Genomic DNA, 226,558 nt, shown 5'->3' on the forward strand with positions numbered 1-226,558 from the left:
AGGAGGAACACCACGACGATGCCCGATCGGTTGACCAGCTCCCACGTGAGGGCGGCGCGGCTGGGGATGCCGGGGGTGGCCATTGGCGGGCCGCCCGGCACGGATTCGGTGGATGGCGTTTGCATAGGATCGGTTTCCATGAGGGCGTGAATCGCGCGCTAACGTGGCAGCGCGAGTTTGATGAGGGTGTCAGGCGAGGCGTGCTCTCTGGGCAGATCGCCGACGATGCGGCCCTGCTTCATGACGAGCACGCGGTCGGCAACGCCGATGACTTCCGCCAGGTCGCTCGACACGACGATGACGGTGCGGCCCGCTTCGGCGAGGGCGTAGAGCAGGCTGTAGATTTCGCTGCGGGCGCCAACGTCGATGCCGCGCGTGGGCTCGTCCATCAGGAAGACGTCGATGTCTTCCGCAAGCCAGCGCGAGAGGATCACCTTCTGCTGATTGCCGCCCGACAGCTTGCCGATGGGCGTTTCACCGTTGCGTGTCTTGATTGCGAGCTTGTCGATGAAGGACTTGGTGGTCCGCGCTTCCTGCCGGTTGTTCAGCACGCTGAAGCGGCTGAAGTGGCGGCGGCAACTGATGTTCAGGTTATCGGACACCGAGGCGATCGCGACGATGCCTTCCTGCTTGCGGTCTTCCGGGCAGAGCGCGACACCTGCGCGCACCGCATCGCGCGGCGTGTTGAACTGAACGCGCTTGCCTTTGAGGTGAACCTCGCCCGCTGTGGGTTTGACCGCGCCGTAGAGCAGCTTCATCAGCTCAGAGCGCCCCGCGCCGACCAGCCCGAAGAAGCCGACGATTTCGCCTGCATGCGCGCGGAACGATGCGGGTTCGGTCAAGCCAGGCCCCATCAGGCCGCGCACGTCGACCTTCACCTCGCCGAGTGGGCGCGGCTTGTAGCCGTACACGTCCTGGATCGAGCGTCCGACCATGCAGCGGATCAGCCGTTCGCGATCGAGGCTCGCGCCGGCGTTGAACGTGTCGATATGCCGGCCATCACGGAACACGGTCACGCGATCGCACAGTTCATACACCTCTTCCATGCGATGGGTGACGTAGATGACCGCACGGCCCTCGGCCTTGAGCGCGCGAATGATGCGGAACAACTGCGTCGTCTCGCGCGAGGAGAGCGAACTCGTTGGTTCGTCGAACGCGATCACGCGCGCGTCGCGCATCAGTGCCTTGCCGATCTCGATCATCTGGCGCTGGCCGATCGACAGATGCTTGACGGGTTGGGCCGGATCGAGCTTCTCGCCCAGCCGTTCGAGTTCGCGCAGCGCGCGCGCGATCAACGTTTTCTCGTCGAGCACGCCAAAGCGGTTGGGCAACGCGCCGAGCATCAGGTTTTCTGCCACCGTCAGTTCCGGCACGAGGTGCAGTTCCTGATAGATGATCGCGATCCCCGCCGCAATGGCTGCGCGCGTGTTTGTGAACTGCTGCGGCACGCCGTCGAGCGACAGCGTGCCGTCCTCCGGCTGGTTGACGCCCGACAGCACCTTGAGCAGCGTCGACTTGCCCGCGCCGTTCTCGCCCATCAGGCCGTGCACCTCGCCGCGGCGGATGTCGAGCGAGACGTGGTCGAGCGCCAGCACGCCAGGAAAGCGCACAGTGATGCCGTCGAGCTTCAGATAGGCGCCAGCGGAAGCGTCGAGTGGGCCGCTCTCATCAAGTGATTGGACTGTCATCGGTTGCTCTCTGCGGATGCACATGGGGCGCGGGACCGGCCCGCGCCGCGTGTTGCATCAAATGCCCAGTTCCTTGCGGACGTCTTGCCAATTGCCGCGCACCATCAGCTTGCCGGTGGTTTGCGTATCGGCCGGCGGCTGCTTGCCGGTCTTGATCCAATCGACGAGGTTTGCAGCGCTGTCCTTGCCATGGTTGGTCGAGCTGACCGCAATCGTGCCGAAGAAGCCCGTCGGCTCCTTCTTCTGGAACTCGGCAAACGCCTCGCCGGCGCCGTTGATGCCGACGCCGATCACATCGGCTGCCGGAATGTGCAACTGCTCGGTTGCGCGCACGCCGCCCAGCACGCTCTCTTCATTGAGCGCGAAGATGACCCACTTCTTGATGCCTGCATGCTGTGCCAGCACCGGCGACGCGGCATTGAAGCCACCTGCGTCGTCGGTGGTCTTTTGCGGCGCGTCGAAGATGTTTTCCTTCTTGAAGCCGCCGGCCAGCAGCGTCTGCGTGGCGCCGTCGGTGCGCAGCTTGGCGGTCGGCAACTCGTAGTTGGTGATGCGCAGCGCGCCCACTTCCTCGGGCTTCCAGCCACGGCGCTTCATCTCGTCGGAGATGGCCTGTCCGACCTGGTTGCCGATCTTGAATGCCGACATGCCCAAGTGCGGCACGTTGGCCAGCGGCTTGCCGGACGAGTCAACGAGTTGATCGTCAACCGTGACGAACTTCATGTTGTAGTGCTTGGCGCGTGCCGAGATAGCCGGCCCCAGGCGCACGTCCGGCGCGCAGATGACGAAGCCCTTGGCACCTTGTGCGCCCAGGTTGTCGATGGCGGACAGCACCTTCTCGCCATCGGGCGTGCCAATGTTCACCACCGAAAAGCCGTCTTTCTGGCCAAGCGCGGTGGCAGCTTTTTGTTCGTTGATGAACCACGCCTGCTCGGGCATCTTGACCAGGAAGCCGATCTTGAGCGGCTCATCGGCGTGGGCGGGCAGGGCGGCGGCCAGCGGCCCCAGGCACAGGGTGGCTGCCAGGGCGGATAGGGTCAGGCGGCGAAGTTTGCGTTGCATGGTTGTCTCCTCGTTGGAATGGCTCTTATGGCACTACGTGAGTCGGGCGTGCTTCACGGCACGAACGGATCAATCAGATGGCGCTGACCGAGCAGCATGGCGTCGGCCACGTGCTGAAGCGGGCGGACATCGACATCGCTTTCGCCGCTGGCGATCAGTTCGAGAAAGCGTGTGTACAGGCTTGGGTATTCGCGTTCGGGGCCGACGTCGATCTCAACGCCGTCGATGGTCAATTGCTTGCCGCCTTGTGCCAGCCGCAAGGTGCCGTCGCGCGTGGCCACGTCGATCTGCCATAGCTCACCTGCGTCATGGCGCCAGTCGAATTCCGCCTGGATCGGCGTGCCGCACGCATCGGTGAATGCCAGGTGGGCGGCAATCGGCGTCTGCTGATTGGCAGGCACCCACAGGTCGGCCGCCGTGAGAAAGAACGCATGCGGCAGCACGCGGGTCAGGATCGAAAGCGCGTTGATACCCGGGTCAAACACGCCCAGGCCGCCGGGTTCCCAGATCCATGCCTGGTTCGGGTGCCAGCGGCGCACATCTTCTTTCCACTGCACGTCGACCGAGACGATGGCGCGGCTTGCAAGCCAGTCGCGGGCCGCCTCGACACCAGGCGCATGGCGCGAGTGCCACGAGGCAAACAACGTGCTGCGATGTTCCCGCGCCAGTTCAGCCAGGATCGCAACTTCCGACACGCTGGCGCCCGGGGGCTTCTCCAGCATCACGTGCTTGCCGGCGGCGAGCGCCGCGCGGGCCTGCGCAAATCGCACCTGCGGCGGTGTGCACAACGACACGGCCTGCAGCGCGGGTTCGTCTGCCAGCATGGCGTCGAGCGTCGTGTAGTGCGGCAGGCCGTCAATGCGTGAATGCGGGCTCGCGCAGGCCGCGAGCTCGAATCCGGGCTCTGCGGCAAGCGCCGGCAGGTGCTGATCGCGCGCGATCTTGCCGACGCCGACAATACCGATCGAAACGGGGGTGCGTTCACCGTGCATGGCTATCGCCCCAGCGCAAGACCAGCGGATCGAGCCGCCGGGCAATGTCGATCAGGCCCCGGCGCGTGTCCGGATGCATCGGCGGCAACGGATGGCGCGACGCCTCGCAGGCAATCACACCGCCTTCCTTCATGAGCGCTTTGGCGGCAAGGATGCCGGCCTGCCGGTTCTCGTGATTGATGAGCGGCAACCAGCGTTGATACAGATCGAAGGCGAGATCGTGCTGCCCCTTCGCGTGCGCCTCAATGATTGGCCGGATGCCGTCGGGATACGCGCCGCCGGTCATGCTGCCCGTGGCGCCGGCATCCAGATCAGCCAGCAGCGTGATGGCTTCTTCACCGTCCCACGGGCCTTCGATGGCGTCGCCGCCGAGGCGGATCAGCTCGCGCAGCTTGGCCGCCGCACCGGGCGTTTCAATCTTGAAGTAGGCCACGTGCTCGATCTCGCGCGCCACGCGTGCGAGGAACGCCGCAGACAGCACCGTGCCGCTGGCCGGCGCATCCTGAATCATGATCGGAATGCCCACGGCGTCCGACACGCGCGCAAAGAATTCGTAGATCTGCGCTTCCGGCACGCGGAAGGTGGCGCCGTGGTAGGGCGGCATCACCATCAGCATGGCGGCGCCCATGTCCTGCGCGCGGCGGCTGCGTTGCGCGCAGACCTGGGTGCTGTAGTGCGACGTGGTGACGATCACCGGCACGCGCCCAGCCACATGTTCCAGCGCGGTGCGCGTGAGCACTTCGCGTTCGTCGTCGGACAGCGAGAACTGCTCGGAAAAATTCGCGAGGATGCACAGACCATCCGAGCCGGCATCGATCATGAAATCGATCGCGCGCTTCTGGCTGGCGAGGTCAAGCTCGCCGGTTTCATTGAACGTGGTGGGCACCACCGGAAAGATGCCTTGGTAGCGCGGCTTGCTGTTGCGGGTCATGAAATCGTGAAGTCGGGAGCGGGTGTCAGGAAAGATGCTGGCGTGCGCCCAGCACGGCGCGGACGATGAACGTCATCACCACGGCAAATGCCAGCGCGGCGGCAAGGAAGTACAGACCGGCAGACAGGCTGCCTGTGGCGTTCTTGAGGATGCCCATGCCATAGGGGCCGAGGTAACCGCCCAGGTTGGACAGCGAGTTGATGGTTGCTATGCCCACGGCGGCGCTCGTGCCGGTCAGGAACTGTCCCGGCAGCGTCCACAGCACGGCCTGGATTGCATAGGCCGAAAACGCGAACAGGCAGAGGCAGCCCAATTGCAGCGCGGGCGTTTGAACCCACGCGCTACCCGCCATGCCGAGCGCGGCCAGCGCCGAGAGAATGGCGATGTGCCAGTAACGCTCGCCCGTGCGGTCCGAATGGCGCGGCACCAGGTACAAGCCCACCACGGCAAACAGATAGGGCACGGCGGACAGCAGACCGGTGGCGACATCGCTCACGCCAAACTGCTTGATGATCGTCGGCAGCCACAGCGACAGGCCGTAGATGCTCAGCGGAAACGGCAGAAACAGCAGCGCCAGCAACAGCACCCGCACATCCTTGAGTGCCTTGAGCGGACTGCCGTGCGATTTCAGCGCATAAGCGGCCTGGTCTGCGGCCAGCTCGCGCTCGATCCACGCGCGGTCTGCGGCGGGCAGCCAGCGTGCGTGCGCCGGGGATTCCGGCAGGATACGCAGCGTCGGCACGCACAGCAGCGTGGCCGGCAGGCCGCTGACCACAAACAGCGTTTGCCAGCTCGACATGCCAAAGAGCCCTGGCACCGACAGCAACCACCCCGCCATCGGCCCCGTGATGATGAGCGCGACGGGCTGTGCCAGCACCAGCAAGCCGACGATGCGTGCACGATGGCGCATCGGAAACCACTTGGTCAGGAAATACAGAATGCCGGGGTACAGGCCGGCCTCGGCCGCACCGAGCAGGAAGCGCAGCACATAGAAGCTGACCGGGCCGCTGACCAGCGCCATGGCCATGGTGATGACGCCCCACGTGAACAGAATGCGCGCGAACCAGCGGCGTGCGCCAAAGCGTTCGAGTGCCAGGTTGCTCGGCACCTCGCATAGGAAATAGCCAATGAAGAACAGGCCCGCTCCCAACCCGTAGGCAGCATCACCGATGCCTACTGCCGCGTTCATGTGCAGTTTGGCGAAGCCGACTACGGAGCGATCGATATACGCCACCACGTAGATCAGCGCCAGAAACGGCATCAGCTTGCGCGTGAGCAGGCGGATGATGCGCTGCTCTTCCGATGCATCGGCCGAAGCCGGAACGGCGCCTGCGGTTTGAGAGATTTCCATCGGTCTTTCCTCGGCTCAGTGCGAGTGGCGCGGCACGGCGGCGCCACGGCAGCCGACCAGGAAATCGAGGTCGCAGCCTTCGTCAGCCTGCAGCACGTGGTTGACGTACAGGCGCTGGTAACCGCCGGCCTCGCCATGCGAACGCTGGGGCTGGTAGGCCGCGAGCCTGCGCGCGAGTTCTTCGGGGGAGATGTCCAGGTGGAGCGTGCCGGCCTCGCAGTCGAGTTCGATCCAGTCGCCGTCCTGCACCGCGGCCAGCGGGCCGCCAGCCGCGGCTTCGGGGGCCACGTGCAGCACCACCGTCCCGTAGGCGGTGCCGCTCATGCGTGCGTCGGAAATGCGCACCATATCCTTCACGCCCTGGCGCAGCAGCTTGGGCGGCAGGCCCATGTTGCCGACCTCGGCCATGCCCGGATATCCCTTCGGCCCGCAGTTTTTCATCACCAGCACGGAGCTGGCATCGACCTCCAGGGACTCGTCGACGATGCGTTCCTTGTAGTGCTCCAGGTTTTCGAAGACGACGGCGCGGCCGCGATGCTTGAGCAGTTCCGGGCTCGCCGCAGACGGCTTGAGCACCGCGCCACGCGGCGCCAGATTGCCGCGCAACACCCGAATCCCACCATCGTCGATCAGCGGGTTGGTGAGTGGGCGGATGACTTCGTCGTCGGTGATGGGCGCGTCCTTGACGTTGTCCCACAGCGTCCTGCCGTTGACGGTCAGCGCATCGGGATGCGGCAGCAAGTTCGCCTCGCCGAGTCGGCGCAGCACCGCCGGCAGGCCGCCCGCGTAATAGAACTCCTCCATCAGGAAGCGGCCCGAGGGCATCAGGTCAACGATGGTCGGCGTGTCCCGGCCGATGCGCGACCAGTCTTCCAGCTCAAGCGGCACGCCAATGCGCCCGGCAATCGCCTTCAGGTGGATCACGGCGTTGGTCGAACCACCAATGGCTGCGTTGGCGCGGATGGCGTTTTCGAACGCGGCGCGCGTGAGGATCTTGGACAGCGTCAGCCCTTGCAGCGCCATCTCGACGATGCGGATGCCGGACATATGCGCGAGCACGTAGCGCCGCGAGTCCACCGCCGGAATGGCCGCGTTGTGCGGCAGCGATGTGCCGAGCGCTTCGGCCATGCATGCCATGGTGGACGCTGTGCCCATCGTGTTGCACGTGCCTGCCGAGCGTGACATCCCCGCTTCCGCCGACAGGAAATGATGCAGGTCGATCTCGCCCGCCTTGAGCGATTCGTGCAGTTGCCACACCGCCGTGCCGGAGCCGATGTTCTTGCCGTCGAGCTTGCCGTTGAGCATCGGCCCGCCCGTCACGACGATGGCCGGCACGTCGCAGCTTGCCGCGCCCATCAGCAGGGCCGGCGTGGTCTTGTCGCAGCCGGTGAGCAGCACCACGGCATCGATCGGGTTGCCGCGAATCGCCTCTTCAACATCCATGGCCGCGAGGTTGCGCGTGAGCATGGCGGTCGGGCGCAGGTTCGATTCGCCGTTGGAGAACACCGGAAACTCCACCGGAAACCCGCCCGCCTCGTAAATGCCGCGCTTGACGTGTTCGGCAAGCTTGCGGAAATGCGCGTTGCACGGCGTCAGTTCCGACCAGGTATTGCAGATGCCGATGATCGGGCGGCCGTCGAATTCGTGATCGGGGATGCCCTGGTTCTTCATCCAGCTTCGGTACATGAAGCCGTTCTTATCGGCGGTGCCGAACCATTGGGCCGAGCGCAGCTTGGGTTTCGATTCCGACATGGGTGCGTGTGTCACGGACGTGGTTGTCGAGGCGCGCGCGCATCGATCGGCTGCGTGGCACTTGCGGGCCGCGCGGCACGTCCGTTGTCTCCGGTGTGGTTGTGGTTTTTTGATCGGACCGAGTGTACGGAGCGCCCTGATATCCTTCCAATGAAATATTGGCCGTGACCGATATCCGATTTGATATTTCGAGGAAGACCCGATGTCGAACAGCCCCTGGTACGTCCGCGCGCGCCTGAAGACGCGACAACTGCTGCTGCTGATTGCGCTGGCCGAGGAGGGCAACATCCACCGGGCCGCCGCCGCGCTCAACATGACGCAGCCCGCCGCCTCCAAGCTGCTGCGCGAGCTGGAAGCCATGCTGGATGTGCAATTGTTCGAGCGCATGCCGCGCGGCATGCGGCCCACGCGGTACGGTGATGCGCTGATCCGGCACGCGCGGGCCGTGGTCGGCAGCCTGGACCAGGCCCAGGAGGAAGTGCTCGGGCTTAAGGCCGGACACCTCGGACACGTGGCGGTGGGCACCATCACGTCGCCGGGCGTGCGGCTGTTGCCGCCGGTGGTAGCGCAGATCACACGCGAGCATCCGGGGCTGCGGGTGTCGCTGGAAATCGAAAGCAGCAACGTGCTGCTGGAACGCCTGGCGCAAGACAAGCTCGACCTGGTGGTCGGCCGCCTGTTTGCCGAGCACGACAAGCTGCACCTGCGCTACGAGCCTCTGGCCGACGAGCCGGTGGTTGCGGTGGCGCGGCCGGGACATCCGCTGCTGGCGGAACCGTCGCTGACGCTGGCGGACGTGCAGCCGGCCACCTGGGTGGTGCCGCCCATCGGCAGTGTGCTGCGTCACCGGTTCGACCTGATGTTCCAGCGGGAGAGCCTGACAGCGCCTTCCAGCGTGGTGGAAACCTCCGCGCTGCTGTTCCTGACGCGGATCCTTGAGCAGAGCGACATGCTGGCCGTGATCGGCGCCGACGTCGCGCAGTACTACGCGTCGTATCAGATGCTGGCGATTCTTCCGTTGCCGATGCCGTGCCAGATGGATGACTTCGGCATCATCACGCGCACGGACCGGTTGTTGTCTCCCGCGGCGTTGCATGTGGTGCAGGCGCTGCGCGACGCGGGCCGAACAGCTTACGGCGCGGGTTGATCGCCCTCGTTAAAAAAGCCCGCAATTGCGGGCTTTTCTCTGTGCTTCGATGACGTTCAGGCAGCGGGCACTGCGCCCTGCGGCGTGAGGTGATTGACGGCTTCGGGCAGGCCTTCGGCCAGCTGGTTGGCGAGATCGCCCTCGTTGATGCCGAAGTTGGCGGCGAGTTTCGACACCTCCTCCAGCGCACCCGTGTCGCTCAGTGCTTGGGTAATCTGCTCGCCGGACACCGGCAGGTTCTGGCCGTTGCCGATCCACGATTTGACCTGTTCGCCCAGGCCGGCTTGCTCCAGGATCTGCTGCAGCGGCCCGAGGCCTCCGACGGCCGCCTGGTCCGCATTGCCGCTGCCGCCGCCGAGCAAACCGCCGAGCAGACCGCCAAGGCCACCCGCTCCGCCAGCGCCGCCGAGCAGGCTGCCCAGCGCGCCGGCGCCGCCTGCTGCACCTAGCAAGCCACCCAGCGAACCGAACAGGCCGCCGCCCTGATCTTCCTGCCCTTGCGGCGCGGCCGCATCGCCCGCGCCTTGCGACTTGTGCTTCATCGCCAGGTAGGCCAGCACGCCCACAGCAAGCAGCACCTTCTTGTTGCCCAGCAAGGACGATTGCGCACCGCTGGCGTCATTGCCGCCGCCGAGAATCGAATCGAGTAGACCCATGATGAAGCTCCTTTGGTCAGTGGCGGGCACGGGGGAAAGGCCCGCCGGGGGATCAAACGGTCAGTGTTTCGTCGTCAGAAGTTAGAACTCGCCGAGCACGGCGTGCAGCGCGGACACGGCAACAAGCGCCGCCGATTCCGTTCTCAGAATACGTCGCCCGAGTGTCAGCGGTAAGAAACCGGCGGCCTCGGCCAGCGCTTCTTCGTCGGCCGAGAGACCGCCTTCGGGGCCGATCAGCAGGACGATGCCGCTGCCTTCGATGCGCGTGCGCGATTGCACAGCCCATTGGGTGAGCGATTGCGTGCCACGCGGCGACAGCAACACGCGCGGCGCGTCGGTCGACTTTGCGGCGGCAAGCCATTCACGCAGCGTGGCGACCGGTGCGACCACGGGCACGCGAGCTCGGCCGCATTGCTCGCACCCGGCCTGCACCAGTGCCTGCCAATGCTGCACGCGCTTGGCGGCACGCTCGCCGGAGAGGCGCACCACGCCGCGTTCGGTCTGCAGCGGCGTGACGGCATTGACGCCCAGTTCGATGGCCTTCTCGATCAGCCAATCCATCTTGTCGCCGCCGGCAATGCCTTGCGCGAGGGTGATGGCGTAGCGGGCCTCCGTGTCGGGCTGTGTGGCATCCGCAAGGCTGGCGGCGGCGTCGCGCTTGTTGATGGCGTCGAGCCGAGCACGAAATTCGTTGCCGGAGCCATCGAACAGGCAGACGTCATCGCCAATGGCCAGCCGCAGCACGTGGATGTGGCGCGTGACGGCCTCGGGCAGCGTGACGGTGGTGTTGGGGGCAAGCGGCGTATCGACGAAAAAACGGGGAAGCCCCATTACAGCAATCCTTGTGGTGAATCGGGTCAGGCGATCAGGCGATGGAGCGATCAGGCTGCCGCTGGGCGGCAGGCGAGGCCCCAGCGATAACCGTCGGGATCGCGCACGGCGGCGTAGCGCTCGCCCCAGAAGGCATCGTGCGGCGCCATGATGGACGCGGCGCCCTGGTCGAGCGCGTTCTGATACACGGTGTCGACATCGTCGCAATACAGGTGGAAGCTCTGCGGGCATTCAAAGCCCGCGCCGGCCGGGGCTTTCGCGGTGGAGCCAAAGACGCCTTCGGGCGCAAACATCAGCATGAGCTGGCCCTGGTAGGTCATCTCGACGTGGATCGGGCGGCCATGGTCGTGCATTTCATCCTGCACATCAAAACCGAACGCGTTGCGGTAGAAGGCGATGGCGGCCGATGCGTCGCGCACGGTCAGGTACGGGACAAGCCAGGGGGTGTTGGCGGGGCGGGGGAAGCTCATGACGGGCTCCTTCTTCGGCGCAATGCAGCCAGGGACGACTAGTGTAGAGCGCCCGCCACGCCACAATCAAAAAGAAATCAAAACACCTCGCTTGCCGGGGGCTGGTTGCGCGCCCGGCCGCCGCTGCGCGCAACTTCATCGACGAGCCACTGGCGGAACAATGCAAAGCCCGCGTGCTCCGCCGCCTGGTGTGGATGGATCAGGTAGTACGACAGGCGCAAAGAGGCTTCGGTCGCCAGCGGCCGCATGAGGCGTCCGGCGGCGATGTCGTATTCGACGAGGATGCCCTGGCCGAGCGCCACGCCTTGGCCGTCAATGGCCGCTTGCAGCGCCATCAGGGCTTCGGAAAACGCCGGCCCGCGCGTGGCATCGATGTGGGGCACACCGACCTCGTCGAGCCATTGCCGCCACGTTGGATGGTGCGCCAGATGGCGGCCGCCGCGCTCGTGCAGCAGCGTTTGCGTGGCGAGGTCCTGCGGCATGCGGATAGCCGCCTGCAGCGTGGCGTTGCACACGGGAAAGAAATCGGTGGAGGTGAACCACTCGACGCGCAGGTTGGGCGCGTTGACTTGCCGGTCGTCGATGCACAGATCGAACTGGCCGTGGTCTTGCACGTCGGCGGTCGAGACTTCGACACGCACGTGCGGATGCTGGTTGAAGAACCGGTACAGCCGCGGCACCAGCCATTTTGCGCCGAAGGTTGGCGGCACAGCCACGCGCAGCGGCGCATCGGCGGTGTCCATCAACAGGTCGGTGGCTTGTTCGAGCGCACGCAGCGCGTCGCGCACGCGAGGGAGGTAGTTGTCGCCCGCGTCTGTCAACGTGAGCTGGTTGTTGCGGCGCGCGAAGAGCTTTTTGCCCAGATGATCTTCGAGCTGCTTGATCTGGTGGCTGACAGCGGCGTTGGTCACGCAAAGCTCGTCCGCAGCCCGGCTGAAGCTCAAATGGCGGCCCGCAACTTCAAAGACGCGCAATGCATTGAGGGGAGGGAGGCGCCGTGGCATGCATTCTCGTTAAGAAAAATTTAACGTCCAACGAAGAATTTGTAGTTTGCCACGTTAAGGGCGGCCCGACTACAAATGCGCCTGGGGACGGTGACGATGCTTGGTGTGTGCCTCCAGCGATCTCAAACCACGCGACGCACCGGACCCCGCCTACAAAAACATTTCAGGAGACGTCATGAATCGAACCACCGCTGTTCGCGGGATGCTGGCGTGCGGCCTTGCGCTCGCTGGCTGGACCGCTCCCGCCCTCGCACAAACCAACGTCACGCTGTACGGCCGTGTTGCCAGCGGCATCGACTACCAGAACAACGTCGCCCCCACCGCGACCTCGCCGGGCGGCAGCCTCTGGCGCGCCGCCGACAACCAGTGGGGCACGAGCATGTTCGGCTTCATGGGCAAGGAGGATCTCGGCGGTGGCCTGCAGGCGCTCTTCCGGCTCGAGTCCGGCTTTGGCGCGGCCCAGGGCAAAACCAACGGCGACGCGCTCTTCAACCGCCGTTCGTACGTCGGCCTGTCCAGCCCGACCTGGGGCACGTTGACCGCCGGCAAGAACCTCTTCATCAGCAACGACGTCTGGTTCCTGGACCCGACCGGGCAGCAGTTCATCGGCTCGGCCACACTGGTGCGTGGACGTAACTGGCCGGGCGCCAACAACGTCGTCGAATACCAGAGCCCGACCTGGGGCGGCTTCCAGATCGGCCTGCAGACCGGCCTGGGCGAACAGCCCGGCTCGTTCACGAACAGCCGCCGCGATGGCGTGTCTGCCGTCTACACGGCCGGCCCGCTGGAAGTGCGCGCGATCTACGACGTGATCCGCGACGGCAATGGCAAGTTCAGCGACATCTTCAATTTCTCGAAGGAAGCGACGATCGGCGGTACGTACACCATCGGCAAGGCGAAGCTGTTTGCCGCGTATGAAAACCTGTCGGCGCCGGATGCGGCAGCGGGCGCCCCGACCAAGGCCAATCATTACTGGCTGGGCATCAACTACGAAGTGACGCCGGCGCTGACGCTGATCGGCGCGGCCTATCGCGTCAACGTGAACCACGGCGGCGGCAACGCCAATCTGTTCATGGCGGGCGCGAACTACAACCTGTCCAAGCGCACGATGCTGTACGCGAGCGTCGGCACGGTGCAGAACAGCGCTACCGCCAACTTCTCGGTGGAAGCAACCAACAACAACCCGGCGGTGGGTAAGAACCAACTGGGTGCGTACACCGGTATCGTTCACTCGTTCTAAAAAAGACCGCTCATGATCCTGCTGCGCTTTCCAAGTCAACCACGGGCCGCTCGTTGCGGATCATGAAACGGTTTTAACCCCGGGCCCCGTCCCACGTCACACCAAGCAATGCCACGCATGAACATCCTCACCATCGATACCGGTACCACCAACACACGCGTCACGGTCTGGCGCGATGACGTTGCGCTCTGCCAGGCTGCGCGCCAGGTTGGCGTGCGCGACACCGCCATCACCGGCAACCGGACGACGCTGCAGCGCGGCGTGCAGGACACCATTGAAGCTGCGCTGCAGAAGGCTGGTTTCGGTATGAGCCAGGTCGACTTGGTGCTGGCGTCCGGCATGATCACCTCCAACGTCGGCCTGCACGAAGTACCGCACCTGATGGCGCCGGCCGGCCTGCGCGACTTGGCGGCGGGGATGGTGCAGGCGACCATCCCCGAGGTTTGTCCCCAGCCGATCTGGTTTGTGCCGGGCGTGCGCAATCCGGTAGACAACCTTGGTCTGCACAACATCGAGTCGATGGACATGATGCGCGGCGAAGAGGTCGAGACCATGGGTTTGGTTTCGCGCCTCGGTATCACAGAGCCGGCGGTGATCGTGCTGCCGGGTTCGCACTCGAAGTTTGTGCATCTGGACGCGGATCAGCGCATCACCGGCTGTGTCACGACGCTGGCCGGCGAGCTGCTGCACGTGATCACGCACAACACCATCCTGGCTGACGCGCTCGACTCCGACTTTGCCACCGAGGTCGACTCGGAAATGCTGCTGTCCGGCGCGCGCAGCGCCAGCAGCATCGGACTGGGGCGCGCCTGTTTCATGGTGCGCACGCTGGGTCAGTTCACGATCTACGAGCGTAATGCGCGGGCCAACTTCCTGCTGGGCGCGGTGCTGGGCGCGGATCTGCTCACGCTCAAGAACAGCAGCGCGATTCGCATGAACCCGGGCACGCAGTTCGTCATCACGGGCAAGCCGCTGCTGCGCGAAGCGCTGGCTGTGCTGGTGTCGGACGACGATTTCTTCTCAGGCAAGGTCACCGTTACGAGCAGTGAACAGCAGGAACACCTGGCCGGCAGCGGCGCGATCGCCATCGCACGCGAGCGCGGTCTGGTCAAAACCTTGAAGGTGGCGTAAGCGGGCGCCCACGCCATCTCATCTTTCATCCAACGCAGAACAGATGCCGCAAAGACGGCATCGCAAGGAGACAACATGCAACAACAACGACGCGGGACATTCAAGGCCATTGCTGCCGCCACGCTGTTCGCCATGGCCGGCGGCCTTTCGGTGTTTGCCCATGCAGCCGATGACGTGAAGATCGGCTTCCTGGTCAAGCAACCCGAAGAGCCATGGTTCCAGGACGAATGGAAGTTCGCAGACCAGGCCGCCAAGGAAAAGGGCTTCAAGCTGGTGAAGATCGGCGTGCCCAGCGGCGGCGAAGTGCTGACCGCCATCGACAACCTGGGCGCGCAGCACGCGCAGGGTTTCGTGATCTGCGTGCCCGATGTGAAGCTCGGACCGGCGGTCGTGGCCAAGGCCAAGCAGAACAACCTCAAGCTGATGACGGTGGATGACCGCTTGGTCGACGGTGCCGGCAAGCCGATCGAGTCGGTGCCGCACATGGGCATCTCGGCCACGAAGATCGGCGAGCAGGTGGGCGATGCCATCGCGCAGGAGATGAAGAAGCGCGGCTGGAACCTGTCGGAAGTGGGCGCCATCCGCATCGCCTATGACCAGCTGCCGACTGCCAAGGAGCGCACCGACGGCGCCGTCGCCGCGCTCACCAAGGCAGGCTTCCCGGCCGCCAACGTGTTGACCAGCCCGCAGGCCAAGACCGATACCGAAGCCGCGTTCAACGCCGCCAACATCACCCTGACCAAGAACCCGAAGTTCAAGCACTGGATTGCCTTTGGCCTGAATGACGAAGCCGTGCTGGGCGCCGTGCGCGCAGCGGAAGGCCACGGCGTGAAGCCGGCAGACATCATCGGTGTGGGCATCGGCGGCAGCCAGTCGGCGCTCAACGAGTTCGCCAAGCCGGAGAAGACCGGATTCTTCGGCACCGTGCTGATCAGCCCGAAGCGTCATGGCTATGAAACCTCGCTCAACATGTACGAGTGGATCAAGAACAACAAGGCGCCGGACCCGCTCATCCTGACCAGCGGCCGCCTGATGACGCGCGACAACGAAAAGGCCGTCCGCCAAGAGATGGGTCTGTGATCTTGCGGATGACGTTGTTGAAGGAGACTTGCCATGTCGGCGTTTCTTGAGTTTCGTGGCATCAGCAAGGTGTTTCCGGGTGTGCGGGCGCTGTCCGATGTGTCGTTTGGCATCGAATGCGGCCGCGTGCACGGCTTGCTGGGCGAGAACGGCGCGGGCAAGTCGACGCTGTTGAAGATCCTGGGCGGCGATTACCAGCCCGATGGCGGGCAGATCGTCGTCGAGGGCCAGCCGACGTCGTTCCCGACCACGCGGGCGGCACTGGATGCCGGCATTGCCGTCATCCACCAGGAGCTGCAGACGGTGCCCGAACTGACGGTGATGGACAACCTGCTGCTCGGCCACCTGCCGGCCAGCGGCGGGTTTATCCGTCAGCGCGAGGCGATGGCCTGGACGCGCGAGCACCTCGGCCGCATCGGTGTCGATCTGGACCCGCGCGCCAAGCTGAAGCACCTGTCGATCGGCCAGCGCCAGATGGTCGAGATCTGCAAGGCGATCCTGCGCGATGCGCGTGTGATTGCGCTGGACGAGCCGACGAGTTCGCTGTCGATCCGCGAGACCGACATCCTGTTCCGCCTCGTGAAAGACCTGCGCGCGCAGGGCCGTGCGCTGATCTACATCTCGCACCGGCTGGATGAGATTTTCGAGTTGTGCGACGGCTGCACGATCTTCCGCGACGGCCGCAAGGTGGCGGATTTCCCATCGATGGCCAACGTTACGCGCGACGAGCTGGTCGCGCAGATGGTCGGCCGCCAGATCGACGACATCTTCGATTACCGCGCGCGGCCGCTGGGCGACGTGCGCTTGCAGGTGGATGGTCTGGTGGGCCCGAAGCTGGCCGAGCCGGCAAGCCTGTCCGTGCGCCGCGGCGAGATCGTCGGCCTGTTCGGGCTGGTGGGCGCGGGGCGGTCGGAACTGGCGCGGTTGATCTACGGAGCCGATCGCAAGATGGCCGGGAGCATTACGCTCGACGGCGCGCCGATCCGCATCCGCGATGTGGCCGATGCCATCCGCCAGGGCATCGTGCTGTGCCCGGAAGACCGCAAGGAAGAGGGCATCATCGGCTGCCGCTCGGTGTCGGAAAACATCAACATCAGCTGCCGGCGCAACCAGCGTCGCTTCGGCCTGTTCGTCAATGACAGGCAGGAAGCGAAGACGGCTGATCACTACATCACGCGCCTGCGCATCAAGACGCCCAACCGCGAGCAGCCGATCCGCCTGCTGTCGGGCGGCAACCAGCAGAAGGCCATCCTGGCGCGCTGGCTGGCGGAAGACGACATGCGCGTGCTGATCATCGACGAGCCCACGCGCGGCATCGACGTCGGTGCCAAGAACGAGATTTACCAGGTGCTGTACGAGCTGGCCGAACGCGGCGTGGCCGTGCTGATGATTTCCAGCGAACTGCCGGAAATCCTCGGCGTCGCCGATCGCGTGCTCGTGATGAGCGAAGGCCGCATCGCCGGCGAACTGCCGCGCGAGCAGGCCAATGAGCAGGCAGTGCTCAAGCTCGCGCTACGCCCTGAATCTGCGCCGCTGCCGTCTGCGCCCATGCCGCCGTTGGCCGCCTGAGAACCCCGGAGTCCAAGATGTCCCAGTCTCAACCCCTGCAACATTCCGATGCGCTCGCCGCATCGGCACGCTCTGCCATGAACAAGACGCGCCTACTTCGCCTGCTGGACGATTTCAGCCTGCCGCTGATCTTCGCCATTCTGTTTGCCGCGCTGTCGTTCTCAGTCGAGTATTTCTTCTCGTGGCAGAACATGGTGGGCCTTGCGCTCTCCGTCTCGCAGATCGGCATGGTCGCCTGCACGATGATGTTCTGTCTGGCGTCGCGTGATTTCGACCTGTCGATCGGCTCCACGGTGGCGTTTGCCGGCGTGCTGTGCGCGATGATCATCAACGCCACCGGCAGCATCGCACTTGGCATCGGCGGGAGCCTGGTGGCGGGCGCGATCATCGGTGGCGTCAACGGTTTCGTGATCGCCAAGCTGAAGATCAACGCGCTGATCACCACGCTGGCCACGATGGAAATCGTGCGCGGCCTCGCCTTCATTGCCTCGCACGGGCAGGCGGTGGGCGTGTCCGACATGGATTTCTTCGACCTGGGCAACACCATCGTCTTTGGCGTGCCGACGCCGGTGTGGGTGGCGGGGCTGTGCTTCGTGGTGTTTGGCGTGCTGCTCAACAAAACGATCTACGGCCGCAATACGCTGGCGATTGGCGGCAACCCGGAAGCGGCGCGGCTGGCGGGCGTGAACGTCAACATGACGCGCATCGTCATCTTCCTGATCCAGGGCGTGGTTGCTGCGCTGGCGGGCGTGATTCTGGCGGCGCGCATCACCAGCGGCCAGCCGAATGCGGCGCAAGGCTTTGAACTGAATGTGATCTCGGCCTGCGTGCTGGGCGGCGTGTCGCTGCTCGGCGGCCGCGCGACCATCAGCGGGGTGCTGGTCGGCGTGTTGATCATGGGCACCGTGCAGAACGCCATGAACCTGCTGAATATCGACGCGTTCTACCAGTACCTGGTGCGCGGTGCGATTCTGCTGGCGGCGGTGCTGGTCGATCAGTTGAAGAACCGCGGCGGCCGTGAGTGAGGCTACGCAGATGACAACCGCAACCACGCTGTCCGATCTGCGCTGCACGCTCGGCGAAGGCATCCTCTGGGACGACGCCCAGCGCCTGCTCTGGTGGACCGACATCCAGGAATCGCTGCTGTGGCAGCACGATCCGGCGACGGGACAGGAGCGCCAATGGCCGCTGCTGCAACGCGTGGGCTCTTTCGTGCTGACGGACGAACCTGGCGTGCTGATCCTGGGTCTTGCCAAGAACATCGCCCGCTTCGACACGCGCACCAGCGCGCTTACGCTGCTGGCCGAGGTTGAGCCCCACAACCCGACCACGCGCGTCAACGACGGCCGCGCCGATCGTTCCGGCAACTACGTCTTCGGCACCATGCACGAAGGTGGCCCCGAACCCACCGGCAGCTTCTATCGGTTCACGCCGATGGGCACGCTGCAACGTCTGGCGCTGCCGCACATCGCCATCGCCAACAGCATCGCCTTCAGCCCCGGCGGCGAGACCATGTATTGGTGCGATACGAACAGCCGTCGCATCCACGCGTGCGATTACGACGGGCAGACCGGCGCAGTCGCCAATATTCGCGTCTTCGCCGATCTGCGCGACCAGGATGCGGAGGGTGCGCACAAGGGTTCGCCCGATGGCTCCACCGTCGACGCAGACGGCTGCCTGTGGAATGCAGAGTGGGGCGGCAACCGGCTGACGCGGTACGCACCGGATGGGCGTGTGCTGGCGCGCTTGCCCGTGCCGGCATCGCAGCCCACGTGCCCGGCATTTGGCGGCGAGGCGCTCGACACGCTCTATCTGACGACGGCGCGCGACGGCTTGTCGGCGCGCCGCCTGGCAGAAGACGTAAACGCTGGCGCGACGCTGCAGCTTGCCGTACCCAACGTACGAGGATTGCCGGAGGGCCGGTTCGGCCATGCCTACGTTGCGGCTTGAAAACGGCGTGCTACGCGCCGAGGTGCTGCCCGAGGCGGGCGGCGGGTTGCTGCGTTTTGATCTGCTGCGCGATGGCGATGTTGTGCCCATCTTCCGGCCGGGCGAGGCAGACGCTGCCCTGCGCGATCCGAGAACGCTGGCTTGCTATTCGCTGGTGCCGTGGTCCAACCGCATCGGCGGCGGGCGCTTCCCGTTCCAGGGGCAGACCATCGAAGTGCCGCGCACGCGTGACGACGAACCGTATCCCCTACATGGTCACGGCTGGCTGATGCCGTGGCATGCCGTGTCGCAAACAGACACGTCCGTTGAACTCGCTGCGGTGGTCGAGCAGGGGCGCCCATTCCGCTATCAGGCGGTGCAGCGCTACACGCTGATGGGCAACACGCTGACCATCGCGCTGACAGTACGCAACGAAGGTGCGCCGCTGCCATTCGGGCTGGGCGTGCATCCGTTCTTTCCGCGCACGCCCGATGTTCGGTTGCGTGCTGGCGCAACGGCCATGTGGCAATCCGCGCCGGACTATCTGCCGACGGCCTTGCAGGCGCTCTCTTCGGAGGCAGACTTTCGCGAGCTTCGGATGCTGGAGACCAACGCCGCCATCAATCACAGCTTTGAAGGCTGGGACGGCCGTGCCGAGATCGTCTGGCCCGGCCGCCGCACGTCTGTGCAAATTGCCGCCGACACGTCGCGCTATGTGTTGTATACGCCGGTGTCGCATGACTTTTTCTGCTTCGAGCCGGTTGACCACGCGATCAATGCGCACAACCTGCCGGGCTTGCCGCAAGACCACGGCCTGACCATTCTCGGCGCCGGGCAGAGCTTGCAGCGCAGCTATCAATTCACCGTGAATCAACCCAACGCATGACCGCTTCTCCGACGTCTTTTCCGCCGCGTCTCGCAGGCAAAGTCGCCCTGGTGACGGGCGCCACGCAAGGCATTGGCGGGGCGATTGCCAAGCTGTTCGCGCAGCACGGCGCACGCGTGATCGTCAACGCGCTGGTGCGTGACGAGCGCGCCGAGGCGTTCGCCGCCGAAATTGGCAACAGCGTTGGCAACGACGACAACATCCTCCTCGTACAAGCCGACGTGCGCGACCGCGCGCAGATCGACGCGATGGTCGCCGCAGGTGTCGAGCGCTTTGGCGGGATTGACGTGCTGGTCAACAACGCCGGCATCAACGTGTTTGCCGATCCGCTCAAGTTGAGCGAGGACGATTGGGCGCGCTGCCTTTCCGTCGATCTGGAAGGCGCGTGGCACTGCGCGCGCGCCGTGCTGCCGCACATGCTGGCGCGCGGGGCGGGGAGCATCGTCAACATCGCCTCGGTGCATGGGCACAAGATCATTCCGGGCGCGTTTCCGTATCCGGTGGCCAAGCATGGGCTGATCGGGCTCACGCGGGCGCTGGGCATTGAATATGCGGCGCGTGGTATCCGCGTGAATTCGATTTCGCCAGGGCTGATCCTCACGCCAATTGCCGAAGCCGGCTTTGCCGCCGCACCTGACCCCGAAGCCGAACGCCGCCGCCAGGCCGAGCTGCTGCCGTGCAAGCGCATCGGCGAGCCCGAAGAGGTGGCCTACACCGCGCTGTTCCTCGCTTCCGACGAGGCGCGTTTCATCAACTCGACCGACATCCTGATCGATGGCGGGCGCTCGCAGCTCTATCACGAATGACCTGGACAACCCACCTTCCGCTGATCGCCATCTTGCGCGGCATCCGGCCTGACGAGGTGCTGGCGCACACGCAGGCGCTCGTCGATGCCGGTTTCGATGCCATCGAAATTCCGCTGAACTCGCCCGACTGGGCGCAGAGCGTGCAGCTTGCCGCACGTGCTTTTGGCGACCGCGCGCTGATTGGCGCGGGCACCGTGCTGCGCCCCGAAGACGTTGACTTGATGGTCGCGGCCGGCGGCAAGCTGGTCGTGACGCCCAATACGAATGCAGACGTGATCCGTGCCGCAGCCGCACGCAAGCTCGTTACCTGCATCGGCTGCATGACCGCCACCGAAGCTTTTGCCGCGCTCGACGCGGGCGCGCAGGCGCTGAAGATTTTTCCGGCCGGCGCGCTTGGCCCGGGCTACGTGCGTGCGCTCAAGGCCGTGCTGCCCGCCGAGGTGCCGGTGTTTGCCGTCGGCAGCATCACGCCGGAGAACCTCGCCGATTACCTTGCCGCCGGCTGCATCGGCGCAGGCCTCGGCAGCGACCTGTATCGCCCTGGCCAGCCCGTCGAGCGCACCGCCGAACGCGCACGCGCCTTCGTCACCGCTTACCGCACCGCCCGATCCGTCCGCACCTGAACGCACCATCGATTCGATCCATGAAAATCACCCGCCTGACCACGTACCGCCTGCCGCCGCGCTGGATGTTCCTGAAAGTCGAGACCGACGAGGGCGTCACCGGCTGGGGCGAACCCGTCATCGAAGGCCGCGCGCGCACGGTGGAAGCGGCGGTGCACGAGCTGTCCGATTACCTCATCGGCCAAGACCCGAGCCGCATCAACGACCTCTGGCAGACCATGTACCGCGCCGGTTTCTACCGTGGCGGCCCGATCCTGATGAGCGCCATCGCCGGCATCGATCAGGCGCTGTGGGACATCAAGGGCAAGGTGCTGGGCGTGCCGGTATACGAACTGCTCGGCGGTCTCGTACGCGACAAGATGCGCACGTACAGCTGGGTCGGCGGCGACCGTCCGGCCGACGTAATTGCAGGCATGAAGGCGCTGCAGGCCGGCGGCTTCGATCACTTCAAGCTCAACGGCTGCGAAGAGATGGGCATCATCGACACGTCCCGCGCCGTCGACGCGGCGGTCGCCAAGGTCGCCGAGATTCGCTCGGCGTTCGGCAACACCGTCGAATTCGGGCTCGATTTCCACGGCCGCGTTTCTGCGCCGATGGCCAAGGTGCTGATCAAGGAGCTGGAGCCGTATCGCCCGCTCTTTATCGAAGAACCCGTGCTGGCCGAGCAGGCAGAAACCTATGCCCGCCTGGCCGCCCACACGCATCTGCCCATCGCCGCTGGTGAGCGCATGTTCTCGCGCTTCGATTTCAAGCGCGTGCTGGAAGCGGGCGGGGTATCGATCCTGCAGCCGGACCTGTCTCACGCCGGCGGCATTACAGAATGCGTGAAGATCGCCGCCATGGCCGAGGCCTACGATGTGGCGTTGGCGCCGCATTGCCCGCTTGGCCCCATCGCGCTGGCCGCTTGCCTGCACGTAGATTTCGTGAGCTGGAACGCCACGTTGCAGGAACAGAGCATGGGCATTCATTACAACAAGGGCGCTGAACTGCTCGATTACGTGCGGAACAAGGCTGATTTTGCGCTGGAAGGCGGCTATATCCGCCCGCCGCGCCTGCCTGGCCTGGGCGTGGATATTGACGAGGCATTGGTCATCGAGCGCAGCAAGGAAGCCCCCGACTGGCGCAACCCGGTGTGGCGCCACGCCGACGGTTCCGTCGCGGAGTGGTAAGCCGGGCGGGGGAGGGGACGTCGTAGCACGTTTTACTGACCGCGATCACCCCAGCCGGGTCATTCCCGTCTGGTAAAATCGCGGTTTTCCCGCCTATCTCCTGCCGCAGGTTCGCATGACCGCCCCCGCCCTCCACTCGAATACCACCCAGCCTACCCAGTTGATGGCCAGCGCCATTCGCGTGCTTGCCATGGACGCCGTCCAGCAAGCCAATTCGGGCCACCCCGGCGCGCCGATGGGCATGGCGGATATCGCCGTGGCACTGTGGAGCCGCCACCTGCGCCACAACCCGCTGAACCCGCGCTGGCCTGATCGCGACCGCTTTGTGCTGTCCAACGGCCACGGCTCGATGCTGGTCTACGCGCTGCTCCACCTGACCGGCTATGACCTGCCGATGTCGGAACTGAAGAACTTCCGCCAGCTGCACAGCAAGACCGCCGGCCACCCGGAATACGGCATCACCCCGGGCGTGGAAACCACCACCGGCCCGCTGGGCCAAGGCATTACCAACGCTGTCGGCATGGCCCTGGCCGAGCGCCTTTTGGGCCAGGAATTCAACCGCCCGGGCTTCGACATCGTCAACCACCACACCTATGTCTTCCTGGGCGACGGCTGCCTGATGGAAGGCATCAGCCACGAGGCATGCTCGCTGGCCGGCACGCTCAAACTGAACAAGCTGATCGCGCTGTGGGACGACAACGGCATCTCGATCGACGGCGACGTTGTCCACTGGTTCAACGACGACACCCCGAAGCGCTTCGAAGCGTACGGCTGGAACGTGATCCGCGCCGTGGATGGCCACAGCGTTGACGCCGTTGACGCCGCCATTGCCGAAGCCAAGAAGTCGGACAAACCGACCCTGATCTGCTGCCGCACGCTCATCGGCAAGGGCGCGCCCAACAAGGAAGGCGGTCACGACGTGCACGGCGCACCGCTGGGCGGCGTTGAAATCGCTGCCGCGCGTGAGGCGCTGGCTTGGCCGCACGCCCCGTTTGAAGTCCCGCAAGCCGTGTACGACGCGTGGGATGCCAAGGGCCAAGGCCAGGCACTGGAAAAGGCTTGGAACGCACTGTTCGATGCGTATTCCGAGCGCCACCCGGCCGAAGCCGAGCAATTCGAGCGCCGCATGCGTGGTGAACTGCCGGAAGCCTTCGACAAGGCCGTCGCCGAGTTCATTGAGAAGTGCGAGCAGAAGGCTGAGACCATTGCCACGCGCAAGGCCAGCCAGAACACGCTCGAAGCCTATGGCCCGGTGCTGGGCGAGCTGTTGGGCGGCTCGGCTGACTTGACCGGCTCGAACCTGACCAACTGGAGCGGCAGCAAGGCCGTGCGTGTGGACGCCTGGGGCAACCACATCAACTACGGGGTACGCGAGTTCGGCATGAGCGCCATCATGAACGGCATTGCGCTGCACGGCGGTTACATTCCGTACGGCGGCACGTTCCTGACGTTCTCCGACTACAGCCGCAATGCGCTGCGCATGGCCGCGCTGATGAAGATTCGCTCGATCTTCGTCTTCACGCACGATTCCATCGGCCTGGGCGAAGACGGCCCGACGCACCAGTCGATCGAGCACGTTGCCAGCCTGCGCTTGATCCCGAACATGGATGTCTGGCGCACCGCCGACACCACCGAAACCGCCGTCGCCTGGGCCGCTGCCATCCAGCGCCAGAACGGCCCGAGCTGCCTGATCTTCAGCCGCCAGAACCTGCCGTTCCAGGCGCGCAACCCGGCCACGCGCGAAGCCATCGCTCGCGGCGGCTACGTGCTGCGCGATGCCTCCAACGGTAAGCCGGACGTGGTGATCATCGCCACCGGCTCGGAAGTTGGCCTGGCGGTTGGTGCAGCAGACCAGCTTGCAGCCGAGGGTATCCATGCGCGCGTGGTGTCGGTGCCCGCCACCACCGTGTTCGACAAGCAGGATTCCGCCTACAAGGCGAGCGTGCTGCCGGCCGGTGTGCCGCGCATCGCCGTGGAAGCGGGCGTGACCGATTTCTGGTGGAAGTACCAGGTACAAGCGGTGGTCGGTATCGACACGTTCGGTGAGTCGGCCCCGGCGGGCGTGCTGTTCAAGCACTTCGGCTTCACCGTCGAAAACGTGGTGAACACCGCCAAGAGCGTCATTGTTTAACTGAATTTGCGTACGCGGCACCCACGAGGTGCCGCGCTGGTTTTTATCGCATCGTCGATTTCTTTTCTGCTATCAGGAGACTGACCATGACCATCAAGATCGGCATCAACGGCTTCGGCCGCATCGGACGCATGGTGTTCCGCGCCGCCGCCGCCAACTTCAAGGACATCGAAGTTGTTGCCATCAACGACCTGCTCGAGCCCGACTACCTGGCGTACATGCTGAAGTACGACTCGGTACACGGCCGCTTCGACGGTGAAGTGTCGGTCGACGGCAACACGCTCGTCGTCAACGGCAAGAAGATCCGCCTGACCGCCGTGAAGGATCCGTCTGAACTGAAGTGGGGCGAAGTCGGCGCCGACGTGGTGATCGAATCGACCGGCATCTTCCTGACCAAGGAAGGCGCGCAGAAGCACATCGATGCGGGCGCCAAGAAGGTGATCATGTCGGCCCCGTCCAAGGACGACACCCCGATGTTCGTGTACGGCGTGAACCACGAAACGTACAAGGGCGAGGCGATCATCTCCAACGCTTCGTGCACGACCAACTGCCTGGCACCGGTTGCTAAGGTGCTGAACGACAAGTGGGGCATCAAGCGGGGCCTGATGACGACCGTGCACGCTGCCACTGCCACGCAGAAGACCGTTGACGGCCCGTCCAACAAGGACTGGCGCGGCGGCCGCGGCATCCTGGAAAACATCATCCCGTCGTCCACCGGCGCTGCCAAGGCCGTGGGCGTGGTGATTCCGCAGCTGAACAAGAAGCTGACCGGCATGTCGTTCCGCGTGCCGACGTCGGACGTGTCGGTCGTTGACCTGACCGTCGAGCTGGAAAGTGCAGCCACGTACGCTGAAATCTGCGCCGAAATGAAGGCACAAAGCGAAGGCGCGCTGAAGGGCGTGCTGGGCTACACCGAAGACAAGGTCGTCGCTACGGATTTCCGCGGCGATGCACGCACCTCGATCTTCGACGCCGAAGCCGGCATCGCACTGGACGGCACGTTCATCAAGGTCGTGAGCTGGTACGACAACGAGTGGGGTTACTCGAACAAGTGCCTGGAAATGGCGCGCGTGGTCGGCAAGTAATCCTGCTTAACGGCCCGGAAGAACGCGCCTTTGGGCGCGTTTTTTCATAGACAGGCGAAGCGGAGGAGTCGTCACGGCCACACGACGCTCATCGGGGGCCTGCTCGACGTTTGTTACCGACCGGAAAGAAAACGTTTGCGGATGCGCAAATTTTGAATTCGGGCTACAGGAATTCGCTTTGAAAATCGGGTTGCAGTCCGTACACTGAACAATTACTACATTGTGATGTGGCGGGCTTTTACGTCGCGTCCGGCCCATTGCCTTGGCAATGGTTGCCTTTCCAGTTTTCCAACGTGTTCGAGCCAAGGCGTCCCATGGTCAACGTCGATACCAAGCTGCTGGTGATTTTTGTTGAGCTGCTCAGCAAGCGCAACGCCACCTACGTGGCTGAAAAGATGCACATGACCGCACCGGCTGTCTCGCATTCGCTGGGCCGCTTGCGCGAAATTTTCGACGATCCCCTCTTTATCCGTGTCCCGCACGGCCTGACGCCGACGCCCAAGGCGCTCGAACTGGGTCCCAAGGTGCGTGAGATGCTCGACCTCTGGGCCGCCATCAACGAGGGCGATATCGCCACGTTTGACCCGGCCGAAGCCACCGGTACGTTCAACGTCAGCTTTGCCGGCACGTTGGGGGATGCGCTGTTCGATCGCTTCCTGCTGCGCATCAAGCGTCTGGCGCCGGCATTGCAGGTGCGCCTGACTGAGTCGTCTTCGTGGGAAGCCGATGTGGCGGCCATGCGCGCGAACGAGCTGGACCTAGCGTTCTCGCCGTTCCCCACGCGCCACCCCGAGATCATGGAAGAGGTCGTCACCTCCTTCAACATGTGGGTCTGTGCACGCAAGGACCACCCGATCCTCGGGGAACGCTGCACGCTCGAGCAATACCTCGACTGCGAGCATATCTTCATCGCGCAGGGCAGCCCCGGCAGTCGTGTTGCGCCGTCGCTCATTCCGCTGGACTACGCCTTGCAGCAGCGCGGCCTCAAGCGCAACTCGACCATGACTGTGCATAGCTGGCGCACGCAAGGCGAAGTGGCTGCTCAGACCGACATGATCTTCACGGTCAACTCGCTGATGAAAGACATGGTCTGCAAGATGTACGACCTGAACGCGTTCCCGCTGCCCGCAGAGCTCGAAACCGTGCTGGGCCTGAACATGCTGTGGCACCGTAGCCGCAACACGCATCCGATGCTTGTTTGGGCGCGTCAGCTCTTCAAGCAGGTCGTGGCCGAATACACTGGGCAGGCGTCAGGTGCTCCGGCGCATCCGCCCATGCAGGCCAATGAGCACGGCAAGGCAGAAAAAGGCGGCCAGGGCGACGCAGAAAAGGAGGACGAGACGCGGCTGTCCGCCTGACATCCGCCATCTCGCCGCTTCAATGAAAAACGGCCGCAGGCGATGCGGCCGTTTTCTTTTGCGATGTGATGCTTCAGCGCTTTGGTCGATGCGGGCAGGCTTCCTTCGTGCAATTGCCATAGAGCGACAGCGCGTGCTCTTGCAGCGCAAAGCCGCGCGCACGGGCGATGCTCTGCTGGCGCTGCTCGATCTCGGCATCGAAAAATTCTTCCACACGGCCGCAATCGAGGCATACCAGGTGATCGTGGTGCTTGCCCTCGTTGAGTTCGTAGATCGCCTTGCCGGATTCGAAGTTGTTGCGTGACAGCAGGCCCGCCTGTTCGAACTGCGTCAGCACGCGATAGACCGTGGCCAGGCCAATGTCCAGGTGCTCGGCGAGCAGGATGCGGTACACGTCTTCGGCGCTCATGTGGCGCTCTTCGCTGGTCTGAAAGATCTCGAGGATCTTCAACCGCGGCACCGTGGCTTTCAGACCGATGTTCTTGAGGTCTGCAGGACTCGGCATGCGCCAGGCTCCCTAGAGTACAATGTTCGGATTCCAATCATAAGGGTTTTGGCGGCAAAAGTCCTATTGACGGGCATGCACGATGTGCCCAGCCGTCGCCGATTCCTCCCGTACCGGCATGTCCGGAACCGTTTGAAGGCCGATCGCTCATGACCTTTTCCTTTGCGCGCAGTCCTGTCCGTTTTACCCACGTCGCCCGTCGCGGCGGCCTGTTGGTGGGTGCCATGCTCGCTGCGTCGGCGTTGCTGGCCGGATGCGGCACCTATGACAGCACCACGCGCAAGATCGCCAATGCCATCACGCCGTATCGCATCGATATCGTGCAAGGCAATTTCGTCTCGCGCGAACAAGCGGCGCAGCTCAAGGAAGGCATGACGCGCGACCAGGTGCGCTTCGTACTTGGCACGCCGCTGTTGACGGATATGTTCCATGCCAACCGCTGGGATTACATCTTCTCGTTCAAGCGTGGCAACACGGCCGTTGTGCAGGAACGCAAGCTGACCGTGTGGTTTGACGGCGATCGTCTCTCCAAGTGGGTGGGCGCTGATGAGCTGCCGTCCGAATCGGAGCTGATCTCCGAGATCGATGGCATCAAGCGCCCGAAGAAGGATGCCGCGCAAGCTGCCGCCGCTGCGGGCGCCGCTCCGGCAGCGCGCGCACCGTCGATTCCGTCGGCTGAAGTCACTGACCGCGTGCAGTCGACTACCGGTTCCAAAAACAATGTTGACGTGACGTTGCCGGAGCGCCGCACCGGCGGTGGCGGGACCGACACCAGCGTTCCGCCGCCGGCCACCACGTCGCCCTGAACGTCCAGGGGCGCACGTAGCCAGAGCATCGGCACACCATCTTCGAGCGAGCGGCGGACGGGTTCCGCCGCTTGTGCGTTTTACAGACCGCTTTCTCTTTTGCAGCTTTTCGCTTCCACCGACATGAAAATTGCGATTGCAGGCGCCTCGGGCCGCATGGGCCAGATGCTGATCGACACCGTACTGCGCACGCCGGGCGTGACGCTTGGCGCCGCGTTGGATCGCGCCGGCAGTGACGCCGTGGGACAGGATGCCGGCGCCAAGCTTGGCAAGACCACTGGCGTGATTGTGACCGACGACGTGCGCGCGGGGCTCTCCCAGGCCGACGTGCTGATCGATTTCACGCGCCCTGACGCGACGCTCAATCACCTGAATGTGGCGCGTGAGCTGGGCACTGCCGTCGTGATCGGTACGACCGGTTTCACGGCAGAGCAGAAGGCCAGCTTCAAGACCTACGGTGAATCGATCGGCGTGGTTTGGGCCCCGAACATGAGCGTGGGCGTGAATGCGACCTTCAAGCTGATCGAAGTCGCCGCCAAGATCCTGGCGCAGGGCTACGACGTCGAGATCATCGAGGCGCACCACAAGCACAAGATTGACGCGCCGTCGGGCACCGCGCTCAAGATGGGCGAGATCGTAGCCGAGGCACAGGGCACCAAACTGGCCGATCGCGCGGTCTATGCCCGCGAAGGCGAGACCGGCCCGCGGGAGCTGGGCACCATCGGTTTTGCCACGGTGCGCGGCGGCGACATCGTAGGCGACCACACCGTGCTGTTTGCCGGTGACGGCGAGCGCATCGAGATCACGCATCGCTCCAACACGCGCCAGTCGTATGCCGAAGGCGCCGTGCGCGCTGCGGTGTACGTGGCTGGCAAGAAAGGTTTGTACGACATGAACGACGTGCTCGGCCTGTAAATCAGGCGGGCAGGAAAGGGCGCCGGCAGGCCTGTCCGGCGCCTTTTTTCTCCGCTCGCGATCGCCCGGATGGGGCGGGTGGCGACGGTATAATCGGGCCTTTTCCGTTATTCAATCCGGCTGCGCGCGTTGGTGGCGCGGCTGCAATCGCCCGGGGTACCCGGACGACCCATCACCATGCAAGACAAATACTCCCCGTCTGAAGTTGAACAGCAAGCGCAGCAACATTGGCAGGCCCTGGATGCCTACCGCGTGACCGAACACGCGCGCGCTGCTGACGGCTCGGACAAGCCCAAGTTCTACGCGTGCTCGATGCTGCCGTATCCGTCGGGCAAGCTGCACATGGGCCACGTGCGCAACTACACGATCAACGACGTGATGACGCGTCAGTTGCGCATGAAGGGGTACAACGTGCTGATGCCGATGGGCTGGGACGCCTTCGGCATGCCGGCGGAAAACGCCGCGCTCAACAACGGCGTGGCACCGGCTGCATGGACGTACGACAACATCGCTTACATGAAGAAGCAGATGCAGTCGATGGGTCTGGCGATCGACTGGTCGCGCGAAGTGGCGACCTGCAGCCCGGACTATTACCGCTGGAACCAGTGGCTGTTCCTGAAGATGCTCGAAAAGGGCATCGCCTACCGCAAGACCGGCACCGTCAACTGGGATCCGGTCGACCAGACCGTACTCGCCAACGAGCAGGTGATCGACGGGCGCGGCTGGCGCTCGGGCGCGATCGTGGAAAAGCGCGAGATCCCGATGTACTACCTGGGCATTACCAAGTATGCGCAGGAGCTGCTCTCCGACCTTGATCCGCTGGGCTGGCCGGAGCGCGTCAAGCTCATGCAGCAAAACTGGATCGGCAAGAGCGAGGGTGTGCGTTTTGCATTCCCGCACAACATTTCCGGGGATGACGGCAAGCTGATCAACGACGGCAAGCTGTATGTCTTCACCACGCGCGCCGACACCATCATGGGCGTGACCTTCTGCGCCGTGGCCGCTGAACACCCCATCGCTACGCACGCCGCTCAGACCAACCCGGCACTTGCGGCCTTCATCGAAGAGTGCAAGCACGGCAGCGTCATGGAAGCCGACATGGCAACCATGGAAAAGAAGGGCATGCCGACGGGCCTGACCGTCACACATCCGCTCACGGGCGAATCCGTGCCGGTGTGGGTCGGCAACTACGTGCTGATGACCTACGGCGATGGCGCCGTGATGGGCGTGCCCGCGCACGACGAGCGCGACTTCGCCTTCGCCAACAAGTACAGCCTGCCCATCAAGCAAGTCATCGACGTGAAGGGGCAGTCGTACGACACGACCACCTGGGCCGATTGGTACGGCGACAAAGAACACGGCGTGCTGTTCCACAGCGGCAAGTACGACGGCCTGAATTATCAACAGGCTGTCGACGCCGTGGCTGCCGATCTGGCTGCACAAGGCCTGGGCGAGAAGAAGACCACCTGGCGCCTGCGCGACTGGGGCATCTCGCGTCAGCGCTACTGGGGCACGCCGATCCCGCTGATCCATTGCGAGAGCTGCGGCGTCGTGCCGGTGCCCGAACAGGATCTGCCGGTGCGCCTGCCCGAAGACCTCGTTCCGGATGGCACGGGCAACCCGCTGAACAAGGACCCGCGCTTCCTGGAATGCACGTGCCCGTCGTGCGGCAAGCCCGCGCGCCGCGAGACCGACACGATGGATACGTTCATCGATTCGTGCTGGTACTACATGCGCTATACGTGCCCGGACGGCGACACCATGGTCGACGCCCGCAACGATTACTGGATGCCGATGGACCAGTACATCGGCGGCATCGAGCACGCGATCCTGCACCTGCTGTACGCGCGCTTCTGGACCAAGGTCATGCGTGACCTGGGCCTGGTCAAGTTCGACGAGCCGTTCACCAACCTGCTCACGCAGGGCATGGTGCTCAACGAGACGTATTACCGCGAAGATGCCTCGGGCAAGAAGCAGTGGATCAACCCGGCCGATGTTGACGTGCAGACCGATGAGCGCGGCCGTCCGATGGGCGCCACGCTCAAGGCCGACGGCCAGCCGGTGGTGATCGGCGGTGTGGAAAAGATGTCGAAGTCGAAGAACAACGGCATCGACCCGCAAGCGCTGATCGACCAATACGGTGCCGACACGGCGCGCTTGTTCACGATGTTCGCAGCGCCGCCCGAGCAACAGCTCGAGTGGAACGATGCTGGTGTGGAAGGCGCCTCGCGCTTCCTGCGCCGTCTGTGGAACTTTGGCGTGGCGTATGCTGACGCAATTCGCGCTGGTCACGGTAATGGCGTCGTGGCGGGTGCAACGGACGCCGATCGCGCGCTGCGCCGCGAGCTGTACACCGTGCTCAAGCAAGCCAACTACGACTACGAGCGTCTGCAGTACAACACCGTCGTCTCGGCGACGATGAAGATGCTCAACGCGCTGGAAGGTGCCAAGGACGCGGGCGACGATGCGCGCCGCGAAGGCCTGGGGCTGCTGCTGCGCGTGCTGTATCCGGTGGTGCCGCACATCACGCACGTGCTGTGGACAGAACTGGGCTACGCCGGTGCGTATGGCGACTTGCTCGACGCCCCGTGGCCGCAGGTCGACGAAGGTGCGCTGGTGCAGAGCGAGATCGAACTCGTGCTGCAGGTCAACGGCAAGGTGCGCGGCAGCATCGTCGTGCCGGCCGATGCCGACCGTGCCGCCATCGAAGCGATTGCCGCCAAGGATGAGGCGGTCCAGAAGTTTGCTGAAGGCAAGCCGCCCAAGAAGATCATCGTGGTGCCGGGCCGTCTGGTGAACGTGGTGGCCTGATCGGCCATCCCACTCAAGGAACGCATGGTTATGTCGTTGTCCCGAGGTTTGTCCCGCCGCCGCTTTGGTCGCTCTGTCCTTGCCCTGGCGATCGCGCTGCCGGCGCTGTCTGCCTGCGGCTTCCACATGCGGGGCAATACCGACTTCGCGTTCAAGCGCCTGTACATCAACCTGCCGCAGAACTCGCAGATGCGCGCGCAGCTGCGCCGGCTGATCGACAACGGCTCCGATACCGTTATCGTGTCGGACAAGAAGGACGCCGATGCGCTGCTCGACGTGCTGGCCGAAGACCGCGTGAAGACCATCTCGTCGCTCACGCCGCAAGGTGTGGTGCGCGAATACCGCATCACGTATCGCTTCCGGTTCCAGCTGCGCGATGCGCACGACAACCTGCTGATCCCGCCGTCGGAAATCACGCAGTTCCGCGATCTCTCGTACAACGAGACGCAGGTGCTCGCCAAGGACTACGAAGAAGCGGCGCTCTACCGAGACATGCAGGGCGATACGATCAACCAGCTCGTGCGGCGCCTCGGTGCCGTGAAGCTGCCGTCATAAGCGGCCGGCTGGTCATGCAACTGCGGCTCGACGCGCTCGAAGGGCACCTCAAGCAGGCCGGCGCCAAAGGCCTGGCGCCGCTGTATTTGGTGCACGGTGACGAGCACCTGTTGGCACTGGAAGCGGTCGATGCGCTGCGCCAGGCCGCACGCGCGCAGGGCTTTACCGAGCGCGAGGTGATGAGTGTCGAGCGCGGTTTTTCGTGGTCGCGCGTGACCGAGGCGCAGCAATCGATGTCGCTGTTCGGGGATCGCAAGATCGTCGAGCTGCGCATTCCGTCCGGCAAGCCCGGCAAGGATGGCGGCGAAGCATTGCGCGCATTGGCTGCAGGCACGCCGTCCGGGCCGGCCACCGACACCGTCACGCTGATCACGCTGCCGCGTCTGGATTTTGCGACCGCCAAGTCGGCGTGGTTTGCGGCGCTGGAAGGGGCGGGCGTGTCGATCAAGGTCGATTCGGTGGATCGCACCAAGCTGCCCGGCTGGATTGGCGAGCGCTTGGCGCGCCAGCAGCAACGCGTGGAGCCCGGTGATCCTGGCCGCCGCGCGCTGCAGTTCATTGCCGACCGCGTGGAAGGCAACTTGTTGGCCGCGCATCAGGAAATCCAGAAACTCGGCTTGCTGCATCCGCCCGGTGTGCTGACGTTCGACGATGTGCACGATGCGGTGCTCAACGTGGCGCGTTACGACGTGTTCAAGCTGTCCGAAGCCATGCTGGCAGGCGATGTGCCGCGGCTGGTCCGCATGCTCGAAGGGCTGCGCGGCGAGGGCGAAGCCACGGTCCTGGTCCTCTGGACGTTGACGGAAGAAATTCGCGTATTATCAAAAATCGCCTCGGGCGCGGCCCAGGGCAAGCCGGTGGCGTCCATGCTGCGGGAACTTCGGGTCTGGGGCCCGCGCGAGCGGCTGGTGCCGCAGGCGGCGCAGCGGTTGTCGCAGCGCGAGCTGGAGGGAGCGCTCTCCATGGCTGCCAAGCTGGATCGGCAGGTCAAGGGATTGCGCGAACCATCGCTGCCCGCCGAACCTTGGGATGGTCTGCTGCAACTGGCGATGCGCATCGCGCGGCCGGGCAGCCTGCCGGTGCCGGTCTGATCCGCCTATCGGCGCAAGCCTCCGAATTGTCCTCACACTGAATTTGCCGGCAGCTCGCCGGTCGCGATCATCATGAAGCAGCTCGACGTGAACGAATACATGGCCCTGGTCGGCCGTCAGGCGCGCACCGCTTCGCGCGGCATGGCCCGCGCCGGCACCGCGCAAAAGAACCGCGCGCTGTTGCATATTGCGGCCGCCGTCCGTCGCGATGCCGCCAAGCTCAAAGAGATCAACGCCCGCGACGTCGAGCGCGCCCGCGCCAACGGCCAGGATGCCGCCTTCATCGACCGCCTCACGCTGACCGACCGCGCCATCGATACCATGGCCGCTGGCCTGGAGCAGATCGCCGCGCTGCCCGACCCCATCGGCGAGATCAGCAACATGAAGTTCCGCCCGACCGGCATCCAGGTCGGCCAGATGCGCGTGCCGCTTGGCGTGATCGGCATCATCTATGAGTCGCGTCCGAATGTGACGGTGGACGCCGCGGCGCTGTGCATCAAGTCGGGCAACGCGACCATCTTGCGCGGCGGTTCCGAAGCAATCGAATCGAACGGCGCGCTGGCCGCGCTCATCGAGGAAGGGCTGGCCGATGTCGGCTTGCCTGCCAACGCCGTGCAGGTTGTGGCCACCACGGATCGGGCGGCGGTCGGCAAGCTCATCACCATGACGGAGTATGTCGACGTGATCGTGCCGCGCGGCGGGAAGAGCCTGATCGCACGCTTGATCGAAGAAGCCCGGGTGCCGATGATCAAGCACCTGGACGGCATCTGCCATGTCTACATCGACGCCGATGCGGACATCGAGAAGGCCGTGCGCGTGTGCGACAACGCCAAGACGCAGCGCTATGCGCCGTGCAACACGATGGAGACGCTGCTCGTGTCGCGCGACGTTGCTGCACGCGCGCTGCCGCCGCTGGCAAAGATCTACCAGGACAAGGGCGTGGAACTGCGCGTATGCCCGGCCACGCGCGCTACGCTGGAAGCTGCCGGCTTCGGCAATCTGAAGGACGCCGTTGAGGCCGACTGGCACACCGAATACCTTGCGCCGATCCTGTCGATCCGCACTGTCGACGGCCTGGACGCCGCCATCGAGCACATCAATACCTACGGGTCTGCGCACACCGATTCCATCATCACCGAGAATTATTCGACCGGCATGCGCTTCCTGCGCGAGGTCGATTCGGCCAGCGTGATGATTAACGCGTCCACGCGCTTTGCCGATGGTTTCGAGTACGGCCTGGGCGCCGAAATCGGCATCTCAAACGACAAGCTCCACGCGCGTGGACCGGTCGGGCTGGAGGGGCTGACCTCGCTGAAGTACGTCGTGTTCGGACACGGCGAGATCCGCTCCTGATATCGCTTGTTGCACGTTGAGCGCCGCCGCGAGCGGCGCGCGATGTGTTTACCGTTCGCGCTTCACCAATCACGGGACTGTTCGCATGCTCTGGGTCAAAGCCTTTCACATCGTCTTCATTGCGTCGTGGTTTGCCGGGCTGTTCTATCTGCCGCGCATCTTCGTCAACCTGGCGATGGAAACCGAGCGCGCGGCCATCACGCGCCTGCTGATCATGGCGCGCAAGCTGTTCCGCTTCACGACCATGCTGGCGATTGTCGCGATCCTGCTTGGGCTGTGGCTGTTCCTGGGATATCGCATCGGGCTGTATCCGCCCAATGGCTGGATGCACGCGAAGCTCGCACTGGTGCTCGTGACGATCGGTTATCACCACGGTTGCGGCGTGCTACTGCGCAAGTTCGAGGCGGGCGCCAATAAACGGTCCCACAAGTTCTACCGCTGGTTCAATGAACTGCCGGTGCTGTTGTTGCTGGCGATTACGATCCTGGTGGTCGTCAAGCCGTTCTGAGACCACTGCAAAATGATTCTGACGATCCAACCCGTCATTACCGTACGTCTTGTACCGTCTGCGTCGGCGTTGAACCGTCAGAACCGCGTCGCTTCAGTTTGCAGCGATCTCTAACTATTTAGTTTTCCGATGGCAACTGCTTACTTCGCGCCATGCCCCCGTGGGCTGGAACAGGCGCTGGCCGATGAACTGGCCGAAATCGCCATCCGCCCCGAGGTGGACGAGCTGGCCGCGTTCGAGGTGGGCCGCACGGTGCCGGGCGGCGTGCACTTCTTCGGCACGCAGGGTGCGGCGTATGCCGTCAACCTGCACAGCCGCATCGCCAGCCGTGTGCTGATGCGCCTGGCTTCGCGCGGGTATCGCTCGGAAGACGACATCTACGCGCTGGCTGCCGCGCAGCGATGGGAGGATTACTTCACGCCCGACGAGATGATTCGCGTGGATGTGACCGCGCACAAATCGCCGTTGCAGAGCCTGAAGTTTGTCGGCCTGCGCGTGAAGGACGGGGTGTGTGACCGCTTCCGCCAGCGCATGGGCGCGCGGCCCAGCGTTGACACCGTCTCGCCGGACGTGCGCATCTACGCGTACCTGACCGAGACCGACTGCACGATCTACCTCGACACCACCGGCGAGCCGCTCTTCAAGCGCGGCTGGCGCCAGGAAAAGGGCGAGGCGCCGCTGAAGGAAAACCTTGCAGCCGGCATTCTGCGCCTGACGGGCTGGACGGGTGCCCACGGCATGCCGTTCTACGATCCGATGTGCGGCAGCGGCACATTCCTCGTTGAAGCTGCGCAGCGCGCGCTTGGCATTGCGCCGGGCGGCCAGCGCGCCTTCGCCTGCGAGTGGTTGCAGGACCACGACGCCAAATGCTTCAAGCGCCTGCGCGAAGCCGCTGCCGACGCGGCTGCCGCATCCATGCGCCGTACGCCGCCGCTGGTGGCCGGCGCCGACATTTCCACCGACATGCTTGCCTATGCCGCCGCCAACTGGCAGCGTGCCGGTCTGCCCGGCGAGCCTGTGCTCAAGCAAGTCGATGCGCGCTTCGGCAAGCCGCCGTTCGAGACTGCCGGTGTGTTGCTGATGAATCCACCTTACGGCGAGCGTATTGTCGTGCGTGGTGCACACGGTTCGCGCCGCCGCCGGCCGGAAGGTGAAGGCGACGAGGATGGCACCGTGTTCGAGCGCGCCAGCCGCGCTATGGACGCCCCGCGCGACGATGGCCGTCGTCCGATGCGTGAGCTACGTCAGCCCGAACCGCAACCGCCCGTCGACCCTGAGGAAGAGGCCGCCGCCAACGAGTTTGCGCAGGCCTTTGCCGGCACGCTCAAGCGCGACTTCGCGGGCTGGAAGGCGTTCGTCTTTACCGGTGATCTCTCGATGCCGCGTCGCATGCGGCTGAAGGAATCGCAGCGCACGCCGCTCTACAACGGCAACATCGAATGCCGTTTGTTCCGTTTCGATATGGTGAAGGGCGGCATGCGCGATCGCCCTGAGCGGCCCGCTCAGGGCGATGCTTCAAACGACAACGCCGACGCATAGGCATCGGCGTTGTGTGACAACTGCGGGCCCGTTTCAGGCGGCCTGCAGATCCTGGAAATGCTCCATCCACGCCGCGAGTTGATCCGGCGTGAGCTGCGTCTGGTTGTCGAGCAGGCGCAGCTTGACCGTCGCATTATCGCGCTCGGCCGTGAGCGACCAACCTTTGCCGTCGAGCCACAGCAGGAACGCCAGCCACTTGGCATGCGATTCCGACACCTTGTGCGTGGATGCGGCTTCCAGGAATTCCGTCAGCGTGGTGAGATCCACCACCGCCGCAGCATCGCTACCCGACGGCGAAACCTTGCCGTGCAGCACCTCGGCCAGTATTTCCAACGCCTGCGCCGCGGGCTTGCTGTCAAAGCGCGATGACAAGTCCACGTATGCCTGCCGCACCGCGTGGCTGAACTCACCGGTACGCAGGCTTTCTTCGCCGACCAGCTCGGTGTAGTCCTTCATCGCCCAGTCGGGCTGTGCCAGCGATTGCAGGCCCACGGCGGCGGCGGCACGCAGGTAATCGTTGACGGCGCTGAACGAAGACAGCCCCGACACCGCGAGGTACAGCGTCTGCAGCGCACCGATGCGATGTGTGAGCGTCTGGCTCTGACGCACGGTCATCTTCTCGCGCAGCAGCGCGTCACGTTCGCGACGCAGATCGGAGAATTCCAATGCCTGCTTCAGTTCCACGCGCAGCGCGGTGATGTCCCACGGCTTCTTGATGTAGCGGTGAATCTGCCCCTGGTTGACGGCTTCCACCGTGTCTTCGATTTCGGAGTAGGCGGTCGTCAGGATGCGCACGAGGTGCGGATAGCGCTCGCGTGCGTAGCGCAGCAACTCGTTGCCGAGTTCACCGGGCATGCGCTGGTCCGACACGAGCACGCCGAGCGTGGCGGCGTGCTCGTCGAGCATGCGCTTGCCTTCTTCGACCGAGGTGGCGGTGACGACCGGCGCCAGTGAACCGATGGCACGGCCGAAGTAAGTCAGCGCCAATGTCTCGTCGTCCACGTACAGGATCTTGGGCTCGTTGCCCCCGGGATTGGTCATCCGTCACTCCTCATAGCAATTGCAGCCGATACGGCAAACGCGCGGATCACGTGCGGCCTGGTTCGTAAGTCTTGTGGTCTTGTCATGGGAACGTGAGAGTCACGCGCGTGCCTGCGCTGGGTGCGGAATCAATCGCAATCGCTCCCCCGAACGATTGCATGATCCGCGTACAAAAAATCATGCCCATGCCGTTGCCGCCTTCTTCGGCGCGCGTCGTCACGGGGTCGATGGTCAGCCGCGCGAGAACGTCTGGCGTGATACCGGGGCCGTTATCCTCGATGCGGATCATGTGCTGTGTAGTTCCGGCGTCCGGCACACGGCTGGCAACAATTTCAAGCTTCGGCGCATTGGTGTGCCGCAATGCCTGCAACGCGTTGCTCGTGAGCGACGAGAGCACAAGCATCACGCAGTTGGGCAGCGTCTGGATCGGAAAATCGTCTTCCACGCGATACGACACCCATTCGCGCTGCGCGTTCGTGAACGGGTATGTGTCAAACAACGAGCGGATCAGCCCACCCGCGCTGTTGGGCGTGGCTGCTGTGCCGGGCTTGCCGTACGTGTTGCGCACCGAATTCAGAAACGTGGCGATCACCGAGAGACAGTAGCGCGCGTTGTCCTGCACGCGATCGGCGGCGCGGCCGATTTCGGGAAGTGCCCCGGGCGTGGGTTCGGTCTGGTCTATGCGCATGCGGATGCCGCGTGCAAAGTTCGAGATGGCGGCCAATGGCGTGTTCAGCTCGTGCGCAAGAAAAGCCAGCGTTTCGTCGATTGCCATGAGGCGCTGGGTACGCAAGAGACGATCCTGGCGCAGTGCCAGTGCCTCTTGCAGCGAGCGCCGCACGTCTTCGGGCTGATAGGGCTTCTCCAGGATCTTGAACACGCGCCCGGTGTTCACGGCCTGAATCAACAAATCCTTGTCGGCATACGCGGTGACGAGGATGGTGGCGATGTCGCCGTATTCCGCATCGATGAAGCGCAGCAGTTCAGTGCCGTCGCCGCCCGGCATGCGGAAGTCCGTCAGGACCACGCTGATGCGTTCGTGCGAATCGTGCAGCACGGTCTTGGCCTCTTCGACGCTGTTGGCCGTCAGCACCTCGTAGCCGGTGCCGATCGTGCGCGCAAACCATTTGCAGGCTTGCGCTTCGTCGTCGACGTAGAGGATGGTGACGGTGTCCGGCGTGGTGTCCATGATGCGTCTACTCCGAGCGCGGCAGATCAAACGTGAAGCGCGCCCATTCGCCTTCCTGGCTCGTCACGGCCAGGGTGCCGCCGTGACGCTGGATGACGCTGTAGCTGATCGATAGGCCGAGGCCCAGGCCTTTGCCGACATCGCGCGTGGTGAAGAACGGCTCGAACACGCGTGACAGGTTCTTCTCAGATATGCCCGGGCCGTTGTCGGTCACCACCACATGCAGGCGGTTGTCGATCCACTCGCCGGCAATCTCGATGCGCGGGTTCTCGCGCTGCACCTTTTGCATGGCAAGCGCTGCGTTCGATAGCAGGTTGATAAGCACGCCGATGATGGCCGCCTCGTCGCCGCGCACGAGCGTGTCCGGCGGAAGTTTGCGTTCGAGGGTCACGCCGCGTAGCTCATGGCCGGTCAGGCGGATCGCCGAGTCGATGGCTTTCTCCACCAGGAACGGCGCATCGGCCTCGCCCTTCTCTGGGCTGCGATAAGCGAAGGTCTTCAGGTCGGACACGATATGCTGCACGCGCTGCATGCCTTCCTTGGCATCGGTCAGGCATTCGAGCAGCATCGGGCTGCCCTTGGCGGTCGGGTCTTCCTGCGCCACGGCAATCGCCATCAGGCAGAAGTTGACCGGGTTGTTGATCTCATGCAGCAGGCCCGCAGACAGCGTACCGATGGCGGCCATCTTTTCCTGTTGCAGAAGCTGGCCCTTGATGTCGGTGAGGTTCTGATTGGTCTGCGCCAACTGCGCGTTCTTCTGCGCCACTTCTTCCTTGAGCCGAAAGAGCTGGAAGCGCCCGCGTTCGTTGAAGTATGTGTAGAGCGTGCTCGTCGCAATGGAGAACAGGATGAACATCGAATGCACGATGAAGATCTCACGCGACTGGATGCCGCCCGGATGCAGCGTGCACGCGATCACCCAGAAGATGTACGTGCAGGTGCCAAACAGCACGGCCTGCAGAAAGCCGATCGGCATCACCATGCCCACGGCATAGATCGCCAGGTTCAGCCCCGAGTAATACGGTGAACTGGCGCCCTCGGTGTCGTAGATCATCCACGAGATCATGATCTGAGGACAGATCAGCCAGAAGAACGTCAGGCTCTGCACATGCTCTTCGCCCCAGCGCGTATACAGCACGAGCAGTGCGCCCAGCATGATGAGCGAGGTGATGACCCGCAGCGAAGCGAACAGCCAAAGCCTGTCCACATACATGCCATAGTCCAGCCCGACCCCTGCCAGCACCAGAACGATGCCCGTAACGGCGGCCATGCGGCTGAAGACGAGCCGGAACTGCTTCAGCTCGGCCTGGTATCCGCGATGTGTAATGGGCTCCATGCGTGTTCCTGGGCAGCGGATTAAGCGGCAGATGTGGCAGGCCCGGCCACGCTGGCCTGGGCGAATACGTTGACGCCGGTCACGTCGGTATAGACACGCACGTCGCGCGAGCCTTCGGGTAGCAGCTCGGCCATCAGCGGTTCATCGCGATAGACGAGATACCACTCCAGCACGTGCTCCATCACAAAGCGCATCGGGTTGTTGCCGTGCACGTTGGTCGCAAGAATGGCGCCGCCCGACCGCGTGCGCGCTGCAAAGTAGGAGAGCAGGCGCTGGCAGACCTTGTTGGACAGATAGTCGAACAGGCCGGCGCAATACACCGCATCGCAATCTCCGGCTTGCGGGCTGTCGGCCGTGATGCGGCGCTTGAGCAGTTGATGTACCGACTCGTGCAAGAAATCGACGGTGACGGTCTTGCGCGCGCGATCCATCGCGCGGCGCATCTGCTCGCGGGTGTAGTCGAGCGTCTCTTCGCTGAAGTCCACCAGTTCGAACGACAGTAACGACGGCTCCGGATGCTGCTGAATGAAGCGCTGGATTTCCACCGCCGGCCCGCAGCCCACGTTCAACACCTTGAACGTTCGGCCTGCCGCCTTCGCCTGCGCGGCCAGGTCGCTCAGATACTGCACAAGAATGTCGATGCGGTTGCGGTGCGCCTCGGCCACGTCGGTACGAAGGAAAGCGGCGTTGACGATCTGGAAATAGGTGTTCGGACCTTCTCGCGGGTCGGAGAGGATCTGGTTGACCATCTCGTAATCGCCCGCGTAGCCCAGCGGCTTGGTGTACGTGCGATAGATGAACGGCGCGCGCAACAGCAGCGGATGCAGTGCGGCTTGCGCGAAGGTGCGGTGTGCCGGCGCAAGCTCCGCCTCGACCTTGCCGGCTTCCGATTCCAGGCCGTCCATGTAGCCCTTGAGCTTGAGCATGATCGGCTCGGCCAGCTCCTGGAAGACATCCATGCGCAGCTTGTTGTCTTCGCGCGGTAATGTCTTCGACAGATCCACCTGTTCTACCCAGCGTGACACTTCGGCCAGGAACGCACGCATCTCATTGACGACGATCTGGTAGTCGCGATGGATGCGGAAACGTTCCTGCCATTCCTGCACGAACGTTCGCGCTTCTTCGCCCACGGAGGCGGGCGTGTCGGCCACTTCCGATAGCTCGCGCCATTCGTCGATCAGCGTGAGCGAGACGACGGCGGTCAGGCCGGTGTTCACCAGGCTGATCACCACCGCCTTGCCAAGATAGGCTTGCCGCGTCCCCATCTTGATCGCGAGTTCGGACAGCACCTCGCTCACCTGCACGATCGAGTACGGGTTGTAGATCTCCATCACCAGGGCACGCCGCTGCAGCGTGATGATGGTGCCGCGGACCTGCTGACCCTGTGAGTTACGGAAGCTGACCGCGGGATCGATTTGGTTGGGTGAGTACACGGTGCGAATTTGCCGGAGACTTCAGGGAAAACGTCTGCCAAGCGGGACGCTCACTCCAACAACCGCGCACCCGGGGTCGCGCCGCGAATCCGGGCACCGCGAATACGACGCGCCCCGCCGACACTGCCGGGCATGCCGCCGCATCAGTCGTGAAAGCGTGCTTGAAGCCGTCCGCTGGCCGTGCGCAATACGCGCTAGCCCGGGCGTCTCTCGCCCAAACCCGCTCCGAGAAGATCGGGGAAGATGACCGACTGCAGCCGGCGCCTTCAGTACTGCTACCGAGGCACCTCTACTGCTCGCCGATCAACAGCGTGCAACGGGAATCGTGCAACCGTGAACCATGACCAGATTGGAACGATGCACTCCCCTGACATCCGTAACGCGCGCTGCTTGAACGCGCGGCTCGCTGCTGCATCCCAAATCGTCTCTCAAGGAGAATCCCGCACAGTAATGAACTCGGGGCGCCGCTTTGAATGTTGCGTGCCGGCACCCTCGTTCGCCATGATGCCGCAGCTATGCCACGCATGCATCAGGGCGATTCAGCCGGGCCATGCTCTGACGTCATGGCTGCCGAATGATGCAATCGATTGTACTTGCCGAATGTGACCCACACAATGTGGAAACCCGCAGGGCAGAGCAAAGCGGAAACACCATCTCAGCGTGATTTGCGGCCGGTGAGCGCGTCCGGATCCTGCTTGTAGTTGGTGAGGAATTGGGTGTAGCTGTAGACCTGTGCCGGCAGCAGATGGCTAGGCATGTCGAACAGCGCGTAGTAGTACGGCTCTCGCCCCTGACACACCTCTGCGGGCAGGCAATATTGTTCCCACTCCACACATGCCGGGGTGTACATGCCATCGCCAGGCCAGAAGAACGGGACGATCTGCTTGTCGTGCAGGCCCTTGAGCAGCGCATCGGGCGCGTTGTACGCCTCGGCGTTTTCCAGGTGCGTGAGCATGCTCGCATTGGTCTCGATGACCATGAGCGTGGCGCGCCCGTCGGCCGTGAGCAGCAGCACGCCGGCGGGGTGCGGATACAAGTAGTACTCGATGAAACGGTAGCGCGTGGACAGCTCGCGCACGAGCCGTGTGATCGCGGGGTCGGACAGAAAACTGAACGAGTGGCGCGACAGCAGATCGCGCAGTGTGCTCGACAGATTGCTGAAGTAGCGCACCTGCAATGCTTCGATTTCCGCGCTAAGCCGCTCGGCCATTGCCGGATTGTCTTTCTTGATATAGCGGTCGATCAGGCCATCGTTGAAACCTTGCACGGCGATGTTCTCGTCGGCCATGCCCGTGAGCAGGATCGTCATGCACGGCAGATCTTTGAGCTTGGCGCAGAACTCCAGCCCGTTCATGCGCGGCATGGAGTAATCCACCACGATGACTGAGGGCTGCAGGAAACGATTGACCTCGTGGATCTGGCGGTAGACGCGGTCGACGTCAAGCTGGATGGTGCGGCGCTCGGTGGAGAACGTCAGGTCATCGTGCGTGACGCGCACCGGCAGGAAACCCGGCATGCGAAGCGAATGCCACTGGCGCAGCCACGCCAGCGCCTCTTCCGGATCGTTGAAGGCCAACAGCGCGCGCGAGGGGTCCATTTGGAACCCGAGGCTTTCCACGAACGATTGGCTGTCGTCGACCACCACCGTCAGGGTGGGGTGGAAATAGACCGGCAGGGCGCTGTCCTGTTGCATACGTCGGGAGGAATCGGAAGAGGGCAGGGTGCAGCGCACGGCCGGTGTGGCCGACGCTGCCCGTTTGCACTACGTTACTGCCTGCCGCCGCCGGGGGCAAGGGGAACCCGTCGGACCTGACGACGCGTTGACGGCCGTCAGTGCCCTGCCTTACTCGACGGATTTGACCATGTCTTCGACGACCTTCTTGGCGTCGCCAAACACCATCATGGTCTTGTCCATGTAGAACAGCTCGTTATCGAGCCCGGCGTAACCGGCGTTCATCGAGCGTTTGTTCACGATGATGGTCTTGGCCTTGTAGGCCTCCAGGATCGGCATGCCAGCAATGGGAGACTTCGGGTCGTTCTTGGCCGCCGGGTTGACCACGTCGTTTGCGCCCAGCACCAGCACCACGTCGGCCTGGCCGAACTCACCGTTGATGTCTTCCATCTCGAACACCTGGTCGTAGGGCACTTCGGCTTCGGCCAGCAGCACGTTCATGTGGCCCGGCATGCGGCCTGCGACCGGGTGGATCGCGTATTTGACGGTGACTCCCTTGTCCGACAGCTTTTCGGTCAGCTCCTTCAGGGCGTGCTGCGCACGCGCCACCGCCAGGCCGTAGCCGGGGACGATGATGACCGTCTCGGCGTTGCCCATGAGGAAGGCCGCATCGTCCGGCGAGCCCGATTTGACCGGGCGCTGCTGCCCCGCGCCACCCGCGGCTGCTCCGGCGGAAGCCTCCGAACCGAAGCCGCCCAGGATCACGTTGAAGAACGACCGGTTCATCGCCTTGCACATGATGTAAGACAGAATTGCACCGGACGAACCGACCAGCGAGCCGGCAATGATCAGCATCGGGTTGTTGAGCGAGAAGCCGATGCCCGCCGCCGCCCAGCCCGAATACGAGTTCAGCATCGACACCACGACCGGCATGTCGGCGCCGCCGATGGGGATGATGATCAGCACGCCCAGCACAAAGGCGATGGCCGTCATGATGATGAACGGCAGCCAGTTCTGGCTCAGGAAGAACAGGATGCCGAAGCCGAGCATGGCCACCGCCAGCAGCAGGTTCAGCATGTGCTGGCCGGCAAACTGCACCGGCGCGCCCTGGAACAGGCGGAACTTGTACTTGCCCGACAGCTTGCCGAACGCGATCACCGAACCGGAGAACGTGATGGCGCCGACGAACGTGCCAATGAACAGTTCCACGCGGTTGCCCAGCGGCAGCACGTTGTCACCAGCCATCGTGATGCCGAACGCCGACGGCTCGGCCACGGCGGCCACGGCAATGCACACCGCCGCCAGACCGATCAGCGAGTGCATGGCCGCCACCAGCTCGGGCATCTTGGTCATTTCGACCGTGCGTGCCACATAGGCGCCGATCCCGCCGCCAGCCACCAGGCCCGCGAAGATCAGGATGAAACCGGTGGACGTGCCGCTCTCGGTGCCGGCAAACATCTCGGCCTTGAGCTTGTAGATAAGCGCGATGGTCGTGACAGCGGCGATCGCCATGCCGGTCATGCCGAAGGCGTTGCCGCGCCGCGCCGTGGTGGGGTGCGAAAGCCCCTTGAGCGCCTGGATAAAGCAGACCGATGCCAGCAGGTACAGCAGGGTGACGAGGTTCATGCTCATTGCTTGGCTCCCTCAGATTGTCCGCCCTTGGCCTTCGGCTCTTTCTTCTTGAACATCTCCAGCATGCGCTGGGTGACCAGGAAGCCGCCAAACACGTTGACCGCTGCCAGTGCCACCGCCACCACGCCCATCGTGCGGCCCAGGCCCGTCTGTGTCAGGCCGGCTGCCAGCATGGCGCCGACGATGATGATGGCCGAGATGGCATTCGTCACGGCCATCAGCGGCGTATGCAGCGCTGGCGTGACGGTCCAAACCACGTGGTAGCCGACGTAGATCGCCAGCACGAAGATGATCAGGTTGATCACCGTGTGATTGACCAGCTCCATGAGTGCTCCTCCTCGCTTCTTGGTCGATGTGCGAAGCGGCCCTGTCATGCAGACATGGGCCGCCTGGCGCGTCAGGTTTCCTTGATGGCCTTGATCTTGTTGCCCTCGCCCAGCAGCACGACCTTGGGCTTGTAGCTGGCGACTTCTTCTTCGTTCATCGGCGCGTAGGTGCAGATGATCAGCAGGTCGCCCACGTGAGCGCGGCGCGCAGCAGCGCCGTTGAGCGAGATTTCGCCCGAACCGCGCTTGCCCTTGATGATGTAGGTCGAAAAGCGCTCGCCGTTGTTGACGTTGTACAGCTCGATCTTTTCGTATTCGCGCATGTCGGCGGCGTCGAGGAGGTCCTCGTCGATGCCGCAGGAGCCTTCGTAGTCAAGATCGGCCTGGGTGACCGTCGCGCGGTGCAGCTTGGCGCGAAGCATGTTGCGTTGCATGAAGCTTTCCTTGAAACAAAAATGAAATCGCCACTGGCGGCCAGACCGGGTTTCGCTCCCGGCCGGGCCGCCGTCTCCGTTCTTATTTGGCGGCGCTCGTGGCTGCGGGAGCGCGCACCACCTGGCCGGCCTGACTGAGCAGGCAGGCGGCCACGATGTCGTCTTCGCGGTTGATGTTCAGGCCGCCATCCTTGTCGATGATCAGCTTGAGGAAATCGAGCACATTGCGGGCGTAGAGGGCAGAGGCGTCAGCCGCCACCATCGACGCGAGGTTGGTGTAGCCCACCAGAGTGACGCCGTGCTTGACGACGACGCGGTCGGCTTCGGTCAGCGGGCAGTTGCCGCCTTGCGCCGCTGCCAGGTCGACAACGACCGAGCCTGGCTTCATTGCCTGCACGGTGGCTTCGGACAGCAGCGTCGGCGCGCGGCGGCCCGGGATCAGCGCCGTGGTGATGACGATGTCGGCCTGGCTTGCGCGCGCGTGTACGAGTTCAGCCTGGCGGCGCATCCAGTCGGGTGGCATGGGGCGGGCATAGCCGCCCACACCCTGCGCGATCTCGCGCTCTTCGTCCGTCAGGAACGGCACGTCGAGAAACTTCGCACCCAGCGATTCGATCTGCTCTTTCACCGCCGGCCGCACGTCGGACGCCTCAATGACAGCACCGAGGCGCTTGGCCGTGGCGATGGCCTGCAGACCGGCCACACCGGCGCCAAGGATCAGGACGCGCGCGGCTTTTACGGTGCCGGCGGCCGTCATCAGCATCGGCATGAAGCGCTGGTAATGGTTGGCCGCCACCATCACGGCCTTGTAGCCGGCGATGTTGGCCTGCGAGGAAAGCACGTCCATGCTCTGCGCACGCGTGGTGCGCGGCGCGGCTTCCAGCGCAAACGCGGTGACGTTGGCGGCGGCGAGGCGGGCCGTATTTTCGTCATCAAAGGGGTTGAGCATGCCGACAAGTACCGCGCCCGGCTGCATCTGCGCCAGTTCCGCCGCTTCCGGTGAGCGCACCTTCAGCACGATCTGCGCGCCAAGCGCTTCGGCAGCGGTGCCGATCTTGGCGCCGGCAGCCACGTAAGCGTCGTCGGGCTGGGCGGCGGCTACACCGGCACCCGATTGCACCGTCACCTGATGGCCAAGCGCCACGTACTTTTTCACCGTTTCCGGGGTCGCGGCAACGCGCGTCTCGTCCGCCCGCGTCTCCTGCGGGATGCCGATGTGCATCGTGTTCTCTCCTCGCTGATTATGTTTAGGATGCGCGCGAAGTGAACGAAGGCGCGCTGGATCAGGATCGACGTGCAGCTTACCCGAACTTTTTGGCGCACGGACGCTCGTCGAATGGCATGTCGAATATCCGAACCAACAAGGAATGCGGGCCGATCCTGCGCAAACGTGTGCTCAATTGCTCACAACAGCGGCGCGCGGCGATATGCGTCTGCTCCAACGCGCTGGGCAAGCGTGGAGCACAGCCTCCAGCTACAATAACGCCTTGTTTTTGTTGCCTTTTTGCCATGAACCAAGCTGTCCGCTGGAAACCCAGCGTTACCGTTGCCGCCGTCATTGAACAAGATGGGCGCTTTCTGCTGGTTGAGGAGCACACCGATGTCGGCTTGCGCCTGAACCAGCCCGCCGGCCATCTCGACCCAGATGAAAGCCTGGTCGACGCCGTCGCGCGCGAGGCGATGGAAGAAACCGCGTACAGCTTTGTGCCGACCGCCTTCCTGGGCTGTTACATGGCGCAGTTCCAACCGCCGCAGGGGGATCCGATCACCTATGTGCGGATGGCATTTACCGGCGAGCTCGGCCCCCAAGACCCGCGCCGCGCCCTGGACGACGGCATCGTCCGCACCGTGTGGATGACGCCGGATGAAATCCGCGCCAGCCGCGAGCGCCATCGCAGCCCGTTGCTGCTCGCCTGCGTCGAAGATTACTTGGCCGGCAAGCGCTACCCGCTCGACGTCATCCACACGCACGCCAGCGTGTACGGGCTGGGAGCGCAGTCATGAGCAAGAAGCGCATCGTTGTCGGGATGTCCGGCGGGGTGGATTCGTCCGTCACCGCGTGGCTGCTCAAACAGCAGGGTTACGACGTCGTCGGCCTGTTCATGAAGAACTGGGAAGACGATGACGACAGCGAATACTGCTCGACCCGCCAGGACTGGATCGACGTGGTATCGGTGGCCGACCTGATTGGTGTGGACGTGGAAGCCGTCAACTTTGCCGCCGAATACAAGGACCGCGTCTTTGCGGACTTCCTGCGTGAATATTCGGCTGGCCGCACACCCAATCCCGACGTGTTGTGCAACGCCGAGATCAAGTTCAAAGCCTTCCTCGATCACGCGATGGCCCTGGGCGCCGACACGATCGCGACCGGACACTACGCCCGCGTGCGCGAGATCGATGGCCGCTTCGAGCTGCTCAAGGCGTTCGATCACACGAAAGATCAAAGCTACTTCCTGCACCGGCTGAACCAGGCACAGCTCTCGCGCACGCTCTTCCCGCTGGGCGAGATGCCGAAGACGAAGGTGCGTGAGATTGCCGCCGAAATTGGCCTGCCGAACGCCAAGAAGAAGGATTCCACCGGCATCTGCTTCATTGGCGAGCGGCCGTTCCGCGATTTTCTCAACCGCTACCTGCCGACCAAGCCTGGCCCGATCAAGACGCCCGACGGCAAGACCATCGGCGAGCACATCGGCTTGGCGTTCTACACGCTGGGGCAGCGCAAGGGCATCGGCATCGGCGGCAGCCGCGACGGCAACGGTGATGCCTGGTACGTGGCGCGCAAGGACATGGCGGCCAACACGTTGTATGTGGTGCAGGGCCACGACCATCCGTGGCTGCTGGCGCACACCGTGCACGCCGATGATCTGAGCTGGGTGGCCGGCCACGCGCCCGCCGAAGGCACCCACCTTGGCGCCAAGACGCGTTACCGCCAGGCGGATGCACCTTGCACGGTCGCACGCGCGGCCGATGGCGCGCTCACGCTGACCTTCCCCGAAGCGCAGTGGGCCGTCACGCCAGGCCAATCCGCCGTGCTGTATGACGGTGAAATCTGCCTGGGTGGCGGCATTATTTCGGCCGCTGAACCGGCTGTCGTGGAAAAAGCGGTCGCCTGATCGGTTTTTGCAACACTGCGTTGTGCCGGCTGCGGCTGTTGCAGCACTCGTTTAAGCTTGCGCCCTGATTTGTCTCCACACAGGGTTGGTCATGCTGCCACGTCGCTACTGGGCCTTCGCGGGCGTTGTGCTGTTGTTTGCCGTCACCGCCGGGTTTGCGATAGCGGGTCGTCTGCATTGGGTGTGCGCGGTCATTCCAGGTATGTTCGTCATCCTGGGCGTGCACGACATCACGCAGACGCGCCACTCGGTGTTGCGCAATTACCCGCTCTGGGGCCATTTCCGCTTCCTGTTCGAGTTCATTCGTCCGGAAATTCGCCAGTATTTCGTTGAAGACGACACCGACGAAAAGCCGTTCTCGCGCGCCCAGCGCAGCATCGTTTATCAGCGCGCCAAAGGTGAAGTCGATAGCCGCCCATTCGGCACCGAAGTCGATGTGAAGGTAGCGGGGCACGAGTGGATCGGCCACTCGCTGGCGCCCACGCGCATTGCCTCGTCAGATTTTCGCGTGATGGTGGGCGAGGGCCGCGCCAAGCCGTATTCGATGTCGGTGTTCAACATCTCGGCGATGAGCTTCGGGGCGCTGTCGGGCAATGCCATTCGCGCGCTCAACCGCGGTGCGAAGCTCGGCAACTTCATCCATGACACGGGCGAGGGTTCGATTTCGCCGTACCACCGCGAAGAAGGCGGTGACCTGATCTGGGAAGTGGCGTCGGGCTACTTCGGCTGCCGCGACGCGAACGGCCGCTTTGATCCGGACCGCTTTGCCGAACAGGCGCGCAGCCCGCAGGTGAAGATGATCGAGGTGAAGCTGTCGCAGGGTGCCAAGCCAGGGCACGGCGGCGTATTGCCTGCCGCCAAGGTGACGCCCGAGATTGCCGCTACGCGCGGCATTCAGATCGGCAAGGACTGTATTTCGCCAGCCGCGCATTCGGAGTTCAGCACGCCGCTGGGGTTGCTGCAGTTTGTGGATCGCCTGCGTACGCTGTCGGGCGGCAAGCCGACCGGCTTCAAGCTGTGTATCGGGCATCCGTGGGAGTTCTTCGGCATCGTCAAGGCGATGCTGGAGTCGGGCATCCTGCCGGACTTCATCGTTGTCGACGGCGCGGAGGGCGGCACGGGCGCGGCTCCGCTTGAATTTACGGACCACGTCGGCACGCCGCTCCAGGAAGGGCTGCTGCTGGTGCACAACACGCTGGTCGGCACCAACCTGCGCGACAAGATCAAGATTGGCGCCTCAGGCAAGATCGTCACGGCGTTCGACGTTGCCCGTACGCTCGCAATGGGTGCCGACTGGTGCAATGCTGCGCGCGGCTTCATGTTTGCGCTGGGCTGCATCCAGGCGCAGAAGTGCCATACCGACCGTTGCCCGACCGGCGTGGCGACACAAGACCCGTCTCGGCAGAAGGCGCTTGTCGTGCCCGACAAGGCCGAGCGCGTGCATCAATATCACGCGCACACGCTGCATGCGCTCTTGGAGCTGACGCAGGCAGCCGGCTTGCAGCATCCGGCAGATTTCCGCGCGCACCACATCGTGCGCCGCGTGTCGGGCAACGAGGTGCAGTTGCTCTCCGCGCTGCTCAAGTACCTGGAACCCGGCGACCTGCTGGCCGGGCGGTATCGCTTTCAGCTGTACGAACGCTACTGGCCGATGGCCCAGGCCGAACGGTTTGATCCGGTGGCCGTGTAACGCTCGCGAATTTCCATTGATTACTGCGGCTGGGTTTCCATGAAACTCGGCCGCTTTTCAATGCGCGCGTAGAACGAAGCGAGATTGGCGTGACGTTCGCGCCAATCGATCTGTGGCTGGCGGAAATCCAGGTAGGCAAGCGCGCAGCCGACGGCGATGTCGGCCAGTGTCAGGTGGTTGCCGTTGCACCAGGTCTTGTCGGCCAAGCCTTGCGACATGGCTTGCAGCGCCTGATCAATCTTGTGGGTCTGGCGCGCGAGCCATGTTTCGCTGCGCTGTTCCGGCGTGCGCTGCGTATGTTCGATGCGCAGCATGAGCGCGGCGTCGAGCAGGCCGTCGGCCAGCGCCTCCCAGCAGCGCACTTCCACGCGTTCACGGCTGGAAGGCGGAATGAGGCGCGCCACCGGCGACAGCGTATCGGCGTATTCCGCGATGACGCGCGAGTCGAATAGGGCGCCGCCGTCGTCCATCACCAGGCAGGGCACCTTGCCCAGCGGGTTGAACTGGTGGATTTGCGTACTTGCGCTCCACACGTCTTCCAGCACGAACTGGTAGTCGATTTTCTTTTCAGCCAAGACGACGCGCACCTTGCGGGTGTACGGGCTGGCGTGCGATCCGATCAGTTTCATAGGCATGTCATGTTGGAGGCGGAAGTATAGCTGCGCACTTTCCCGAGTGCGCTGCGCGGCGCCTGAACCCAACTCAACCAAACGGAGGCTTGCTTTAGGCCGGATTGGCCGTGAAAGACAGGTGCCGGGTGGTAAAATCGCGGGCTCGCTTGGGTGCGCGTATGCACCTTGGTTCAACGCGCAACGCCGCGTCCGGGTTGTCCGGATTGAGATTCCCTTCACATTTTTCCCCGCCTGCCATGTCGTCGCTTTCTGCCCTGACCGCTCTGTCTCCCATCGATGGCCGCTACGCTGCCAAGGCCGATCCGCTGCGCGAGTGGCTGTCGGAAGCCGCTTTCATGCGCAACCGCGTGAAGGTGGAGGTGCACTGGCTGATCGCCCTGTCGCAGGCCGGCCTGGCCGAGATCCCGCGTTTCTCCGCTGCTGCCGAGGGCGCACTGCTGGCCCTGGTCGAGAACTTTGCCGAGGCAGACGCCGCCCGGATCAAAGAGATCGAAGCCGTCACCAATCATGACGTGAAGGCCGTCGAATACTGGATGAAGGAGCGCGTGAAGGGCAACGCCGAGCTGGAAGCCGCCAGCGAGTTCATCCACTTCGCCTGCACGTCGGAAGATATCAACAATACCTCGCACGGGATGATGCTCAAAGGCGCGCGCGACACGGTGATCGTGCCGACGCTGCGCCGCGTGCAGGCTCGCCTGGTGGAACTTGCTCACGCCAACGCCGACGTGCCAATGCTGTCGCGCACGCACGGCCAGCCGGCAAGCCCGACCACGCTGGGCAAGGAAATGGCCAACGTGGCCGCCCGCCTGGACCGCGCCATCCGCCGCATCGAAGCGGTTGAACTGTTGGGCAAGATGAACGGTGCCGTGGGCAACTACAACGCGCACCTGTCGGCGTATCCGTCGCTGGACTGGGAAGCCTTCTCGAAGAACGTGATCGAGACGCGCCTGGGCCTGACGTTCAACCCGTACACCATCCAGATCGAACCGCACGACTACATGGCCGAGCTGTTCGACGCCGTGGCGCGCGCCAACACGATCATCCTGGATCTGGACCGCGACGTCTGGGGCTATATCTCGCAGGGTTATTTCAAGCAGAAGACCAAGGCCGGCGAGATCGGCTCGTCGACCATGCCGCACAAGGTCAACCCGATCGATTTCGAAAATTCAGAAGGCAACGTTGGCCTGGCCAACGCGGTGCTGCGCCATCTGTCGGAGAAGCTGCCTGTGTCGCGCTGGCAGCGCGACCTGACGGATTCGACCGTGCTGCGCAATATTGGCGTGGCGTTTGGCTACAGCCTGCTGGCCTACGACGCTTGCCTGCGCGGCCTTGGCAAGCTGGAAACCAACCCGGCCCGACTGGCTGAAGACCTGGATGCTTGCTGGGAAGTGCTGGCCGAGCCCGTGCAGACCGTGATGCGCCGCTATGGCATTGCCAATCCGTACGAGCAACTGAAGGAACTGACGCGCGGCAAGGGCATCTCCCGCGAAGCGTTGCGTGAATTCATCGGCACGCTGGCGATTCCCGAAGACGCCCGCAAGCTGCTGCTGGACATGACGCCTGGCAGCTACATCGGCAAGGCAGAAGAACTGGCCCGCCGTATCGCCTGATTGTTGCAAAAATTTGGTGGTTCCGTCTTAGGAACGGCCCGCTCTCAGATCGGAGGGCGGGCCGTTTTGTTTATTACGCTCCATAGAACGGTCTGCCGCGCCATCTCTGAAAAGCTGCCTGATCAATCAAAAAATTTGAATCGCTTGATGAACTTCGGGCTGCCTTGACCGGTCGGATCGCGCAAATAATGCACAATCGTTTGGCGCCGTGGTCATACCCACAGACGCCGCCTACTGAGCGCTCCAAAACACCGAGGGAACCGATGTCACAAGCCGCCCACTCGAATTTCGCCACGCGCGGCGCCGCTGACCACGGCGCCTATGCTAAGCCCGCGATTGCGATGCACTGGATCATCGCGCTGTTGATCTTCGCGGCCTTCGGGCTCGGTCTGTACATGACCGATATTCCGGGCTTTACGCCCACCAAGCTGAAGCTGTTCTCGTATCACAAGTGGATCGGCATCACGGTGCTGATCTTTGCGGTGCTGCGTGTGCTGTGGCGCCTGACGCACCCGGCGCCGGGCCCCGTCCCCGGTATGCCGAAATGGCAGCACGCCGCCGCCGAAGCCGCGCACCTCGGGCTGTATCTGCTGATCCTGGCGGTGCCTCTGACCGGCTATCTGCTGAGCGTCGCGGCCGGCGTCAAGGTTGTCTATCTTGGCCTGTGGGAACTGCCGATGCCGTTCGACAAGAGCGATGCGCTGAAAGACATCTTCGGCATGGCGCACGAATGGCTGAACTGGACCATGGCGGCCATCGTCGTGCTGCACATTCTGGCTGCGCTCAAGCACCACGTCGTCGATCGCGACGGCACCCTGCGCCGCATGGTGCCGTTCCTCCGCTGATTTCCCAACGCGCTGGCGCACGGTGTGCGCTGGCGCCCCTGCCTTTCCATCCTGACCAAGACTGCCGGCATGACCCGGCCTGACCGAAGGAGTCTGATGATGAAACGTTTTGTGCGCCCCCGCGCGATTGCCCTGGTTGCCGCCGGCGCGCTGTCGATTGCTGCCGTATCGGTATCGGCCATCGCCCAAGTGGATGCCGCCAAGAGCAGCGTCACCGCCACCGGCAAGCAGCTTGGCGTGCCGATGGATATCAAGTTCGGCAAGTTCGACGCCGCCGTCAATTACAACGCGGCCAATGTGGCTGCCTCGACGGCGAAGGTCGACATCGATGTCACTAGCGTCGACGTCGGCAGCAAGGAATACAACGATGAACTGAAGAAGAAGGACTGGTTCGACACCGCCAAGTATCCGAAGGCAACGTTCGTGTCGTCGACGTTCAAGCCCGGCGCGGGCGGCAAGGTCGATGTGGTCGGCAAGCTGACCATCAAGGGCGTCACGCAGGATGTGACGGCACCCGTGACGTTCAAGCAGGAAGGTGCCAATCAGGTCTTTGAAGGCGCATTGCCGGTCAAGCGCAACGCATTCAAGGTGGGCGACGGTGAATGGAAGGACACGTCGGTTGTGTCGGACGACGTAACGATCAAGTTCCGCATCGTCATCGCCAAGAAGTAATCAGTAGCCCCAACCAACGTTTTCCCGGCCCTCGTGTGCCGCTTTTATTCCGCAGGAGTTCTCATGAAATTGCGTACCCTCGTTGCTGCCCTGTCCGCTGTTGCCGCCACCGCCGCCTTTGCTGCACCGGCCACGTACCAACTGGATCCGAACCACACCTACCCGAGCTTTGAAGCCGACCACATGGGCGGTCTGTCGAAGTGGCGCGGCAAGTTCGAAAAGTCCAGCGGCACCGTGACGCTGGATCGCGCCGCCAAGACCGGCAGCATCGATGTGACCGTGCAGACCGACAGCCTCGACTTCGGTCACGCCAAGATGAACGAGCACGCCAAGAGCGCCGAGATTTTCGACGTGGCCAAGTACCCGACCGCCACGTTCAAGGGCAACTTCACGAAGTTCAAGGGCGACGTGCCGACCGAAGCCGAAGGCCAACTGACGCTGCACGGCGTGACCAAGCCGGCCAAGCTGGAAATCGATGCCTTCAAGTGCATGCCGCATCCGATGCTCAAGCGTGAAGTGTGCGGCGCCGATGCCGAGATGAAGTTCAAGCGCGACGACTTCGGCGTCGACTACGGCAAGGCCTACGGTTTCAACATGGAAACCAAGCTGAAGATTCAGGCGGAAGGCATCAAGCAAGACGCCAACGTCGCACAGCAGTAAGCCAGGCGGTCGCCACAGCCAAAGAAAAAGCCCCGCAATTGCGGGGCTTTTTTGTTGCCCGAGGAATGAGTCCTCCGGGCAGCGTGTAGCAGGATCTTCAAACCTGCGCGCCGAAGTTCGGATCGTCTTCCTTCGGGCCACCGGCCTTCTTTTCAGATTTGACCAAGTCTTCGCGCTTGACGCCCAGCCACATGCACAGCGCAGCAGCCACAAACACCGACGAGTAGATGCCGAACAGAATACCGATCGTCAGGGCCAGGGCGAAGTAGTGCAGCGTCGGGCCGCCGAACACCAGCATCGACACCACCATCATTTCGGTCGAGCCGTGGGTGATGATCGTGCGCGAGATGGTGCTGGTAATCGCGTGATCGATCACCTCGTGCGTGTTCATCTTGCGGTACTTGCGGAACGCTTCGCGGATCCGGTCGAAAATCACCACGGATTCGTTGACCGAATAGCCCAGCACCGCCAGCACCCCCGCCAGCACCGACAGCGAAAATTCCCACTGGAAGAAGGCGAAGAAGCCCAGGATGATCACGACGTCGTGCAAGTTGGCGATCACGCCGGCCACGGCGAACTTCCATTCGAAGCGGATCGACAGGTAAATCACGATGCCGACCACCACGAACAGCAGCGCCAGCAGGCCGTCGGTGGCGAGTTCCTTCCCGACTTGCGGGCCGACGAACTCAACGCGCTGCAGCTTGGCGTCAGGGTTGGCGGCGTTCAGGGCCGTCATCACCTGTTGGCTTTGCACGGCCGAGGCGATGGGCTTGCCATCCGGACCGGTCTTGAGCGGCAGGCGAATCATCACGTCGCGCGAGGTGCCAAAGTTCTGCACCTGCGCATCGGCATAGCCGAGCTTCTCAACGTCGCCGCGGATCTTCGGCAGATCGGCGGCCTGGGTGTAAGCGACTTCCATCACCGTACCGCCAGTGAACTCCACCGACAGGTGCAGCCCCTTGTGGAACAGGAAGAAGACAGCAGCGATAAACGTCAGGAACGACAGCGCGTTGAGAATCAACGCGTGCTTCATGAACGGAATGTCGCGGCGGATGCGGAAAAACTCCATGGTCTGCCCTTTGTGGCGACCGCCCCTTTTGTGCCGGGGCGGTGCCGGTTATGCGAGATTCGTTGTGGGTGGCGTGATTACTTGGCGGGCGATTGCGTGTCCGTATTGCCCGGTTTCCACACCTGCCCGATGGCGACGCTCTGCAGCTTCTTCTTGCGGCCGTACCAGAGATTCACGAGACCGCGGTTGAAGAACACCGCCGAGAACATGGATGTGCCGATCCCGAGGCAGTGCACGATCGCGAAGCCGCGTACCGGGCCCGAACCAAAGGCGATCAACGCAAGACCGGCGATGAGCGTGGTCACGTTCGAATCGAGGATGGTTGCCCAGGCGCGGTCAAAACCGGCAGCGATAGCCATCTGTGCCGATGCGCCGCTGCGCAGCTCTTCACGCACGCGTTCGTTGATCAGCACGTTGGCATCAATGGCCATACCGAGCGCCAGTGCGATAGCCGCGATACCCGGCAGCGTGAGCGTGGCCTGCAGCATGGAGAGCAGGGCGATCAGCAGGAACACGTTGACGCCCAGGGCTGCCACCGAGAACGCACCGAACAGCATGTAGTACAGCACCATGAACACCGAGATGGCGAGGAAGCCGTACAGCGCTGAATCGAAGCCCTTTTTGATGTTGTCCGCACCCAGCGACGGGCCGATGGTGCGCTCTTCGATGATTTCCATCGGCGCCGCCAGCGAGCCTGCACGCAGCAGCAGCGCCAAGTCGGACGCCGCCTCGGTCGAGCCCATGCCGGTGATCTGGAAGCGCGAGCCCAGTTCTGACTGGATGGTCGCCACCGTCAGCACTTCGCCCTTGCCCTTTTCAAAGAGCACGATGCCCATGCGCTTGCCGATGTTGTCACGCGAGACATCGCGCAGCATGCGGCCGCCCTGGCCGTCGAGCGTGATGTCGACCGACGAATTGTGGTTCTGATCGAAGCCGGCCGAGGCGCTGGTGATGCGGTCGCCCGTGAAGATCACCTGCTTTTGCAGCAGCACCGGAGCGCTGCGGCCTTGCGTGAACAGTTCGTCGCCCAGCGGCACCGGATCGCCTGCACGCGGCACGAGCGGGGCGTTCGGATCTGCCAGGCGCGCTTCCAGCGTGGCGGTGCGGCCGATGATGTCCTTGGCCTTGGCCGTGTCCTGCACGCCGGGCAGTTGCACGACGATGCGGTCCGGACCCTGCTGCTGGATCACCGGTTCAGCCACGCCGAGTTCATTCACCCGGTTATGCAGCGTGACGATGTTCTGCTTGACCGCGTTGTCCTGCACTTCCTTCATCGCAGCGGCGGTAAAGGTACCGGTGAGCGTGGCGCCGTCGGCGCTCTTGTCCACGGTGTAGGCCAGTTCGCGGGTCGAATCGGCCAGCAGTGCACGGGCGCGGTCGGCCTCGTCCGGGGTGCTGAACTTGATCGTGATCGTGTTGTTGTTGCGGTCGATGCCGCTGTGGCGGATGCCCTTGTCGCGCAGTTGCGTGCGGATGTCGCCGGCCAGCGAGTCGAGCTTCTTCGTCACGGCGCCGTTCATGTCGACCTGCAGCAGGAAGTGCACGCCACCGCGCAAGTCCAGGCCCAGGAACATCGGCTTGGCAAAGAACGGAGCGCCGCTCAACCAGCGCGGGGAGCCTGGCAGCAGGTTCAGCGCCACGATGTAGGTCGGATCGGCTTGATCAGTGTTCAGGCCGCGAGCCAGGACGTCCTTGGCCTTGAGCTGCGTGTCGGTGTCGGCAAAACGCACGCGCACGCTGGCGGAGGTGCCGTTATTGTCGAAGAACACGCCGTTTGGCTGAATGCTGGCCGCGGCCAGCAGGCTTTCGACCTGCTTTTGCACGTTCAGGTCGACCTTGACGGTGGCCTTGCCCGAAGACACCTGCACAGCAGGCGCCTCACCGAAGAAATTCGGCAGCGTATAGAGGAACCCAATGGCAAGCGCCACCAGGATCACAATGTATTTCCAGAGCGGATAGCGATTCATCTTGGAATGCAGAGAGGCGACGCCGAGGGGCGCGGGCGCGGATTCTTAGAATAGGCGCTGCCTGGGGTTCCGGCGCCAGCGCAATCGTGCGCGGCGCCGGGATGGGCCGATTTACAGTGCCTTGAGCGTGCCCTTGGGCAGCACGGTCGTCACGGCGCTCTTCTGGACGGTGATTTCGGTGTTGGCAGCAATTTCCACGGTGACATATTGCTCAGCCACCTTGCTAACTTTGCCCAGAATGCCGCCAGCGGTGACGACTTCGTCGCCCTTGGCCAGGGCTTCGAGCATCGCCTTGGTTTCTTTCTGGCGCTTCATTTGCGGGCGGATCATGATGAACCACAGCACCACGAACATCAGGATGATGGGCAGGAAGCTCATCAGGCCACCCGCGGCACCACCAACAGCCGGTGCAGTTTGCGCGTAAGCGTCGGAAATCAGGAACACGTCAGAACTCCGTAATGGTTCGTCAATCGGTCAAAAATCGGACCCGACATTCTACCATTGCGGTGCCGCGGCAAATGGGCGCGCCTGGCGCCCTGTTGAGCGGGGTTACAGCGCCCCGCGCGCGCGGTCTGCGGCAAAGCTGGCCTGGAATGCGGCAAAGCCGTGCGACTCGATGGCGGTGCGCATCTCGGCCATCAATTCCAGGTAGTAATACAGGTTGTGGATGGTGTTCAGGCGGGCCCCCAGGATTTCGCCGACGCGCTGCAGGTGGTGCAGGTAGGCGCGCGAGAAATTGCTGCAGGTGTAGCAGCCGCAGGTCTCGTCCAGCGGGCGCGGATCATTGCGGTGTACCGCGTTCTTGATCTTGATGTCGCCAAAGCGGGTGAAGAGCCAGCCGTTGCGCGCGTTGCGGGTCGGCATCACGCAGTCGAACATATCGATGCCGCTGGCAACGCCTGCCACCAGATCTTCCGGCGTGCCGACGCCCATCAAATAATGCGGTTTGTTGGCAGGCAGACGCGGCGCCACGTGCTGCAGCACGCGCATCATGTCTTCCTTGGGCTCCCCCACCGACAGCCCGCCGATGGCGTAGCCGCCGAAACCTTCGCCGCCGGCATCGGCATCAATCGCTTGCAAACCGGCCAGCGATTCATCACGCAGGTTCTCGAACATGCCGCCCTGGACGATGGCGAACAGTGCGTTCGGATTTTTCTCGCGCTCGAATTCGTTGCGCGAGCGTTGTGCCCAGCGCAGGCTCATGCGCATTGAGGCTGCAGCTTCGGCCTCGGTTGCAGGGCGATCGCCAATCTTGTACGGCGTGCATTCGTCGAACTGCATGACGATGTCCGAGTTCAGCCGGCGCTGGATCTGCATCGAGATCTCCGGCGACAGGAACAGCTTGTCGCCATTGATGGGCGATGCAAACGTCACCCCTTCTTCGGTGATCTTGCGCAGATCACCCAGCGAAAACACTTGAAAACCGCCGGAATCGGTCAGGATGGGCTTATCCCAGCCATTGAAGCCGTGCAGGCCCTTGTGTGCGTCCATCACCTCCAGCCCGGGGCGCAGCCACAGGTGGAACGTGTTACCCAGGATGATCTGCGCGCCAATGTCCTTCAGCTCCGCCGGGGACATCGCCTTGACCGCACCATAGGTGCCCACCGGCATGAAGATGGGCGTTTCGACCACGCCGTGGTTCAGGGTCATGCGGCCGCGTCGGGCGAGGCCATCGGTGGTGAGCAGTTCGTACTTGAGCATGGTCAGAGCGATTGGGTTTCGCCGGGTTCGCCGGGTTCGGTAGAGGCGCGCGTCAGCAGCATGGCGTCGCCGTAACTGAAGAAGCGGTAGCGCTGGGCGATGGCGTGCTGGTAGGCGCCTCGGATGGCGCTCATGCCGGCAAATGCCGATACCAGCATCAACAACGTCGATTTAGGCAGGTGGAAGTTGGTCACCAGCAGGTCGACGGCGCGGAACCGGTAGCCGGGGGTGATGAAAATGTCGGTCTCGCCGCTGCAGGCATTGAGCGTGCCGTCTGGCTGCGCGGCCGATTCAAGCGCGCGCATCGACGTGGTGCCCACCGCGATCACGCGGCCGCCGGCTGCGCGCGTGGCGCGGATGGCTTCGGCCAGTTCGGGCGTGATTTCGTACCACTCGCTGTGCATGCGGTGCTCGGCGATGTTTTCCACGCGCACCGGCTGGAACGTGCCGGCGCCCACGTGCAGCGTAAGGAAGCCGCGCTTGACGCCCATCGCGTCCAGCTTGGCGAACAGCGCATCGTCAAAATGCAGGCCCGCCGTGGGCGCCGCGACGGCGCCCGGATTGCGCGCATACACGGTCTGGTAACGCGTCTCGTCAAAGCTGTCGGGGTCGTGCTCGATGTAGGGCGGCAGCGGCAGGCGGCCGTATTGCTCGATCAGATCCAGCGCCGGCTTTGGGAAACGCAACGTAAAGAACGGCTCGGCGCGGGGGCCGACCGTCACGTCAAAGGCGTCGGCCAGGCGCAGTGTCGTGCCCTCGACCGGTGATTTGCTGGAGCGGATTTGCGCCAACACGGTGTGCTCGTCCAGCAGGCGCTCAATGAGCACCTCCACCTTGCCGCCGCTGGCCTTGTGGCCGAAAAAGCGTGCCTTGATGACACGGGTGTCGTTAAAGACGAGCAGGTCGCCGGGGCGCAGGTAGTCGACCAGATCGGCAAACTGGCGGTCTTCGAAATGCACGGCATCCTCCGTACGGCGGACGGCCAGCAGGCGGCTCGCGGTGCGGTCGGGCAGGGCGGTTTGTGCGATCAGCTCGGGCGGCAGATCGAAGTCGAAATCGGACAGCGTCAGCATGAAAAGTGGCGCAGACGTGGATTGCGCCAAGTGATGGTGGCGGGCGCCGGTACAATCGGGCGACTCGCAAAGTTCGCCATTGTAAACGCCCTGTGCCGCCTCGCGCCCGTTCCGCCACTGATGCTGCTCCTATGCCCGACGCTGATACCGCGCCGGCGCCAAAGCCAAAACGCGCAGCCCCGGCAGACAAGCCAGCCAAGGCAGCAGCCAAGACCGCCCGCCCGGCCGACAAACTCGCCAAACTTGGCCTGCACCGCGATGTCGATCTCGTTCTGCATCTGCCGATGCGCTACGAGGACGAAACCACGCTGCTGACCATTGCCGAAGCCACGGCGCGGGCCAATACCGGCTGGGCCGCGCAGGTGGAAGGCACGGTCACGCGCAATGAAGTGGCATTCCGGCCACGCCGGCAACTCGTTGTGCATATCGCCGATGAGTCGGGCGAGCTGGTTCTGCGTTTTCTCAATTTCTACGGCAGCCAAGTCAAGCAGATGGCCGAAGGCGTGCGCCTGCGCGTGCGCGGCGAAGTGCGCGGTGGCTTCTTCGGCGCCGAGATGGTGCACCCGACCGTGCGCGCCGTGGCGGAAGATGAACCGCTGCCCGACCGCCTGACACCGGTGTATCCGAGCACGGCTGGCGTGGCGCAGGCCTATCTGCGCAAGGCGATCCTCAACGCGCTCACGCGCACGCCGCTGCCGGAAACGCTGCCGAACAGCCTCGTCAGCGGCCCGCTCGCGCCGCTCAAGCTGATGACGCCTGCCGATGCCGTGCGCCTGCTGCATCAACCGACGCCCGATGTCGACGAGCACAGCTTGGTCGAGCGCACGCACCCGGCGTGGCTGCGCATCAAGTTCGATGAACTGCTGTCGCAGCAGCTGTCGCTCAAGCGTGCGCAGGCCGCGCGCCGCATGCGCAATGCGCCCATCCTGCGCGACAGCGGCAAGGATGGACTGCTCGCGCGCTTCATGAATGCGCTGCCGTTCAAACTGACCGGCGCCCAGGCTCGCGTATGGGAAGAGATCCGCGCCGACCTTGCGCACCCGTACCCGATGCAGCGATTGCTGCAGGGCGACGTGGGCAGCGGCAAGACCGTCATTGCCGCGCTGGCAGCGTGCCAGGCCATCGATGCCGGCTGGCAGGCAGCACTGATGGCGCCAACCGAACTGCTGGCCGAGCAGCATTACCGCAAGCTTTCTGCCTGGTTGGAACCGCTGGGCGTGGACATCGTCTGGCTGGCTGGCAGCCTCAAGCGCAAGCAGAAGGACGAGGCGGCGGCGCGCGTGGCGGCCGGCACGGCGCAACTCGTGATCGGCACACACGCGCTGATTCAGGACGCCGTGACGTTCGCGCGGCTGGGTCTGGCGGTGGTCGATGAACAGCATCGCTTTGGCGTGGCACAGCGGCTCGCTCTGCGCGGCAAGGCGAGCAATGGCGATGCACCTGCCGCCAACGCCCAGGTGCCGCACCAACTGATGATGTCCGCCACGCCCATCCCGCGCACGCTGGCGATGACGTATTACGCCGATCTCGACGTCTCAGCCATCGACGAACTACCGCCTGGCCGCACGCCCATCGTCACGCGCCTGGTAAACGATGCGCGCCGCGACGAGGTGATTGAGCGCATCTACGCCGCAGCACGCGAAGGTCGGCAGGTCTATTGGGTCTGTCCGCTGATCGAAGAGAGCGAAGCGCTGCAGCTGCAGACTGCCGTCGAAACCTTCGAGACGCTTTCCCAGAGCCTGGAAGGTTTGAAGGTCGGTCTCGTGCATGGACGTCTGCCATCGGCCGAGAAGGCCGCCGTGATGAGCGCCTTCGCCGGCGGCGAGCTGCACGTGCTGGTGGCCACCACCGTCATTGAAGTCGGCGTGGACGTGCCCAATGCCTCGTTGATGGTGATCGAGCACGCCGAGCGCTTTGGCCTGGCGCAGCTGCATCAGCTACGCGGGCGGGTGGGCCGCGGCACGGCGGAATCGGTATGCGTGCTGCTGTATCAGGCGCCTCTGTCGCCGACGGCCAAGCAGCGTCTGCAGACCATGCGCGAAACCACCGATGGTTTCGAAATCGCCCGGCGCGATCTGGAGATCCGTGGCCCCGGCGAATTCCTGGGCGCGCGGCAGTCGGGCGAAGCGATGCTGCGCTTTGCCGATCTGAACCACGATGCGTGGCTCGTCGAATTTGCCCAAGGAGCGGCGGACGACATGCTCGCCCGCTTTCCGGAAGCCGTCGACACCCATCTCAAGCGCTGGCTGGGCGAGCGCGAGCACTACCTGCGCGTCTAAGGCCGGCGGCGCACGCCTTTTTTAGTGCGCCAACTGCGCCTGCTTGCGCAAGCGCTTGGCGGTGTACATCGCACGATCGGCCTGATCGAGCAGGGCGGTGATCTCGGTGCCGTCTTCTGGCATCACCGCCACGCCGATGCTTACGCGCAGGTCCAGCGGCTGGCCTTCGAACACGTACGGTTGCTGCACCTCTTCGATAAGCCGCTCGCTTTGCGCCTGCGCATCCGCCCGCGCGCCAACGCCGGGCAGGATCACGGCAAACTCATCGCCGCCCACGCGCGCCACCGTGTCGGAGCGCCGTGCCGTGCGGCCCATGCGCTGTGCGGTCTCCCGGATCGCCGCATCGCCGGCACGGTGGCCATGGCGATCATTGATGAGCTTGAGATTGTCCATGTCGACATTGAGCACGCCCAAGCCGCCATGCGCGCGTTGCGCCAGGTGGATCGACTGCCGCAGGCGGTCATAGAACAGCGCGCGGTTGGGGAGGTCGGTCAGCGCGTCGTGCGTGGCGCGCAGATATAACTGATCGCGCTCGGCGTTGGCGGCGTGGAACATGGCTGCGGCGATCAGCTCGGACATCAGCTCCAACACGCTGATGTCGCTTTCGCTGAAGGCGTCCACTTCCGGCGCCACCAGCTTGAGCACGCCGACCGTGGTGTCGAGATGCCGCAGCGGCGTGACCACCATTGAGCGCAAACCCACACGGCGGCAGGCTTCGCGGTCGACACGCGCGTCGGTTTCGGAGTCTGTGCATTGCAGAATTTCGCCGGTCTGCACGCACAGGCCCGACAGGCTGCCCTTGCGCGCCAGCCGCAGGCCCAGCAGCGTTTCGGTCAGGCCCGAGGTGGCGCGGTAGACCATCTCATCGCCTTCCGCCAATTCGACGACCGCGCCCGTCGCGCACGTCAGATGCTGGGCCCGCTCGGTGACCAGCGCCATGATCGCGCCCAGATCCGTGCCCAGTTTGGCGATCTCTGACTGCGCTCGCACGATTTCAAGGAGCGTGGCGGGGTTTTGCAGAGGCGGGTGGTCGAACGACATGGGGCGCGGCGCGGGTGTGGCTGTGAGTCGGGCGATTCTAGCCCGTCACCCGAACGACATAGACCGAAATGTCGCCGGTGTGAGGCGCCGTTACAACTTTCGGATGCACTGCGACGGTGCGGGCCGACTCGGCAAGCCGCAAGACGTTGACGCCATATGGTCTTGGCCGGACGCCCGCGCCTACGGTTCAGCCCACGGTCGGCTCCAGCCGTATCAGCGTGATCTCCGACGGCGCGCCGAACCGCTTGGGTGGGCCCCAATATCCTGTGCCGCGGCTGGTGTAGATCCACAGGCGCCCGAGCTTGTGCAACCCCGCCGTAAAGGGCTGCTGCAGCGGAACAAAAAGGCTCCACGGCCAGAACTGGCCGCCATGCGTGTGCCCCGACAGTTGCAGGTCGAAGCCGGCCTCTGCTGCGGCAGGAGCGCTGCGCGGTTGATGCGCGAGGAGGATGGTGGGCGTGACGCCGGGGGGCGACCCTGCCAGCGCCCGCGTCGGATCGCTCGCGTGCGCGGCGTCGAACTTAACTGCACTGAAATCCGTCACCCCCGCGATCACCAGTGACGCGCCGTCGTGTTCAAGCACCGTATGCTCGTTCATCAACACGCGCATGCCGAGCCGCTCGAACTCCGACACCCAAGGGCCGACGCCGGAGTAGTACTCGTGATTGCCCGTCACCGCAAAAACGCCGTGCCGAGCCGACATGCCGGCCAGCGGCGCGATATGCGGACGCAGCACGTCGACCTCGCCGTCCACCAGATCGCCCGTCACGGCGATGACATCCGGTTGCAATGCATTGAGCCGCTCGACCACGCCGGTTACATAGGCACGCTTGATGGTGGGCCCGACATGCAGATCGGTGATTTGCGCGATGGTGAAGCCGTGCAGCGCGGCAGGCAGGTCTGCAATGGGCACCGTCACCCGTGCGACGCGGGGAATGCGGCGCGCATTGACATAGCCGATCAACGTCACCAGCAAGGTGAGGGCGACGACGAGCAGGGCCGAGTCGTGCCGATAAGTCTGCGGCAGCACGATCAGCGCGACGTCGCGCAGCAGCGTCAGGACCAGCAGCGACGAAAACAGGCCCATCAGCAAGGCGCCGACCCAGGTCACGCGATCGGCCAGCGAGATGGGACGGATCACGAAGCGCGCTGCCATCCCGGTTGGAATCATCACCGTCGATACGAGCAGGAAGAGGACGCCTGCAGCCCAGCCCGCACTGTTCCAGCCCAGATCCGGCAGCAGCCGCCATCCGATGTAGAGATGCAGCGCTGCCATGAGCCCGACCGTCGTCATCAGGAAGCGGCGTCTGCCGCGGGGCAGGGATCGGCTGCCGTTAGGTTCGTCACTCATGTGGGGGCGGCTCCTTTTGTCTCGGTGGGGCGTATCCCCGGAAGATGGGGCGGCTGGCAGCGTTGTCAATGCCAGGCCGCCGTTCGAACCTCAAGCAACATTGCACGTCCCTTGGTAAAATCTATCGATATCCCCAAGCCGATTGATCGTCATGACGCTCACTGAACTGAAATACATCGTCGCCGTCGCGCGGGAACGCCACTTTGGGCGTGCCGCCGAGGCCTGCTTCGTCTCGCAGCCGACGCTGTCGGTCGCCATCAAGAAGCTGGAAGACGAACTGGCCGTGCAGATTTTCGAGCGCGGCGCATCTGAAGTGAGCGTCACGCCCGTCGGCGAGCAAATCGTCACACAGGCGCAGCGCGTGCTTGAACAGACGATGGCGATCCGCGAGATTGCCAAGCAGGGGATGGACCCGCTGGCCGGGCCGCTGCGCTTGGGGGTGATCTACACGATCGGGCCGTACCTGCTGCCCGCGCTCGTCAAGCAGATGATCGACACCGTCCCGCAGATGCCACTGATGCTGCAGGAGAACTTCACCGTGCGGCTGGTGGAGCTGCTCAAGCAGGGCGAGATCGACTGCGCCATCATGGCAGAGCCGTTTCCGGAGGCCGGCCTGATGACGGTGCCGCTGTACGACGAACCCTTTGTCGTGGCGGTGCCGCGCGGTCACGAACTGGCCAAGGCGTCGTCGGTGGACCCGGAAGCGCTCAAGCAGCAGACCATGCTGCTGCTCGGCAACGGGCATTGCTTCCGCGATCACGTGCTGGGCGTGTGCCCGGAGCTGTCGCGCTTCTCGCAGAACGCGGACGGTATTCAGAAGACGTTCGAAGGCTCGTCGCTGGAAACGATCCGCCATATGGTCGCCAGCGGCGTGGGCATTACGGTGCTGCCGCGCACGTCGGTGCCCAGCATGCAGCCCGCCGCCACCGATCTGCTCAGTTACGTGCCCTTCCAGGAGCCTGTGCCCGACCGCCGCGTTGTTCTGGCCTGGCGCAAGAGCTTCACCCGCATTGCCGCGATTGAAGCGGTGGCCAAGGCGGTCGCGCAATGCGAACTGCCCGGCATCAAGCTGTTGCCGCCCACCCCGCTGATTCATTGATCCTCTGAAGTAGCCGTTGGTCGTCATTCAATGACGGCCATAGCGCACGTCTAATTGATAGATAAAAACAATCAAATATACGTATCGATAGCGCAAAGGTAGACTGTTTTCCATGGTGAGCGCATCGCTCACTGCCCAATCACCGTGGAGCCCGTCATGTCCCTGCCGCTTGCCTCGAACACCGTCGCGACCGTGCTGGAATGGCTCGCTGCCTATGGGGAATCGCACTGACCTGATGGATGCATGAAGCTGCCCGCGCTTGTCGTTCGGGCATCAGGAACGCGCGGGGTCGCAAGGAGAAAAAGCATGGCAATGGTGCGGATGTTTGTTTCGGAATGGCAGGGGTTTGCGGGCGCCGTGCGCGCGTCGCAGGCAGAGGTGCCGACGTTGTCCGGTATGCCCGGCAGTGCGGCTGGTGGGCTCGGCACCCGCGCTGCTGAATCCGCCCGCCTGCAACGCAAGTGGGTGCGCAAGCAGATCGGTCTAACGATCGTGGCTGCCGGCGCTATGATCGTGCTCCTGCACGGTACGGTGCAGCTCATGGTCTGATGACCGGCCTGATGCTCGGTTGCCAGCCGCTCTGCGTTTCGTCATAGGACGATGCGACGATCGGAACTTGCTGCGCGAGCGGCAACCGAAAGAAGGCTCCAAGCACGCGTGTCCCGACGCTGAATCCAGCGGACGGCATCGCGTTTTTGCACACCACTTCATAGGGGAATCCAGATGGCAAAGAAGAACAGCGGCGCGCCTGCCGCAGCCCAGATCAACATCGGCATTGCTGACAAGGATCGCAAGAAGATCGCAGAAGGCCTGTCGCGCCTGCTGGCCGATACCTACTCGCTCTATCTGAAGACGCATTACTTCCACTGGAACGTCACCGGCCCGATGTTCAACACGCTGCATCTGATGTTCGAGACGCAGTACAACGAACTGTGGAATGCCGTCGACCCCGTGGCCGAACGCATCCGCGCCCTGGGCTATCCGGCACCGGGCTCGTATTCGGAGTTCGCCAAGCTGTCGTCGATTCCGGAATCGAAGGGCATTCCCGAAGCGATGGACATGGTGCGCGAACTGGTGGCCGGTCACGAAGCCGTGACGCGCACCGCCCGCAGCCTGTTCCCCGACGTCGACAAGGCCGCCGACGAACCGACCGCCGACCTGCTGACGCAACGCATGGACATTCACGAAAAGACCGCGTGGATGCTGCGTTCGCTCCTGGCTTAAGGCTGACCTGACGGCCGTTCGCCACGTTTGCGACAGGCGTTTCGACAGCAGCGAATTGCGCCCCACCCGCGAGCCCGTTGTGTTGCGGAGGGGGCGGCATCAACCCCATGACCTAGACGAGAGAATCATGACGACTGAAGCCAAATGCCCGTTTTCCGGCCATGCTCCCGCTGCTTCGCACACCTTCGGTGGCGGTACGGCCAACAAGGATTGGTGGCCCAATCAGCTGCGTGTTGATCTGCTGAACCAGCATTCCGAGAAGTCCGATCCGCTCGGGTCGAGCTTCAACTACCGCAAGTCGTTCAATGCGATTGACTACGACGCGCTCAAGGCCGATCTGCGCCGCCTGATGACGGACTCGCAAGACTGGTGGCCGGCAGACTTTGGGCACTATGGCCCGCAGTTCATCCGCATGGCATGGCACGCTGCCGGCACGTACCGCACGGGTGATGGCCGTGGCGGCGCAGGGCGCGGCCAGCAACGATTCGCACCGCTCAACTCCTGGCCCGACAACGTCAACATCGACAAGTCGCGCCGCTTGCTGTGGCCGATCAAGCAGAAGTACGGCCAGGCAATCTCGTGGGCCGACCTGCTGATCCTGACAGGCAACGTGGCACTCGAAACCATGGGCTTCCGCACCTTCGGCTTTGCCGCTGGCCGTGAGGACACCTGGGAACCGGACAACGACGTCTATTGGGGCAGCGAGACCGCTTGGCTGGCGCCCACCAACAATCCCAACAGCCGCTACTCGGGCGACCGCAATCTTGCGAACCCGCTGGCCGCCGTGCAAATGGGCCTGATCTATGTGAACCCGGAAGGCCCGGACGGCAACGGAGATCCGCTGGCTGCCGCACGCGATATCCGCGACACCTTCGCCCGCATGGCGATGGATGATGAAGAAACCGTCGCGCTGATCGCCGGCGGCCACACCTTCGGCAAAACGCACGGCGCGGGCGCGGCAAGCCATGTTGGCGCTGATGTCGAAGCGGCTCCGCTGGAAGCGCAAGGCCTGGGCTGGGCCAGCACATATGGGACCGGCAAGGGTGCCGACGCCATCACCAGCGGGCTGGAAGTCACCTGGACGCAGACCCCTGCGCAATGGAGCAATTTCTTCTTCGAAAACCTGTTCAAGTACGAATGGGTGCAGGAGAAGAGCCCGGCCGGGGCGCTGCAATGGGTGGCCAAGGACGCCGAGGCGATCATTCCGGGCCCCACGCCCGATTCGCCCAAGCGTCGCCCGACGATGCTGACGACCGACCTGTCGTTGCGCTTCGATCCGGCGTACGAAAAGATCTCGCGCCGCTTCCTCGACAACCCGCAGGCATTTGCTGAAGCTTTTGCGCGCGCCTGGTTCAAGCTCACGCACCGTGATCTCGGCCCGAAGTCGCGTTACCTCGGCCCCGAAGTGCCGCGTGAAGACCTGATCTGGCAAGACCCGCTGCCGGCTGCCACGCACAAGCCGACCGAGGCCGACATCGCCGACCTCAAGGCGAAGATTGCTGCTTCCGGTCTGTCGGCCTCCGAGCTGGTTGCGGTGGCATGGGCATCCGCCTCGACCTTCCGCGGTTCGGACAAGCGCGGCGGTGCCAACGGTGCTCGCATTCGCCTGGCCCCGCAGAACGACTGGGCAGTCAACCAGCCGGTGGCCGGCACGCTGGCCAAGCTGGAGGAGATTCAACGCGCTTCCGGCAAGGCTTCGCTGGCCGATGTGATCGTGCTGGCGGGCAGCGTCGGTATCGAACTGGCCGCCAAGGCAGCCGGGACGACGATCACCGTGCCGTTCACGCCGGGCCGCGTCGATGCCACGGCCGAGCAAACCGACGCCGCTTCGTTCGCGCCGCTCGAACCGGTGGCCGACGGCTTCCGCAACTACCAGAAAGCCGACTACGCGATGCCGGCCGAAGTGTTGCTGCTCGACAAGGCTCAGTTGCTGACGCTGACCGCGCCTGAACTGACGGTGCTGATCGGTGGCCTGCGCGCCATCAACATCAACGCAGATGGCAGCCAGCACGGCGTACTTACCGCCACGCCGGGCGCGCTGACCAACGATTTCTTCGTCAACCTGCTCGACATGGGCACCGAATGGAAGGCCGCCGGCAACATCTACGAGGGGTTCGATCGTAAGACGGGTCAACTCAAGTGGACCGGCACACGCGTCGATCTGGTGTTCGGCTCGAATTCGATCCTGCGCGCACTGGCCGAGGTGTTTGGCTGCGCCGACGGTAAAGAGCGCTTCATCAGCGAGTTCGTTGCCGCTTGGGTCAAGGTGATGAATCTCGACCGGTTCGATTTGGCCGCCGCCTAAGCTGCTTTCGGCGGGACTAAAATGGCGCCTTGCCTCGTGCAGGCGCCATTTTTCTTTGGTGATTTCCCATGCAATCGTCCGCCGCCCAACCCAGCCGCCTCATGCTCTATGCGCGCCTGATGCGCATGGACAAACCGATCGGCACGCTGCTGCTGCTGTGGCCGACGCTGTGGGCGCTGTGGATGGCCGCTGATGGCCATCCGCCGGTGTCGCTGGTGGTGATTTTCACGGTCGGCACATTCCTGATGCGCTCGGCTGGCTGCGCCGTCAACGACTGGGCAGATCGCGACTTTGACAAACACGTCAAACGCACCAAGGAGCGGCCGCTCACCGCTGGCCTGATTGCCCCGTGGGAAGCGCTGGCGGTTGCGGCGGTGCTGTCGCTCATCGCCTTCACGCTGATCCTGCCGCTCAATGCGCTGACCAAATGGATGTCGGTGGCGGCCATCGTGATTGCCGGCACGTATCCGTTCTTCAAGCGGTTCTTCGCGATTCCGCAGGCGTACCTGGGTATCGCGTTCGGGTTCGGGATCCCGATGGCGTACGCGGCAGTGCAGGATCAGGTGCCTGTGCTGGCGTGGCTGATGCTCGCAGGCAATGTGTTCTGGGCGATCGCCTACGACACTGCGTATGCCATGGTCGATCGCGATGATGATCTGCTCATCGGCATCAAAACGTCAGCCATTACCTTTGGACGTTATGACGTGGCGGCGATCATGCTGTGCTACGTGGGGTTCTTCGGGATCATGGCCTGGGCTGGCCACGTGATGGCGCTAGGCGTGGCGTATTGGATTGGGTTTGCCGCTGCCGTGGCGTTGTCGCTTTGGTATTACCCGATGCTGCAGACGCGCGATCGGATGAAGTGCTTTTTTGTTTTCCGGCATAACAATTGGCTGGGGGCGTGTTTGTTTGCCGGTGTGGCGGGGGCGTATTTGCTGCGCTAGGGCGTTGCTGGTCCATCCCGCGCTTCATACTCAGCCGGGGATGGACCGACAGGTTCAATCCCGCCCGAATTCCTCGCCCATCTCCTTACCGCGTGCCGCTGCAGCATGCATCGCGCGTACAAAGGCAGCCTTGATACCGGCCCCTTCCATCGAAGTCAGCGCCGCGTAGGTCGTCCCACCCTTGGATGTCACGCGCTCGCGCAGTACCTCAACCGGCTCGGTCGATTGGCCTGCCAGCGTGGCCGCGCCAATGAACGTCTCCACCGCCAGCGTGCGCCCATCCTCGGCCGACAGCCCCAGCTCCTGCGCCGCCTGCTGCATCGCCTCGATGAAATAGAACACGTATGCCGGGCCGCTACCCGAGATGGCGGTCACCGCATCAATCTGCGCCTCGGCGGGCACCCACACGCTCTTGCCGACGGCATTGGCGATGGCGCTGGCGGTCACGCGGTCGTCGCCGGACAAGCCAGCGTTGGCGGCCAGGCCCGTCATACCCAGACCGGAAAGCGCTGGTGTATTCGGCATCGCCCGAACCACACGTGCGTGGCCATTCAGCCAGCGTGACAGATCCTGGATCCGGATGCCTGCCGCCACCGACAGCACCAGGCTGTCGCCCAGATGCGGTGCGAGTTGCGCGCAGACTTCACGCATCTGCTGCGGCTTGACTGCCAGGACGATCACGTCGCGGTCGGCCAGTTCTGCGCCCGGGGCGGCAGCGGTGTGGGCGCCCCAGGTTTGTTCGGCGCGGCTGCGGGCAGGCTCGGTCGGATCCACCACCACGATGTTGGCGCCGTGCGCGCCCTTGGCAATCAGGCCGCCGATGAGGGCCGCCGCCATGTTGCCGCCGCCGATGAAGCCGAGTTTCAGAGTGTCGAGCATGAGAGTGGTGGTGTGAGAGAAAACAGGAATTCAGGCGTTGGCATACTGCCGTGCCCCGAAGATGGCGCTGCCGACGCGCACAATGGTGGCGCCTTCGGCAATGGCGTCTTCCAGGTCGGCGGACATGCCCATCGAGAGCGTATCGAGCGGGATGCCGGCCTCGCGAAGCCGGCCCGCCAGCGCACGCAGATCAGCAAACGGCTTGCGCTGCGCGGCGGGGTCATCGCTCGGCTCAGGCACGGCCATCAAGCCGCGCAATTGCAGACGGGGCAGTGCCGAGACGGCTTGTGCCACGGCAAGCACCTCATCGAAATCGGGCAGCAGGCCATGTTTGCTGGCCTGGCGGCTGATATTGATCTCAAGACAGACCTGCAGCGGCGGCAAGGTGTCGGGGCGCTGGGCCGAGAGGCGCTCGGCAATCTTGAGGCGGTCAACGCTGTGCACCCAGTCGAACTGTTCGGCCACGGCACGCGTCTTGTTGCTCTGCAGGGGGCCGATGAAGTGCCAGCGGACCGGGTCGGCACCCGTGCGCAGGTCGGCCAGCGCGTCGATCTTGGCGATGCCTTCCTGCACGTAGTTTTCGCCGAAGAGGCGTTGCCCTGCGGCATGTGCGGCGCGTACGGCATCGGCGTCGAACGTCTTGGAAACGGCCAGCAATGTGACACCCGCAGCATCGCGCGAAGCCAGTGTGCAGGCCGTTGTGATCCGTTGACGCACGGCTTGCAAGTTGGCGGCGATTACAGACATAATCCGGCGACGTTTGTTACAAATAAACAAGGTTCCGGCACGTCAAAACAACGGCTCGGAGCGCGTCTGGAGGCGCCATTGCGACGCCCGGGCGACATAAAAAAGTCGGGGGTCATTATAAGATGGACATCGCGCAGCTTCTGGCGTTTTCCGCCAAGAACAAGGCGTCGGACTTGCACCTGTCGGCCGGACTGCCGCCGATGATCCGGATCCACGGCGACATGCGCCGGATCAACGTGCCACCGCTCACGCACCAAGACGTGCACTCCATGGTGTATGACATCATGAGCGACGGGCAGCGCAAGGTCTACGAAGAAAACCTGGAAGTCGACTTCTCGTTTGAGATCCCCGGCCTCTCGCGTTTCCGGGTCAACGCGTTCAACCAGAACCGCGGCGCTTCGGCCGTGTTCCGGACGATTCCGTCGAAGGTGCTCTCGCTGGACGACCTGAAGGCGCCTGCCGTGTTTGCGGACTTGGCGATGAAGCCGCGCGGCCTGGTGCTCGTCACGGGCCCGACCGGCTCGGGCAAGTCGACCACGCTTGCCGCGATGGTCAACCACCGCAACGAAAACGATATGGGCCACATCCTCACGGTGGAGGACCCGATCGAATTCGTGCACGAATCGAAGAAGAGCCTGATCAACCAGCGTGAACTCGGGCCCCATACCCATTCGTTCGCCAATGCGCTGAAGTCGGCGTTGCGTGAAGATCCGGATGTGGTGCTGGTGGGCGAATTGCGTGATCTTGAGACCATTCGCCTGGCGCTCACCGCCGCAGAAACGGGCCACTTGGTGTTCGGCACGCTGCACACCAGCTCGGCCGCCAAGACCATCGACCGGGTTGTCGACGTGTTTCCGTCGGACGAAAAAGAGATGGTCCGGACCATGCTTTCCGAATCGCTGGAGGCGGTGATCTCGCAGACGCTGCTCAAGACGCGCGACGGTTCGGGCCGGATTGCGGCGCATGAAATCATGATTGCCACGCCGGCCATCCGTCACTTGATCCGCGAGAACAAGATCTCGCAGATGTACTCGATGATGCAGACGAGCAGCGGCATGGGCATGCAGACGCTCGACCAATGTCTGTCGGAGCTGATCAAGCGCTCGGCGATCAACTACGCAGACGCGCGCGCCATCGCCAAGAACCCGGACGCGTTCGCGAGCTGATACGCGAACTGATGCGCTGACTGATACGTCAGCGCGCTTTCCAATTTTCTTCAGGAGGGGCACGCCATGCTGGACCGCGAAGCCGCCACCAAATACATCCACGAACTCTTGCAGTTGATGGTGAACAGCCGTGGCTCGGACTTGTTCATCACGTCGGAATTTCCGCCCGCGATCAAGGTGGACGGCAAGGTCACGCCGATTTCGCAGCAGCCGCTGAATGCCGTGCAGGCCGTCGGTCTGGTCAAGTCGATCATGAACGAGAAGCAGCTGCGCGAGTACGAAGACAGCTCGGAATGCAACTTCGCCATCACGGCGCCGGGTGCGGGGCGTTTCCGCGTGTCGGCGTTCATGCAGCAGGGCCGCGCCGGCATGGTGCTGCGGACCATCAACACGAAGATCCCGACGCTGGGCGAGCTGGATTTGCCGCCGATCCTGAACGAGATCGTGATGAGCAAGCGCGGGCTGGTGATCGTGGTGGGTGCCACGGGCTCGGGCAAGTCGACCTCGCTGGCGGCGATGGTGGGCTATCGCAACGCGAATTCGTATGGCCACATCATCACCATCGAAGATCCGGTGGAATACGTGCACACCCACCAGAATTGCGTGGTGACGCAGCGTGAAGTGGGCGTGGATACCGAGTCCTGGCACGTGGCGCTGAAGAACACGCTTCGCCAGGCGCCGGATGTGATCCTGATCGGCGAAATCCGGGATCGCGACACGATGGAATACGCCATCCAGTACGCGGAAACCGGCCACTTGTGCCTCGCCACGCTGCACGCCAACAGCTCAAACCAGGCCATCGACCGGATCATCAACTTCTTCCCCGAGGAGAAGCGTCAGCAGCTGCTGATCGACTTGTCGCTGAACCTGCGCGCGATGATCGCGCAACGCCTGTTGCCGCGTCAGGGTAGGAAGGGGCGCGTGCCGGCCGTCGAAATCATGCTGGCCACCCCGCTGGTGCAAGACCTCATCTTCAAGGGCGAGGTGCACGAGCTGAAGGAGGTCATGAAGAAATCCCGCGAGCAGGGGATGATCTCGTTCGATCAGGCGCTCTTCGAGCTGTACGAGGAAAACAAGATCACTTACGAGGACGCGCTGCGCAACGCGGACTCCCTCAACGATCTGCGCTTGCAGATCAAGCTGCACAGCAAGCGTGGCGGACAGACGGATCTGTCTGCCGGCACCGAGCATCTCAACGTCGTGTGATGTGTCGAACGCGCTACATCATTTGAGGTAATTTGCGGCGCACAACGTTTGCGTCGTCGGAATGTCCACCCGGTCGTCATGATCTTTCCTTAATATTTGCTGAGAATTGCCGTATAGACCGGCAAGCACGCCTGCCAAGTCACTTGGCAGGCGTGGATAACAAAGAAATTGCTTCAGCAAATACGGGTGGGTAGAAAACGTGGCAAGCAAGCCGATACGCCAACGCGCGCAGGCGGCGCGTGGCTTTACGCTGATTGAGCTGATGATCACGGTGGCCATTGTGGGCATCCTGGCGATCATTGCTTATCCCAGCTACGTCCAGTACATCGTCCGCTCCAATCGGGCAGCGGCGGAATCCTTCATGCAGGAAGTCGCGGCCGCGCAGGAGCGCTTCCTGCTCGACAACCGCGCTTATGCGCCGAACCTGACCACGTTGCAATACGCCAGCAACGTGCCGGCCAACGTTTCGCCCAACTACACCTTCACGTTGAGCGCGAGCAGTGTGCCGCCGTCTTACCAACTGGCGGCGAGCCCGCAGGGGTCGCAGCAGGTGAATGACACCGCCTGCGGCACGCTCACCCTGACGAACACGGGTGCCAAGGGAGCGTCCACTGGCGCCGCCAACTGCTGGAAGTGAGGCGAGCCATGAATCCCCTGCGCAAGCCCATTCAAGGTTTCACGCTGACCGAGCTGATGGTCACGCTGGCCGTGCTCGCCATTCTCGTGACGATTGCCGTGCCGTCGTTCTCGGGAATGATTGCGACACAGGCCACGCGCAATGCATCGTTCGATCTGTCGTCCGCCGTGTCGTTGGCGCGTGCGGAGGCAGTCAAGCAGAACGCCATCGCGACCGTCTCAACCACCAGCAACTGGGCGACTGGCTGGACGCTGACGGTAGGCACGCCCGCCACAGTGATCCGCACCTTCGGCCCCTACAGCGGCGTGACCATTGCGGCGAGCAACGGCAATACGCTGTCGTTCGGCAACGATGGCCGACCGACTGCAGGCGGCGTTACGTTCCAGGTCACGCCGACGAGCGCGTCGCAATCGGTCTCCTCGAGTTGCGTACAGGTGGGCGGCACCGGCCGCGTCGCCGTGGTGTCGGGGACGTGCTCATGAGCGCCGCCGCACGCTTTCACCATCGCAGGCCGCGCAAGGCCGCGCAGCGCGGGTCGACTCTGATCGAAATCCTGATTTCGGTCGTGATCCTGCTGGTCGCGCTGCTGGGCGCGGCCGGCATGATGGTCCGCTCGAACCAGTCCGAGATGGAGTCTTACCAGCGCGTGCAGGCCCTGACGCTGTTGCAGGACATGGCCGCGCGACTCAACGCGAACCGCCAGGTGGCCTCGTGCTACGCCGTGGCCGGTGCGATGACCACCGTCGGCACGGGCGGTGTCTCGGCACCCAGTTGCACGACCGGCACGGCCGCACAGCAAGCCACCGTCACCACCGATCTCGCGGCTTGGAACAATGCGCTGCTCGGCAATACGGAGACCGCCGCCAGCGGCACCGTGGCCTTGGGCGCCATGATCGGGGCGCGCGGCTGTATCGAGGCTGTCGACACGGTCAACCAGGTCTATCGCGTGACCGTCGCATGGCAAGGCATGGTGCAGACCGTAGCGCCGGCGTTGCCCTGTGGCAGCGGCAGCGGCAATTACGGTAACGACGCCTATCGGCGCGCCATCAGCGTGCAGGTGCGCATGGGGGTGCTGTCATGACGCCGAACCGCACGTTGCGCCGTCTGCAGCGCGGGATGTCGCTGGTCGAACTGATGGTCGGCATGACGCTGGGGCTGTTGCTGCTGACCGCGCTGGCGAGCTTGTATGCATCGACCTCGCAATCGCGCGTGCAACTCGGCAACAGCGCCACGCAGATCGAGAATGGACGCTATGCGCTCGACATCATCAGCCAGGAAGTCGCGCTCGGAGGCTTCCTTGGCGATCTGAATCTGCTGGGAACCTCAGCGGTGGCAACGCCCGATGTGTGCGCAAGCGCCACCAACGCACTTGGCTTTACCAACAGCCCTGCGACGGTGCCGGTGGCCATCTACGGTTACGTGCCCGGTGCGAATGCGGCGCCATGCCTGCCCAACCTGTCCCCCAACTCGGAAATCCTGGTGGTGCGTCGCGTGTCGAGCACCGTCACCTCGGCGAGCGCCGTCGCGGCAGGTCAGGCCTATTTGCAGGACTCGTTCTGCAGCACCGACACGTCGCCCTTTGTGTTCAGCGCGACCGCAACGGATTTCACGCTCAAGGAAAAGACCTGCAGCAAGCCCGCAGACCTGCGCCAGGTCAGCGTACGAGCGTTCTACCTCGCCACATGCGACCGCTGCGGCACGGGTGGCGACAGCATTCCCACGCTCAAGATGGTCGAGTTTTCCAGCGGTGCAATGCAACCGCCCAACTCGATCGCCCAAGGCATCGACGACGTGCATTTCGTCTATGGCGTGGATATGGACGGCAACGGTTCGCCCGATTGCTACGTGGCCAATCCAGGCATCGATAACAGCGCCGCCTGTACCACCGTGAGCGGCTACAACTGGCTCGCATCCGCCGCGACCAACTGGAGCAACGTGACCGCCGTGCGCATCAACGTGCTCGCGCGCACGCTGGGCGTGTCGCCGGGCTGGACGGACACGCGGTCTTACGACATGGGCCGCGGCACGCTCACCGCCCCTTTCAACGATGGCTACAAGCGACACGTCTATGCGGAACTCGCACGCGTCGCCAATGTAGCCGGCCCACGGGAGTAGCCATGCGGCGCTTATCGGTTCGCCAATCGGCGCGTCAGTCGGGCGTGACCCTTGTTGTCACGCTGATCTTCCTGGCGATCTTCATGGGCATCGTCGTGATGATGATGAATTCGGGCGTGATCAACACCAAGATCGCCGCCAACCAGCAATACGGCCTCGAAGCGCGCAGCGCTGCGCAGCAGGGCATTGAACAGGTCATCAGCGCGGATTTCACCTCCAACCCGGTCGCCACCAGCGTGCCGGTGGACGTCAACGGCGATGGCAAGACGGATTACACCGCGCAGGTTGCGGCGCCCGCTTGCGTAGCAACCAAGGCGATTGCCAACACGCAATTGACCACCGATACGACCAGTCCCAACTTCGCCGCCGACTCGTCCTGCTTCAGCGGCGTGAACAACAACTCCGACACCGGCATCCTGACTGCCGCCGGTACACCGGGTGGCATGTCGAATTGCAGTGCGACGCAGTGGGATGTCGCCGCCACCGTCAACGATGTGAACGGCACGGCCGTGAACACCACGCTGCATCAGGGCGTTGCGGTTCGCGTGCTGACCGGCGCGGCGTGTCCGTAAGCCAACGCGCAAAGCCAGGAAGAACTCATATGCGCTCATTTGCTCAACGATTTGCGTTTGCCGCCACGGCAACCGCCGCGCTCGCACTGGCGTGTGTCCAGCCTGCAGGGGCCGAGGATATTGACCTGTACACGGGGCTGCAACCGCAGGCGGGCAAGCCGAACGTGCTGATCGTCATGGACAACGCGTCCACGTGGAATGCATCCGCGCCGTTCACCTGCGACACCAGCGGCGTCGTGTCGAGCAACAATGCAAACACCGATGTGGGTGCCGAGCAGTGCGCGCTCTATGACGCGGTGAATGCGTTCAAGAATTCACCGTCGCTGCTGGGCAACCTGAATCTCGGCCTGATGATGTTCGGCTCCGGCAACAACGTCGGCGCGCAGTTCCAGTTTCCGTCGACGCCGCCGTCGCAGTTGCCGTTGATGGATCTCAACGGGATCAACAGCTTTCTCAACTATGTGTTGACGATCGATCGCCAGGCAAATAACTCGAACAATTCGCAGGTTGGCGGCGGCATGGAGGAGGCATGGGCCTACTTCAACAGCGGGACGGGCCCTTCAGGGACGGATTATTCGTCTGTGCGTCCGATCAATAACCCGTGCCAGCGGACGTACGTCATCTACATCGGCAATGCCGTCAACAACGGCAAACCGCAGGACACCGGCAAGAACATCCAGAGCGATCTGGCGACTGCGCTGGGCCTGTCAGCCAATACGACGCCGCCACAGATCGTCATACCGTCGCCCTATAACAAGTACCAGGCCAACTGGGGCGATGAGTGGGCGCAGTTCATGTACCGCTACGACCTGCAGACGAAGACGATCCCGAAGGATCACCCGCCGCAGAACATCATCACCTACACGATTTCCGTCACGGACGGAAACAACCCGGACTACGTCGCGTTCGACCAGAGCATGGCCACGAACGGTGGCGGCAAAGCGTATGTCGCGCAGCTTGGGAAACCGGACCAGCTGAAAGACATCCTGCTGCAGATCTTCAACGAAATTCAGGCCGTGAACAGCGTGTTTGCGTCTGTCAGCTTGCCGGCCGCCGTGAATGCACAGGGACAGTTCCTGAACCAGGTCTATGTCGGCATGTTCCGTCCGGACGCGACCGCCGCGCCGCGCTGGATGGGCAACCTGAAGCAGTACCAGGTGGGCTACGACACCAACGGCAGCCTGCAACTGCTTGATTCGGTCGGTAAACCGGCGCTCAGCAGCGCAGGTACAGGTTTCATTTCACCCAACGCCATCAGTTTCTGGACGGCTGATCCTCCGCTCGCTTTTGGCACCAGTGGTTACGGATCCGGCGTGACGAACTGGCCTAAGAATGGGTTCTGGATCAACAGCCCCTCCGGTGTCGGAGGTGCAAATGATTCCCCCGACGGTGAGGTGGTCGAGAAGGGCGGCGCCGGCGAAATGATGCGGGCACAGCTCCTGACAGATCAGAGCACCCGCGTGCTGTACACATGCAACGGCATCGGTACCTGCCCGACCAGCGGCGCCATGCCGACGTTCGACACCAGCAACACTTGGCTGACGGGCGGTACCGGCAAGGGGCTGGACGCGATCAATTCATACAACAGCGTCAACGGCGCCCCGGCGATCACCTCGACCGAGCAGACCTACTTCATCAACTGGGTGCGCGGCCGTGACGTCTATGCGATGGACGGAACCACGAAAGCGCCGACGGTGGGGCAGGAAGCCGAGACGGGTCCGGGGTCTCCAGTGACGATTCGTCCGTCGATCCACGGCGACGTACTGCATTCACGGCCGGTGGTGATCAACTACGGAACATCGACCACGCCGAATGTCGTCGTCTATTACGGCACCAACGACGGCGTGTTCCATGCCATCAACGGAAACCAGACAACCGGCATCAAGACCTCGTCGACAAATACCGTGCGTCCTGGCGGCGAGCTGTGGGGTTTCATCCCACCCGAGTTCATCGGCAAGTTGAGCCGGCTCTACGCCAACACGCCGGAGGTGGCCCTCTCTACCACACCGGGCGGCATCACGCCCAAGCCGACACCGCGCGACGATTTCTTCGACGGCAGCACGACCGTCATGCAGGATCAGCGCACAGCCGGCAGCCCGCGCACCGTCATCTACCTGACAGCGCGCCGTGGTGGCAGCCTCGTTTATGCGCTGGACGTGACTGATCCGGTCAATCCGCGCTATCTCTGGTCGAGGAGCAACACCGACATTCCGGAGCTGGGTCAGACGTGGTCGAAGCCTCGCCTGATGCGTGTGGCGGGCTATGCCAACCCGGTGCTGATCATGGGCGCGGGCTACGATGCGGCTTCCGAAGACAGCGACCCGGCACCCGGCACCGACACCATGGGCCGCGGCATTGTCGTGCTCGATGCGTACAGCGGCGTGCCGGTGTGGAGCGCCTTGGCCAACTGCACCGGCGTGGCCGGCGTGTGCGTCAAGAACACCAGCCTCACGCGTTCGATTGCCTCCGACGTCACGGCGGTCGACCGCACAGGCAGCGGCTACATCCAGATGGCCTACGTGGGCGATGTGGGCGGCAACATCTGGCGTGTGGACTTCCAGAGCGCTGCCGGCAACACTCCCGCCAACTGGGCGTTGACGCAGTTCGCCGCGCTTGGCGGCGCAGCCAATACCAACAATGCGCGCAAGTTCTTCTATGCGCCGGATGTGGTGCCGACGGCCGGCTTCAATGCAATCCTCGCCGGCACTGGAGACCGCGAGCATCCGCTGTATTCGGCCTCGAACACGCCCGGTACTGCCTACAACGTGGTCAACCGGTTCTACATGCTCAAGGATCCGAACCTCGGGCCGGTGCCGGCCGGGTGGACACCGCTGACCGAAGCCAACCTCGTCGATGCGACCTCGGTGGCGTACAACGGCACGGGCTCCGGCTTCTTCATCACGTTGCCGAATCCGGGCGAGAAAGTTGTGAATGCGCCGCTGACCGTGGCGGGCTACACGACGTTCGGCACCAACACGCCAGCCGTGCCAAAGGCGGGCATGTGCTATCCGAACCTTGGGGTGGCGCGCACCTATTCCGTCAGTTTCCTGACTGGCGCCGGTCAAAACACCGACCGCTCCGTCATGCTCGATGGCGGCGGATTCCCGCCGTCCTCTGTGTACGGCGTGGTGCTTGTGAACAATGGCAATGGCGGCACGACGCCGGTTCCGGTGTGCTTTGGCTGCGGTAACCAAACGGGCACGGGCGGTGGATCGTCGCTGGCGCCGATCAAGGTCACCCCCACGGGCCTCGGCAAACGCAAGCGCACGTTCTGGTTCTCAGAAACCGACAAACATTGACCCGCATCGCCCCTCAACGGCCCGCCCAGCGCGGGCCGTTACAATTCCGGACAGATGCCGGAGCACCCCGTTCCCGCAACCATCCGGAGAGTAGCCATGAGTGACGTCTACGCATTCGAGGCCGATTCGTTGACCGGCCAGCGCGTGCCGCTGTCGCAGTACAAAGGCAAGGTCCTGCTGATCGTGAATACGGCGAGCAAGTGCGGATTCACGCCGCAATACGCCGGTCTGGAGGCGGTGTACAAGCGGCTGCATGAGAAAGGTCTCGAAGTGCTCGGCTTTCCGTGCAACCAGTTCGGCAAGCAGGAGCCGGGCGGCGAAGACGAAATCGGCGCGTTCTGCGAGAAAAACTACGGCGTCTCGTTTCCGATGTTCGGCAAGATCGACGTGAATGGCTCGAACGCGCATCCGCTCTACAAGTGGCTGACGTCGGAAAAGCCCGGTGTGCTCGGCATCGAAGCGGTCAAATGGAACTTCACCAAGTTTCTGCTGCGCCGCGACGGCACGGTCTACAAGCGCTACGCGCCCATGACCAAGCCGGAAGAGATCGCCGACGATATTGAACGGCTGCTGGCGGAGCCGGATCCCGCCTGACGTTGCGGATCGTTAATCCGACGAGCCTCGCACCTTGCGCATGAAATCCGCCAGCGAGCGCTCGGCGGATTCGGCAAAGTGGCGCTCCAGAATGTCGACCTTGACGCAGCGGTCGAGGCGGAAGGTGCGGTAGTCCTGACGGTGCTCGCACCAGGCGGCCACCAGCCAGACTTGTCCCCAGAAAAACAGGCCGAGCGGCTGGATGCAGCGCTCGGTCAACTGACCTTGCGCATCCCGGTAGGAGAGTCGCGCGACGGCGTGGCGGCCAAGCGCCGCATGCAGCGTGTCGAATACCTGCTTGACCTCGTTGCCCATGCCGTAGCCCGGCGCAAAGATGCGCGTGGTCTCGGCTTCGTTGCGGCGCTCCGCGGGCAGGGCGCCCATCAGTTTTTCCAGTGCCGCTTCCACCGAGTCGGCCATGGTGCCGCCGCCCCATGCCTTGATCATCCGCGCGCCGGCCACCAGGGCTTCAACTTCATCGGTGGTGAACATGAGCGGCGCGAGGTCGAAGCCAGCGCGCATGCGGTAGCCGATACCGGCTTCGCCTTCGATCGGCACGCCCGAGACAGACAGGTCACGGATGTCGCGGTACACCGTGCGCTCGGACACGCCGAGGCGCTCGGCCAGCATGGCCGCCGTGGTCAAACGGCGGCCTCGCAGGATCTGGGCAATCTGGAACAGGCGGTCGGCGCGGCGGGTCATGCGCGGCATTGTAGTGGGCTTCGGCCCGGGTGCAATGCGCGCCATATCCCCTACGCGCCGAAGGGCGTCAGCTCACGTTGCGGGTGGATGTCGACCACGTCGACCTGCTCGCCACGGCGCAGCATGCGCTTGCCCAGTCGCGGGAAATCGGCAATCTCGATATTCAGATGTTCGCCACCGCACAGATAGACGAGGTCTTCCTTGCCGCAGTTGCGCAGGTGGTGCGCGATGCCCGTGGGGAACGCCATGAAATCACCGGCGCGCACGGTGAACATGCTGTCGGCGATTTCAGCTTGCGCTTCGCCCGAGAGGATGTAGATCCATTCCTCTTCGCGCTGGTGCGAGTGATAGACGAATGATTCCTTGCCCGGCGGCACACGCGCGAAATTCACGCCGGTGCGCTTGAGCCCGAGCAGCCGGCCCATCATGGTGCCGTGGATTTCCGACAGGCTGTTCCAGGGGTGCGAAAACGACTGCGTGCGCGCGGCGATATCCGCGGCACGCATGAGATACGGGGATTGACTCGGCATGGTGTTCTTCTTCTCTGTCTCGTAGTAAAGGCCGGCGCCCGCGCACCGGCCTTGGGGGCGTTACTGCTGTAGCAGGTACGCCTGTGTTTTGGCGTCCGGTTCGTGTAGGCCGACGCGGTTGCCTTCGGTGTCGACGATGTGGGCGATGCGGCCCATGTGGTCGGGCAGCGTCATCGGGCCGAACACGCATTGGCCGCCACTGCCGTTCACGCGCTCGAGCACGGCATCCAGGTTGGGCGCGTTCAGGTACACCACGCTGCCCTTGTCGGACGGCGCAAAGCCTTCGCCCTTGACCAGCGCACCGTGGATGGTCGTCTCACCCGCCGGAAACACGCCCATGGTCAGGTCGCCCATGTCTTCCTGCTTGAGCTGCGTGTCGAAGACGTTCTCGTAAAACTTCACCGCGCGGGGGAAATCGTTGGCGGGGATTTCAAACCAGTTGATCACGCTTGCCATGTTGTCGCTCCGGTTGATGAGGCAGGTGGTTGGGGGAACCTGTCTCGTTAAGGTGGAGCGATTCTGGCGGGGGGCTCCTGACAGCGTTCTGTCAGGAGCATTCAGGAGGACTGCGGAGTGTGTTGCACGTTGCCCAGGCAGTGAAGGCCGGGCGGAGGGGGAAACAGTTCAGTGCGGAATCCAGCCCGCCAGCAGCGGCACCAGCACCGCTGTCAGCACGCCATTCAGGCCCATGCCCAGCGCCGAGAACGCACCCGCCTCCGGATTGACCTGAAACGCGCGCGCTGTGCCGATGCCGTGCGCCGCAATGCCGGTAGCAAAGCCACGCACGCTGTATTCGCGCACGCGCAGCAGGTTCAGCAGCCGCGTCGTGGTGGTCGCACCGACAATGCCGGTAATGAGCACCAGCACCGCCGTAATGGTCGGTGCGCCGCCAATCTTCTCCGAGATGCCCATGGCGATCGGGATCGTCACCGATTTCGGCGCCATGGAGCGCAGCGTTTCGGGCGATGCGCCCAGCAGCCATGCGATTCCCACTGCTGACACCACCGCCACGACGGACCCCGCGAGGAGCCCGCCCATCAGCGGTAGCGCGTGGCGGCGCAGCTTCGCCCATTGCTGGAACAGCGGTACGGCCAGCGCGACGGTGGCCGGGCCCAGCAGAAAGTGCACGAACTGCGCGCCGTCGAAGTACGTCTTGTACGGCGTGCCCGTGAGTGTCAGGAGTGTGCCCAGGATGACGACCGCAATCAGCAGCGGATTGACCATCGGGTTGAAGCGGCTGCGTTCGTGCAGGCGCACGCCAATCAGGTAAGCGATGAGCGTGGCGGTCAGGCCCAGCAGCGGGCTGGCGGCCAGGTAGACCCAGAGTTGGTGCAGATTGGGAGCCATCGTGTTCATGGGGCCAGCTCCTCGTGGCCTTCGCCGCCGCCGTGGTCAATGCGGCCCATGCGGCGCATCAGCGCGCGGGTGACGAGTGCACCGGCGGCAATCGACAGCCACGTCGACACCACGGTCGCCACCACGATCGGCAGCCATTCCTGCCCGATGCGGTTCAGTTGCGTCATGACGCCCACGCCGGCCGGCACGAACAGGATGGTCAGATGCCGCAGCAACTCGCTGACGGTGCCTTGCATGACTTCGAGCACGCGGCCTTTGTCCACCAGCAGGTAGATGACCAGTAGCACCATGCCGATCACCGGGCCGGGCACCGGCAGGTGCAGCGAATACGTGAGCAGCTCTCCCACCGACTGGAACGTCAACAGGATCGCGAAGGTTTGCAGCATGGGGCCTCCGGGTAAAACGAAGCGCCAAGTATAGAACCCGGCCGCGTTCGCTTCAGGCCAGCATGCGGTCGACCAACTCGATCCAGTGTTCAACCGGCGTGTCCGTGCCGCTCTGCAGATGCGTCACGCAGCCGATGTTGGCGGTGACGATGCGCTCGGGCTGCGTCGCCTGCAGCTTGGCGAGCTTGTCGTCGCGCAGGCGGTAGGCCAGCTCCGGTTGCAGCACCGAATACGTGCCGGCCGAGCCGCAGCACAGGTGGCTGTCGGCGCAGAGCTTGACGTCTACGCCCAGCGATGCGAGCAGCGTTTCGACCGCACCGCGAATCTGCTGACCGTGCTGGAGCGTGCAGGGCGGGTGCCACACCACGCGCGGCCGTTGCGCTTCAGGTTTGGCCTTCTGCAGAAGCTGCGGCGAAAACGCCGGCAGCACCTCGCACAGGTCGCGCGTCATGGCGGACACGCGCGCCGCACGCTCGGCATAGGCCGGGTCATCGCGCAGCAGGTGGCCGTATTCCTTGACCATCGCGCCACAGCCCGAGGCGGTCATGACGATGGCCTCGGCGCCGGCTTCGATATGGGGCCACCACGCATCAATGTTGGCGCGCATGTTGCCGAGGCCGCCCGTGTGGTCGTTCATGTGATAGCGGATGGCGCCGCAGCAGCCTGCCCGGTCTGCGCTGATGAGCTGCACGCCGAGCTTGTCGAACACGCGCGCTGTGGCCGCATTGATGTTGGGCGACATGGCCGGTTGCACGCAGCCTTCGAGCAGCAGCATCTTGCGTGCGTGCGCGGTGCTTGGCCGCATGCCGGCGTGAGGCTGCTTGGCCGGAACCTTGTTGCGCAGCACTTGCGGCAACATTGGCCGCACCGCCTGTCCGAGCTTGAGCGCGGAGCCGAACAGCGCCGGTCGCGTCAGCCCCTCGCGCAGCGCCCAGCGCACGGCGCGCTCGCCTAGCGGGCGTGATTCGCCTTTCGCGTCGAGCTGGTCATCGACGATCTTGCGGCCGATCTCCACCAGGCGCCCGTAGGTCACACCGGACGGGCAGGTCGATTCGCAGTTGCGGCAGGTCAGACAGCGGTCCAGGTGCAGGCGTGTCGCGGCGCCGGCGGGCTGGCCTTCCAGCACCTGCTTCATCAGGTAGATGCGCCCTCGCGGGCCGTCCAGCTCATCGCCGAGTAGTTGGTAGGTTGGGCAGGTGGCCGTGCAGAAACCGCAGTGCACGCACTTCTGCACGATGCTTTGGGCTTCTTCGCCCTGAGGGGTGTTGCGCAGGAACGCCGCGAGCGTGATTTGCATGATGGGCTTGCGTTAGAAGTCGGCAGTCAGAACGCTGAATACAGACGGCCCGGGTTGAAGACGCCGTGCGGATCAAAGCTGTCTTTCAGGCGCTTGTGCACGGCCATCAACGGCGCGGCGACGGGCGTGAAGATGTCGCTGGCGCGGTCGCCGTTGCGGAACAGCGTGGCGTGGCCGCCGGCTTTGCGTGCTGCATCGCGGATGACGTCAGCCGAGGTGTTGGCGGTGTCGATCCACCAGCGCTGGCCGCCGCCCCATTCGACGAGTTGTTCGTCGGCAGAAGCATGTCCGAGCGCCAGCGGCGGCGTGGCCGGGGGCAGGGCGATGCGCCATAGCGGCAGGCTGCCTTGCACGGCACGCGCAAAAAACGCATGTGATTGCTCGCGCAGGTCGTGCCAGAACGCGGCCCCTTCTGCGTCGTCAACGCGTTCGCCGCCAAGCTTGGCAATGGCTGCGCGCACGGCCGCATCGGCACCGCTCAGGCGCACCCACAGCGCACCGTCGATCCACGCAGACGCCGCGATCGGCAACGGCTGGCCGCCCCAGCGGTTCAAGGTATCGATGGCTTCGCCTTGCGCCATGGCAAAGCGCAGCGTTGCATCGCAGAACGGCATCGGCAGCACCTTGAGCGACACCTGCACGATCAGGCCCAGCGTGCCGAGCGCACCGGCCATCAGGCGCGAGACGTCGTAACCGGCCACGTTCTTCATCACCTGGCCGCCGAAGTTGAGCATGTCGCCGCGGCCGTCCATGACGACGGCGCCGAGCACGAAATCGCGCAGCGCACCCACCGACTGCCGGCGCGGCCCGGACAGGCCGGATGAAAACGCACCGCCGACGGTCGCCTGCTTGCCGTCCGCAGCAAAGTGGGGCGGCTCGAACGCCAGCATCTGCCGGTGCTCGGCCAGCGCAGCTTCGATCTCGACGAGCGGCGTGCCGCTGCGTGCGGTGACGACAAGTTCGGCGCAGTCGTAGTCGACGATGCCGGACCATTCGCGTGTGTCGAGCACCGTGCCGTGGGGTGCAGGTGCGCGGCCGTAGAAATCCTTCGTGCCGCCGCCACGCAAGGTCAGCGGCGTGTGGCTGTCGGCCGCGTGCGCGATGGCCTCACGAAACCGTGCGAGCGTGGGCGAAAGGGCGGTATCTGGCGTGCTTGGCATGGCGAACCTTCAGGTGCGCAGCTCACTGGCTGTGCGCGGTCTCGGTGGGGTGGAGCGGAAGCTTGGTGCCGCAGCGCTTGCAGAATGCGGCGTCTGTATCGTGACGGTCGAGCGTGCAGCCGCTGCACGCGCGGGTCTGCGGTGGGACGGCGGAGGCAGATCCTTCGCGCATGGTGTTCACCAGTTCCGCGCCGATGATGCCGGTCGGGAACGCGATGATGCTGTAGCCGAGGAGGATGGTGAGCGAGGTAATGAACTGGCCCAGCGGCGTGCGCGGCACAAGATCGCCAAAGCCTGTGGTGGTGAGCGTGACGACCGCCCAGTACATGCTGACCGGAATGCTGGTGAAGCCGTGCTGCGGCCCTTCCACCACGTACATCACCGTGCCCAGGATGATGGTGATGATGAAGACGGTGCCCAGAAACACGAAGATCTTGTGCCGCGCGTTCAACAGCGCACGCAGGAGGATCTGCGCCTCTTCAAAGTAGACCGTGATCTTCAGTATCCGGAAGATCCGCAGCAGGCGCAGCAGCCGCACATCGAGCAGGTAGGCCAGCTCGGGCACAAAGATCGCCAGCCACGTCGGCAGGATCGAGATGAAATCGATGATGCCGTAGAAGCTGAGCACGTAACGCCAGGGCCTGCGCACCACGAGGATGCGCATGACGTATTCCGCCGTAAACAGCAGCGTGAAGAGCCACTCGAGCACCGTGAAGAGCGTGCCCGCGCGGCCGCTGACGCTCGGCAGGCTGTCGAGCATCACCACCAGCACGCTGGCGAGGATGGCCCCCAGCAGGGTCAGGTCGAACAGCCTGCCGGATCGTGTTTCGGCTTCAAAGATGATGGTGTACCAACGCGCGCGCCAGCCGCTCTCGGGTTTGCCGAGATATTCGCCAAGGCGCGCGTTGTGGGCGTGCCAGCGGTTCCGGGCGGTACGGGGCGGATTCTTCATGGCTGCGGGCTTCAGAAGCGCGGCAGGTCGGGATGCGGCAGCAGGCCGTTGCGCACGTGCAGCTTGCCGTATTCGGCGCAGCGCGCGAGCGTGGGGATGGCCTTGTCGGGGTTCAGCAGGCGCACCGGGTCGAAGGCCGCTTTCACGCGCAAAAAGGCGTCACGTTCTTCCGCCGAGAACTGCACGCACATCGAGCTGAGCTTTTCCACACCCACGCCGTGTTCGCCCGTCACGGTGCCACCGAGTTCGACGCAGGTCTCCAGAATGTCGGAGCCGAACAGTTCAGCGCGGTGCCATTCGTCCTGGTCTTCGCCGTTGAAGAGGATGAGCGGGTGCATGTTGCCGTCGCCTGCGTGGAACACATTGATGCAGCGCAGGGCGTACTTCTGCTCCATCTGCTGGATGCGCCGCAGCAGCGTGCCGATGTGCTTGCGCGGGATGGTGCCGTCCATGCAGTAATAGTCCGGCGAGATGCGGCCTGCGGCCGGGAAGGCATTCTTGCGGCCGCTCCAGAACTTCAGGCGCTCGGCTTCGCTTTGCGACACCTGGATGCGCGTGGCACCCGATGCGCGCAGCACTTCGCTCATGCGCGCGATTTCTTCGGCCACTTCTTCGGGGGTGCCGTCGGACTCGCACAGCAGGATGGCGGCTGCATCGAGGTCGTAGCCGGCGCAGACGAATTCCTCAACAGCCGCGGTGGCGGGCTTGTCCATCATTTCCAGCCCAGCCGGGATGATGCCGGCGGCAATCACGTCGGCCACGGCGTTGCCGCCCGATTCCACGTTGTCGAAGCTCGCCATAATGACCTGCGCCAACTGCGGCTTGGGGATCAGGCGCACGGTCACTTCCGTCACCACGGCCAGCATGCCTTCGGAGCCGATCACCGTGGCCAGCAGGTCCAGGCCGGGTGCGTCGGGCGCTTCGCTGCCGAATTCGACCACCTCGCCATCCATCATCACCGCGCGCACGCGCAGCACGTTGTGCACGGTCAGGCCGTATTTCAGGCAGTGCACGCCACCCGAGTTTTCATTGACGTTGCCGCCAATGGTGCAGGCGATCTGCGAGGACGGATCGGGCGCGTAGTACAGCCCGTGCGGATTGGCCGCTTCCGAGATGGCGAGGTTGCGTACGCCCGGCTGCACGACGGCCGTGCGCGTAGACGGGTCGACTTTGATGATGCGCTTGAACTTGGCCAGCGACAGCACCAGCCCGCCCGGCGTGGGCATCGCGCCGCCCGACAGGCTCGTCCCGGCGCCGCGCGGCACCACGGGCACGCCCATGCGGTGGCACACGCGCAGGATTTCGACGACCTGCGCTTCGGTATCCGGCAGCACCACGGCCAGCGGCACCTGCCGGTAAGCGGCGAGGCCATCGCATTCATACGGGGTGGTGTCTTCGCGCTCCCAGAGCAGCGCGTCGTCGGACACGATCTGGGACAGCGCAGCGGTCAGCTCGGCCTGCAGGGCAGATTGATCGCGGGCGGTGGCGGGCAGCGACGCGTTCATGGGGTGTCTCTCATCGTTGTGCCCGGCAGCGGTGGCCGGGGTGGGAGGCACTATAGCCCGGCCGCCGCGCCATGCGGCGTGTTAAGGACTTTTGCTGCGATGAATTTGGCTCGCCGAGGCGGCCAATGCGGTTCATCGCGTTGCGGCAAGGTTTTACCGCTCGTTCGTGGAGCTCCGACCTCCATGATCGAGCCTTCGACCGTCGATGATGGGGCTCAAACCATCGAGCTTCACACTAAAAGTTTCGAATCCGAGGTTCGGGTACCTCACGCGTGAGGCAAATAGGGTCAGCGTTGATGAAAAAAGCAGCAACGATGAGGTTCAGAACGTCGCCTTCGAGGCCCGGAGGCTCGGCCCATGCCCCTTTTTGGTCCGACGTTGCTGCTTTTTTCATCAACGCTGAGGCTTCAGAGCCTCAACGTCGATACTAAAAGTTTCGAATCCGGTGGTTTGAGGTCCAGTTACGAGGCTTGGCTGCCCACGGCTGACCGGTTTACCAATCCAGCCCCAGCAACCAATCCACAAACTGCCGCGCCTCGGGCTTCATCGGCGCCTGCTCGCGCTGGACGATGTAATAAGCATGTGGCGACGCCGATTCGATGTCCAGCAGCCGGACGATCTGCCCCGAGGCCAGCCAGTTGCGCGCCATCGCCTGCCGCACTAGCGCGACGCCCTGATTGGAGGCCACTGCTTCCAGCATCAAGCCGATGTCGTTGAACAGCGAGCCGGTGGCGGGCTCGGGTGCGTCCAGCCCCGCCGCCTCAAACCACGGGCGCCACGGCTCCAGCGGGCTGCGCAGCAGCGTGAGGTTCAGCAACTGCGATGCTTCGGTGATGGTGTTGCCGCTGATCTGCTCGAAGTAGCCGCGCCCGCACGCCGGGAACACCGGCTCGTTGAGCAGCAGCGTCGTCTTCAGGTCCGGATAGCGGCCGGTGCCGTAGCGGATCTCGACATCGGTGTCCTCGGCTTTCACGTCGAGGAACGGGATGGAGAGATGCAGTTCCAGATCAATGTGCGGGTACAGCGCGTTGAATTCCGGCAGACGCGGCACGAGGTGCTGGCGGCCGAACGTGGGCGGAATCGCCACGCGCAGCCGCGCGCGCTGCTTGCTGAACTCCGGCCGCGCCAGTTCGTGCAGCGTGTCGAGCGCGACTTGCACGCTGCGCAGGTAGCGTGTGCCCGCGGCGGTCAACCGCAGCGCCGTGCCGGTGCGCACGAACAGGTCTTCGCCCCATAGTTCTTCCAGGTTCTTGATGCGGTGCGATACCGCGCTGGGCGTGACCGACAGCTCTTCGGCCGCACGCGCGAAGCTCGCATGGCGCGCCCCCGCCTCAAAGGCAATCAACAGATGCAGCGGAGGAACGCGCTTGAAGACGGAAGACATGCGGGCGGTCGCTGGTGGGTGAGTCGGTTACAGGTGGAAGATCTTGCCGGGGTTCAGGATGTGCTTCGGGTCCAGCGCCTGCTTGATGCTGCGCATCAGGTCGATCGCATCGTTGCCGTGTTCTGCGATGAGGAAGTCCATCTTGTGCAGGCCCACGCCATGCTCGCCCGTGCAGGTGCCGTCCATGGCGATTGCACGCGCGACGATGCGCTGGTTGATGCGCTCGGCTTCTTCCAGTTCTTCCGGCTTGTTCGGGTCGATGAGCAGCGCGACGTGGAAGTTGCCGTCGCCCACGTGGCCGACGATGGGAGCGGGCAGCTGGAGCGCGCTGGCGAGCAGGTCCTTCTCGGTTTCCACCACGCAGTCGGCCAGACGCGAGATTGGCACGCACACGTCGGTGGTGACGGCGCGGCAGCCGGGCTTGAGCTGCAGGAACGCAAAGTAGGCGTTGTGGCGGGCATTCCACAGGCGGCTGCGGTCTTCGGGGCGCGTGGCCCATTCAAAGCCTTGGCCCTTGTGCTCAGCGGCGATCTGCTGGACGGTCTCGGCCTGCTCCTGCACGCCGTGCTCCGAGCCGTGAAACTCGAAGAACAACGTCGGCATCTCGGGCAGCGTGAGCTTGTCGTATTGGTTGATCGCGCGGATGGCCAGCGCGTCGACAAACTCCACGCGCGCAATGGGCACGCCCATCTGGATGGTGTCGATCACAGCGGACACCGCATCGCCCATGGTCGGAAAGGCGCACACGGCCGCGGACACGGCTTCCGGCTGCGGATACAGCTTCAGCGTGATCTCGGTAATGACGCCAAGCGTGCCTTCGCTGCCGATGAAGAGGCGGGTGAGGTCGTAGCCCGCCGACGATTTGCGCGCGCGGTTGGCCGTCTTGATGATGCGGCCGTCAGCGGTGACCACCGTCAGGTTCAGCACGTTCTCGCGCATCGTGCCGTAACGCACGGCGTTGGTGCCGGACGCACGCGTCGCGCACATGCCGCCGATGGACGCATCCGCGCCCGGGTCGATCGGGAAGAACAAGCCGGTATCGCGGATTTCGGTATTGAGCTGCTTGCGCGTGACGCCCGGCTCGACCGTCACCGTCAGGTCTTCCGGGTGCACCGACAGCACGTGGTTCATCTGCGAGAGATCGAGGCTCACGCCGCCGGCCACGGCCAGCAGATGGCCTTCGAGCGACGAGCCAGCGCCATACGGGATCAGCGGAATTTCGTGTTCGAAGCAGAGCTTTGCAATGGCGGCGACTTCCTCGGTGGTCTGCGCGAAGACGACGGCGTCGGGCAGCATCGGGTCGTAGGCGGATTCGTCGCGGCCGTGGTGGGCGCGCACGGCTTCGGTGGTGGAGATGCGGTCGCCGAAGCGGGTGCGCAGCGCGTCGAGCATTGCAGGCGGAATCGGCTTGCGGATGCTTTGGGAGGGAGGGGCTGGATGGTTCATGGCGTCTCGCGTGGGGCGGCGGTCTGAAGCCGGCTCGGGCTGTCATTCTAACGCCGGGGCCATGCCGCCCTTGCGATAATGGCGCCACCAACATTGACGCAATACAGGGAGACGCACCGTGGGCAACCGCCTATCCAAAATCGCTACCCGCACCGGCGACGACGGCACCACCGGCCTCGGCGACGGCAGCCGCACGGCCAAGGACAGCCTGCGCATCGCCGCCATCGGCGACGTCGACGAGCTGAATTCGCACATCGGCGTGCTGCTCACGGATACGCTGCCCGACGGCGTGCGCGCCGCGCTCACGGCCATCCAGCACGACCTGTTCGATCTGGGTGGCGAACTGTGCATTCCCGGCTACACGATGGTGACGACCGCGCACGTGCTGCGGCTCGACCAATGGCTGGCCGATTACAACGCCGATCTTCCCCGGCTGGCCGAATTCATCTTGCCAGGCGGCAGCCGCGCTGCGGCGCAGGCGCATGTGTGCCGCACCGTGGCGCGCCGTGCCGAGCGGAGCATCGTCGCGCTGGGCCGCGCAGAGACCATCGGCGAGGCGCCGCGCCAGTACGTCAATCGCCTGTCGGACCTGTTGTTCGTGCTGGCACGCGTGCTCAATCGTGCGGACGGCGGCACGGACGTTCTGTGGAAACGCGACGAGCACAAGCCGACCTGATCGGCGTCCACACCATAAAGAAACGGCCCGGCGAGGTTGCCACCTCGGCCGGGCCGTTTGCTTTGCAGCGCGTGGATCAGTTCACGCTGGTCGGCGTGGTCGTGCTTTGTGCCACGGCAGCCAAGCCTGCCAATTGCCCCGGCGTGGTGATGGTCAGCGCCTGCGATGGCGTGGGCGCCGGGAAGCCGCCTTCGGCCAGCGCTTCCTTGATCGTGCGGTTGGTGTCGAAATAGACCTGCCAGTAGTTGTCGTTGTGCGTGTACGGGCGCACGGCAAGCACGGGCCCGACCAGGTTGAACTCCAGGATCTCCACATCGACCGCCGGATCGGTCAGCACGTTGGGAATGGCGGCAACCTTCTCTTTGAGCAGCGCGATGGCGGCGCGGTGGTCGGCGCTGCCGGCCAGTTGCGCCTTCAGCTCGACGCGGCGGAACGGGTTGGAGGTGTAGTTCTGGATCGTGTCGGCGAAGATCTTGCCGTTGCCGACCATCGTGACCACGTTGTCCGGCGTGTTGATGGTCGTGGCAAACAGGCCGATCTCTTTGATCGTGCCCGTCACGCCGCCGGCCGTCACGAAGTCGCCCACCTTGAACGGCCGCAGCACGATCAGGAATGCGCCCGCCGCAAAGTTCGACAGCAGCCCCGACCACGCCATGCCGATCGCCACACCGGCTGCGGCAATCAGCGCCGCGAACGTCGTCGTCTGGATGCCGAAGTAGCCGAGGATGCCGATCACCAGCAGCACGTTCAGCGTGACGGTGATGATGGAGCCGACATAGCGCAGCACGGTCGGATCGACCTTCTGTCGGCTCAACGAGCCTTCCACCATGCGCACCGCCAGATTGATCAGCCAGCGGCCGACCACCCAGAAGACGATGGCCGCGAGGATCTTCATGCCGACGTCGGCGGCGTATTGCGCCACGATCGCCTGGTACTTGTTTGCGGTGTTGACGGCGGTGTCCGCCAGGGTGTCTGCCATGGATGCCTCCGGGAGAGCAGGGGGAATCCACCTACGATATGTCAAAGGCAACGCACTTGTGTGACTTTGATACGTTGCGCTCACATTTGTTATAGATCTGCGCGTTGATGCGCGCGCAAAGAAAAAGGACGCCCGCAGGCGTCCTTCCCAAATCAGGTCGATGGCGTCTTAGTTGCCGCTGCCCGGCACCAGACGGCGCTTGCGCACGGCGTCGGCCAGCGTTTCCAGCACCTTCACCGAATCGTCCCAGCCGATGCAGGCATCGGTCACGCTCTGGCCGTACGCCAGGTCCGATACCGGCGTGCCCTGCACGTGGTCCTGGCGCCCCGCATTGATGTGCGATTCCACCATCACCCCGACGATGCGGTTGTCGCCGGCAGCCATCTGGCGGCCGATGTCTTCGCACACCGGGATCTGGTTCTCGTGCTTCTTGCTGCTGTTGGCGTGCGAAGCGTCGATCATCAGGCGTGCAGCCAGGCCCGACTTGGAGATGGCGTCGCAGGCTTCCTGCACGCTGGCCGCGTCATAGTTGGGCGCCTTGCCGCCGCGCAGGATGATGTGGCAATCCTCGTTGCCGGCTGTCGAAACGATGGCCGAGTGACCGCCCTTGGTGACCGACAGGAAGTGGTGCGGCTGCGATGCGGCCTTGATGGCGTCCACGGCGATCTTCACGTTGCCGTCGGTGCCGTTCTTGAAGCCGACCGGGCACGACAGACCGGAAGCCAGCTCGCGGTGCACCTGGCTTTCGGTCGTGCGCGCGCCGATTGCGCCCCAGCTCACCAGATCAGCGATGTACTGCGGGCTGATCACGTCGAGGTATTCGGTGCCAGCGGGTAGGCCCAGCTCGTTGATGTTCATCAGCAGCTCGCGCGCGGTGCGCAGGCCGTCGTTGATCTTGAAGCTGCCGTCCATGTACGGATCGTTGATCAGACCCTTCCAGCCGACCGTGGTGCGCGGCTTTTCGAAGTACACGCGCATCACGATTTCCAGCTCGTTCTTGAAGCGCTCACGCTGCTCGACCAGGCGGCGGGCGTAGTCCATCGCTGCCTTGGTGTCGTGAATGGAGCACGGGCCGATGATGACGATCAGGCGATCATCCATGCCGTGCAGGATGCGGTGCATCGCGTTCCGGCTTTGGTAGATCAGGTCGGACACGGTGTCGCTGCACGGGAATTCGCGGATCAGATGCGACGGCGGCGTCAGCTCTTTCAGTTCGCGAATGCGCAAATCATCGGTGTTCTTCGGCATGGAATGCTCCGGGGATGTGTCTTGAGTTCTATTGGAAACGTCTACTGTGTTCGGATCATGTTTCGCGTCGATGCCGGGGTGGGGCAGGTGACTGGGCGAAAAAAAAACCGCCAGGGTCGCTGGCGGTTTTCGGTATCTGCTGGGTGCTTTATTTTTGCTGCAAGCGCCCCTCTCCTTCCGCCAGCGGTGCGAGATGCCAAAAGTAAAAGTAAAAAAACTTGGCGAAGGACATGAGAGGAAAATGCGTCGATGCAGGAAAAATTGTGGCGCACAGGTGACTTGAAACTACTGCGCCGCACCAATCGAACCGTCTTTATAAACCCTTTTTTTGAGGGCCGCAAGCGCGGATTTTCCGGGCCTGCGGCGTCAAAACGACGGTTTCAGGGCAGTCAGGCCGTGCCGCCCACGGTCATGTTCTCCATGCGCAGGGTCGGTTGACCGACACCCACCGGCACGCTCTGACCTTCCTTGCCGCACACGCCGATCCCCGAATCGAGGCGCATGTCGTTGCCGATCATGGTCACGTGCTTGAGCGATTCCGGGCCGCTGCCAACCAGCGTCGCACCCTTGACCGGGGCCGTGATCTTGCCGTCTTCGATCAGGTAGGCCTCGCTGGCCGAGAACACGAACTTGCCGTTGGTGATGTCGACCTGACCGCCGCCGAAGTTGACCGCATACAGCCCTTTCTTGACGCTGGCGATGATTTCTTGCGGGTCCTTGTCGCCGCCCAGCATGTAGGTGTTCGTCATGCGCGGCATGGGCAGGGCGGCGTAGCTCTCGCGGCGGGCGTTGCCGGTCACGGGCATCTTCATCAGGCGCGCGTTGAGCGTGTCCTGCATGTAGCCCGTGAGGATGCCGTCTTCGATGAGCGTGTTGCACTGCGTGGGGTTGCCCTCGTCGTCGAGGTTCAGTGAGCCGCGGCGGTTGGCAAGCGTGCCGTCATCCACCACGGTGACGCCCTTGGCGGCCACGCGCTCGCCCATGCGTCCGGAGAACGCCGACGAGCCCTTGCGGTTGAAGTCGCCTTCCAGCCCGTGGCCAATGGCCTCGTGGAGCAGCACGCCGGGCCAGCCCGGGCCGAGCACCACGGTCATCGTGCCAGCCGGGGCCGGCTTGGCTTCCAGGTTGACGAGTGCGGAGGAGACTGCCTCGTCCACGTATTCGCGCAGCAGGTCGTCGGTGAAGTAGCCGTAGGCATAGCGGCCGCCGCCGCCCGAACTCCCCATTTCGCGGCGACCGTTCTGCTCGGCGATGACGGTGACGGAGATGCGCACCAGCGGGCGCACGTCCGCGGCAATCACGCCGTCGCTGCGCGCCACCAGCATGACGTCGTATTCACCGGCCAGGCCGGCCATCACTTGCACGACGCGCGGGTCTTTGGCGCGGGCGAGCTTTTCGATTCGCTCGAGCAAGGCAACCTTTTCCGAGGCGGTCATCGAATCGAGCGGGTCGTTCGGTGCATACAGCGAGTGGCTGCCCGGGGTGGTGGCCAAGCTGCTCGCCACCTTCACGCGCCCGGCACCGGCTTTGCCGATGGTGCGCGTGGCGCCGGCGGCCTGCATCAGCGCGGGCAGACTGATGTCGTCGGAGTAGGCAAACGCGGTGCGGTCGCCCGACACGGCGCGCACGCCCACACCCTGGTCGATGCTGAAGCTGCCGGATTTGACGATGCCTTCTTCCAGGCTCCACGCCTCGTTGCGGGTGTACTGGAAGTAAAGATCGGCGTAGTTCACGCGGTGCGTGAAGATGTCGGCCAGCGCGCGCTGCAGGTGCGCTTCATCAAGGCCGTACGGATCGAGCAGCACGCGGCGCGCGATGGACAGATTCTGGATGGCGATGTCGCCTGCGTTCATGATCGGTTCTCGCAAAAAAATTCGATTGGCTTACATCACGCGGTGCTTGAGCGCCGGCAAATCCCGGCGCACTTGTGCGATACGGGCGGGGTCCATGTCACCGATGGCAACGCCTTCGCCCTCAGGCACGGAGGCAATGACTTCGCCCCACGGGTCGACCAGCATGGAATGCCCCCACGTGCGGCGACCGTTCTCATGGCGCCCGCCCTGAGCGGCGGCGAGCACGTAACACTGGTTCTCGATGGCGCGGGCGCGCAGCAGTATTTCCCAGTGCGCGGCGCCTGTCACGTAGGTGAAGGCCGCCGGCATCAGAATCAAGTTCAGGTTGCCTTGCGACGCGAGCGCCCGGTACAGCTCCGGAAAGCGCAGGTCGTAGCACACCGACATGCCCACGCGTCCGCACGGCGCATCGAAGGCGACCGGCGTGGCGCCGGGCTCGATGGTGCGGGCCTCGTCGTAGCGCTCTTCACCGCGCACGAAGTTGAACAGGTGGATCTTGTCGTAGCGCGCGACGCGCAATCCGGCCGGGTTGAATGCGAGGGACGTATTGCGCACGCGCTGTTCGTCTTCGCACCACATCGGCAACGTGCCGCCGACGAGCCACAGCTTGTGGCGGCGCGCGGCATCGGCGAGAAATGTCTGGATCGGGCCATCCTGGTCGTCCTCGCGGATGGCGACCTTGTCGCTGTCCTTGCGGCCCATCATGCAGAAATATTCAGGCAGCAACGCGAGTTGCGCGCCCTGGGCGGCCGCCTCGGCAAGCAGCGCGTCTGCGCGCGCCAGGTTGGCGTCTACGTCGATGGCCGTCACGGTCTGGATGGCGGCAACGCGAAAAGGTGCATCGAAAGGCGCATCCATACCGGATGCGACGGGGGCCGGAGCAACGGTGGTCGAAGTCATGGCGCCTATTTTGCCGAGGTTTGCGATTGGCTGCCCGAATTACCGTTGGATGCGACTTTCTCGATCTTCGGATCGGCCCAGCTGCCGGTCACGTGGTATTGCGTGACGAATGCCTTCGACAACTGATCGCCCAGGACCAACTGCGCGGCCAGCGTGCCCAGCCCGAGGGCCGGATTGATGAATGCCGCCGCCAGCGAAGCCGACGTGGCGTCCACCTTGGGCGTGACCTTCACGCGCAGGTCCTGCGTTTCATCGAGGATGTTGGCCGAGCCTTGCATGGCTACCTGGAATTGCGGGCCCTTGACGGCGAAATCTTCGGTGTGGGCTACGCCGCTGGCGATGGTGCCGGTGGCCGCCACGCTCTCGAACGGCGTGCCGCGGCCTGTGGCGCTGCGCAGGTCGGTTGCGAAATGCAGCAGCCCCTGCAGGCTCAGCACGCCGGCCAGCTTGGCCAGGCCCGGATCGACCGGCAGGAACTGGCCGCGCTCCAGGTTCAACGCCATGCGGCCGTTGAGGGTTGGATAGTCGATCGACATGGGCGAGCCGCGCCAGACCACGCGGCCTTCCAGCTTGCCCTTGGCACCGTCGATGACCTTGGCGAAGCCCATCTTCTGCAGCAGGTCGCCGGTGTCGCGCAGGTCGAGGTTGAAATCGAGCAGCGTCCGGCGCTCGGGATCATCGCCGCCGCCGCGCAGGCGCCGCGGGATGCGCCACGTGCCATGCGCCGTCAGCGTGGCAGCGGGCTGCTCAATCTTCAGCGTCTCAAGCGTCCAGACGGGCGCGCCCTCGGTGATCTGGCTGCGCGCCTTGATCTCGAGCTTACCGAGCGCCTTGCCGCGCAAGTCGAATTTGTCGGCGACGAGGTCGAGCGACGGAATTTCCTGCGAGCTGCTGGCCAGCGATTCGGTGAGCGCCGTCTCTTCCTTCGCGTCTGGGATGCTCATGCGCGACAGCCGCATCGTCAGTTCGCCGAAGGGCACGGCGGCGCTTTCGGCGTGCCAGCGCGCGCTGCCTGCAATTTCGCGCGAATCGATGGTCGATTGCCAGTTGGCGCCGTCGCGCGTGGCATCGATGCGCACGGCGTTGAAGTCGCGGCCCAGAATGCGCAGCGTTTGCGCGCGGGCGCTCAGGCGGCTGGGCAGATACGCGCTATGGCTGTCGGAGGCGTTGATGGCATTGGCCGCATGTTCGGCGGCAACCTGGCTGGCGCTCTTGTCAGCGGCGGGCGCGGCAAAGACATGGCGCCAGGCGTCGACGTCCAATTGATCCAGCGCCAGGTTAGCCTGCACGCCGTCCTGCGGCTGCGGCACGGGCTGCCGTACGCCGATGCCGCCTCGCAGCACCTCGATGCCGTTGCCTGTGCTGCGTTGTTCGTAACGCGCACTGACGATATTGCCGACCTGCAGAACGATTTCGTCGATGGCGTTGTTCGAAGCCAGCGGCTGCATCTCGAAGCGCACCGGCAGCGGCTGTCCGGCAGCCTTGTTGAGCGGCGCCGGCAGACGCACCGTCATCGGCGTGAGGTCGGACTGCACCTGGATGAGCGGGCGATGCTGCTTGACGCTGATGGTCGCGCTGTAAGGCGCGCTGCCTTCCAGCGAGCGGGCGACAGCGGCCACCGGGCTGTTCTCGGGCGTCGTCTCGCGCAATCCTTGCGCGGAAGCGGTGCCCGCCACCTGGATGCGGATCGTGCCATCGGGCGCGGTGCCCCCCGTGGGGCGGATTTCGCCGCCGGCAAAGCGCGCGCGCAGGTTATCGAAACCGATGCCCTTCTGCGTAAAGGTCAGCGCGCCGTTCACATCGGTGAGCGGCGGCGCCTGCGGCACGAGCGTGACGTCATTGCGCACGAACGTGACGCTGCCCTGGGCGCGCGTCGAATGCATCTCGTGCAGAGGCAGGTCCAGCTTGAGCGCCAGCGTGGCGTTGCCCTGGGCGCGTGCGTCCTTGGTGAAATGCCCGATCCACTGGCCGATGGGGCTGGCCTCGACGTATTGCAGGAAGTTTTGCGTGGCGCCGTCGCCGCGGCCGTCGATGGTGAGCAGCGGGTTGTGGTCGCCCATGTCGGGCAGGCTGCCATTCACGTCCTGCAGGTTCACGCCCATCACCTTGGCGCGCGCCACCTTGAACGCCAGGGATGCCCGATCGAAGATGACCGTGCCGTCGATGTTGGTGAACGCCGGCCAGTCACCCGGGTGCGTGGGCACGCGGCCCGGCGGGTTGTGCGCGGCTTCGGGCGGTGCCGATTGGTATGTCACGTCCTGGATCGGCACTTCCACACGGAAGACGCCCTTGTGCGGCGGCCGGAACGGGAAGTCGTGCAGATCGCCCGCCAGTGCGAAATCGACGTTGCTGGCCGTACCGGCTTGCAACGCACCGCCCAGGTAGTCGCGCAGATGCGGGCCGATCGACAGGGGCAGGTAGCGCGGCACACGTGGAACGTTGGCGCGGTCCAGCGTGCCCTTCAGGTCGATGGTCCCGAGATGGCTGGTGTCTGGCGCGTGACGATAGCTGCCCGTGATGCGCGCCGACAGGTCATCGTTGGAGAACGCAAGGTTGTCGCTGCTGACGACCAGTTCCTGCTTGCGATATGTCCAGTTGAACGTGCCTTGCAGCCGGTCCAGCGGCACGCGGGCGTCGGCAAAGGTGCCGGGCAGCAGCAGGGCGGTGTCGTTGGACTCGATGCGCAGCGTGCCCTTGTCGTTGGAGAAGACGGCGTTGCCGGAGATGTTTTCAACGCCGGGCACAGCGGGCTCGGGGTGCTGGCCCGGCGGCACCGCGGGCAGTGCGCCGGGGCCAAACGACACTTGACGCATCGTGGCGCGGCCCGTGAAGTGCACGGGCGCCGGCGCATTTGGCCGCCAGCGGGAGACATCGCGCTGCCAGTTGATGTCGAGATCGTCGATGCGGCCGGATGGTTGCTTCGAACGCAGCGGTTCGAGCACGCCGGCAGGCAGCGGCAGCGCGGTGGCAATGTTGCGCAGGTCCGCCAAATCCAGCGTTGTGGCTTTGATTTGCAGGCTGCGCAGGGCATCGCGCGAGTCGAGCGCCCACCCCACGGTGACATTGCGCAAGCCGCGCGGCGTGCCGGCAGGGTTGGCCGGCGCCTGGATGCCGGGGCCTGCCAGTTCGGGCACCGACGGCGGTTGTGCGGGCGGGTTCAGCGGCTGCCAGAGCAGCGTGTCGAGGCGCAAGGTGTGCTCACCGCGCGCATTGCGCTGATGCGTGGCCAGCGCCTGAAGGCTGCGCAGCTGCAGTGGGTCCAGATCCTTGCGGACCTGCAGATCGAGCTGCTGCCCCGTCAGCCGTGCCTGGCTGCGCGTAAACACGCCGTCGGCAAACTCCACCGACCCGTCGGAGGTGAGCGTGCCGCTGTTGGCGGCGGCCAGCACGGGCACATAGCGCTGTACGGAGGCCAACTGAAGCGTATCGACCTGCCAGGAGGCCTGGCCGTGCCAGTGGCGCCAGTCGCCGGGGCGCGCTAGCAGGTCGTGACGGAAATCCGCGTGCAGTTTGATGGGGCCATTGAACAGCGTGGGCGACGTGCCGCTGGCCTCCAGCCGGTGGCGGGTCGGGCCGCTGCGTAGCTGCACCCGCACATTGCCCAGCGCCACTTCGGGCAGCTTCTGCTGCTCGTCGAGCCAGCGGAGGGCACCTTGCTGGAAATCGATGTCGCCTTGGGAGAGGAGCTGGTCGAGGAAATCGCTGTCGCCGCCGGTGTTCGGGCCGAGCGGCATGCCCGCGACGAGCAACGCACCCTGAGCATTGCGCCGTACCAGCACGTCGGCCTGGCTGGCGTGCAGGGAGGCAAAGGTGATCTGCATGCGCAGCAACGAGCGCCAGGACAGCCGCGCCTGCACGTCCTGTACCGCGAAGGTGCGACGGCCCGCGGTGTCGTGTGCGTCGATGCGCTGGGCGCGGAAGGCCGGGTGCCAGCCCTCCCAGTAGGTCTCAAGCGAGCCGATGCCGACGGTGGCGTGCAGTGCACTGGACGCCTCGCGCTCCATCCAGTCGCGCGCCAGGCTTGCGCGCGGCCAGAGGATGAAGCGCACCGCCAGCATGCCCACGACGGCCAGGACGGCCAGCGCTGCCGCCGTCTTCCAGAGCACGCGCCACAGCTTGCGCCAGATCGGGGCGCGGAAAACAATCCCAATGCCCGTGCCGATCCGGCTGACGAATCGCACCAGCCACGCCCAGGCCGTGGGCCGGCCCACCCCGCGTGTGGACAGGGTGCTGGCGTGTCCACCATCGGACTTCGGCGATTCTGGGGGCTGGGACGGGCGGGGCATGATGCGGATTATCCGATATTCAGGAGGCGGCGCCATATTTGGAGTGAGGCGTCGCGCCTGCCCAGCGGCAAGCACGCCCAATGCCAGTGAACGTTGGTGATCACGGATTGGCCTACGTATACCGGCGCGCATTTCAGCGAGAATGGATGTTTCCGCCAATGCTCGACGCGCCCGCATGACTGATTCCGCCTTGTCCGCCCAGCCGTTTTTGCAAGCTCCAGCCCGCGCGCCGGAGGCTCCCGCTGCTGCACTGCCTTTTGCGCTTGCGTATTCGCGCTATCTCCAGCGCCAGGCGCAAGCGCGCGAGGGCTGGGCCGAGCGCGTGCAGGCCGGCGCAGGCCGTCCGATTGACGTGGCGTGGCTATCCGGGCGGTTTACCGAGCTGTTCGACATCCAGACCGTGGAGGTCGAGGCTGCGCTCAAGCGCGCCTTGCGCCTGCTGCGCAATGAAGTCTTCGGCACACTGGTCGAGCGTGATTTGTCCGGCGCCGCGACGCTCGATGAGGTCACGGGCACGATGACCGACCTGGCCGAGTTTGCCGTGCGCACGGCCATTTCCGTGATCGGCCAGGAACTAAGCGCACTGCACGGCCAGCCGATCGGGCAATCCTCCGGCGAGGTGCAGGAACTGGTGGTGGTCGGCATGGGCAAGCTGGGCGGGCGCGAGCTGAACGTCTCGTCCGACATCGACCTGATTTTTCTCTACGACGATGACGGCGACACGCAGGGCGGCCCGCGACCGCTCTCCAACCACGAATATTTCACCAAGCTTGGCCGGCGGCTGATCAACGCGCTGGCCGATGTGACGGAGGACGGCTACGTCTTCCGCGTCGACATGCGCCTGCGCCCGAATGGCGATGCGGGGCCGCTCGCGTGCAGCCTGGGCATGCTCGAGGAGTATTTCGTAGTGCAGGGCCGCGAGTGGGAGCGCTACGCCTGGATCAAGGGCCGCGTGATCACCGACCCGGCCAGCCCGCATGCGGCCCGGGTGATTCAACAGCTGGAGCGCGTGACGGGCCCGTTCGTCTTCCGGCGTTATCTCGATTACGGCGTGATCTCCGCCATTCGCGCGCTGCATGCACAGATCCGCAGCGAGGCCGCCAAGCGCAGCAATGGTGCCAACCAGCAGCGCGATAACGCGGGCCACGTGCAGGCGCGCTCGCCCAACATCAAGCTCGGGCGCGGCGGTATCCGCGAGATCGAATTCGTCGCGCAGGTGTTTCAGCTCATTCGCGGCGGACAGGACTTCGGGCTGCGTGTGCGGCCCACGCTGGAGGTGCTGCGGGCGGCGTCGGAACGCGGCCTGATCGACGCCGAAGCCGTGGCGCGCCTGACCGAGGCCTATCGCTTCCTGCGCCAGCTTGAGCACCGCCTGCAGTACATCGAAGACGCGCAGACGCACAACCTGCCGGGCTCGCCGGAAGACCAGTTGCGCGTGGCGCGCATGATGGGTTTTGACGACTACGTGGCGCTGGTCGCCAAGCTCGAGGGGTATCAGGACGAAGTCGCCCAGCATTTCGAGCAGACCTTCTCCGACAAGCAGGACAGCCAGCCACCGTGCGCCGCCGTCTGGCACGCCGACCTGCTCGACGATGAACACACGGAAACCGCTCGCGCACAACTCGCCGAACTGGGCTATGCAAATCCGGAGAGCGTGCTGGAGCGCCTGCGCGCGACGCGCAATTCGCCGCGTTATCGCGCGTTGTCTGAAGTCAGCCGCCAGCGTTTTGACTTGCTGATCAACCGTGCGCTGGATCAGGCATCTCGGCAGACCGATGCCGATGTCACCATCGCGCGTTTTCTCGATTTCTTTGATGCGATCAGCCGGCGCTCCTCGTACCTGTCGCTGCTGAGCGAGTATCCGCAGGCCATGGAGCGCGTGGCCCACACGCTGCACGCGTCGCGCTGGGCGGCGGACTACCTCACGCGCCATCCGCAACTGCTTGACGAGCTTCTCGACGTGGAGGCGCTGTCGGCCGAGCCCGATTGGCCCGCGTTCCGGGCGCGCGTGCGAGAACGTCTGCAGGCCGCCTCCGACCATGTCGAGATGCAGATGGACATCCTGCGTCAGGAGCACCATGCAGAAACATTCCGCGTGTTGCTGCAGGACCTGCAGGGGATGCTGAGTGTCGAGCACATCAGCGACCGGCTTTCCGACCTGGCCGATGCCGTGCTGGACCTTACGCTGGAGACCGTTTGGCAGCAGGTTGCAACGCGCCACCGGGAGGTGCCGCGCTTTGCTGTGGTTGCCTATGGGCGGCTCGGCGGTAAGGAACTGGGCTATGCGTCGGACCTCGACATCATCTTCCTGTATGACGACGATGACGAACGCGCGCCCGATGTCTACGCGTCATTTGCGCGCAAGCTCATCACGTGGCTGACGAGCCATACCGCCGCGGGCATGCTGTTCGACGTCGATACGCGCCTGCGGCCGAATGGTGCCGCGGGTTTGATGGTCACGCACTTCGAAGCCTTCCGCCGTTATCAGATGCGCGAGGGCGACAACGCGGCGTGGGTGTGGGAGCACCAGGCGCTCACGCGCGCACGTTTCTGCGCGGGCGATGCGGAAATCGGCGCGCGCTTCGAGGCGCTGCGCACCGCCGTATTGCGCCAGCAGCGCGAGCCGGGCCCGCTGCGCGACGAAATCGTGGCGATGCGCGAGCGCGTGGCAGAAGGCCATGCGAACCCCACGGAGCTGTTTGATCTCAAGCACGATCGCGGAGGTATGGTCGATATCGAATTCACCGTGCAATTCCTGGTGCTTCTGCACAGCGCGGCGCATGCCGAGCTGACCCTCAACAAGGGAAACATCGCGCTACTGCGCATGGCTGGCGAACTCGGGTTGATCGATGCGACGGCAGCCGCGCAAGTGGCCGATGCCTATCGGGACTTCCGCGCGCGCCAGCACAAGCTGCGGCTCGACGGGCAACCCGCTGCGCGCGTACCGGTCGGCACCTGCGCGCACGAGGCCGCTCACGTACGTGCGTTGTGGGAGCAGGTGTTCGGGTCTGCGCAATGAGGGTGCATCGACACACGTTGCACACGTGGGGCGCGTGCACCGGTGCGGCCGCGCTGTCGGCGGCGTTCTCGTTCGTGCCGTGGTTGTACGCGGTTGGTCTGTATCAACGCGAGGCCGTGCGCGCGGGTCAGTGGTGGCGCATCGTGACCGCCATGTGGGTGCATCTGGACACCTGGCATTGGTTGGCGGATGCGATGGCGGCGGCAGGGCTCATCTTGCTGCTGGCGCGTGTGTTGCGGCCGCATGTCATCGTTGGAGCGCTGGTGGTGTGCGGGGTGCTCGTGCAGATCGCACTGCTCAATCAGCCGACGGTGCAGTGGTACGGCGGGCTCTCCGGGGCACTGCATGGTTTGGCGGCATGGGGCGGGCTACGGCTGCTGAAGCCATCTGCGGACGGGGCAGAGGATCGTTTCTCACGCTGGATTGGCGTGGCGCTGTGTGTGGGCGTGCTGGTGAAGGTGTGGCTCGAACAATCGTGGCTATCGCCCATCGCCTATGACCCGCATTGGGGGTTTGGCGTGGTGCGCATCGCGCATGCCTTTGGCGCGGCCAGCGGATTGCTGATTTGGGTGTTGGGGGAGTGGCGCCATCGCGATAATCGGCTGCCTAGGTAAGCAGCGGAAAGCTCGACGGGACAAAGCGGGAGTGGGAAAAAGGCCCGCGCCCAATCAAGGCGCGGGCCGAAAGTACCGATAGGCTTACTTCACACGACGACGGCGGCCGGCCAAACCGGCGGCCAGCAGCAATGCTGCGCCGCCCAGGCCGATAGCGCCGCCGCCACCGCCGCTGGACGTCGTCGCAGGCGTGGTGGTGCCGGTGCTTGCTGCAGCAGCAGTGACTGTCACGTTGGCAGTATCGGTGGCGGTCGCGCCGGTGTTGCTCGTCAACGTTACGTTGAAGGCGTAGGTGCCTGCGGTCGACGGCGTGAATGTGGCGGTGTAATTGCCGTTGCTATCGGGGCCGGCAGTCGTGAGGCTGACGGACGGTCCAGAAGTCTGCGCCCACTGCACGCTCGTAATGGTATTGACGAGGCCCGCATTGCCGGTTGCTGTGAGCGTGACCGCGTTGTTTGCGACCACGGTGCTTGCCGACGTCGATGCGTGCACAGTCGGATTGCCCTTCGCCAGCGCAACGGCGGCACCCGCATCCAGCATACCGGCGCCGCAGACGCCCGTATGCGTTGCGCAGTATGTGCCCGCCGGGAACGGTCGAGCCGACTGCTTGAGGACGGTGGCAATCTGATCAGGCGTCAGCGAGCTGTTGACCGACAGCATCAGCGCCGCAACGCCTGCCACGTGCGGCGTGGCCATCGAGGTGCCGGCTTCGCCCGAGTAGTTGTCGGAACCGGCGCTGGTGGTGCCACTGTTCGAGAGCGACACGATCAGAGCCCCCAAACCGGTGACCACGGAACCATTGCCGCCGCCGGGAGCGCTCAGCGTGGTACCCGTCCCTACGTTGGCGTAGGTCGCCTTGTCGCCCTCAAGCGTGTGGGCCGTGACGGCGATGGTCCCCGCGCAGTTGGCCGGTGAATCGATCGCCGAAGCGCTCTCGTTGCCGGTAGCGACCACGATCACCGCACCGCGGTTGCGCGCGTTCGTGATGGCGGCTTGCATGGGCACGTCACAGCTACCGGTGCCGCCCAGGCTCATGTTGATGACCTTCGCGGGGGTCGGGTTGATGCTAGGGGAGATGCGGCCCACGATGCCACCACTTGCCCACGTAACGGCATCAATGATGTCCGACTCCGCGCCGCCGCAACGGCCGAGTGCGCGTGCCATTTGGACACCGACGCCTGGTGCAATGCCTGCGACGCGAGTCCCGCTGTGTTGGGCAGCGATCAGGCCCGTCACAAAGGTGCCGTGCCAGGAACTATTGGAGGGCGTCGCACCGTTGCAAACCGTCGGATTATTGGTGATGTCCGTAGCCGTGGTGACGTCACCGGGGTCTGTCCCGATGCTGTCGCCCGAGTTGTTTCTAAACGTGTTGGTGATGAAGTTAGAACCCAGGTTTATCCTGGCGCCCGTGAGGTCGGTATGACTGAGGATACCTGTGTCGACGATTGCGACATTGACCGTGTTCGATCCCGTGGTTGTGTCCCACGCAGTCGTCAGGTTGGCTCCGCCCACAGCGGTTCCACTGGCGGGCTGCAGCGGGCCACTGGAATTTGGGATGGTGGTGATCGCTGCGTTCTTGGCCATCAGGTTCCATTGGGAACTGAACCACGCAGCAGATGGCGTGAAGGCCGGGCGCAGGATGCGGTCAGGCGTAACGTATTCGAACTGGCCGGTCGCGGCCATGCGCTGCGCCACGGCTTGGGCGTCATCCAGCGTCATGGTGCTAGGCAGTGTCACCACATGAGCGCCGCCCGACATGGCGCGTTTGTACGTCACCGGCAACTGCGCTGCGGCCGACCAGCGTTGCACTGTCGCAACGTCCGTCCGCATTGCCGTCTCCGCGGATTGCAGCTGGGGTGTGCTGCTTCCGCCACTCTTTTCCTTGACGATCAACTGTGACACCCATTGTGTTTGGGCGCCAACGTTTGCCGGTTGACCTACGGCGAACGCCGGGACAGCGTGATACGAGACCAGCCCGAGCGCGGCGAGCGCGCGGACAATACCCCCCTGGGCAATCAATTTCATGTAATGGACCTGTTGTTGTAGAAAACGGAGGCGCAATTATCACAAGAATGGCGCGTTTCCCACCTTAAACAGGCTAACTGCGTTGTTTAGTAATTTTTACATCTGGCTGAAATCACACGCGCGGTACGGTCAAGTGGCGTAACCAGCCAAGAGCCGCGTACCGCGCAGCGGTGCACGCGAAAAGCAGTGGCGCCTTTTTGGCTACGGGCGCTTAATGCGCCTTCAGGCGACGGCGACCGCCAGCGATACCAGCCGCCAACAACAGCGCTGCGCCAACCACCGGAATGGCCCCGCCGCCTCCGCCACCACCGCTGCCGGTAGTACCGCCGGTCGATCCACCCGATCCCGTCGTGCCGCCACCCGTGCCGGCAGGCGCCGTGTTCTGGGCATAACTGACGGCACCTGCGGTATCCAGCAGGCCCGCTCCGCAGATGCCGGTGTTCACTGCGCAGAACGTGCCGCTCGGATGTGGCCGCGCGGTCTGCTTCAGGCCGGCCAATATCTGCGCGTTCGACAACTGTGGTTGCACGCTCAGCATGAGCGCGACGGTGGCGGCTGTTTCCGGTGTCGAGAAGCTCGTACCTGCCACCGACTTGACCGTGGGGTTGCCGACAGTCTGTGCACCGTCGTTGGAGTCCGCCTGGATAACGGAAACGGGCTCTGCACAAGTGGCCGGGTTGGTCGTCGTGACGACCTTCGAGTTGCCGCAGCCGCCCCCTGGCGCGGACAACGCCACCTGGGGCCCCACGTTTGCGTAGCTGGCGTTCTCGCCGCTGTCGACGTGCGCGGTGACGGCGATGGCGCCCGTGCAATTGGCCGGCGCGTCAACGGTCTGTGCGGCTTCGTTGCCGGCGGCGGCCACTACGATGGCGCCACGTGCGGCCAACTGGTTGACGGCGTCCTGTTCTGCCGCAGAGCACTGCGTTGTGCTGCCCAGGCTCACGTTCACCACGCGGGCCGGGTTGGCGTTGGTCGGCACGCCTGACACGTTGATGCCGCCTGCCCACAACATGCCGTCTACCGTGTCAGACAGCAACGCGCCGCATTTGCCGGACACGCGCACCGGCACAATCGGCGTGTTCCAGCCGACCCCTGCGATATCCAGCGTGTTGTTTGTCTGGGCGGCGAGCACGCTGCTGACCTCGGTGCCGTGCCAGCTGCTGTTGGCGACGTCGTTGCTGGTGCAGCCCGAAATGTTCTGCCACTGCGTGCTGGTTACGCCATCGCCCAGATCATGCGCGTCCGTGCCGCGACCGAAGGTGTTACCGGCCCGCGCCGGGTCCGAAATGAAGTTGTAGCCCGGCAGGATCTTGGCTGACAGATCGGGATGATCGGTGTAGCCGGTATCGACCACCGCCACCACGATGCCCGTCGAGCCCTGCGTGATGCTCCACGCCGCGGCCGCGTTAATGCCGCCGGGCACCAGCGCCGGTGCGGCCAGGTTGTTCTGCGTGGCAAACAGCGGATCGTTCGGAATGGTGTTGGGCCGCAGGATGCGATCAGGCACCACATAGGCCACGCGGGCGTCCTTCGCGATCTTGTCGACGGTCGCCTGGATGCTGGCGGCATCGGTCAGGCCCGTGTGCATGAGCTGCGCATTGGTAGCCAGCGTGCGCTTGACCTGCAGCGTGCTCCCCGCCGCTTGCGCTACCGAAAGCAAGCGGTTGCTCGCCTCGTTGGCAGAGAGCGTCTTGCGCGTGCCGCTCGTGTCGTCGCGCCATTTGATGATCAGGTCACCGGTGTATTGCGGCTGCGGTGTGGCAGCTGCGGCGACTTGGCTGCCCATCACCGAGGCAAGGCAGACAAGGCCGGCGCCAGCGCACAGCCAAGACTTCAACCGGAAGAGGGAGGGGGTCATCAGCGCGTGCTCCGTGGTGTCTCGTTGTAATGAGAAACGTCGTCAGGATGTGATCGTTGACAGACCGTTACACAAAACCAAAGGTAGCATGCGACTCGCCCGCTTGGTGTGATGGCGGTGGCCGATCACGTTTGCGAGGGGGCAAAGGCCGGTCTGCGCGCCGGCCCCAGCAGAATGCAGGCTTGCCAGGGGAAATGAGATGGGAGTGGGGCGCCCAGCAGCGCCCGATCATTCACAGTGTGGAGTGGCGCCGCGCAGTTCAGCGTTGGATCTTCATGATGCGATCCGGGTCGGCCGAGGCGATGCCGGGCGTGCCGCGCAACGCTGCCACCGCGCCATCCAGCGTGGCCGATGCGTCGCCCGAGCTGGCGCGCACCACCCAGAATCCACCCGACATCGGACGTACCACCGCAAACGCAAGCCGTGGCGTTGCGCGTGCGCCCGCAGCATCCAACACGCCTTGCACGGTGGCGGACGAGGTGGTCGGCGTGCTCAGGCCGATGATGATGTCGCCCAGACTGTGTGCAGCCGACACGGAAGCCGGAGGCTGGGTGTTGACCGAGGCCGGATCCATGGCAGGCGGCTTGCCCGGGTCAATGGCCGGCACGGACTTGCACGCGGCCAGCAGGCACAGGCCTAGAGCCACCGCCAGCGCGGGCTTGACGGTCGACAGCAGGGATCGAGGGCGGGCAGCCGGTTGGATCGTGCGGGCCATGCGGGCCATGAAGTTCTCCTTGGATTCGGTAGAGGATGTTTGTCGCGTCTGCAGCCGGAACCGTCGTGCCAACCCTGGCAGCAATGGTTCCGGTATAGATGATCACTGTGCCGCGCGGCGGGATTTCCGCGCTGAGGATTCCGGTACCGATTGGGCACGGCCCGCGGCAAGCATCTCGTCTGCGTGACGGCGCGTGGTGTCGGTGAGCGACGCGCCGCCCAGCATGCGGGCAATCTCATCCACCCGGCCCGTGGCGTCCAGCACCACGAGGTCGGATCGCGTGCTGCCTGCCACCGTCTGCTTGGCGACCTGAATATGGTGATTGGCGAGCGCGGCCACTTGCGGCAGGTGCGTGACGCACAGCACCTGGCGGCGCATGCCGAGTTCGCGCAGGCGCCGGCCCACGACTTCTGCCACTGCACCGCCAATGCCGGAGTCCACTTCGTCGAAGATGAGCGTGGGCGTCGGGCTCGCCTCGCTGGCAATCACTGAGATGGCCAGGCTGATCCGCGCCAGCTCGCCGCCTGAGGCGACTTTCGCCAATGGCCGCGGCGAAACGCCCGCATGCCCGGCGACGAGGAATTCGATCTGCTCCAGCCCCGCCGCGCCGCCGTGCTCCAACGCATGCAGCGCGATGTCGAAGCGGCCACCGGCCATTGAAAGACCTTGCATAGCGCCGGTCACCGCGTCGGCCAGCTCGCGCGCGGCCTTTGCGCGGTCGCGCGACAGCGACTGCGCGACCGTCATATACGCGGCGTGGGTTTGGGCTTCTTGCGCCTGCAGCGCCTCAAGATCGGATGCAGCTTGAAGCGCAGCGAGTTGCGCCTGGCGTTCCGCCAGTTCAGCCGGCAGCGTTTCGGGCGCGACGCGGTATTTGCGCGCCATGGTGTGCAACGCTTGCATGCGTGCATCGACTTCGGCCAGGCGGTCCGGGTCCAGCTCCGCGCGATCGGCATAGCGGGCAAGCGTGTGCACGGCTTCCTGGATCTGCACCTCGGCCGGCTCCAGCGCGGCCAGCACATCGGCCAGCGCCGGGTCGATCTCGGCCAGTTCACGCAGCGTATGGAGCGTTGTGCCCAGTTGCGTGAGCACCGCACCTTCCGACTCGGACAAACCATCCAGCGCCGCGCGCGTGCCTTCGATCAGGCTGGCCGCATGCGACAGGCGGTGGTGCTCGGTCTGCACCTCTTCCCACTCGCCCGGCTGGGGGCCAAGCTTTTGCAATTCGTTGACCTGCCATTCGATGCGCTCGCGCTCGAGCTGGACTTCGCGCGACTGCTGCTCGGCAGCTTCACGTGCGCGCACCACGGCGTGCCATTCCCGGTAGCGTTCGCCGACCACGCGCACGGCACCTTCCAGGCCGGCGTGAGCGTCGAGCAGGCTGCGCTGCGCATCCGTCTTGAGCAGCAGTTGATGCGCGTGCTGGCCGTGGATGTCGACCAGTTGCTCGCCCACTTCGCGCAGCTGCGCCAGCGTAACGGCGGCCCCGTTGATGAAGGCTTTGCTGCGGCCTGCTGCATCGACGGTGCGGCGTAGCAGAATCACGCCCTCGTCGTCGTGCAGTTCATGCGCCTCGAGCCATGCGGCCACATGCGGGTGCACGTCGAACTCGGCGGTGATGTCAGCGCGCGGCGCACCTTCGCGCACGACGGCCGCATCGGCGCGCTCGCCCAGCGTGAGTGCGAGTGCATCGATCAGAATGGATTTGCCCGCGCCCGTCTCGCCCGTGAACACGGTAAAACCGTCGGCCAGATCGAGATCCAGCGCGTGAACGATGACGAAATCGCGGATGGTGAGGCTGCGCAGCATGGAAGAGGTGTTAGAGCCGGTTGTCTTCGGTCGGGTACTCGTGCCAGTGCAGCTTTTTGCGCAGCGTGGCGTAGTAGTTGTACCCGATCGGGTGCAGCAGCCGCACCGTGCGTTCCGAGCGGCGCACCACGATGCGGTCACCGGGTAGCAAGGACGTGAGCGACTGCATGTCGAAGTTGACGCTGGCATCGCGCCCGCTGGTGACCTGAATGACCACCTCCGCGTCTTGCGGAATGACGATCGGGCGGTTCGACAGCGAGTGCGGGGCGATGGGCACCAGCACCAGACCCGAGAGCGCCGGATGCAGGATCGGCCCGCCTGCGGACAGCGCATACGCCGTCGAGCCCGTGGGGGTGGAAACGATCAAGCCGTCCGAACGCTGGTTGTACATGAAGAAGCCGTCGACCGACACGGCCAGTTCCACCATGCCCGAGGTGCCCGAGCGGTTGACCACCACGTCGTTGAAGGCGAGGGCGGAGAAGATGATTTCGTCGTCGCGCACGACCTGGGCCTGCAGCAGCGTGCGGGTTTCGGCCTCGTAGCGGCCGGACAACATGTCGGGCAGCACGGTGTGCACGTCGTCGAACGGGATGTCGGTCATGAAGCCGAGACGCCCGTGGTTGACGCCGATCACGGGGACGCTGGCACCGGCCAGGTGGCGCCCGATGCCGAGCAGCGTGCCGTCACCGCCGAGCACGACGGCCACATCGGCGTGGCGCGCCATCTCTTCGGGCGGCAGGGCAGGGTAATCCTGGACGCCGATGTTGAGCGCCGTTTCGCGCTCGAACACGATGTCATGCCCGCGCGCGGCAATGCACGACGCCAGTTCCATGAGGGGGCCGGCAATGTTGGCGGCCGAATACCGGCCGACCAGCGCAACGGTCTTGAAAGGCGAAACAGGCGAAGACGAGGCGGCGGGAGCTTGCGGGGCCACGGCAGACGGGGGAATCGACATGCGCGCATTACACCATATCGATATGACCGTCGCCACGTCAGCGCGTGTTTAGTGGAGAAACGCCGACATCACCCGTAGATTGGCCCCGATTTTGCGTAAAATTGAGGAATCATGGACAAGCGCGCCACCATCCTCCTCAAGACCCTGATCGAACGGTATATCGCCGAGGGCCAGCCCGTGGGCTCGCGCACCTTGTCGAAGTATTCAGGGCTCGATCTTTCGCCGGCCACCATCCGCAATGTGATGTCCGACCTCGAGGAGATGGGCTTCATCGCCAGCCCGCACACCTCGGCCGGACGCGTGCCGACGCCGCGCGGCTACCGCCTCTTTGTCGATACGATGTTGACGGCCAGCCCGTTGGATGTGCTAAGCACGCAGGACCGCATGGCGCAGCAGATGGTGGGTGCGATTGCAGAGCAGGTACGCACGCAACTGGCGTCGCATGGGTCGGAATCGTCGCAGCGGGTGATTGCGGCGGCGGCGCAGACCTTGTCCAACCTCTCGCAGTTTGCCGGCATCGTGATGACGCCGCGTCGCACACATACGTTCCGGCAGATCGAATTCCTGAGGTTGTCGGAGTCCCGCATCCTGCTGATCGTCGTCACGCCCGAAGGCGACGTCCAGAACCGCATCATCCATACCGATACGCCTTACACCCCGTCGCAATTGGTGGAAGCGGCCAACTACATCAACGCGCATTACGGCGGCCAGACGTTCGATGCGGTGCGCGAAAGCCTGCGCGGCGAGCTGTCTGCGCTGCAGGCCGATATGACCGCTCTGATGCAGGCGGCCGTGGAGGCGGGCAGCAGCGCGGCGTCGGAGGAAGAACCGGTCGTCATCTCGGGCGAGCGCAAGTTGCTGGATGTAGAGGACCTGTCTTCGTCCATGGACAAGCTGCGCCGGCTCTTTGCCGTGTTCGAGCAGAAGACTGGCCTGCTGCAACTGCTGGACGTATCGAGCCGTGCCGAGGGCGTGCAGATATTCATCGGCGGCGAAAGCAGCCTTGTGCCGCACGAAGACATGGCCGTCATCACCGCGCCCTACGAGGTGGACGGCAAGATCGTCGGCACGCTGGGCGTGATTGGGCCGATGCGCATGGCGTATGAGCGCGTGATCCCCATTGTGGATATCACGGCCAAGCTGCTGTCCAGCACGCTCAGCCAGTATTGAGGCAGGGCGGCCTGCGGCGGGCGAAGCGGCCCGCCAATGTCTCAGGCCGAGAATTGCTCAAACGCCGCCAGCGCATGCGTGGCGTACATCATCGAAGGGCCACCTCCCATATAGACGGCTGTTCCCAGTACCTCTTCCAGTTCAGCGCGGGTTGTGCCGAGTTTGACCAGCGCTTGGACATGGAAGCCGATGCAGTCGTCGCAGCGGCTGGCGATGGCGATTCCCAGCGCCACCAGTTCTCGCGTCTTCTTGCTCAGTGCACCGTCTTTTGTGCCGGCCGCCGCCAGTTGGCTGAACGCAGCCATCAGCTCTGGCTGCGATTCGCGCAAGTTGCGCATGTGCGCAGACACATCTTTGACCACGCTTTTGAATTCGGGCATGCCGCTCATGACAGTGCTCTCCTGGGCCGGGTGTGGAGTGTGGGAGTAGCGGGCAGGGCGTATTGGAGCAACCTGCCGCGCATCCTTTCCCTTTCGAGCATTCTCGTCCGCACCTAGGGACAAGGTCATGATGTAGCGCAACGAGGCGCTCAGAAACTGCCCGTGAACTGATACCGCCCGCCTGGGTGCCACATCGTCGCCACCGAGGCGACCTGGCCCTGCGACAGCGTCTTCCGCCGCAGCATCAGGCAGGGCTCACGCACGTCCATGTGCAGCATCTCCGCAATCTCGCGGGTGGGCAGGCGCGCCTCGATGCCGTAATCCACACCCTGCAACGGGGCGGCACGCATCAGGTAGGCGTTTGGCGTGGTCTGCGTGAAATCCTGCTCCATGTATTCGGGCGCCAACGCCGCGTTCACCCAACGGTCTTCCACCTGGATCGGCAGGTCGTTTTCGAAGTGCACGATCAGTGAATGAAACAGCACGCGGCCTGCCGGCACGCCAAACGAAGCCGCCATTGCTTCGTTGGCGCGGGCGCGCTCCAACTTGTGCAGTTCGGCGCGATGCTGATGACCGCGCGCTGCAATTTCCTCGGCGATGTTGCGGATGGCCACCAGCGTCGCCTGGTATTTCTGCTGCGCGACGAACGTTCCCAACCCCTGCACGCGCGTGAGGATCTGCTCGGCGGTCAGCTCGCGCAGCGCCCGGTTGACCGTCATGCGCGACACGCCAAAGGTCTGCGCGAGCGTGGTCTCCCCCGGAATCATTTCGCCTTCTTGCCACTCGCCGCTGCGGATGCGCATGAGGATGTCTTCCTTGATGCGCTGGAAGGCCGGGGTGCTGGCGGACGGGTCATGTGGCATGGACGTGGCTTGCGGTGCGGTTTGGGCGGCCGATGTGATGTGCGGATGGCGGCCATCATCAGGGTTTGCTCTTAGCTTGTAAAGTTTTCTTGCCTAAGTTGTATATACAACATAAGATGCGCTCCATGACAAAGGAGTTCGCAGGAGACCTCACATGAACGCCCCGACCAACGCTGCCCACCTGACCAACGACCCCCGCTACGACGCCTCACGTGAAATCCGCGCCCCGCGTGGCACCGAGCTGCACTGCAAGAGCTGGCTGACCGAAGCGGCGTATCGCATGCTCCAGAACAATCTCGACCCGGACGTGGCCGAGAACCCCAAGCACCTCGTTGTCTACGGCGGCATTGGTCGTGCCGCACGCGACTGGGCCTGCTTCGACAAGATCCTGGAAACGCTGCGCGAGCTGAACGACGACGAATCGCTGCTCGTGCAATCGGGCAAACCGGTGGGTGTGTTCAAGACCCATCCGGATGCGCCGCGCGTCTTGATCGCCAACTCCAACCTCGTGCCGAAGTGGGCGAACTGGGAACACTTCAACGAGCTGGATCGCAAGGGCCTGTTCATGTACGGCCAGATGACTGCCGGCAGCTGGATCTACATCGGCAGCCAGGGCATCGTGCAAGGCACGTACGAGACGTTTGCCGAGGCCGGTCGTCAACATTACGACGGCAAGCTGGCTGGCCGCTGGATTCTCACGGCGGGCCTGGGCGGCATGGGTGGCGCGCAGCCGCTGGCGGCCACGCTGGCCGGCGCGGTGTCGCTGAACATCGAGTGCCAGCAATCGAGCATCGATTTCCGTCTGCGTACGCGCTACCTCGACAAGCAGGCCAAGGACATCGACGACGCATTCAACCTGATTCGCCACCATTGCGAGCGCGGCGAGGCTGTGTCCATTGGGCTGCTCGGCAATGCGGCGGAAATCCTGCCGGAGCTGGTCAAGCGTGCCCGCGCCGGCGGCCTGAAGCCGGATCTGGTGACCGACCAGACCTCGGCACATGATCTGGTCAACGGCTACCTGCCGGTTGGCTGGACGGTCGAGCAATGGCGTGCTGCGCAACGCGATCCGTCGCAGCACGCCCGCCTGACCGACGAGGCCGCGAAGTCCTGCGCCGTGCACGTGCAGGCCATGCTCGATTTCCAGGCCATGGGCATTCCGACCGTCGACTACGGCAACAACATCCGCCAGGTCGCGTTCGACCAGGGCGTGAAAAGCGCCTTCGACTTCCCAGGCTTCGTGCCGGCCTACATCCGTCCGCTGTTCTGCGAGGGCAAGGGCCCGTTCCGCTGGGTGGCACTATCGGGCGATCCGGAAGACATCTACAAGACCGACGCGAAGATCAAGGAACTCTTCCCGCACAACACGCACGTGCATCGCTGGCTCGACATGGCGCGTGACCGCATCGCCTTCCAAGGGTTGCCCGCACGCATCTGCTGGCTGGGCCTGGGCGAGCGTCACCTGGCCGGTCTGGCTTTCAACGAGATGGTCAAGAATGGCGAGTTGAAGGCGCCGATTGTGATAGGCCGCGATCACCTCGACACCGGCTCCGTGGCGAGCCCCAACCGCGAAACCGAAGCCATGCGCGACGGCACCGACGCCGTGTCGGACTGGCCACTGCTCAACGCGCTACTCAACACGGCCGGCGGCGCGACGTGGGTGTCGCTGCACCACGGCGGCGGTGTCGGCATGGGCTATTCGCAGCACTCGGGCGTTGTCATCGTGGCCGACGGTACCGACGCTGCGGCAAAGCGCCTGGGCCGTGTGCTCGTCAACGATTCCGGCTCGGGCGTCATGCGCCATGCCGATGCCGGTTACGAAACCGCCATCGCCTGCGCCAAGCGCAACGGTTTGAACCTGCCGATGATCGGCTAAGTTAAAGACATCCTCTCGCATTGCTATGAACACCATGACCACGCCCCCCATCGTCACGCTGCAGCCGGGCGAAATGTCCTTTGCCGACCTGCGCCGCATCTGGCTCGCGCCCACGCCTGTAGCGCTGTCGGGCGATTGCGCGGCCGCCATCGAAGCGTCTGCGGCTACCGTGCAGGCCATCGTTGCCAAGGGCGACCCGGCCTACGGCATCAACACCGGTTTCGGCCTGCTGGCCAAGACGCAGATCCCCACGCACGAACTGGAGCGCCTGCAACGCAACCTGATCCTGTCGCACGCCGTCGGCACCGGTGAAGACCTGAGCGACAACGTGGCGCGACTGGTCCTGCTGATGAAGGCAGCGAGCCTGGCGCGCGGCTATTCGGGCGTGCGCCGTGTCGTGATCGACACGCTGCTGGCACTGCTGAACGCCGGCATCGTGCCGTGCATTCCGTCCAAGGGTTCGGTGGGCGCGTCTGGCGATCTGGCACCCCTGGCGCACATGACGCTGGCGCTGCTGGGCGAGGGCGACGTGCGCGTGAATGGCGTGCGCACGCCGGCACGTGAGGCACTGGCTGCGGCCGGGATCGAGCCGATTGCGCTGGCCGCCAAGGAGGGCTTGGCACTCATCAACGGCACGCAGGTGTCGACCGCGCTGGCGCTCAACGGCCTGTTCCTGGCCGAGCGTCTGCTGCAAGCTGCCACCGTGTCGGGTGCGTTGTCGGTGGATGCCGCCAAGGGCAGCGATGCGCCGTTCGATCCGCGCGTGCACGCGGTGCGTGGCCAAGCCGGGCAGATTGCCACGGCCGCGGTGTACCGCAACCTGCTGGCCGGCAGTGCCATCCGCCAGTCGCACCTCGTGGGCGATAAGCGCGTGCAAGATCCGTATAGCCTGCGCTGCCAGCCGCAAGTCATGGGCGCGTGTTTCGACCTGATCCGTCAGGCCGGCGCCACGCTGCTCACCGAAGCCAACGCGGTGACCGACAACCCGTTGGTTTACGCTGACGCCGGTGAAGTCATCTCGGGCGGTAACTTCCACGCCGAGCCGGTGGCGTTTGCCGCCGACATGCTCGCGCTGGCGATTGCCGAGATTGGTGCGCTGTCGGAGCGCCGCATCGCGCTGCTGATCGATTCCACGCTGTCTGGCCTGCCGCCGTTCCTGGTCGAGCAACCGGGCCTGAACTCGGGCTTCATGATCGCGCACGTCACTGCGGCTGCGCTGGCTTCGGAAAACAAGACGTTTGCCCACCCGGCCAGCGTTGACAGCCTGCCGACTTCCGCCAACCAGGAAGACCACGTCAGCATGGCGACCTTTGCCGGCCGCCGTCTGCAGGACATGGCAGAGAACACTGCCACCATCGTCGGTATCGAAGCGCTGGCGGCAGCGCAAGGCATTGACTTCCACAAGCCGCTGGCGACGTCCGACACGCTGCAGAAAGCGCATGGCTGCATCCGCGCGCGCGTGGCGTACTACGGTGAAGATCGCCTGTTCGCCCCGGACATCGAAGGCGCCCGCCGCCTCGTGCTCGACGGTGATCTGGGCGATTCGTGCCGCGCGCACGTCGGCGAACTCGCACTCGTCTGACCATGCTCGCCCAAGCCGAACCGAACGTCTGGCAAGGCCGCGTCGATGCGGAAGAAGGCCCGCTGGGCTTGCGTTGGCACCAGACCGTGCGCCGTATCGATGCATCGACGCCGCTGGCCAACACCGTCGCCCTGGCGGGCTTTGCCTGCGATGCGGGTGTCGCACGCAATCACGGGCGAACCGGTGCACAGGCGGGCCCCGCCGCCATCCGCAAGATGCTCGCGAACTTGCCCGCGCGTGCCGGCCGTGTGGTCGTCGACGCGGGTGACGTGACTTGCCAGGGCGATGCGCTGGAAGACGCGCAGAGCGAATTGTCCGGTGTGCTGCTTGATCTGCTCGACCGCGGCGCATTTCCGATCGCGCTCGGCGGCGGGCACGAGATCGCATGGGCTTCGTTCGGTGGCTTGGCGCGGCATCTGGCGGCGAAATCCGACCAGCCCCCGCGCATCGGCATTCTCAACCTTGACGCGCATTTCGATTTGCGCGCCGGCGAGCGCGGCAGCTCGGGCACGCCATTCCGCCAGATCGCCGAAGACTGCGCGCGGCGCGGCTGGCCGTTCCACTACGCCTGCCTGGGCGTGAGCACCTACGCCAATACCGAAGCACTGTTCGCGCGTGCGCGCCAGCTCGGCGTGCGCTGGATGCACGACGACGAGATGGACGTCATGCAACTCGCCCACGTGCTGAAGGTGGTGGAGGTGTTCCTGAGCCAGGTCGATCACGTTTATTTGACGATGTGTCTGGACGTGCTGCCGGCCGCGGTGGCCCCGGGCGTAAGCGCGCCGTCCGCACGCGGCGTGGGGATGGACGTGATCGAGCCCATCGTCGATCGCGTGGTCAGCTCGGGCAAGCTGCGGCTGGCGGATGTGGCGGAACTGAACCCGTCGCTCGACATCGACAACCACACGGCACGTGTTGCTGCCCGTCTCGTGGCGCGCGTTGCAGACGGCATTGGCCTGCAGGGAGCCGCACATGACTGATCCGGCCAACCCGCACTGGGACGCGCTCTGGACCAACGTCCACCTCGCCACGCTCGCCGCTGATGCCGACGGCTACGGCGAGATTCGCGACGGCGCCATCGCTGTCAAGGACGGGCGCATTGCGTGGCTTGGCTACCGCGTCGATCTGCCTGCCAATGCCCGCGCGACAAGCGAGCACGATGGCGGCGGCGCGTGGCTCACGCCCGGCCTGATCGATTGCCACACGCACCTCGTCTACGCCGGCAACCGCAGCAATGAATTCGAAGCGCGCCTGAACGGCGTGCCGTACGAAGAGATCGCGCGGGCGGGCGGGGGCATCCTCTCCACCGTGCGCGCCACGCGTGCGGCCAGCGAAGACGCGTTGGCCGAAGCCAGTCTGCCACGCCTGAATGCACTGCGCGCCGAAGGTGTCACCACCGTCGAAATAAAGTCGGGCTACGGCCTGAACCTGGAAACCGAGCGTCGTATGCTGCGGGTTGCGCGCCGCTTCGGCCAGGCGTTGCCGGTGCGCGTGCGGACAACGTTCCTCGGTGCGCATGCCGTGCCGCCTGAATTCGCCGGCCGCGCGGATGACTACATCGATCACCTTTGCGCCGATGTGCTGCCCGCGCTCGCTGCAGAAGGTCTCGTCGATGCCGTCGACGCCTTCTGCGAAACCATCGGTTTTACGCCCGCACAGACGGCGCGTATGTTCGATGCCGCGCAGCGCCTGGGCCTGCCGGTAAAGTTGCACGCCGAGCAGCTCTCCGATCAGGGTGGCGCGGCATTGGTCGCACGCTACGGTGGCCTTTCTGCGGATCACCTCGAATGTCTGACCGATGCAGGTGTTGCCGCCATGGCGCAAGCCGGCACGGTGGCCGTGCTGCTGCCCGGTGCGTTCTACTGCCTGCGCGAGACGCGCCTGCCGCCGATGGCCGCGCTGCGCGCCGCCGGTGTGCCTATGGCCGTGTCCACCGACTGCAACCCTGGCACATCGCCGCTGTCGTCGCTGCTGCTGGCGATGAACATGGCCTGCACGCTGTTCCGCCTGACGCCGCTGGAAGCGCTGACCGGCGCCACGCGTCATGCTGCCGCAGCCCTGGGCCTGTCCGGCACGTGTGGCGTGCTGGCCCCGGGCTGTGCGGCCGATTTCGCCCTGTGGCGCATCGACCGGCCCGCCGATCTGGCGTATGCGATGGGGCTCAACCCGTGTGTGGGCGTGGTCAAGGATGGGGTGGCGGTATAGAAGCAGACGCTCAACGGTGTGCAGATTCGCGCAGCGTTGAGCGGTCCAGCCATTGCCGTCGCTCAACGTCGCTTTGACTGCGTAGCTGAGTTGCGCGAGTCGACCGGCTTATTCTTCAGCTTCTCCTGCTCTGCGATTCCGTTGCGTACACGGGCGAGGGCCGCATTGACGTCTGCATCCGGTCTCGTCAACGCAGCATCCACCTGTTGGTATTTCACCAGGGCTGCATCGAGGTGACCACTGACCTCATCGCACACGGCAAGGTTGTATTGGAGCGCAAAGCTGGATGGGTTGGCGCGCGCCAAGTCCGCCCATTGCGGGCATGCACGGTCAAATCGTCCAGCGTTCGCAAATTCCAGGCTTCCCTTGAAGTTCTCAACCGACTGCGGGCTGACGCCGTCCGTACTGCTTTGGAATTTCACGAGTACGTTCCTTTCGTACGGCGCCACATCTTCCCGGGCCTGCTGAAAGGCATTGGCGGCGGCCTTGGTTACCAGAACTTGTTCGGGATCGTCCGTCGCCTGGTCGTCGCATCGATACGAACTTGCCAAACCAATCTTGGTATCGCTGTAGACGACGGTGCCACGCGCGACTTCAACCAGTCGCGGGGTCAGCTCAAATCGGGCGGTTTTTGTCGTGCAGCGAATCTGCCTTGTATAACACTTCCCGTCCTTTGGGCAGACGGAGCGTGGCTCGGTGGAGTACTTGTATGCAACCGGCAAAATGATGGCCGAACCACCATATAGCGCTTCGGCGCCGGTGAGACGTCCAATCTTTGCGGCTGTGCGGGGATCGACAAGCCCGCTGCGCTGCAGTGCGAGTTCGCCAATTACATTCAGCAATTGCGTCCGATCGACGATCGTGAAATAGGGCTTCTGCTCGTACCGCACGGAAGCCAGCATGCTTTCAAAGTCGATGGTGGCCTTCGCCCCGGCGTCACCATCGAACGGCAGCACGGCTACGCGGCGATATTTGGCTGCCTCGGTTTTTGCTGCAAACTGCATCGACACGGGCGCCGTATTGCTTGCACATCCGAACAACGCCAACGGCGCAATCAGCAGAAGCATACGAGCTGTTTTTGTTACTCCCATAAATCACCTTATTTTTGTTTATTGAACTCTAGGGTCGACAGAGTGGTGGATTGCATCGCGGTCGTTTGGCGAAGCCGTTCATTCTTCTCGAACACTGTGAGGCCGCCGTCACTCGACTCGCGAGTGTAGCCGACGCGGTTGCACCTATTACGCTGCTTGAGTACCGGATTGCTTGCCAAGAGGAACGCAATACTTCGGCTCGTATAATCGACCGCTTATCCGCGCCCTCGCGTTCCCCGCGCCCATGCCTTTTCTGCCCGAACCCCTCTTCCAGCACGGTCAGCCCGATCGCACGGCGATCCTGCTCGTCAACCTCGGTACGCCCGACGGCACGTCGCCGCGCGAGGTGGGCCGCTATTTGCGTCAGTTCCTGTCGGACCCACGCGTGGTCGAGATTCCGCGCGCCGCATGGTGGTTCATCCTCAACGTGCTGATCGTGCCGCTGCGTTCGCGGGCGTCGGCGCACAAGTACGAAAGCATCTGGCTGCGTGAGGCCAACAAGACGGGGTCGCCCCTGCTCGTCTATAGCGAGCGGCAGGCGCATGCGCTGCAGCAGTTGCTGAACGCTCAGGGCCACGATGTGGTGGTTGCCTGCGCGATGCGTTACGGCAATCCGTCGATCCCCTCGGTCATGCAGGCGCTGCGCAAGCAGGGCGTCGAGCGCATCCTCGTGTTGCCGATGTATCCGCAGTATTCCGGCACCACCACTGCGACTGCCTTCGATGAGGTCTTCCGCGTGCTGGGCGAAATGCGCAATCAGCCGGAGTTGCGACTGGTCAAGCATTTTCACGATGACCCCGCTTACATCAATGCGCTGCACCAGCAGGTGGGGGCGTATTGGGCACAGCATGGCGCGCCCGATTTTGCGCACGGCGACAAACTGTTGCTGTCGTTCCATGGCGTGCCGCGGCGTACGTTGGAGTTGGGCGATCCCTACCACTGCGAATGCCTGAAGACAGGCCGCTTGCTGGGCGAAGCGCTCGGCCTGCAGCCGGGGCAGTACCTGGTCACGTTCCAGTCACGCTTTGGGCGCGCCGAATGGCTACAGCCGTACACCGCGCCCACGCTGGAAGAACTTGGCCGCGTCGGCACCAACCGCGTCGACGTGTTTTGCCCGGGCTTTCCGGCCGATTGCCTGGAGACGCTGGAAGAGATCGCCATGGAAGGGCAGTCGACCTTCCGCGTCGCCGGCGGCAAGGAATTCCATTACATCCCGTGCCTGAATGACAGCGAAGCGTGGATCGCCGGCATTGCAGACATTGGGCTGGCGCATCTTCAGGGCTGGCCGCTCACGCTGACGCATCCGCATGTGCTGGAAGCCAGCCGCACGCGTGCACAGAGCAAGGGGGCGGCCGCATGAAAGTGAGCACCGACGCAGCTGGTCGTGTGCGCATCGACAAATGGCTGTGGGCCGCGCGCTTCTTTAAGACACGCTCGCAGGCGACAGATGCGGTGGAGAGGGGGCGCGTCCAGATCAACGACCAGCCGGTTCGCCCCGCCAAGGATGTCAAAATTGGTGATCACGTGCGAGTGCACGCGCATGAGCAGCAGTGGGAGGTGGAGGTGTTGGCGCTGGCCGAAGTACGCGGCCCGGCCTCCGTTGCACAGACGCTCTACGCCGAGACGGACACCAGTCGCTTAAAACGCGAAGAGAACGCCGACAAACGCCGGCTGTATCGAGAACCCGCCACACAAATTGCTGGCCGACCAACTAAGCGAGACCGACGGCGCATCGACAAACTCGGCGGAGAGTGACCGGAGAGTGGGGTATACCGCGCGAGTGTGTGCTAACTTAATACGCTCAAGCCGCGCGGCATCTGCTGCATCTGCGCAGGCTTGATGATGTAGTGCTTGAAGAATGCCTTGCCGCTACCGTACTCCGTATAACGCGGTGTGACGGCCCCAGACAGGCAAATGAACGTTGTGGCTGCGGTCAGGGTCAACAGCAGGAGCACGGTCAGAACGGGCAGCTTGTTGTGCATGGTACGAACCCTCAAAGAAGCTCGCGCCCCCCAGTTTTTTCTTGCATCATAGGCGGCCCATAAGGGCCCCGCAATTGCTGTGCCGTTGCAGTCTGATGAAAGTTGTAACCCCATATTTCGTGATGCACGGCGCACAGTTGTCGCGCATCCGGCGCCCTTGAAAAGCGCGCCAAATGCCCAATAACGGGGACAAATCGTTTGTAAAAATCCAGCGGATCGTCTTCAGGCACATGCCGTGCGTCGATTCCCTTTTATCCAGCGCTATGAAACACACTCCGGACACCCCCTCGAACTCGGACATGCCAGCGGACACCCAAGCCACCCAGCCGAACCAGTCGGCGACGGGCCAGGCGGCCCACGCTTATTCGAGCCAGGCTCAGCGCGCAAGCGCCGACGCCCAGGCTGTCGCCGGTGACGAAGCCGCCGTGGCAGAAGCCGTGGCCGACATGGATATCGCTGAACTGCGCCGTCAGCTGGAAGCCGCTGAAGAAAAGGCGCGCCAGAATTACGAAAACTGGGCGCGCGCCACGGCCGAAGGCGAGAACATCCGCCGCCGTGGTCAGGACGATGTGGCGAAGGCCCACAAGTTCGCAATCGAAGGTTTTGCGGAATACCTGCTGCCGGTAATGGACAGCCTTCAGGCCGCTTTGGCCGACACGTCGGGCGACGCCACCAAGCTGCGTGAGGGCGTTGAACTTACGCTCAAGCAGCTTTACGCCGCGTTCGAAAAGGGGCGTGTGACCGAGCTGAACCCCGTGGGTGAAAAGTTCGATCCGCATCGCCATCAAGCCATCTCGATGGTGCCCGCTGATCAGGAAGCCAATACAGTGGTGGCGGTGCTTCAGCGCGGCTACACGCTGGCCGACCGCGTGCTGCGCCCCGCGCTCGTGACGGTGGCGGCGCCCAAGTAAGCTGACGCCCTGTGATCCTCCAGAACACCACCACTTCGCAAGACGCCAACGGCGCGATCCCGGTCGATAAGACCGCGTTCGCGGCGTTTGGCATGCGCGAGGTGAACACCGAGACCTTCGACGCGGCCATTGCGGCGGCGGGCGATGCGCTCGTGTGCGTATTCTTCTGGGGCGTGGATTGCTTCAACTGCGAGATGGCCAAGAAAGCCATGCTCGCGCAACCGGCCGCTGTGCGTGAGCATGAGCTGAACTGGCTCCATGCCAACGTCTACGCACACCCGGAATTGGGCCAGCGCTTTGGCCTGCATGGCATTCCGGTGTTCATGTTCTTCCATCGTGGCAAGAAGCTAGGCCGGGCGACCGGTTGGCATGGCCACGCGCAGTTTGCCGCCGCCGTTGCCAATGCGCGCAACAAGCTGGCGGGCAAGCCGCTGATCTGAGGCAGCGACCATCATGACGTCGATGCCGATGGTTGCGGCCTTCCTTATCGTTTCGTCCGTCCGTGCCGTGCGCCGCAAGCGTGTGGCGCGCACCTCGCCGCGCGCCGCCCAGGCGATGACCGCGGCCCTTGCCGCCGCCCGGCGGTTGTTCTAGTGCCCCTGCGGCACGTTGCCGCCGGGCTCTCTTCACTCCCACCAGAAGTTTCAGTTTCGTATCACCGCCGGCCGGCCTGTGTGCCCGCTGGTTTTCTTGCCGCTGCGTTGCATTGGCCCAGAAGGCTATGGGCAGCGGCTTTGCCTAGTGTTGAACATTGACCTGTAGGAGATCGTCATGTCCAAAGCAGCCGCCATCTACCTGACTGAGCTGGACCTCACCCGCCTGGAAAACGCCGCCACCCGCGCGGGCAGCAACTCGCCGCTGGCCGATCTGGTCGACGACCTGATTACTCGTGCCAACGTGGTGCCCGGCAACAAGATTCCCGCCGATGTGGTGACCATGAACTCCGTCGTCTGCGTGGTGGATGAAGCCGGCGCCGAACAAGAGTGGACGCTCGTCTACCCGGAGGAGGCCAACGTGACGTCAGCAAAGCTGTCGGTGCTCTCGCCAATGGGCGCTGCGCTGCTGGGCGCGCGGGCGGGCAAGTCGGTCAAATACTCGGCGCCCAATGGTGCCGAGCGTTCCTTGCGCATCGATCGCGTTGCGTTCCAGCCCGAGGCCAGTGGCCAGCACACCCTGTAAGCCGGCCGCGTCCTATCGCGAGAGGCTGTACCCGACACGCAACTGCGAGCCCAGCTTGTGGTTGTAGTCGAGCAGGCTCTCGCCGTAGCCGGTGAAATACTGAACGAATAGGTAGCCGGCCGTGCCGGTGAAGATCCGGCTCATCGGATACGTCAATTGCGCGTCGACGCTGCCATAGGCTTTGCGGGTGCCCTTGCGTAGCGTGGCGGCCAATTCCCAGCCGTTGGGGGCACCGTAGGACACGCGGAAATCCCCAAAACCACGGTAGTGCGCGATGTCCGTGTTGCCGGTGCGCGTGAGGTACGCGTACAGCTTCGGCTCGAACTTCCAGTGGTAATCGTTCAGGTCACCAAAGTGGAACGTCGGGCGCACGAACACGGTGTTGATGGCGCGTGAGGCGTCGCCGTCACGGCCGTTCGATTCGTGCTCGATGCCCCCCGCGAACGACAGCCGCGTAAGGGCGCCGCCGTGGATGCCCGTATCGGGGCGGTAATAGAACACGCTCGGCCGGTAGTTGGTATCGCGGAACGGCGCCGATTCCTTGCCCACATCCCAGAGCGAGAACTGCGTATAACCGAAGTACACGTTATCCAGCGGCGCTGCCGATGCCGGATTCTCTGGCTGAAAGATCCGAAATTTGAAGCTCAACTGGAACTTGGCGTTCAGGCCCCCGTGCGCGCCCACGGCGGCGAACATGGGTTCGTGGAAAGTCAGGCGTGCGGTTTCTTCGGGCGGGCGGGATGCCTCGCCGTTGCCGGCCACCATCAGGGGAGTGGGCTCTGTAGCGGCTGCGTTGGCAGCGGGCGCATTCGGATTGGTGCCCAGCGCACCTCCGGGGCGGGTCGCTTCGGCTGCTGCGTTGCGGGCGGCGCCGGTGGGGGCTCCATCGGCAGCAATCTGCGGGGCGTCCGCGCCGCGCACGAGCGTCACCAGAACGGGCGCGGCATCCAGATCCGGCACATCGATCCGAACTGTGCCGCGCAGCACCTCGGGCAGCGTGCCGGTGTAGGCGACGGTGTGGACCTGGCCCGGGCGCAGGTGCAGGGTTTCAGCGCCGGCATTATGTCGATCGAGAATCACTTCTACCGGGCCCTGCAGGTCAGCGCTGGCCGTTACGCGTAGCTTGGCCGGCACGGCATAGCTGCGCTGGGCGGCATCGCCCGAAATGACGAGGGTCAGGGTGAAGGGCTGGTTGGCGTTGACGCGGCGGGAGGGCTGGAGCAGGGCAACGGCGGCATCGGCAGAGGGCACGGCGCATGCGGCAAGCAGAGCAGCGCCAAGAATGGATCGGAGAGGATGCAAAGGCATGGGCGCAAAAGCCGGGTTGGAGTCCGGCGAGTGGCAATGCGCGCAAGGGTAACACCCACGCCTTTTGTGCCGGGTTGGCGGCGGTGGGCGTTCGAAACGGACGTTTTTGCCCGGTAGCGCACGTTTTCGGGTGCTTTCCCAAGAAAAACCGGCCAAAATGCTCAACTTTTCAAAATTCGGCCTTGAAAAGCCGGACGGCACTCCCACATCCGATCCAAGTTTGTATTCAGTGCAGTCCTGACACCAGATTCGAGGAGCAAGAACATGGGCAAAATCATCGGTATCGACCTTGGTACCACCAACAGCTGCGTCGCCATCATGGAGGGCAACACCCCCAAGGTGATCGAGAACGCAGAAGGCGCTCGCACCACCCCGTCGATCATCGCCTACATGGAAGACGGCGAGATCCTGGTCGGTGCCCCGGCCAAGCGCCAGGCGGTGACCAACCCGAAGAACACGCTGTACGCCGTCAAGCGTCTGATCGGCCGCAAGTTTGAAGAGAAGGAAGTCCAGAAGGACATCGGCCTGATGCCGTACACCATCACCAAGGCCGACAACGGCGACGCCTGGGTGGAAGTGCGCGGCCAGAAGCTGGCACCGCCGCAAATTTCGGCTGAAACCCTGCGCAAGATGAAGAAGACCGCCGAGGATTACCTGGGCGAGGAAGTGACCGAAGCCGTGATCACGGTGCCGGCATACTTCAACGATTCGCAGCGCCAAGCCACCAAGGATGCCGGCCGCATCGCCGGTCTGGACGTCAAGCGCATCATCAACGAGCCGACCGCGGCTGCGCTGGCATTCGGCTTGGACAAGAACGAGAAGGGCGACCGCAAGATCGCCGTGTATGACCTCGGCGGCGGTACGTTCGACATCTCGATCATCGAGATTGCCGATGTGGACGGCGAGAAGCAGTTCGAAGTGCTGTCGACCAACGGCGATACGTTCCTAGGCGGCGAAGACTTCGACCAGCGCATCATCGATTACATCATCGGCGAGTTCAAGAAGGAGCAGGGTGTCGACCTGTCGAAGGATGTGCTCGCGCTGCAACGCCTGAAGGAAGCCGCTGAAAAGGCCAAGATCGAGCTGTCGAGCACGCAACAGACTGAAATCAACCTGCCGTACATCACGGCTGATGCCTCGGGTCCGAAACACTTGAACCTGAAGATCACGCGCGCCAAGTTGGAAGCGCTGGTCGAAGACCTGATCGCCCGTACGATCGATCCGTGCCGCACCGCCATCAAGGATGCCGGCGTGAAGGTGTCGGACATCCATGACGTGATCCTGGTCGGCGGCATGACGCGTATGCCGAAGGTGCAGGAGAAGGTGAAGGAGTTCTTCGGCAAGGAAGCCCGCAAGGACGTGAACCCGGACGAGGCTGTTGCCGTGGGCGCCGCCATCCAGGGTCAGGTGCTGGGCGGTGACCGTACCGACGTGCTGCTGCTGGACGTGACGCCGCTGTCGCTGGGCATCGAAACGCTGGGTGGCGTGATGACCAAGATGATCGGCAAGAACACGACCATCCCGACCAAGTTCTCGCAGACGTTCTCGACCGCCGACGACAACCAGCCGGCCGTGACGATCAAGGTCTACCAGGGCGAGCGTGAGATGGCCTCCGGCAACAAGATGCTGGGCGAATTCAACCTTGAGGGCATTCCGCCGGCACCGCGCGGCACGCCGCAGATTGAAGTGTCGTTCGACATCGACGCCAACGGCATTTTGCACGTGGGCGCCAAGGACAAGGCGACCGGCAAGGAAAACAAGATCACGATCAAGGCAAGCTCCGGCCTGTCGGAAGCCGAGATCGAGCGCATGGTGAAGGACGCCGAGGCCAACGCCGAGGAAGACAAGAAGCTGCGCGAACTGGTCGACTCCCGTAACCAGGGTGAAGCGCTGGTGCACTCGACCAAGAAGGCACTGGGCGAGTACGGCGACAAGCTGGAAGCTGGCGAGAAGGACAAGATCGAAGCCGCGATCAAGGAACTTGAAGAGACCCTGAAGGGGACCGACAAGGCCGCGATTGACGCCAAGACCGAAGCGCTGGCAACCGCCTCGCAGAAGCTCGGCGAGAAGGTCTACGCTGACATGCAAGCCAAGGGCGAAGCCGGCGGTGCTGAACAAGCCGCTGCTGGCGCCCAAGCTGGCGCGCAAGCCGGACAAGGCGCACCGCACGACGATAACGTCGTCGACGCCGAGTTCAAGGAAGTGAACGACAAGAAGTAAGCCAACTCGTCCGCCAGGCGGACGTTGCGGTACGCCGGGCAGTGATCATCGGGTTGTGCGGGACGCACCTGATGTCACGCTCGGCTTTTTTGCTATTCGACACGCAGTAAAAACAGGCGACGACTGAAGCCACCATGGCAAAACGTGATTACTACGAAGTGCTCGGGGTGGGTAAGAACGCGAGCGACGACGAGATCAAGAAGGCTTATCGCAAGCTCGCGATGAAGTACCACCCGGACCGCAATCCGGACAGCAAGGAAGCGGAAGACAAGTTCAAGGAGGCCAAAGAGGCCTACGAGATGCTCTCCGACGCTGAGAAGAAGGCTGCCTACGACCAGTACGGCCACGCGGGTGTCGACCCGAACATGGCCGGCGGCTTTGGCGCGGGCGGCGCAGGTTTTGGCGGCGGCTTTGCCGAGGCCTTTGGCGACATCTTTGGCGATATCTTTGGTCAGGCCCAGGGCCAGGGCGGACGCCGCGGTAGTGGCCCGCAGATGTATCGCGGCGCCGATCTGCGCTACAGCATGGAGATCACGCTGGAGCAGGCCGCGCATGGCTACGACACGCAGATCCGCGTGCCGCATTGGGACGAGTGTGACCACTGCCACGGCAAGGGCGCCGAGCCCGGCTCCAGCGTGGAGACCTGCCCAACGTGTCACGGCGCCGGTCAGGTGCGTGTGTCGCAGGGCTTCTTCACGATGCAGCAGACTTGCCCGAAGTGCCACGGCAGCGGCAAGTACATCCCCAAGCCGTGTACCAAGTGCCACGGCCAGGGCAAGCTGAAGAGCCAGAAGACGCTGGAAGTGAAGATTCCGGCCGGCATCGACGAAGGCATGCGCATCCGTTCGTCGGGCAACGGCGAGCCGGGTATCAACGGCGGCCCCCCGGGCGACCTGTATGTGGAAATCCACATCAAGCAGCACCCGGTGTTCGAGCGCGACGGCGATGACCTGCACTGTCAGATGCCGATCTCGTTTGCGACGGCAGCCATTGGCGGCGACATCGAAGTGCCGACGCTGGGCGGTCGCGCCTCGTTCACGGTGCCGGAAGGCACGCAGGCCGGCAAGACGTTCCGCCTGCGTGGCAAGGGCATCAAGGGCGTGCGTTCCGGCTATGCGGGCGATCTCTATGTGCACATCAACATCGAGACGCCCGTCAAGCTGACGGAGCACCAGAAGGAGCTGCTCAAGCAGTTCGACAAGTCCGTGCACGAAGGCGGCTCGCGGCACAGCCCGCAAGAGCAGTCGTGGATGGACAAGGTAAAGAACTTCTTCTCCTCGTAAGAAGCCGCGCAAAGCTACTGCGCGGCCCGATCTTGGCACTGTGATGCTCGCCGTACCGATGTACGGCTGCGCTTCTCGTACCGACCTCGGGCCGCTCGCTACGCTTTTCGAGGCTTCTTAAACACCAACTCTTCAATCAGGACTTCGTCATGCAGCCGCTCCAAGCGCCAAAGGCCGGCGCGCCGTTCGCGCTGCTGGACGATGCCACCTCGGGCGGCACACCGTGCTCGCGCTGGTACACCGGTTACGCCGGCGAGTTTTTTCGGCCGGCTGGCATGCTGGATGGGCTGGATGACGATCTTCGTGCAGCCTGGCGCCAGGGTTTGCATGCCCTGATCGTTGCGCCGTATGAGTTTGGTGGGCCGCTGGTCGGCCTGCCGGCTTCCACCGAAATCTCTTCCTCATTGCCTGGCCACGATGGCCGCTTGCGTGTGCTGCTGTTTCGCACGATGCGGGTGCTGTCGTCGGCAGAGGTCGATGCGCTGTTCGACGCGTGGCCCGATGCAACGGGCGGAGCGGGCCTGTTCGACTGTGCCGCCAGCGTCGATCACGCCACCTACACCGGCGCCGTCGCGCGCATACACGACTGGATTGCGGCGGGCGATACCTACGAAGTCAACTACACGTACCGCTTGCGCATGACAGCGTTTGGCGCGCCGGCGGCGCTGTATCGGCGTCTGCGTGCGCGCCAGCCGGTGCCTTACGGCGCTTTCATCGCGCTACCGGAGGGCGGTGCGATTCTGTCGTGCTCGCCGGAGCTGTTCTTCTCCCATCACGCGGGCCAGCTTGTCGCGCGGCCGATGAAAGGCACCGCGCCTGCCACCGGCAATGTCGAAGTCGACGAAGCCCGTGCCACTGCGCTGGCCGCCGACGAGAAGAACCGCGCCGAGAACCTGATGATCGTCGATCTGTTGCGCAACGATCTTGGCCGTCTCGCGCGTGCCGGTTCGGTGCACGTGCCGGCGTTGTTCGAGGTGACGCCGTTCGGCAGCGTGCTCCAGATGACGTCGACCGTGGAGGCTGAGATCCCGCCCGCCACCGGCCTTGCTGATTGCCTGCGAGCGCTGTTCCCGTGCGGTTCCATTACGGGGGCGCCCAAGCGGCGGACGATGGAGATCATCGATACGCTGGAGCCAGAGCCGCGTGGCCTGTACACCGGCGCGATCGGTTGGATCGATGCGCCTGTCGATGATCGTGCGATGGGCGACGCATGCTTCTCTGTGGCGATCCGCACGCTGGTGCTCGGCCCGCCCGGCACTGATGGCCTGCGCAACGGCGAACTCGGTATCGGCTCCGGCATCGTGCACGACAGCATCGCCGACGAGGAGTACGCGGAGTGCCAACTGAAGGCGCGTTTTGTGACGGCACTCGATCCAGGGCTGTCGTTGTTCGAGACGATGCGCGCGACACGCGATGGCGTGGCGCTGCTGGATTGGCATCTGGCGCGGCTGGAACGTTCGGCCGCTGCATTCGGTTTCCCTTTCGACCGAACTGTGCTGACGAATGACGTGGCACTTGCGTGCGCAACGCTCGAAGGCGAGGGCGCTTATCGCATGCGCCTGTTGCTCACGCCGGAGGGTGCGGCAAACGTATCGGCGGTGCCCCTGTCGCCGCTGCATGCGAGCTGGGATGCGCCGGTCCGCCTGCTCGTTGCCGCACAACCGCGCGAGGTCACGCACAGTCTGCCCACGCACAAGACCACGTTGCGGGCAGGCTACGACGCTGCCTGGCAGGCGGCCGAGCGCGAAGGTGCATTCGATACGGTGTTCTTCAACGCCGATGGCACGTTGGCCGAAGGCGGCCGCAGCACGTTGCTGGTCAAGCTCGATGGCGCGTGGTGGACGCCGCCGCTGTCCGCGGGTGTCTTGCCGGGAGTGATGCGTGCGGTGCTGTTGAAAGACGCGTCGCCGTGGCTTGATGGGCCGCTGCAGGAACGTTCGCTCACGCGCACCGATGTTGCTCGCGCCGAAGCCGTCGCCGTATGCAATGCTCTACGCGGCGTGGTGCCCGCGCATTTCGAGCCGGCCTTGGCCGCCGACGTGCTCTAGCTTCCAGCGCGCCACGCCGGGCAGGTTGATGAGTTCGCGGTCGTGGCAGACCATCAGCAGCGTGCGGCCTTCTGCTGCCAGTTCTCCCACAAGTGCAATGACTTGCTCGCGTGCGGCGCCGTCCAGATTCGACGTCGGTTCGTCGAGCAGAAGCACATCCGTGTGCAGCGCACGAGCCCGCGCCAGTGCGAGGCGTTGCGTTTCGCCGCCGGACAGCCGTTCGGGCGGCACATCCACCACGTGCTGCAGGCCAGCCCAGTGCAGGGCATCGTCAACTCGGTCAGCCAACTCCGCATGTGCCACGCGATGTGCGCCCGTGGTGAGCCCATAGGCAAGATTCGCGCGTACCGAAGTGCGGAACAGATACGGATGCTGGTGCACGTAGGTCAGCCGGGCGCGCAGTTCGGCCGGATAGGGCGACAGCGCCTGCTGCCCGTGGCCCATATCAACGGTCGCACCATTGGCGGGTGCGAGCCCGGCCAGCATGCGCAGCAGCGTTGTCTTGCCGACGCCGTTTGCGCCCGTGATGACGATCGCATGTCCTGCCGACAGCGCCAGGCGCGGAATCTCGAACAGGACGCGCGCGCCGTGCTGGCAGCGCAAGCCTTCAAACACCATGGTTGGCTGCGACGACGCGCTCATGCCGGCTCCCTGCGATAGTTGCCAGCCCCTTGCAACCACGCCAGCACGAGGTTGACGAGCAGCGCCAGCACGATTAGCACGATGCCCAGTGCGATTCCCTGTGCAAACTCCCCCTTGCTTGTTTCCAGCGCAATCGCCGTGGTCATGGTGCGCGTGACGCCTTCGATGTTGCCGCCGACCATCAGCGCCGAGCCCACTTCGGCAATGACGCGCCCAAAGCCGGCCACCACGGCCGCCATCAGACCGAAGCGCAGTTCACGAAAGACGGTCAGCAGTAACCGGAGGCGCCCGGCGCCAAGCACACGCGCTGTCTCGGCGAGGCGCGGATCCGCGCGTTCAAGCGTCGTCAGTGCAAACGCGACGATCACCGGCAGGCCAAGCACCGCTTGCCCGAGGATCATCCCCCCCTGGGTGAACAGCAGCCCGAAGCCGCCCAGCGGCCCCTGCCGCGAAAGCAGCAGATACAGCAGCAGCCCGATCAGCACGGTCGGAAACGACAGCGATGCCTGCGCCAGCACCACCAGCGCACGGCGTCCCATAAAGCGGTGCATGGCGATGAGGTAGGCGATGAGCAGACCTGGGGGCACCGACAGCAGCAGCCCCGCGATCGCCACCTTCAACGACACCCAGACGATCAGCCACAACGCCGCATCGCCGCTGGCAAGCAGGGCGAAGGCGTCGACGGTGGCCGACCAGATTTCCATGCGGGTGCCGCTCAGGCGAAAGTGTGTTCCGGGCCGGGGAACGTGCCGTCCTTGACGGCTGCCACATAGGCGGCGACGGCGCCATCGATGGTGGTCTGCCCGTCCATGAAGTTGCGTACAAACTTCGGGCGATGGCCGGGGAACACGCCCAGCATGTCGTGCATCACGAGCACCTGGCCGGAGCACTCCAGCCCGGCGCCGATGCCGATGGTGGGAATGGCCAGCAGGCGTGTGACTTCGCCGGCCAGGTCGGCCGGGATGGCTTCCATGACGACGAGCTGCGCGCCGGCATCCTGCACCGCCAGCGCATCGGCCTTCAGTTGCGCGGCCGCTTCATCGCCGCGACCCTGCACTTTGAAGCCGCCAAACGCATGCACCGATTGCGGCGTCAGGCCGATGTGCGCACACACCGGAATGCTGCGCTCAACGAGGAACTTGATCGTTGGCGCGAGCCACACGCCGCCTTCAAGCTTGACCATCTGCGCACCGGCCTGCATGACGCGCACGGCGCTATGGAAGGCCTGTTCGGGTGTGCCATATGTGCCGAACGGCAGGTCCGACACGAGCAGCGCTTTGGTCGTCCCGCGCGACACGCATTCGGTGTGATAGACGATGTGATCGAGCGTTACCGGCAGCGTGGTCTTCTGGCCCTGCATCACGTTGCCGAGCGAATCGCCGACGAGCAGCACGTCGGTGCCGTTGCGATCCATCAGGGCGGCGAAGCTGGAGTCGTAGGCCGTCAACATGGCGATGCGCTCGCCGGCGGCACGCATGGCCTGCAACGAAGTCACCGTGACGGCCTTGCGGTTCGATTCCTGGAGGTAGCTCATGGACTGAGACTCATTGGGGCATCGCGAGCGCCCACGCAGACCATGCGGTGCGTCGACTAGCGCGTTGCCAGCTTGATGAATTCCTTGGGCCCGCGCATCGCGTCGATGCGGGCGAGCAAGGTGCGGAAATCGTCGTTGTTGCCTGCGGGGTCGAAGGCAGCGGTGTCGACGATCATCGTCGGTGCGGCATCGTAATACAGAAACAGCTCGCCGTATGCGGCGCAGATGCGTTCGAGATACTCCGCATCGATGCCGGTTTCGTAAGGAACGGCGCGACGCGTGACGCGTGGCAGCAGGTCCTCGGCGCGCGCCTGCAAGCAGATGACGAGATCAATGCGCTGTTGCGGCAGGGCCAGCGCATGGGCCATCGCGTCGTACAGCGCGAGTTCATCGGCGGGCAGCGTGAGCTGGGCGAACAGCCGGTCGCGTGGCAGGAAGCTGTCGGCGACGATGCGCTCACCGGCGAGCGTCGCCTTGTGCCACGTCTTCAGGCGCTCGGCGCGTTGCAGCAGGAAACGCAGTTGCACCGGCAGCGCATAGCGCGCGGGGTCTTCATAGAAGCGGGCGATGAAGGCGTTTTCGGCGGGTGTTTCGAACAACGTCGACGCCCGCAGATGATCGGCCAGACGCTGGGCCAGTGCGGTCTTGCCCACGCCAATGGGCCCTTCGACAACGATGCGGCGCAGGTGATCCAATGCCATCAGCGGGTGATTGTGCGTGGTGCGGGTGATCAGGCGGCGGGCTGCTTGGCGCGCATGCACTGGCACATCGTGGTCTTTTCGATGCGCTGGTCGGCCACGCCGGGCAGCAGTGCAGCCACGGCGCCAATGCCCGGAATCACGAGATCGGGCGCCAGTTCATGCAGGGGCAGCAGGGTGAAGGCGCGTTGGCCCACGCGCGGGTGCGGCACCGTCAGCTCGGGTGAGGTGAGGACGTGGTCGCCGTAGAGCAGCAAGTCCAGATCAAGCGTGCGCGGCGCGTTGTGAAACGGGCGCTCGCGGCCGAACTGGTCTTCGATGTGGTGACAGATGCGGAGCAGTTGGTCGGCAGTGAAATGCGTGTCGATGCGCACCACGGCGTTGATGTAGTCATCGCCGCTGGATTCCACGGGCGCGCTGCGATACAGGCTCGATTTGCCGGTGACGGTGATGCCGACCTGCTGTGCGAGGCAGACCACGGCGTCTTTCACAGCCTGGCGCGCGTCGCCCAGGTTGGCGCCGATGCCGATGTACGCCACTGTCTTCACGTTTCCTCCGAACTTCCCGGATTGACGTCACCGACTGTATCCGATTTTGCCGGACCGCGTCTGCGGCGACGGCGTTTGCCCGGGCTGGCCGGACCGGCATTTGAGGAGGGGCTCGGGGCGTGCTTGGCTTGTGCCATGAGGGCTTCGCGGGCTTCGCCGTCACCGCTCTGGAAGTCGGTCCACCAGTCGGCGAGTTCCTGCGGCAATTCGCCCGAGGCGCAGCGCAGCGCGAGGAAGTCGTAGCCGGCACGGAAGCGCGGCGACTCCAGCAGCCGATACGGCATGCGGCCCGAGCGCTTTTCAAAGCGCGGCTGCATGCTCCAGATTTCCTTCATGTCGGAGGTGAAGCGGCGCTGGATGGCGAGTTGTTCGGTCTGGCGGTCGAGCACTTCATCCATGGCGGTGTGCAGCGCGGGGATCAGCGGCTCGCCGGCAGAGCGGCGGCGGTTCCAGTGCTCGACCACGTGATGCCACAGCAGCGAGGCAAACAGGAAGCCCGGCGAGACGGGCTTGCCAGCCTTGACGCGGTCGTCGGTGTTGTCGAGGGCCAGCTGCACGAAGCGCTGGCCCATCGGCTGCTCCAGCGCGACGTCAAGCAGCGGCAGCAGGCCGCTGTGCAGGCCCGCTTTGCGCAACTCCTGCAGCGATGCCCAGGCGTGGCCCGACATCAGGAGCTTCAACATCTCGTCGAACAGGCGGGCGGCCGGCACGTTGTGGATCAGCGGGCCCAATTCCGCGATCGGCGCGCGCGTGTCGGGGTCGATGTCGAAGCCGGTCTTGGCCGCGAAGCGCACCACGCGCAGCATGCGTACCGGATCTTCGCGGTAGCGGGTGTGCGGATCGCCGATCATGCGCAGCGTGCGTGCGCGCATGTCTTCCATGCCGTGATGATAGTCATGCACGGTTTCGTCGGCGGGGTCGTAATACATCGCGTTGACGGTGAAGTCGCGGCGGGTGGCGTCTTCGGCCTGGGTGCCCCAGACGTTGTCGCGCAACACACGGCCGCTGGCGTCGACAGCATGCGTGTGGTGGTCCAGCTCGGTGCGTTTGACGCGCTTGCCGGCGGGCACCTGCTCGGCGTCGACCGCGTCGACGAGCGCGCGGAAGGTCGAGACTTCGATGATTTCCTGATCGCGTCCGCCGTAGAAGGTGACGTGCACGATCTGGAAGCGGCGTCCGATAATGCGCGAGCGACGGAACAGCGCCTGGACCTGATCGGGCGTGGCGTTGGTCGCCACATCGAAGTCTTTCGGCTTAATGCCGAGCAGCAAGTCGCGCACGGCGCCGCCCACGATGAAGGCGGCATAGCCGGCTTCCTGCAGCGTGGACGTGACCTTGACCGCGTTGCGCGAGAGCAGCTTCGGATCGATGCCGTGCTCGTCTACGCTCCACACGCGCGCCTGGCGCGGCACGCCGCCGGCGGACTTGGCGCGCGCCTTGGCCGTTTTGGGTGCCTTGGGCGTGCGGGCCTTCCTGGCGGCGGGTGCTCCCGGTTCAGCCGGAGCGTGGGGCTCTGCGGAGGTCTTGCCCAGCAGGCGATTGATGAGTTTCTTGATCACGCCGCGCCTTGCTTAGAAGAGATCCATGATGCGCCAGTTGCGCGCGGCTGCCAGATTGCGCAGCGTGTCGTCCGGGTTGGTGGCGACGGGGTCGGTCACTTCCTCCAGCAGCGGCACGTCGTTGGCCGAATCGCTGTAGAAGGTGCTGCGCTCGAAATCGCTCCAGCCGCGGCCCATGTTGGCCAGCCACTCGTGCACGCGCGCGACCTTGCCCTCGCGAAAGCTCGGCGTGCCGGCCACGTCGCCGGTAAAGGCGCTGTCCGGGTTGCCGTCGGCGGTGGCCGGTTCGGTGGCGATCAGGTGGTCGATACCGAAGGCCTCGGCAATCGGGCGGGTGACGAAGCTGTTGGTGGCGGTGACCACGCAGCACAGGTCGCCGGCGTCCAGGTGCTTGTAGACCAGCGCTTGCGCCTGCGGCGTGATCTTCGGACGGATCACGTCGTGCATGAACTCGGCGTGCCACTGGGCGAGCGTGTCGCGCGGGTGGGCGGCCAGCGGCGCCAAGGCAAAGCGCAGAAACGCATGAATATCCAGCGTGCCGGCTTTGTAGTCCGCATAGAACTGATCGTTCTTGCGCTGGTATTCGGCTTCATCCACCACGCCGCGGCGGATGAGGAAACGTCCCCACTCGTGGTCGCTGTCGGTGGGGATGAGGGTGTGATCGAGGTCGAAGAGGGCCAGATTCATGGGGCGCGATTTTACCCGAACGTTACATCACCGGCCGCGCGAGCCCCGGGATTCACTTCATCAGCGCGAGCATGTCGCGCACGAGCGGCAGGGTGACGGCGCGCTTGCGGGCCAGCGAATAGGTGTCGAGAGCGTCCAGCAACGCCATCAGGCTCGGCATGTCGCGGTAGGAGTGCGTCACGAGCCACTGCGGCACATCAGCCGAAAGTTGCATGCCGCGTTCGCGGGCGGCTTGGCGCAGGGCTTCCACCTTGTCGGCGTCGGACAGTGGGCGCAGCCAGTAGACCAAGCCCCAGCCCAAGCGGGTGCGCAGATCTTCACGCAGCGGCATCGACATCGGCGCGGCGGCCCCGGAGATGGCAATGGCGGCATGCGGATGCGCGCGCACTTCATTGACCAGGTTGAACACGGCGATCTGCGCCCATTCGTCCAGGCGCTCGGCGTCGTCGATCGTCCAGACGGTGATGGTCGGGTCGAATTCGAAAGCTTCGGGCGGGGCGTCGGGTTCCAGCGTGCGGACTTCGTAGCCGCCAGCCTCGGTCTGGGCGCAGATGGCTTGCAGCAGGTGGCTGCGGCCGCTGCCTTCCTCGCCCCAGAGGTAGACCAGGCGGTCTGTGGCGGTACCGTCCACCACCTGCGGAATCAGGGCGCGCAGGCGCAGCACCGCCTCTTCGTTGCCGGTGGCGACGAAGTTGTCGAAGGTCGGGGCGGGCGTCGCACCGAGTTCGAGCGGGAGCTGTTCGGGTGTGGCCATGAAACGTGAGGCGGCGGGTGAGTTATTCGCGGTACAGCTTGCTGCCCAGATAGAGCTGGCGAATCTGCCGCAAACCGACGAGCAGCACTGCGCTGATCGGTAGGGCCAGCAGGATACCGAAAAATCCGAACAATTGGCCAAAAGCCAGCAAGGCGAGGATGACCGCCAGCGGGTGCAGGCCAATGCGTTCGCCGACCAGGCGCGGCGTCAGGTAGAAGCTTTCCAGGAACTGGCCGATGCCGTACACCACGGCGACTGCCAGCAAGCCGTAGAGGTTGCCGAACTGCAACAGTGCGGCAAGGATGGCCAGCGTGAGCCCCACGCCAAAGCCAATGTACGGAATGAACACCGCCAGCCCCGTGAAGATGCCTACGGGCAGCGCCACGTCAAAGCCGGCCAGCGCCAGCCCCGCCGAGTAGTACACCGCCAGCACCAGCATCACGATGATCTGACCGCGCAGGTATTGGGAAAGCAGGCCATCGGTTTCGGTGGCCAGTTCGCGCGTTTTTGGCAGCCAGCGGCGCGGCACGGCGGTTTCGATGCGGCGCATGAGCATGTTCCAGTCCATCAGCAGGTAGAACATCACGATCGGCACCAGGAAGAAGATGCCCAACACCTGGATGGCCGCCGAGCCCGACACGCGCAGATAAGTCAGCACCCGGGCCACTACGTCGTCCGGGCTGGCGGCGAGTTGTTCGGTGAGCAGCGCGCGCAGGCCCGGAAAATCAAAGCTGACATGCAGGCCCAGTTCGTCCAGCTTGGGCGACAGAAAAGCGTTGAGTTTGGCGAGCATCCCGGGTAATTGCTCGCGGATGGCCGGGATCTCCCGCTGCAGCACCGCCAGGATCAGCAGCATCAGCGCCACGCCCACCACGGAGAGCACCAGAATCATCAAAAACACGCCCAGCACGCGCGGTACGCGATGGCGCTGCAGCCATTCCACGCCCGGGTGCAGGATGTACGACAGGATGAACGCGAAGACGAAGGGCGTCAGCGTCGGCGCCAGCGCCTTGAGCAGGGCCAGGAAGACAAGCGCCACGGCGATCCAGGCGAGCGTGCGCTTGGTTTCCTGAGACAGCACGGGGGCGTTCATGGCAGGCGATGGTTCCGATAGCGGGGTGGATGAGTCGGAAAAGCGGCCATCGGGACGGCCGCATCCGGTAAAATCGCGATTTTACTGGACCGGCGGGTCTGGTTTTTGTGACTTCCCGCCGCCGTCTCGCTTTCTTTCCCGGTTTTTTCAATTCAGACGACTGTATGAGCGCTTCCGAAACCCCATCCGCATCGACCGGCCTGTCTTACCGCGACGCGGGCGTCGACATCGAGGCGGGTGACGCCCTTGTCGACCGCATCAAGCCGTTTGCCAAGCGCACCATGCGCGAAGGCGTGCTGGGCGGCATCGGCGGCTTCGGCGCGCTGTTCGAGCTGTCCAAGAAGTACCAGGAGCCGGTACTGGTGTCCGGCACCGACGGCGTGGGCACCAAGCTCAAGCTGGCCTTTGCGCTGAACCGCCATGACACGGTTGGCCAGGATCTGGTCGCCATGAGCGTGAACGACATCCTGGTGCAGGGCGCCGAGCCGCTGTTCTTCCTGGATTACTTCGCCTGCGGCAAGCTCGACGTCGATACCGCTGCCACCGTGGTCAAGGGCATCGCCCAGGGTTGCGAGTTGGCGGGCTGCGCGCTGATCGGCGGCGAAACCGCTGAAATGCCGAGCATGTATCCGGACGGCGAATACGACCTGGCCGGCTTTGCCGTCGGCGCGGTCGAAAAGCGCAAGATCATCGACGGCACCACCATTGCCGAGGGCGACGTGGTGCTGGGCCTGGCCTCGTCGGGTGCGCATTCGAACGGTTACTCGCTGGTGCGCAAGATCATTGAGGTGTCGCGCCCGGATCTGAACGCCGATTTCCACGGCCAGCGTCTGCAGGACGCCATCATGGCGCCGACGCGCATCTACGTGAAGCCACTGCTGTCGCTGATCGACAAGCTGACCGTCAAGGGCATGGCGCACATCACCGGCGGTGGTTTGACCGAAAACGTGCCGCGCGTGCTGCAAGACAACCTGACCGCCGTGCTGCACAAAGACGCCTGGACGCTGCCGCCGCTGTTCCAGTGGCTGCAGAAGGCCGGCAACGTGGCCGATGACGAAATGCACCGCGTGTTCAACTGCGGCATCGGCATGGTGGTGATCGTGTCGGCAGCCGATGCACCGGCCGCCATCGCGCACCTGAAGGACGCGGGCGAGACGGTCTACCAGATCGGCGAAATCCGCACCCGCCAGGCTGGCGAAGCGCAGACGATCGTGGTCTGACGCGAGGTTCGCGCCAACAAAAAACCGCCGAATGCCTCGGCGGTTTTTTTATGCGCGCTGTCTTGGGGGCGCTTATTTGAGCGGGACATATTCGCCGCTGGCCGGGTCGTCCTTCTGCAGCGCGCCGGTGTTCTTGTCGATGAGCAGCGTGACCACGCGCGGCGCGGTGTTCGGGTCGCCGCCGCACGCGGGAGTGTGGTTTTCCAGCACTTCGACGCTGTTGTGCGTGTCGTCGGCGCGGTCTACCAGGAACGACAGGCACTCCTGCGGCAGGGTGGTCAGCTTGTACTTTTCGATGGCGGCGCGGGCCAGATCGACGGCCTTTGCCTGTTCGGCCTCGCTGACGGCGGGCGCGCTGGCAGTCGGCGCATTGGCCGCGTTGGACGCGCCAGGGGCGGGGGCCGCAGGTGCGGAAGCTGGAGCGGGCGCGGCAGGCTTGTGCGCGTCGTCGGAGCGGCCGCAGCCCGCCAGCGCGAGAGCGGTGAACGCGGCAAGCAGCAGGAATTTGGTCATGATGTGCGGAGCGTGTCGGCGATGTTCAGCCCACGACTTTACCCGCAACTGGCGGATTTTTTCCATGCCGCATACGCCTGCGGCATGCACACCGCGCACGGCCGGTAGCCGGCGGCACGCGCGTCGGCTTCGTTGAGGAAGAACACGCGGTGGCGTATATAACCGCCGCGCTCGATGGCCCGGCGTGCTGCTGCGCAATCGAGCCGACCATAGATGCGCGCGCGCCGATGCCCGCCCAGCGTGCCGGGCGCGGCGCTCTCATAGGGCTGGCCATCCGCGCCGATGAGGGTCCACGTTCTCACGCGGTTTATGCGGCGGATTGCGCTTCGCGCTCCAGCAGCGCCAGCTTGCGCTCCACCCCCCAGCGATAGCCCGAGGTGTTGCCGTCTCTGCGGATCACGCGATGGCACGGGATCGCCACCGCAATGTGATTGGCCGCACAGGCTTGCGCCACCGCGCGTACCGCCTTGGGCGCGCCGATGCGCGCGGCAATCTCAGCGTAGCTTGTGGTGCTGCCCGGCGGCACTTCACGCAGCGCTTGCCACACGCGCTCCTGGAACGCGGTGCCGCGCACATCCAGCGGCAGTTCCAGCCCGATGGATGGCGCCTCGATCAGCCCCACCACCCGGGCAACCAAGTCCTCAAAGCCCGCATCACCGCCGATGAGTTCGGCCTTCCGGAACGTGTCTTGCAGATCGCGCACGAGGGCGTCGGGATCGTCGCCCATGAGGATCGCGCAGATGCCGCGATCGCTCTGCGCCACCAGGATCGAACCGAGCGAGCATTCGCCCACCGCGAAGCGGATCGTCGTCTGGGCGCCACCGGCGCGGTAGCGGCTGGCCGTCATGCCGAGCACGTTGTCGGACGCCTCGTAGAAGCGGCTGCTGGCGTTGAATCCGGCGTCGTAGATGGCCTCGGTGACGGTGCTGCCGCGTCCCAGTTGCGCGCGCAGCTTGCGGGCGCGATGCGCATCGGCGTAACCCTTGGGCGTGAGGCCCGTGACGCTCTTGAACAGGCGATGGAAGTGATACGGGCTCAGGCCAGCGTCTTGCGCGAGCGCGTCGAGCGTGGGCGGCGTGTCGGCTGCCTCGATGCGGCGGCAGGCCTGTGCGACCAGCGCGGTTTGCTGCGTGCGCACGGTGGTCTGATCCGGGGCGGCGCGGCGGCTCGGGCGATAACCGGCGGCTTCTGCGTCGGCCGGCGTGTCGAAGAATTCGACGTTCTCCGGGCGCGGCAGGCGCGACGGGCTGCTCGGCTGGCAATACACGCCGGTGGTCTTCACCGCATAGACGAATTGCCCGTCGGCAGAGGCATCGCGCGCCAGCACGCGAGTCCAGCGCGGGTCGTGTTCAACGAGGGTGGTGTCCGGTACGGGGCGGGCGGAGGTTTGCATGGCGTCATCCAGTGGACTGCGATGACTGTACTGTAGGTACGTCCGTCTGGCCGGGCACTCCGCGTCTTGCTGTCAAATTCGAAGCGCCGCACGAGTCACCCGTCCTACGCGTTCACGGGCCTGAAGCGTTGGCAGGCACACGCCATAAATACCAAGCCGCAACGGTTCGATACGGGCTCCATGCAAGACCAATCGTCTCCATCTGCTTGCGTGTGGGCGTGGCGTCGAGCCGCTTCAGACGTCGGTAGCCATCGCGCACGCCGAAGTCGTCTGCAGGCAGGATGTCCGAGCGCTCCAGCGTGTAGATCAGCAGCATTTCGACCGTCCACCGGCCAACCCCGCGCAGCGTCACCAGGCGATCGACGAGCGCTTCGTCTGGCATGGCTAGCGCGTGTTCGCGCGTGGGCACGACACCGTCGAGCGCGGCTTGTGCAATGCCGCGAATGGTCGCCAGTTTGGTCGCAGAGAAACCGCAGGCGCGCAGGGCTGCCTCGTCTGTGGCGAGCACCTGCTGCGGTGCAGGAAAAGCCGTGGTCGGGTAGAGCGCGAGAAAACGTCCGAGGATGGCGCCACCGGCTTTGGCGTGCAACTGCTGATAGGCGATCGCGCGGATCAGCGCTTCATAAGGTTCGCGCGCAGGCTTGGCAGCATGGCGGCACGGGCCGATGGCGGCGATATGGCGGGCCCAGTCTTCGTCCAGCGTGGCTAGAAAGGTTGCGGCTTGCCGGTAGGCGCTTTCGGACAGGTCTGCGGCGATGGTCATGCGCTGATTTGCCGGTCAGCCGGCCTTGCGGAACGTGAGGTTGATGCGCTGGCTGCCCAGCAGTGCGTGCGGGTGGTCTTTGAGCGGCGCTACGCCGTGATAGCGCAGGCGGTCCGGGCCACCCCAGACGACGACATCCCCGTGAAAAAGCGGAATGCGCTGCGTTTTGTCGGCGCGGCGATGTCCGCCAAATAGGAAGACGGCTGGCATGCCGAGCGACACGGAGACGATGGGCGCGCCGTAATCCTGCTCGTCTTTGTCCTGATGCAGTGACAGGCGCGCCCCTGGCACATAGCGGTTGATGAGGCAGGCGTCCGGCGTGAAGCCGGGGAAGCCCGATTCAGCGGCGGCGTTGCGTGCGAGGCGTAGGAAGACATCGGGGAGCGGTGGCCACGCGTTGCCCGTGAGCGGGTCGAGCGTGGAATAGCGGTAGCCGCGGCGGTCTGACGTCCAGCCCAGCGTGCCGCTGTTGGTGAGCGCGACCGACATCTCGAAGCCGCCCGGCGTGACCATGTGACGGAACGCTGCCTGCTGCGCGATGGCGTCCACCGCCGCCAGCAGGGCCGGCGCATCTGCCAGCGCAAAGCCACGCAGCACAAACGCTGCCTCGCCGAGCGCGATGCACGCGTCGTCAACGGGTGCGTGGTCGGCAAACAGATCGCCGGTCGTCATGATGAGCTGGCTACAGTGCGTCGTGGAAGATGATGCCCACAGTATGCCGCTGGCCTGAACGTAAGCGGCTCACTCCGTGGCGCATGTTCACGCGATACGTGCCGCGCGTGCCTTGTACGGGGCGATGGTGCACCGCAAAGACCACTGCATCGCCTTTGCGCAGTGGCACCACCTCCGGCCGCGATTGCATCCGAGGGCGCTGCTCCGTCATGACGAACTCGCCGCCGGTGAAATCCAGGCCCGGTTCGGACAGCAGGATGGCCACCTGCAGCGGGAAGACGTGCTCGCCATAGAGGTCCTGATGCAGACAGTTGTAATCGCCGGGGCCGTATCGCAGGATCAGTGGCGTGGGGCGCAACTGGCCGGCTTCGTGGCAGCGGCGCAGGAAATCGGCGTGCTTGGCCGGATAGCGCACGTCGATGTCCATGGCTTGGTTCCAGCGGTTGGCGATGGTCGCCAACGGAGGGTAGAGCGACGCGCGCAACTGCGCGATCAGTTCCGGCAACGGATAGGCGAAGTATTGGTATTCGCCGCGCCCGAAGCCATGGCGTTCCATCACCACGCGCGAGCGGTACAGGTGATCCTGCGGGTACAGTGCGGCCAGCGCGTCGCACGCGTCATGCGTGAGCAGGCTGGGCAACACGGCGCTGCCGACCTCATTGAGGGCGTCCTCAACGGCATGCCAGTCGATGTCATCAAAATTGGGATGGTCCCCCGCGCTGACATGCGCGGCGGCAGTGGAATGCGGCATATGCGCTCCGCTCGGAGATTCGATATGCCAAGCCTACGCTCACGGGAGTGCGCGCGGCACTCCGGAGCTTGCGGTCAAATTCAGGCCTGTGCGGCCAGGCTGGCGGGCATGGTCGTGGCGGCCAGCTTGGTCAGCGCGTCGCCGGTGGCGCGGCAGATGCGCCACTCGGGCAGCACATCCGCGCCCATGGCTTCGTAGAAGGCGATGGACGGCGCATTCCAGTCGAGCACGCTCCACTCGAAGCGGCCGCAGTCCCGCTCTTGCGCCAGACGCGCGAGGTGGATCAGGAGTGCTTTGCCGATGCCCAGGCCGCGGTATTCGGGCTCCACGAACAGGTCTTCCAGATACAGGCCCGGCTTGCACAGGAAGGTCGAGAAGTTGTGGAAGAACAGCGCAAAGCCCACGGCCCGGCCATCGACTTCCGCCAGCACCGCCTCGCAATACGGGCGCGGTCCGAACAGCATCGTCGCCAGCGCGTCAGGCGTGGTCTGCACGAGGTGCGTGAGCTTTTCGTACTCGGCCAGCGCAGAGATCAGGCGAACGAGCGAGGCGCAGTCATCGGGGGTGGCGGGGCGCAGCGTGAAGCTAGTCGCTGTGGTGGCGGTCATTGTGATTGCGATTCCAGTGAGGTTTGGACCAGGCGCGCGACCTGGTCGACGTAATCGGGCGCGAGGCAATCGACCACGTGGCGCTCGGGCGTGCTGCGCAGCCAGGTGATCTGGCGCTTGCAGAGCTGGCGCGTGGCGGCGATGCCTTGTTCGCGCAGGGCGGCCATGTCGATTTCGCCTTCGAGGTAAGCCCAGGCCTGGCGATACCCGACGCAGCGGATGGACGGCAGTGTGGGCGAAAGATCGCCGCGGCGGCGCAAGCGCTCTACTTCGTCGAGCAGGCCGCCGGTGAGCATCGCATCAAAGCGCTGCGCAATCCGCGCATGCAGCACGAGGCGGTCGGAGGGCTCAAGCGCGATCGTCAGATACGGCGCCGCCGCATCGTGCTGCTGGAACGCATTCGCGCCGACCTCGCGGGCGAGCAGGGCGGACATCGGTTGGCCCGTCAGCCGATACAGCTCCAGCGCGCGCTGGATGCGCTGTGCATCGGTCGCGTGCAATCGCGCGGCCGTTACGGGGTCGACCGTTGCGAGCTTCGCGTGCAGGGCCGGCCAGCCGTCGCGGGCGGCTTCGGCATCGATCTCTGCGCGGATGGTAGGATCGGCGCCGGGCAAATCGGAGAGACCTTGTGTGAGCGCCTTGTAATACAGCATCGTGCCGCCGACGATCAGCGGCAGCCGGCCGCGTGCGCGGATGGCGTCGATCAGCGCGCTCGCATCATTGGCAAACTGCGCGGCGGAATACGCATCGAGCGGATCGATGATGTCGATCAGGTGATGCGGCGCGACGGCCTGTTCTTCGGCGCTGGGCTTGGCGGTGCCGATGTCCATGCCGCGATACACCAGCGCGGAATCCATGCTGATGATCTCGACCGGCCAGCGCTCGGCCAGCTTCAATGCGGCGGCGGTCTTGCCGGACGCCGTGGGCCCCAGCAGGCAAATCGCGCGCGGGGCGCTTGCAGCAGAAGCAATCATCGGAATTTACTGGCCACGCAGGAAGAGACGATCCAGGTCAGCCACGGTCAACTGAATCCACGTCGGGCGGCCGTGGTTGCATTGGTCGGCGCGTTCGGTCGCTTCCATCTGGCGCAGCAGTGCGTTCATCTCGTCCAGGTTCAGGCGGCGATTGGCGCGCACGGCGGAGTGGCACGCCAGCGTGGCGAGCAGTTCGTTCTGGCGTTCGGCCAACACGCGCGAGCCGCCGTAGGCGTGCAGATCGCGCAGCACGTCGCGGGCGAGCGCCTGCGCATCGGCCTTCTGCAGCAGGGTTGGCACCGATCGCACGGCCAGCGTGGTGGGCGACACGGCGGAGATATCGAAGCCGAGCAGCGTGAGCGTGTCGCGAAATTCCTCCGCGGTGCCGATCTCCACCGGGCTTGCGGCAAACGTGACCGGAATCAGCAGCGGCTGCACTTCGACGCGCTTGGTTTCGAGCGCGGCCTTGAGCTGTTCGTAGAGGATGCGCTCGTGCGCGGCATGCATGTCGACGAGCACCATGCCGCGCGTGTTCTGCGCCAGCACGTAGATGCCATGCAACTGGGCCACGGCAAAACCGAGCGGATGATCGTCATCGGCCTGTGGCGCTGCAGCCTGCTCTGCAACGGCGGCGGGCGCTTGGACAGTCGCGGTGCCGCCGTCGAATAACGTTGCGGCGCTCGGCACGTCGGTCATCCACGCGGGGCGGCTCGCCGGCATGGGCGCGCTATCGCCGCGCATCATCGACAGGTATTCCGCACGCGGCTGCGCAATGCCGAGCGACGTCTGTCGCGCAGCCATCTGGTTGATCCAGCGCGTGGTGTTGTCGGTAGGCGAAGGCGCTGCCGTAACCCCGGCAACCTCGGGCGCATCGGTAATGTCGGTGCGCAGGCTGTCGCCCTGTTCGCCGGCGTGGCGGGACAGCGCGCGTTGCACCGCGTGATAGACGAACTGGTGCACCGCGCGGCTGTCGCGGAAGCGCACCTCGATCTTGGACGGATGCACGTTCACGTCCACCGCTTCGGGCGGCAACTCCAGGCACAGCACGTAGGCGGGGAAACGGTCACCGTGCAGCACGTCTTCATAGGCGCTGCGCACGGCGTGTGTGAGCAAACGGTCGCGCACGAAGCGGCCGTTGACGTAGAAGAACTGATGATCAGCCCGGCCGCGCGAGGCGGTTGGCAGGCCCGCGAAGCCGAACAAACGCAGTTCGCCGGCAGATTCTTCGAAGGGCAATCGCGCCCGGGCGAATTCGGTGCCGAGTACGGCGGCGGTGCGCGAGTCCGCCTGCGTGGCGTTCCAATGCTCCAGCGGTTTCCCGTTGTGATGCACGGAGATGGCCACGTCCGGCCGCGCGAGCGCGGTGCGGCGGATCACCTCCATGCAGTGGCCCAGCTCGGTCTGCTCGGTCTTCAGGAATTTGCGGCGCGCCGGCGTGTTGAAGTACAGATGCTGCACATCGACCGTGGTGCCGACGCCGCCCGAAGCCGGCTGCGCCCGCCCGGTTTGTGCAATGATCTGCGTGGCGTGGGCGTCGTTGGCCGTACGCGACGTGAGCGTCAGTTCCGCCACCGAGGCAATCGAGGCCAGCGCCTCGCCTCGAAACCCCAGCGTCGCCACCGATTCCAGCTCTTCCAGCGAGCCGATCTTGCTGGTCGCATGCCGCATCAGCGCGACGGGCAATTCGCCCGCCGGAATGCCACCGCCGTTGTCGGTGATGGCAATGCGCCGCACGCCGCCTTCCTCCAGCTTGATCTGCAACTGCGTGGCACCGGCATCCAGCGCGTTTTCCAGCAACTCCTTGACCACGGACGCGGGCCGTTCGACCACCTCGCCGGCCGCGATCTGGCTGATCAGCTGGTCGGGAAGCGGGCGGATGGGGCGGCGGGAAGTCGAGGCGGAAGTCATCGCGGCATTATAAATGTCACGCCCTGTGTGGCGCACCGACGCAAGCCCGGCAAGCGCAAGGGGAAAATTAATTGACATCCGGTATCATTCCCCGCTGCTCAATCGGGGGTTGGTTTGGATATCGTGATGCAACTGGTCGACATCGTTCTGCATGTCGACAAATCGTTGGGACTGCTCATTCAGCAGTACGGCGCGTGGGTCTACGTGCTGCTGTTTGCCATCGTCTTTGCCGAGACCGGCTTGGTGGTGCTGCCCTTCCTGCCCGGCGACACGCTGCTCTTCATTGCAGGCGCCATGTGCGCCACGGGTCAGATGGACGCCTGGCTGCTCATCGTGCTGCTGGTGACTGCCGCCGTCACGGGCAATACCGTCAACTATTTCGTTGGCTCCTGGATCGGCCCCAAGGTATTCGACGGTCACATCCGCTTCCTCGATCACGAAGCGCTGATGAAAACGCATGGCTTCTACGAGCGCCACGGCGGCAAAACGCTGGTGATGGCGCGCTTCATCCCGGTGGTGCGAACATTCGCGCCCTTCGTGGCCGGCGTGTCGAAGATGACGTTTGCCAAGTTCCAGCTCTTCAACATGATCGGCGCTGTGCTGTGGGTGGCGATCCTGGTATTGGCGGGCGAGGCATTTGGCGCCGTACCCATCATTCGTGACCACCTGAACACGATTGTTCTCATCGGGCTGGGCGCGGCGATCGTGCCGCTGGCGCTGGGCGGGCTGTGGAAGCTGCTCAGGCGCCGTCGGGGCGCTGTGACCCCGAAATAGGCGTCAATTCAAGTTCTTGCTCATGGCGCGCAGCGTTGGCATGCGCTCCTTGAGCTTGGCTGTATCGGCTGCATCGGGCCGGGCATCGACGTAGGCTTCCAGGTCTTCCAGCGCAGGCCGGAAGCACTCCAGGTTGGCGTAGGCCAGCCCCCGGTCGCGCACTTCCTCGATCGAGTCAGGCAGCAGAATCACCAGACGCTGCTGCACCGCCAGCAGGCGTTGCCAGCGCGATTCCTGCAGATAGATCGCCTTCAGATTGCGCAGCATGCGCGCGATGATTTCGCGGTGCGTGGCCACCTGCAGGAACACCCCGAGCGGCACCGTGTTCGGGTCTTCGATGCCTTCCTTCTCCAGGTACGGGTCGAGCATGTCCTGCAACTCTTCCTTCGACAACGTCTGGCCCGTCAGCGGATCCAGCACGACCTCGCCCGCAGGAATGCTCATACGCACCAGGAAGTGGTTCGGAAAAGACACGCCCTTGAGCGGCAGGCCGATCTGCTGGCCGATCTCCATCAGCAGCACGGCCAACGAGATCGGAATGCCGCGCCGGCTCTGCAGCACCGCATTCAGATAGGAGTTCTCGGGATCGTAGTAATCGTTTGCATTGGGCCCGAAGCCCAGCTCGCGATAGAAGAACTGATTAAGCAGGCGCAGGCGCTGGATGGCCGGCGTGCCATCGGCGATGCGGTTTTTGATTCGCGCGACAAGCACGTCAATGGCGGCAAGCTCTGCCTGCAGGTCCAGATCCGGATACGCGTCCTGCGCAATCGACAGGGCGGTTTCTGTGAGGGGAATGCTGTCGTCGTCCGCGACCAGGGCCGAAAAATAATCGAGGACTTTAGTGGTCATCAGATGGCCTTTTTTCGGAACGTGGAAAACTTCAATCCGGTGAGCCACAGTGTACCGAAATAGACCACCGCGCACAGGACCAGGCTTGCCCCGAGCAGCGCGATGCGCACGAGTGGCTTGGAGCCCAGTCCCACCCAATCAAAATTGTGCGCAAGCCACAGCAGCACGCCCGCCAGCAGCAGTACGGCAGACATCACCTGCGCGATGAACAGTCCCCAGCCCGGCAGCGGATGGTAATAGCCGCGCCGGCGCAGGCCGAAGAACAGCAGCGCCGCATTGATGGTTGCGCCAAAGCTGATCGACAGCGCCAGCCCGGCGTGTCCGAAAATCGGCACGAAAACATAGTTGGACAACTGCGTCGCCACCAGCACCACCAGCGCAATCTTCACCGGCGTGCGGATGTCCTGCCGCGCATAGAAGCCCGGCGCCAGAATCTTGATGACAATCAGCCCGATGAGTCCCACGCCGTACGACGTCAGCGCTTGGCGCGTCATCTCGACGTCCATGCCGGTGAATTTGCCGTAGTGGAACAGCGTGGCTGTGAGCGGCGCGCCAAACACGAACAGCCCCACCGCAGAAGGCACCGCCAGCAGCACGGTCAGCCGCAGGCCCCAGTCGAGCAGTGACGAGTACTCTTCACGGTTGTTGTCGGCGCTTGCCTTCGACAGGCTTGGCAGCAGGATCGTCCCGAGCGCCACGCCCAGCAGCGCGGTCGGGAATTCCATCAGCCGGTCGGCGTAGTTCAGCCACGACACGCTACCCGTTGGTAGGCGCGATGCAATGTTGGTGTTGATGATCAGGCTGATCTGCGCGACCGACACCGACAGCGTGGCCGGCAGCATCTGCTTAAGCACGCGCCGCACGCCCGGGTGGTGCCACGCTTGTCGCACATTGAATGACACGCGTGGCAGCATGCCCACGCGTCGCAATGACGGGACCTGAATGGCCAGCTGCAGGATGCCGCCCACCATCACCGCGTAGGCCTGTGCGTAGATAGGGGTTTCGAGGTACGGCGCCACAAACACCGCTGCCACGATGAACGACAGGTTCAGGAGCACCGGCGTGAAAGCGGGCACCGCAAACTGTCGCCACGTATTGAGAATGCCTGATGCCAGCGCCACCAACGACACGAGCCCGATGTACGGAAACATCACGCGCGTCATGAAGATCGCCGAGATATAGGCTTGGTTCTCGTGCGCCTTGAAGCCCGTCGCGACAGCGGTGACGATCAACGGGGCGCCGATCACGCCCAGCGCCGAGATGACCACCAGGAACCACGTCATCACCGTGGCCACCGAGTCGACCAATGCGCGTGTTTCGGTTTCCCCCTGGCGATTCTTGAATTCGCCCAGGATCGGCACGAACGCCTGCGAGAACGCGCCCTCGGCCGAAAGCCGGCGTAGCAGGTTCGGGATGCGGAAGGCGACGTTGAAGGCATCGGTGTACACCGAGGCACCGAAGGCGCGGGCGATCAGCGTTTCGCGGATAAGCCCGGTGATGCGCGAGAGCATCGTCAGGCCGCTGATCGTGGCAAGTGTTTTGAGGAGATTCAAGATGAATGCGTGGTTGGGCGCCGCCTGGGAGGCAAACACGGCGATGGCGGTCTGACCGACGGCGCCATGCGGGGTTCGCGCCCGCGTGACTGACGTGGCCGGAGGGCACAATTGCGGCCGTATTATAGGGACCGGCTCGCCATGTGCCCAAAAGTGCCGCAAAAGCCGCAAACTGCCTTTATCCGGGTGATTTCACAACAGGGTTTGCGTTGGGCGCGGAAGTCTGCGTATAATTGCCGTCTTTCACCAATTTGCGCGCTTCGGCCTTCCGTGTCTCCCGGGGCGCTTGCTACCGTTTCTTCAGGGATTTTTCCATGGCAAACACCGCACAAGCACGCAAGCGCGCACGCCAAGCCGTCGTTCAGAACGCTCACAACTCGGCTCTGCGCTCGCGTCTGCGTACCGCAATCAAGGGCGTCCGCAAAGCTGTGGCCGCTGGCGACAAGACTGCCGCAGCTGCTGCATTCAAGACTGCTCAAAGCACGATCGACAGCATCGCTGACAAGAAGATCGTCCACAAGAACAAGGCTGCACGCGCCAAGTCGCGTCTGTCCGCTGCCATCAAGGCAATGGCTGCCTAAGTTCGGGTGATGCCGGCCTAGCCGGCATGGCGCGACACGCAACGTCGCGCTCCGACGATAAAAAAGCCCGTCTTCGGACGGGCTTTTTGCATTCTGCGCGCCTGCAATGTGCGAGGCGCTACGCGGAGCGATGTTCTTGGCGGATTAGCTTTTCGTGGGAGCGCCGCCTTCGGGCAGGATGCAGGCTTCCACAAGTTGCAGGTTGTTGTCGTGCGCGAAGTTCAGCACGAAATCTAGCGCCTTGGGTTCGATGTCGCGCAGGCGCTCGTCCACGAACACGCTTCGGATGCCGCCCGACATGACGGGGCGCACATAGGGGGAATAGGTGAAGCGCGGATCTCCGGTATCACCGGCGGGGCGGAACTGCGCCATCACGCCGCACAGCCGATCGGCCCAGTCGCTCGGGCGGAAGGTCTTTCCGTCGCGGGTGACGCCCTGGATAAAGAATTGGCGAGGGTTGGCTGCCATGGACTGCGTGGGGCTGTGGAGATTTGCAAACGACTTCGACCGTGCGGGTGCTGCAACGTTCGAGCGGGGTGCACTTGTGGTGCGGATGATGCGCCTGCCTGGTTGCCGATTCGTGAACCGGACGGACCGGCTCGTCGTGCCGGTTTGCGGGCGGTTGGGGCATCCGAAGCAGCGAGTATTATATCTTATATAAGACTTTCATCGGCCTTTCACCCGGGCCTTTGTGGTAGCGGCCCGCGCAGGCGCGAAACTCGCCAAACGGGTGGCGATCCCGTATGATGGGCTGAATCTTCAACAGGCAAGGCGGCTAGGGCGACGTGTCACGGGATGCTTCCGGTGCGTCATCTGCAGGCCGCCTTCGTTGTTTTATGAACCCACCAAGCTCGATCAAGCACTACCTGCAGTTCAAGGACTTTTCGCTGGAAGAGTACGAATACCTGCTGGACCGTTCCGCGATCCTCAAGGCCAAGTTCAAGAACTACGAGACGTGGCACCCGCTGCACGACCGCACGCTGGCCATGATCTTCGAGAAGAATTCCACGCGTACGCGCCTGTCGTTCGAAGCCGGCATTCATCAGCTTGGCGGCCACGCGGTCTTCCTGAACACGCGCGATTCCCAACTGGGCCGCGGTGAGCCGATTGAAGACGCGGCGCAGGTCATCTCCCGCATGACCGACATCATCATGATCCGCACCTTCGGGCAGGAGATCATCGAACGTTTTGCCGCGCATTCGCGCGTGCCGGTCATCAACGGGCTGACCAACGAATACCACCCGTGCCAGGTGCTGGCCGACATCTTCACCTTCATCGAACAGCGCGGCCCCATCAAGGGCAAGACCGTCACGTGGGTGGGCGATGCCAACAACATGGCGTACACGTGGATCCAGGCGGCTGAGATTCTCGGCTTCCGCTTCCATTTTTCTGCACCGAAGGGCTATCAGCTTGATCCGGCCATGGTGGCCGATTCCGCTTTGCCGTTTGTGCATGTGTTTGAAAGCCCGCTTGAAGCGTGCGACGGCGCGCATCTGGTGACCACCGACGTGTGGACCAGCATGGGCTACGAAGCCGAGAACGAAGCGCGCAAGAAGGCCTTCGGCGACTGGATGGTCACCGAGGCGATGATGCAGCGCGCGCAACCCGATGCGCTGTTCATGCACTGCCTGCCCGCGCACCGTGGCGAGGAAGTCGAAGCGGCCGTCATCGACGGCAAGCAAAGCGTCGTGTGGGATGAAGCGGAAAACCGCCTGCACGTGCAGAAGGCGCTGATGGAATACTTGCTCTGCGGTCGTTACTAAACTCGAGCCTGACGCCATAGAAAAAGGCCGCTCCGATTGACGTCGGAGCGGCCTTTTTGCCTTGATGCGGCAGGCAGTTACTTCTTGCCGCCGTCGAGTTGGGGCAGCGCGTTGGCGGTGCCCAGCGACAGCAAGCCGGCCTTCGAATAGATGGCCAGCTTGTCGCGCGTGTCCATCAGGTCTAGGTTGCGCATGGTCAGTTGGCCGATGCGGTCAGCCGGGCTGAACGGTGCGTCTTCGACCTTCTCCATCGACAGACGCTCAGGCGCGTAGGTCAGGTTCGGCGATTCCGTGTTCAGGATCGAGTAGTCGTTGCCGCGACGCAGTTCCAGCGTGACGGTGCCGGTCACGGCGCGGGCCACCCAGCGCTGGGCGGTTTCGCGCAGCATGATCGCTTGCGGGTCGAACCAGCGGCCCTGGTACAGCAGACGGCCCAGGCGCAGGCCGTTGATGCGGTACTGCTCGATGGTGTCTTCGTTGTGGATGCCGGTCACCAGGCGTTCGTAGGCGATGTGCAGCAGCGCCATGCCCGGGGCTTCGTAGATGCCGCGGCTCTTGGCTTCGATGATGCGGTTCTCGATCTGGTCGCTCATGCCCAGGCCGTGACGGCCGCCGATGCGGTTCAGCTCCAGGAACATCTCCACCGGGTCGGCGATTTCGCGACCATTGACGGCGACCGGGCGGCCTTCGTCGAAGGTGATCGAGACTTCTTCCGCCTTGACCTCGACTTCCGGCTTCCAGAACGCCACGCCCATGATCGGGTTGACGATGCGGATGCCGCTGTTCAGATGCTCCAGATCCTTGGCCTCGTGCGTGGCGCCCAGCATGTTGCTGTCCGTCGAGTACGCCTTCTCGGCGCTCATCTTGTAGCCGAAACCTTCCTTGGTCATGAAGGCCGACATTTCAGCGCGACCGCCCAGCTCGTCGATGAAGGTCTGGTCCAGCCAGGGCTTGTAGATCTTCAGTGCCGGGTTGGTCAGCAGGCCATAGCGGTAGAAGCGCTCGATGTCGTTGCCCTTGAAGGTCGAGCCATCGCCCCAGATGTTGACGTCGTCTTCCTTCATGGCGGCGACCAGCATGGTGCCGGTCACGGCGCGGCCCAGTGGCGTGGTGTTGAAGTACGTAATGCCGCCAGTGCTGATGTGGAAGGCGCCGGATTGGATAGCGGCAATGCCTTCATTGGCCAGCTGCGGGCGGCAGTCGATCAGGCGGGCCTTCTCTGCACCGTACTCCATGGCCTTGCGCGGGATGGCATCGTAGTCTTCCTCGTCGGGCTGGCCCAGGTTGGCGGTGTAGGCATAGGGCAGCGCGCCCTTGTTCTTCATCCAGCGCAGCGCAGCGCTGGTGTCGAGACCGCCCGAGAAGGCAATGCCGACCTTCTGGCCGACGGGAACGTGTTGCAGGATGGTTTCCATGGTGTGTCTCTTCAGTCTTTCAGTTCTTTGAACCTGTTCAGAATCCGTAGCGAGCGGTTCGAGGTTGGCCTGAGAAGCGCAGCCGTACATGGGTACGGCGAGCATCACAAGGTCAAGATCGAGCCGCGCAGTAGGATCGTGGACAGGTTCAGGCGTAGTGGCAGATGTAGTGGTAGGCCTCGGTCACCCGAATGTCGAACTTCGAGTTGGCCGGAACCTGGAAGCTTTCGCCTGCGCCGGACGTCTTCCATTCATCGGTGCCGTCGAGCTTGTATTCGCACGAACCGCCCACGCATTCCATGATCTCGGCGGCGGCCGTGCCGAAAGTCAGCGTGGCCGGCAGCACCACGCCCACGGACTTCTTGGTGCCGTCAGGCAGGGTAAAGCTGTGGCTGACGCACTTTCCGTCAAAGTACACATTGGCCTTGGTGGTCAGGCGGACGCCGTCAAAGGTTTCGGTGGTCATGAAATGGAACGGGAAAAGGGAGGTCGTGGGGTCAAACCAGCCATTTTAGGCCATTGGATCGACCGCGGGTACGTCAGGCGAGTGCCGCCCGGATCTTGAGGCGTGCGATGTGGCGCAAGATGCCCAGCGAGCTCCTCCGCCCGCCTGTTTACACCACGACCGGTTCAGGCTCGATGCGCACGCCAAAGCGCGCATGAACCGCGTCCTGGATCTCGCGTGCCAGTGTCATCAACTGGACCGCGCTGCCGCCGCCACGGTGCACCAGCACCAGCGCCTGTTTTTCATATACGCCCACCGCTCCGCTCTGCCGGCCCTTGAAACCGCACTGATCGATCAACCAGCCGGCGGCGAGCTTGTACGTGCCGTCGGGCTGTGCATATCCGACCAGATTCGGGAAACGCTCGGCCAGCGCATCGCGCGTGGCGGCATCGACGATGGGGTTCTTGAAGAAGCTGCCCGCGTTGCCGATCTCGGCCGGATCGGGCAGCTTGCGGCGGCGGATGGTGACCACCGCATCGAAGATGTCCTCCGCCGTCGGGCTGGCGACATGTTGCGCGGCCAGCTCGCGCGCGAGTTCGGCGTAATGCGTGTCGGGCTGCCAATCGACCGGCAGGGCGAAGGTGACCTCGGTGATGACATAGCGATCGGCGCCGGCACGCTTGAAGAGGCTGTCGCGGTAGCCAAAGGCGCAATCGGTGGCGGTGAGGGTGACAAATTCGCCAGCGTGGCGGTCGTAGGCGCGCAGGGAATGGAAGCGGTCCTTGATCTCGACGCCGTATGCGCCGATGTTCTGGATGGGCGCCGCGCCCACCGTACCGGGAATCAGCGCGAGGTTTTCCAGCCCAGGCAAGCCATGCGAGATGGTGTGGGCCACCAAGCCGTGCCACGATTCGCCGCCGCCTGCAGTGACGGTGTTGACCTCGCGGCCGTTGACCGTGCTTTGGCCGGCAGCGATGCCCGGAATCTCCATCAGCAGCACGAGGCCTTCGAAATCGCGCGTGAGCACGACATTGCTGCCACCACCCAGCACCAGCACAGGCAGGCCTTGCACGCGCGGGTCGGCCAGTGCGGCGGGAATGTCTTCCGGCGTGCGAGCGTGGGCGGCATAGCGCGCAGTGGCCTCAAAACGGAACGTGTTGTGCTGGCCTAGGGGATAATGCGTGTCGAGCAACGCCATGGCGCCAAATCTGCTGGGAAAGCCGAGATTATAGAAGCCATGGCGCACGCGGCCCCCGCCCAGAGGCGCCGCAGCAACCCGAATTCAAGTCTGCAAGGAGAACACGATGCCGTCGTTTGACGTGGTATGCGAAGCCAACATGGTGGAAGTGAAGAACGCCGTGGAACAGGCTAACAAAGAGATTTCGACGCGATTCGACTTCAAGGGATCGGACTCCCGCGTTGAGCATAAGGAGCAGGAACTCACGCTGTTTGCCGATGACGATTTCAAGATCGGCCAGGTCAACGACGTGCTGATGAACAAGCTCGCCAAGCGCAACGTCGACGTACGTTTCCTGGACTACCAGGACAAGCAGAAGATCGGCGGCGACAAGATGAAGCAGGTCGTCAAGATCAAGAAGGGCGTCTCGGGCGACCTGGCCAAGAAGATCGTCAAGACGATCAAGGACAGCAAGATCAAGGTGCAGGCGAGCATTCAGGGCGATGCGGTGCGTGTGACCGGCGCCAAGCGCGATGACCTGCAAAGCGTGATCGCCATGCTGCGCAAGGACGTGAGCGACACGCCGCTGGATTTCAACAACTTCCGCGACTGAGCCCGTCGCGCTCCCAAGCAAAACGCCCCGCACGAGCGGGGCGTTTGCATTTGCAGCGGCAAAACTTCACTGCGACAGCTTGGTTACCTTCAGCGCCGGATCGGCAGCGATGGCGGCTTCCGAGAACGGCAGCCGGTTCCAGCGCTTGGCCGAGAACTCGCGCATCTGGTCGAACGCATGCGGCGAGGCCGGATCGCTGGATTCACCGTAGGTCAGCAGCGCATCGGCAACCGGCCCCTGATCGTCGAACGTGACGGTCTGGATGTAGCTCGTGCCGAAATACACTTGCAAGCCCTTCGGCCCAATCGGCGTGCTTTGCAGCTTGTTCAGCACGCCTTCGTACTCCTCGCCGCCGTGCAGGGCGATATCGCCACCCGGCGCGTGTGCCGCCTGAACCGTGCCTAGCGGTGCGTCCAGCGCAAAGCCGGCCGTGCGGACGGCGCCCACGGCATCCTTTAACGCTTTAAACACGGCCGTGCGCACGGTTGCATCGCTCATGCGCAGGTCGCGCGGTGTGTGGATCGGATCCGCCGGGTTGAAGTCGACCGCGTAGACATGCGGGATGTCCTTGGCGCGCATCCAGAACTCGCGGAACAGGTGCGCAGCGCGGGCGTCGACGTTGTCCGTGAGGTTCCATTGCGCAAGGGCAGCGCAGCCATCGCGCACATCGGCATCGAGGTTGTCCGTGGCTTTGCAGGCGGCCAGCAGATCATCGCGCACGAGGTGGCCGGCGAGGTTGGCGTCGCGGAAGATCATCGCTTGCAGGTTCGGCAGGTTCACCTTGTTGCCCGGCAGCCCGTCGGTGCCGGCGAGGCGGCGCTCGATCTCGATCAGGCCGATGCGGGTGCGCAGGCGTTGAGGCACGTCGGTCGAGCCCAGCACCGGCGAGAAACCCGTCAGTTTCTGCGCCGGGTTGCTCAGCCACGAGCTGTCGTTGCTGTTGGCGACGTAGTCATCGCGCTCCAGCACCGGCATGCGTGCGGGCGCCACCAGGCCCGGCACGGGCGATGCCGGATCGACCTGCCAATTGCACGCACTGCGTGAGCCGTCGAGCAGCACCAATCCCACGCCCTTGAACAGCTTGTCGGCCAGCGGAGACGGCGCGCAACGCTTGAGCGCTTCAGCCGACACATCCGGCGTGGTCGACACATCGGCAAACAGCGCGCGGCCGTTGCGGTCGGTGGCAATCGTGTTCACCCAGGGAATGCCGAGATTGCCGATGGCCTGCCGGATACCTGCCACATCCTTGGCCTGCGCGATATGCAGCCACGTATCGATGGAGCGCGTGTTGTTGCGATTGGCGTCGCGCAGCGTGTATGCCTTCTGCGTGGTCCACGGCATGCCGCCGGCGGGCATCGACAGCACGGGGCCATACACGGTGTTGTAGAAGGTGTGGGCGCGATGCTCGATGCGGCCGTCCGGCAACTTCACGTCAAACGCGACGGTGCGCGTCGTCATTTTGTGCGGCTTGCCGTCGATCAGGTAAGTGGTCGGGTCGCCCTCGGCCAGTTTCAATTCGAACAGCGTGAAGCGGCGGCCGGTGGAAACGGTGTGCGTCCATGCCACGTCTTTGTTGAAGCCGATGCTGACGACGGGGAACGCGGCAATCGACGCACCCATCACGTCCAGCTTCCCGGGCACGGTCAAGTGGACCTGGTAGAAGCGGTTGGTGGTCGTCCACGGGAAATGCGGGTTGCCGAGCAGCACGCCGCGGCCCGTATCGGTGGCGGTCTTGCCGAAGGCCCAGCCGTTGGAGCCGATCGGCATGTCGCGCAGCTGCAGATCGCGGTCGAGCGCGGCGGTGTCGACAGCATGCGGTGGAATGACGGCGGAGGCAGGCGCGCCGCCCGGCGGCTGCGCAGCGACGATGCTCGCCAGCATGGCGCCTGCGCTGGCCTGGATGGCCTTTTCTTCGCCCATCAGCATCATGTCGGCCACCGTGAGGGGGCGTACCCAGTCGGCATTGCGGCATGCTGCCGGGCGGTTGGCGGCCGGTGTGTCTTTCAGATAGCGGTTGTAGCCCGCGATGTAGCCGCGCAGCAGCTCGCGCGCTTCAGGCGACATTTGCGCATAGCCAGCGCGCAGGCCAGCTTCATCAAACGCACTCTTGAAGAAGGCGTCGGCTTGCGTGTTCGGCACCGGCTTGAACGACACCACGACGGTGCCGTCCGGCCCGAACGTCTTCGAGCGCTCGCCGTGCACGGTGACGACCTGGTCGGCCAGCAGGCACACGTTGTCCTGTGCATAGGCATAGGCCATGCCGAAGCCGAGGCTGGCGTAGTCGTTGGCGCGGACGTGCGGAATGCCGAAGCGGGTGCGGCTGATTTCGGCCGAAAGGCCGGTGTCCGAAGGCGTGGTCCAGCCGCGGTCTGTGCTGGCGCAGCCGGCCAGCGCCGCAAGCGCGGCCGTGGCAAGCGTGGTGCGCAATGCGAATCCCTGCATGAATCGCTGCATCGTGCGTTGTCTCCTGATGTCGGTGTTGTTATGGGCGGTTGCGTCTGTGCGCAGCCACCGTCGCATCGTCAATCGGGCGATTCCGATCCGAAAGAGGTATTCCCGCCAGAATTGGGGTCAATATCGCCACGCGGATTGCGGCCCGCGCCTATACTCGGGCATGCCAAAAATCGACCTTCTGACCTTTCCGGACGCTGCTTTCTCCATGTTGGCGACCGCCGCCGACACGCTTCGCGTGGCCAATGCGCTGGCTTCCATGCAAGGCGGCAAGCGGGCCAATGCCGCCAAGGCGCCGGTATTCGGCTGGCGACTCATCGCGCGGGACCCGGCGCGTTGGCAGGCCGCGGCAGAAACGCTCGCGTGCCCTTGTGACGCACTGGCAGAAGACGACACGCACCTCGGTGATGCGTTGATCGTCCCCCCGCTGCATTTCGATCACATCGGCACGCTGGAGCAGCGTCTGGCCCTGCTCGAAGTGGAGCGCGCCATCATCCGCCGTTATCTGGGTGCGGGGCGGCTGGTGGCGTCGCCCTTCACAGGTGTGGCGATGCTGGCTGACGTGCTGCCCTCAGGCCAACGATTGACGGTGACATGGCTCATCGCAGGTTGGGTGCAGGGCTACTTTCCGCATCTGAAAGCCGCGCCGGCGCAGGCCATCGTCAGCAGCGGCAACGTCATCACCGCCCGGGCGATGGAGCATGGCGTGGCGCTCATGCACCGCGTGGTCGCGCGGCTGGCTGATGCGCGGCTCGCGCGCACGCTGGGCAATACGGCGCTCGATCACCCCTCACGCGGCGAGGCGATCGGCATCTGGCTGCGCAGCAAACCGGCTATTCGCGACAGCATTGTGCTGCGCGCGAGGCGTTACCTGCAGCAGCATCTGCACGAACCGTTTGATCTGGGGAAACTCGCCGCCGTCGCCTCGACCAGCGAGCGGACGCTGCTGCGGCATTTCACGAAAACGGTGGGGATGTCGCCGCTGCAATTGCTGCATCGGCTCCGTGTGGAGCGCGCGTGCCACTTGCTGGAAGTCAGCACGCTGAGCCTGACGACGATTGCCGAGCAGTGCGGCTATCAGGACATGTCCGCCTTCCGACGATTGATCCGGCGGCACACGGGGCGGCCGCCGGGAGAACATCGACGCGCGCATTCGGTGCGCGCCGAGCTGCGAAATTAAGCGGCTTTTTTCTTCTCGCCGATGCGGCTTTCCTTGCCGGCCAGCAGCTTGGCGATATTGGCGCGGTGGCGCGCGATGAGCAGCACCGCCATCAGCGCAACCGCCCCGGCAATCCAGTCGAAGCCGTTCATCAGCACGTAGAAGAACGGCGCGAACACCGCCGACACCAGCGCCGCCAGCGACGAGTAACGGAAGAACACGGCGATGATGAGCCACGTAGCCAGCGTTGCCAGCCCGAGCCACACGTTTAGCGCCAGCAGAATGCCCGCCGCCGTGGCCACGCCCTTGCCGCCGGCAAAGCGGTGGAAGACGGGAAACAGGTGGCCCAGGAACACGGCGATCACCACGAGCGCGATGCCGGTCTCATCTACGCCAAAGCGTGGCGCCAGGAATAGCGCCAGCCACACCGCCAGCCAGCCCTTGGCCGCATCACCGAGCAGCGTGATGATGGCTGCCTTCTTGTTGCCCGAACGCAGTACGTTGGTGGCGCCGGGGTTGCCCGAGCCGTAGGTGCGAGGGTCTGCCAGACCCATGGCGCGGCTCACCACCACGGCAAACGAAATCGAGCCGATCAGGTAGGCGGCTACGGCAAAAATGACGGTTGCGACGACTGGTGACATATGGAATGTGAGAAATCAGGCTGCGGGATTGTAGCGTGGCCGCAAGCGTGCCCCAGCGGCGGCGTTCGTTTCAATCGGGGTTTGCACAATTGACGGGCTGCGCGTTCAGCACCGACGTCAGCACGCTGGGCGCCAGGCTCACCAGAAAGCCGCGCCGCCCACCGTTGATATAGATGCGCTCCAGCTCCAGCACGCTCGCCTCCACGTACACCGGCATCGCCTTACGCACGCCAAACGGCGATGTGCCGCCGACGAGGTAGCCGCTATGCCGTTGCGCCACCTCGGGCTTGCATGGCTGCACGCTCTTGCGGCCGGTCTGCCGCGCGAGGTTTTTGGTCGAGACCGAGCAATCGCCGTGCATCAGCACGATCAGCGGCTTGGCGTGCTCGTCTTCCATGACGAGCGTCTTGACGACGTGGTGTTCGTCCACGCCGAGCTGGCGCGACGACTCCGTGGTGCCGCCCTTGTCGACATAGTCGTAGGTGTGTTCGGTAAAGGCGACGCCGTGTGCCTTGAGGAACTGCGTGGCGGGCGTCTCGGAAACGTGCTTGGACTTGCTCATACGGGGCAGGGAAGAACGATCGCTATCCGCGCGGATGGTGCTGCGCATGCAGCGTGCGCAGCCGCTCGCGCGCGACGTGGGTGTAGATCTGCGTGGTGGAAATATCCGCGTGGCCAAGCAGCATTTGCACCACGCGCAAGTCTGCGCCGTGATTGAGCAGGTGCGTGGCAAACGCGTGCCGCAACGTATGCGGAGACAACGGCGCGTGGATATCGGCGAGCAGCGCATAGCGCTTGATGAGATACCAGAACGCCTGGCGCGTCATGCCTTCGCCGCGCGCGGTGACGAACAGCGCGTCCGCCGTGCGCTCGCCGAGCAGCGCCGTGCGGCCATCGCGTAAATAACGCCGCAGCCAGTCGCCCGCTTCGGCGCCAAACGGCACCAGACGATCCTTGCCGCCTTTGCCGCCAACTACGCGCACCACACCTTCGTTCAGGCCGACTTCCACCGTTTTCAGCGCGACGATTTCCGACACGCGCAGCCCGCTCGCATACATCAGCTCGATCATCGCGCGGTCGCGCAGGCCGAGCGGCGTGTCGACATCCGGCGCGTTGATGAGCGCCTCGACTTGCGTTTCGGACAGCGTCTTCGGAAAGCGCGGCGGCTGCTTAGCCGTGGGCAGCAGGCGCGACGGATCGGTGCTCACCACATGCTCGCGCAACGCCCATTGAAAGAAACGCTTGAACACCGTACGGCGCCGGTTGGCGGACGATGCGCGGCTCTCGGCATGGCGTGCGGCAAAGTAATCGGCCAGGTCACCGTCTTCCGTTTCGGCGATGGATTTGCTGCGCTCGGCGAGCCACTGCGCGTAGAGGGTGAGGTCGCGCCGGTACGCATCGAGCGTATTGCGAGCGAGGCCATCTTCTAGCCACAGCGCGTCGCAAAAGCGTTGGATGGTATCTGCGCTTTGTGGTGGCAGGGCCGGCGCTTCGGCGTCTTTCTGTGCGGCCTTTCTCATATCAGCATCACGCCTTCGTGGCGCAGCAGCCAGTGCTTGATGTTCAACAGGTAGCCATCCGTGTGATGCGAAAACCCGCCGATGCCGGACGCACTCACCACGCGGTGGCACGGAATGAGGATCGGGAACCAGTTGTCGCCGCACGCCTGCCCGACCGCGCGCGGCACGCTGCCGATCTGTTGCGCGATGGTGCCGTAGGTGATGACGCTGCCGCACGGGATGGCGCTGATGGCCCGCCACACGCGGTGCTGGAAATCGGTGCCGGCGGGCGCGAGCGGGATATCGAAGGTCGCGCGGGGATTGTCGTAGTACGCGTCGAGCTGGCGGGCCAGCCTGGCGATCAACGCGTCTGATGAATCGACGAGGGGCGTGCTATCGGGCAGGTAAACGAGTTCACGCAGGGCGCCGTCGGCCACGCGCACGCCCAGCTTGCCGAAGGGCGCTTTCAGAACGGCGTCGAAAGGGGATGGCATGACAGGGGGCCGGCGCTATAAACAATCCTGCGAATCTAGCACAGGCCCCCAGGCAGGCAGCGCTACTGATCCAGCTTGATGTTCTGCTGCTTGACCAGCGTGCGCATCTTGTCGAATTCACGCTTGATCTCGGCCATGTATTGCTGCGGCGTATTGCCGACGGGCTCGGCACCGGCACCGCGGAATCGATCGACCAGGCCCGGATCTTTCAGCGCCTTGACCGAAGCTTCGTTGAGCTTGCGGATGATGTCGTCCGGCGTGCCGGCCGGCGCGACGAGTCCGTACCACGCTGGATCATTCGCGTCCTTCAGGCCGACTTCGGCAAAGGTGGGCACGTCGGGCAGGCTATCGATGCGCTTATTCCACGCCACCACGATTGGCCGTAGCTTGCCGCTCTTGATGAACTGCATGGACGAGGGCAGGTTGTCGACCATGATCGACACCTGGTTGGCGAGCACGTCGTTCAGCGCAGGCCCAGCGCCGCGATATGGCACATGGACCATCTGCGTTTTGGTCAGCACCTTGAACTCTTCGCCCAGCATGTGGCCGATGCCACAGGTGCCCGACGTCGCGAACGAATATTTGCCGGGGTTGGCCGTCAGCGCCGCGACAAATTCCTTGTAGTTCTTGGCCGGAAAGGTCGGGTTGACCGCAATCACGTTGGCCACGGTGGCCAGGTTGGTGATCGGCTTGAAATCCTTGAGCGGGTCGTATGAAAGCTTCGGGTTGCACGCCGGGTTGACAGCGTGCGTGGAGACGGTGGCGATGCCGATCGTGTAGCCATCCGGCACAGCCTTGGCGATGGCATCGGCGCCGATCGAACCGCCGCCGCCGCCCTTGTTTTCCACCACCACGGCTTGGCCCAGCACCTTGGAAAGCTGATCGGCCACGCCGCGCCCCACGATGTCTGTCGTGCCGCCCGGCGGAAACGGAATGATCAGCTTGAGCGGCTTGGTGGGGTAGTTGTCTGCCAGCGCCGGCCCGCACAACGCCATTCCTGCGGCGCCGATCAGGCTGGCGATCAGTCGTCCCTTGGTCATCGTCTCCTCCTTGTAGCTTCGTGTGCGTTCTGCGTTCTTGTGGGGAAACTGCTGAATAGCACAACGGCAAACGCCAGCCACACGGCAACCGGGGAAACCCTGAAAAGCCAATCGTCAGATTGTCAGGTTCCGAGCAACCCGCTTTTCAGATCGCGGTCGACCGGGCTGTTGCCGATGAAGATGCTGAGCACAGCCTGGTAGAAATCTTCGCCGGGGATGGCTTTGGTGCGCGCCACGCCATTGATGCTGATGGTGGTGCCGGCATCGGGCGCGTAGTCGAAGTTGATGGTGTCGCCGCGCTTGGTGGAGCCAATCTGGCGCATCGCGTCTTCCAACTGCGTCAGACGGTTGGCCAGCCTCTGCAACTGAATTTCCGTCTGGTTGCGGTGGATGCCGTCGTTCAGCGCGTGGATGAACGTATCGGCGCCCACATCGCGCAGCGGGTGGATCTGCAGCCGCTTCGGCCCCTTCATGCCGAGGATGACCGCCGCGTTCTTCGCACGCTCGGGCAGGTACAAGCCGGCGACATAGCCCTTGATGACAAATACTGAACGCAGGCCCGTGCCGTTGAGCAGCAGTTCGTGGCCGGCCACGCGTGCGGCGTCATCGAATGGCACGCCCTCGACGTTCACCGTTGCCCATGCCGGGCTCGCGCACGCAGCGCAGAGCATCGCGCCTATGACACCGCCACGCCACGCACGTGCCATCCAGGATGAGCGGGCACGCACAGCAACTTGCAAGGCGCGACGGAGATGAACAAGAGCGGAAAACATCGAAGTGGGCGGTTTGAGATTAAGCCGCCATTTTCCCGATATTTTATTTGTAAACAATTAGTGTCTGCCCTGATGCGCAAGCGTTTGCGTACTAGGCGGTATAAGGCCCTGCTGACGTCAGCCTTAAGCGGTATTCACAGGTTTGTGTTAGACGCGCGTTGTTTTGTTTTTAAAACAATCGGTAGGCCACTTGAAAAACTAGATTAAGAGCGCGTCACAATGTTCATGCGTGGGTGTGATCAACCGCAGGAAGTGCTCACGTCATTGGGCGAGCGCCCATGCGACGTGTTCGCGCACGAGGGCCGAGGTGTCATCTGCGCGCGCGAGGAGGGCGGCTGTCAGTTGCGTGCGCGTGGCATCCGAGAGCGGGCCGCGCAGCGCGTTACCAATCGCCACGGCAATGTTGCGCAGCCAGCGCTCGTGGCCGATGCGGCGGATCGGACTGCCTTCCAACCGCTGGTTGAATTCTGCGTCGGTCCAGTTGAACAGCTCAGCTAACGTGGCCGCATCCAACCCATTGCGCACGTCAAAGTCGGACAGGTTGGCCGGCACTGCAAACTTATTCCACGGACAGATGAGCTGGCAGTCGTCGCAGCCGTAGACGCGGTTGCCCATCGCCGCGCGCAGCTCAACCGGAATGCTGCCCTTGTGCTCGATGGTCAGGTATGAAATGCAACGGCGTGCGTCGACCGTGTATGGCGCGACGATGGCCTGCGTGGGGCAGACGTCGATGCAGCGCGTGCAGTTGCCGCAGTGAGGCTCCACGGGCGGATCAACGGGAAACGGCAAATCGACGAGGATTTCACCGAGGAAGAACATCGAGCCCGCATCGCGGTCCAGCAGCAGCGTGTGTTTGCCGCGCCAGCCCAAGCCGCCGTTGGTGGCCAGTGCCACTTCCAGCACCGGTGCTGAATCGGTGAATACGCGAAAGCCGTACGGCCCGACAGCGCCGGCAATCTTCTCTGCCAGCTTCTGCAGGCGCTGGCGCAGTACCTTGTGATAGTCGCGGCCGCGTGCATAGAGCGAGACGGTGGCGTCTTCCGGGCGGCGCAGGCGGTCCCACTCGACGGCACGCCAGTCGCTGCCGGCCATTCGCGGATTATCCAGATGTGGCAGATACGGCATCCGCGCGACGATGGCGCGTACCGTTCCGGCAACAAGTTCGGCCGGGCGTGCGCGGAGCATGCCATGGTTCGCCATATAATCCATGTCACCGTGAAACCCCTGCGCAAGCCATGTCTGAAGCCCTTCTTCAGCATGCGACAGGTCGACGTCGGCGATGCCGACCGCATCGAAACCGAGTTCGGCGCCCCAGGAGCGAATCTGCGCCACAAGCGCGTGCATGCCGGCCGCATCGGCTGGCAAGCGTGCATCCAGGTTCGTTTCTGGTGATGACGTGGGGGTGGCGGACATGCCCAAATTGTACGCAATGCCCACCGTGCTTCCTGCTGACGCGCCTTCTGGTTTGACCCCTCCGCTCGCTGAGCGCACGCTTTCGCTCGTCGATGAAGCGGCCACGTCGGCGTTTGGCGCGGCGCTCGCGCAGGCGGTGCTGGCGCTGGGCCCGCGACCTGTGCAGGTGCAACTTTCGGGCGATCTGGGCGCGGGTAAGACGACGCTCTCGCGCGCCATCCTGCGCGGCCTCGGACATACCGGGCGCGTGCGCAGTCCCACCTATACGCTGGTCGAGCCGTACGACGTTGCCGGAACTACGGGCGCGCAAAAGGTCTATCACTTCGACCTGTACCGCTTTGCCGATCCCGAAGAGTGGACTGATGCCGGGTTCCGCGATTGCTTTGCCGAACCTGCGCTGTGCCTGGTCGAATGGCCCGAGAAAGCCCAGGCGCTGCTTGGCGCGCCTGATCTGCACATCGCTTTATCGGTTGACGTTGTGCACGAAACCTATGATGACGGCGTTGAGCATGCACCGCGCGCCGCACATCTGACCGCGCGCACGCAGACCGGCCTTCAACTTCTACAGTCGTTGCAACACCTGTTCCCATGCTGATCAAGCATCTGCCGACCGACCAACCGGATGATCCCAACCTGCCGAGCCAGGCACGCCGCCAATGGCTCACGCGCATGGCGAAGGCCGGCGCAGGCACGGTCATTCTGAGCCTGGTGGGCCCGCAGATTGCGCGCGGGGCCAATATCGTCGCCGTGCGCGTGTGGCCCGCCGAGGACTACACGCGCGTGACCATCGAATCAGACGTCGCGCTCAAGGCTACGCATCAGCTCATCAAGGATCCGGATCGCCTGATGGTCGACATCGACGGGCTCGACCTGAACCCGACGTTGCGCGAACTGGTCGCCAAGATTGCGCCGAACGATCCGTACATCCGCCAGGTGCGCGTGGGTCAGAACCGGCCGAGCGTCGTGCGTCTGGTGTTCGATCTGAAGGAAAGCGTCAACCCGCAGGTGTTCACGCTGCTGCCGATTGCCGGCTATCGCAACCGGCTGGTGTTCGATCTGTACCCGACCAACCCGCCTGACCCGCTGATGCAGCTCGTGCAGGCCACCGAGGGCAAGCAGGAACGCTTTGCTGCGTCAGGCGGCACGCCGATGCCAGAACCGTCGGATGACGACGATCCGATCGCCGCGCTGGCACGCCGCAACAGCGGCGGCAGCCCGACCAAGACGCCGATCGAAGAGCCGCAGCCCCCGGCGCTTGCCAACCGCACGCCGCCGCGCAGGACACCGCCGGCGACCTCTGCGCACCCTCCGTCGACGCTTGCCAACGCGCCCAACACGCCGCCGCTGGAGATCGTTCCCGAGCAACCGGTGCCACGCGCGCTGTCGAACGGCCCGCGCATGCGTCGCCTGCTCACGGTCGCCATCGACCCGGGTCATGGCGGCGAAGACCCAGGCGCCACGGGCGGTGCCGGCACGCACGAGAAAGACGTGGTGCTGTCGATCGCCCGCATGCTCAAGGCCAAGATCGACGCCCAGCCCAACATGCGCGCCATGATGACGCGCGATTCCGATTACTTCGTTCCGCTGGGCGTGCGTGTGCAGAAGGCACGCCGCGTGCAGGCGGATCTGTTCGTCTCCATCCATGCCGATGCGTTTCTCTCGCCGGAGGCGCGCGGGGCATCGGTGTTCGTGCTGTCCGATCGAGGCGCCTCGAGCGCGCAGGCCAAGTGGCTCGCCAATAAGGAAAACGCTGCGGACATGATCGGCGGGGCGAATCTTGGCTCGAAAGACGCGCAGGTCACGCGCGTGCTGCTGGACTTGTCGACCACCGCGCAGATTACCGACAGCATGAAGGTCGGCAGGGCGGTGCTGGACCAGATTGGCGGCATCAACCGGCTGCACAAGGGGCAGGTCGAGCAGGCGGGCTTTGCGGTGCTCAAGGCGCCGGACATTCCGTCGATCCTGGTCGAGACGGCGTTCATCTCCAACCCGGAAGAAGAGGCCAAGCTCAACGATCTGGGCCACCAGAACCAGCTTGCCGACGCCATCCTGCGCGGCATTCGGGCCTACTTTGCCAAGAACCCGCCGTTGTCGCGCAACCCGGGCGTCTGAGGCATGACGACGCTCGTGCTGCGCGAAGGCGGTGCGTCTGACGCCAGCACCATCGCCGACATCCACGCGCGAAGCTGGCAGAGCGCATATCGCGGGCTCGGCATCCTGTCCGATGCGTATCTCGACGACGTGGCCAACGTAGAGATGCAGGCCAAGTGGCATGAACGCATGTCTACACCCGTGGCTGGGCAATGCGTGTGGTGTGCCGAGCTGGACGGCGAAACCATTGGTTTTCTCTGCACCCTGCGTGAAGACGGCACGCCTTGGGGTGCGCTCGTCGACAACCTGCATCTGCTGCCGGCGTCACGCGGCCACGGTGTCGGCAAGCGCCTGATGGGCGAAGCGGCACGTTGGACTGCAGCCCAGGGCATCACACAGTTGCATCTGCTGGTGTACGAGGCGAACACTGCCGCGATCGGCTTCTACGAAGCGCTGGGCGGTGTGCCGGTCAGCCGTAATTGGCTGGAGACGGCCGACGGCGGGCACGCTTGGGTGCGCACCTACCATTGGCCGGAAGGGGAACTAGCGAGCTTGATGAGCTTGCGCTGATCAAGCCGGGCGGCTGGCCGGTGCGCCCGCACTGGCTTCCGAGTTGGCAACGCGATCCGCATACTTACGCGCCAGCGTCGAGCACACGATCAACTGCAACTGGTGATAGATCATCAACGGCAGCACGATGAGGCCGAGCGCGGGGTTGCCGGCAAACAGGATCTTCGCCATCGGCACGCCGTTCGCCAGGCTTTTCTTCGAGCCGCAGAACACGGCAGTGATTTCGTCGGCCAAGTTGAAACCCGCGCGCCGTGACAGCCATGTCGTCGCACCCAGCACGACGAACAGCAACGCGCCGCTCATGACGGCCACCGCCACGATGGTCTCCCACGGATACTTCGACCACACACCCGCGTGCGTCGAATCGGCAAACGAGTTGAACACGATCAGCAGGATCACCGCGCGGTCGACCTTGTTGATGATCGGCTTGTGCTTATTGATGAAGCCGCCGATGACCGGGCGCAGCAACTGGCCCAGCACGAACGGCAGCAGCAGTTGTTCGGCCACGCCCAGCAGCGCCTTGCCGACCGAGAGGTCCGCGCCCGAGGCCTGGATCACGAAGCTCATCAGTAGCGGCGTGGCAATCATGCCGATCAGCCCCGAGATGGTCGCGTTGAAGATGGCGGCCGGCACGTTGCCCTTGGCCATCGCTGTCATCGCCACCGAAGACGACACCGTGGACGGCAGCGCGCACAGATAGAACACGCCCAACAGCAGCTCAGCCGGAATGAACGGCTTGCAGACAAACAGGATGACCGCGCCAATCAGCGGGAACAGGATGAATGTGCAGCTTTGCACGAACAAATGCAGGCGCCAGTTGCGCGCGCCTTCCACGATTTTCTCGCGCGAGAGCGCCGCGCCGTGCAGGAAGAACACCAGCGACACGCCGACGATGGTGACGATGTCCAGCCGCAGCGGACCGTCGCTCGCGCCAAGCGCGGGGAAGAACAGGGCCAGCGCGACCATTACCAGCATGGCGCGAATGAACCCATCGATATGGGACAACAACGGAGACAGAAGCGGAATCTTCATGTGCGTGCGCAGTCACCGTTACGTGAGGGCGCGGGTTGGATGGCGGGATAGGCGCTATTGCACAACATCCCTATCTAGAATACAAATGCATTGATCGAATCAATTCATACGTCGTCAGCATGAATGTGACCCTGCGCCAATTGCGCGTCTTTCTTGCGGTGGCACGTGCGCACAGCTTCAGTCGCGCGGGCGACACCATCGGCCTGACGCAGCCGGCTGTGAGCCGCTCGATCTCGGAGCTGGAAGGCGAACTGGGCCTGAAGCTGCTCGATCGCACTACCCGCGAAGTCGTGCTGACGGAAGTGGGGCGTTCGCTAGCCACGGCGCTCGACCGCCTCGTCGCTGATCTGGACGACACGCTGCAACAGGCGCGCCAGGTGGGCGAGCAACGGCGGGGGCGCGTGGTGGTGGCGTCCAGCCCGACCGTGTCGACACGTCTGATGCCGGTGTACGTGGCGGAGTGCGCGGTGCGCTATCCGGATATCCGCATGATTGTGCGGGACTCGGTGCAGGTCGACACGCTGCAATTGATCCGCACGGGCGGGGCAGATTTCGGTGTGGTGGTGGAGCCGCTCGATACCGAAGGCCTATGGACCGAGCCACTGTTGATCGATCCGTTCTGCCTCGTCTGTCGCAAGGATCACCCATTCGCGCAACGCAGCAGCGTGCGCTGGAAAGATCTGCATCGCACGGCGGTTGTCCTGCTCGACCATGCTTCGGGCAGTCGCCCGCTCATCGACCGCATCTTCCTGCGCCACGGCGTTCAACCTGACGTCGCGCAGGAGATGGGTCACAGCAGCGCCGTGTTTGGCATGGTGGAAGCGGGCATCGGCGCGGGCGTGGTGCCGTCGCTGTCGTTGCCGCTACCGTCTTCGTCGCCATTGGTGGCGGTGCCGCTGTCGCCGAAGGAAACGCGTGCCATCGTGCTGGCGCGGCGGCATGATCGCTCGCTCTCGCCGGCGGCCGAGGCGGCGTGGCAGATGATTCGCCGGATGGCGCTGCCAGCCACCTCGTGACCTGACCGCAGCGATTATTTGGGCTGCATGCGGATGGCGCCATCCAGGCGGATGGTTTCGCCATTGAGCATCGGGTTCTCGACGATCGCGCGCGCGAGCTGCGCATACTCCGCCGGCTTACCGAGGCGCGGCGGGAACGGCACCATCTTGCCCAGCGCGTCCTGCACTTCGGCCGGCATCCCAAGCAGCATCGGCGTCTCGAAAATGCCCGGTGCAATCGTCATCACGCGGATGCCGTCGCGCGAGAGGTCACGTGCAATCGCTAGCGTCATCGCCACCACGCCGCCCTTGGACGCCGCGTAGGCCGCCTGTCCAATCTGCCCGTCAAACGCCGCGACCGATGCCGTGTTGATGATCACGCCGCGCTCGCCGCCGGCGTTGGGCGTGTTACCGGCCATGGCCGTTGCGGCCAAGCGGATCATGTTGAACGTGCCAATCAGATTGATGTTGATCACGCGTGCAAACTGGTCCAGCGGATGCGGGCCCGTCTTGCCCACCGTGCGCGATGCCGTGGCAATACCTGCGCAGTTCACCAGCCCGCGCAGCGTGCCCAGCGATGTGGCGGCCTCCACAACGGCTTGCCCGTCCGCTTCCGACGTGACGTCGCAGCGCACGAAGCGGCCGCCCAGTTCTTGCGCCAGCGCGGTGCCAGCGGCCTCGTTCAGGTCTGCAATCACCACCTTGCCACCGGCTTCCGCCAACGTGCGAGCCGTGCCTGCACCCAGTCCCGACGCGCCGCCGGTGACGATGAATACCTGATCGCGAATCTCCATGCCGTGTCTCCTCGTTTGTGGATTGCGAGTTACTTGACGTTTACGTCAACGTCATATGGTAGCGCGAAGCGGCCAGCGATCGCGCAAAAAAAAAAAGCGCCTCATGATCGAGGCGCCTTTTTCCTGGCGGGTATTTGTGAGGTGCGCTTAGTCCTGCAGGGCACCGAACACGCGGGCCGTGATTTCGTCCACGTTGCCCATGCCGCTGATCTTGCGGTACTTCGGCGCCGCAATCTTGGCGGCACCATTGCCGTTGGCGGCCCACTGCGAGTAGTAATCCACCAGCGGACGCGTCTGATTCTCATACACGTCCAGGCGCTTGCGCACGGTCTCTTCCTTGTCGTCGTCGCGCTGGATGAGCGGTTCGCCGGTTTCGTCGTCCACGCCTTCGGTCTTGGGCGGGTTGTACTTGACGTGGTACGTGCGGCCGGATGCCACGTGCACGCGGCGGCCGCTCATGCGCTCGATGATGGCGTCGAACGGCACGTCGATTTCCAGCACGTAGTCGATTGCCACGGCGGCATCTTTCATGGCTTCCGCTTGCGGAATGGTGCGCGGGAAACCGTCGAACAGGTAGCCGTTCTTGCAGTCGGGTTGTTGCAGGCGGTCTTTAACGAGGCCGATGATGATGTCATCCGACACCAGGCCGCCGGCATCCATCACCTTCTTTGCTTCAATACCCAGCGGGGTACCTGCCTTGACAGCCGCGCGCAGCATGTCGCCGGTGGAGATCTGCGGAATGCCGAACTTTTCGCAGATGAATTTGGCTTGCGTACCTTTGCCGGCGCCGGGCGCGCCCAACAGAATCAACCGCATGGTGACGAGTTCCTCAAGTTTTCGAATCCTGTCGCGCTGTCAGGCTGTATAAAGCGCGTTGGGAATCGGTCCGAGAGGGCGGATTCCCAATACGCCTGGTGATCAAGCCATGGCGACGCAATCGACGCAAACAGGCAGCCTAGCGGGCGAAGTTGACGCCAGCCTTACCGGACTCTGGGGAATCAGGCGTCCGCCGGACGGCGGCACCCATGGCTCGATTTGTCTCCCTGTCGCCGCTGTGGCGCCTGCGTGGGCGCCGTCATGCGGCTTGTCGTCCTCGCGATTATGCCATGGCGGGGCCGGGGTTTTGGCAGCCCCGCGCGCAAAGTTCAGAGAAATCGCGGCTTCAGGGGCCGTCCTGGGCCAGGAGTTCGCCCCAGGCAGCGCGCACGCGTGCGAGGTCTTCGGGGGTGTCGACACCGGCGGCGGGAGCGTCATCGGTGGTCAGCACGGCAATGCGTTCGCCGTGCCACATGGCGCGCAGCTGCTCCAACTGCTCGGTTTGCTCGATGGGGGCGGCGGCCAATTGCGGGAAGCGGCGCAGGAATCCGGCGCGGTACGCGTAGATGCCGATATGGCGCAGCACGGGCATGGCCGGCAGCGGGCGCTCCGCAGCGGACTGCGCCATGACGGCGGGTGTCCAGGTGTCGCGCGCCCAGGGCAGCGGCGCGCGCGAGAACAGCAGCGCGCGCTCGGCAGCGTCCAGCACGACCTTGACGACGTTCGGATTGAAGACGTCGGCGGGGTCGTGGATCGGGTGGGCAGCGGTGGCGATGGCGCAGTCGGGGTGATCGCGCAGGTGCGCGGCCACGTTGTCGATCAGCGTCGGCGCGATCAGTGGTTCGTCGCCTTGCACGTTGACGACGATGGCGTCGTCGGGCAGACCCAGCACGGTGGCCACTTCGGCCAGACGGTCGGTGCCGGAGGCGTGGTCGGTGCGCGTGAGCACGGCTTCCACGTGATGCTGCATGCAGGCATCCGCGACCGACGCTGCATCGGTGGCGACCACCACGCGCGCGGCCGACGACTGATGCGCGCGTTCAGCCACGCGCACCACCATCGGCTTGCCGTCGATATCGGCCAGCGGTTTGTTGGGCAGCCGCGTGGACGCCAGCCGCGCGGGAATGACAGCGATGAACGGCGCGTGCGACATGGCGGCGACCTTCGTATCAGGCCGGGTCGACCGGCGTGCCTTCCACGGTCTGGCGCGCTTCGTCAGCCAGCATGACCGGGATGCCGTCGCGGATGGGGTAGGCCAGCTTGTCGACGTGGCAGATGAGTTCGTTGTTGGCGCGGTCGTGTTGCAGCGCGCCCTTGCACAACGGGCAGACGAGGATTTCCAGCAGGCGATTGTCCATGGCGGTAGAGGCTCCGTGGCGGCCGCTCAAGGTGGAGGGCGGCGCGCCGGTACAGCGGAAGGGTGGCGTTATTGTGCGCTTGCCTTGAGCGTTGCGCGATCGGCCAGGGCGCGCACGCGCTGGCAGACCTGTTCGACCAGCGCCGCGTCGACCACCGGTGTGGTCGGCACCACCCAGATGCGCGGGTCGTCGAGATGGCCGCATTTTACGGCATCCTTTTCGGTGATCAGGATGACCTCGGCGTGGCTGTCGGTGAACGGGTTGTCGGCGAAATCGTAGTGGTCGGGCAGCGGCAGCGTGCTCGGCTTGAGGCCGGCGGCACGCAGCGAAGCGAAGAAGCGCTCGGGGTTGCCGATGCCGGCCGCGGCCAGCAATTGCCCGCCTTCGACGCGTGCGAACTGGGCCAGCGGGCGGCGCAGCGCCGGGTCGGCCAGGTTGTAGGCGTCCTGCAGCTCGAGGTGCATGCCGAAGACGTCCGGGCGGTCGGGCGTGGCGCGGTAGTTCGGATCGTTGATGAGCGTGGCGTCACGGCGGCGCGTCATCGGTTCGCGCAACGGGCCGGCGGGCAGCAGGAAGCCGTTGCCGCCCATGCGCGTGTCGAACACGATGATTTCGATATCGCGGCGCAGGCGGTAGTGCTGCAAGCCGTCGTCGCAGACGATCACGTTGCAGCCCGGGTGCGAGGCCAGCAGCGTCTGCGCGCATAGCACGCGATCAGGGAAGACCCACACCGGCAGATCGGTGGCGCGTGCGATGAGCAGCGGTTCATCGCCGACGTCTTCTGCGCGGGAGTGTTCGCGCACAGGGCGCGGATGCTTCAGTTGCGCACCGTAGCCGCGCGAGACGATGCCTGGCCGCAGGCCGGCTTCAGCCAGCGCCGACGCCAGCGCAATCACGGCGGGCGTCTTGCCGGCTCCGCCCACCGTCACGTTGCCGATCACCACCACCGGCATCGGCAGCCGCACCGAGCGCAGCACGCCCGTGCGGAACAGCAGCCGGCGCAGGGCGCTCACTCCACCAAACAGCCACGACAGCGGCCACATCACCCACGCAAACCAGCCGCGTAACTGCCATTGGCGGGTGACGAAGCTGGCGAGACGGTGCTGGGCGACGGGCATGCGTGATGGTGGTTGAGAAGCGGTCTCTTAGCGGGCGTTGCCGGTTTGCGTGGCGAAGGTCAGGTGCGACAGACCGGCCACACGTGCGGCTTCCATGACATTGACCACCGCCTGGTGCGCGGCCTGCGCATCGGCGTTGACGATGACGATGGGCTCGGGGCCGCCGGCCTTGCCCGCGGCATTGCGCAGCGCATCGGCCAGGCTGGTGACATCGCGCGTGTCGAGCACTTGCTTGTCGACAGAGTAGACGCCGTTGGCAGTGACGGACACGACGATCTGGCCCGGGCGCTCGGTGGCTTTTTCAGCCTCGGCGGTGGGTAGGTTGACCTTCAGTTCGGTGTAGCGGGAATACGTGGTCGTGATCATCAGGAAGATGAGAATCACGAGCAGCACGTCGATCAGCGGGATCAGGTTGATCTCCGGCTCTTCGCGGGCACGGCGCGGGCGGAAGCGCATGGCTGTTTCCAGTAGGGCGTTGCCCGGATCAGCCGCGCCGCGGCGGCAGGATCGCGTCGAGGTACGTGGTGGAGAGATGCTCCAGCTCGACCACGTAGTTATCGACCACGCCACGGAAGTAGCGCCAGAAGATCAGCGTCGGGATGGCCACCACCAAGCCCAGCGCGGTGTTGTACAGCGCGACCGAGATGCCGTGCGCCAGCGCTTGCGGGTTCGTGCCCGCGGCGGTCTGGCTGCCGAAGATCTCGATCATGCCGACCACCGTGCCGAACAGGCCCATCAGCGGCGCCACCGACGCAATCGTGCCGAGCGCGTTCAGATAGCGCTCCAGGCGGTGCGCCACGTTCTGGCCGGCTTCCTCCACCACTTCCTTGGCGGCATCGCGCGTGGTGTTCGGATGCAGCACCACATGGCGCAGCGCGGCGGCCAGCAGCCGGCCCAGCGGCGAGCCCTGTTCCAGCGTGTTCACCACTTCTGGAGTGGCGCGGCGCTGATGCGCGACGGCCAGCGCCTCGTCATACACCTTGGGCGGAATGATCTTCTTGCGTTGCAAGGCGACGAAGCGTTCGATGATGAGCGCGAGTGCGAGCACCGAGGCGATCAATAGCGGCCAGATCGGCCAGCCGGCGGCTTGAATGATGGAAAACACTGGACAACCCGTTTTGTCGTTGTGGAAGGAGTGTGATTCTGTTCTGGTTTGCTGCTTGTGCCGTCCGCGTCCCCGAACGCTGTCCGTTGCGGCAAAAACAGGCAGCACTCTAGCGCGTCGGACCTGCCACGGCAACACGATGGCGCGGCATCGCGACAGCCGCAGTCGATGGTCAACGCGCTGTCACGAAAGATGCTGACCGCACAATCCACAGCCGCGCGGGACAGTCTTGTGGACGGGTTGTGGACATTGCCCGAACAAGCAAACTAAGTGCTTGATGCGAAAGGGAGTTCGGGGCGGTGCTTAAAAAATATGCAAACGGCATTTTGGGGGTCAATCCATGAACAAGCGCTTTCGGATCCGGTAAAACGCCGAGTAATCCCCACGCCTGCGGGACAGTTGTGTGGATGGGTTGTGGACATTGCCTCAACAAGTACGTTAAGTGCTTGATCCAAAAGGAAGTCCAATGATGTGCTCAAAAATGAAGCAACCGGGGTTTTTGCGTGGATCCGGAGAAAAACGAGGGGGCGCCTCGAAAAAGCGCGAGGAAATCCACACCCACACGGGACAGTCTTGTGGACGGGCTGTGGACATTGCCCGGACAAGCACCTTAAGTGACTGATTCAAAAGGGTGTTCGAGGCTTCGCTTAAAAAATGTGCAGCGGGGTTTCACCCGAAAAAATGGGGATACCCGGCCCGAACGTGTGAGAATCGACGGCCGATTTATCCACTGCCCAGGCGTCACACCCCGGTTTTCCAGCGCCGCTGTGGATAACTTTGTGAACATCCTTGGGGCGCCTGCGCTAAATGCTTGACGCAGAACGAAATTACTTGCGCTGCTGAAATTTTGACATGGGTGGATTTTTCATAAGAATCAAGGGGTTGCGTCAAAATGCAGAGAGCGAGTCACCTGGCCTCTGTCAAGCTTGACAAGCAAGTTATGCTGTGGACAGGTAGCCCGCTCAGCGTGTATTGCCTCCCCTATTCAAGGTAGAAGTCGCCCCAAAGCCTCATTGTTTTGCGCTCCCCGCACCACTTATGACCCCGCCGCCGTCTTCCCGCCGCCCATTCTGGATGGATGCCACCGCACCCACGCCAGCATCCCCCCCTGAGATGTCGGCCGCACCAGCCGCTGTGTCTGCGCCGAGTCGGGGCTCGCAGGATGTGCTCACCGTCAGCGACGTCAACCGCCGCATTGCGGGGCTGCTTGAACGCAACTTTCCGCTGGGTTGGGTGCGCGGCGAGATTTCGAACTTCACGCGTGCAGCCAGCGGACATTGGTATTTCTCACTCAAGGATGCGGGCGCGCAGATTCGCTGCGTGATGTTCAAGGGCCGCAACCAGTACGCCGATTTCACCCCGCGCGAAGGCGAGGCCGTCGAGGTGCGTGCGTTGGTCACGCTGTACGAAGCGCGCGGCGAACTGCAATTGAGCGTTGAAGCCATCCGCCGGGCCGGCCTGGGAAATCTGTACGAGGCTTTCCTGCGGCTGAAAGCCGCGCTGGAGGCGCAAGGCTTGTTCGAAGCCGACCGCAAACGCCCCTTGCCGCGGCATCCGCGTGCGATTGGCGTGGTGACGTCGCTGCAGGCGGCGGCCTTGCGCGACGTGCTGACCACGCTGCGCCGGCGCGCTCCGCATGTGCCGGTGGTGGTCTATCCCGTGCCGGTGCAGGGCGCCGGTGCGTCGGAGCGCATCGCGGCCATGCTGGAACGGGTCAATGCCCGGGCAGAGGTCGACGTCATCATTCTGTGCCGGGGCGGGGGCAGCATTGAAGACCTGTGGGCCTTCAACGAAGAGCCGGTGGCGCGCGCGGTGGCCGCATCGGAAATTCCCATCGTGGCGGGCGTCGGGCATGAAACAGATGTGACTATCGTCGACTTTGTGGCCGACGTGCGGGCACCCACGCCAACCGCGGCCGCCGAACTCGTCAGCCCCGATCGTGCCCGCATGCTGCGCGATGTGGAGCGCGACTGGGATGCGCTCTCCGCACAGTTCCGCCGCCAGCTCGATCGCCGCGCGCAGACCGTCGATTGGCTCGCGCGCCGCCTGCGCAGCCCGCAGGCGCAGATGCGCGAACGCCGCACGCAACTCGCCCATCTGGAAGGCCGCCTGCGCTTTGCCCTGACCGGCCGCGTGCAGCGCGCGGAACACCTGCAGCGTCTGCTGACAATGCGCCTGGCCGCAGCGCGCCCCGACGCCACGCGAGAGCGCGCGCGCCTCCAGCAAGCCGAAGCGACGCTGGCACGCGTCATGCGGGACAGGCTGGCTCGCGCGCAGGAGCGTCTGGCCCGCCAGCACAGCGGGCTGGAACTGCTGGCGCCCCAGCGCACGCTGGAGCGTGGTTATGCGGTACTGCTCGATGCCAAGGGCCATGCGATTCGGGATCCGAACGCACTGCATGCCCGGGCACATATCGAGGCCCGGCTGGCGCTAGGCACGGCCGATATCGAAATCGCCCGGGTGCAACCGAAGCTCGAACTGTGACCAGCGCATGACCTTATCGCGGCAACGGTCGCGATTCCGCACGCGTTTAGCGGGTATTCCGACTATTTGGCATGCGGTTTGCGCCGGTTTTGCAAGTCTCCTACAATCGTCGCTCCCAACCTGTACAACCCACAGAAGGCAAGAACAATGGAACACACGCTCCCCCCGCTGCCGTACGCCCAAGACGCTCTGGCGCCGCACATCTCCAAGGAAACGCTGGAGTTCCACTACGGCAAGCACCACCAGACCTACGTCACGAACCTGAACAACCTGATCAAGGACACCGAGTTCGAGAACCTGAGCCTCGAAGACATCGTCAAGAAGTCGTCGGGTGGCGTGTTCAACAACGCTGCACAGGTCTGGAACCACACGTTCTACTGGAACGGCCTGAAGCCGCAAGGCGGTGGCGCTCCGACCGGCGCGCTGGCTGACGCCATCAACGCCAAGTGGGGCAGCTTCGACAAGTTCAAGGAAGAGTTCACCAAGACGGCCATCGGCACGTTCGGTTCGGGCTGGGCCTGGCTGGTGAAGAAGGCCGACGGCTCGCTGGATCTGGTGTCGACCTCGAACGCCGCCACGCCGCTGACGACCGACGCGAAGCCGCTGCTGACCTGCGACGTGTGGGAACACGCTTACTACATCGACTACCGCAACGCCCGTCCGAAGTACGTCGAGGCGTTCTGGAACCTGGTCAACTGGGACTTCGTTGCCAAGAACTTCGCCTAAGGCGAACCGCTCCGGCGACCCAAGAAAAAACCTCCGTACAAGCGGAGGTTTTTTTATGCGCGCGCGCTGCCGAGCATGTCGTGCAATTCGTGGCTCATCATCGCCAGAAAGACGACGAGCCCAATGTAGTACACCGTGTAGGTCAGGCGCGATTCGTTCGAGATGCTGTAATACGCGCGGTTTTCCGGCGCATGCGGGTCGTAACGCCAAGCCTTCATCAACTGCGGCACGGCCAGCACCGCAATCAGGATCAGGATCGGACTTGGCCGGCAGATGAACAGCGCCACCAGCACCGGTACCCCCAGAAACCAGATGCGCGGCGACAGCACCGCCGTGATGCGTCCGCCGTCAAACGGCGAGAGCGGGATCAGGTTGAACAGGTTGAGGAAGCAGCCGGCGTAGGCCAGCGCCAGCAGCAACTGGCTGTCGGTGTAGCGCGCAATTCCGTAGCACAGCATGGCGCCCACCGTGCCCGCCACGGGGCCTGCCAGGCCGATGTGGGCTTCGGTTTCGACATCCATCGGCTGTTCTTTCAGATCGATCCACGCGCCCACGAACGGGATGAAGGTGGGCGCCCCCACCGCCAGCCCGCGTTGGCGTGCCGCCATGAAGTGGCCCATCTCGTGGATGAACAGCAGCACCACGAAGCCCACCGCATAGCGCCAGCCGAACACGAAGGCATATGCGGCCACCGACAGCAGCATCGTGCCGCCGGTGGTCAGCAGCTTGCCGAACTTCAGCCCGGAAAACAGCAGAATCAGCAGCTTGGCCACGGCTTATGCGCTCGGCTTGCGCTTGAAGAACTTGGCCAGGGCCGCGCCAAAGCCCGCCACCGCCAGGATGGCCACCTTTGCAAACTTGGCCAGGAACGCGGCCATCACGGCAAACAGGCCCAGCTTCTTGGCGGCGATGCCACCCACCAGCGCGGCCAACCCGTACTCGGCCACCTTGTCGGTCTTCGAGTTGAAATCGGTGTAGCGCTTGCCATCTTTGAAATCGAGATCGGCGAGTAGCTTTTGCACGGCGGGTTTGTCAGCGTCGACGTGGTTGCGGCCGGTGATCAGGTTCAGGCTGATATAGCCGTCGCGGCCCAGTGCGTACGTGTTGTAGTTGACCGCGCCCGGATCGTCGGCCGGCTGGCCTTTGGAGCGCGCAGCCATCGACCAGATGAGGCGGTGTGTGGCGGCGTCATAGTGCGGACGCTCGACCCAGCCCTGGATTTCCAGTGCGGGGATGCCGCGCTTCTCGCGCTCTTCGTTGGCAGCGGCGGTGCCTTCCTTGAGCGATTTGTACAGATCGTCGACGTTCCAGTCGCGGGCGTCGTCATCCTTGATGTAGCCCGAGGCTTCGTACTTGGCGACGACCATCCATTCGTCATCGTCGCTGGTGGGCATGACCAGGCCGAGCATGTCGGGGTTGTTGCTGTTGCCCATGGCGTGCATGAGCTGCCCGGCAGCCGGCTGCGGAATGAAGACCTCGTCCTTGCCGATCTTGAGCGTGGCCTGGTCACGCAGTTCGATCGACGTGGGGCCGACCTTCGCAGCCGCCTTGGCTGCAGCCCAGGCCTGCTTCATTTCCTGTTGCGGATCGCTGGCCTGTTGCGCGTGGGCTGCGGTAGCACCCATCGCTCCCATCGCACCCAGCACCGCCGCGCAGGCGAGCGCGCCCGCCCAGACGCGCAACGCGCCCTGAAACCCCTTTCCCATGTGCTTCTCCCGAAGATTTTCTTGTGTGTTGATTGGCTCGATTCTTCTGATGCTTTGGCCGCCGCCAGGCGGTCTGCAAGCTGGGCCGAAGCATAGCGGGAGCGGGGAGTTGAGCTGTTAATGGGCGTTAATGAAGCCGTGTGGATTACGGTTGAAGGCCCATCTGCCGCAGCAGCGTCTGGTTGTCTTCCAGGTGCCAGTTTTCGGCGATCTTGCCGTCGGCAATCCGATACAGGTCGAAGGCCTGGAAGTCGATCGGCTGGTTCTGCCCGTGCGTGCGGCCGAACTCGCCGGTGAAGTGTCCGCGAAAGCGCAGGTGAACCGAGACGCGGTCGTCGGCAACGACCATGTCTTCAATCTCCACGCGCATGTCGGGCACCGCTGTGCGGAACGCCTTGGATGCATCGAGCGGGCCTTGCGCACCCTGCACGCGGCCAGCGGGCAATGTGCGATCGACAAACGCAGGCGACAGCGCTTCCGTGGCATAGCGCGCATCGCCGGTATGCCAGAAGGTGGCGTAGCGACGTGCGGCCAGCACGGCGGCTGCGGCCTGCGGCGTGTCGGGCGCGGCGACGTGATCCGCGCGAATGAGATCAGCATCGGAGGTTGACGCAATGGCTGCGGGTGCCATTGCGAGGGCGGGCAGCGTCAGCACGGCGGCGGCGAGCAGGGCGGGGCGGATAAGCATGGTGGACTCCGTAGGTGGTGAAGCGCTGCACTGTAGATTTCCAATCACAGACGATAAAGGGCTTGTGAGTCGATCTGGTTTCAATCCAGATTTGATGATCGGTCGCCATGCCGGTCGCCTGCGCGAACGCAATGCCGCGCACGTGATAGTCGGTATCGCGCGCCATACGGCGTTCAAATGGTCCGCGCCGCGCCGGGTTTTTCTAGACTGGCCCTTCATCGAACAGACGCATAAAAACAAGGGAGGGGACGGTGGATCTGAGCCACATCCTGTCGCGCACGGAGCGCGGCACGCAGGAGTTGCAAGCGCGCAGTGGGCACGTCACGCATCGGCAGCGGGCGATCCTGCTGCTGATCAATGGCGAACGCTGCGCGGCGGACATCCTGGCGCAATTGAGCAGCGCCGGCCCCGACATTGACGACCGCGCCGAAGACCTCGCGCGTCTGATCGCCGAGGGTTATGTCGCAAGCCGCGCGCCAATCAAGGTTGTGCCCGGGCCCAAGCCGCCGCTCCAGTCGGCGGCTGCCAAGCCATTCGCACCGCGCCATGTGCGGCAGGCCTCGATTGCCGATTGGCGCTTGAGCCAGGCCGGCGCGTTCTCGGCCTTGCAGCGCTATCTGGCCGAAGGTCCGGAAGCGCCGATCGACTTCCTCAATGGCTTGGCCGCGCCGCTCTACACCGCGCTAACGACGTGCCGCAGCGAGGCTTCCGCCCACGCCGTCGTTGCGTTTCTGGAAGCGCGCCTGGACGAGGAGGCCTGGCATGTGACGGAGACGTCCTAGGTGTAAATACCGAATTCGTGATTAATTCCCGCTAAATGGGAATGTCGCGTTGATGTATTGAGAAAATCGTCGCATTCTCCGTCGCAACATCACTCGACGGAGTTTCGCGATGACCGAGCCGGGCCTGGCACCTTCACCAGCACAATCCGCTGCCGCTACCAGCGGTTCGGACCGCGTGCTCATGGTGCTCGCCACCATCGCGCGCCACGGCCGCCCGGTTGCCGCGCGCGAGCTGGTCGAACTGACCGGCCTGCCGCAGAGCACGCTGTACCGTCAGGTCGCAATGCTCAAGCGCTGGGGCTTCGTGCTCGAGTCGGCGGGCACCTATGCCCCGGGGCCGATCAGCCTGCAGCTCGCGCTGGGTTTCGACCACGCTTCGCACCTCGTGCAGGAAGCGCGCATCGGCATGGCCAAACTTGTGGCCGAGTCGGGCGAATCGGTGGGGCTGGTCGTGGCCGTCAAGGATCAGGCCGTCTGCCTGGAAATGGTCGAGAGCCAGCAGTCGCTGCGCTGCTCATTCGAGAAAGGCCGCGGCGTGCCTCTGCTGGCCGGCGCCTCCGCCAAGTCGTTGCTCGCCTTCATGCCGCCCGCTGCGGCGCGCGCCATCCTCGCAGATTTGCTGACCATCGATGCCGACACCCAGGCGCAACTGCAAGCTGAACTCGCTGACATTCGCGCCGCGGGCTACGCGCTGTCCGAAGGCGAGGTCGACCCCGGTGTCTGGGGCGTGAGCGTGCCGGTATTCCGTCTGCCTGGCCACGCGCTCGGCTCCATCACGTTGATGGCGCCTGCGACACGTGTGCGCGGCAAGGAGCAACGCCTGATCGACATGACCGTTGCGGCGGCCGCCTCCATTTCTGCTCGGCTGCAGGACATCTGAATTTTTAACTTTTCCGATTCTTTTTCTCACCCCACATGCATCACACAAGGAGACCACTCATGGGGAATCGTCGTCACTTCATGCATTCGATGCTGGCTGGTGCCGTGGCGTTGTCCGCTGCGGCGTCCTTCGCAACCGCTGCGCACGCTGCAGGGGAGCCGCTGCGCGTCGCCACCGACGCCACGTTCGCGCCGATGGAGTTTGTCGAAAACGGCAAGCGCACCGGCTTTGATGTGGACCTGATCGACGCGCTGGCCCGCACTATGGGCCGTCCGGTCGAATGGACGGACATCGACTTCAAGGGCCTCGTGCCGGGCCTGATCTCGCGCCGCTTCGACGTGGCCATCTCGGGCATCTACATCACGGAAGAGCGCAAGAAGGTGGTGGATTTCACGGTGCCGTACTACCACGGCGGCCTGGTCGCGCTGGTCAAGCAAGGCAACACGGCCATCAAGACGCCGGCTGACCTGAACGGCAAGAAGGTGAGCGTGCAGGTGGGTACCAAGTCGGTCAACTACCTGCGCGAGAACTACCCGAAGGTCGAGCGCGTGGAAGTCGAGAAGAACAACGAGATGTTCAACCTCGTTGAGATCGGCCGCGCCGATGCCGCAGTCACGGGCCGCCCCGCTGCCGCGTACTACGTGAAGGCACGCCCTGGTCTGCGTCTGGTTGAGCCGGCACTCACCACCGAGGAATACGGCATCGCCGTGCGCCGTGATCAGCCTGAACTGACCAAGGCACTGAACGCCGCGCTGGAGAAGATCAAGGCCGACGGCACGTACGACCAGATCGTCAAGAAGTGGTTTGGCGCCGCCGCCAAGTAACGACCGGACACGCTGATGGAACTGGATTTTTCTCCTGTCTGGGCCGGCTGGCACGACATCCTGCGCGGTGCGCTCGTTACCGTTGAGGTGACGGCCGCGGCGCTGGTGCTCGGCTGCGTGCTGGGCCTGCTGATCGGCATCGGGCGGTTGAACCCGCGCCGCCGATTCATCTACGGCATCTGCACGGTGTACGTGACGTTCATCCGTGGCACGCCGCTGCTGGTGCAACTCTTCCTGCTGTTCTTCGGGCTGCCGCAGTTCGACATTCTGCTGCCGGCGTTTGTGTGCGGCGTGTTGGGGCTGGGCGTGTATTCGGGCGCCTACGTGTCGGAAATCGTGCGCGGCGCGATCCAGTCGGTGGATCGCGGGCAGATGGAGGCGGCGCGCTCGATCGGCATGTCGTCCGCGCAGTCGATGCGCGCGATCATCCTGCCGCAGGCCGTGGTGCGGATGATTCCGCCGCTGGGCAACGAGTTCATCGCACTGATCAAGAACTCGGCGCTGGTGTCGCTGCTGACGATTCACGACCTGATGCACGAAGGGCAGAAGATCATCAGCGTGTCGTATCGCTCGCTGGAGGTGTATCTGGCGATTGCGCTGGTGTATCTGGTGCTGACCAGTGCCGCCAGCTATCTGCTGCACCGGCTTGAGCGCAACATCCGTGCGGGAGGCATGGTGCAATGAGCATGACAAATGCGGCTCACCCGCAAACTCTCAAATCCGCGCTGGATGTGCCAATGATCCAGATCCGCGGCCTCACCAAATCGTATGGCGATCACACCGTGCTCAAGGGCATCGACTTTGAAGTCGATGCGTCGCAGGTGGTGGTCGTCATCGGCCCCAGCGGCTCGGGCAAGAGCACGTTCCTGCGCTGCTGCAACGGGTTGGAGACAGCCGAAGGCGGCACCATCGACATCTGCGGCAAGCGGCTGATCGACAACGGCAAGTTGCTGCCCGATGGCGAGCTGAATCAATTGCGGCAGCAGGTCGGCATGGTGTTCCAGTCGTTCAATCTGTTCCCGCATCTTTCGGTGCTGCACAACGTCACGGTCGGCCCGCGCATGCTGAGCGGCAAGTCGAAGCACGAAGCGGAGGCCGAAGCGCGCGAACTGCTGCAGAAAGTGGGCTTGGCGCACAAGGCCGACGCGATGCCTGCCAGCCTTTCGGGTGGACAGAAGCAGCGCGTGGCCATTGCACGGGCGTTGGCGATGCGGCCCAAGGTGATGCTGTTTGACGAGCCGACGTCTGCGCTTGACCCCGAACTCGTTGGTGAAGTGCTGCAGGTAATGAAGGTGCTCGCCAAGGAAGGCATGACGATGCTGGTCGTCACGCACGAGATGGGTTTCGCACGCGAAGTGGCCGACGTGGTGGTGGTGATGGACGGCGGCGGCATCGTCGAAGCCGGACCGCCGTCGGTCATCTTTGGCGAGCCCAAGGAAGCGCGAACGCGTTCGTTCCTGCAAGCGGTGCTGACACGCGCATGACGACGACGTTCGATGCTTCCATCTGGCAGGGGCGTGACGACACAGGCGAACGCGGTGACGTGACGCGCCTGTTCCAGGTCGTGCAGTCCGCCTATGCGATGACGTTGTCTGGCGTGCCTGCGCTGGTAGGGTTTGCGTGCGATGCGGGCGTCGTGCGCAACCACGGCCGCGCTGGTGCTGCACAGGGCCCGCGCGAAATTCGACGTGCGTTGGCCAACGTGCCCGCGCATGGCCAGTCGGTGCTTGCAGATGCGGGCGATGTCACGTGTGACGACGGCGATCTGGAAGGCGCGCAAGCCGAACTCGGCGAAACCGTGTGCGAACTACTCGAAGCCGGCGCGCGTCCGGTCGTGCTTGGCGGCGGCCACGAGGTTGCCTTCGGTACCTATCAGGGCCTGCGTCGGCATTGGCAGAAACAAGGCTGGCGGGGGCGCCTGGCCATCGTCAACTTCGATGCGCATTTCGACCTGCGCACGAGCCGCCCCGGCAACTCCGGCACGCCGTTCGACCAGATCGCCGAAGACTGCGCCGCACACGGCATCGACCTGACGTATTGCTGCCTGGGTGTGAGCCGCCTGTCGAACACGCCCGCGCTGTTTGATCGCGCCGATGCGCTGCACGCGCACTACGTGGAAGACACCGGCGTGCAGGAGCGCCACCTAGATGCGCGCACGGCCGATCTCGATGCATGGCTGGCAGATGCCGATCACGTTTACCTGACCATCGACATGGATGTGCTGGCCGCCGCCGTGGCGCCTGGCGTGTCCGCGCCCGCGGCGTACGGCATCACGCTGCCGGTGCTCGAGGCCCTGGTGCAGCACGTCTGCGCGACGGGCAAGGTGCGCGTGGCAGACATCGCCGAGACCAACCCCGAGTACGACCAGGACCGTCGCACCGTGCGCGTTGCGGCGCGTCTGGCGTATCACTTGTTGCGCCGTTCATGAAACTGATTCCTGCAGACGCAATGCGCCGCATGCCGTGGAAGAACGGTGGCGGTGTCACGACAGAAATTGCCATCGCACCGGCGGGTGCCACGCTCGACAACTTCGACTGGCGCGTAAGCACCGCGCAGGTGGATGCGGCCGGGCCGTTCTCGCGCTTTGTCGGCATTGACCGATCGCTGGCCGTGATTGCGGGCGGCCGGCTGACGATGCATCGCGCCGACGCCGAAGCCGTGATGCTTGCGCCCGGCGAAGCGCCCGCGCGCTTTCCCGGCGAAGCGGATGTGCATGCCACACTCGACGCGCCGCTGTCGGATTTCAACGTGATGACGCGGCGCGACAGCTGGGCACATCACGCCGAAGCGATTGCCCTGGCAGCCGGCGAGCGTCGCTCGCTGCCGCGCTTGCATCGAGGCATGCAATGGCTGGTGTATTGCGTGCACGGCCTGCTGTCGATCGGCGCCGACGATGTACCGCAGGGCGCCGCTGCCTGGCTCGATGCAGAGGGCGATCCAGACACGGTTGTCGCGCGTGTCGGTTCGGTCGGTTATCTGGTGGCCTTGTGGCCGGTCGGCTGACGTTGCGCCAGATCAAACGCACCAAAAGAAAAGGGACCCCGTAGGGTCCCTTGCAAGTCTCCCGGCCCGGCATGCATGCCGGGCTCGGCAGAAGACTATTACTTCTTCTTGTTCACGGCGTCCTTGAAGCCCTTGCCAGCCGTGAACTTCACGGTCTTGGTTGCCGGGATCTTGATGGCTTCGCCGGTGCGCGGGTTGCGGCCCGTGCGTGCTGCACGCTTGCCCGACGAGAACGAACCGAAGCCAACCAGCGTGATGGTGCCGCCCTTGGCGACGGTCTTCTTGATGTTTTCCAGCGCGGAGTTCAGCGCGCGCTCGGCGGCGGCGTTGCTCAGTTCAGCGTCTTTCGCAATGGCGGCTACGAGTTCGGATTTGGTCGTCATGTCAGTTCCCCACTTCAGGTTTGTTGGACAGCGTTGTACTGCGACCCGTTTTATATCACCGTTGCGAAGGGTTGCACATCCCCTAACTGCAAGGGTTTGCGGGTCGTTGCTTGCAGCCGACACTTGCCCCGTATGGGTTTGCGGGCGGGCATCCGGGAAACACCTGATATCGACACGGTTTGTTTGCATTTCCGCCAGCGTTCTTCACGTCCGGAACGCACCGAAAGCGCGCAGTCGGCACGGCAGCGAACCGGTTCGCCAGACGCCGTACACTGTGCTCCAGCCCCTGTGCCAACTTCATGGAGAACATCATGTCGAGTGCGCAAATGCCTGTCGGACAAGGTTTCGCGGCCGGCGGCGAAGCGCCGGAACAACCGCGCGGACCGGCCGTTCTGGTGGCCGGCGCCAACGGGCTGGTGGGACACGCGGTGGTGCGTCGTCTCGTCGCGCAGCCCTGGGCGGGCAGCGTGACCGCGCTTGTACGGCGGCGTGGGGCCTTGACAGCAGGGCAGGCGACGCCCGGTCGATTGCGTGAATGCGTGGTCGATTTCGAGCATCTGGATGCGCCCGAAACGCAGTCTGCGTTTGCCGCCGATATCGTCATCTGCGCGCTTGGCACGACGATCCGGCAGGCGGGCTCGCAGGCGGCATTCCGTCGCGTTGATGTCGAGTATCCGGTTGAACTGGCGCGGCGCGCGTTTGCTGCTGGCGCACATCATTTTCTGCTGGTGAGCGCGTTGGGCGCCGATGCGCGCTCCCGTGTTTTTTACAACCGCTGCAAGGGCGAGGTGGAGGCGGAAATCCTGTCGATCGGCTTTCCGTCCGTGACGGTGGTACGGCCTTCGCTGCTGCTCGGCACACGCACAGAATTTCGACTTGGTGAACGCATTGCGCAAGGCCTGTCGCGCGCAATCGGATGGACGATTCCGAAGGCATGGCGACCGGTGTCGGCGGAATCGGTGGCGGCAGCGCTGGTCATGGCGGCGCGCGTGGATGCGCCGGGTGTGCGTGTGTTGGAGAACGCAGCCTTGTTGGCCGCAAAAGACGAACGGCCGGTGGGGTGATCCACCGGCCGTTTTTCGCTCGTGCTTCGCGTGGGAGCTATTTCAAGCGATTACTTTTCGATCGGCTTGCCCGTGCGGTCGTGCATCAGTGACAGCGCAAACACGCTGATGATCGCTGCGACCATCACGTAGTACGACGGTGCCAGCTTGCTCCCGGAACTGGCAATCAACCACGTCACGATCAGCGGAGCAAAACCACCGAAGATCGTGACCGCCAGGTTGTATGAAATCGACAGGCCGGTAGAGCGCACCGCCGTCGGAAACTGCTCAGCCAGCACGGCCGGTGCCGGGCCCGTGAACGCCGCCAGCAACACACCCAGGATCACCTGCACCTGCAGCAGCGTCTGCACCGTCGGGTTGACGTTGAGCCAGTGGAAGAGCGGATACGCCGCAGCTGCAATGACGAGTGCCACCGTGCCCAGCATGCGCTTGCGCCCGATGCGGTCGGACAGCGTGCCCATCAGCGGGCACAGCACGAAGATGATCGCGCCGCAAAGCGCCGTCGACTGGAAGGTCGCGCCCAGCGGCAGACCAAGCTGTTGCTTCGCGTACGTCGGCATGTAGAACACCAGCGTGTAGGTGCAGACGGTCCAGAGAATCGTCACACCCAGGCCGCCGAGCACTTCGCGCGGGTGATCGCGCAGCACTTGCGACAGCGGTGCCAGACGCGACTCTTTCGCGGCCTTTGCCTTCTGCGCTTCGAACGCGGGCGGCTCGTGCAGGTGCGAGCGGATGTACATGCCGACCGGCCCGATCAGCAAGCCGAACAGGAACGGAATGCGCCAGCCCCACGCATCGATCTGCTCCGGCGACAGGACATTCGTGACGATCGCGCCCATGGCGGCACCCAGGATGAACGAGATGCCTTGGCTCGCTTGCTGCCAGCTCGCGAAATAGCCGCGCCTTTCGTCCGGCGCATACTCGATCAGGAACGCCGTGGCGCCACCGACTTCACCGCCGGCCGAGAAGCCCTGGATGAGCCGCGCAATCACGATAAGGATGGGTGCGCCGATGCCGATTTGCGCGTACGTCGGTGCAAGGCCGATGATGGCGGTGCCGATTGCCATCATCATGATGGTGAGCGTCAGTGCAGCTTTGCGGCCCACGCGGTCGGCGTAGATGCCAAGCACCACGGCGCCGACCGGGCGCATGAAGAACCCCACGCCGAACGTGGCGACTGTCAGCATGAACGAGGTGAAGTCGTTGCCAGTGGGGAAGAACAGCTTGGCGATGATGACGGCGAAAAAGCTGTAGACCGTAAAGTCGAACCATTCGAGGCCGTTGCCGATGGTGGCGGCGATGATGGCCTTGCGTCGGGTGGCCGCAGAGATGGCCGGTGCTGGTGCCCGATCGCCCTGAGTGGGCGCTGCCGTGGCTTGCATGGATGTGTCCTCCAGTGTTTTATGGGCATCGCCTGCTCGATCTCTCCCCAGCGCGGGCGGCGAAGCGGTCATGGTAAGTGATCCGGCAGCGATTCGCTGCAGCGCTATAGGAAGACTGTGGAATTGAGGCGGCCAAACACTGTCGAACGCATATGCACATGCATCCAACGGAGCACATCATGAACCGCACGCCGCAACCGGGCCATCGTTTTGCCGCCATCCTGCCGGGCGCGGTGGCCGCGTGCGCGGCCATCTTGCTGGGCGGCTGCGTGGTCGCACCGTATTACGACGCTTATGGCAACCCAATCGCGCCTGCAGCCGTGGCGCCTGCGCCGGTGGCAGCCTATCCGTCCTATCCGTACGATCCCTATTACTACTACGGGCCGGCTTATTACCCTGCGCCGGTTTACCCGGCGCCGGTCTTCGGCAGTGTGTGGATTGGCGGGGGTGGCTGCTGGGGCTGCCATCGTGGCTGGGGCGGCCGGGGATGGAGCGGACGCGGCTGGGGCCATGGAGGAGGCTGGGGGCGTCGTCACTGAATCGTCATCTTGACGTGACGAAGACGCACATCCGGTGCGGTTGAACGCCAGTTCCGCCTTCAGTTCAATACGCGTGATTGCGTAACGGAATCTGTTGCATCGCGACATACAATCCTTCGCTCTTAAAAGAAAAGCATGCGAGGAGATTGTCGATGTCCGTCATCATCGTGCTGGCTGCGCTGGCATTCCTGATGTTCGCCGCGTATCGCGGCTACAGCGTCATCCTGTTTGCACCGCTGGCTGCCCTGGGCGCAGTGCTTCTGACTGACCCATCGGCTGTGGCGCCGGTGTTCTCCGGCATCTTCATGGAGAAGATGGTCGGCTTCGTCAAACTGTATTTCCCGGTATTCCTGCTTGGTGCTGTCTTCGGCAAGGTCATCGAGCTGTCGGGCTTTTCGCGCTCGATCGTCGCGTCGGTCATCCGCGTGGTGGGGGCCAAGCGGGCGATGCTTTCCATCGTGCTGGTGTGTGCGCTGCTGACGTACGGCGGCGTGTCGCTCTTCGTGGTGGTGTTTGCGGTGTACCCGTTTGCAGCGGAGATGTTCCGCCAGGGCAATATCCCCAAGCGCCTGATCCCGGGCACGATCGCGCTGGGCGCGTTTTCGTTCACGATGGATTCATTGCCGGGCACGCCGCAGATCCAGAACATCATTCCGACCACGTTCTTCCACACCACCTCGTGGGCTGCGCCGTGGCTTGGCACCATTGGTGCGTTGTTCATCATCGTGGTCGGCATGTCGTATCTGGAATGGCGCCGCCGCGCGGCCCTGCGCAATGGCCACGGCTACGACCACGGGCTCACCAAGCTGGTGAACGAGCCCGAGACCGCCGAGACCGGCACGCTCGCGCATCCGCTCGTCGCGTTGTTGCCGCTGGTGCTGGTGGGCGTGATGAACCTGCTGTTCACGCGCTGGATCCCGACGTGGTACGGCAAGATCGTCACCGTTGCGTTGCCCGGGTTGCCCAAGCCGCTGACGGTTGAAGCCGATAAGCTGACCGCGATCTGGGCCGTGGAAGCGGCGCTGTTGATCGGCATCATCGTGGTGCTCGTGTTTGGCTTCCGCGCCGTCAAGGGCCGCTTTGCCGAAGGCAGCAAGGCGGCGGTGTCGGGCGCGCTGCTGGCCGCGATGAACACCGCTTCGGAATACGGTTTCGGTGGCGTGATTGCCGCGCTGCCGGGTTTCCTGGTGCTGGCCGATGGCCTGCGCGCGATCCCGAATCCGCTGGTCAATGAAGCCGTGACGGTGAGCACGCTTGCGGGCATCACCGGTTCCGCGTCGGGCGGCATGAGCATCGCGCTGGCGGCAATGGCCGATCAGTTTGTGCAGGCCGCGCAGGCGACGGGCATTCCGATGGAAGTTCTGCACCGTGTGGCAGCGATGGCGTCGGGCGGTATGGACACGCTGCCGCACAATGGGGCCGTCATCACGCTGCTCGCCGTGACGGGCCTCACGCACCGCGAGGCGTATCGCGATGTGTTCTGCGTGACGATCATCAAGACGCTGGCTGTGTTCTTCGTGATTGCCGTGTTCTACGCCACCGGCATCGTCTGACGCAGTTATCGCCGCAATGAAAAAAGCCGACGCATAAACGTCGGCTTTTTTCATGGGCAGAGACGGTTATTGCATGCTGCCGGCCGCTTCAGATCGGCGTTCACGGCAGACGCGCTGGGCTTCACCCACCAGCGAGTCACACTGGTTGGCGCGATGTGACCAGAATGCGCGGTCTGAGGACGATTCGGCGGTCGTCTTGCCCTTGCCATGGCGGTGCGTGACGTGCTTGTCGACCCACTTGTCAGTCTTCACATGCGCACGATGGACTTTCTGCTTGAGCGTGCCAGGCGTGGCTTCGGGTTGCGCGCCAGTGGCCTTGTTGTGATAGCCGGGGTTGGCAGCGGCATCGGCGTTGCGCTGAACCTGGGTGCGTGGTCCTTCCATTTGGCTGTCGACGCCCGTCACTGCGCTGTGATCCTTTTGCTGGGCCTGCGCGGGCGCCGCGCCGATCCACGCGCAGGCGGCCACGGCGATCGCCGCTGCCAGACTCGACATCTTGCGTGCTTGCATGCTCGTTCTCCTTGTTGTGAAACGGGGCGAACTCCACGACACGCATTCGGCGTGCCATCTTGCGCGTCCCGAACGTCACAATAGGAAAGCGGCAACCCGGCAGACAGTAGACATTCACTGAACCGTCTGTCGGACAAACGCTGTCAAGCCAACCTCAGATGCGGCACTCAGGCGCGCATGAACAGCCAAACCGTCAGGATGATGCCGACGATGACGACGAAGCCGCGCAGCACTTTTTCCGGCAGCCGGTGCAGCAGCCACGCGCCGGCAAATCCGCCCGCGATGCCGCCAATGCCCAGCGCCACCACGGCCGCCCAGTTGACCTGCGGCGAGAAAGCAAACACCGCCACGGCCGATGCATTCATCGTCATGGCGAGCACGTTCTTGGTCGCGCCCGCCATGCGCACCTGCTGGCCGGCCACAGTCAGCGCCGCGAGCATCAGGAAGCCGATCCCGCCGCCGAAGTAGCCGCCGTAAATGGCAATTGCAAACTGTGCGGTCGCCAGCGCGGTGGTCGACATGCCGGATGCCGCGTGCAGCGGTTTGCGGCGAAAACTGCCCCACGCAAACACGCTCGTCGCAAACAGCACGAGATACGGCACCAGCCTGGCAAAGAACGATGGCGGTGTCGCCAGCAGCAACAGCGCGCCGAGCACGCCGCCCACCAGACTGATGACAATGAGCTGCTTGAGGGAGAGGTGATGTTCGCCAGCATCGACGCCGCCAGCCAGTTTGCGTCCCGCAATCGACGAGGTGATCTGACTGGGGAACAGCGCGATCGTCGATGTCATGTTGGCGCCCAGCGGGTTGAGCCCCGCCAGCAGCAAGGCCGGAAACGTGATGAAGGACCCGCCGCCCGCCAGGGCATTTTGGGCACCGGCATAAACGCCGGCCGCAGCGACTAGCAGGGCTGTGGAAAACGGAAGCGTGGTCATAAGTAGGGCATGCAAGGCGACTGGAATGACCGCGATGGTAATGGAACGCCCATGCGCACGCTCGTCAGCGGAGCGGGGCGTCGCTGCCGTGTCGGCGCAGCCACCATTCGGCCACCTCGAACGCGCCCTGCACAAGCAGCGCCAGCACCGCGGCGGGGATGGCGCCCGCGAGCAGCGTTGCACTGTCGTTGAGTGCGAGCCCGGTGGCGATGCGTTCGCCGTAGCCGCCGGCGCCGATGAATGCTGCGATGGTCGCCGTACCCACGCTGATCACCGCGGCGGTTTTGACGCCGGCCAGGATGACCGGCAGCGCCAGCGGCAGATCCACCACGCGCGTGCGTTGCGACGGCGTGAACCCCAACGCCAAGGCTGCATCGCGCAGGCCGTCGGGCACCTGTTCCAGCCCGACGATCGTGTTCCGCACGATGGGCAGCAGCGCATAGACCGCCAGCGCAATCAGCGCCGGCACCACGCCAATCGATCCGACGATGGGAATGAGCATCGCGAGCAAGGCCAGCGACGGAATCGTCTGCAGCACGCCCACGACGGCAAGGATCGGCTGCTTGATCCGGCGACGCGCGGCCATGAGGCCGAGCGGCACGCCCAGCAGCACGGCAACGCCCGTCGAAATACCCACCAGCATGAGATGTCGTTGCGTGAGCCGTCCGAGGCCGTCCGTCAGCCGGGTGAGGAATGCATGAGCCGGCGTCGCGGCCGGCGTACTGCCATGCCCAGCGAGAAACTGCCGCGCGGCTTGCGAGAACGACTGGCCTTCGAGTTCAACCGCCGCGTTCATCGCCACCATGTCGTCGCGCTGGATGCGCCCAGCGAGTGCGCTGATGGCCTGCCATTGGGCCGGGTGTCGTTGCGCAACGTCGGCGCGGTACAGCAGCACGGCGTCGTAGCGCGGGAAGACGTGTGCAGGGTCGTCGAGCACACGCAGGTGTTCGCGGCGGATCTTGGCATCGGTGGAATAGATGTCGATCACGTCGACCTGGCTCGCGCGCAGCGCGTCGTAGGCGACGCCATGGTCGAGGCCCGTCGGGTGTTGCGGTAGCTTGTAATGCTGAGCAATGGCCGGCCAGCCGTCGGCGCGGCCGAGAAATTCGTGCGATAGGCCAAGCCGTAGCGCTGGGTGCGTCGCCAGATCGGCCAGCGTGCGGATGTGCTCGCGTTCGGCATCGGCGTCGCGCATGGCCAGCGCGTAGGTGTCTTCAAAGCCGAGAGGCACGCCGGCCGCCAGGCCCATCGGCGCCAGGCCACGGTTTACGTCGGCCAGCAGCGCGGCCTGATCGGGGTTGGCAGCCTGCTCGGGGGGCAAATGCAGGATTTCGGCGGCGATGGTGCCGAGGTAATCGGGGTAGACGTCGATGCTGCCGTTCTTGAGCGCGGCAAAGACGATGGCGGTATTGCCTAGACCCGGTACGTGTTCGGCCGGGCCGTGCGGGGTTGCGGTCTGCGTGAGGATCTCGCCCAGCACGTACGACTCGGTGAAGCGTTTGGAGCCGATCCGCAGTGATGGGTCAGCGAAGGCCGATGCGCTGCACGTCAGCCAGCCCAGCGCAAGCCATGCCAGCAAGCGCCACAGGAGGGAACTACGGATCAGTCGCCGTGTATCCAAAGTTCGTTGAGGTCGGTCAGGCCCCAGTCGCGGGGTTCTTCTCGCGAGACGATCTGGTCGCCAGTCTGCGCCAGATCGATGAGTTCGGGCGCAATCCGCGTGCCCGACGATATTGAGAAGAATACCTTGACCGTGGGCGTGAGCAGCGCGCCGGGCGCATGCTGCACGACCACCGCCAGCCGGCCCGAACGCAGCCGCACGAGCGAGCCCACCGGATAGATGCCCACGCTTTTGACAAACGCGTTGAACACCATCGGGTCGAAATGGTTGCCGCGCCATTCGACCATGCGCTGCACCGCGTAGGCGGCTTCCCATGCTTTCTTGTACGGCCGGTCGGACGTGACCGCGTCGTATACGTCGCAGATGGCGCCCATGCGCGCAAACAGCGAGATGCCTTCGCCCGCGAGCTTGTGCGGATAACCGGTGCCGTCCATGCGCTCGTGATGGTGCAGGCAAACGTCGAGCGCGATGTCGCGCATGCTGCTGTCGCCGGCCAGGATGTCGTGTCCTGCCTGCGGGTGGACGATCACGTGACGGAATTCAGCATCGGTCAGCGCGCCGGGCTTGTTCAACACCTCGGGCGGAATCGCGATCTTGCCGATGTCATGCAGCAGGCCGGCCAGGCCCGCATCGCGGACTTCGTCATCGGACAGCCCCAACTGGCGGCCCAGCGACACCATCAGCGCGCATACCGCTACGGAATGCAGGAAGGTGTAGCGGTCTTTGGTTTTCAGGCGCACCAGGCTTGTCAGCGCGCTCGGGTGGCGGTCGACGGAGCCCGAAATGGCTTCCACCAACGGCAGTGCGTCGCGCGCTTCGATCGTGCGGCCCATGCGCGCGTCGGCAAACATGGCCTGCACGGCCACCTCGGCTTTGCAGATGAGGCGAGCGGCGTGGCGCATTTCTTCCGCATACGTGATCGGGCGTGGCGCGATATTGGCGTCGGCCGAGCAGGAGGGCGGTGCCAGAACTTCAGGCGCGCCAGGCGCTGCATTGGCGGCGGCCACGTCGGTGCCGCGCGTGGTGTCGATCCACACCTCACGTACGCCGCTGGCACGCAGGCGCTGCAATTGGGTGGCGTCTTCCACGCGAAAACGGGCCCGCCAGAACGGGTGGTCCAGCCACGAGCCGACAAATTCGTCGAGGTACATGCCCACCCGCAGGTGTTCGATGGCGATGCGCTTGCGCATGTTGATGTTCAGAGATCAGTCCGTGGCGAAGCACGGTTTTTGCGCAACGGGTTCAAGGAAAGGCTGCCCGCCAATGGATGCATTCTCTTTTATCGGACGTGCGGCCGCGGCCTTGAGGGGGGAAAAGTCCGGGCTCGCCATGTGAACTCTGCGGGTGTAGCCGAAAAAAAAGCGGCCACAAAGGCCGCTTCAGTAAGCCGGTACCGGCGCCAACGAGGGCTCCGGCATCGGGGAGGGAGAGTGATACGGGTGATGCGAACAGCGGATGGACGACTTATTGGCCGTCGCTGAACGGGTCAGCCTTGCCGACCAGGGCGCCGTCGGTGTACGGATCGGCCTTGCGCAGCGCGCCATCGGTGTACGGGTCAGCCTTGCGCACGGCGCCGTCGGTGTAGACGTCAGCCTTGCGGGCGCCATCGGTATACGGATCAGCCTTGGTCACGGCTTGGCCGTTGGTGTACGGGTCTTTGCTTTGCACGCCGGCAGCGAAAGCGGGAACAGCGGCAACAGCGATCAGCGAGGCGAGAATCAGGTTCTTGGTCTTCATGATGGACTCCACAACAGGGGGGTGAGCATTGCCGCAGGGCAGTTTCGCTGCGGTGCGGTAACGCGATGGCATAAGCTTAGTCGTTGCTCGTAGGGTAAAAAAGCAGTTCTATTAAACTCTTTGTTCAAAAAAGAAGAACAATTGTGGCCCTTCAAGCACCGCAATCTGCACATAAGTCATTGAATTGAAATGAAAATATGAGATGCGGGATAACCCTTAATGCGAAGGTGTGACGGCTGGCGCGGGAAAAAATTCCTGCGCTGCAGTCCCCGATTGTTGCGTCGCATTACAGACATGGGGATTCCCCTCCCCTCGACCTCCCAATGTGGCGGCTAAACATTCGGCGTGGATGGTCGTTGATGCAGGTACGGGCGGCGTTTTCCGCCCCTTGCAGCAGGAAGGCCATCATGTCCATCACCACCGCTTCCATCGCCCGTTTTGAGATCGACGGCGTCGCTTATCAGGCGAGGCTGTTTGCCATGCCGTTCCATGTGCCGGAAAACGGCCGCGTGCGAGCGCATGCGATCGGGCGTCCGGACATGCCGTTCAGCGGTGTGCACGTCCTGGCCAACTGGCTGAAAGAGCGCGTGCTGCCCGAAGGCGTGGGTCTGGTGATGGCCGATCGCCTGTTCTCGCACGGCGCGGTGGAGCAGTGGTCGGGCGCCGACGGCGCGCGTGCGGCCAAGGTGCTGTCGCAAGTGGCGCTCGGCAGCAAGAGCAGCCACCGCCTGTGGCGCAACACCGTGGCGGGTGGTTTCCGCGACGAGACCGCGTTCTTCCTGGGCGCCGCCTTTGTGCAGACCGCCGCCGCGGTCGACGACATCCGCCTGCTGGGGGATCTGATTCCTGCCGCCGAATGGTCCGGCGTGGCCGACGCCGCTTCGACCATGATGGGCCTGCATCTGTATCGCCCTGACGAGCCTGAAACGCTGGTCAATTGCGCGCTGCTGGCGCCGTCCTGGACGGAATCCGCTGTGGAACGCGCCGACGGCTATCGCGCGCTGACGCTGCTGCATTCCTTTACCGAAGATGACGAGGTCATCCACGTCGACATCGAACTGCTGCCGCCGGGCCAGGTGGTGCTGCAAGTGGAATCCTGCTCGACGCGTTTTTCGGCGCGTTTCAACCCGGCGCTCCTGGGCCGCGACATGACCGACGCATTGCTGCGCGACGCGCTGGCCTTGCAACACGGCGATCCGGCCAACCTCCACTAAGCTTGCCAGCGGCTTTCGCCTGAGCGCCGCGCGACGCTGCAAGGCGCGCACTTCCACGGCATCATCTCGGCTTCCTGTTTTTCGAAGCGCCGCCGCCCGACGGGCTCGCGGCGCATTCGCATGCCTGCCTTTGCCGTCATCCTCTTCACGCTGACGCTTGATGCCATGGGCGTCGGGCTGATTCTGCCCATCCTGCCGAGCCTGTTGCGCGAGTTGGACCACACGGGCGATATCGCATTCGAATTCGGCCTGCTCATCGCGGCGTACGCGGCGATGCAATTTGTCTTTGCGCCGATCCTGGGCGCCCTGGCCGATCGTTACGGGCGCCGGCCGGTGCTGCTCGTGTCGTTGGCGGGCGCGGCGGTCGATTACCTCCTCATGGCACTGTCGCCGCACGCGTGGGTGCTGTACGTCGGCCGCCTGGTGGCGGGCATTACCGGGGCCAACTATGCGGTGGCGACAGCGTACGTCGCCGACATCACAGCGCCGGCCGATCGCGCGCGCCGGTACGGGCTGATGAACGCGTGCTTCGGCCTGGGGTTCATCGCTGGGCCGGCGTTGGGCGGGCTGCTGGGCGACTGGTGGCTGCGCGCGCCGTTCCTGCTGGCGGCGGCGCTCAATGGCGTCAATTTCCTGGTTGCCTGCTTCGCATTGCCGGAGTCGCGCCGCGCCGAACGTGCGCCGTTTGCGTGGCGCGCGCTGCTGCCGGTGCAGTCGCTACGCCGAGTGGCTCGTGTGCCGACGCTGTTGCCGTTGCTGGCTGTGCTGGCGATCATCGAAATCGTCGGGCAGATTCCGCAAACGCTGTGGGTCATTCACGGCGAGGCGCATTTCGGTTGGGACACGCGCGCCGCAGGTTTGTCATTGGCGGCTTATGGGCTGATGCATGCGCTGGCGCAGGCCTTCATGACCGGGCCGATTTCACGTGCGCTTGGCGAGCGCCGCGCCGTGGTGCTGAGCGTGATGATGGATGTGGCCGGGTTTGCGGCGATGGCCTGGATCAGCGCCGGCTGGATGGTCTATCCGACGATGGTGCTGCTCTGCATGGCCGAGATTGGCATGCCGGCCCTGCAGGCCATGCTCTCGCGCCAGGTCGGTGACCATGAGCAGGGCGAGTTGCAGGGCGCGCTGGCCAGCCTCGCCAGTGTGGCCGCCATGATCGGCCCGCTGGCGGCCACAGCGGTGTATTCGATGACCGCGCCGGTGTGGCCCGGCACGGTCTGGCTGCTTGGCGCGCTGCTTAACGGCGTGTGCCTCGTGCTGCTGATGGGCGGCGCTGCCAGGCGCGCCGCACGGGCATAGCACGGCTCACGCCGCTTACTTGGCCGGTGTATTCCACGGATACGCCAGCCACGCATCAAAGCGCTTGGCGAACTCACCGCTCTCGGTGGTCTGCCGTAGCCACTGGTCGACGAAGTTCTTGAACACCACGTCGCGTGGCAGCAAGTAGGCCTTCTCAGAGAAATCGAACGGCGCTTCGGGGTGCACGGCGCACAGCTCCGGGTGCAGCTTCTGCTGCAGCTTGGTTTCCACCGCGTCGGTCATCATCAGGTCTGCACGGCCAGCGACGATCTCGTTGAAGATCGTCACGTTGTCCGGATAGACGCGAATCTGCGCCTGCTTCAGGTGCTCGCGAGCGAATTTCTCGTTCGTGCCGCCCGGGTTCACCACTGCGCGCACATTGGGCTGGTCGATTTGCGCCAGCGTCTGGTATTTCGACTGGTTCTCGCAACGCGTGATCGGCGTCTTGCCATCCCGCTGATACGGAATCGAATAGAACGCCTTCTTTTGCCGCTCCAGCGTGACCGACACCCCGCTCATGGCGATGTCGTAGCGGTCAGCCGCAAAGTCCTGCATCAGCGTCGACCACGTGGTCGGCACGATTTCCAGCTTCACGCCAAGTGCCTTGGCCAGCCGCTCGCCCATCTCGACGTCCAGGCCGATAAAGCGGCCATCGGCGGGGTTTTTGTAGGTAAAGGGCTTGTAGTCGCCGGTGGTGCCGACGCGCAACGTGCCACGCGCGATGATTTCGTCGAGACGGTTGGTGGCCGGGTTGGCAGGCGTGGTTTGCGCCAGGGCGGGTGCCGCGGCGCAGGCGCACAGCAGCAGGGCGCTCGTGCGGATGAAACGGTTCAACATGGAATCCCCTCCGGAAAAATCAAAAGCGCGGCCGCTTCGGCAGCCAAGACGGGCCGCGCCCATATCAACGCCGGCTTACTGGCCCGACGCCTTGTTCCATTGCAGCGCATTGAGCACCGCCAGCGACATCGCCGTCACCCCCGTCTTGATGGACGGCTCCGGCACGGGCGCGAACAGCGGCGAATGATTGGTCGGCAGCGGCTTGGCGCCCGGCTTGAGCGAGGCAAAGAACGTCTGTGGATCATTCACGCCGATGAAGAAGAACATTGACGGGATGCCCGCGTCAACAAACGCCGAGAAATCTTCGCTGGCCGTGATGGGCGGCACGCGCAGCACGCGGTCGTTGCCAAAGGCGGTCTTGAACATCGCCTCGGTGCGCGCAACGACGGTCGGGTCGTTGTTGACCGCCTTGCCACCCTCCGTGATCTTGATGTCGGCGTCCGGCGCACCCGACATCTCGGTGACGGCCTTGGCCGTGCGGCGGATGCCGTCGAGCATCTTCTGACGCACCGCGGGCTTGTATGAGCGAATCGTGCCGCGCAGCAGCACGCTGTCAGGGATGATGTTCTCGGCGCTGCCGCCCTGGATGGCCCCGATGCTCACCACGCCAAATTCCTGCGGATCTTTCTCTCGGCTGATCACGCTTTGCAGATCGACCACGAAGCGCGCAGCCATCATTACCGGGTCGATGGTCTTGTCGGGTGCAGAGCCATGGCCGCCGCGGCCTTTGAACGTAATTTCCAGCCCGTCGGAGTTGGACGTGATCGGCCCGCTGTTGAAGACGATTGAACCGTACGGCCCCGGGCCCGTATGCAGCGCAAACGCATAGTCGGGCTTGGGGAAACGCTTGAAGAAGCCGTCGTCGATCATGCTTTGCGCGCCCGATACGGTTTCTTCGGCAGGTTGCGCGACGAACACCAGCGTGCCGTGCCAGCGGTCCTTGAGCGAGACCAACGTCTTGGCCGTGCCGACCCACGACGCCATGTGCACGTCGTGCCCGCAGCTATGCGCCACGCCCACGTCTTCGCCGCGCCATTTCGTGTGGACGTGGCTGGCGTAGGGCAGACCGGTTTTCTCTTCCATCGGCAGCGCATCGAGTTCAGTGCGCACCAGGATCGTCGGGCCGGCGCCGTTGCGATAGACAGCCACCACGCCGGTCTTGCCGACGTGCTCGGTCACGTCAAAGCCGATCTTGCGCATCTGCTCGGCCAGCTTGGCGGCCGTGCGCGTTTCCTGGAACGCCAGCTCCGGATGCGCGTGGATGTCTTTGTAGAGCAGGTCGAGCTGACCGTATTCCGCGTTGACCGCCGCGTCCACGGCCGGTTTGATCTGCGCCACGTCGATCCCGCCGGCCGTGGCGCCCGCAGCCTGTGCAGGCGTGGATGACGCGCCGCCAGGGCTGAACGGAATCTGCGCGACGGCCGGCAAGGCTGCACTGGCCAGCAGCCAAGCAACTGCGGTGCGTTTCAACCGAATGGGGGGCGTGATCATCGATGTCTCCTGTCGTAGTGGCGGCGCCAACAAAGTCGTTGCTTCGTCAATCGATTCGATTATGCAACGCGATTCACGGCATGTGCACCCGGGGGCATCCCGAGGTCGATCATTCGCGATGGGTGGAACACGCTCAGGGGCGAGCGCCACGCTTGGCACTCGGTAGGCGCTTTCCTAGACTGGGTCAGGTGTGCTGTTCCAGTGAATCGAACATCGAAACGCGGATGAATCCGACGACGTCTTGTCTACAGCTAGCGTTTCGCGATGCCCCGCCTGGGGAGACGGCGATTCGTGCTGCGCTCGAGGCCGCGCAGCGGGTGCTTGAACGCAGCGGCGTGTCGCCGCGCGAGGCGTTCGCGGCCTACCAGGCCTTCGCCAGCGGGGCAGGAAGCCCCGATACGCTCGCGCTGACATTTGCCCGCGCCGAGGCTGAGGCCATGGATACGCTGGCCGCGCACGGCTACGCCCGCTATGGCACGGTCAGCCTGGCTGCGCTCTAAGTTTGTTGGGGCGCCAGCCTCGCGCTTCAGCTCAGACTTCGGCAGTCTTGCCGCCCAGCCGCCGTGCCGTTTCGGACACATGGCGGTGGATGCGCGCGAGGAAATCGATCTCCGCCGCGCGTGTCGGCGAATGCCCGAGCGCCTGAGACAGATGCGTCGCCACGAATGAAGACTGCGGCGCCAGCATGCTGATCAGTCGCAGCAACTCGCGGCGCGCCTGGCTGGCGTCGTAGCCGAGGTGATCGGCCAGGGCGAGCAGGGCGTCCTGGTCGATGGCCTCATAGCGCGCTTGTGCGTCCGGCGCCAGTTCATCGGCATTCCATTCGTTGGCGTAAACCGCCGCGCAGAAGAGGTGGTCGTGCGCCGCAAGGCGGACGCCGTCCGCACCGATGTGGAAGTGCAGTGTGCCGGCTGACGCATTGCGCCCGCCGATCAGCAGGCAGAACACCATCCAGCGGAATAGCGCGGCCGTGGCGGAAGCCGGGTCCGCGCACAGGCTCGCGCATTGCGCGACCTGCTCGACGGTAATCGGCAGGAAGCGGTGTTTGGGTGAGAGCCCCAGCAATTGCACCGCCGAGACGACATAGCGTGCCTGCACCAGCGCCGTATCGTCGCTCTTGCAGCGCAGGGTGCGATCAAGGCGCTGCACCACGGCGGCTGTTTCGGGAAACTGGCGCAGACCGATGAACGGCGTGTCCAGCCCGATGCTGCGGCCCAGTAGCGTCGCCCAGCAGTGGTTGATGGTGGCGTACGGCAAGTGCGCGCCTTCGCCCAGATCCAGCCGAACAAAGTGGCTCGATTGCGCGGCATTGGCCGGTGCGGAAAACCGGCCGAGCCACATCGATACCGGCAGGCCGTTTGAGGACAGGAAGGGCAGGCTGATTTCTTCGGACGTCGCGGCAGCGTCGGTGCCGTAGCGCGCGCGAGGTTCGGCCACATGCAGCGGCGTGCTGCGGGGTGGCCGTCCGACGGTTTGCTGGAACTGCAGCACGAGATCGCGCTCGGACAGCCCGTCGGCGCGGCCGCTGCATGGTTTGAGGCCGGCGGGCACCAGGGCCAGCGGGCCATCCAGATGCGGCGCCGCTTGGGCGAGATGCTCCAGCGCCGCGGCAGCAGCCTTGGGCGTGTTGCGTGCCGGTTCGGGCAGCAGGTATTCAAAGAAGTAGCGTACCGGCTGGGCTTTTGCCGTGTCGGCGATATTGCCGGCGGTGCGTGGCAGGTGCGGGCTCAGATCAAAGCCCTGCGACGAAGCCTGCCAGCGAGAATCGTATTCGAACGCCCAACCGCTGCGGCCGCACGATAGCTGACCGATCAGGTGCTTATTCAGGTAGACGTCCAGCATGCGCGTATCCAACGTATTTGATGGAGCGTGCTTAGTCGGCTGTGCAGCGGAGAACCCGCCGGCAATTGGGAATTCGGCTGCTTTGCAGCAAATATGCCATTCCCTTGCACGCCCCTCATCGACCGATGGCGAGCATAACAAAGAAAATCTGCGCAACGCGCACGGAAATTCGATTTCGATGATGCAAGTTTCTCAAATCGGATTATCGGATCGTTAAGATCGAGTGCGCGCTGGCCGATGTTTCAGCTGTCTACTTCAGTTTTGCAGATTTTTTAAATCGAGCTGGAGAGCCAATGTTGACGCCATTGAATAAATTTCACAGGGTCCGAAGCGACAGGGTATTCATTACAAATCGACGATTTATCGCAGTGGTGCCAACGCTTTGTCGCGCGGCAGGAATCGACGGGAAATTCCTTCGCAATGTGAGGGCGAGGAGGGCATAACTGCATTGCTTATGAAATCAGCTACGGATTTAAGCGCCAGCTTCAATGGGTTTTGATCGATCCGGGCAGTGCCCCGACCACCGGGGCACGATCAACGCGGCTACTCAGCGGCCGGAACGCAGAAGCGGATCCTTTTCCTTTGCCACGGTCCCCGCATTTGCATGGGCTTTTTTCCCGGGTGCGAACACACCGGTCGACAGCGACGTGCCGAGCAGGATCACCGCGCAGCCGATCAGCATATTGAGCGTCAGCTGCTCCCCCAGGAACAGGATGCCCCACAGCACGCCAAACACCGGGATCAGGAAGGTGACCGACACTGCGCGCGTCGGCCCCACGTGCGCGACAAGGCGGAAGAAGAGGATGTAAGCGACGCCCGTGCATGCGATGCCCAAGGCGATGACGTGCAACCACACGCTGCCGGTGGGCGTCTGCGCGGGCCACAACCAGTAGGCCAGCGGCGCGAGCACGATGGCGGCGGCCAATTGGCTGCCGGTCGCCACGGCCAGCGGCGGCACGCCCGTCAGGAAGCGCTTGGTGTAGCTGCTGGCCACGCCGTACAGCACGGTGGCCGACAGCGCTGCGGCTACCGCCACGCCGCCTTGTTTTGCGTCGATGACAGACGATCCGCCCACCAACACGATGACGCCGATAAAGCCGATCGCCAATCCAAGCACGCGCAGCGACGACATCCGCTCGCCCAGCCAGGTGAAAGCGACGATGGCCGCAAACAAGGGGGCCGCCGCATTGAGCACCGAGGTGAAGCCCGCCGTGAGCGTGAGTTCGGCATAGGCGAACAGGCAGAACGGGATGGCCGAATTCAGCACGCCCACGGCCAGCAGATGCGGCCAGTGCGTGCGCAGCGCGCCCATGCCGCCGCGCAAGGTGAGCATTGGGACGAGAAAGCACGAAGCAATCGCCACGCGCAGCGCAATGAGCGCAACGGGCCCGAAAGGCGGCGCTGCCACACGCATGAACAGGAAGGAGCCGCCCCATAGGGCAGCCAGGGTGAGGAGTTCGAGCACGTCGGAGCGGCGCATGAAGGGGTCTCGTTATCGTTGTTGGGGTGCTGTGCGCGCATTGTCCGCGCGATTTGGGTTTTATGCAGGCAGCAGTGCCAGCGTGCCTTGGCGGTCGTCGTCGGCCATGGGAAGACGTTCGCCAACCTGTGCGGGATGTCCTTCGAGCCGCAGCAGCTCGGCCTTGCGCGGCAAGCCGCCGGCATAGCCCGTGAGCGCGCCATCCGCGCCGACCACACGGTGGCACGGGATGGCGATCGAGATCGGGTTGCGGCCCACGGCCGTGCCCACCGCGCGCGCATGTTCGCGCGTGAGCCCCAGGCGCGCGGTGATCTGCCCGTACGTGGTACGACTGCCGAATGCGATGTCGCACAGCAGGCGCCAGACGTCTTGCTGAAACGGCGTGCCCCGGGGTGCCATCGGCAGATCGAAGTCATGCAGCTTGCCGGCAAAGTACGCGGTGAACTGCGCCTGTGCCTCGCGGATGACTGGCACCTCCGCGCCCGGCGACATGCGCGCGGCCTGCACGGGAATCGTCTTCTGGCCGGGAAAGAACGCGCCGGTCAGGTGAGTGTCGGTCGCGGTCAACAGCAGATCGCCGAGCGGGCAGGCAAAGGTGTGGCGGTACATGGCGGTCGGTCAATGCGAAGCGGGTTGGGTGAGCGCATCCTCGCGGTGCCAGAGATGCATGGCGGCATATGCGCGCCACGGCGCCCACGGTTCTGCGCGCTCGACCATGGCTCGGCGCGTAGGAAGCGCGCCGTCGCCGTTGGCGAGGCGTTTGCGCAGGACGTAATCGCCCAGGGGAAATGCGTTCGGCCAGCCCAGCGCGCGCATGGCGACGTATTGCGCTGTCCACTCGCCGACACCCGGCAGCGCTTGCAAGGCAGCCAGCGTGGGCGCGAGCGGCACCAGCGGTTCGAGCCGCAGGCTCCCGCTATCGATGGCGCGGGCCAGCTCGACGACGGCGGCGGCGCGGCTGGCTTGCAGACCGGTCTGCGCCGACAGCGCTTGCGCATCAATTTTTGCCAGTGCGGCAGCGCTCGGAAACGCCATCGACAGCCCTTCGCGCGATTGCGGCAACGGCACGCCATACACGGCAGTCATGCGCCCGAGAATGCGCCGCGCCTGCACCAGCGAAATGACCTGCCCGGCGATGGCACGCACGGCAATCTCAAAGCCGTCCACGGCGCCCGGCACCCGCAGGCCTGGTGTTTCGGCGGCCAGCGTGCCTAGGTGCGCGTCCACCAGATCGGGCCGGCAATCGAGGTCGAACAGCCGTCGCGCGCGGGCCAGAACGGGCGGCATGGCGTGCAGCAGGCTAGGCGACAGCGTGAGCGCCACCGCATGGCGTTGCGGCACATTGCGCGCGTGAAGCCAGCCGATGTGCCGCGCGCCGGCGTAGTCGACCGTGATCGTGCGTGCGTAGCTGTCGGCGTCGACCACCTCGACGCCATCGATCGCACGGGCGCGCAAGAATTCGAGCAATGCCTGCCACGCAAACGGCGGACGGTAGCCCAGCATGAGCGTGGGGCCGTCTTCGGCGCGCGGTGCCGTCGTGCGCGAGCGCAGGCGCGTGGGCGCAAAGCCGTAGTGCTCGGTAAAACCGCTGTTCAGCCTGCGCACGCTCCCGAAGCCGGCCGCAAAGGCGACATCGCCGACGGGCATGGCGGTATCGGTCAGCAGCTGTTTGGCCAGCAGCAGGCGCTGCGTTTGCGCGTACTCGATCGGCGAGACGTCGAACTCGGCGCGGAAGATGCGGCGCAAGTGGCGGTCGGTTACGCCCACGGCTGCAGCCAGCGCGGCCAAGTCGTGCTCTTGCAGAAAGCCTTCGTCGATCATGCGGGCGGCGGCGCGCGCGAGGCTCGACGACATCTCGGCCAGGCTGTGCCCCGGCGCCAGTTCCGGCCGGCAGCGCAGGCACGGCCGAAAGCCCGCGCGCTCCGCTGCGGCTGCCGTGGTGAAGAAGCGGCAGTTCTTCTCCAGCGGCGTGCGGACGGCGCAAACGGGGCGGCAATATACGCCGGTGGATGTCACACCGACGAAGAACCAGCCGTCAAAGCGACGGTCCCGCGATTGCACGGCGTGGTAGCAGGCGTTGTGGTCGAGATGCATGGTAGTGATCGGGTGACTTGGCAGCTAGTCTAGCCCTGTCGAGTCGCATGGGTTCGCCGGATTCGGACACATCCCTCGATGCCAAAAACGCGGCATCTCGGCACAATTGCGGACACAACAACACATCGGGAGATCGGCATGTCCAAGACCATCGTCATTACCGGCGGGAGCCGGGGTATCGGCCGCGCCACGGCGGTGCTGTGTGGCCAACGCGGCTGGTCTGTCGCGCTGCAATATCGCGGCAACCGGCAGGCGGCGGAAGAGACGGTGGGGCTGATCGAACAGGCGGGCGGCCACGCGCTGGCGGTGCAGGGCGATGTGTCGAGCGATGAAGATGTGATCGCGCTATTCGAGGCCGCGACGGGGCGCTTTGGCGCGCTGCATGGCGTGGTCAACAACGCCGGCATCGTGGCGGAGGCTCAGGACGTGGCCGACATGACCACGCACCGGCTGCGCACGATGTTCGAGACCAACGTGCTGGGTGCCTTCTTGGTGGCACGCGAGGCGGCGCGGCGGCTGTCGACGTCGCGAGGCGGCGCGGGCGGTTCGTTGGTGAATGTGTCGTCGGCGGCATCGCGGCTGGGGTCGCCGCACGAATATGTCGACTACGCCGCCTCCAAGGGTGCCGTCGACACCATGACGCTAGGGTTGGCGCGTGAACTCGGGCGCGATGGCGTGCGCGTCAATGCCGTGCGCCCCGGTTTGATCGAGACCGATATTCACGCCTCAGGCGGCCAGCCCGATCGCGCGCAGCGCCTGGGCGGCGCCACGCCGATCGGCCGGCCCGGCACGCCGCAGGAAGTGGCCGAGACCATCGTCTGGCTGCTCTCCGATGCGGCGTCTTACGTGACGGGCGCGCTGCTGGATTGTTCGGGCGGGCGCTGATCGGCGATCAGGCATTCGCTCCGGATCGGAAGGTATCGCACTGGCGAAGGTCGCCGCCATCGAAGCCCTGGCGGAACCAGTGCATGCGCTGCTCAGACGTGCCGTGCGTGAAGGCGTCTGGCGTGACGCTGCGGCCGGCGTTGCGCTGCAGCGTGTCGTCGCCGATGGCGTGCGCGGCGGTCAGCGCCTGCTCCAGGTCGCCGCGCTCCAGCAGGCCGCGTTGCTGCGCAAAGTGGCCCCACACGCCGGCCAGGCAATCGGCCTGCAGCTCCAGCTTGACCGAGAGCGCATTGGCTGCAGCCGGTGATTTACCGGCTTGTGCGCGACTGACCTTCTCCGACACGCCCAGCAGGTTCTGCACATGATGGCCGACCTCGTGCGCGACGACGTACGCGGCAGCAAAGTCGCCCGGGGCGCCAAACTTGCGGCGCAGTTCATCGAAGAAGCCGAGGTCAAGGTAGACCTTGGTGTCGGCCGGGCAATAGAACGGGCCAACGGCCGAAGTGGCGTCGCCGCAGCCTGAGCGGATGCCCTGGCGGAAGAGCACGAGCTTGGGCGGCTGGTATGCGCGCCCGGCTTGCTTGAACAGTTGCGTCCAGGTGTCTTCGGTGTCGCCCAGCACGTGCGAAACCAATTGCTTGCTGCGGTCGTTGTCGGTCTCGCCGGTGGGGCGGGCAGGACTGTGCTGCGCGGATTGCGTCGGCGCGTTCTGCGATACCTGCATCACCATGCTGAGGATTTCCAGCGGGTTCTTGCCCATCAGCAAGCCCACGACGGCCACGATTGCGATGCCGCCGATGCCCAGCCGCATGCCGCCGCCGAAGCCGCCGCCAGAGGAGGCGCGCTCATCCTCGACGTTATTGCTTTCGCGCATGTCATCCCAACGCACGATGTTCTCCTTGAGAGGCCTGTGAGGCTAGTAGGGCAGGGTCAGCCCGGGCGTCACACCCGGTAAACTTTGCAAAGTCTACCTGCTGTGCGTACGTACGGGCATGCCGCCGCGCTGCCGAATCGTCTGCACGCAGATCCGGTGCAAGCATTGACAAGGGCTGGCGGCGATTTGCGGCATCGCACAAAGCCCGGCAGGAAACTTGCTAACCAAGGCTGCTCATCCTCCGTCCGGCTGTCACACAGATGACATGCGGCGGTTCCCGAATAACGTTCGGTAGCAGATGACGCTGCCGATCCATTATTTCGAGTTCTTACCATGCGCTTGCCTGCTTCAATCACTGCTCAACCACCAGACGCCGCAGAGTCGTCGCATCTGGCTGCCACCCATGTTGATCCGACCGAGGTGTCGGATGTGGAACAGGCCGACGCAGAGCGCAAGCCCTGGTGGGAGCGCGTGTCGGGTGCCGTAGTCGGCGGTGCATTCAGCAGTGTTGCTGCCGCGTTGATTGCCGTGACCGGCGCCATCTACGTTGGGATGTACCACGCGCCCTGGGTGAAGAGCCTTGCCGGCCACACGCCGACGGCCGCCCAGGCCGGTGATGCGATGAGCGTTGCCATGGCTGCCGGGCCTGCCAACGCAGCCACGCCAGCGTCGGCAGTGGCGCCTGCGCCCGCAGAAACTGCCACGCAACCCGCATCGCCCGACCGCGTTGCGGCAGCGCGTGATCGGATGGAACAACGTGTGTATTCGCAAGTGCAGCAGCCGCGTGCCCGCACGGTGGCCGAACGCGAGACCCTGGAAGACAACGACGCGCCGGCACCTGCCAACGTGCGCCGTCATCATCGCGGCACGCGTTACTCGCGCCACGGCGCGCCGTTCAATGCAGCTTGGTACAAGGGCGCCTGATCGGACGTCGCTCTCTAGACCTGTCGCAGCGGGCAATCCGCATCGACGTTTTCCAACGCGTGCATCGCTGCCACGAGGCGGCGGTGCAGCGATTCCGATACCGGCAGAATCGGCGCGCGCGTATCTGCGCCAATGCTTCCCGGCGCCGACAACAATGCCTTGACCGGCGCCGGGTTTGGCTCCGCAAACAGCAGCGCAGCCAGCGGAGCCAGTGCATCGGCCAAGTGCCGGGCCTCGTCAATGCGACCCGCGCGGTGGTGCGCCACAAGTGCCACGAATAGCTCAGGCCGCAGATGCGCACCGGCCAGGATGCCGCCCGTGCCGCCATGCGCCAGGCAATCGAGCAGCGCGCCGTCATCTCCGCTCAACACATCCAGCGGCCCGCCTTGCAACGCGCCGAAATGCTCGGCCACACACTCCTTGATGGCGACGATGTTGGCTTGCTCGGCCAGTACCAGCGCGGTCTGCGGCGCGATCGAGACGCCCGTGCGCTTGGGTACGTTGTAGAGCACGACCGGGCGGGTCGTGCTGGCGGCGACTTGTGCGTAATGCCAGCGCAATCCCGCCTGTGACGGGCAGACGTAGTAAGGCGGCGGCACCAGGTAGCCCGCGCTGTTCCAACGCTCGTAGTGTCGGATTTGCGCGCAGACTTCGCGCGTGTCGGCCGCGCCCACGCCTATCAGGAAGGGCGTGCGATCGTCGCAAGCGTCGGCGATGGCTTCCAGCACGGTATAGCGCTCGATTTGCGAGAGCAGCGCGGCTTCGCCTGTCGTGCCGAGTGCGACGAAACCGGACACACCGGCGCTTTGGTAATGGCGCACCAATCGACGCAGTGCGGCGGTGTCGACGCGATCGCGGTGAAACGGTGTGACCAGCGGAATCCAGATTCCCGAGAACATGGCTCGCCTCAGTGCAGCGACGCGATCGCGCGCCCGCGCGACATGCACAGCGGCGTGATGCGGCCCAGCGTGGCACAGGGCAGGCCACGCAGCAGCGCGCCAATTACCGCATCCACATCTGCATGGGCCAATTCCAAATCAACGGTGATTGCCTTGCGGCGAGCGTCATGCCGGACGATGTACAGCCCGAGCGTGTCGCCAAGCAGCGCATGCAACTGCCGGCGAATTGCATGCGGCGCATCGCCGGGTACCGTCACGCGCAGGCACACGTATTGGCGTGCCGGCAGGGCAACCGCGCGAGGCACGGTCGCCGGCGAAGGCGGCAGCAATTGCGGAACCAGCGAAGACAGGAGCATCGATCGCGCCATGATGAGTTGGCGACGGCCCGCGTCGCCATATCGTTGAACATGACGACACCGTATCGATTCGCTCGTAAAAAGCGTGAAAAAGGGGCGTGACGCTGCGTAAAGAAAGCGTAAATGCTCAGCCCGCGTGCGCTTGCCTGCGACGCCCCAGCGCGATGACCGTCAGCGAGATGCCGCTTACCGCAGCCGCGGTCAGCACGTAGTAGCTCGGCGCCAGCGTATCGCCCGTGGTGTGGATCAGCCACGTGACGATAAACGGCGCGAACCCACCGAACAGCGTGACGCCCAGGCTGTAGCCGAGCGACAGGCCAGTCGAGCGCACGCGCGTGGGAAAGATCTCCGACATCAATGCCGGCATCGGGCCCGAATACGCGGCCTTGAAGATGCCCGACACGGCTTGCAGCGCCAGCAGCGCGCCGATGGTCGGATACGCGCGCAACAGCGCAAACATCGGATAGATCAGCAGGATCATCAGCACCGATGTGGTGAGCATGATGCGGATGCGGCCAATGCGATTCGACAGCGCGCCCATCACCGGCGAGAGCAAAAACTGCAGCCCGCCGTTGAGCACCACCACCGCGAACGACTGCGCCGCCGGCAGATGCAACTGCTTGACTGCGTACGTAGGCATGTAGAGCTGCAGCACATACACCGACACAGTTGATTGAGCCACCACGCCCACCGCAAGCAGCAGGTTCGTCCACTGCGCTTTGAATGAGGCTTGCGGGTCGACCGTCGTCTTCTTCTGTTCGGCAACGAACTCGGGTGTCTCATCCAGATGGCGGCGGATGTAGAAACCCACCGGGCCGACCAGCAGACCGAAGATGAACGGCAACCGCCAGCCCCAGCCCTCCAGTTCGGCCGGCGAGAGCGATGCCGTGAGCAACGCCCCCAGCCCCGCCGCAAGAATGGTGGCAATGCCCTGGCTGGCGAATTGCCAGCTTGCGTAGTAGCCGCGCCCACGCGTGCTGTGCTCGACCATGAAGGCCGTTGCGCTGCCGAATTCTCCACCCACCGCAAAGCCCTGCACCAGGCGTGCAAGCAGGATGGTGATGGGCGCCACGATGCCGATTTTCTGGTAGCTCGGCATCACGGCAATCACCAGCGTGCCGACAATCATCAGCAGGATCGACAGCGTGAGTGCCGCCTTGCGCCCCTTCCTGTCGGCATACATGCCAAGCACGATCGCGCCCACCGGCCGCGTGATGAACGACACGCCAAAGCTGCCCACCGCAAACAGCAGAGAGACCCATTCGTCATCGGCCGGAAAGAACAGCTTGCCGATGATCGATGCGAAGAAGCCATAGACGAGAAAGTCGTACCACTCCAGCGCATTGCCGATCGACGACGAAATGACGATGCGGCGTGCATGTGCTGCACTCGTTGTTGCGGGCCGAGCAGGCGCAGCAGTGCCTGCCGCAGAGGGGGCGGTCATGATGAGGGTTCCTTTGGTGCCGGCTGGGATCGTTTTTATGGGAACTGCAGCGCGTTGCCCGCCCGGTCCGACGGGTCAGCGCGCTGGTGCGGCGGGCTTTTCTAGAAGCCCACCGCGTGGCCGTCGCGGCGGCTGTCGCTGGCCGCCACGTAGCCGTGGTCGGCGTCGTCCGACAGGCGCCAGATGAACTGGCCGGAGCCGAAATCCATGTACGGATCGGCCACCGATTCAAGCTTGTGCCCGCGCGCTTCCAGCGCGGCGACGGTCTTGGCGTTCATCGTGCCTTCCACGTCGAGCGTGAAATCCCGGTTGACCTTCCAGCGCGGTGCATCGCACGCGGCCTGGGGCTGCTGCTTGTAATCGAGCATGCGCACGAGCGTCTGCAGGTGGCCTTGCGGCTGCATGTCGCCGCCCATCACGCCAAAGCTCATTTGCGGCTGGCCATCCTTGGTCAGGAACGCGGGAATGATCGTGTGGAACGGCCGCTTGCCGCCTTCCACCACGTTGGCCGAGCGCGCATCCATCGAGAATCCGAAGCCACGGTTCTGCAGGCTGATGCCTGTGCCGGGCACCACCACCCCCGAGCCGAAGCCCATGTAGTTGGACTGGATGAACGAGACCATCATGCCGTTCTCGTCCGCGGCCGTGAGGTACACCGTGCCGCCGGCGCGCGGCATGCCGAAGGTCGGCATCTGCGCGCGGCCCATGTCGATGAGCTTGGCTCGCGCATCGAGGTACGCGTCGTCGAGCATCTGCTCGGGCGTGACTTCCATCGAGCGCGGGTCGGCCACGTATTTGTACAGATCGGCAAACGCCAGCTTCATCGCTTCAATCTGCAGATGCTGAGAATCCGCCGAGTCGACGGGCAGGGCGCTGAGGTCGAAGCGATCCAGAATACCCAGCGCAATGAGCGCGGCGATGCCCTGACCATTCGGCGGGATCTCGTGCAGGTCGTAGCCGCGATAGCGCTTGGTGATCGGCTTGACCCATTCGGGGCGATAGTCGCGCAGGTCTTGTGCGGTCATGCCGCCGCCGCATTCGCGCGAGTACGCGGCAATTCGTTCAGCGAGTTCGCCTTCGTAGAAATCGCGGCCGTCGGTCTGGCCAAGGCGCCGCAGCGTGGCGGCTGCGTCCGGCAATTTGAACTTTTCGCCCACTTCCGGTGCGCGGCCGTGCGGCATGAAGGCCTGCGCGTAGCCGGGCTGGTTGTGCAGCTCGGGAATGGCCGCCGCCCATTTGTGTGCAACGATGGGCGCGATGGTGTGGCCGCGCTCGGCAATCTCGGCGGCGGGTTCCAGCACATCGGCAAATGGCAGCTTGCCAAAGCGCTCGTGCAATGCGGCCCAGGCGGAGATGGCGCCGGGTACGGTCACCGCGTCCCAACCGCGCGTGGGGCGCTTGGGGTTGCCGTTGGCGTCTTCGCCGTATTTCTTGCGGAAGTAGTCGAGGTTCCAGGCCTGCGGCGCGGTGCCGGAGGCGTTCAGGCCGTGCAGCGCCTTGCCGTCCCACAAGATGGCGAATGCATCGCTGCCGAGACCGCACGAGACGGGCTCGACCACGGTCAGCATGGCCGCCGCCGCGATGGCGGCATCCACGGCGCTGCCGCCCGCGAGCAGCATGCGCAGCCCGGCCTGTGCGGCCAACGGGTGAGACGTGGATACAACGTTGCGCGCAAACAGCGGAATGCGCACGGTGGGATACGGGTTTTGCCAATCGAAGCGGTGGGACATGGGGCTCAAGCGCGACTAAGCGGGGAATGTTTGACGAATGATTATTTGCGGTGCGCTGGATTTAATAAAGTTAAAATTCATTGGGTGCTGCTTAAGAAAAACTTGAGAATCCGACGCGCCTTTCCATGAGCACCGTCCGCTTCCTCCGCACCTTTGTTGCCGTGGCACGCCATGGCTCGTTTGCCGCCGCCGCCGAGCGCGTTGCACTGACGCAGGCCGCGGTGAGCCTGCAGATGCGTACGCTGGAAACCGAACTGCGCCGTGATCTGTTTGACCGGTCGGGGCGCACTGTCACGCTGAATGCGCACGGCCGCGCGCTGTTGCCGCAAGCCGAGCACCTGCTGGGCCTGTACGACGCCATGCGCATCGGCGACGAGCCGCAGACGGAGCTCTCCGGGGCCGTGGCGATTGGCGCGGTGGTGTCGGTGATGGGATCGTTGGCACATGCGGTGGCGGGGCTCAAGCAGGTGCACAAGGGGCTGGACGTCAAGCTCATTACCGGCAAATCGGGTGAGCTGGCGGACCAGGTGGAAGCCGGCGAGCTGGATGGCGCGCTGGTGGTCGAACACCTGGAGCGCCTGCCTGCCAATCTTGCTTGGCATCCGCTCTATACCGAGCCCCTGGTGGTGGTAGCGGGCCGCCATACGCGGGGCCGCGCCGAGGAAGTTCTGCGCACCCATCCGTTTTTGCGCTTCGACCGCGCGGTGCGCACCGGAGCGCTGATCGACCGTGCCCTACGCAAGACGCACATGGCGGTCAATGAATTCATCGAAGTCAATTCAATCGAGGCGATTGTCGAGCTGGTGCGCCAGCAGGTGGGGGTGACGCTGGTGCCGCGCCTGCGCCGGGCGAGCTGGGAGAGCGATCCCGCCTTGCGCGTGCTGCCCATGCCGCCGCAGACGCCCGTGCGCGCCGTCGGCATGATCGAGCGAAAAGAGCATGTGCGGCACGGTGTGATTCAGGCGGTACTCGATGCGCTCGAAACCACACTTGGCAATTCCAGCGCCTAGACTGGAGCCACCACAACTGGCTCCGGAGGCCGCGATGGACGCATTCATTCAACGCTGGCGCGACGAATTGATCCTGCTCGCCCGCATCCTGATGATGGTGCTGTTCGTGATGTCCGGATGGGGCAAGCTGACAGGCTTCCAAGGCACGGTCGGCTACATGACGAGCACGGGTGCACCCCTGCCGATGGTGGCCGCTGCGGTTGCCGTGGTTATGGAGTTTGGCGTGGGCATCGCCTTGCTCATTGGCCTGTGGACGCGGCCGCTGGCCCTTCTGATGGCGCTGTTCGTGCTCGGTACGTCGTTCATCGCCCATTCCTACTGGGATATGCAAGGCGCCATGGAAGCCGCCAACAAGATCCAGTTCTACAAGAACCTGAGCATCATGGGCGGGCTGTTCCTGCTGGCCGCGACAGGGCCCGGGAGATACGCGGTGCAGAAGTCGTGATGCGCGCGCTCAGCGCAATGACCGCTGCACCAACACCAGTACGGCAAACACGCCGCACGCCACCGCAAACCAGCTGAATAGCTGCGTACCGGCCAGCAGCGTGGCTTGCCGATCAATTTCGGCGGACAAGCTTGCCAGGCGCTCTGGCGTGAGCGGGTTGGCGGCCTGCAGGTCTGCCGTGAAGCGCGTGACGTGCGCCACGATCAGCGAGCGCGATTCCGCCTGCTGGGTCTGCAGCGATACCGCCGCCAGCCCCGTGCCCACTGCCGTGGCGAACTGGCGGGTGATGTTCTTCATCTGGTAGCCGTGGGCGAAGTCTTCGCGGTCCAGGTCCAGGTAGGTCATCATCGCCACCTGGATCATCACCGCGCCCGGCGTGATGCCTTCCAGGACCGATACGGGGAAGAACGCATAGTCCGGCGCACCCGGCATCAGGCTTGTCGCCAGCAGCAGCGCTGCTGCGGCGTACACCGCAAAGCCGATGGCAATGAAACGGCGCTTGCGGAAGAAGAACGGCAACCAGACCGTCATGACCACGGCCACCACCGTTGACACTGCCCCGCTGATCATCAGGAACAGCGTGGTCGTGCGGAACGTAAAGCCCAGGCCGCCTTGCGACACCGCCGGAAACAGGTACGACCAGTACCCGCTCATCAAGTAATAGATGCCGTAGAAACCGATGCCCCACAGGTAGCGGCGGCCGTTCAGGCGTGAGAGATCGAGCCAAGGGTCCGGGTGCGTGCGCAGGCGGTGGATGGCCAGCAGCAGCGAAGCCGCACCGCCCAGCAACAACAGCGGAATCAAAGGCGAGGCCGTGAGCCGGCTGTAGCGCAGCTCCGACAGGCCCATCAGAAACGAGAGCGCGCCAATAGCCATGGCACCCACGCCAACCCAATCCCACTGGCTGTCTTCGGGCGGCGCTTCATCAGGGCGGCGTGCAGCGCGTGTGCGCGGCTGATGGTGTTCGGGCGGGAGGAGGAACATCGCCACCCATGCGACGCCGGCCAGCGCCAGTTCGATCCAGAAAATCACGCGCCATTCGCTGTATTCCAGCACCTCGGCGCAGATCCACGGCGCAATGGTGGTCAGTCCGAACAGGCCGACGCTGAACATCAGCATTGGAGGAATGCGCTCATCGGGTTCGGTCGTGAGCTGCACCAGAATGCGCGACGCCGAAAACAAGCCGCCCGCGCCCAGGCCCTGGATGGACCGCCCGATGACCAGTTCGCCGATGTTGTTGGATTGGGTGCACACCACGCAGCCGATGGCGAACAGCACGATGCCCACCAGCGAATACATCCGATAGCCCACGTGCGCGGCAATGCGGCCGATGGCGAGGTTGGCGACCACGGCCGCCACGGCATACGCTGTGACGGCGTACAGATACGCCTCGGGGCTCGCGTGCACACCGCCCTGGATGTGCTGGCCCGCCACGGCGAACATCTGCGAAGAGACAAAATCGAGGCCTGTGGAGAGGCCCAACGCCAGCCCAAATGCGTGGACGCGCGCCGAAGAAAAGTGGGGAAACGCCCGCAGAGACGCGGGTTTGAGGATTTGCAGCGACATGTGCCCGAGCATAAACTTGCCCGCCAGCCGGATAAACGGCCAACTCTAGGAACACTGTCCAGTCATGCGAACAATGGAGTGGAACGACTGGGAAACCTTCTGCCGTGTGGTGGAGGCCGGCAGCTTCACCGCCGCCGCCGAGGCGCTGGGCATCCCCAAATCGACCGCCAGCGCCGCCGTATCACGGCTGGAGGCCGGGCTGGGCGTGCGGCTCATGACGCGCACCACGCGCCAATTGCGGCTGACCGAAGCGGGCTCGCACTTCTACGACGACATCGCGCCGTTGTTCGAGCGTCTGCGCGAAGTGCACGCCGACACCACCGCAGCCAGCGAAACCGTGGCCGGCACGCTGCGCATCGCCGCGCCGTACGAAGTCGGTGCGCAGCACCTGACCGAACCTGTGTGCCGCACGCTCGAGAAATACCCGCATCTGCAAATTCAGGTGCACATCTCGTGGGAGCAGCCCGACCTGCTCGCCAGCGGCTACGACATCGTCTTCGTGATGGTCGATCAGGTGTTGCCGGATTCGTCGCTTGTCGCGCGTCGCGTGGTGCTGATCCCGCGCGGTTTGTATGCGTCGCCGGCCTTGCTGGCGGAACGCCCGCCGCTCAAGACGCCCGCTGACCTTGCCGGCTGGCCGTGCCTGTCCGGCCCCGACGACGCAAGCTGGGCCTTCCGCCCCGTTGGCGAGCCCGCGGTCGAGCCCATCGAAGTCCCGATCCAGCCGCGCCTGCAGACCTTGAATGCCGAAATGCGCGCCCGCGCCGCCGTGCGTGGCCTGGGCGTGGCGCGCATGGCCCGCTCCGTGGGCGATACGGAAGTTGCGGCCGGCCGGCTCGTACGCGTACTGCCCGATTTCGAGCTGACCGCGCTGCGCGTCTACGCGCTGATGCCCGCCCGCAAGCTGGTGCCGCGCAAGGTGCGCGTGTTTCTGGATGCGCTGGAAGCGGAGGGCGTTTCCGCCACACCCGCGCCCGCCTAGCCGAAAACCGGCGCTGGATGTCACAATCGGCGCTTCCCTATTCGGATTGTGAGGACCGGCGGCCATGCGTCTGCGCCAGATTGAAGTCTTCCGCGCCGTGATGCTGGTCGGGACCGTCAGCGAGGCGGCGCGCATGCTGAACGTGTCGCAACCCGTGGTGACGCGCGTGCTTCAGCACACCGAGCTGCAACTCGGCTTCCGCCTGTTCGACCGCACCAAGGGGCGCCTGCAGCCCACCGCCGAGGCGTTCGAACTGTTCAGCGAAGTCGAGCGGCTGTACCAAGAGGTCGAGCGCGTGCGGCGCGTGTCGGCCAATTTGCGCCACAAGGGGGCGGGGCGCTTGCGAGTGGCGGCAACGCCCAGCCTGGCCCCGAGCATCCTGGCACCTGCGGTGCGGCGTTTCTCGCAGCGGCATCCCGATACGCTGGTGCGCGTGTTCACGCACCACACGGCCGAGATCGTGCAGGGTTTGCTCTCGCAGGACATCGACGTCGGCTTTGCCTTTGCGCCGCCCGTGCATCCGGCCATCAGCACCACGCCGGTCGCGCAGGGCCGCATCCTGCTTGCCACACCGCGCGCCTGGGTCGGCGGCAAGACGGATGGCCGCGCGCTGCACAAGCTCGTTGCCGAAAAGCCTTTCATCGGATTGGAAGACCAGATCTCGCTGGGCTCGCTGGTCGGGCAGACGCTGGCACGTGGCGGTCTGGCGCCGCAGTCGACGCTGGAAGTGCAGACGTATTCGTTGGCGCGTTCACTGGTGGAGGAGTCGCTCGGCGTGACGATGCTCGATCAGTTCACCGCCGCCACCGGCAGCATGGAGCGCATCGCGCTGTTCGCGCTGGAGCCGGCGCAGACGTTTGACGTGCGCGCCATGCGTGCCGAGCATCATGCGCCGTCATCGCTGGCGGATAGCCTCGTGCAATGCTTTGCCGAGGCCGCGCGTGCGCTGTCCGATGAGCTGCCCCAACGTGTCGAGCCGACAGCATTTGTGCTCAAGCCCACAGAACCTGACAGCGACGCGGCGGACTAACCGGCTTGCGCTGACCATTCCCAGGAGACGGATCCATGCGTCGTTTTGCAACTGCAGTGATGTTTGGGCTGGCGCTGGGCGCTGGCGTCTTCAGCGGCGTCGCCACCGCGCAGCAGTCGCCGGTGCCGGGCATGTCGTCCGACGATCTGAACACGGCGCTCGACTTTGCCAAGGCCGGTCTCAACAAGGCGATCGATCAGGCGCGCGCGTATTCCGCGTTGCCGATCAAGGACCCGCACGACGTGCGCTACACGTGCGAAGGCGGCAAGACGCTCCTCGTGAAATACATGACGGTGGGCGATACGCCGCTGGCCGCCATGACGCTCAACGGTAAGACGCTCGTGTTTGCCAACGTGATGGCCGCGTCGGGTGCGCGCTATGCGTCGGGCCAGTATGTGTGGTGGACGAAGGGCCCCACCGGCTTCCTCGCCGACGAGACCCTGCCCGGCAGCCGCAATCAGCTCTACCGCGATTGCAGCGAAGCAACCAGCGGCCGCCCTTAAATTTCCTGCAGATCGTGCCCGACGATGATCTCGCCCTTGAAGTGCGGGCGCACAGCATCCAGCCAGACTGAATCTTCCAGGAACGGATAGCCGCCGGGCACGAAGTGCGACAGCACCAGCGTCTTCACCTTGGCCTCGGTAGCGATGCGGCCGACTTCTTCGGTGGAGGTGTGGCTCGCCAGCAGATGCTCGCGCAGCGTCTTGGCATTGGGCTCGGTGGACAGCAGCTTGTCGAGCGACGGCAGGTGCATCACCTCATGGACGAGCACATCGGCGCCGTAAGCGAGCCGCACGAGGTTCTCACTCGGCGCCGTATCGCCGGAAATGACGATGGAGCGGTCTGCCGAATCGAAGCGAAACGCAAATGCCGGCGACACCGGCGGGTGCTTGACCAGCGCGCTCGTCACCTTCACGTTGGCATCCTGCATCACTAGCCCGCCTTCGCTGATTTCGTGTGGATGGATCATCGGCGCAAGCGGCGGGCGGCCTTCGTCGGCAATGCGGGTGCGGATGTCGTAGTCGTACAGCTCGAGGAACTTGGTCGTCATCGCGGCCAGCGGTGGCGGGCCCCAGGTGTCGACGGGGCCGGTCAGGTCGGTGGCCCATGCCAGGAGCATCAGCGTGCCGTAATCGGCGTTGTGATCGGAGTGCTGATGCGTGATGAAGACGTGGCGGATGTCCTTGAGCTTGAGGCCCGCCGTCACGTATTGTCGTGCGACACCGTTGCCGCAATCGACCACGTACGACACGCCGTTGATGACGATCACCTGCGCCGGCGCCGAGCGATTCTTCTTCGGCGTCGGCCCGCCCGCCGTGCCCAGCAGGATCAACCGCGTGCCCTTCTTGGGCGCATCGGCGGCCAAGGCGCTCAGCGGCAAACTTGCGGACGCCGCGCCCGCACCCACGGCCAGCGCGCCGGCCTGCCGCATCCAGCGGCGACGGTTGTTGTCGAAAGCGTGCATGCGGCGGTCTCCTCTCTGTTGTTGTATGTGCGTGGGCTTCAGCGCGGCAGCCCGCCCACCTTCATGCCAGGCTTGATGCCCTTGCGTGCGAACCAGCCTTTGCTCATTTCCAGCGCGTAGCTGCCGGCCCGGGTGGGGCAGTGATTGTCTTCGGTCTGCGGCTTCATCTCGGCAATGTCGGAGATGGTGCCGTCGTCGGTGATGAAGGCGATGGACAGCGCCAGATCAGTGTTCTTCATCCAGAAGCAGTGGCCGGCGGATTCATCGAACACGAAGAGCATGCCGGCGGTGTCGGGCATGGTTTTGCGGAACATCAGGCCGGTCTCGCGCGTTTGCGGGGTGGCCGCCACTTCGGCTTTGACCTTGTACATGCCGATGGTCAGGTCGGCCACGGGCAGGCCGGCATTGGGGGCGGTGGGAGTCTGGGCGAGCGCCCCGGTGGCGGCAACGGCCAGCGACAGAGCAGCAAAGATGCGGGACAGGGTAGTCATGGCGCGAACGGGTCGAAAAAGAAACGCTCCATGATCGGCACTCGGCCAGCCGGCGTCAATGAGACGGCGGCCGGCCGGGCGACGAAGTTGTTACCGCGTATTGGGACTGGGAGCGGCTTGGTGCTCGACGGCGACCGTTTTGGCTCCAGTCTTGGGCGCATGCGCCGAGCGCGCCTTGTCCGCCGCCGGATCGGGCATCAGCGCTACATAGCGCGCATCGGTGAGCGAGCGCAGGAACGCAACGATGTCGTCGATCTCGTCTTCCATCAGCGCAGGCGTGGTCCCGGGGCGGCGGTTCATCGGCACAGCATTCACGTTGATGTTGCCCTGGTATTTGGCCGGCACATCGTTGAAACGCATGCCGCCGGGGTACCACTGCGCGGGATCGGTCGAGCGCGTGGCATAGAAGGCCACCGTGTCGCGCAGCGTGCGGAAGACGCCGTTGTGCATGAACGTCTGGCGCACCGCAACGTTGCGCAGGCCAGCCGTGCGGAAGTAGCCGCACCACTGATCGGGCTCCGGCCACTTGAGCTTGTGGGCGGTCTGGCACAGCCCCACGTCAAAGTGGCGCGGGTCCTTGTTGGCGGGCAGCAGCGGATTGCGCGGCACGGCGATCGCGTCGTAGCCGAAATCCGTAAAGAGCGAGCGCTCCGGACGCGATGACGATTCCACCATCAGATGGCACGACGCGCAGTTGCCTTTGTCCGGATTACGGAACAGGGCGAGGCCGCGCATCTCTGCGGGGGAAAGCGGCGTGCGCTTGCGCAGGAAATCGTCGAAGCGGGAGGTGAACGGTGCCAGCTCGTCGCTCTGGAAATAGGCCTCCAGCGCCTTGCCCAACGCGCCGACGAGGCGTTCGGGCTCACGCACCGCATCGGCGCCGAACTGTTTCGTCAACGCCAGGCCAAGGTCCGTGCCGGCTACCTTGCGCTGCAGCTCGCGCACCGAACGGTTGCCCATCTCGTCGGGATTGAACAGCGGGCCGCGGATCTGCTCGGGGATGGAATCGGCCCGGCCATCGGCAAAGAAGCCACCAAACGGCGACGGGAAGCTCGCGTCGTCATCCTGGAAAAAATAGCGATGCGGGATGTAGCGCAGATACAGCAGCGACGGCGCGTTGCGTGCCGCCACATGCCCGGGGCGGCTGCCGGCCGGTACGCCGATGCGCAGCGCCTCGCCCTTCAGCGTGGGCGCGAAGGCGCGACCCGGGTCATGGCACGCCGCGCACGACGTGCCTTGCGGCTCCGACAGGCGCGGATCAAAAAACACCCGCTTACCGAGCGCGACGAGGTTTGGGTCAGGCTTGAATGCGGTCGACTCGGCAGGCGGCGGCACGGCGTCCAGCCTGGGCGTCATGCCGATCGATTCAGCCGCCGCCGCACCCGAGACGAGTGCGGCGGCAACCCATAGCGCGGTGCTCAGGCGCTTCAAGGTGCAACGAAGCCCGTCTTGTCGCACACCAGGCTCGTGCCGTTCTGCGTGCAGGTCGTCAGCAGCTTGCCGGCCACGGTGTAGGCCTTGAACAGCCACCCTTTGGCGGGCGCTGGCTGGCGGTCCATCACCATGAAGCCGAACGAGTTGTTGTGCGAGATGCTGCCAACCGTCACGCCCGAAGCCGGGCTGATCGCCGGGAACGGATCGGGCAACGCCACGTCGAGCGAATCTCCGGCGTTGCCTGCAACGATGGTCGCGGGGTGGTTGCTGGTGAAGTTGATGGCCTGGAAGTCATGCACGTGGCCGTGCAGCGCGACTTGCACGCCCGGCGGGTAATACGCCGTGGCGTTCAGGCTGTTCATGACCGACAGCAGCGCGGCATTGCCGCCCAGCGGCGTGCTGCCTGCGATGGGCACGAAACCCAGGATCGGATGGTGATTGGTGAAGATCGACATCACGCCCGGCTTGGCGGCCAGCGTGCCCACCGTGCTGAACTGCTTCTGGTAGGTCTGGAACCACGGGTCGGTCGTCGCCAAGGCCGTCGTGCCCGCCTTGGCCGAATCGAACACGATGACCTGCGTATCGCTGCTCAGCGCCACGGCGTACGGGTCTGACGCGTTGGCTGCCGTGTCGTTGGTGGGGTTGTCGCACGAGCGGTCGGCCGAGTACGGGCGCGGATCCAGGAAGCGGTACCAGCCCTGGCCGGCGCGTGCGCATTCCTCGTGGTTGCCTCGCACCAGCACCCACGGGGCCGCGGCCATCAGCGGGGCGGCGGGCTGGAAGAGGTCAGCCTGCCACGTATCCCAGCCGTAGCCCCAAGGGCTGCCCTGGCA

General features: G+C 64.4%; 216 protein-coding genes (2 of these 216 only partly in view). 93 read left to right on the top strand and 123 right to left on the bottom strand.

The genetic code is table 11. The annotated features are described in order from the left end of the window. The 7 genes in view from araH (NG898_RS00515) to NG898_RS00545 are tightly spaced (at most 57 nt apart) and all read right to left on the bottom strand, a layout consistent with a single transcriptional unit that may run on beyond the window. A protein-coding gene (gene araH, locus NG898_RS00515) for an L-arabinose ABC transporter permease AraH (RefSeq protein WP_252690640.1) crosses the window boundary here: on the bottom strand, positions 1-125 show its start. 886 nt of this gene lie to the left of the window's left edge; only the first 125 of its 1,011 coding nucleotides appear in the window; its start codon is at positions 123-125; its stop codon lies beyond the left edge, outside the window. A gap of 33 nt (positions 126-158) precedes the next feature. Beyond that, on the bottom strand, positions 159-1,688 hold the full coding sequence (araG, locus tag NG898_RS00520; protein ID WP_252690641.1) for an L-arabinose ABC transporter ATP-binding protein AraG: 1,530 nt from the start codon (positions 1,686-1,688) through the stop codon (positions 159-161). Between the two features lie 57 nt (positions 1,689-1,745). Then, complete coding sequence (locus NG898_RS00525; protein WP_252690642.1) at positions 1,746-2,750, bottom strand: arabinose ABC transporter substrate-binding protein; 1,005 nt, start codon at positions 2,748-2,750, stop codon at positions 1,746-1,748. A 53-nt stretch (positions 2,751-2,803) separates the two neighbouring features. After that, positions 2,804-3,742, bottom strand: a complete 939-nt coding sequence (locus NG898_RS00530) for a Gfo/Idh/MocA family protein (RefSeq protein WP_252690644.1) — start codon at positions 3,740-3,742, stop codon at positions 2,804-2,806. Then, complete coding sequence (locus NG898_RS00535) at positions 3,732-4,673, bottom strand: dihydrodipicolinate synthase family protein (protein ID WP_252690646.1); 942 nt, start codon at positions 4,671-4,673, stop codon at positions 3,732-3,734. The genes NG898_RS00530 and NG898_RS00535 overlap by 11 nt, the downstream gene beginning before the upstream one ends. A gap of 25 nt (positions 4,674-4,698) precedes the next feature. Then, positions 4,699-6,024 (bottom strand): MFS transporter, encoded by a 1,326-nt coding sequence (locus NG898_RS00540; protein WP_252690647.1) that lies wholly within the window; start codon positions 6,022-6,024, stop codon positions 4,699-4,701. A gap of 15 nt (positions 6,025-6,039) precedes the next feature. Next, the gene (locus NG898_RS00545) at positions 6,040-7,776 is read right to left on the bottom strand and encodes an IlvD/Edd family dehydratase (protein WP_252690649.1); all 1,737 of its coding nucleotides are present in this window, start codon (positions 7,774-7,776) and stop codon (positions 6,040-6,042) included. Between the two features lie 202 nt (positions 7,777-7,978). Between NG898_RS00545 and NG898_RS00550 the strand changes: the two genes are divergently transcribed. Beyond that, positions 7,979-8,923: a LysR family transcriptional regulator gene (locus NG898_RS00550; protein ID WP_252690651.1), complete on the top strand. Its 945-nt coding sequence runs from the start codon at positions 7,979-7,981 to the stop codon at positions 8,921-8,923. A gap of 56 nt (positions 8,924-8,979) precedes the next feature. On the opposite strand, the gene NG898_RS00555 is transcribed toward NG898_RS00550, so the two are convergent. The 4 genes from NG898_RS00555 to gcvA all read right to left on the bottom strand — a co-directional run bounded on the left by NG898_RS00555 (position 8,980) and on the right by gcvA (position 11,884). Further along, complete coding sequence (locus NG898_RS00555) at positions 8,980-9,579, bottom strand: YidB family protein (protein ID WP_252690653.1); 600 nt, start codon at positions 9,577-9,579, stop codon at positions 8,980-8,982. Between the two features lie 81 nt (positions 9,580-9,660). Next, complete coding sequence (locus NG898_RS00560) at positions 9,661-10,410, bottom strand: 16S rRNA (uracil(1498)-N(3))-methyltransferase (RefSeq protein WP_252690654.1); 750 nt, start codon at positions 10,408-10,410, stop codon at positions 9,661-9,663. Between the two features lie 50 nt (positions 10,411-10,460). Further along, the gene (locus NG898_RS00565; protein ID WP_004632896.1) at positions 10,461-10,880 is read right to left on the bottom strand and encodes a VOC family protein; all 420 of its coding nucleotides are present in this window, start codon (positions 10,878-10,880) and stop codon (positions 10,461-10,463) included. A gap of 77 nt (positions 10,881-10,957) precedes the next feature. Then, positions 10,958-11,884, bottom strand: coding sequence for a transcriptional regulator GcvA (gcvA, locus tag NG898_RS00570; protein WP_252690655.1), 927 nt, complete (start codon positions 11,882-11,884; stop codon positions 10,958-10,960). 175 nt (positions 11,885-12,059) lie between these two features. On the opposite strand from gcvA, the gene NG898_RS00575 reads away from it, so the two are divergent. The 13 genes from NG898_RS00575 (at position 12,060) to NG898_RS00635 (ending at position 26,891) form a co-directional block, all read left to right on the top strand. Continuing rightward, positions 12,060-13,124, top strand: coding sequence for a porin (locus NG898_RS00575; RefSeq protein WP_252690656.1), 1,065 nt, complete (start codon positions 12,060-12,062; stop codon positions 13,122-13,124). A 117-nt stretch (positions 13,125-13,241) separates the two neighbouring features. Then, positions 13,242-14,255, top strand: a complete 1,014-nt coding sequence (locus NG898_RS00580; RefSeq protein ID WP_252690657.1) for a 2-dehydro-3-deoxygalactonokinase — start codon at positions 13,242-13,244, stop codon at positions 14,253-14,255. Positions 14,256-14,330: 75 nt separating this feature from the next. Further along, a complete protein-coding gene (locus NG898_RS00585; protein WP_392398006.1) occupies positions 14,331-15,335 on the top strand; it encodes an arabinose ABC transporter substrate-binding protein in 1,005 nt (334 codons plus the stop codon). A gap of 33 nt (positions 15,336-15,368) precedes the next feature. Then, complete coding sequence (gene araG / locus NG898_RS00590) at positions 15,369-16,904, top strand: L-arabinose ABC transporter ATP-binding protein AraG (RefSeq protein WP_252690658.1); 1,536 nt, start codon at positions 15,369-15,371, stop codon at positions 16,902-16,904. Positions 16,905-16,921: 17 nt separating this feature from the next. Continuing rightward, entirely contained in the window at positions 16,922-17,929 is a 1,008-nt protein-coding gene (araH, locus tag NG898_RS00595; protein ID WP_024979095.1) for an L-arabinose ABC transporter permease AraH, read from the top strand. A gap of 10 nt (positions 17,930-17,939) precedes the next feature. Then, positions 17,940-18,854 (top strand): SMP-30/gluconolactonase/LRE family protein, encoded by a 915-nt coding sequence (locus NG898_RS00600; RefSeq protein ID WP_252690659.1) that lies wholly within the window; start codon positions 17,940-17,942, stop codon positions 18,852-18,854. Next, complete coding sequence (locus NG898_RS00605) at positions 18,835-19,719, top strand: aldose 1-epimerase (RefSeq protein ID WP_252690660.1); 885 nt, start codon at positions 18,835-18,837, stop codon at positions 19,717-19,719. Before NG898_RS00600 ends, NG898_RS00605 begins: the two co-directional genes overlap by 20 nt. Next, on the top strand, positions 19,716-20,525 hold the full coding sequence (locus NG898_RS00610) for an SDR family oxidoreductase (protein WP_252690661.1): 810 nt from the start codon (positions 19,716-19,718) through the stop codon (positions 20,523-20,525). The genes NG898_RS00605 and NG898_RS00610 overlap by 4 nt, the downstream gene beginning before the upstream one ends. After that, a complete protein-coding gene (locus NG898_RS00615; protein WP_252690662.1) occupies positions 20,522-21,148 on the top strand; it encodes a 2-dehydro-3-deoxy-6-phosphogalactonate aldolase in 627 nt (208 codons plus the stop codon). The genes NG898_RS00610 and NG898_RS00615 overlap by 4 nt, the downstream gene beginning before the upstream one ends. A gap of 20 nt (positions 21,149-21,168) precedes the next feature. Beyond that, the gene (gene dgoD, locus NG898_RS00620; RefSeq protein WP_012762895.1) at positions 21,169-22,317 is read left to right on the top strand and encodes a galactonate dehydratase; all 1,149 of its coding nucleotides are present in this window, start codon (positions 21,169-21,171) and stop codon (positions 22,315-22,317) included. 115 nt (positions 22,318-22,432) lie between these two features. Further along, complete coding sequence (gene tkt / locus NG898_RS00625; protein ID WP_252690663.1) at positions 22,433-24,448, top strand: transketolase; 2,016 nt, start codon at positions 22,433-22,435, stop codon at positions 24,446-24,448. Positions 24,449-24,534: 86 nt separating this feature from the next. Further along, positions 24,535-25,533, top strand: a complete 999-nt coding sequence (gene gap, locus NG898_RS00630; RefSeq protein ID WP_009241512.1) for a type I glyceraldehyde-3-phosphate dehydrogenase — start codon at positions 24,535-24,537, stop codon at positions 25,531-25,533. Between the two features lie 314 nt (positions 25,534-25,847). Continuing rightward, positions 25,848-26,891, top strand: a complete 1,044-nt coding sequence (locus NG898_RS00635) for a LysR family transcriptional regulator (RefSeq protein WP_252690664.1) — start codon at positions 25,848-25,850, stop codon at positions 26,889-26,891. Positions 26,892-26,964: 73 nt separating this feature from the next. Here the strand turns inward: NG898_RS00635 and fur are convergent, their stop codons facing one another. Next, positions 26,965-27,396 carry a ferric iron uptake transcriptional regulator gene (fur, locus tag NG898_RS00640; RefSeq protein ID WP_252690665.1) on the bottom strand — a complete coding sequence of 144 codons (432 nt, stop codon included), beginning with the start codon at positions 27,394-27,396 and terminating at the stop codon, positions 26,965-26,967. A gap of 149 nt (positions 27,397-27,545) precedes the next feature. On the opposite strand from fur, the gene NG898_RS00645 reads away from it, so the two are divergent. The 8 genes from NG898_RS00645 to NG898_RS00680 all read left to right on the top strand — a co-directional run bounded on the left by NG898_RS00645 (position 27,546) and on the right by NG898_RS00680 (position 36,974). Then, on the top strand, positions 27,546-28,202 hold the full coding sequence (locus tag NG898_RS00645; RefSeq protein ID WP_252690666.1) for an outer membrane protein assembly factor BamE: 657 nt from the start codon (positions 27,546-27,548) through the stop codon (positions 28,200-28,202). A gap of 123 nt (positions 28,203-28,325) precedes the next feature. After that, positions 28,326-29,117: a 4-hydroxy-tetrahydrodipicolinate reductase gene (dapB, locus tag NG898_RS00650; protein ID WP_252690667.1), complete on the top strand. Its 792-nt coding sequence runs from the start codon at positions 28,326-28,328 to the stop codon at positions 29,115-29,117. Positions 29,118-29,294: 177 nt separating this feature from the next. Then, on the top strand, positions 29,295-31,928 hold the full coding sequence (leuS, locus tag NG898_RS00655; RefSeq protein WP_252690668.1) for a leucine--tRNA ligase: 2,634 nt from the start codon (positions 29,295-29,297) through the stop codon (positions 31,926-31,928). A 30-nt stretch (positions 31,929-31,958) separates the two neighbouring features. Beyond that, entirely contained in the window at positions 31,959-32,483 is a 525-nt protein-coding gene (locus NG898_RS00660; RefSeq protein ID WP_037027129.1) for an LPS-assembly lipoprotein LptE, read from the top strand. A gap of 14 nt (positions 32,484-32,497) precedes the next feature. Continuing rightward, entirely contained in the window at positions 32,498-33,574 is a 1,077-nt protein-coding gene (gene holA / locus NG898_RS00665) for a DNA polymerase III subunit delta (RefSeq protein ID WP_252690669.1), read from the top strand. 72 nt (positions 33,575-33,646) lie between these two features. Then, the gene (locus NG898_RS00670) at positions 33,647-34,927 is read left to right on the top strand and encodes a glutamate-5-semialdehyde dehydrogenase (RefSeq protein WP_252690670.1); all 1,281 of its coding nucleotides are present in this window, start codon (positions 33,647-33,649) and stop codon (positions 34,925-34,927) included. 85 nt (positions 34,928-35,012) lie between these two features. Beyond that, positions 35,013-35,435, top strand: coding sequence for a CopD family protein (locus NG898_RS00675; RefSeq protein WP_027680553.1), 423 nt, complete (start codon positions 35,013-35,015; stop codon positions 35,433-35,435). A gap of 129 nt (positions 35,436-35,564) precedes the next feature. Next, positions 35,565-36,974 (top strand): THUMP domain-containing class I SAM-dependent RNA methyltransferase, encoded by a 1,410-nt coding sequence (locus tag NG898_RS00680; RefSeq protein ID WP_252690671.1) that lies wholly within the window; start codon positions 35,565-35,567, stop codon positions 36,972-36,974. A gap of 33 nt (positions 36,975-37,007) precedes the next feature. Here NG898_RS00680 and NG898_RS00685 read toward each other — a convergent pair whose 3' ends face one another. The 9 genes from NG898_RS00685 to NG898_RS00725 form a co-directional block, all read right to left on the bottom strand. Further along, entirely contained in the window at positions 37,008-38,015 is a 1,008-nt protein-coding gene (locus NG898_RS00685) for a response regulator (protein ID WP_252690672.1), read from the bottom strand. An 82-nt stretch (positions 38,016-38,097) separates the two neighbouring features. Further along, positions 38,098-39,204, bottom strand: a complete 1,107-nt coding sequence (gene phcR / locus NG898_RS00690) for a two-component system hybrid sensor histidine kinase/response regulator PhcR (RefSeq protein WP_252690673.1) — start codon at positions 39,202-39,204, stop codon at positions 38,098-38,100. Between the two features lie 7 nt (positions 39,205-39,211). Continuing rightward, complete coding sequence (locus NG898_RS00695; RefSeq protein ID WP_252690674.1) at positions 39,212-40,540, bottom strand: sensor histidine kinase; 1,329 nt, start codon at positions 40,538-40,540, stop codon at positions 39,212-39,214. Between the two features lie 20 nt (positions 40,541-40,560). Beyond that, positions 40,561-41,973: a class I SAM-dependent methyltransferase PhcB gene (phcB, locus tag NG898_RS00700; RefSeq protein ID WP_252690675.1), complete on the bottom strand. Its 1,413-nt coding sequence runs from the start codon at positions 41,971-41,973 to the stop codon at positions 40,561-40,563. 655 nt (positions 41,974-42,628) lie between these two features. After that, positions 42,629-43,666, bottom strand: a complete 1,038-nt coding sequence (locus tag NG898_RS00705; RefSeq protein WP_092972452.1) for a response regulator — start codon at positions 43,664-43,666, stop codon at positions 42,629-42,631. Between the two features lie 150 nt (positions 43,667-43,816). After that, positions 43,817-45,277: an NAD(P)(+) transhydrogenase (Re/Si-specific) subunit beta gene (locus NG898_RS00710; protein ID WP_252690676.1), complete on the bottom strand. Its 1,461-nt coding sequence runs from the start codon at positions 45,275-45,277 to the stop codon at positions 43,817-43,819. Continuing rightward, positions 45,274-45,603: an NAD(P) transhydrogenase subunit alpha part 2 gene (locus NG898_RS00715; RefSeq protein WP_024979075.1), complete on the bottom strand. Its 330-nt coding sequence runs from the start codon at positions 45,601-45,603 to the stop codon at positions 45,274-45,276. The genes NG898_RS00710 and NG898_RS00715 overlap by 4 nt, the downstream gene beginning before the upstream one ends. Positions 45,604-45,674: 71 nt before the next feature. Then, the gene (gene panD, locus NG898_RS00720; RefSeq protein ID WP_009241493.1) at positions 45,675-46,037 is read right to left on the bottom strand and encodes an aspartate 1-decarboxylase; all 363 of its coding nucleotides are present in this window, start codon (positions 46,035-46,037) and stop codon (positions 45,675-45,677) included. An 82-nt stretch (positions 46,038-46,119) separates the two neighbouring features. Then, positions 46,120-47,259, bottom strand: a complete 1,140-nt coding sequence (locus NG898_RS00725) for a Re/Si-specific NAD(P)(+) transhydrogenase subunit alpha (RefSeq protein ID WP_252690677.1) — start codon at positions 47,257-47,259, stop codon at positions 46,120-46,122. 287 nt (positions 47,260-47,546) lie between these two features. Between NG898_RS00725 and NG898_RS00730 the strand changes: the two genes are divergently transcribed. The 3 genes from NG898_RS00730 (at position 47,547) to NG898_RS00740 (ending at position 50,840) form a co-directional block, all read left to right on the top strand. Further along, positions 47,547-48,041: an NUDIX hydrolase gene (locus tag NG898_RS00730; protein WP_252691593.1), complete on the top strand. Its 495-nt coding sequence runs from the start codon at positions 47,547-47,549 to the stop codon at positions 48,039-48,041. Then, positions 48,038-49,150, top strand: a complete 1,113-nt coding sequence (gene mnmA / locus NG898_RS00735; protein WP_252690678.1) for a tRNA 2-thiouridine(34) synthase MnmA — start codon at positions 48,038-48,040, stop codon at positions 49,148-49,150. Before NG898_RS00730 ends, mnmA begins: the two co-directional genes overlap by 4 nt. Before the next feature lie 91 nt (positions 49,151-49,241). After that, positions 49,242-50,840, top strand: coding sequence for an FMN-binding glutamate synthase family protein (locus NG898_RS00740; protein WP_252690679.1), 1,599 nt, complete (start codon positions 49,242-49,244; stop codon positions 50,838-50,840). Between the two features lie 20 nt (positions 50,841-50,860). On the opposite strand, the gene NG898_RS00745 is transcribed toward NG898_RS00740, so the two are convergent. Beyond that, a complete protein-coding gene (locus NG898_RS00745) occupies positions 50,861-51,469 on the bottom strand; it encodes a glutathione S-transferase (RefSeq protein WP_252690680.1) in 609 nt (202 codons plus the stop codon). Positions 51,470-51,708: 239 nt separating this feature from the next. On the opposite strand from NG898_RS00745, the gene purB reads away from it, so the two are divergent. The 4 genes from purB (at position 51,709) to NG898_RS00765 (ending at position 55,259) form a co-directional block, all read left to right on the top strand. Continuing rightward, on the top strand, positions 51,709-53,082 hold the full coding sequence (gene purB / locus NG898_RS00750) for an adenylosuccinate lyase (RefSeq protein ID WP_092972458.1): 1,374 nt from the start codon (positions 51,709-51,711) through the stop codon (positions 53,080-53,082). A gap of 263 nt (positions 53,083-53,345) precedes the next feature. Then, entirely contained in the window at positions 53,346-53,927 is a 582-nt protein-coding gene (locus NG898_RS00755; RefSeq protein WP_252690681.1) for a cytochrome b, read from the top strand. Between the two features lie 99 nt (positions 53,928-54,026). Continuing rightward, the gene (locus NG898_RS00760; protein ID WP_252690682.1) at positions 54,027-54,599 is read left to right on the top strand and encodes a YceI family protein; all 573 of its coding nucleotides are present in this window, start codon (positions 54,027-54,029) and stop codon (positions 54,597-54,599) included. Positions 54,600-54,662: 63 nt separating this feature from the next. Next, entirely contained in the window at positions 54,663-55,259 is a 597-nt protein-coding gene (locus tag NG898_RS00765) for a YceI family protein (RefSeq protein ID WP_252690683.1), read from the top strand. Between the two features lie 97 nt (positions 55,260-55,356). Here NG898_RS00765 and secF read toward each other — a convergent pair whose 3' ends face one another. From secF to queA, 5 genes are all read right to left on the bottom strand, one after another. Further along, the gene (secF, locus tag NG898_RS00770) at positions 55,357-56,328 is read right to left on the bottom strand and encodes a protein translocase subunit SecF (protein ID WP_252690684.1); all 972 of its coding nucleotides are present in this window, start codon (positions 56,326-56,328) and stop codon (positions 55,357-55,359) included. Between the two features lie 77 nt (positions 56,329-56,405). After that, on the bottom strand, positions 56,406-58,295 hold the full coding sequence (secD, locus tag NG898_RS00775) for a protein translocase subunit SecD (protein ID WP_252690685.1): 1,890 nt from the start codon (positions 58,293-58,295) through the stop codon (positions 56,406-56,408). A gap of 111 nt (positions 58,296-58,406) precedes the next feature. After that, on the bottom strand, positions 58,407-58,739 hold the full coding sequence (gene yajC / locus NG898_RS00780; protein WP_024979062.1) for a preprotein translocase subunit YajC: 333 nt from the start codon (positions 58,737-58,739) through the stop codon (positions 58,407-58,409). A 105-nt stretch (positions 58,740-58,844) separates the two neighbouring features. Further along, positions 58,845-59,996, bottom strand: coding sequence for a tRNA guanosine(34) transglycosylase Tgt (tgt, locus tag NG898_RS00785; RefSeq protein WP_252690686.1), 1,152 nt, complete (start codon positions 59,994-59,996; stop codon positions 58,845-58,847). A gap of 2 nt (positions 59,997-59,998) precedes the next feature. After that, entirely contained in the window at positions 59,999-61,069 is a 1,071-nt protein-coding gene (gene queA, locus NG898_RS00790; protein WP_252690687.1) for a tRNA preQ1(34) S-adenosylmethionine ribosyltransferase-isomerase QueA, read from the bottom strand. A gap of 131 nt (positions 61,070-61,200) precedes the next feature. On the opposite strand from queA, the gene recG reads away from it, so the two are divergent. Beyond that, entirely contained in the window at positions 61,201-63,348 is a 2,148-nt protein-coding gene (gene recG / locus NG898_RS00795; protein WP_252690688.1) for an ATP-dependent DNA helicase RecG, read from the top strand. A 21-nt stretch (positions 63,349-63,369) separates the two neighbouring features. Here recG and NG898_RS00800 read toward each other — a convergent pair whose 3' ends face one another. Beyond that, on the bottom strand, positions 63,370-64,389 hold the full coding sequence (locus NG898_RS00800; RefSeq protein ID WP_252690689.1) for a sensor domain-containing diguanylate cyclase: 1,020 nt from the start codon (positions 64,387-64,389) through the stop codon (positions 63,370-63,372). Between the two features lie 187 nt (positions 64,390-64,576). Continuing rightward, positions 64,577-65,740 carry a metallophosphoesterase gene (locus tag NG898_RS00805; protein ID WP_252690690.1) on the bottom strand — a complete coding sequence of 388 codons (1,164 nt, stop codon included), beginning with the start codon at positions 65,738-65,740 and terminating at the stop codon, positions 64,577-64,579. Positions 65,741-65,891: 151 nt separating this feature from the next. Here NG898_RS00805 and NG898_RS00810 point away from each other — a divergent pair, with 151 nt between their 5' ends. The 5 genes from NG898_RS00810 (at position 65,892) to ubiA (ending at position 71,312) form a co-directional block, all read left to right on the top strand. Continuing rightward, a complete protein-coding gene (locus NG898_RS00810) occupies positions 65,892-66,839 on the top strand; it encodes a LysR substrate-binding domain-containing protein (protein WP_045202614.1) in 948 nt (315 codons plus the stop codon). A 306-nt stretch (positions 66,840-67,145) separates the two neighbouring features. Further along, a complete protein-coding gene (locus NG898_RS00815; RefSeq protein ID WP_252690691.1) occupies positions 67,146-67,388 on the top strand; it encodes a hypothetical protein in 243 nt (80 codons plus the stop codon). A 174-nt stretch (positions 67,389-67,562) separates the two neighbouring features. After that, positions 67,563-68,063 carry a Dps family protein gene (locus NG898_RS00820; RefSeq protein ID WP_027680580.1) on the top strand — a complete coding sequence of 167 codons (501 nt, stop codon included), beginning with the start codon at positions 67,563-67,565 and terminating at the stop codon, positions 68,061-68,063. A 127-nt stretch (positions 68,064-68,190) separates the two neighbouring features. Continuing rightward, positions 68,191-70,368 carry a catalase/peroxidase HPI gene (gene katG, locus NG898_RS00825; RefSeq protein WP_252690692.1) on the top strand — a complete coding sequence of 726 codons (2,178 nt, stop codon included), beginning with the start codon at positions 68,191-68,193 and terminating at the stop codon, positions 70,366-70,368. Between the two features lie 68 nt (positions 70,369-70,436). Beyond that, positions 70,437-71,312, top strand: coding sequence for a 4-hydroxybenzoate octaprenyltransferase (gene ubiA / locus NG898_RS00830; RefSeq protein WP_252690693.1), 876 nt, complete (start codon positions 70,437-70,439; stop codon positions 71,310-71,312). 54 nt (positions 71,313-71,366) lie between these two features. On the opposite strand, the gene proC is transcribed toward ubiA, so the two are convergent. Further along, complete coding sequence (gene proC / locus NG898_RS00835) at positions 71,367-72,191, bottom strand: pyrroline-5-carboxylate reductase (RefSeq protein WP_252690694.1); 825 nt, start codon at positions 72,189-72,191, stop codon at positions 71,367-71,369. A gap of 30 nt (positions 72,192-72,221) precedes the next feature. After that, a complete protein-coding gene (locus tag NG898_RS00840; protein ID WP_252690695.1) occupies positions 72,222-72,938 on the bottom strand; it encodes a YggS family pyridoxal phosphate-dependent enzyme in 717 nt (238 codons plus the stop codon). A 122-nt stretch (positions 72,939-73,060) separates the two neighbouring features. Between NG898_RS00840 and NG898_RS00845 the strand changes: the two genes are divergently transcribed. The 9 genes from NG898_RS00845 (at position 73,061) to NG898_RS00885 (ending at position 82,527) form a co-directional block, all read left to right on the top strand. Further along, positions 73,061-74,104, top strand: a complete 1,044-nt coding sequence (locus NG898_RS00845) for a type IV pilus twitching motility protein PilT (RefSeq protein ID WP_024974790.1) — start codon at positions 73,061-73,063, stop codon at positions 74,102-74,104. 66 nt (positions 74,105-74,170) lie between these two features. After that, on the top strand, positions 74,171-75,310 hold the full coding sequence (locus tag NG898_RS00850; RefSeq protein ID WP_092972473.1) for a PilT/PilU family type 4a pilus ATPase: 1,140 nt from the start codon (positions 74,171-74,173) through the stop codon (positions 75,308-75,310). Positions 75,311-75,509: 199 nt separating this feature from the next. Beyond that, positions 75,510-75,947, top strand: coding sequence for a type IV pilin protein (locus NG898_RS00855; protein ID WP_260771344.1), 438 nt, complete (start codon positions 75,510-75,512; stop codon positions 75,945-75,947). Between the two features lie 8 nt (positions 75,948-75,955). Continuing rightward, positions 75,956-76,429: a GspH/FimT family pseudopilin gene (locus NG898_RS00860; RefSeq protein WP_252690696.1), complete on the top strand. Its 474-nt coding sequence runs from the start codon at positions 75,956-75,958 to the stop codon at positions 76,427-76,429. Next, complete coding sequence (gene pilV / locus NG898_RS00865; RefSeq protein WP_252690697.1) at positions 76,426-77,028, top strand: type IV pilus modification protein PilV; 603 nt, start codon at positions 76,426-76,428, stop codon at positions 77,026-77,028. Before NG898_RS00860 ends, pilV begins: the two co-directional genes overlap by 4 nt. Then, positions 77,025-78,062, top strand: a complete 1,038-nt coding sequence (locus tag NG898_RS00870; RefSeq protein WP_252690698.1) for a PilW family protein — start codon at positions 77,025-77,027, stop codon at positions 78,060-78,062. The genes pilV and NG898_RS00870 overlap by 4 nt, the downstream gene beginning before the upstream one ends. Before the next feature lie 2 nt (positions 78,063-78,064). After that, complete coding sequence (locus tag NG898_RS00875; protein WP_252690699.1) at positions 78,065-78,634, top strand: pilus assembly PilX family protein; 570 nt, start codon at positions 78,065-78,067, stop codon at positions 78,632-78,634. A 29-nt stretch (positions 78,635-78,663) separates the two neighbouring features. After that, positions 78,664-81,933, top strand: a complete 3,270-nt coding sequence (locus NG898_RS00880) for a pilus assembly protein (RefSeq protein ID WP_252690700.1) — start codon at positions 78,664-78,666, stop codon at positions 81,931-81,933. A 96-nt stretch (positions 81,934-82,029) separates the two neighbouring features. Next, positions 82,030-82,527 carry a glutathione peroxidase gene (locus NG898_RS00885; RefSeq protein WP_092972479.1) on the top strand — a complete coding sequence of 166 codons (498 nt, stop codon included), beginning with the start codon at positions 82,030-82,032 and terminating at the stop codon, positions 82,525-82,527. A 12-nt stretch (positions 82,528-82,539) separates the two neighbouring features. Here the strand turns inward: NG898_RS00885 and NG898_RS00890 are convergent, their stop codons facing one another. The 11 genes from NG898_RS00890 to NG898_RS00940 all read right to left on the bottom strand — a co-directional run bounded on the left by NG898_RS00890 (position 82,540) and on the right by NG898_RS00940 (position 93,245). Next, on the bottom strand, positions 82,540-83,238 hold the full coding sequence (locus NG898_RS00890) for a helix-turn-helix transcriptional regulator (protein WP_252690701.1): 699 nt from the start codon (positions 83,236-83,238) through the stop codon (positions 82,540-82,542). 41 nt (positions 83,239-83,279) lie between these two features. Then, on the bottom strand, positions 83,280-83,759 hold the full coding sequence (locus NG898_RS00895; protein ID WP_252690702.1) for a cupin domain-containing protein: 480 nt from the start codon (positions 83,757-83,759) through the stop codon (positions 83,280-83,282). A 60-nt stretch (positions 83,760-83,819) separates the two neighbouring features. Next, a complete protein-coding gene (locus NG898_RS00900; protein WP_027680594.1) occupies positions 83,820-84,215 on the bottom strand; it encodes a VOC family protein in 396 nt (131 codons plus the stop codon). A 168-nt stretch (positions 84,216-84,383) separates the two neighbouring features. Next, entirely contained in the window at positions 84,384-85,115 is a 732-nt protein-coding gene (locus NG898_RS00905; protein WP_252690703.1) for an LrgB family protein, read from the bottom strand. Then, entirely contained in the window at positions 85,112-85,501 is a 390-nt protein-coding gene (locus NG898_RS00910; RefSeq protein ID WP_045202631.1) for a CidA/LrgA family protein, read from the bottom strand. Before NG898_RS00910 ends, NG898_RS00905 begins: the two co-directional genes overlap by 4 nt. 52 nt (positions 85,502-85,553) lie before the next feature. Then, complete coding sequence (gene glcF / locus NG898_RS00915; RefSeq protein ID WP_252690704.1) at positions 85,554-86,798, bottom strand: glycolate oxidase subunit GlcF; 1,245 nt, start codon at positions 86,796-86,798, stop codon at positions 85,554-85,556. Between the two features lie 26 nt (positions 86,799-86,824). After that, a complete protein-coding gene (gene glcE / locus NG898_RS00920; protein ID WP_252690705.1) occupies positions 86,825-87,958 on the bottom strand; it encodes a glycolate oxidase subunit GlcE in 1,134 nt (377 codons plus the stop codon). A 22-nt stretch (positions 87,959-87,980) separates the two neighbouring features. Further along, on the bottom strand, positions 87,981-88,910 hold the full coding sequence (locus tag NG898_RS00925) for an ion transporter (RefSeq protein ID WP_252690706.1): 930 nt from the start codon (positions 88,908-88,910) through the stop codon (positions 87,981-87,983). Between the two features lie 11 nt (positions 88,911-88,921). Further along, positions 88,922-90,415 carry an FAD-linked oxidase C-terminal domain-containing protein gene (locus tag NG898_RS00930; RefSeq protein ID WP_252690707.1) on the bottom strand — a complete coding sequence of 498 codons (1,494 nt, stop codon included), beginning with the start codon at positions 90,413-90,415 and terminating at the stop codon, positions 88,922-88,924. A 493-nt stretch (positions 90,416-90,908) separates the two neighbouring features. Further along, entirely contained in the window at positions 90,909-91,799 is an 891-nt protein-coding gene (locus NG898_RS00935) for a LysR substrate-binding domain-containing protein (RefSeq protein WP_252690708.1), read from the bottom strand. A 27-nt stretch (positions 91,800-91,826) separates the two neighbouring features. Continuing rightward, positions 91,827-93,245 (bottom strand): FAD-binding oxidoreductase, encoded by a 1,419-nt coding sequence (locus tag NG898_RS00940; RefSeq protein ID WP_252690709.1) that lies wholly within the window; start codon positions 93,243-93,245, stop codon positions 91,827-91,829. A 118-nt stretch (positions 93,246-93,363) separates the two neighbouring features. Between NG898_RS00940 and NG898_RS00945 the strand changes: the two genes are divergently transcribed. Then, the gene (locus NG898_RS00945; protein WP_252690710.1) at positions 93,364-93,921 is read left to right on the top strand and encodes a cob(I)yrinic acid a,c-diamide adenosyltransferase; all 558 of its coding nucleotides are present in this window, start codon (positions 93,364-93,366) and stop codon (positions 93,919-93,921) included. Between the two features lie 76 nt (positions 93,922-93,997). Here NG898_RS00945 and NG898_RS00950 read toward each other — a convergent pair whose 3' ends face one another. The 5 genes from NG898_RS00950 to NG898_RS00970 form a co-directional block, all read right to left on the bottom strand. Then, the gene (locus NG898_RS00950) at positions 93,998-94,900 is read right to left on the bottom strand and encodes a mechanosensitive ion channel family protein (RefSeq protein WP_252690711.1); all 903 of its coding nucleotides are present in this window, start codon (positions 94,898-94,900) and stop codon (positions 93,998-94,000) included. A gap of 168 nt (positions 94,901-95,068) precedes the next feature. Next, entirely contained in the window at positions 95,069-96,148 is a 1,080-nt protein-coding gene (gene aroG, locus NG898_RS00955) for a 3-deoxy-7-phosphoheptulonate synthase AroG (protein ID WP_232040943.1), read from the bottom strand. 389 nt (positions 96,149-96,537) lie between these two features. Further along, the gene (gene tldD, locus NG898_RS00960; protein WP_252690712.1) at positions 96,538-98,001 is read right to left on the bottom strand and encodes a metalloprotease TldD; all 1,464 of its coding nucleotides are present in this window, start codon (positions 97,999-98,001) and stop codon (positions 96,538-96,540) included. A 30-nt stretch (positions 98,002-98,031) separates the two neighbouring features. Next, positions 98,032-98,901: a carbon-nitrogen hydrolase family protein gene (locus NG898_RS00965; protein ID WP_252690713.1), complete on the bottom strand. Its 870-nt coding sequence runs from the start codon at positions 98,899-98,901 to the stop codon at positions 98,032-98,034. 5 nt (positions 98,902-98,906) lie between these two features. Then, positions 98,907-103,187: a YhdP family protein gene (locus NG898_RS00970; RefSeq protein ID WP_252690714.1), complete on the bottom strand. Its 4,281-nt coding sequence runs from the start codon at positions 103,185-103,187 to the stop codon at positions 98,907-98,909. A 175-nt stretch (positions 103,188-103,362) separates the two neighbouring features. Between NG898_RS00970 and glnE the strand changes: the two genes are divergently transcribed. Together glnE and rrtA are read left to right on the top strand one after the other, a co-directional pair. Continuing rightward, on the top strand, positions 103,363-106,206 hold the full coding sequence (gene glnE, locus NG898_RS00975; protein ID WP_252690715.1) for a bifunctional [glutamate--ammonia ligase]-adenylyl-L-tyrosine phosphorylase/[glutamate--ammonia-ligase] adenylyltransferase: 2,844 nt from the start codon (positions 103,363-103,365) through the stop codon (positions 106,204-106,206). After that, positions 106,203-106,820, top strand: coding sequence for a rhombosortase (rrtA, locus tag NG898_RS00980; RefSeq protein ID WP_252690716.1), 618 nt, complete (start codon positions 106,203-106,205; stop codon positions 106,818-106,820). The genes glnE and rrtA overlap by 4 nt, the downstream gene beginning before the upstream one ends. Positions 106,821-106,904: 84 nt before the next feature. Here rrtA and NG898_RS00985 read toward each other — a convergent pair whose 3' ends face one another. The 5 genes from NG898_RS00985 to NG898_RS01005 form a co-directional block, all read right to left on the bottom strand. Next, on the bottom strand, positions 106,905-108,845 hold the full coding sequence (locus NG898_RS00985; RefSeq protein WP_252690717.1) for a S8 family serine peptidase: 1,941 nt from the start codon (positions 108,843-108,845) through the stop codon (positions 106,905-106,907). A gap of 211 nt (positions 108,846-109,056) precedes the next feature. Then, a complete protein-coding gene (locus NG898_RS00990) occupies positions 109,057-110,703 on the bottom strand; it encodes a S8 family peptidase (RefSeq protein WP_252690718.1) in 1,647 nt (548 codons plus the stop codon). A 259-nt stretch (positions 110,704-110,962) separates the two neighbouring features. Continuing rightward, positions 110,963-111,427 carry a hypothetical protein gene (locus NG898_RS00995; protein ID WP_252690719.1) on the bottom strand — a complete coding sequence of 155 codons (465 nt, stop codon included), beginning with the start codon at positions 111,425-111,427 and terminating at the stop codon, positions 110,963-110,965. 93 nt (positions 111,428-111,520) lie between these two features. Continuing rightward, entirely contained in the window at positions 111,521-113,227 is a 1,707-nt protein-coding gene (recN, locus tag NG898_RS01000; protein ID WP_252690720.1) for a DNA repair protein RecN, read from the bottom strand. A 10-nt stretch (positions 113,228-113,237) separates the two neighbouring features. Then, on the bottom strand, positions 113,238-114,182 hold the full coding sequence (locus tag NG898_RS01005) for an NAD kinase (RefSeq protein WP_252690721.1): 945 nt from the start codon (positions 114,180-114,182) through the stop codon (positions 113,238-113,240). Between the two features lie 111 nt (positions 114,183-114,293). On the opposite strand from NG898_RS01005, the gene hrcA reads away from it, so the two are divergent. Beyond that, entirely contained in the window at positions 114,294-115,352 is a 1,059-nt protein-coding gene (hrcA, locus tag NG898_RS01010) for a heat-inducible transcriptional repressor HrcA (RefSeq protein ID WP_092972501.1), read from the top strand. Positions 115,353-115,393: 41 nt separating this feature from the next. Here hrcA and NG898_RS01015 read toward each other — a convergent pair whose 3' ends face one another. Both NG898_RS01015 and hutC read right to left on the bottom strand, forming a co-directional pair. Next, positions 115,394-115,741, bottom strand: a complete 348-nt coding sequence (locus NG898_RS01015; RefSeq protein WP_092972502.1) for a carboxymuconolactone decarboxylase family protein — start codon at positions 115,739-115,741, stop codon at positions 115,394-115,396. Between the two features lie 140 nt (positions 115,742-115,881). Further along, positions 115,882-116,595, bottom strand: a complete 714-nt coding sequence (gene hutC / locus NG898_RS01020; RefSeq protein ID WP_252690722.1) for a histidine utilization repressor — start codon at positions 116,593-116,595, stop codon at positions 115,882-115,884. Positions 116,596-116,749: 154 nt separating this feature from the next. Between hutC and hutU the strand changes: the two genes are divergently transcribed. From hutU to hutI, 4 genes are read left to right on the top strand one after another with little or no spacing between them, the layout of a single operon-like run. Beyond that, positions 116,750-118,468: a urocanate hydratase gene (gene hutU, locus NG898_RS01025; protein WP_252690723.1), complete on the top strand. Its 1,719-nt coding sequence runs from the start codon at positions 116,750-116,752 to the stop codon at positions 118,466-118,468. Between the two features lie 25 nt (positions 118,469-118,493). Next, the gene (gene hutH / locus NG898_RS01030) at positions 118,494-120,050 is read left to right on the top strand and encodes a histidine ammonia-lyase (RefSeq protein ID WP_252690724.1); all 1,557 of its coding nucleotides are present in this window, start codon (positions 118,494-118,496) and stop codon (positions 120,048-120,050) included. Between the two features lie 2 nt (positions 120,051-120,052). Continuing rightward, a complete protein-coding gene (hutG, locus tag NG898_RS01035) occupies positions 120,053-121,030 on the top strand; it encodes a formimidoylglutamase (RefSeq protein ID WP_252690725.1) in 978 nt (325 codons plus the stop codon). After that, positions 121,023-122,255, top strand: a complete 1,233-nt coding sequence (gene hutI, locus NG898_RS01040; protein WP_252690726.1) for an imidazolonepropionase — start codon at positions 121,023-121,025, stop codon at positions 122,253-122,255. The genes hutG (NG898_RS01035) and hutI overlap by 8 nt, the downstream gene beginning before the upstream one ends. Before the next feature lie 62 nt (positions 122,256-122,317). Here hutI and NG898_RS01045 read toward each other — a convergent pair whose 3' ends face one another. Next, complete coding sequence (locus NG898_RS01045; RefSeq protein WP_252690727.1) at positions 122,318-123,322, bottom strand: CsgG/HfaB family protein; 1,005 nt, start codon at positions 123,320-123,322, stop codon at positions 122,318-122,320. Between the two features lie 268 nt (positions 123,323-123,590). Here NG898_RS01045 and hemH point away from each other — a divergent pair, with 268 nt between their 5' ends. Beyond that, positions 123,591-124,706 carry a ferrochelatase gene (gene hemH, locus NG898_RS01050; RefSeq protein WP_252690728.1) on the top strand — a complete coding sequence of 372 codons (1,116 nt, stop codon included), beginning with the start codon at positions 123,591-123,593 and terminating at the stop codon, positions 124,704-124,706. Further along, entirely contained in the window at positions 124,703-125,101 is a 399-nt protein-coding gene (locus NG898_RS01055) for an RNA-binding S4 domain-containing protein (RefSeq protein ID WP_252690729.1), read from the top strand. Before hemH ends, NG898_RS01055 begins: the two co-directional genes overlap by 4 nt. 32 nt (positions 125,102-125,133) lie before the next feature. Here the strand turns inward: NG898_RS01055 and NG898_RS01060 are convergent, their stop codons facing one another. After that, positions 125,134-125,328, bottom strand: coding sequence for a hypothetical protein (locus NG898_RS01060; protein WP_045202657.1), 195 nt, complete (start codon positions 125,326-125,328; stop codon positions 125,134-125,136). 263 nt (positions 125,329-125,591) lie between these two features. Here NG898_RS01060 and grpE point away from each other — a divergent pair, with 263 nt between their 5' ends. From grpE to rnk, 4 genes are all read left to right on the top strand, one after another. Then, positions 125,592-126,239, top strand: a complete 648-nt coding sequence (gene grpE, locus NG898_RS01065) for a nucleotide exchange factor GrpE (RefSeq protein ID WP_092972517.1) — start codon at positions 125,592-125,594, stop codon at positions 126,237-126,239. A gap of 14 nt (positions 126,240-126,253) precedes the next feature. After that, positions 126,254-126,679, top strand: a complete 426-nt coding sequence (locus NG898_RS01070) for a thioredoxin family protein (protein ID WP_252691595.1) — start codon at positions 126,254-126,256, stop codon at positions 126,677-126,679. A 13-nt stretch (positions 126,680-126,692) separates the two neighbouring features. After that, entirely contained in the window at positions 126,693-126,833 is a 141-nt protein-coding gene (locus NG898_RS01075; RefSeq protein ID WP_252690730.1) for a hypothetical protein, read from the top strand. Between the two features lie 177 nt (positions 126,834-127,010). Further along, entirely contained in the window at positions 127,011-127,418 is a 408-nt protein-coding gene (gene rnk, locus NG898_RS01080) for a nucleoside diphosphate kinase regulator (protein WP_252690731.1), read from the top strand. Between the two features lie 12 nt (positions 127,419-127,430). On the opposite strand, the gene NG898_RS01085 is transcribed toward rnk, so the two are convergent. Then, positions 127,431-128,726 carry a phospholipase A gene (locus NG898_RS01085; protein WP_252690732.1) on the bottom strand — a complete coding sequence of 432 codons (1,296 nt, stop codon included), beginning with the start codon at positions 128,724-128,726 and terminating at the stop codon, positions 127,431-127,433. A 264-nt stretch (positions 128,727-128,990) separates the two neighbouring features. On the opposite strand from NG898_RS01085, the gene dnaK reads away from it, so the two are divergent. The 3 genes from dnaK (at position 128,991) to NG898_RS01100 (ending at position 134,277) form a co-directional block, all read left to right on the top strand. After that, positions 128,991-130,946, top strand: a complete 1,956-nt coding sequence (gene dnaK, locus NG898_RS01090) for a molecular chaperone DnaK (protein WP_232040917.1) — start codon at positions 128,991-128,993, stop codon at positions 130,944-130,946. A 134-nt stretch (positions 130,947-131,080) separates the two neighbouring features. Next, positions 131,081-132,229 carry a molecular chaperone DnaJ gene (dnaJ, locus tag NG898_RS01095; RefSeq protein ID WP_252690733.1) on the top strand — a complete coding sequence of 383 codons (1,149 nt, stop codon included), beginning with the start codon at positions 131,081-131,083 and terminating at the stop codon, positions 132,227-132,229. 149 nt (positions 132,230-132,378) lie between these two features. After that, the gene (locus NG898_RS01100) at positions 132,379-134,277 is read left to right on the top strand and encodes a bifunctional chorismate-binding protein/class IV aminotransferase (RefSeq protein ID WP_252690734.1); all 1,899 of its coding nucleotides are present in this window, start codon (positions 132,379-132,381) and stop codon (positions 134,275-134,277) included. Here NG898_RS01100 and NG898_RS01105 read toward each other — a convergent pair. Genes NG898_RS01105 through NG898_RS01145 form a run of 9 tightly spaced genes read right to left on the bottom strand, consistent with a single transcriptional unit; the run spans position 134,221 to position 141,792 of the window. Next, positions 134,221-134,919 (bottom strand): ABC transporter ATP-binding protein, encoded by a 699-nt coding sequence (locus NG898_RS01105; protein ID WP_252690735.1) that lies wholly within the window; start codon positions 134,917-134,919, stop codon positions 134,221-134,223. The genes NG898_RS01100 and NG898_RS01105 overlap by 57 nt on opposite strands. Next, complete coding sequence (locus tag NG898_RS01110) at positions 134,916-135,623, bottom strand: ABC transporter permease (protein WP_252690736.1); 708 nt, start codon at positions 135,621-135,623, stop codon at positions 134,916-134,918. The genes NG898_RS01105 and NG898_RS01110 overlap by 4 nt, the downstream gene beginning before the upstream one ends. An 11-nt stretch (positions 135,624-135,634) precedes the next feature. Then, positions 135,635-136,453, bottom strand: a complete 819-nt coding sequence (panB, locus tag NG898_RS01115) for a 3-methyl-2-oxobutanoate hydroxymethyltransferase (protein WP_252690737.1) — start codon at positions 136,451-136,453, stop codon at positions 135,635-135,637. A gap of 56 nt (positions 136,454-136,509) precedes the next feature. Further along, complete coding sequence (locus tag NG898_RS01120; RefSeq protein ID WP_252691596.1) at positions 136,510-137,154, bottom strand: deoxynucleoside kinase; 645 nt, start codon at positions 137,152-137,154, stop codon at positions 136,510-136,512. Positions 137,155-137,183: 29 nt separating this feature from the next. Continuing rightward, the gene (gene folK / locus NG898_RS01125; protein ID WP_004631694.1) at positions 137,184-137,699 is read right to left on the bottom strand and encodes a 2-amino-4-hydroxy-6-hydroxymethyldihydropteridine diphosphokinase; all 516 of its coding nucleotides are present in this window, start codon (positions 137,697-137,699) and stop codon (positions 137,184-137,186) included. Then, a complete protein-coding gene (gene pcnB / locus NG898_RS01130) occupies positions 137,696-139,258 on the bottom strand; it encodes a polynucleotide adenylyltransferase PcnB (RefSeq protein WP_252690738.1) in 1,563 nt (520 codons plus the stop codon). The genes folK and pcnB overlap by 4 nt, the downstream gene beginning before the upstream one ends. Before the next feature lie 12 nt (positions 139,259-139,270). Next, positions 139,271-139,945: a histidinol-phosphatase gene (locus tag NG898_RS01135; RefSeq protein ID WP_027680636.1), complete on the bottom strand. Its 675-nt coding sequence runs from the start codon at positions 139,943-139,945 to the stop codon at positions 139,271-139,273. A 52-nt stretch (positions 139,946-139,997) separates the two neighbouring features. Further along, positions 139,998-140,699: a DnaA regulatory inactivator Hda gene (gene hda / locus NG898_RS01140; protein ID WP_252690739.1), complete on the bottom strand. Its 702-nt coding sequence runs from the start codon at positions 140,697-140,699 to the stop codon at positions 139,998-140,000. A gap of 22 nt (positions 140,700-140,721) precedes the next feature. Beyond that, positions 140,722-141,792 carry an AI-2E family transporter gene (locus tag NG898_RS01145; RefSeq protein WP_252690740.1) on the bottom strand — a complete coding sequence of 357 codons (1,071 nt, stop codon included), beginning with the start codon at positions 141,790-141,792 and terminating at the stop codon, positions 140,722-140,724. A gap of 164 nt (positions 141,793-141,956) precedes the next feature. Here NG898_RS01145 and purM point away from each other — a divergent pair, with 164 nt between their 5' ends. Further along, the gene (purM, locus tag NG898_RS01150) at positions 141,957-143,012 is read left to right on the top strand and encodes a phosphoribosylformylglycinamidine cyclo-ligase (RefSeq protein WP_252690741.1); all 1,056 of its coding nucleotides are present in this window, start codon (positions 141,957-141,959) and stop codon (positions 143,010-143,012) included. Positions 143,013-143,084: 72 nt separating this feature from the next. Here purM and NG898_RS01155 read toward each other — a convergent pair whose 3' ends face one another. From NG898_RS01155 to mutL, 9 genes are all read right to left on the bottom strand, one after another. Then, positions 143,085-143,525: a hypothetical protein gene (locus NG898_RS01155; RefSeq protein WP_252690742.1), complete on the bottom strand. Its 441-nt coding sequence runs from the start codon at positions 143,523-143,525 to the stop codon at positions 143,085-143,087. Between the two features lie 38 nt (positions 143,526-143,563). After that, positions 143,564-143,827, bottom strand: a complete 264-nt coding sequence (locus NG898_RS01160) for an Ada metal-binding domain-containing protein (RefSeq protein ID WP_252690743.1) — start codon at positions 143,825-143,827, stop codon at positions 143,564-143,566. A gap of 5 nt (positions 143,828-143,832) precedes the next feature. Continuing rightward, entirely contained in the window at positions 143,833-144,918 is a 1,086-nt protein-coding gene (gene ada / locus NG898_RS01165; RefSeq protein ID WP_252690744.1) for a bifunctional DNA-binding transcriptional regulator/O6-methylguanine-DNA methyltransferase Ada, read from the bottom strand. 112 nt (positions 144,919-145,030) lie between these two features. Further along, positions 145,031-145,681, bottom strand: a complete 651-nt coding sequence (locus tag NG898_RS01170; RefSeq protein WP_252690745.1) for a DNA-3-methyladenine glycosylase family protein — start codon at positions 145,679-145,681, stop codon at positions 145,031-145,033. A gap of 15 nt (positions 145,682-145,696) precedes the next feature. Beyond that, a complete protein-coding gene (alkB, locus tag NG898_RS01175; RefSeq protein ID WP_252690746.1) occupies positions 145,697-146,353 on the bottom strand; it encodes a DNA oxidative demethylase AlkB in 657 nt (218 codons plus the stop codon). A gap of 10 nt (positions 146,354-146,363) precedes the next feature. Beyond that, on the bottom strand, positions 146,364-147,104 hold the full coding sequence (locus NG898_RS01180; protein WP_252690747.1) for a 2OG-Fe(II) oxygenase: 741 nt from the start codon (positions 147,102-147,104) through the stop codon (positions 146,364-146,366). 80 nt (positions 147,105-147,184) lie between these two features. Next, positions 147,185-147,712 (bottom strand): GNAT family N-acetyltransferase, encoded by a 528-nt coding sequence (locus NG898_RS01185; protein WP_092972581.1) that lies wholly within the window; start codon positions 147,710-147,712, stop codon positions 147,185-147,187. Then, positions 147,709-148,686, bottom strand: coding sequence for a tRNA (adenosine(37)-N6)-dimethylallyltransferase MiaA (miaA, locus tag NG898_RS01190; RefSeq protein WP_252690748.1), 978 nt, complete (start codon positions 148,684-148,686; stop codon positions 147,709-147,711). The genes NG898_RS01185 and miaA overlap by 4 nt, the downstream gene beginning before the upstream one ends. Positions 148,687-148,692: 6 nt before the next feature. Beyond that, positions 148,693-150,594: a DNA mismatch repair endonuclease MutL gene (gene mutL / locus NG898_RS01195; RefSeq protein WP_252690749.1), complete on the bottom strand. Its 1,902-nt coding sequence runs from the start codon at positions 150,592-150,594 to the stop codon at positions 148,693-148,695. Between the two features lie 126 nt (positions 150,595-150,720). Between mutL and NG898_RS01200 the strand changes: the two genes are divergently transcribed. Next, positions 150,721-151,368: a VTT domain-containing protein gene (locus tag NG898_RS01200; RefSeq protein WP_092972586.1), complete on the top strand. Its 648-nt coding sequence runs from the start codon at positions 150,721-150,723 to the stop codon at positions 151,366-151,368. A 3-nt stretch (positions 151,369-151,371) separates the two neighbouring features. Here NG898_RS01200 and NG898_RS01205 read toward each other — a convergent pair whose 3' ends face one another. Then, entirely contained in the window at positions 151,372-152,217 is an 846-nt protein-coding gene (locus NG898_RS01205; protein WP_147213398.1) for a SirB1 family protein, read from the bottom strand. Beyond that, positions 152,217-153,770 (bottom strand): murein biosynthesis integral membrane protein MurJ, encoded by a 1,554-nt coding sequence (murJ, locus tag NG898_RS01210; RefSeq protein ID WP_252690750.1) that lies wholly within the window; start codon positions 153,768-153,770, stop codon positions 152,217-152,219. The genes NG898_RS01205 and murJ overlap by 1 nt, the downstream gene beginning before the upstream one ends. A 314-nt stretch (positions 153,771-154,084) precedes the next feature. Between murJ and rpsT the strand changes: the two genes are divergently transcribed. Beyond that, entirely contained in the window at positions 154,085-154,351 is a 267-nt protein-coding gene (gene rpsT / locus NG898_RS01215) for a 30S ribosomal protein S20 (RefSeq protein ID WP_004631753.1), read from the top strand. 144 nt (positions 154,352-154,495) lie between these two features. Here the strand turns inward: rpsT and NG898_RS01220 are convergent, their stop codons facing one another. Next, a complete protein-coding gene (locus NG898_RS01220; protein WP_252690751.1) occupies positions 154,496-154,819 on the bottom strand; it encodes a DUF3579 domain-containing protein in 324 nt (107 codons plus the stop codon). A gap of 368 nt (positions 154,820-155,187) precedes the next feature. Between NG898_RS01220 and argF the strand changes: the two genes are divergently transcribed. Continuing rightward, positions 155,188-156,114 carry an ornithine carbamoyltransferase gene (gene argF, locus NG898_RS01225; RefSeq protein ID WP_024974875.1) on the top strand — a complete coding sequence of 309 codons (927 nt, stop codon included), beginning with the start codon at positions 155,188-155,190 and terminating at the stop codon, positions 156,112-156,114. Between the two features lie 77 nt (positions 156,115-156,191). Here argF and argG read toward each other — a convergent pair whose 3' ends face one another. From argG to murB, 3 genes are all read right to left on the bottom strand, one after another. Next, on the bottom strand, positions 156,192-157,529 hold the full coding sequence (gene argG / locus NG898_RS01230; RefSeq protein WP_252690752.1) for an argininosuccinate synthase: 1,338 nt from the start codon (positions 157,527-157,529) through the stop codon (positions 156,192-156,194). A 148-nt stretch (positions 157,530-157,677) separates the two neighbouring features. Next, positions 157,678-157,995 (bottom strand): pyrimidine/purine nucleoside phosphorylase, encoded by a 318-nt coding sequence (gene ppnP, locus NG898_RS01235; RefSeq protein ID WP_027680653.1) that lies wholly within the window; start codon positions 157,993-157,995, stop codon positions 157,678-157,680. Between the two features lie 148 nt (positions 157,996-158,143). Next, complete coding sequence (gene murB, locus NG898_RS01240) at positions 158,144-159,172, bottom strand: UDP-N-acetylmuramate dehydrogenase (protein ID WP_252690753.1); 1,029 nt, start codon at positions 159,170-159,172, stop codon at positions 158,144-158,146. A 106-nt stretch (positions 159,173-159,278) separates the two neighbouring features. Here murB and NG898_RS01245 point away from each other — a divergent pair, with 106 nt between their 5' ends. Then, positions 159,279-159,764: a YajQ family cyclic di-GMP-binding protein gene (locus NG898_RS01245; RefSeq protein WP_009241389.1), complete on the top strand. Its 486-nt coding sequence runs from the start codon at positions 159,279-159,281 to the stop codon at positions 159,762-159,764. Between the two features lie 66 nt (positions 159,765-159,830). Here the strand turns inward: NG898_RS01245 and NG898_RS01250 are convergent, their stop codons facing one another. Beyond that, positions 159,831-162,218: an acylase gene (locus NG898_RS01250; RefSeq protein ID WP_252690754.1), complete on the bottom strand. Its 2,388-nt coding sequence runs from the start codon at positions 162,216-162,218 to the stop codon at positions 159,831-159,833. Positions 162,219-162,423: 205 nt separating this feature from the next. Here NG898_RS01250 and NG898_RS01255 point away from each other — a divergent pair, with 205 nt between their 5' ends. Further along, the gene (locus NG898_RS01255; protein WP_252690755.1) at positions 162,424-163,395 is read left to right on the top strand and encodes a GlxA family transcriptional regulator; all 972 of its coding nucleotides are present in this window, start codon (positions 162,424-162,426) and stop codon (positions 163,393-163,395) included. Here the strand turns inward: NG898_RS01255 and plsY are convergent. From plsY to queG, 7 genes are all read right to left on the bottom strand, one after another. After that, complete coding sequence (gene plsY / locus NG898_RS01260) at positions 163,392-164,015, bottom strand: glycerol-3-phosphate 1-O-acyltransferase PlsY (RefSeq protein WP_092972604.1); 624 nt, start codon at positions 164,013-164,015, stop codon at positions 163,392-163,394. The two genes, NG898_RS01255 and plsY, sit on opposite strands and share 4 nt — an antisense overlap. A gap of 70 nt (positions 164,016-164,085) precedes the next feature. Next, a complete protein-coding gene (gene ybaK / locus NG898_RS01265) occupies positions 164,086-164,577 on the bottom strand; it encodes a Cys-tRNA(Pro) deacylase (RefSeq protein ID WP_252690756.1) in 492 nt (163 codons plus the stop codon). Positions 164,578-164,599: 22 nt separating this feature from the next. Next, entirely contained in the window at positions 164,600-165,535 is a 936-nt protein-coding gene (gene xerD / locus NG898_RS01270; RefSeq protein ID WP_252690757.1) for a site-specific tyrosine recombinase XerD, read from the bottom strand. Further along, on the bottom strand, positions 165,532-166,008 hold the full coding sequence (locus tag NG898_RS01275; RefSeq protein ID WP_252690758.1) for a methylated-DNA--[protein]-cysteine S-methyltransferase: 477 nt from the start codon (positions 166,006-166,008) through the stop codon (positions 165,532-165,534). The genes xerD and NG898_RS01275 overlap by 4 nt, the downstream gene beginning before the upstream one ends. 62 nt (positions 166,009-166,070) lie before the next feature. Next, the gene (locus tag NG898_RS01280; protein ID WP_252690759.1) at positions 166,071-167,048 is read right to left on the bottom strand and encodes a tripartite tricarboxylate transporter substrate binding protein BugE; all 978 of its coding nucleotides are present in this window, start codon (positions 167,046-167,048) and stop codon (positions 166,071-166,073) included. 122 nt (positions 167,049-167,170) lie between these two features. After that, entirely contained in the window at positions 167,171-167,821 is a 651-nt protein-coding gene (locus NG898_RS01285) for a chalcone isomerase family protein (RefSeq protein ID WP_252690760.1), read from the bottom strand. 261 nt (positions 167,822-168,082) lie between these two features. Further along, a complete protein-coding gene (gene queG, locus NG898_RS01290) occupies positions 168,083-169,234 on the bottom strand; it encodes a tRNA epoxyqueuosine(34) reductase QueG (protein ID WP_252690761.1) in 1,152 nt (383 codons plus the stop codon). A 16-nt stretch (positions 169,235-169,250) separates the two neighbouring features. On the opposite strand from queG, the gene tsaE reads away from it, so the two are divergent. Genes tsaE through NG898_RS01305 form a run of 3 tightly spaced genes read left to right on the top strand, consistent with a single transcriptional unit; the run spans position 169,251 to position 171,895 of the window. Beyond that, entirely contained in the window at positions 169,251-169,829 is a 579-nt protein-coding gene (tsaE, locus tag NG898_RS01295; protein ID WP_252691597.1) for a tRNA (adenosine(37)-N6)-threonylcarbamoyltransferase complex ATPase subunit type 1 TsaE, read from the top strand. Further along, entirely contained in the window at positions 169,823-171,346 is a 1,524-nt protein-coding gene (locus tag NG898_RS01300) for an N-acetylmuramoyl-L-alanine amidase (RefSeq protein ID WP_252690762.1), read from the top strand. Before tsaE ends, NG898_RS01300 begins: the two co-directional genes overlap by 7 nt. 3 nt (positions 171,347-171,349) lie before the next feature. Continuing rightward, on the top strand, positions 171,350-171,895 hold the full coding sequence (locus NG898_RS01305; protein ID WP_252690763.1) for a GNAT family N-acetyltransferase: 546 nt from the start codon (positions 171,350-171,352) through the stop codon (positions 171,893-171,895). On the opposite strand, the gene NG898_RS01310 is transcribed toward NG898_RS01305, so the two are convergent. After that, positions 171,896-172,927: a bile acid:sodium symporter family protein gene (locus NG898_RS01310; protein ID WP_252690764.1), complete on the bottom strand. Its 1,032-nt coding sequence runs from the start codon at positions 172,925-172,927 to the stop codon at positions 171,896-171,898. It lies immediately after the preceding gene. Between the two features lie 119 nt (positions 172,928-173,046). Here NG898_RS01310 and NG898_RS01315 point away from each other — a divergent pair, with 119 nt between their 5' ends. Continuing rightward, positions 173,047-173,943 carry a LysR family transcriptional regulator gene (locus NG898_RS01315; protein ID WP_252690765.1) on the top strand — a complete coding sequence of 299 codons (897 nt, stop codon included), beginning with the start codon at positions 173,047-173,049 and terminating at the stop codon, positions 173,941-173,943. Between the two features lie 14 nt (positions 173,944-173,957). Here the strand turns inward: NG898_RS01315 and NG898_RS01320 are convergent, their stop codons facing one another. The 7 genes from NG898_RS01320 to NG898_RS01350 form a co-directional block, all read right to left on the bottom strand. Then, positions 173,958-174,716: a 3-hydroxyacyl-CoA dehydrogenase gene (locus tag NG898_RS01320; protein ID WP_252690766.1), complete on the bottom strand. Its 759-nt coding sequence runs from the start codon at positions 174,714-174,716 to the stop codon at positions 173,958-173,960. 147 nt (positions 174,717-174,863) lie between these two features. Continuing rightward, positions 174,864-175,532: an adenylate kinase gene (gene adk / locus NG898_RS01325; RefSeq protein WP_252690767.1), complete on the bottom strand. Its 669-nt coding sequence runs from the start codon at positions 175,530-175,532 to the stop codon at positions 174,864-174,866. A gap of 346 nt (positions 175,533-175,878) precedes the next feature. After that, complete coding sequence (gene kdsB / locus NG898_RS01330) at positions 175,879-176,685, bottom strand: 3-deoxy-manno-octulosonate cytidylyltransferase (RefSeq protein WP_252690768.1); 807 nt, start codon at positions 176,683-176,685, stop codon at positions 175,879-175,881. A 16-nt stretch (positions 176,686-176,701) separates the two neighbouring features. Then, positions 176,702-176,890: a Trm112 family protein gene (locus NG898_RS01335; RefSeq protein ID WP_021195835.1), complete on the bottom strand. Its 189-nt coding sequence runs from the start codon at positions 176,888-176,890 to the stop codon at positions 176,702-176,704. Positions 176,891-176,958: 68 nt separating this feature from the next. Beyond that, on the bottom strand, positions 176,959-178,008 hold the full coding sequence (lpxK, locus tag NG898_RS01340) for a tetraacyldisaccharide 4'-kinase (protein WP_252690769.1): 1,050 nt from the start codon (positions 178,006-178,008) through the stop codon (positions 176,959-176,961). A 27-nt stretch (positions 178,009-178,035) separates the two neighbouring features. Beyond that, positions 178,036-178,464: an ExbD/TolR family protein gene (locus tag NG898_RS01345; protein ID WP_004631807.1), complete on the bottom strand. Its 429-nt coding sequence runs from the start codon at positions 178,462-178,464 to the stop codon at positions 178,036-178,038. Positions 178,465-178,492: 28 nt separating this feature from the next. Next, on the bottom strand, positions 178,493-179,113 hold the full coding sequence (locus NG898_RS01350) for a MotA/TolQ/ExbB proton channel family protein (protein WP_045202714.1): 621 nt from the start codon (positions 179,111-179,113) through the stop codon (positions 178,493-178,495). Positions 179,114-180,187: 1,074 nt separating this feature from the next. Between NG898_RS01350 and xseA the strand changes: the two genes are divergently transcribed. Both xseA and sodB read left to right on the top strand, forming a co-directional pair. Next, a complete protein-coding gene (gene xseA, locus NG898_RS01355; protein ID WP_252690770.1) occupies positions 180,188-181,597 on the top strand; it encodes an exodeoxyribonuclease VII large subunit in 1,410 nt (469 codons plus the stop codon). 147 nt (positions 181,598-181,744) lie between these two features. Further along, entirely contained in the window at positions 181,745-182,323 is a 579-nt protein-coding gene (gene sodB, locus NG898_RS01360; protein WP_252690771.1) for a superoxide dismutase [Fe], read from the top strand. 53 nt (positions 182,324-182,376) lie between these two features. Here sodB and NG898_RS01365 read toward each other — a convergent pair whose 3' ends face one another. The 3 genes from NG898_RS01365 to NG898_RS01375 all read right to left on the bottom strand — a co-directional run bounded on the left by NG898_RS01365 (position 182,377) and on the right by NG898_RS01375 (position 184,717). After that, positions 182,377-183,096, bottom strand: coding sequence for a site-2 protease family protein (locus NG898_RS01365; RefSeq protein WP_252690772.1), 720 nt, complete (start codon positions 183,094-183,096; stop codon positions 182,377-182,379). A 3-nt stretch (positions 183,097-183,099) separates the two neighbouring features. Next, a complete protein-coding gene (locus NG898_RS01370; RefSeq protein WP_252690773.1) occupies positions 183,100-184,029 on the bottom strand; it encodes a DUF2167 domain-containing protein in 930 nt (309 codons plus the stop codon). A gap of 145 nt (positions 184,030-184,174) precedes the next feature. After that, complete coding sequence (locus NG898_RS01375; RefSeq protein ID WP_252690774.1) at positions 184,175-184,717, bottom strand: ester cyclase; 543 nt, start codon at positions 184,715-184,717, stop codon at positions 184,175-184,177. A 251-nt stretch (positions 184,718-184,968) separates the two neighbouring features. On the opposite strand from NG898_RS01375, the gene NG898_RS01380 reads away from it, so the two are divergent. The 7 genes from NG898_RS01380 to NG898_RS01410 all read left to right on the top strand — a co-directional run bounded on the left by NG898_RS01380 (position 184,969) and on the right by NG898_RS01410 (position 190,206). Further along, complete coding sequence (locus tag NG898_RS01380) at positions 184,969-185,499, top strand: hypothetical protein (protein ID WP_252690775.1); 531 nt, start codon at positions 184,969-184,971, stop codon at positions 185,497-185,499. 109 nt (positions 185,500-185,608) lie between these two features. Further along, the gene (locus tag NG898_RS01385) at positions 185,609-186,379 is read left to right on the top strand and encodes an IclR family transcriptional regulator (RefSeq protein ID WP_252690776.1); all 771 of its coding nucleotides are present in this window, start codon (positions 185,609-185,611) and stop codon (positions 186,377-186,379) included. A gap of 59 nt (positions 186,380-186,438) precedes the next feature. Next, a complete protein-coding gene (locus tag NG898_RS01390; RefSeq protein WP_252690777.1) occupies positions 186,439-187,203 on the top strand; it encodes a glutamine ABC transporter substrate-binding protein in 765 nt (254 codons plus the stop codon). A 15-nt stretch (positions 187,204-187,218) separates the two neighbouring features. Continuing rightward, positions 187,219-187,887 (top strand): amino acid ABC transporter permease, encoded by a 669-nt coding sequence (locus tag NG898_RS01395; protein ID WP_012762742.1) that lies wholly within the window; start codon positions 187,219-187,221, stop codon positions 187,885-187,887. Next, complete coding sequence (locus NG898_RS01400; RefSeq protein WP_280928268.1) at positions 187,884-188,687, top strand: amino acid ABC transporter ATP-binding protein; 804 nt, start codon at positions 187,884-187,886, stop codon at positions 188,685-188,687. The genes NG898_RS01395 and NG898_RS01400 overlap by 4 nt, the downstream gene beginning before the upstream one ends. Beyond that, on the top strand, positions 188,684-189,631 hold the full coding sequence (gene hutG, locus NG898_RS01405) for a formimidoylglutamase (RefSeq protein ID WP_252690778.1): 948 nt from the start codon (positions 188,684-188,686) through the stop codon (positions 189,629-189,631). Before NG898_RS01400 ends, hutG (NG898_RS01405) begins: the two co-directional genes overlap by 4 nt. Next, a complete protein-coding gene (locus NG898_RS01410) occupies positions 189,628-190,206 on the top strand; it encodes a HutD/Ves family protein (RefSeq protein ID WP_252690779.1) in 579 nt (192 codons plus the stop codon). Before hutG (NG898_RS01405) ends, NG898_RS01410 begins: the two co-directional genes overlap by 4 nt. 98 nt (positions 190,207-190,304) lie before the next feature. Here NG898_RS01410 and NG898_RS01415 read toward each other — a convergent pair whose 3' ends face one another. Next, positions 190,305-190,589, bottom strand: a complete 285-nt coding sequence (locus NG898_RS01415) for an HU family DNA-binding protein (protein WP_003272088.1) — start codon at positions 190,587-190,589, stop codon at positions 190,305-190,307. Between the two features lie 311 nt (positions 190,590-190,900). Here NG898_RS01415 and NG898_RS01420 point away from each other — a divergent pair, with 311 nt between their 5' ends. Continuing rightward, positions 190,901-191,653: an oxidoreductase gene (locus NG898_RS01420; protein WP_252690780.1), complete on the top strand. Its 753-nt coding sequence runs from the start codon at positions 190,901-190,903 to the stop codon at positions 191,651-191,653. Between the two features lie 50 nt (positions 191,654-191,703). On the opposite strand, the gene NG898_RS01425 is transcribed toward NG898_RS01420, so the two are convergent. Beyond that, entirely contained in the window at positions 191,704-193,035 is a 1,332-nt protein-coding gene (locus tag NG898_RS01425) for an MFS transporter (protein ID WP_252690781.1), read from the bottom strand. A gap of 179 nt (positions 193,036-193,214) precedes the next feature. On the opposite strand from NG898_RS01425, the gene NG898_RS01430 reads away from it, so the two are divergent. Next, entirely contained in the window at positions 193,215-193,574 is a 360-nt protein-coding gene (locus tag NG898_RS01430; RefSeq protein ID WP_252690782.1) for a hypothetical protein, read from the top strand. A 152-nt stretch (positions 193,575-193,726) separates the two neighbouring features. Beyond that, on the top strand, positions 193,727-195,127 hold the full coding sequence (locus NG898_RS01435) for a GntP family permease (RefSeq protein ID WP_252690783.1): 1,401 nt from the start codon (positions 193,727-193,729) through the stop codon (positions 195,125-195,127). Positions 195,128-195,193: 66 nt separating this feature from the next. On the opposite strand, the gene NG898_RS01440 is transcribed toward NG898_RS01435, so the two are convergent. From NG898_RS01440 to NG898_RS01460, 5 genes are all read right to left on the bottom strand, one after another. Continuing rightward, positions 195,194-195,637 carry a hypothetical protein gene (locus NG898_RS01440; protein ID WP_252690784.1) on the bottom strand — a complete coding sequence of 148 codons (444 nt, stop codon included), beginning with the start codon at positions 195,635-195,637 and terminating at the stop codon, positions 195,194-195,196. Between the two features lie 167 nt (positions 195,638-195,804). After that, positions 195,805-196,572, bottom strand: a complete 768-nt coding sequence (locus tag NG898_RS01445) for a sulfite exporter TauE/SafE family protein (protein WP_092972658.1) — start codon at positions 196,570-196,572, stop codon at positions 195,805-195,807. A 64-nt stretch (positions 196,573-196,636) separates the two neighbouring features. Next, positions 196,637-198,193, bottom strand: coding sequence for an ABC transporter permease/substrate-binding protein (locus NG898_RS01450; RefSeq protein WP_252690785.1), 1,557 nt, complete (start codon positions 198,191-198,193; stop codon positions 196,637-196,639). After that, positions 198,175-199,383 carry a cyclic di-GMP phosphodiesterase gene (locus tag NG898_RS01455; protein WP_252690786.1) on the bottom strand — a complete coding sequence of 403 codons (1,209 nt, stop codon included), beginning with the start codon at positions 199,381-199,383 and terminating at the stop codon, positions 198,175-198,177. Before NG898_RS01455 ends, NG898_RS01450 begins: the two co-directional genes overlap by 19 nt. Positions 199,384-199,657: 274 nt before the next feature. After that, positions 199,658-199,930, bottom strand: coding sequence for a hypothetical protein (locus NG898_RS01460; protein WP_252690787.1), 273 nt, complete (start codon positions 199,928-199,930; stop codon positions 199,658-199,660). 407 nt (positions 199,931-200,337) lie between these two features. On the opposite strand from NG898_RS01460, the gene NG898_RS01465 reads away from it, so the two are divergent. Both NG898_RS01465 and tet read left to right on the top strand, forming a co-directional pair. Continuing rightward, positions 200,338-201,144, top strand: coding sequence for a hypothetical protein (locus NG898_RS01465; RefSeq protein ID WP_252690788.1), 807 nt, complete (start codon positions 200,338-200,340; stop codon positions 201,142-201,144). Between the two features lie 120 nt (positions 201,145-201,264). Next, positions 201,265-202,446: a Tet(A)/Tet(B)/Tet(C) family tetracycline efflux MFS transporter gene (gene tet, locus NG898_RS01470; RefSeq protein ID WP_252690789.1), complete on the top strand. Its 1,182-nt coding sequence runs from the start codon at positions 201,265-201,267 to the stop codon at positions 202,444-202,446. Between the two features lie 15 nt (positions 202,447-202,461). Here tet and NG898_RS01475 read toward each other — a convergent pair whose 3' ends face one another. Together NG898_RS01475 and NG898_RS01480 are read right to left on the bottom strand one after the other, a co-directional pair. Continuing rightward, positions 202,462-203,283 (bottom strand): transporter substrate-binding domain-containing protein, encoded by an 822-nt coding sequence (locus NG898_RS01475; RefSeq protein ID WP_252690790.1) that lies wholly within the window; start codon positions 203,281-203,283, stop codon positions 202,462-202,464. A gap of 75 nt (positions 203,284-203,358) precedes the next feature. Further along, positions 203,359-204,774: a M20 family metallopeptidase gene (locus NG898_RS01480; protein ID WP_252690791.1), complete on the bottom strand. Its 1,416-nt coding sequence runs from the start codon at positions 204,772-204,774 to the stop codon at positions 203,359-203,361. Between the two features lie 224 nt (positions 204,775-204,998). Here NG898_RS01480 and NG898_RS01485 point away from each other — a divergent pair, with 224 nt between their 5' ends. Further along, positions 204,999-205,274, top strand: a complete 276-nt coding sequence (locus tag NG898_RS01485) for a hypothetical protein (RefSeq protein ID WP_024974928.1) — start codon at positions 204,999-205,001, stop codon at positions 205,272-205,274. Between the two features lie 31 nt (positions 205,275-205,305). Here NG898_RS01485 and NG898_RS01490 read toward each other — a convergent pair whose 3' ends face one another. The 4 genes from NG898_RS01490 to NG898_RS01505 form a co-directional block, all read right to left on the bottom strand. Beyond that, positions 205,306-206,616 carry a HipA N-terminal domain-containing protein gene (locus NG898_RS01490; protein ID WP_252690792.1) on the bottom strand — a complete coding sequence of 437 codons (1,311 nt, stop codon included), beginning with the start codon at positions 206,614-206,616 and terminating at the stop codon, positions 205,306-205,308. 547 nt (positions 206,617-207,163) lie between these two features. Next, complete coding sequence (locus tag NG898_RS01495; protein ID WP_252690793.1) at positions 207,164-208,096, bottom strand: DMT family transporter; 933 nt, start codon at positions 208,094-208,096, stop codon at positions 207,164-207,166. Between the two features lie 60 nt (positions 208,097-208,156). Continuing rightward, entirely contained in the window at positions 208,157-208,705 is a 549-nt protein-coding gene (locus NG898_RS01500) for a methylated-DNA--[protein]-cysteine S-methyltransferase (RefSeq protein ID WP_252690794.1), read from the bottom strand. Between the two features lie 9 nt (positions 208,706-208,714). Beyond that, positions 208,715-210,190: a DNA-3-methyladenine glycosylase 2 family protein gene (locus tag NG898_RS01505; protein WP_252690795.1), complete on the bottom strand. Its 1,476-nt coding sequence runs from the start codon at positions 210,188-210,190 to the stop codon at positions 208,715-208,717. A gap of 138 nt (positions 210,191-210,328) precedes the next feature. On the opposite strand from NG898_RS01505, the gene NG898_RS01510 reads away from it, so the two are divergent. Then, positions 210,329-211,075 carry an SDR family oxidoreductase gene (locus NG898_RS01510; protein WP_252690796.1) on the top strand — a complete coding sequence of 249 codons (747 nt, stop codon included), beginning with the start codon at positions 210,329-210,331 and terminating at the stop codon, positions 211,073-211,075. Between the two features lie 7 nt (positions 211,076-211,082). On the opposite strand, the gene ypfJ is transcribed toward NG898_RS01510, so the two are convergent. Then, entirely contained in the window at positions 211,083-211,964 is an 882-nt protein-coding gene (ypfJ, locus tag NG898_RS01515; RefSeq protein ID WP_252690797.1) for a KPN_02809 family neutral zinc metallopeptidase, read from the bottom strand. A gap of 318 nt (positions 211,965-212,282) precedes the next feature. Between ypfJ and NG898_RS01520 the strand changes: the two genes are divergently transcribed. Then, a complete protein-coding gene (locus NG898_RS01520; RefSeq protein ID WP_252690798.1) occupies positions 212,283-212,873 on the top strand; it encodes a hypothetical protein in 591 nt (196 codons plus the stop codon). 14 nt (positions 212,874-212,887) lie between these two features. Here NG898_RS01520 and dapA read toward each other — a convergent pair whose 3' ends face one another. From dapA to NG898_RS01540, 4 genes are all read right to left on the bottom strand, one after another. Next, on the bottom strand, positions 212,888-213,772 hold the full coding sequence (dapA, locus tag NG898_RS01525) for a 4-hydroxy-tetrahydrodipicolinate synthase (protein WP_252690799.1): 885 nt from the start codon (positions 213,770-213,772) through the stop codon (positions 212,888-212,890). Between the two features lie 8 nt (positions 213,773-213,780). Next, positions 213,781-214,128, bottom strand: a complete 348-nt coding sequence (locus tag NG898_RS01530) for a hypothetical protein (RefSeq protein ID WP_252690800.1) — start codon at positions 214,126-214,128, stop codon at positions 213,781-213,783. A gap of 127 nt (positions 214,129-214,255) precedes the next feature. Beyond that, on the bottom strand, positions 214,256-215,572 hold the full coding sequence (locus NG898_RS01535) for an MFS transporter (protein ID WP_252690801.1): 1,317 nt from the start codon (positions 215,570-215,572) through the stop codon (positions 214,256-214,258). 101 nt (positions 215,573-215,673) lie between these two features. Further along, positions 215,674-217,302 (bottom strand): gamma-glutamyltransferase family protein, encoded by a 1,629-nt coding sequence (locus NG898_RS01540; RefSeq protein ID WP_252690802.1) that lies wholly within the window; start codon positions 217,300-217,302, stop codon positions 215,674-215,676. 125 nt (positions 217,303-217,427) lie between these two features. Here NG898_RS01540 and NG898_RS01545 point away from each other — a divergent pair, with 125 nt between their 5' ends. Both NG898_RS01545 and NG898_RS01550 read left to right on the top strand, forming a co-directional pair. Further along, complete coding sequence (locus NG898_RS01545; RefSeq protein ID WP_252690803.1) at positions 217,428-218,312, top strand: LysR family transcriptional regulator; 885 nt, start codon at positions 217,428-217,430, stop codon at positions 218,310-218,312. A gap of 34 nt (positions 218,313-218,346) precedes the next feature. Beyond that, positions 218,347-218,757, top strand: coding sequence for a DoxX family protein (locus NG898_RS01550; protein WP_252690804.1), 411 nt, complete (start codon positions 218,347-218,349; stop codon positions 218,755-218,757). A 9-nt stretch (positions 218,758-218,766) separates the two neighbouring features. On the opposite strand, the gene NG898_RS01555 is transcribed toward NG898_RS01550, so the two are convergent. After that, complete coding sequence (locus tag NG898_RS01555; RefSeq protein WP_252690805.1) at positions 218,767-220,323, bottom strand: MFS transporter; 1,557 nt, start codon at positions 220,321-220,323, stop codon at positions 218,767-218,769. A gap of 73 nt (positions 220,324-220,396) precedes the next feature. Between NG898_RS01555 and NG898_RS01560 the strand changes: the two genes are divergently transcribed. From NG898_RS01560 to NG898_RS01570, 3 genes are all read left to right on the top strand, one after another. Then, positions 220,397-221,305, top strand: coding sequence for a LysR family transcriptional regulator (locus NG898_RS01560; RefSeq protein ID WP_252691598.1), 909 nt, complete (start codon positions 220,397-220,399; stop codon positions 221,303-221,305). A 64-nt stretch (positions 221,306-221,369) separates the two neighbouring features. Then, positions 221,370-222,335, top strand: coding sequence for a LysR family transcriptional regulator (locus NG898_RS01565; RefSeq protein WP_092972698.1), 966 nt, complete (start codon positions 221,370-221,372; stop codon positions 222,333-222,335). 35 nt (positions 222,336-222,370) lie between these two features. Next, positions 222,371-222,838 carry an MliC family protein gene (locus NG898_RS01570; protein ID WP_045202750.1) on the top strand — a complete coding sequence of 156 codons (468 nt, stop codon included), beginning with the start codon at positions 222,371-222,373 and terminating at the stop codon, positions 222,836-222,838. Here NG898_RS01570 and NG898_RS01575 read toward each other — a convergent pair. The 4 genes from NG898_RS01575 to NG898_RS01590 all read right to left on the bottom strand — a co-directional run. Next, a complete protein-coding gene (locus NG898_RS01575) occupies positions 222,835-223,800 on the bottom strand; it encodes an MBL fold metallo-hydrolase (RefSeq protein WP_252690806.1) in 966 nt (321 codons plus the stop codon). The genes NG898_RS01570 and NG898_RS01575 overlap by 4 nt on opposite strands. 38 nt (positions 223,801-223,838) lie before the next feature. Beyond that, a complete protein-coding gene (locus tag NG898_RS01580; protein WP_252690807.1) occupies positions 223,839-224,291 on the bottom strand; it encodes a DUF192 domain-containing protein in 453 nt (150 codons plus the stop codon). A 90-nt stretch (positions 224,292-224,381) separates the two neighbouring features. Beyond that, entirely contained in the window at positions 224,382-225,722 is a 1,341-nt protein-coding gene (locus NG898_RS01585; RefSeq protein WP_252690808.1) for a cytochrome-c peroxidase, read from the bottom strand. Beyond that, positions 225,719-226,558: the 3' portion of a metallophosphoesterase gene (locus NG898_RS01590; RefSeq protein ID WP_252690809.1), read on the bottom strand. 675 nt of this gene lie beyond the right edge of the window; 840 of the gene's 1,515 nt are visible here — the last part of the coding sequence; the start codon falls outside the window, past its right edge; its stop codon occupies positions 225,719-225,721. The genes NG898_RS01585 and NG898_RS01590 overlap by 4 nt, the downstream gene beginning before the upstream one ends.

Origin of the sequence: Ralstonia mojiangensis, assembly GCF_023955645.1 — a bacterium.
Classification (GTDB): Bacteria; Pseudomonadota; Gammaproteobacteria; order Burkholderiales; family Burkholderiaceae; genus Ralstonia; species Ralstonia mojiangensis.

Excerpts from the sequence above, each read along its gene's own strand:
- araG (WP_252690641.1), bottom strand. The coding sequence starts at position 1,688 with ATGACAGTCCAATCACTTGATGAGAGCGGCCCACTCGACGCTTCCGCT.
- NG898_RS00525 (WP_252690642.1), bottom strand. The coding sequence starts at position 2,750 with ATGCAACGCAAACTTCGCCGCCTGACCCTATCCGCCCTGGCAGCCACC.
- NG898_RS00530 (WP_252690644.1), bottom strand. The coding sequence starts at position 3,742 with ATGCACGGTGAACGCACCCCCGTTTCGATCGGTATTGTCGGCGTCGGC.
- NG898_RS00535 (WP_252690646.1), bottom strand. The coding sequence starts at position 4,673 with ATGACCCGCAACAGCAAGCCGCGCTACCAAGGCATCTTTCCGGTGGTG.
- NG898_RS00540 (WP_252690647.1), bottom strand. The coding sequence starts at position 6,024 with ATGGAAATCTCTCAAACCGCAGGCGCCGTTCCGGCTTCGGCCGATGCA.
- NG898_RS00545 (WP_252690649.1), bottom strand. The coding sequence starts at position 7,776 with ATGTCGGAATCGAAACCCAAGCTGCGCTCGGCCCAATGGTTCGGCACC.
- NG898_RS00550 (WP_252690651.1), top strand. The coding sequence starts at position 7,979 with ATGTCGAACAGCCCCTGGTACGTCCGCGCGCGCCTGAAGACGCGACAA.
- NG898_RS00555 (WP_252690653.1), bottom strand. The coding sequence starts at position 9,579 with ATGGGTCTACTCGATTCGATTCTCGGCGGCGGCAATGACGCCAGCGGT.
- NG898_RS00560 (WP_252690654.1), bottom strand. The coding sequence starts at position 10,410 with ATGGGGCTTCCCCGTTTTTTCGTCGATACGCCGCTTGCCCCCAACACC.
- NG898_RS00565 (WP_004632896.1), bottom strand. The coding sequence starts at position 10,880 with ATGAGCTTCCCCCGCCCCGCCAACACCCCCTGGCTTGTCCCGTACCTG.
- gcvA (WP_252690655.1), bottom strand. The coding sequence starts at position 11,884 with ATGCCACGGCGCCTCCCTCCCCTCAATGCATTGCGCGTCTTTGAAGTT.
- NG898_RS00575 (WP_252690656.1), top strand. The coding sequence starts at position 12,060 with ATGAATCGAACCACCGCTGTTCGCGGGATGCTGGCGTGCGGCCTTGCG.
- NG898_RS00580 (WP_252690657.1), top strand. The coding sequence starts at position 13,242 with ATGAACATCCTCACCATCGATACCGGTACCACCAACACACGCGTCACG.
- NG898_RS00585 (WP_392398006.1), top strand. The coding sequence starts at position 14,331 with ATGCAACAACAACGACGCGGGACATTCAAGGCCATTGCTGCCGCCACG.
- araG (WP_252690658.1), top strand. The coding sequence starts at position 15,369 with ATGTCGGCGTTTCTTGAGTTTCGTGGCATCAGCAAGGTGTTTCCGGGT.
- araH (WP_024979095.1), top strand. The coding sequence starts at position 16,922 with ATGTCCCAGTCTCAACCCCTGCAACATTCCGATGCGCTCGCCGCATCG.
- NG898_RS00600 (WP_252690659.1), top strand. The coding sequence starts at position 17,940 with ATGACAACCGCAACCACGCTGTCCGATCTGCGCTGCACGCTCGGCGAA.
- NG898_RS00605 (WP_252690660.1), top strand. The coding sequence starts at position 18,835 with ATGCCTACGTTGCGGCTTGAAAACGGCGTGCTACGCGCCGAGGTGCTG.
- NG898_RS00610 (WP_252690661.1), top strand. The coding sequence starts at position 19,716 with ATGACCGCTTCTCCGACGTCTTTTCCGCCGCGTCTCGCAGGCAAAGTC.
- NG898_RS00615 (WP_252690662.1), top strand. The coding sequence starts at position 20,522 with ATGACCTGGACAACCCACCTTCCGCTGATCGCCATCTTGCGCGGCATC.
- dgoD (WP_012762895.1), top strand. The coding sequence starts at position 21,169 with ATGAAAATCACCCGCCTGACCACGTACCGCCTGCCGCCGCGCTGGATG.
- tkt (WP_252690663.1), top strand. The coding sequence starts at position 22,433 with ATGACCGCCCCCGCCCTCCACTCGAATACCACCCAGCCTACCCAGTTG.
- gap (WP_009241512.1), top strand. The coding sequence starts at position 24,535 with ATGACCATCAAGATCGGCATCAACGGCTTCGGCCGCATCGGACGCATG.
- NG898_RS00635 (WP_252690664.1), top strand. The coding sequence starts at position 25,848 with ATGGTCAACGTCGATACCAAGCTGCTGGTGATTTTTGTTGAGCTGCTC.
- fur (WP_252690665.1), bottom strand. The coding sequence starts at position 27,396 with ATGCCGAGTCCTGCAGACCTCAAGAACATCGGTCTGAAAGCCACGGTG.
- NG898_RS00645 (WP_252690666.1), top strand. The coding sequence starts at position 27,546 with ATGACCTTTTCCTTTGCGCGCAGTCCTGTCCGTTTTACCCACGTCGCC.
- dapB (WP_252690667.1), top strand. The coding sequence starts at position 28,326 with ATGAAAATTGCGATTGCAGGCGCCTCGGGCCGCATGGGCCAGATGCTG.
- leuS (WP_252690668.1), top strand. The coding sequence starts at position 29,295 with ATGCAAGACAAATACTCCCCGTCTGAAGTTGAACAGCAAGCGCAGCAA.
- NG898_RS00660 (WP_037027129.1), top strand. The coding sequence starts at position 31,959 with ATGTCGTTGTCCCGAGGTTTGTCCCGCCGCCGCTTTGGTCGCTCTGTC.
- holA (WP_252690669.1), top strand. The coding sequence starts at position 32,498 with ATGCAACTGCGGCTCGACGCGCTCGAAGGGCACCTCAAGCAGGCCGGC.
- NG898_RS00670 (WP_252690670.1), top strand. The coding sequence starts at position 33,647 with ATGAAGCAGCTCGACGTGAACGAATACATGGCCCTGGTCGGCCGTCAG.
- NG898_RS00675 (WP_027680553.1), top strand. The coding sequence starts at position 35,013 with ATGCTCTGGGTCAAAGCCTTTCACATCGTCTTCATTGCGTCGTGGTTT.
- NG898_RS00680 (WP_252690671.1), top strand. The coding sequence starts at position 35,565 with ATGGCAACTGCTTACTTCGCGCCATGCCCCCGTGGGCTGGAACAGGCG.
- NG898_RS00685 (WP_252690672.1), bottom strand. The coding sequence starts at position 38,015 with ATGACCAATCCCGGGGGCAACGAGCCCAAGATCCTGTACGTGGACGAC.
- phcR (WP_252690673.1), bottom strand. The coding sequence starts at position 39,204 with ATGGACACCACGCCGGACACCGTCACCATCCTCTACGTCGACGACGAA.
- NG898_RS00695 (WP_252690674.1), bottom strand. The coding sequence starts at position 40,540 with ATGGAGCCCATTACACATCGCGGATACCAGGCCGAGCTGAAGCAGTTC.
- NG898_RS00705 (WP_092972452.1), bottom strand. The coding sequence starts at position 43,666 with ATGCAACAGGACAGCGCCCTGCCGGTCTATTTCCACCCCACCCTGACG.
- NG898_RS00710 (WP_252690676.1), bottom strand. The coding sequence starts at position 45,277 with ATGAGCATGAACCTCGTCACCCTGCTGTACCTGCTGGCATCGGTCTGC.
- NG898_RS00715 (WP_024979075.1), bottom strand. The coding sequence starts at position 45,603 with ATGGAGCTGGTCAATCACACGGTGATCAACCTGATCATCTTCGTGCTG.
- panD (WP_009241493.1), bottom strand. The coding sequence starts at position 46,037 with ATGCAACGCAACATGCTTCGCGCCAAGCTGCACCGCGCGACGGTCACC.
- NG898_RS00725 (WP_252690677.1), bottom strand. The coding sequence starts at position 47,259 with ATGCACATCGGCATCCCGCAGGAGACGCGGGCGGACGAGACGCGCGTT.
- NG898_RS00730 (WP_252691593.1), top strand. The coding sequence starts at position 47,547 with ATGAACCAAGCTGTCCGCTGGAAACCCAGCGTTACCGTTGCCGCCGTC.
- mnmA (WP_252690678.1), top strand. The coding sequence starts at position 48,038 with ATGAGCAAGAAGCGCATCGTTGTCGGGATGTCCGGCGGGGTGGATTCG.
- NG898_RS00740 (WP_252690679.1), top strand. The coding sequence starts at position 49,242 with ATGCTGCCACGTCGCTACTGGGCCTTCGCGGGCGTTGTGCTGTTGTTT.
- NG898_RS00745 (WP_252690680.1), bottom strand. The coding sequence starts at position 51,469 with ATGAAACTGATCGGATCGCACGCCAGCCCGTACACCCGCAAGGTGCGC.
- purB (WP_092972458.1), top strand. The coding sequence starts at position 51,709 with ATGTCGTCGCTTTCTGCCCTGACCGCTCTGTCTCCCATCGATGGCCGC.
- NG898_RS00755 (WP_252690681.1), top strand. The coding sequence starts at position 53,346 with ATGTCACAAGCCGCCCACTCGAATTTCGCCACGCGCGGCGCCGCTGAC.
- NG898_RS00760 (WP_252690682.1), top strand. The coding sequence starts at position 54,027 with ATGAAACGTTTTGTGCGCCCCCGCGCGATTGCCCTGGTTGCCGCCGGC.
- NG898_RS00765 (WP_252690683.1), top strand. The coding sequence starts at position 54,663 with ATGAAATTGCGTACCCTCGTTGCTGCCCTGTCCGCTGTTGCCGCCACC.
- secF (WP_252690684.1), bottom strand. The coding sequence starts at position 56,328 with ATGGAGTTTTTCCGCATCCGCCGCGACATTCCGTTCATGAAGCACGCG.
- secD (WP_252690685.1), bottom strand. The coding sequence starts at position 58,295 with ATGAATCGCTATCCGCTCTGGAAATACATTGTGATCCTGGTGGCGCTT.
- tgt (WP_252690686.1), bottom strand. The coding sequence starts at position 59,996 with ATGCTCAAGTACGAACTGCTCACCACCGATGGCCTCGCCCGACGCGGC.
- queA (WP_252690687.1), bottom strand. The coding sequence starts at position 61,069 with ATGCTGACGCTGTCCGATTTCGACTTCGATCTGCCGCCCGAGCTGATC.
- recG (WP_252690688.1), top strand. The coding sequence starts at position 61,201 with ATGCCCGACGCTGATACCGCGCCGGCGCCAAAGCCAAAACGCGCAGCC.
- NG898_RS00800 (WP_252690689.1), bottom strand. The coding sequence starts at position 64,389 with ATGTCGTTCGACCACCCGCCTCTGCAAAACCCCGCCACGCTCCTTGAA.
- NG898_RS00805 (WP_252690690.1), bottom strand. The coding sequence starts at position 65,740 with ATGAGTGACGAACCTAACGGCAGCCGATCCCTGCCCCGCGGCAGACGC.
- NG898_RS00810 (WP_045202614.1), top strand. The coding sequence starts at position 65,892 with ATGACGCTCACTGAACTGAAATACATCGTCGCCGTCGCGCGGGAACGC.
- NG898_RS00815 (WP_252690691.1), top strand. The coding sequence starts at position 67,146 with ATGGCAATGGTGCGGATGTTTGTTTCGGAATGGCAGGGGTTTGCGGGC.
- NG898_RS00820 (WP_027680580.1), top strand. The coding sequence starts at position 67,563 with ATGGCAAAGAAGAACAGCGGCGCGCCTGCCGCAGCCCAGATCAACATC.
- katG (WP_252690692.1), top strand. The coding sequence starts at position 68,191 with ATGACGACTGAAGCCAAATGCCCGTTTTCCGGCCATGCTCCCGCTGCT.
- ubiA (WP_252690693.1), top strand. The coding sequence starts at position 70,437 with ATGCAATCGTCCGCCGCCCAACCCAGCCGCCTCATGCTCTATGCGCGC.
- proC (WP_252690694.1), bottom strand. The coding sequence starts at position 72,191 with ATGCTCGACACTCTGAAACTCGGCTTCATCGGCGGCGGCAACATGGCG.
- NG898_RS00840 (WP_252690695.1), bottom strand. The coding sequence starts at position 72,938 with ATGTCTGTAATCGCCGCCAACTTGCAAGCCGTGCGTCAACGGATCACA.
- NG898_RS00845 (WP_024974790.1), top strand. The coding sequence starts at position 73,061 with ATGGACATCGCGCAGCTTCTGGCGTTTTCCGCCAAGAACAAGGCGTCG.
- NG898_RS00850 (WP_092972473.1), top strand. The coding sequence starts at position 74,171 with ATGCTGGACCGCGAAGCCGCCACCAAATACATCCACGAACTCTTGCAG.
- NG898_RS00860 (WP_252690696.1), top strand. The coding sequence starts at position 75,956 with ATGAATCCCCTGCGCAAGCCCATTCAAGGTTTCACGCTGACCGAGCTG.
- pilV (WP_252690697.1), top strand. The coding sequence starts at position 76,426 with ATGAGCGCCGCCGCACGCTTTCACCATCGCAGGCCGCGCAAGGCCGCG.
- NG898_RS00870 (WP_252690698.1), top strand. The coding sequence starts at position 77,025 with ATGACGCCGAACCGCACGTTGCGCCGTCTGCAGCGCGGGATGTCGCTG.
- NG898_RS00875 (WP_252690699.1), top strand. The coding sequence starts at position 78,065 with ATGCGGCGCTTATCGGTTCGCCAATCGGCGCGTCAGTCGGGCGTGACC.
- NG898_RS00880 (WP_252690700.1), top strand. The coding sequence starts at position 78,664 with ATGCGCTCATTTGCTCAACGATTTGCGTTTGCCGCCACGGCAACCGCC.
- NG898_RS00885 (WP_092972479.1), top strand. The coding sequence starts at position 82,030 with ATGAGTGACGTCTACGCATTCGAGGCCGATTCGTTGACCGGCCAGCGC.
- NG898_RS00890 (WP_252690701.1), bottom strand. The coding sequence starts at position 83,238 with ATGCCGCGCATGACCCGCCGCGCCGACCGCCTGTTCCAGATTGCCCAG.
- NG898_RS00895 (WP_252690702.1), bottom strand. The coding sequence starts at position 83,759 with ATGCCGAGTCAATCCCCGTATCTCATGCGTGCCGCGGATATCGCCGCG.
- NG898_RS00900 (WP_027680594.1), bottom strand. The coding sequence starts at position 84,215 with ATGGCAAGCGTGATCAACTGGTTTGAAATCCCCGCCAACGATTTCCCC.
- NG898_RS00905 (WP_252690703.1), bottom strand. The coding sequence starts at position 85,115 with ATGAACACGATGGCTCCCAATCTGCACCAACTCTGGGTCTACCTGGCC.
- NG898_RS00910 (WP_045202631.1), bottom strand. The coding sequence starts at position 85,501 with ATGCTGCAAACCTTCGCGATCCTGTTGACGTTCCAGTCGGTGGGAGAG.
- glcF (WP_252690704.1), bottom strand. The coding sequence starts at position 86,798 with ATGCAAATCACGCTCGCGGCGTTCCTGCGCAACACCCCTCAGGGCGAA.
- glcE (WP_252690705.1), bottom strand. The coding sequence starts at position 87,958 with ATGCCAAGCACGCCAGATACCGCCCTTTCGCCCACGCTCGCACGGTTT.
- NG898_RS00925 (WP_252690706.1), bottom strand. The coding sequence starts at position 88,910 with ATGAAGAATCCGCCCCGTACCGCCCGGAACCGCTGGCACGCCCACAAC.
- NG898_RS00930 (WP_252690707.1), bottom strand. The coding sequence starts at position 90,415 with ATGAACGCGTCGCTGCCCGCCACCGCCCGCGATCAATCTGCCCTGCAG.
- NG898_RS00935 (WP_252690708.1), bottom strand. The coding sequence starts at position 91,799 with ATGTCTTCCGTCTTCAAGCGCGTTCCTCCGCTGCATCTGTTGATTGCC.
- NG898_RS00940 (WP_252690709.1), bottom strand. The coding sequence starts at position 93,245 with ATGAACCATCCAGCCCCTCCCTCCCAAAGCATCCGCAAGCCGATTCCG.
- NG898_RS00950 (WP_252690711.1), bottom strand. The coding sequence starts at position 94,900 with ATGGCAGACACCCTGGCGGACACCGCCGTCAACACCGCAAACAAGTAC.
- aroG (WP_232040943.1), bottom strand. The coding sequence starts at position 96,148 with ATGCCGAAGAACACCGATGATTTGCGCATTCGCGAACTGAAAGAGCTG.
- tldD (WP_252690712.1), bottom strand. The coding sequence starts at position 98,001 with ATGAACGCAGGCGACATCGCCATCCAGAATCTGTCCATCGCGCGCCGC.
- NG898_RS00965 (WP_252690713.1), bottom strand. The coding sequence starts at position 98,901 with ATGACTTCGACCACCGTTGCTCCGGCCCCCGTCGCATCCGGTATGGAT.
- NG898_RS00970 (WP_252690714.1), bottom strand. The coding sequence starts at position 103,187 with ATGCCCCGCCCGTCCCAGCCCCCAGAATCGCCGAAGTCCGATGGTGGA.
- glnE (WP_252690715.1), top strand. The coding sequence starts at position 103,363 with ATGACTGATTCCGCCTTGTCCGCCCAGCCGTTTTTGCAAGCTCCAGCC.
- rrtA (WP_252690716.1), top strand. The coding sequence starts at position 106,203 with ATGAGGGTGCATCGACACACGTTGCACACGTGGGGCGCGTGCACCGGT.
- NG898_RS00985 (WP_252690717.1), bottom strand. The coding sequence starts at position 108,845 with ATGAAATTGATTGCCCAGGGGGGTATTGTCCGCGCGCTCGCCGCGCTC.
- NG898_RS00990 (WP_252690718.1), bottom strand. The coding sequence starts at position 110,703 with ATGACCCCCTCCCTCTTCCGGTTGAAGTCTTGGCTGTGCGCTGGCGCC.
- NG898_RS00995 (WP_252690719.1), bottom strand. The coding sequence starts at position 111,427 with ATGGCCCGCATGGCCCGCACGATCCAACCGGCTGCCCGCCCTCGATCC.
- recN (WP_252690720.1), bottom strand. The coding sequence starts at position 113,227 with ATGCTGCGCAGCCTCACCATCCGCGATTTCGTCATCGTTCACGCGCTG.
- NG898_RS01005 (WP_252690721.1), bottom strand. The coding sequence starts at position 114,182 with ATGTCGATTCCCCCGTCTGCCGTGGCCCCGCAAGCTCCCGCCGCCTCG.
- hrcA (WP_092972501.1), top strand. The coding sequence starts at position 114,294 with ATGGACAAGCGCGCCACCATCCTCCTCAAGACCCTGATCGAACGGTAT.
- NG898_RS01015 (WP_092972502.1), bottom strand. The coding sequence starts at position 115,741 with ATGAGCGGCATGCCCGAATTCAAAAGCGTGGTCAAAGATGTGTCTGCG.
- hutC (WP_252690722.1), bottom strand. The coding sequence starts at position 116,595 with ATGCCACATGACCCGTCCGCCAGCACCCCGGCCTTCCAGCGCATCAAG.
- hutU (WP_252690723.1), top strand. The coding sequence starts at position 116,750 with ATGAACGCCCCGACCAACGCTGCCCACCTGACCAACGACCCCCGCTAC.
- hutH (WP_252690724.1), top strand. The coding sequence starts at position 118,494 with ATGAACACCATGACCACGCCCCCCATCGTCACGCTGCAGCCGGGCGAA.
- hutG (WP_252690725.1), top strand. The coding sequence starts at position 120,053 with ATGCTCGCCCAAGCCGAACCGAACGTCTGGCAAGGCCGCGTCGATGCG.
- hutI (WP_252690726.1), top strand. The coding sequence starts at position 121,023 with ATGACTGATCCGGCCAACCCGCACTGGGACGCGCTCTGGACCAACGTC.
- NG898_RS01045 (WP_252690727.1), bottom strand. The coding sequence starts at position 123,322 with ATGCTTCTGCTGATTGCGCCGTTGGCGTTGTTCGGATGTGCAAGCAAT.
- hemH (WP_252690728.1), top strand. The coding sequence starts at position 123,591 with ATGCCTTTTCTGCCCGAACCCCTCTTCCAGCACGGTCAGCCCGATCGC.
- NG898_RS01055 (WP_252690729.1), top strand. The coding sequence starts at position 124,703 with ATGAAAGTGAGCACCGACGCAGCTGGTCGTGTGCGCATCGACAAATGG.
- NG898_RS01060 (WP_045202657.1), bottom strand. The coding sequence starts at position 125,328 with ATGCACAACAAGCTGCCCGTTCTGACCGTGCTCCTGCTGTTGACCCTG.
- grpE (WP_092972517.1), top strand. The coding sequence starts at position 125,592 with ATGAAACACACTCCGGACACCCCCTCGAACTCGGACATGCCAGCGGAC.
- NG898_RS01075 (WP_252690730.1), top strand. The coding sequence starts at position 126,693 with ATGACGTCGATGCCGATGGTTGCGGCCTTCCTTATCGTTTCGTCCGTC.
- rnk (WP_252690731.1), top strand. The coding sequence starts at position 127,011 with ATGTCCAAAGCAGCCGCCATCTACCTGACTGAGCTGGACCTCACCCGC.
- NG898_RS01085 (WP_252690732.1), bottom strand. The coding sequence starts at position 128,726 with ATGCCTTTGCATCCTCTCCGATCCATTCTTGGCGCTGCTCTGCTTGCC.
- dnaK (WP_232040917.1), top strand. The coding sequence starts at position 128,991 with ATGGGCAAAATCATCGGTATCGACCTTGGTACCACCAACAGCTGCGTC.
- dnaJ (WP_252690733.1), top strand. The coding sequence starts at position 131,081 with ATGGCAAAACGTGATTACTACGAAGTGCTCGGGGTGGGTAAGAACGCG.
- NG898_RS01100 (WP_252690734.1), top strand. The coding sequence starts at position 132,379 with ATGCAGCCGCTCCAAGCGCCAAAGGCCGGCGCGCCGTTCGCGCTGCTG.
- NG898_RS01105 (WP_252690735.1), bottom strand. The coding sequence starts at position 134,919 with ATGAGCGCGTCGTCGCAGCCAACCATGGTGTTTGAAGGCTTGCGCTGC.
- NG898_RS01110 (WP_252690736.1), bottom strand. The coding sequence starts at position 135,623 with ATGGAAATCTGGTCGGCCACCGTCGACGCCTTCGCCCTGCTTGCCAGC.
- panB (WP_252690737.1), bottom strand. The coding sequence starts at position 136,453 with ATGAGCTACCTCCAGGAATCGAACCGCAAGGCCGTCACGGTGACTTCG.
- NG898_RS01120 (WP_252691596.1), bottom strand. The coding sequence starts at position 137,154 with ATGGCATTGGATCACCTGCGCCGCATCGTTGTCGAAGGGCCCATTGGC.
- NG898_RS01135 (WP_027680636.1), bottom strand. The coding sequence starts at position 139,945 with ATGAATCTGGCCCTCTTCGACCTCGATCACACCCTCATCCCCACCGAC.
- hda (WP_252690739.1), bottom strand. The coding sequence starts at position 140,699 with ATGGCCACACCCGAACAGCTCCCGCTCGAACTCGGTGCGACGCCCGCC.
- NG898_RS01145 (WP_252690740.1), bottom strand. The coding sequence starts at position 141,792 with ATGAACGCCCCCGTGCTGTCTCAGGAAACCAAGCGCACGCTCGCCTGG.
- purM (WP_252690741.1), top strand. The coding sequence starts at position 141,957 with ATGAGCGCTTCCGAAACCCCATCCGCATCGACCGGCCTGTCTTACCGC.
- NG898_RS01155 (WP_252690742.1), bottom strand. The coding sequence starts at position 143,525 with ATGACCAAATTCCTGCTGCTTGCCGCGTTCACCGCTCTCGCGCTGGCG.
- ada (WP_252690744.1), bottom strand. The coding sequence starts at position 144,918 with ATGCAAACCTCCGCCCGCCCCGTACCGGACACCACCCTCGTTGAACAC.
- NG898_RS01170 (WP_252690745.1), bottom strand. The coding sequence starts at position 145,681 with ATGACCATCGCCGCAGACCTGTCCGAAAGCGCCTACCGGCAAGCCGCA.
- alkB (WP_252690746.1), bottom strand. The coding sequence starts at position 146,353 with ATGACGACCGGCGATCTGTTTGCCGACCACGCACCCGTTGACGACGCG.
- NG898_RS01180 (WP_252690747.1), bottom strand. The coding sequence starts at position 147,104 with ATGCCGCATTCCACTGCCGCCGCGCATGTCAGCGCGGGGGACCATCCC.
- NG898_RS01185 (WP_092972581.1), bottom strand. The coding sequence starts at position 147,712 with ATGACCGCCACCACAGCGACTAGCTTCACGCTGCGCCCCGCCACCCCC.
- miaA (WP_252690748.1), bottom strand. The coding sequence starts at position 148,686 with ATGATTGCTTCTGCTGCAAGCGCCCCGCGCGCGATTTGCCTGCTGGGG.
- mutL (WP_252690749.1), bottom strand. The coding sequence starts at position 150,594 with ATGACTTCCGCCTCGACTTCCCGCCGCCCCATCCGCCCGCTTCCCGAC.
- NG898_RS01200 (WP_092972586.1), top strand. The coding sequence starts at position 150,721 with ATGCAACTGGTCGACATCGTTCTGCATGTCGACAAATCGTTGGGACTG.
- NG898_RS01205 (WP_147213398.1), bottom strand. The coding sequence starts at position 152,217 with ATGACCACTAAAGTCCTCGATTATTTTTCGGCCCTGGTCGCGGACGAC.
- rpsT (WP_004631753.1), top strand. The coding sequence starts at position 154,085 with ATGGCAAACACCGCACAAGCACGCAAGCGCGCACGCCAAGCCGTCGTT.
- NG898_RS01220 (WP_252690751.1), bottom strand. The coding sequence starts at position 154,819 with ATGGCAGCCAACCCTCGCCAATTCTTTATCCAGGGCGTCACCCGCGAC.
- argF (WP_024974875.1), top strand. The coding sequence starts at position 155,188 with ATGAACCCACCAAGCTCGATCAAGCACTACCTGCAGTTCAAGGACTTT.
- argG (WP_252690752.1), bottom strand. The coding sequence starts at position 157,529 with ATGGAAACCATCCTGCAACACGTTCCCGTCGGCCAGAAGGTCGGCATT.
- ppnP (WP_027680653.1), bottom strand. The coding sequence starts at position 157,995 with ATGACCACCGAAACCTTTGACGGCGTCCGCCTGACCACCAAGGCCAAT.
- murB (WP_252690753.1), bottom strand. The coding sequence starts at position 159,172 with ATGGCGTTGCTCGACACGCATTATCCCCTAGGCCAGCACAACACGTTC.
- NG898_RS01245 (WP_009241389.1), top strand. The coding sequence starts at position 159,279 with ATGCCGTCGTTTGACGTGGTATGCGAAGCCAACATGGTGGAAGTGAAG.
- NG898_RS01250 (WP_252690754.1), bottom strand. The coding sequence starts at position 162,218 with ATGCAGCGATTCATGCAGGGATTCGCATTGCGCACCACGCTTGCCACG.
- NG898_RS01255 (WP_252690755.1), top strand. The coding sequence starts at position 162,424 with ATGTTGGCGACCGCCGCCGACACGCTTCGCGTGGCCAATGCGCTGGCT.
- plsY (WP_092972604.1), bottom strand. The coding sequence starts at position 164,015 with ATGTCACCAGTCGTCGCAACCGTCATTTTTGCCGTAGCCGCCTACCTG.
- ybaK (WP_252690756.1), bottom strand. The coding sequence starts at position 164,577 with ATGAGCAAGTCCAAGCACGTTTCCGAGACGCCCGCCACGCAGTTCCTC.
- xerD (WP_252690757.1), bottom strand. The coding sequence starts at position 165,535 with ATGAGAAAGGCCGCACAGAAAGACGCCGAAGCGCCGGCCCTGCCACCA.
- NG898_RS01275 (WP_252690758.1), bottom strand. The coding sequence starts at position 166,008 with ATGCCATCCCCTTTCGACGCCGTTCTGAAAGCGCCCTTCGGCAAGCTG.
- NG898_RS01280 (WP_252690759.1), bottom strand. The coding sequence starts at position 167,048 with ATGACCAAGGGACGACTGATCGCCAGCCTGATCGGCGCCGCAGGAATG.
- NG898_RS01285 (WP_252690760.1), bottom strand. The coding sequence starts at position 167,821 with ATGTTTTCCGCTCTTGTTCATCTCCGTCGCGCCTTGCAAGTTGCTGTG.
- queG (WP_252690761.1), bottom strand. The coding sequence starts at position 169,234 with ATGTCCGCCACCCCCACGTCATCACCAGAAACGAACCTGGATGCACGC.
- tsaE (WP_252691597.1), top strand. The coding sequence starts at position 169,251 with ATGCCCACCGTGCTTCCTGCTGACGCGCCTTCTGGTTTGACCCCTCCG.
- NG898_RS01300 (WP_252690762.1), top strand. The coding sequence starts at position 169,823 with ATGCTGATCAAGCATCTGCCGACCGACCAACCGGATGATCCCAACCTG.
- NG898_RS01305 (WP_252690763.1), top strand. The coding sequence starts at position 171,350 with ATGACGACGCTCGTGCTGCGCGAAGGCGGTGCGTCTGACGCCAGCACC.
- NG898_RS01310 (WP_252690764.1), bottom strand. The coding sequence starts at position 172,927 with ATGAAGATTCCGCTTCTGTCTCCGTTGTTGTCCCATATCGATGGGTTC.
- NG898_RS01315 (WP_252690765.1), top strand. The coding sequence starts at position 173,047 with ATGAATGTGACCCTGCGCCAATTGCGCGTCTTTCTTGCGGTGGCACGT.
- NG898_RS01320 (WP_252690766.1), bottom strand. The coding sequence starts at position 174,716 with ATGGAGATTCGCGATCAGGTATTCATCGTCACCGGCGGCGCGTCGGGA.
- adk (WP_252690767.1), bottom strand. The coding sequence starts at position 175,532 with ATGCGGTTGATTCTGTTGGGCGCGCCCGGCGCCGGCAAAGGTACGCAA.
- kdsB (WP_252690768.1), bottom strand. The coding sequence starts at position 176,685 with ATGTCGCACGCGCCGTTCATCGCTGTCATTCCCGCGCGGCTGGCGTCC.
- NG898_RS01335 (WP_021195835.1), bottom strand. The coding sequence starts at position 176,890 with ATGGACAATCGCCTGCTGGAAATCCTCGTCTGCCCGTTGTGCAAGGGC.
- lpxK (WP_252690769.1), bottom strand. The coding sequence starts at position 178,008 with ATGCCCGTCGCCCAGCACCGTCTCGCCAGCTTCGTCACCCGCCAATGG.
- NG898_RS01345 (WP_004631807.1), bottom strand. The coding sequence starts at position 178,464 with ATGCGCTTCCGCCCGCGCCGTGCCCGCGAAGAGCCGGAGATCAACCTG.
- xseA (WP_252690770.1), top strand. The coding sequence starts at position 180,188 with ATGGATGCCACCGCACCCACGCCAGCATCCCCCCCTGAGATGTCGGCC.
- sodB (WP_252690771.1), top strand. The coding sequence starts at position 181,745 with ATGGAACACACGCTCCCCCCGCTGCCGTACGCCCAAGACGCTCTGGCG.
- NG898_RS01370 (WP_252690773.1), bottom strand. The coding sequence starts at position 184,029 with ATGGGAAAGGGGTTTCAGGGCGCGTTGCGCGTCTGGGCGGGCGCGCTC.
- NG898_RS01375 (WP_252690774.1), bottom strand. The coding sequence starts at position 184,717 with ATGCTTATCCGCCCCGCCCTGCTCGCCGCCGCCGTGCTGACGCTGCCC.
- NG898_RS01385 (WP_252690776.1), top strand. The coding sequence starts at position 185,609 with ATGACCGAGCCGGGCCTGGCACCTTCACCAGCACAATCCGCTGCCGCT.
- NG898_RS01390 (WP_252690777.1), top strand. The coding sequence starts at position 186,439 with ATGGGGAATCGTCGTCACTTCATGCATTCGATGCTGGCTGGTGCCGTG.
- NG898_RS01395 (WP_012762742.1), top strand. The coding sequence starts at position 187,219 with ATGGAACTGGATTTTTCTCCTGTCTGGGCCGGCTGGCACGACATCCTG.
- NG898_RS01400 (WP_280928268.1), top strand. The coding sequence starts at position 187,884 with ATGAGCATGACAAATGCGGCTCACCCGCAAACTCTCAAATCCGCGCTG.
- hutG (WP_252690778.1), top strand. The coding sequence starts at position 188,684 with ATGACGACGACGTTCGATGCTTCCATCTGGCAGGGGCGTGACGACACA.
- NG898_RS01410 (WP_252690779.1), top strand. The coding sequence starts at position 189,628 with ATGAAACTGATTCCTGCAGACGCAATGCGCCGCATGCCGTGGAAGAAC.
- NG898_RS01415 (WP_003272088.1), bottom strand. The coding sequence starts at position 190,589 with ATGACGACCAAATCCGAACTCGTAGCCGCCATTGCGAAAGACGCTGAA.
- NG898_RS01420 (WP_252690780.1), top strand. The coding sequence starts at position 190,901 with ATGTCGAGTGCGCAAATGCCTGTCGGACAAGGTTTCGCGGCCGGCGGC.
- NG898_RS01425 (WP_252690781.1), bottom strand. The coding sequence starts at position 193,035 with ATGCAAGCCACGGCAGCGCCCACTCAGGGCGATCGGGCACCAGCACCG.
- NG898_RS01430 (WP_252690782.1), top strand. The coding sequence starts at position 193,215 with ATGAACCGCACGCCGCAACCGGGCCATCGTTTTGCCGCCATCCTGCCG.
- NG898_RS01435 (WP_252690783.1), top strand. The coding sequence starts at position 193,727 with ATGTCCGTCATCATCGTGCTGGCTGCGCTGGCATTCCTGATGTTCGCC.
- NG898_RS01440 (WP_252690784.1), bottom strand. The coding sequence starts at position 195,637 with ATGCAAGCACGCAAGATGTCGAGTCTGGCAGCGGCGATCGCCGTGGCC.
- NG898_RS01445 (WP_092972658.1), bottom strand. The coding sequence starts at position 196,572 with ATGACCACGCTTCCGTTTTCCACAGCCCTGCTAGTCGCTGCGGCCGGC.
- NG898_RS01455 (WP_252690786.1), bottom strand. The coding sequence starts at position 199,383 with ATGCGCAAGCGCATCGCCATCGAACACCTGCGGGTGGGCATGTACCTC.
- NG898_RS01460 (WP_252690787.1), bottom strand. The coding sequence starts at position 199,930 with ATGAAGACCAAGAACCTGATTCTCGCCTCGCTGATCGCTGTTGCCGCT.
- NG898_RS01465 (WP_252690788.1), top strand. The coding sequence starts at position 200,338 with ATGTCCATCACCACCGCTTCCATCGCCCGTTTTGAGATCGACGGCGTC.
- tet (WP_252690789.1), top strand. The coding sequence starts at position 201,265 with ATGCCTGCCTTTGCCGTCATCCTCTTCACGCTGACGCTTGATGCCATG.
- NG898_RS01475 (WP_252690790.1), bottom strand. The coding sequence starts at position 203,283 with ATGTTGAACCGTTTCATCCGCACGAGCGCCCTGCTGCTGTGCGCCTGC.
- NG898_RS01480 (WP_252690791.1), bottom strand. The coding sequence starts at position 204,774 with ATGATCACGCCCCCCATTCGGTTGAAACGCACCGCAGTTGCTTGGCTG.
- NG898_RS01485 (WP_024974928.1), top strand. The coding sequence starts at position 204,999 with ATGAATCCGACGACGTCTTGTCTACAGCTAGCGTTTCGCGATGCCCCG.
- NG898_RS01490 (WP_252690792.1), bottom strand. The coding sequence starts at position 206,616 with ATGCTGGACGTCTACCTGAATAAGCACCTGATCGGTCAGCTATCGTGC.
- NG898_RS01495 (WP_252690793.1), bottom strand. The coding sequence starts at position 208,096 with ATGCGCCGCTCCGACGTGCTCGAACTCCTCACCCTGGCTGCCCTATGG.
- NG898_RS01500 (WP_252690794.1), bottom strand. The coding sequence starts at position 208,705 with ATGTACCGCCACACCTTTGCCTGCCCGCTCGGCGATCTGCTGTTGACC.
- NG898_RS01505 (WP_252690795.1), bottom strand. The coding sequence starts at position 210,190 with ATGCATCTCGACCACAACGCCTGCTACCACGCCGTGCAATCGCGGGAC.
- NG898_RS01510 (WP_252690796.1), top strand. The coding sequence starts at position 210,329 with ATGTCCAAGACCATCGTCATTACCGGCGGGAGCCGGGGTATCGGCCGC.
- NG898_RS01520 (WP_252690798.1), top strand. The coding sequence starts at position 212,283 with ATGCGCTTGCCTGCTTCAATCACTGCTCAACCACCAGACGCCGCAGAG.
- dapA (WP_252690799.1), bottom strand. The coding sequence starts at position 213,772 with ATGTTCTCGGGAATCTGGATTCCGCTGGTCACACCGTTTCACCGCGAT.
- NG898_RS01530 (WP_252690800.1), bottom strand. The coding sequence starts at position 214,128 with ATGCTCCTGTCTTCGCTGGTTCCGCAATTGCTGCCGCCTTCGCCGGCG.
- NG898_RS01535 (WP_252690801.1), bottom strand. The coding sequence starts at position 215,572 with ATGACCGCCCCCTCTGCGGCAGGCACTGCTGCGCCTGCTCGGCCCGCA.
- NG898_RS01540 (WP_252690802.1), bottom strand. The coding sequence starts at position 217,302 with ATGTCCCACCGCTTCGATTGGCAAAACCCGTATCCCACCGTGCGCATT.
- NG898_RS01545 (WP_252690803.1), top strand. The coding sequence starts at position 217,428 with ATGAGCACCGTCCGCTTCCTCCGCACCTTTGTTGCCGTGGCACGCCAT.
- NG898_RS01550 (WP_252690804.1), top strand. The coding sequence starts at position 218,347 with ATGGACGCATTCATTCAACGCTGGCGCGACGAATTGATCCTGCTCGCC.
- NG898_RS01555 (WP_252690805.1), bottom strand. The coding sequence starts at position 220,323 with ATGTCGCTGCAAATCCTCAAACCCGCGTCTCTGCGGGCGTTTCCCCAC.
- NG898_RS01560 (WP_252691598.1), top strand. The coding sequence starts at position 220,397 with ATGGAGTGGAACGACTGGGAAACCTTCTGCCGTGTGGTGGAGGCCGGC.
- NG898_RS01565 (WP_092972698.1), top strand. The coding sequence starts at position 221,370 with ATGCGTCTGCGCCAGATTGAAGTCTTCCGCGCCGTGATGCTGGTCGGG.
- NG898_RS01570 (WP_045202750.1), top strand. The coding sequence starts at position 222,371 with ATGCGTCGTTTTGCAACTGCAGTGATGTTTGGGCTGGCGCTGGGCGCT.
- NG898_RS01575 (WP_252690806.1), bottom strand. The coding sequence starts at position 223,800 with ATGCACGCTTTCGACAACAACCGTCGCCGCTGGATGCGGCAGGCCGGC.
- NG898_RS01580 (WP_252690807.1), bottom strand. The coding sequence starts at position 224,291 with ATGACTACCCTGTCCCGCATCTTTGCTGCTCTGTCGCTGGCCGTTGCC.